Origin of the sequence: Caulobacter segnis, from assembly GCF_031454995.1 — a bacterium.
Lineage (GTDB): Bacteria > Pseudomonadota > Alphaproteobacteria > Caulobacterales > Caulobacteraceae > Caulobacter > Caulobacter segnis_E.
Genome location: NZ_JAVDRV010000005.1, coordinates 1 through 223,491 on the forward strand (window position 1 = coordinate 1; position 223,491 = coordinate 223,491).

210 protein-coding genes, 6 tRNA genes and 8 pseudogenes are annotated in these 223,491 nt (G+C 67.6%); 132 read left to right on the forward strand and 92 right to left on the reverse strand.

Annotation, left to right across the window (positions count from 1 at the left end; genetic code table 11):
- The 6 genes from J2728_RS15885 to J2728_RS15910 all read left to right on the forward strand — a co-directional run.
- The coding region (locus J2728_RS15885) for a PTS sugar transporter subunit IIB (RefSeq protein ID WP_473701039.1) at positions 1-354 on the forward strand (354 nt) is incomplete at its 5' end.
- A gap of 404 nt (positions 355-758) precedes the next feature.
- Positions 759-3,431 (forward strand): TonB-dependent receptor, encoded by a 2,673-nt coding sequence (locus J2728_RS15890; protein WP_310000689.1) that lies wholly within the window; start codon positions 759-761, stop codon positions 3,429-3,431.
- Between the two features lie 139 nt (positions 3,432-3,570).
- Positions 3,571-5,883, forward strand: a complete 2,313-nt coding sequence (locus J2728_RS15895; protein WP_310000690.1) for an alpha-N-acetylglucosaminidase — start codon at positions 3,571-3,573, stop codon at positions 5,881-5,883.
- Entirely contained in the window at positions 5,880-6,998 is a 1,119-nt protein-coding gene (locus tag J2728_RS15900) for an acyltransferase family protein (RefSeq protein ID WP_310000691.1), read from the forward strand. The genes J2728_RS15895 and J2728_RS15900 overlap by 4 nt, the downstream gene beginning before the upstream one ends.
- A gap of 8 nt (positions 6,999-7,006) precedes the next feature.
- A complete protein-coding gene (locus tag J2728_RS15905; RefSeq protein ID WP_310000692.1) occupies positions 7,007-8,263 on the forward strand; it encodes a histidine-type phosphatase in 1,257 nt (418 codons plus the stop codon).
- 95 nt (positions 8,264-8,358) lie between these two features.
- On the forward strand, positions 8,359-10,884 hold the full coding sequence (locus J2728_RS15910) for a glycosyl hydrolase 115 family protein (protein WP_310001206.1): 2,526 nt from the start codon (positions 8,359-8,361) through the stop codon (positions 10,882-10,884).
- Positions 10,885-11,058: 174 nt separating this feature from the next.
- On the opposite strand, the gene J2728_RS15915 is transcribed toward J2728_RS15910, so the two are convergent.
- A tRNA-Thr gene (locus J2728_RS15915) sits at positions 11,059-11,133 on the reverse strand.
- 90 nt (positions 11,134-11,223) lie between these two features.
- Here J2728_RS15915 and J2728_RS15920 point away from each other — a divergent pair.
- The 18 genes and pseudogenes from J2728_RS15920 (at position 11,224) to J2728_RS16005 (ending at position 24,397) form a co-directional block, all read left to right on the forward strand.
- Positions 11,224-11,676 carry a hypothetical protein gene (locus J2728_RS15920; RefSeq protein ID WP_310000694.1) on the forward strand — a complete coding sequence of 151 codons (453 nt, stop codon included), beginning with the start codon at positions 11,224-11,226 and terminating at the stop codon, positions 11,674-11,676.
- A 113-nt stretch (positions 11,677-11,789) separates the two neighbouring features.
- Positions 11,790-13,079: a UDP-N-acetylglucosamine 1-carboxyvinyltransferase gene (gene murA, locus J2728_RS15925; RefSeq protein ID WP_310000695.1), complete on the forward strand. Its 1,290-nt coding sequence runs from the start codon at positions 11,790-11,792 to the stop codon at positions 13,077-13,079.
- A gap of 2 nt (positions 13,080-13,081) precedes the next feature.
- The gene (locus J2728_RS15930) at positions 13,082-13,525 is read left to right on the forward strand and encodes a DUF2948 family protein (protein WP_310000696.1); all 444 of its coding nucleotides are present in this window, start codon (positions 13,082-13,084) and stop codon (positions 13,523-13,525) included.
- 159 nt (positions 13,526-13,684) lie between these two features.
- A complete protein-coding gene (gene hisD / locus J2728_RS15935) occupies positions 13,685-14,983 on the forward strand; it encodes a histidinol dehydrogenase (RefSeq protein WP_310000697.1) in 1,299 nt (432 codons plus the stop codon).
- A gap of 21 nt (positions 14,984-15,004) precedes the next feature.
- Positions 15,005-15,487 (forward strand): UPF0262 family protein, encoded by a 483-nt coding sequence (locus J2728_RS15940; RefSeq protein ID WP_310000699.1) that lies wholly within the window; start codon positions 15,005-15,007, stop codon positions 15,485-15,487.
- Positions 15,488-15,492: 5 nt separating this feature from the next.
- A complete protein-coding gene (locus J2728_RS15945; RefSeq protein WP_310000700.1) occupies positions 15,493-15,951 on the forward strand; it encodes an arsenate reductase/protein-tyrosine-phosphatase family protein in 459 nt (152 codons plus the stop codon).
- 74 nt (positions 15,952-16,025) lie between these two features.
- Positions 16,026-16,244, forward strand: a complete 219-nt coding sequence (infA, locus tag J2728_RS15950) for a translation initiation factor IF-1 (RefSeq protein WP_004617696.1) — start codon at positions 16,026-16,028, stop codon at positions 16,242-16,244.
- Positions 16,245-16,251: 7 nt separating this feature from the next.
- Complete coding sequence (locus tag J2728_RS15955) at positions 16,252-16,845, forward strand: Maf family nucleotide pyrophosphatase (RefSeq protein WP_310000720.1); 594 nt, start codon at positions 16,252-16,254, stop codon at positions 16,843-16,845.
- A gap of 10 nt (positions 16,846-16,855) precedes the next feature.
- Positions 16,856-17,916 (forward strand): annotated as a pseudogene (locus J2728_RS15960) (ribonuclease E/G).
- Entirely contained in the window at positions 17,913-18,086 is a 174-nt protein-coding gene (locus J2728_RS15965; protein ID WP_310000723.1) for a DNA gyrase inhibitor YacG, read from the forward strand. Before J2728_RS15960 ends, J2728_RS15965 begins: the two are co-directional and overlap by 4 nt.
- 99 nt (positions 18,087-18,185) lie before the next feature.
- Positions 18,186-18,261 (forward strand) — tRNA-Phe (locus tag J2728_RS15970).
- Between the two features lie 582 nt (positions 18,262-18,843).
- Positions 18,844-19,740, forward strand: a complete 897-nt coding sequence (locus J2728_RS15975) for a MotA/TolQ/ExbB proton channel family protein (RefSeq protein WP_310000724.1) — start codon at positions 18,844-18,846, stop codon at positions 19,738-19,740.
- Positions 19,741-19,745: 5 nt separating this feature from the next.
- Complete coding sequence (locus J2728_RS15980) at positions 19,746-20,177, forward strand: biopolymer transporter ExbD (RefSeq protein WP_310000726.1); 432 nt, start codon at positions 19,746-19,748, stop codon at positions 20,175-20,177.
- A 13-nt stretch (positions 20,178-20,190) separates the two neighbouring features.
- A complete protein-coding gene (locus J2728_RS15985; RefSeq protein ID WP_310000727.1) occupies positions 20,191-20,922 on the forward strand; it encodes an energy transducer TonB in 732 nt (243 codons plus the stop codon).
- Between the two features lie 161 nt (positions 20,923-21,083).
- Positions 21,084-21,160, forward strand: a tRNA-His gene (locus J2728_RS15990).
- A 243-nt stretch (positions 21,161-21,403) separates the two neighbouring features.
- Positions 21,404-22,030 (forward strand): YfiR family protein, encoded by a 627-nt coding sequence (locus tag J2728_RS15995; protein WP_310000729.1) that lies wholly within the window; start codon positions 21,404-21,406, stop codon positions 22,028-22,030.
- A complete protein-coding gene (locus J2728_RS16000) occupies positions 22,027-23,751 on the forward strand; it encodes an ATP-binding protein (protein ID WP_310000730.1) in 1,725 nt (574 codons plus the stop codon). The genes J2728_RS15995 and J2728_RS16000 overlap by 4 nt, the downstream gene beginning before the upstream one ends.
- Before the next feature lie 100 nt (positions 23,752-23,851).
- Entirely contained in the window at positions 23,852-24,397 is a 546-nt protein-coding gene (locus tag J2728_RS16005; RefSeq protein ID WP_310000732.1) for a hemerythrin domain-containing protein, read from the forward strand.
- A 140-nt stretch (positions 24,398-24,537) separates the two neighbouring features.
- Here the strand turns inward: J2728_RS16005 and J2728_RS16010 are convergent, their stop codons facing one another.
- From J2728_RS16010 to J2728_RS16020, 3 genes are all read right to left on the reverse strand, one after another.
- Positions 24,538-25,962, reverse strand: coding sequence for a UdgX family uracil-DNA binding protein (locus tag J2728_RS16010; RefSeq protein ID WP_310000734.1), 1,425 nt, complete (start codon positions 25,960-25,962; stop codon positions 24,538-24,540).
- A complete protein-coding gene (locus tag J2728_RS16015) occupies positions 25,962-27,182 on the reverse strand; it encodes a putative DNA modification/repair radical SAM protein (protein ID WP_404979778.1) in 1,221 nt (406 codons plus the stop codon). Before J2728_RS16015 ends, J2728_RS16010 begins: the two co-directional genes overlap by 1 nt.
- 131 nt (positions 27,183-27,313) lie before the next feature.
- Positions 27,314-27,595, reverse strand: a complete 282-nt coding sequence (locus J2728_RS16020; RefSeq protein ID WP_066682603.1) for an HU family DNA-binding protein — start codon at positions 27,593-27,595, stop codon at positions 27,314-27,316.
- Between the two features lie 349 nt (positions 27,596-27,944).
- Here J2728_RS16020 and J2728_RS16025 point away from each other — a divergent pair, with 349 nt between their 5' ends.
- From J2728_RS16025 to J2728_RS16035, 3 genes are all read left to right on the forward strand, one after another.
- Positions 27,945-28,214: a hypothetical protein gene (locus J2728_RS16025; RefSeq protein ID WP_310000737.1), complete on the forward strand. Its 270-nt coding sequence runs from the start codon at positions 27,945-27,947 to the stop codon at positions 28,212-28,214.
- Positions 28,215-28,224: 10 nt separating this feature from the next.
- The gene (gene ligD, locus J2728_RS16030; RefSeq protein ID WP_310000738.1) at positions 28,225-30,894 is read left to right on the forward strand and encodes a DNA ligase D; all 2,670 of its coding nucleotides are present in this window, start codon (positions 28,225-28,227) and stop codon (positions 30,892-30,894) included.
- Positions 30,895-30,984: 90 nt separating this feature from the next.
- A complete protein-coding gene (locus tag J2728_RS16035) occupies positions 30,985-31,410 on the forward strand; it encodes a nuclear transport factor 2 family protein (protein ID WP_310000739.1) in 426 nt (141 codons plus the stop codon).
- A gap of 14 nt (positions 31,411-31,424) precedes the next feature.
- Here J2728_RS16035 and ku read toward each other — a convergent pair whose 3' ends face one another.
- The 3 genes from ku to J2728_RS16050 form a co-directional block, all read right to left on the reverse strand.
- Positions 31,425-32,279 (reverse strand): non-homologous end joining protein Ku, encoded by an 855-nt coding sequence (ku, locus tag J2728_RS16040; RefSeq protein WP_310000740.1) that lies wholly within the window; start codon positions 32,277-32,279, stop codon positions 31,425-31,427.
- Positions 32,280-32,331: 52 nt separating this feature from the next.
- Complete coding sequence (locus J2728_RS16045) at positions 32,332-33,363, reverse strand: DNA topoisomerase IB (protein ID WP_310000742.1); 1,032 nt, start codon at positions 33,361-33,363, stop codon at positions 32,332-32,334.
- Positions 33,364-33,442: 79 nt separating this feature from the next.
- On the reverse strand, positions 33,443-33,850 hold the full coding sequence (locus tag J2728_RS16050) for a helix-turn-helix domain-containing protein (protein WP_310000743.1): 408 nt from the start codon (positions 33,848-33,850) through the stop codon (positions 33,443-33,445).
- A 167-nt stretch (positions 33,851-34,017) separates the two neighbouring features.
- Here J2728_RS16050 and J2728_RS16055 point away from each other — a divergent pair, with 167 nt between their 5' ends.
- Together J2728_RS16055 and J2728_RS16060 are read left to right on the forward strand one after the other, a co-directional pair.
- Positions 34,018-35,040 (forward strand): NAD(P)/FAD-dependent oxidoreductase, encoded by a 1,023-nt coding sequence (locus tag J2728_RS16055; protein ID WP_310000744.1) that lies wholly within the window; start codon positions 34,018-34,020, stop codon positions 35,038-35,040.
- Between the two features lie 19 nt (positions 35,041-35,059).
- Complete coding sequence (locus J2728_RS16060) at positions 35,060-36,223, forward strand: acyl-CoA dehydrogenase family protein (RefSeq protein WP_310000747.1); 1,164 nt, start codon at positions 35,060-35,062, stop codon at positions 36,221-36,223.
- 66 nt (positions 36,224-36,289) lie between these two features.
- Here the strand turns inward: J2728_RS16060 and J2728_RS16065 are convergent, their stop codons facing one another.
- The gene (locus J2728_RS16065) at positions 36,290-36,997 is read right to left on the reverse strand and encodes an energy transducer TonB family protein (protein ID WP_310000749.1); all 708 of its coding nucleotides are present in this window, start codon (positions 36,995-36,997) and stop codon (positions 36,290-36,292) included.
- Between the two features lie 194 nt (positions 36,998-37,191).
- Here J2728_RS16065 and J2728_RS16070 point away from each other — a divergent pair, with 194 nt between their 5' ends.
- The gene (locus J2728_RS16070; protein WP_310000750.1) at positions 37,192-38,070 is read left to right on the forward strand and encodes a transglycosylase SLT domain-containing protein; all 879 of its coding nucleotides are present in this window, start codon (positions 37,192-37,194) and stop codon (positions 38,068-38,070) included.
- Here the strand turns inward: J2728_RS16070 and J2728_RS16075 are convergent.
- Together J2728_RS16075 and J2728_RS16080 are read right to left on the reverse strand one after the other, a co-directional pair.
- The gene (locus J2728_RS16075; RefSeq protein ID WP_310000751.1) at positions 38,057-39,247 is read right to left on the reverse strand and encodes a CaiB/BaiF CoA transferase family protein; all 1,191 of its coding nucleotides are present in this window, start codon (positions 39,245-39,247) and stop codon (positions 38,057-38,059) included. The two genes, J2728_RS16070 and J2728_RS16075, sit on opposite strands and share 14 nt — an antisense overlap.
- A gap of 81 nt (positions 39,248-39,328) precedes the next feature.
- A complete protein-coding gene (locus tag J2728_RS16080) occupies positions 39,329-41,119 on the reverse strand; it encodes an ATP-binding protein (protein WP_310000752.1) in 1,791 nt (596 codons plus the stop codon).
- 202 nt (positions 41,120-41,321) lie between these two features.
- Here J2728_RS16080 and spbR point away from each other — a divergent pair, with 202 nt between their 5' ends.
- Together spbR and J2728_RS16090 are read left to right on the forward strand one after the other, a co-directional pair.
- On the forward strand, positions 41,322-42,455 hold the full coding sequence (gene spbR / locus J2728_RS16085; RefSeq protein WP_310000754.1) for a SpbR family protein: 1,134 nt from the start codon (positions 41,322-41,324) through the stop codon (positions 42,453-42,455).
- Between the two features lie 61 nt (positions 42,456-42,516).
- On the forward strand, positions 42,517-43,281 hold the full coding sequence (locus J2728_RS16090) for an NUDIX hydrolase (RefSeq protein WP_310000755.1): 765 nt from the start codon (positions 42,517-42,519) through the stop codon (positions 43,279-43,281).
- On the opposite strand, the gene J2728_RS16095 is transcribed toward J2728_RS16090, so the two are convergent.
- Genes J2728_RS16095 through J2728_RS16110 form a run of 4 tightly spaced genes read right to left on the reverse strand, consistent with a single transcriptional unit; the run spans position 43,278 to position 46,793 of the window.
- Positions 43,278-43,913: an ABC-type transport auxiliary lipoprotein family protein gene (locus J2728_RS16095; RefSeq protein WP_310000757.1), complete on the reverse strand. Its 636-nt coding sequence runs from the start codon at positions 43,911-43,913 to the stop codon at positions 43,278-43,280. The genes J2728_RS16090 and J2728_RS16095 overlap by 4 nt on opposite strands.
- On the reverse strand, positions 43,910-44,848 hold the full coding sequence (locus J2728_RS16100; protein WP_310000760.1) for an MlaD family protein: 939 nt from the start codon (positions 44,846-44,848) through the stop codon (positions 43,910-43,912). Before J2728_RS16100 ends, J2728_RS16095 begins: the two co-directional genes overlap by 4 nt.
- Positions 44,848-45,681, reverse strand: coding sequence for an ABC transporter ATP-binding protein (locus tag J2728_RS16105; protein ID WP_310000762.1), 834 nt, complete (start codon positions 45,679-45,681; stop codon positions 44,848-44,850). Before J2728_RS16105 ends, J2728_RS16100 begins: the two co-directional genes overlap by 1 nt.
- The gene (locus tag J2728_RS16110; protein WP_310000763.1) at positions 45,678-46,793 is read right to left on the reverse strand and encodes an ABC transporter permease; all 1,116 of its coding nucleotides are present in this window, start codon (positions 46,791-46,793) and stop codon (positions 45,678-45,680) included. The genes J2728_RS16105 and J2728_RS16110 overlap by 4 nt, the downstream gene beginning before the upstream one ends.
- Before the next feature lie 221 nt (positions 46,794-47,014).
- Between J2728_RS16110 and J2728_RS16115 the strand changes: the two genes are divergently transcribed.
- Positions 47,015-48,577, forward strand: a complete 1,563-nt coding sequence (locus tag J2728_RS16115; RefSeq protein WP_310000764.1) for a methyl-accepting chemotaxis protein — start codon at positions 47,015-47,017, stop codon at positions 48,575-48,577.
- A 9-nt stretch (positions 48,578-48,586) separates the two neighbouring features.
- Here the strand turns inward: J2728_RS16115 and J2728_RS16120 are convergent, their stop codons facing one another.
- A complete protein-coding gene (locus tag J2728_RS16120; protein WP_310000766.1) occupies positions 48,587-49,639 on the reverse strand; it encodes a LacI family DNA-binding transcriptional regulator in 1,053 nt (350 codons plus the stop codon).
- Positions 49,640-49,886: 247 nt separating this feature from the next.
- Here J2728_RS16120 and J2728_RS16125 point away from each other — a divergent pair, with 247 nt between their 5' ends.
- The 3 genes from J2728_RS16125 (at position 49,887) to J2728_RS16135 (ending at position 53,033) form a co-directional block, all read left to right on the forward strand.
- Positions 49,887-51,143, forward strand: a complete 1,257-nt coding sequence (locus J2728_RS16125; protein WP_310000768.1) for an MFS transporter — start codon at positions 49,887-49,889, stop codon at positions 51,141-51,143.
- A 19-nt stretch (positions 51,144-51,162) separates the two neighbouring features.
- Positions 51,163-51,969, forward strand: a complete 807-nt coding sequence (locus J2728_RS16130) for a TrmH family RNA methyltransferase (RefSeq protein WP_310000770.1) — start codon at positions 51,163-51,165, stop codon at positions 51,967-51,969.
- Between the two features lie 83 nt (positions 51,970-52,052).
- Entirely contained in the window at positions 52,053-53,033 is a 981-nt protein-coding gene (locus J2728_RS16135; protein ID WP_310000772.1) for an alpha/beta hydrolase, read from the forward strand.
- 4 nt (positions 53,034-53,037) lie between these two features.
- On the opposite strand, the gene J2728_RS16140 is transcribed toward J2728_RS16135, so the two are convergent.
- Entirely contained in the window at positions 53,038-53,757 is a 720-nt protein-coding gene (locus tag J2728_RS16140) for a helix-turn-helix transcriptional regulator (RefSeq protein ID WP_310000773.1), read from the reverse strand.
- 93 nt (positions 53,758-53,850) lie between these two features.
- On the opposite strand from J2728_RS16140, the gene J2728_RS16145 reads away from it, so the two are divergent.
- Together J2728_RS16145 and J2728_RS16150 are read left to right on the forward strand one after the other, a co-directional pair.
- Positions 53,851-54,579: a glutathione S-transferase family protein gene (locus J2728_RS16145; RefSeq protein WP_310000776.1), complete on the forward strand. Its 729-nt coding sequence runs from the start codon at positions 53,851-53,853 to the stop codon at positions 54,577-54,579.
- A 192-nt stretch (positions 54,580-54,771) separates the two neighbouring features.
- Entirely contained in the window at positions 54,772-55,104 is a 333-nt protein-coding gene (locus J2728_RS16150; protein ID WP_310000777.1) for a hypothetical protein, read from the forward strand.
- Positions 55,105-55,228: 124 nt separating this feature from the next.
- On the opposite strand, the gene J2728_RS16155 is transcribed toward J2728_RS16150, so the two are convergent.
- The 4 genes from J2728_RS16155 to J2728_RS16170 form a co-directional block, all read right to left on the reverse strand.
- Positions 55,229-56,245: a 2-hydroxyacid dehydrogenase gene (locus J2728_RS16155; protein WP_310000780.1), complete on the reverse strand. Its 1,017-nt coding sequence runs from the start codon at positions 56,243-56,245 to the stop codon at positions 55,229-55,231.
- 102 nt (positions 56,246-56,347) lie between these two features.
- Positions 56,348-57,088 carry an SDR family NAD(P)-dependent oxidoreductase gene (locus tag J2728_RS16160; RefSeq protein ID WP_310000782.1) on the reverse strand — a complete coding sequence of 247 codons (741 nt, stop codon included), beginning with the start codon at positions 57,086-57,088 and terminating at the stop codon, positions 56,348-56,350.
- A 1-nt stretch (position 57,089) separates the two neighbouring features.
- The gene (locus J2728_RS16165) at positions 57,090-57,566 is read right to left on the reverse strand and encodes a DUF3429 domain-containing protein (protein ID WP_310000784.1); all 477 of its coding nucleotides are present in this window, start codon (positions 57,564-57,566) and stop codon (positions 57,090-57,092) included.
- Positions 57,567-57,735: 169 nt separating this feature from the next.
- On the reverse strand, positions 57,736-58,479 hold the full coding sequence (locus J2728_RS16170) for a hypothetical protein (RefSeq protein ID WP_310000787.1): 744 nt from the start codon (positions 58,477-58,479) through the stop codon (positions 57,736-57,738).
- Positions 58,480-58,745: 266 nt separating this feature from the next.
- Between J2728_RS16170 and J2728_RS16175 the strand changes: the two genes are divergently transcribed.
- From J2728_RS16175 to J2728_RS16205, 7 genes are all read left to right on the forward strand, one after another.
- The gene (locus J2728_RS16175; protein WP_310000790.1) at positions 58,746-59,942 is read left to right on the forward strand and encodes a hypothetical protein; all 1,197 of its coding nucleotides are present in this window, start codon (positions 58,746-58,748) and stop codon (positions 59,940-59,942) included.
- Between the two features lie 116 nt (positions 59,943-60,058).
- On the forward strand, positions 60,059-60,661 hold the full coding sequence (locus J2728_RS16180; RefSeq protein ID WP_310000792.1) for an RNA polymerase sigma factor: 603 nt from the start codon (positions 60,059-60,061) through the stop codon (positions 60,659-60,661).
- Positions 60,630-61,640 carry a FecR family protein gene (locus J2728_RS16185; RefSeq protein WP_310000794.1) on the forward strand — a complete coding sequence of 337 codons (1,011 nt, stop codon included), beginning with the start codon at positions 60,630-60,632 and terminating at the stop codon, positions 61,638-61,640. Before J2728_RS16180 ends, J2728_RS16185 begins: the two co-directional genes overlap by 32 nt.
- 92 nt (positions 61,641-61,732) lie before the next feature.
- Positions 61,733-64,960, forward strand: a complete 3,228-nt coding sequence (locus J2728_RS16190) for a TonB-dependent receptor domain-containing protein (protein ID WP_310000797.1) — start codon at positions 61,733-61,735, stop codon at positions 64,958-64,960.
- A 70-nt stretch (positions 64,961-65,030) separates the two neighbouring features.
- Complete coding sequence (locus J2728_RS16195) at positions 65,031-66,650, forward strand: alkaline phosphatase D family protein (RefSeq protein WP_310000799.1); 1,620 nt, start codon at positions 65,031-65,033, stop codon at positions 66,648-66,650.
- Between the two features lie 146 nt (positions 66,651-66,796).
- The gene (locus tag J2728_RS16200) at positions 66,797-68,938 is read left to right on the forward strand and encodes a TonB-dependent siderophore receptor (protein ID WP_310000802.1); all 2,142 of its coding nucleotides are present in this window, start codon (positions 66,797-66,799) and stop codon (positions 68,936-68,938) included.
- Entirely contained in the window at positions 68,932-70,194 is a 1,263-nt protein-coding gene (locus tag J2728_RS16205) for a PepSY-associated TM helix domain-containing protein (RefSeq protein WP_310000804.1), read from the forward strand. Before J2728_RS16200 ends, J2728_RS16205 begins: the two co-directional genes overlap by 7 nt.
- A gap of 450 nt (positions 70,195-70,644) precedes the next feature.
- Here the strand turns inward: J2728_RS16205 and J2728_RS16210 are convergent, their stop codons facing one another.
- Positions 70,645-70,998 (reverse strand): COG4315 family predicted lipoprotein, encoded by a 354-nt coding sequence (locus tag J2728_RS16210; RefSeq protein ID WP_310000806.1) that lies wholly within the window; start codon positions 70,996-70,998, stop codon positions 70,645-70,647.
- A gap of 168 nt (positions 70,999-71,166) precedes the next feature.
- Between J2728_RS16210 and J2728_RS16215 the strand changes: the two genes are divergently transcribed.
- From J2728_RS16215 to J2728_RS16230, 4 genes are read left to right on the forward strand one after another with little or no spacing between them, the layout of a single operon-like run.
- A complete protein-coding gene (locus tag J2728_RS16215; protein ID WP_310000809.1) occupies positions 71,167-71,592 on the forward strand; it encodes a DUF305 domain-containing protein in 426 nt (141 codons plus the stop codon).
- A gap of 1 nt (position 71,593) precedes the next feature.
- Positions 71,594-73,039, forward strand: a complete 1,446-nt coding sequence (locus tag J2728_RS16220) for a YncE family protein (protein ID WP_310000812.1) — start codon at positions 71,594-71,596, stop codon at positions 73,037-73,039.
- Positions 73,040-73,060: 21 nt separating this feature from the next.
- A complete protein-coding gene (locus J2728_RS16225; protein ID WP_310000814.1) occupies positions 73,061-73,588 on the forward strand; it encodes a sigma-70 family RNA polymerase sigma factor in 528 nt (175 codons plus the stop codon).
- Entirely contained in the window at positions 73,585-74,361 is a 777-nt protein-coding gene (locus J2728_RS16230) for an anti-sigma factor family protein (RefSeq protein ID WP_310000818.1), read from the forward strand. The genes J2728_RS16225 and J2728_RS16230 overlap by 4 nt, the downstream gene beginning before the upstream one ends.
- Positions 74,362-74,412: 51 nt before the next feature.
- Here the strand turns inward: J2728_RS16230 and J2728_RS16235 are convergent, their stop codons facing one another.
- From J2728_RS16235 to J2728_RS16245, 3 genes are all read right to left on the reverse strand, one after another.
- Positions 74,413-75,285: an alpha/beta fold hydrolase gene (locus J2728_RS16235; RefSeq protein ID WP_310000820.1), complete on the reverse strand. Its 873-nt coding sequence runs from the start codon at positions 75,283-75,285 to the stop codon at positions 74,413-74,415.
- A complete protein-coding gene (locus J2728_RS16240) occupies positions 75,282-76,541 on the reverse strand; it encodes a cytochrome P450 (RefSeq protein ID WP_310000822.1) in 1,260 nt (419 codons plus the stop codon). The genes J2728_RS16235 and J2728_RS16240 overlap by 4 nt, the downstream gene beginning before the upstream one ends.
- Positions 76,542-76,686: 145 nt before the next feature.
- Positions 76,687-77,796, reverse strand: coding sequence for a GAF domain-containing protein (locus J2728_RS16245; protein ID WP_310000825.1), 1,110 nt, complete (start codon positions 77,794-77,796; stop codon positions 76,687-76,689).
- Between the two features lie 127 nt (positions 77,797-77,923).
- Between J2728_RS16245 and J2728_RS16250 the strand changes: the two genes are divergently transcribed.
- Entirely contained in the window at positions 77,924-79,540 is a 1,617-nt protein-coding gene (locus J2728_RS16250; protein WP_310000827.1) for a GMC family oxidoreductase, read from the forward strand.
- A 76-nt stretch (positions 79,541-79,616) separates the two neighbouring features.
- Complete coding sequence (locus J2728_RS16255) at positions 79,617-80,339, forward strand: response regulator (protein ID WP_310000828.1); 723 nt, start codon at positions 79,617-79,619, stop codon at positions 80,337-80,339.
- 32 nt (positions 80,340-80,371) lie between these two features.
- On the opposite strand, the gene J2728_RS22320 is transcribed toward J2728_RS16255, so the two are convergent.
- Together J2728_RS22320 and J2728_RS16260 are read right to left on the reverse strand one after the other, a co-directional pair.
- Positions 80,372-80,680 (reverse strand): winged helix-turn-helix domain-containing protein, encoded by a 309-nt coding sequence (locus tag J2728_RS22320; protein WP_404979787.1) that lies wholly within the window; start codon positions 80,678-80,680, stop codon positions 80,372-80,374.
- 88 nt (positions 80,681-80,768) lie between these two features.
- On the reverse strand, positions 80,769-80,948 hold the full coding sequence (locus J2728_RS16260) for a hypothetical protein (protein ID WP_310000830.1): 180 nt from the start codon (positions 80,946-80,948) through the stop codon (positions 80,769-80,771).
- A gap of 380 nt (positions 80,949-81,328) precedes the next feature.
- On the opposite strand from J2728_RS16260, the gene J2728_RS16265 reads away from it, so the two are divergent.
- On the forward strand, positions 81,329-82,306 hold the full coding sequence (locus tag J2728_RS16265) for a hypothetical protein (protein WP_310000831.1): 978 nt from the start codon (positions 81,329-81,331) through the stop codon (positions 82,304-82,306).
- 423 nt (positions 82,307-82,729) lie between these two features.
- On the opposite strand, the gene J2728_RS16270 is transcribed toward J2728_RS16265, so the two are convergent.
- Positions 82,730-83,230, reverse strand: a complete 501-nt coding sequence (locus J2728_RS16270) for a cytochrome C (protein WP_310000834.1) — start codon at positions 83,228-83,230, stop codon at positions 82,730-82,732.
- A gap of 1,123 nt (positions 83,231-84,353) precedes the next feature.
- On the opposite strand from J2728_RS16270, the gene J2728_RS16275 reads away from it, so the two are divergent.
- From J2728_RS16275 to J2728_RS16305, 7 genes are all read left to right on the forward strand, one after another.
- The gene (locus tag J2728_RS16275) at positions 84,354-85,508 is read left to right on the forward strand and encodes a glycoside hydrolase family 68 protein (protein ID WP_310000837.1); all 1,155 of its coding nucleotides are present in this window, start codon (positions 84,354-84,356) and stop codon (positions 85,506-85,508) included.
- Positions 85,509-85,599: 91 nt separating this feature from the next.
- Positions 85,600-86,949, forward strand: a complete 1,350-nt coding sequence (locus tag J2728_RS16280; RefSeq protein WP_310000839.1) for a neutral/alkaline non-lysosomal ceramidase N-terminal domain-containing protein — start codon at positions 85,600-85,602, stop codon at positions 86,947-86,949.
- A gap of 92 nt (positions 86,950-87,041) precedes the next feature.
- Positions 87,042-88,091, forward strand: a complete 1,050-nt coding sequence (locus tag J2728_RS16285) for a LacI family DNA-binding transcriptional regulator (RefSeq protein ID WP_310000840.1) — start codon at positions 87,042-87,044, stop codon at positions 88,089-88,091.
- Positions 88,092-88,454: 363 nt separating this feature from the next.
- Complete coding sequence (locus J2728_RS16290; RefSeq protein WP_310000842.1) at positions 88,455-90,584, forward strand: TonB-dependent receptor; 2,130 nt, start codon at positions 88,455-88,457, stop codon at positions 90,582-90,584.
- Between the two features lie 183 nt (positions 90,585-90,767).
- Positions 90,768-91,763 (forward strand): alpha/beta hydrolase, encoded by a 996-nt coding sequence (locus J2728_RS16295; RefSeq protein ID WP_310000843.1) that lies wholly within the window; start codon positions 90,768-90,770, stop codon positions 91,761-91,763.
- Between the two features lie 34 nt (positions 91,764-91,797).
- Entirely contained in the window at positions 91,798-92,799 is a 1,002-nt protein-coding gene (locus J2728_RS16300; RefSeq protein WP_310000846.1) for an alpha/beta hydrolase, read from the forward strand.
- Between the two features lie 79 nt (positions 92,800-92,878).
- Complete coding sequence (locus J2728_RS16305) at positions 92,879-94,219, forward strand: MFS transporter (protein ID WP_310000847.1); 1,341 nt, start codon at positions 92,879-92,881, stop codon at positions 94,217-94,219.
- On the opposite strand, the gene J2728_RS16310 is transcribed toward J2728_RS16305, so the two are convergent.
- Together J2728_RS16310 and J2728_RS16315 are read right to left on the reverse strand one after the other, a co-directional pair.
- A complete protein-coding gene (locus J2728_RS16310; protein WP_310000850.1) occupies positions 94,216-95,139 on the reverse strand; it encodes an alpha/beta hydrolase in 924 nt (307 codons plus the stop codon). The two genes, J2728_RS16305 and J2728_RS16310, sit on opposite strands and share 4 nt — an antisense overlap.
- 27 nt (positions 95,140-95,166) lie before the next feature.
- Positions 95,167-96,276, reverse strand: a complete 1,110-nt coding sequence (locus J2728_RS16315) for an alpha/beta hydrolase fold domain-containing protein (RefSeq protein WP_310000852.1) — start codon at positions 96,274-96,276, stop codon at positions 95,167-95,169.
- Between the two features lie 192 nt (positions 96,277-96,468).
- Here J2728_RS16315 and J2728_RS16320 point away from each other — a divergent pair, with 192 nt between their 5' ends.
- The 5 genes from J2728_RS16320 to J2728_RS22325 all read left to right on the forward strand — a co-directional run bounded on the left by J2728_RS16320 (position 96,469) and on the right by J2728_RS22325 (position 103,020).
- On the forward strand, positions 96,469-97,515 hold the full coding sequence (locus tag J2728_RS16320) for an alpha/beta hydrolase (protein ID WP_310000853.1): 1,047 nt from the start codon (positions 96,469-96,471) through the stop codon (positions 97,513-97,515).
- Between the two features lie 105 nt (positions 97,516-97,620).
- The gene (locus J2728_RS16325) at positions 97,621-99,789 is read left to right on the forward strand and encodes a TonB-dependent receptor (RefSeq protein WP_310000854.1); all 2,169 of its coding nucleotides are present in this window, start codon (positions 97,621-97,623) and stop codon (positions 99,787-99,789) included.
- A gap of 205 nt (positions 99,790-99,994) precedes the next feature.
- Positions 99,995-101,686 (forward strand): carboxylesterase/lipase family protein, encoded by a 1,692-nt coding sequence (locus J2728_RS16330; protein ID WP_310000855.1) that lies wholly within the window; start codon positions 99,995-99,997, stop codon positions 101,684-101,686.
- Between the two features lie 31 nt (positions 101,687-101,717).
- The gene (locus tag J2728_RS16335) at positions 101,718-102,620 is read left to right on the forward strand and encodes an ROK family protein (protein ID WP_310000856.1); all 903 of its coding nucleotides are present in this window, start codon (positions 101,718-101,720) and stop codon (positions 102,618-102,620) included.
- Positions 102,621-102,780: 160 nt separating this feature from the next.
- Positions 102,781-103,020, forward strand: coding sequence for a helix-turn-helix domain-containing protein (locus J2728_RS22325; protein WP_404979788.1), 240 nt, complete (start codon positions 102,781-102,783; stop codon positions 103,018-103,020).
- Between the two features lie 190 nt (positions 103,021-103,210).
- Here the strand turns inward: J2728_RS22325 and J2728_RS16340 are convergent, their stop codons facing one another.
- From J2728_RS16340 to J2728_RS16350, 3 genes are read right to left on the reverse strand one after another with little or no spacing between them, the layout of a single operon-like run.
- A complete protein-coding gene (locus J2728_RS16340; RefSeq protein ID WP_310000857.1) occupies positions 103,211-103,528 on the reverse strand; it encodes a DUF3325 domain-containing protein in 318 nt (105 codons plus the stop codon).
- The gene (locus tag J2728_RS16345) at positions 103,518-105,143 is read right to left on the reverse strand and encodes a PepSY-associated TM helix domain-containing protein (protein ID WP_310000859.1); all 1,626 of its coding nucleotides are present in this window, start codon (positions 105,141-105,143) and stop codon (positions 103,518-103,520) included. The genes J2728_RS16340 and J2728_RS16345 overlap by 11 nt, the downstream gene beginning before the upstream one ends.
- Positions 105,140-105,394 carry a hypothetical protein gene (locus J2728_RS16350; RefSeq protein WP_310000861.1) on the reverse strand — a complete coding sequence of 85 codons (255 nt, stop codon included), beginning with the start codon at positions 105,392-105,394 and terminating at the stop codon, positions 105,140-105,142. The genes J2728_RS16345 and J2728_RS16350 overlap by 4 nt, the downstream gene beginning before the upstream one ends.
- Positions 105,395-105,537: 143 nt before the next feature.
- On the opposite strand from J2728_RS16350, the gene J2728_RS16355 reads away from it, so the two are divergent.
- Positions 105,538-107,868 carry a TonB-dependent siderophore receptor gene (locus J2728_RS16355; RefSeq protein WP_310000864.1) on the forward strand — a complete coding sequence of 777 codons (2,331 nt, stop codon included), beginning with the start codon at positions 105,538-105,540 and terminating at the stop codon, positions 107,866-107,868.
- 370 nt (positions 107,869-108,238) lie between these two features.
- On the opposite strand, the gene J2728_RS16360 is transcribed toward J2728_RS16355, so the two are convergent.
- Entirely contained in the window at positions 108,239-108,520 is a 282-nt protein-coding gene (locus J2728_RS16360) for a hypothetical protein (RefSeq protein ID WP_310000866.1), read from the reverse strand.
- A 100-nt stretch (positions 108,521-108,620) separates the two neighbouring features.
- On the opposite strand from J2728_RS16360, the gene J2728_RS16365 reads away from it, so the two are divergent.
- Entirely contained in the window at positions 108,621-108,827 is a 207-nt protein-coding gene (locus J2728_RS16365; RefSeq protein ID WP_310000867.1) for a hypothetical protein, read from the forward strand.
- A gap of 376 nt (positions 108,828-109,203) precedes the next feature.
- On the opposite strand, the gene J2728_RS22330 is transcribed toward J2728_RS16365, so the two are convergent.
- From J2728_RS22330 to J2728_RS16400, 8 genes are all read right to left on the reverse strand, one after another.
- Positions 109,204-109,692, reverse strand: a complete 489-nt coding sequence (locus J2728_RS22330) for a GNAT family N-acetyltransferase (protein WP_404979789.1) — start codon at positions 109,690-109,692, stop codon at positions 109,204-109,206.
- 691 nt (positions 109,693-110,383) lie between these two features.
- Positions 110,384-110,791, reverse strand: a complete 408-nt coding sequence (locus J2728_RS16370; RefSeq protein WP_310000869.1) for a VOC family protein — start codon at positions 110,789-110,791, stop codon at positions 110,384-110,386.
- Positions 110,792-110,804: 13 nt separating this feature from the next.
- The gene (locus J2728_RS16375; RefSeq protein WP_310000871.1) at positions 110,805-111,275 is read right to left on the reverse strand and encodes a helix-turn-helix transcriptional regulator; all 471 of its coding nucleotides are present in this window, start codon (positions 111,273-111,275) and stop codon (positions 110,805-110,807) included.
- A 300-nt stretch (positions 111,276-111,575) separates the two neighbouring features.
- Positions 111,576-112,694: a PepSY-associated TM helix domain-containing protein gene (locus J2728_RS16380; RefSeq protein WP_310000873.1), complete on the reverse strand. Its 1,119-nt coding sequence runs from the start codon at positions 112,692-112,694 to the stop codon at positions 111,576-111,578.
- 2 nt (positions 112,695-112,696) lie between these two features.
- On the reverse strand, positions 112,697-114,766 hold the full coding sequence (locus tag J2728_RS16385; RefSeq protein ID WP_310000875.1) for a TonB-dependent receptor: 2,070 nt from the start codon (positions 114,764-114,766) through the stop codon (positions 112,697-112,699).
- A gap of 230 nt (positions 114,767-114,996) precedes the next feature.
- Positions 114,997-116,169: an NnrS family protein gene (locus tag J2728_RS16390; RefSeq protein ID WP_310000877.1), complete on the reverse strand. Its 1,173-nt coding sequence runs from the start codon at positions 116,167-116,169 to the stop codon at positions 114,997-114,999.
- Between the two features lie 13 nt (positions 116,170-116,182).
- On the reverse strand, positions 116,183-116,596 hold the full coding sequence (locus J2728_RS16395; protein ID WP_013080134.1) for a response regulator: 414 nt from the start codon (positions 116,594-116,596) through the stop codon (positions 116,183-116,185).
- Positions 116,597-116,622: 26 nt separating this feature from the next.
- Positions 116,623-117,312 carry an alternative oxidase gene (locus tag J2728_RS16400; protein WP_013080133.1) on the reverse strand — a complete coding sequence of 230 codons (690 nt, stop codon included), beginning with the start codon at positions 117,310-117,312 and terminating at the stop codon, positions 116,623-116,625.
- A 146-nt stretch (positions 117,313-117,458) separates the two neighbouring features.
- Here J2728_RS16400 and J2728_RS16405 point away from each other — a divergent pair, with 146 nt between their 5' ends.
- Both J2728_RS16405 and fixJ read left to right on the forward strand, forming a co-directional pair.
- Complete coding sequence (locus tag J2728_RS16405) at positions 117,459-118,949, forward strand: PAS domain-containing sensor histidine kinase (RefSeq protein WP_310000880.1); 1,491 nt, start codon at positions 117,459-117,461, stop codon at positions 118,947-118,949.
- The gene (fixJ, locus tag J2728_RS16410) at positions 118,942-119,544 is read left to right on the forward strand and encodes a response regulator FixJ (protein ID WP_013080132.1); all 603 of its coding nucleotides are present in this window, start codon (positions 118,942-118,944) and stop codon (positions 119,542-119,544) included. The genes J2728_RS16405 and fixJ overlap by 8 nt, the downstream gene beginning before the upstream one ends.
- Here fixJ and ric read toward each other — a convergent pair.
- Positions 119,541-120,200, reverse strand: a complete 660-nt coding sequence (ric, locus tag J2728_RS16415) for an iron-sulfur cluster repair di-iron protein (protein ID WP_013080131.1) — start codon at positions 120,198-120,200, stop codon at positions 119,541-119,543. The genes fixJ and ric overlap by 4 nt on opposite strands.
- Before the next feature lie 320 nt (positions 120,201-120,520).
- On the opposite strand from ric, the gene nirK reads away from it, so the two are divergent.
- Both nirK and J2728_RS16425 read left to right on the forward strand, forming a co-directional pair.
- Complete coding sequence (gene nirK / locus J2728_RS16420; protein ID WP_310000882.1) at positions 120,521-121,549, forward strand: copper-containing nitrite reductase; 1,029 nt, start codon at positions 120,521-120,523, stop codon at positions 121,547-121,549.
- Between the two features lie 70 nt (positions 121,550-121,619).
- Positions 121,620-122,816: an alginate export family protein gene (locus tag J2728_RS16425; protein WP_013080129.1), complete on the forward strand. Its 1,197-nt coding sequence runs from the start codon at positions 121,620-121,622 to the stop codon at positions 122,814-122,816.
- Between the two features lie 57 nt (positions 122,817-122,873).
- Here J2728_RS16425 and J2728_RS16430 read toward each other — a convergent pair whose 3' ends face one another.
- Positions 122,874-125,117, reverse strand: coding sequence for an adenosylcobalamin-dependent ribonucleoside-diphosphate reductase (locus tag J2728_RS16430; RefSeq protein WP_013080128.1), 2,244 nt, complete (start codon positions 125,115-125,117; stop codon positions 122,874-122,876).
- A gap of 199 nt (positions 125,118-125,316) precedes the next feature.
- Here J2728_RS16430 and J2728_RS16435 point away from each other — a divergent pair, with 199 nt between their 5' ends.
- Positions 125,317-125,763: a pseudoazurin gene (locus J2728_RS16435; RefSeq protein WP_013080127.1), complete on the forward strand. Its 447-nt coding sequence runs from the start codon at positions 125,317-125,319 to the stop codon at positions 125,761-125,763.
- A gap of 62 nt (positions 125,764-125,825) precedes the next feature.
- Here the strand turns inward: J2728_RS16435 and J2728_RS16440 are convergent, their stop codons facing one another.
- Positions 125,826-126,479, reverse strand: a complete 654-nt coding sequence (locus J2728_RS16440) for a Crp/Fnr family transcriptional regulator (protein ID WP_227878847.1) — start codon at positions 126,477-126,479, stop codon at positions 125,826-125,828.
- Positions 126,480-126,683: 204 nt separating this feature from the next.
- Here J2728_RS16440 and J2728_RS16445 point away from each other — a divergent pair, with 204 nt between their 5' ends.
- The 4 genes and pseudogenes from J2728_RS16445 to J2728_RS16460 form a co-directional block, all read left to right on the forward strand.
- A complete protein-coding gene (locus J2728_RS16445) occupies positions 126,684-127,322 on the forward strand; it encodes a helix-turn-helix domain-containing protein (protein WP_013080125.1) in 639 nt (212 codons plus the stop codon).
- Positions 127,319-128,680: an oxygen-independent coproporphyrinogen III oxidase gene (hemN, locus tag J2728_RS16450; RefSeq protein WP_013080124.1), complete on the forward strand. Its 1,362-nt coding sequence runs from the start codon at positions 127,319-127,321 to the stop codon at positions 128,678-128,680. Before J2728_RS16445 ends, hemN begins: the two co-directional genes overlap by 4 nt.
- A gap of 101 nt (positions 128,681-128,781) precedes the next feature.
- Positions 128,782-131,052, forward strand: a complete 2,271-nt coding sequence (locus J2728_RS16455; protein WP_013080123.1) for a nitric-oxide reductase large subunit — start codon at positions 128,782-128,784, stop codon at positions 131,050-131,052.
- Between the two features lie 282 nt (positions 131,053-131,334).
- Positions 131,335-131,631 (forward strand): annotated as a pseudogene (locus J2728_RS16460) (site-specific integrase); the annotation flags it as partial.
- 141 nt (positions 131,632-131,772) lie between these two features.
- On the opposite strand, the gene J2728_RS16465 reads toward J2728_RS16460, so the two are convergent.
- The 7 genes from J2728_RS16465 to J2728_RS16495 form a co-directional block, all read right to left on the reverse strand.
- Positions 131,773-132,243, reverse strand: coding sequence for a VOC family protein (locus tag J2728_RS16465; protein WP_310000887.1), 471 nt, complete (start codon positions 132,241-132,243; stop codon positions 131,773-131,775).
- Positions 132,244-132,259: 16 nt separating this feature from the next.
- Complete coding sequence (locus J2728_RS16470) at positions 132,260-132,559, reverse strand: 2Fe-2S iron-sulfur cluster-binding protein (protein ID WP_310000888.1); 300 nt, start codon at positions 132,557-132,559, stop codon at positions 132,260-132,262.
- Positions 132,560-132,669: 110 nt separating this feature from the next.
- A complete protein-coding gene (locus J2728_RS16475; protein ID WP_310000895.1) occupies positions 132,670-133,986 on the reverse strand; it encodes a type II toxin-antitoxin system HipA family toxin in 1,317 nt (438 codons plus the stop codon).
- Complete coding sequence (locus tag J2728_RS16480; RefSeq protein ID WP_310000897.1) at positions 133,983-134,327, reverse strand: helix-turn-helix domain-containing protein; 345 nt, start codon at positions 134,325-134,327, stop codon at positions 133,983-133,985. The genes J2728_RS16475 and J2728_RS16480 overlap by 4 nt, the downstream gene beginning before the upstream one ends.
- Positions 134,328-134,688: 361 nt before the next feature.
- Positions 134,689-135,567, reverse strand: a complete 879-nt coding sequence (locus tag J2728_RS16485) for an endonuclease/exonuclease/phosphatase family protein (protein WP_310000900.1) — start codon at positions 135,565-135,567, stop codon at positions 134,689-134,691.
- Positions 135,568-135,781: 214 nt separating this feature from the next.
- Positions 135,782-135,856, reverse strand: a tRNA-Val gene (locus J2728_RS16490).
- A 47-nt stretch (positions 135,857-135,903) separates the two neighbouring features.
- A complete protein-coding gene (locus J2728_RS16495) occupies positions 135,904-136,617 on the reverse strand; it encodes a phosphoglycolate phosphatase (protein ID WP_310000902.1) in 714 nt (237 codons plus the stop codon).
- 69 nt (positions 136,618-136,686) lie between these two features.
- Here J2728_RS16495 and glmU point away from each other — a divergent pair, with 69 nt between their 5' ends.
- From glmU to J2728_RS16540, 9 genes are all read left to right on the forward strand, one after another.
- A complete protein-coding gene (glmU, locus tag J2728_RS16500) occupies positions 136,687-138,078 on the forward strand; it encodes a bifunctional UDP-N-acetylglucosamine diphosphorylase/glucosamine-1-phosphate N-acetyltransferase GlmU (RefSeq protein WP_310000904.1) in 1,392 nt (463 codons plus the stop codon).
- The gene (rpiA, locus tag J2728_RS16505) at positions 138,075-138,761 is read left to right on the forward strand and encodes a ribose-5-phosphate isomerase RpiA (RefSeq protein WP_310000906.1); all 687 of its coding nucleotides are present in this window, start codon (positions 138,075-138,077) and stop codon (positions 138,759-138,761) included. The genes glmU and rpiA overlap by 4 nt, the downstream gene beginning before the upstream one ends.
- 42 nt (positions 138,762-138,803) lie before the next feature.
- Positions 138,804-140,204, forward strand: a complete 1,401-nt coding sequence (gor, locus tag J2728_RS16510; protein WP_310000909.1) for a glutathione-disulfide reductase — start codon at positions 138,804-138,806, stop codon at positions 140,202-140,204.
- Entirely contained in the window at positions 140,201-141,436 is a 1,236-nt protein-coding gene (locus tag J2728_RS16515; protein WP_310000911.1) for an O-antigen ligase family protein, read from the forward strand. Before gor ends, J2728_RS16515 begins: the two co-directional genes overlap by 4 nt.
- 112 nt (positions 141,437-141,548) lie before the next feature.
- Positions 141,549-142,928, forward strand: coding sequence for a class II 3-deoxy-7-phosphoheptulonate synthase (locus J2728_RS16520; protein ID WP_310000912.1), 1,380 nt, complete (start codon positions 141,549-141,551; stop codon positions 142,926-142,928).
- Positions 142,929-143,004: 76 nt separating this feature from the next.
- Positions 143,005-143,940: an aspartyl protease family protein gene (locus J2728_RS16525; RefSeq protein ID WP_310000914.1), complete on the forward strand. Its 936-nt coding sequence runs from the start codon at positions 143,005-143,007 to the stop codon at positions 143,938-143,940.
- Between the two features lie 73 nt (positions 143,941-144,013).
- Complete coding sequence (locus tag J2728_RS16530) at positions 144,014-145,804, forward strand: long-chain-acyl-CoA synthetase (protein ID WP_310000917.1); 1,791 nt, start codon at positions 144,014-144,016, stop codon at positions 145,802-145,804.
- 144 nt (positions 145,805-145,948) lie between these two features.
- Entirely contained in the window at positions 145,949-146,305 is a 357-nt protein-coding gene (gene panD / locus J2728_RS16535) for an aspartate 1-decarboxylase (protein WP_310000918.1), read from the forward strand.
- Positions 146,306-146,308: 3 nt separating this feature from the next.
- Positions 146,309-146,770: a hypothetical protein gene (locus tag J2728_RS16540; protein WP_310000919.1), complete on the forward strand. Its 462-nt coding sequence runs from the start codon at positions 146,309-146,311 to the stop codon at positions 146,768-146,770.
- A 128-nt stretch (positions 146,771-146,898) separates the two neighbouring features.
- Here J2728_RS16540 and J2728_RS16545 read toward each other — a convergent pair whose 3' ends face one another.
- Positions 146,899-147,672, reverse strand: coding sequence for an SIMPL domain-containing protein (locus J2728_RS16545; protein ID WP_310000922.1), 774 nt, complete (start codon positions 147,670-147,672; stop codon positions 146,899-146,901).
- Positions 147,673-147,821: 149 nt separating this feature from the next.
- Between J2728_RS16545 and J2728_RS16550 the strand changes: the two genes are divergently transcribed.
- From J2728_RS16550 to J2728_RS16575, 6 genes and pseudogenes are all read left to right on the forward strand, one after another.
- Positions 147,822-147,897 (forward strand) — tRNA-Ile (locus J2728_RS16550).
- Between the two features lie 421 nt (positions 147,898-148,318).
- Positions 148,319-149,065: an NYN domain-containing protein gene (locus J2728_RS16555; RefSeq protein ID WP_310000923.1), complete on the forward strand. Its 747-nt coding sequence runs from the start codon at positions 148,319-148,321 to the stop codon at positions 149,063-149,065.
- A 552-nt stretch (positions 149,066-149,617) separates the two neighbouring features.
- Positions 149,618-149,848 (forward strand): annotated as a pseudogene (locus J2728_RS16560) (hypothetical protein); the annotation flags it as partial.
- A gap of 403 nt (positions 149,849-150,251) precedes the next feature.
- A pseudogene (locus J2728_RS16565) lies at positions 150,252-151,571 on the forward strand (methyl-accepting chemotaxis protein); the annotation flags it as partial.
- Positions 151,572-151,625: 54 nt separating this feature from the next.
- Positions 151,626-151,799: a hypothetical protein gene (locus J2728_RS16570; RefSeq protein ID WP_310000924.1), complete on the forward strand. Its 174-nt coding sequence runs from the start codon at positions 151,626-151,628 to the stop codon at positions 151,797-151,799.
- 3 nt (positions 151,800-151,802) lie between these two features.
- Positions 151,803-152,432 (forward strand): hypothetical protein, encoded by a 630-nt coding sequence (locus J2728_RS16575; protein ID WP_310000926.1) that lies wholly within the window; start codon positions 151,803-151,805, stop codon positions 152,430-152,432.
- Between the two features lie 11 nt (positions 152,433-152,443).
- Here J2728_RS16575 and J2728_RS16580 read toward each other — a convergent pair whose 3' ends face one another.
- A complete protein-coding gene (locus J2728_RS16580) occupies positions 152,444-153,595 on the reverse strand; it encodes a serine hydrolase domain-containing protein (protein ID WP_310000928.1) in 1,152 nt (383 codons plus the stop codon).
- Between the two features lie 42 nt (positions 153,596-153,637).
- Here J2728_RS16580 and J2728_RS16585 point away from each other — a divergent pair, with 42 nt between their 5' ends.
- From J2728_RS16585 to J2728_RS16610, 6 genes and pseudogenes are all read left to right on the forward strand, one after another.
- Positions 153,638-154,132, forward strand: coding sequence for a GAF domain-containing protein (locus J2728_RS16585; RefSeq protein WP_310000930.1), 495 nt, complete (start codon positions 153,638-153,640; stop codon positions 154,130-154,132).
- 54 nt (positions 154,133-154,186) lie between these two features.
- Positions 154,187-154,711, forward strand: coding sequence for a flavin reductase family protein (locus tag J2728_RS16590; protein WP_310000933.1), 525 nt, complete (start codon positions 154,187-154,189; stop codon positions 154,709-154,711).
- 76 nt (positions 154,712-154,787) lie between these two features.
- Complete coding sequence (locus tag J2728_RS16595) at positions 154,788-156,284, forward strand: CoA-acylating methylmalonate-semialdehyde dehydrogenase (RefSeq protein WP_310000935.1); 1,497 nt, start codon at positions 154,788-154,790, stop codon at positions 156,282-156,284.
- 10 nt (positions 156,285-156,294) lie between these two features.
- Positions 156,295-156,450, forward strand: a pseudogene (locus J2728_RS16600) (hypothetical protein); the annotation flags it as partial.
- A complete protein-coding gene (locus tag J2728_RS16605) occupies positions 156,438-157,421 on the forward strand; it encodes a M15 family metallopeptidase (RefSeq protein ID WP_310000937.1) in 984 nt (327 codons plus the stop codon). The pseudogene J2728_RS16600 and the gene J2728_RS16605, both read left to right, overlap by 13 nt.
- A complete protein-coding gene (locus tag J2728_RS16610) occupies positions 157,418-158,560 on the forward strand; it encodes a hypothetical protein (RefSeq protein ID WP_310000938.1) in 1,143 nt (380 codons plus the stop codon). The genes J2728_RS16605 and J2728_RS16610 overlap by 4 nt, the downstream gene beginning before the upstream one ends.
- An 89-nt stretch (positions 158,561-158,649) precedes the next feature.
- Here the strand turns inward: J2728_RS16610 and J2728_RS16615 are convergent, their stop codons facing one another.
- From J2728_RS16615 to J2728_RS16630, 4 genes are all read right to left on the reverse strand, one after another.
- Positions 158,650-159,390, reverse strand: coding sequence for an endonuclease III domain-containing protein (locus tag J2728_RS16615; RefSeq protein WP_310000939.1), 741 nt, complete (start codon positions 159,388-159,390; stop codon positions 158,650-158,652).
- A gap of 241 nt (positions 159,391-159,631) precedes the next feature.
- Positions 159,632-160,204 (reverse strand): NUDIX hydrolase, encoded by a 573-nt coding sequence (locus tag J2728_RS16620; RefSeq protein ID WP_310001209.1) that lies wholly within the window; start codon positions 160,202-160,204, stop codon positions 159,632-159,634.
- Complete coding sequence (locus J2728_RS16625) at positions 160,192-161,193, reverse strand: inorganic phosphate transporter (RefSeq protein ID WP_310000941.1); 1,002 nt, start codon at positions 161,191-161,193, stop codon at positions 160,192-160,194. Before J2728_RS16625 ends, J2728_RS16620 begins: the two co-directional genes overlap by 13 nt.
- Positions 161,194-161,198: 5 nt before the next feature.
- On the reverse strand, positions 161,199-161,843 hold the full coding sequence (locus J2728_RS16630) for a DUF47 domain-containing protein (RefSeq protein ID WP_310000942.1): 645 nt from the start codon (positions 161,841-161,843) through the stop codon (positions 161,199-161,201).
- 176 nt (positions 161,844-162,019) lie between these two features.
- Between J2728_RS16630 and J2728_RS16635 the strand changes: the two genes are divergently transcribed.
- Genes J2728_RS16635 through upp form a run of 3 tightly spaced genes read left to right on the forward strand, consistent with a single transcriptional unit; the run spans position 162,020 to position 165,341 of the window.
- Positions 162,020-162,484, forward strand: a complete 465-nt coding sequence (locus tag J2728_RS16635) for a (2Fe-2S)-binding protein (protein WP_310000944.1) — start codon at positions 162,020-162,022, stop codon at positions 162,482-162,484.
- Positions 162,484-164,658 carry a xanthine dehydrogenase family protein molybdopterin-binding subunit gene (locus tag J2728_RS16640; protein ID WP_310000946.1) on the forward strand — a complete coding sequence of 725 codons (2,175 nt, stop codon included), beginning with the start codon at positions 162,484-162,486 and terminating at the stop codon, positions 164,656-164,658. The genes J2728_RS16635 and J2728_RS16640 overlap by 1 nt, the downstream gene beginning before the upstream one ends.
- Before the next feature lie 53 nt (positions 164,659-164,711).
- Positions 164,712-165,341, forward strand: coding sequence for a uracil phosphoribosyltransferase (upp, locus tag J2728_RS16645; RefSeq protein WP_310000948.1), 630 nt, complete (start codon positions 164,712-164,714; stop codon positions 165,339-165,341).
- Between the two features lie 156 nt (positions 165,342-165,497).
- Here upp and J2728_RS16650 read toward each other — a convergent pair whose 3' ends face one another.
- Complete coding sequence (locus tag J2728_RS16650; RefSeq protein ID WP_310000949.1) at positions 165,498-165,896, reverse strand: Dabb family protein; 399 nt, start codon at positions 165,894-165,896, stop codon at positions 165,498-165,500.
- Between the two features lie 153 nt (positions 165,897-166,049).
- Here J2728_RS16650 and J2728_RS16655 point away from each other — a divergent pair, with 153 nt between their 5' ends.
- Positions 166,050-166,382, forward strand: coding sequence for a hypothetical protein (locus J2728_RS16655; protein ID WP_310000950.1), 333 nt, complete (start codon positions 166,050-166,052; stop codon positions 166,380-166,382).
- Between the two features lie 22 nt (positions 166,383-166,404).
- Here J2728_RS16655 and J2728_RS16660 read toward each other — a convergent pair whose 3' ends face one another.
- Complete coding sequence (locus tag J2728_RS16660; RefSeq protein WP_310000952.1) at positions 166,405-167,298, reverse strand: 5'-methylthioadenosine/S-adenosylhomocysteine nucleosidase; 894 nt, start codon at positions 167,296-167,298, stop codon at positions 166,405-166,407.
- 147 nt (positions 167,299-167,445) lie between these two features.
- Between J2728_RS16660 and J2728_RS16665 the strand changes: the two genes are divergently transcribed.
- Positions 167,446-169,473 carry a hybrid sensor histidine kinase/response regulator gene (locus tag J2728_RS16665; protein WP_310000953.1) on the forward strand — a complete coding sequence of 676 codons (2,028 nt, stop codon included), beginning with the start codon at positions 167,446-167,448 and terminating at the stop codon, positions 169,471-169,473.
- Between the two features lie 22 nt (positions 169,474-169,495).
- Here the strand turns inward: J2728_RS16665 and J2728_RS16670 are convergent, their stop codons facing one another.
- The 5 genes from J2728_RS16670 to J2728_RS16690 form a co-directional block, all read right to left on the reverse strand.
- Entirely contained in the window at positions 169,496-170,773 is a 1,278-nt protein-coding gene (locus J2728_RS16670; protein ID WP_310000956.1) for a metal-dependent hydrolase family protein, read from the reverse strand.
- Between the two features lie 45 nt (positions 170,774-170,818).
- On the reverse strand, positions 170,819-171,256 hold the full coding sequence (locus J2728_RS16675; protein ID WP_310000957.1) for an acetyltransferase: 438 nt from the start codon (positions 171,254-171,256) through the stop codon (positions 170,819-170,821).
- Between the two features lie 99 nt (positions 171,257-171,355).
- Positions 171,356-172,852, reverse strand: coding sequence for a phosphomannomutase/phosphoglucomutase (locus J2728_RS16680; protein ID WP_310000958.1), 1,497 nt, complete (start codon positions 172,850-172,852; stop codon positions 171,356-171,358).
- Positions 172,853-172,951: 99 nt separating this feature from the next.
- Positions 172,952-173,908: a KpsF/GutQ family sugar-phosphate isomerase gene (locus J2728_RS16685; RefSeq protein ID WP_310000961.1), complete on the reverse strand. Its 957-nt coding sequence runs from the start codon at positions 173,906-173,908 to the stop codon at positions 172,952-172,954.
- Positions 173,905-174,180, reverse strand: a complete 276-nt coding sequence (locus J2728_RS16690; protein ID WP_310001211.1) for a hypothetical protein — start codon at positions 174,178-174,180, stop codon at positions 173,905-173,907. Before J2728_RS16690 ends, J2728_RS16685 begins: the two co-directional genes overlap by 4 nt.
- A 150-nt stretch (positions 174,181-174,330) precedes the next feature.
- Between J2728_RS16690 and gpmA the strand changes: the two genes are divergently transcribed.
- The 3 genes from gpmA (at position 174,331) to J2728_RS16705 (ending at position 177,769) form a co-directional block, all read left to right on the forward strand.
- Positions 174,331-175,044 carry a 2,3-diphosphoglycerate-dependent phosphoglycerate mutase gene (gpmA, locus tag J2728_RS16695; protein ID WP_310000965.1) on the forward strand — a complete coding sequence of 238 codons (714 nt, stop codon included), beginning with the start codon at positions 174,331-174,333 and terminating at the stop codon, positions 175,042-175,044.
- Positions 175,045-175,126: 82 nt separating this feature from the next.
- Complete coding sequence (locus J2728_RS16700) at positions 175,127-176,386, forward strand: pentapeptide repeat-containing protein (RefSeq protein WP_310000966.1); 1,260 nt, start codon at positions 175,127-175,129, stop codon at positions 176,384-176,386.
- A gap of 105 nt (positions 176,387-176,491) precedes the next feature.
- Positions 176,492-177,769, forward strand: a complete 1,278-nt coding sequence (locus J2728_RS16705; protein ID WP_310000967.1) for a pentapeptide repeat-containing protein — start codon at positions 176,492-176,494, stop codon at positions 177,767-177,769.
- A gap of 65 nt (positions 177,770-177,834) precedes the next feature.
- Here the strand turns inward: J2728_RS16705 and J2728_RS16710 are convergent, their stop codons facing one another.
- Positions 177,835-178,290 carry an Hsp20 family protein gene (locus J2728_RS16710; RefSeq protein ID WP_310000968.1) on the reverse strand — a complete coding sequence of 152 codons (456 nt, stop codon included), beginning with the start codon at positions 178,288-178,290 and terminating at the stop codon, positions 177,835-177,837.
- Between the two features lie 234 nt (positions 178,291-178,524).
- On the opposite strand from J2728_RS16710, the gene J2728_RS16715 reads away from it, so the two are divergent.
- From J2728_RS16715 to J2728_RS16735, 5 genes are all read left to right on the forward strand, one after another.
- Positions 178,525-179,367 carry a class I SAM-dependent methyltransferase gene (locus J2728_RS16715; protein WP_310000969.1) on the forward strand — a complete coding sequence of 281 codons (843 nt, stop codon included), beginning with the start codon at positions 178,525-178,527 and terminating at the stop codon, positions 179,365-179,367.
- 58 nt (positions 179,368-179,425) lie between these two features.
- Positions 179,426-180,313 (forward strand): class I SAM-dependent methyltransferase, encoded by an 888-nt coding sequence (locus tag J2728_RS16720; RefSeq protein WP_310000972.1) that lies wholly within the window; start codon positions 179,426-179,428, stop codon positions 180,311-180,313.
- Positions 180,310-180,972, forward strand: a complete 663-nt coding sequence (locus J2728_RS16725) for a hypothetical protein (protein WP_310000974.1) — start codon at positions 180,310-180,312, stop codon at positions 180,970-180,972. The genes J2728_RS16720 and J2728_RS16725 overlap by 4 nt, the downstream gene beginning before the upstream one ends.
- A gap of 89 nt (positions 180,973-181,061) precedes the next feature.
- Complete coding sequence (locus tag J2728_RS16730; protein WP_013080000.1) at positions 181,062-181,370, forward strand: SCP2 sterol-binding domain-containing protein; 309 nt, start codon at positions 181,062-181,064, stop codon at positions 181,368-181,370.
- 5 nt (positions 181,371-181,375) lie between these two features.
- On the forward strand, positions 181,376-182,350 hold the full coding sequence (locus tag J2728_RS16735) for an alpha/beta hydrolase (RefSeq protein ID WP_310000976.1): 975 nt from the start codon (positions 181,376-181,378) through the stop codon (positions 182,348-182,350).
- Here the strand turns inward: J2728_RS16735 and hisN are convergent.
- Together hisN and J2728_RS16745 are read right to left on the reverse strand one after the other, a co-directional pair.
- Positions 182,331-183,167, reverse strand: a complete 837-nt coding sequence (gene hisN / locus J2728_RS16740; RefSeq protein WP_310000977.1) for a histidinol-phosphatase — start codon at positions 183,165-183,167, stop codon at positions 182,331-182,333. The genes J2728_RS16735 and hisN overlap by 20 nt on opposite strands.
- A gap of 70 nt (positions 183,168-183,237) precedes the next feature.
- Positions 183,238-183,618 carry a helix-turn-helix domain-containing protein gene (locus tag J2728_RS16745; protein ID WP_310000978.1) on the reverse strand — a complete coding sequence of 127 codons (381 nt, stop codon included), beginning with the start codon at positions 183,616-183,618 and terminating at the stop codon, positions 183,238-183,240.
- Between the two features lie 111 nt (positions 183,619-183,729).
- On the opposite strand from J2728_RS16745, the gene J2728_RS16750 reads away from it, so the two are divergent.
- The gene (locus J2728_RS16750; RefSeq protein ID WP_310000982.1) at positions 183,730-184,677 is read left to right on the forward strand and encodes a lysophospholipid acyltransferase family protein; all 948 of its coding nucleotides are present in this window, start codon (positions 183,730-183,732) and stop codon (positions 184,675-184,677) included.
- Here J2728_RS16750 and J2728_RS16755 read toward each other — a convergent pair.
- The 4 genes from J2728_RS16755 to gcrA form a co-directional block, all read right to left on the reverse strand.
- A complete protein-coding gene (locus tag J2728_RS16755) occupies positions 184,674-185,201 on the reverse strand; it encodes a response regulator (RefSeq protein WP_310000984.1) in 528 nt (175 codons plus the stop codon). The genes J2728_RS16750 and J2728_RS16755 overlap by 4 nt on opposite strands.
- Before the next feature lie 159 nt (positions 185,202-185,360).
- Complete coding sequence (locus J2728_RS16760; protein ID WP_310000987.1) at positions 185,361-185,576, reverse strand: DUF2093 domain-containing protein; 216 nt, start codon at positions 185,574-185,576, stop codon at positions 185,361-185,363.
- 28 nt (positions 185,577-185,604) lie between these two features.
- Positions 185,605-187,131, reverse strand: coding sequence for an exodeoxyribonuclease VII large subunit (xseA, locus tag J2728_RS16765; protein ID WP_310000990.1), 1,527 nt, complete (start codon positions 187,129-187,131; stop codon positions 185,605-185,607).
- A gap of 279 nt (positions 187,132-187,410) precedes the next feature.
- Positions 187,411-187,932, reverse strand: a complete 522-nt coding sequence (gene gcrA / locus J2728_RS16770; protein ID WP_310000991.1) for a cell cycle sigma 70 cofactor GcrA — start codon at positions 187,930-187,932, stop codon at positions 187,411-187,413.
- A 238-nt stretch (positions 187,933-188,170) separates the two neighbouring features.
- Between gcrA and J2728_RS16775 the strand changes: the two genes are divergently transcribed.
- The 4 genes from J2728_RS16775 to J2728_RS16790 all read left to right on the forward strand — a co-directional run bounded on the left by J2728_RS16775 (position 188,171) and on the right by J2728_RS16790 (position 192,502).
- Entirely contained in the window at positions 188,171-188,992 is an 822-nt protein-coding gene (locus J2728_RS16775; protein WP_310000995.1) for an ABC transporter permease, read from the forward strand.
- A gap of 165 nt (positions 188,993-189,157) precedes the next feature.
- Positions 189,158-190,375, forward strand: coding sequence for an aspartate aminotransferase family protein (locus J2728_RS16780; protein ID WP_310000997.1), 1,218 nt, complete (start codon positions 189,158-189,160; stop codon positions 190,373-190,375).
- A gap of 62 nt (positions 190,376-190,437) precedes the next feature.
- On the forward strand, positions 190,438-191,373 hold the full coding sequence (argF, locus tag J2728_RS16785) for an ornithine carbamoyltransferase (RefSeq protein ID WP_310001000.1): 936 nt from the start codon (positions 190,438-190,440) through the stop codon (positions 191,371-191,373).
- Positions 191,374-191,590: 217 nt separating this feature from the next.
- A complete protein-coding gene (locus J2728_RS16790) occupies positions 191,591-192,502 on the forward strand; it encodes an Hsp33 family molecular chaperone (protein ID WP_310001002.1) in 912 nt (303 codons plus the stop codon).
- Between the two features lie 29 nt (positions 192,503-192,531).
- Here the strand turns inward: J2728_RS16790 and apaG are convergent, their stop codons facing one another.
- Positions 192,532-192,996, reverse strand: a complete 465-nt coding sequence (gene apaG / locus J2728_RS16795) for a Co2+/Mg2+ efflux protein ApaG (protein ID WP_310001005.1) — start codon at positions 192,994-192,996, stop codon at positions 192,532-192,534.
- Positions 192,977-194,161, reverse strand: coding sequence for an O-succinylhomoserine sulfhydrylase (gene metZ, locus J2728_RS16800; RefSeq protein ID WP_310001007.1), 1,185 nt, complete (start codon positions 194,159-194,161; stop codon positions 192,977-192,979). The genes apaG and metZ overlap by 20 nt, the downstream gene beginning before the upstream one ends.
- Before the next feature lie 177 nt (positions 194,162-194,338).
- Between metZ and J2728_RS16805 the strand changes: the two genes are divergently transcribed.
- The 8 genes and pseudogenes from J2728_RS16805 to J2728_RS16840 all read left to right on the forward strand — a co-directional run bounded on the left by J2728_RS16805 (position 194,339) and on the right by J2728_RS16840 (position 199,405).
- Entirely contained in the window at positions 194,339-195,358 is a 1,020-nt protein-coding gene (locus J2728_RS16805) for a 2'-deoxycytidine 5'-triphosphate deaminase (RefSeq protein ID WP_310001008.1), read from the forward strand.
- 145 nt (positions 195,359-195,503) lie between these two features.
- Positions 195,504-195,809 (forward strand): annotated as a pseudogene (locus J2728_RS16810) (hypothetical protein); the annotation flags it as partial.
- A gap of 116 nt (positions 195,810-195,925) precedes the next feature.
- On the forward strand, positions 195,926-196,180 hold the full coding sequence (locus J2728_RS16815) for a hypothetical protein (RefSeq protein ID WP_310001012.1): 255 nt from the start codon (positions 195,926-195,928) through the stop codon (positions 196,178-196,180).
- 28 nt (positions 196,181-196,208) lie between these two features.
- Complete coding sequence (locus tag J2728_RS16820; protein WP_310001013.1) at positions 196,209-196,646, forward strand: hypothetical protein; 438 nt, start codon at positions 196,209-196,211, stop codon at positions 196,644-196,646.
- Positions 196,647-196,669: 23 nt separating this feature from the next.
- Complete coding sequence (locus J2728_RS16825) at positions 196,670-197,254, forward strand: hypothetical protein (RefSeq protein ID WP_310001014.1); 585 nt, start codon at positions 196,670-196,672, stop codon at positions 197,252-197,254.
- Positions 197,251-197,445: a helix-turn-helix transcriptional regulator gene (locus J2728_RS16830; protein ID WP_304281274.1), complete on the forward strand. Its 195-nt coding sequence runs from the start codon at positions 197,251-197,253 to the stop codon at positions 197,443-197,445. Before J2728_RS16825 ends, J2728_RS16830 begins: the two co-directional genes overlap by 4 nt.
- A gap of 110 nt (positions 197,446-197,555) precedes the next feature.
- Positions 197,556-198,443, forward strand: a complete 888-nt coding sequence (locus J2728_RS16835; RefSeq protein ID WP_310001015.1) for an alpha/beta fold hydrolase — start codon at positions 197,556-197,558, stop codon at positions 198,441-198,443.
- Positions 198,444-198,514: 71 nt separating this feature from the next.
- Positions 198,515-199,405, forward strand: a complete 891-nt coding sequence (locus tag J2728_RS16840) for a TraB/GumN family protein (RefSeq protein WP_310001017.1) — start codon at positions 198,515-198,517, stop codon at positions 199,403-199,405.
- Positions 199,406-199,437: 32 nt separating this feature from the next.
- Here J2728_RS16840 and J2728_RS16845 read toward each other — a convergent pair whose 3' ends face one another.
- From J2728_RS16845 to J2728_RS16865, 5 genes are all read right to left on the reverse strand, one after another.
- On the reverse strand, positions 199,438-200,046 hold the full coding sequence (locus J2728_RS16845; RefSeq protein ID WP_310001019.1) for an HD domain-containing protein: 609 nt from the start codon (positions 200,044-200,046) through the stop codon (positions 199,438-199,440).
- 75 nt (positions 200,047-200,121) lie between these two features.
- Positions 200,122-201,081: a glycosyltransferase family protein gene (locus J2728_RS16850; RefSeq protein WP_310001020.1), complete on the reverse strand. Its 960-nt coding sequence runs from the start codon at positions 201,079-201,081 to the stop codon at positions 200,122-200,124.
- 80 nt (positions 201,082-201,161) lie between these two features.
- A tRNA-Gly gene (locus J2728_RS16855) sits at positions 201,162-201,236 on the reverse strand.
- Between the two features lie 78 nt (positions 201,237-201,314).
- The gene (locus J2728_RS16860; RefSeq protein WP_310001022.1) at positions 201,315-203,204 is read right to left on the reverse strand and encodes an ATP-binding protein; all 1,890 of its coding nucleotides are present in this window, start codon (positions 203,202-203,204) and stop codon (positions 201,315-201,317) included.
- A 364-nt stretch (positions 203,205-203,568) separates the two neighbouring features.
- Entirely contained in the window at positions 203,569-203,910 is a 342-nt protein-coding gene (locus J2728_RS16865; RefSeq protein WP_310001024.1) for an EF-hand domain-containing protein, read from the reverse strand.
- A 220-nt stretch (positions 203,911-204,130) separates the two neighbouring features.
- Here J2728_RS16865 and J2728_RS16870 point away from each other — a divergent pair.
- Positions 204,131-204,279: pseudogene (locus J2728_RS16870) on the forward strand (hypothetical protein); the annotation flags it as partial.
- Positions 204,280-204,399, forward strand: a pseudogene (locus J2728_RS16875) (hypothetical protein); the annotation flags it as partial.
- A 139-nt stretch (positions 204,400-204,538) separates the two neighbouring features.
- On the opposite strand, the gene J2728_RS16880 reads toward J2728_RS16875, so the two are convergent.
- From J2728_RS16880 to J2728_RS16895, 4 genes are all read right to left on the reverse strand, one after another.
- On the reverse strand, positions 204,539-205,477 hold the full coding sequence (locus J2728_RS16880) for a prephenate/arogenate dehydrogenase family protein (RefSeq protein ID WP_310001026.1): 939 nt from the start codon (positions 205,475-205,477) through the stop codon (positions 204,539-204,541).
- Entirely contained in the window at positions 205,478-206,599 is a 1,122-nt protein-coding gene (gene hisC / locus J2728_RS16885) for a histidinol-phosphate transaminase (RefSeq protein WP_310001029.1), read from the reverse strand.
- 46 nt (positions 206,600-206,645) lie between these two features.
- Positions 206,646-207,446: a chorismate mutase gene (locus J2728_RS16890; RefSeq protein ID WP_310001030.1), complete on the reverse strand. Its 801-nt coding sequence runs from the start codon at positions 207,444-207,446 to the stop codon at positions 206,646-206,648.
- 103 nt (positions 207,447-207,549) lie between these two features.
- The gene (locus tag J2728_RS16895; protein ID WP_310001032.1) at positions 207,550-208,560 is read right to left on the reverse strand and encodes a DUF2125 domain-containing protein; all 1,011 of its coding nucleotides are present in this window, start codon (positions 208,558-208,560) and stop codon (positions 207,550-207,552) included.
- 27 nt (positions 208,561-208,587) lie between these two features.
- Here J2728_RS16895 and J2728_RS16900 point away from each other — a divergent pair, with 27 nt between their 5' ends.
- Complete coding sequence (locus J2728_RS16900) at positions 208,588-209,139, forward strand: gamma-glutamylcyclotransferase (protein WP_310001034.1); 552 nt, start codon at positions 208,588-208,590, stop codon at positions 209,137-209,139.
- Here J2728_RS16900 and J2728_RS16905 read toward each other — a convergent pair.
- The 4 genes from J2728_RS16905 to ftsE are packed head-to-tail and all read right to left on the reverse strand — an operon-like array spanning position 209,136 to position 212,054.
- Positions 209,136-209,846, reverse strand: a complete 711-nt coding sequence (locus tag J2728_RS16905) for a lysophospholipid acyltransferase family protein (protein ID WP_310001035.1) — start codon at positions 209,844-209,846, stop codon at positions 209,136-209,138. The genes J2728_RS16900 and J2728_RS16905 overlap by 4 nt on opposite strands.
- Positions 209,843-210,460 carry a YdcF family protein gene (locus J2728_RS16910; RefSeq protein WP_310001037.1) on the reverse strand — a complete coding sequence of 206 codons (618 nt, stop codon included), beginning with the start codon at positions 210,458-210,460 and terminating at the stop codon, positions 209,843-209,845. Before J2728_RS16910 ends, J2728_RS16905 begins: the two co-directional genes overlap by 4 nt.
- Positions 210,457-211,350 (reverse strand): cell division protein FtsX, encoded by an 894-nt coding sequence (locus J2728_RS16915; RefSeq protein ID WP_310001038.1) that lies wholly within the window; start codon positions 211,348-211,350, stop codon positions 210,457-210,459. Before J2728_RS16915 ends, J2728_RS16910 begins: the two co-directional genes overlap by 4 nt.
- On the reverse strand, positions 211,347-212,054 hold the full coding sequence (ftsE, locus tag J2728_RS16920; RefSeq protein WP_310001039.1) for a cell division ATP-binding protein FtsE: 708 nt from the start codon (positions 212,052-212,054) through the stop codon (positions 211,347-211,349). Before ftsE ends, J2728_RS16915 begins: the two co-directional genes overlap by 4 nt.
- Before the next feature lie 59 nt (positions 212,055-212,113).
- Between ftsE and J2728_RS16925 the strand changes: the two genes are divergently transcribed.
- Positions 212,114-213,103 (forward strand): MJ0042-type zinc finger domain-containing protein, encoded by a 990-nt coding sequence (locus J2728_RS16925; protein WP_404979782.1) that lies wholly within the window; start codon positions 212,114-212,116, stop codon positions 213,101-213,103.
- Positions 213,045-213,626, forward strand: coding sequence for a phosphoribosyltransferase (locus J2728_RS16930; protein ID WP_310001042.1), 582 nt, complete (start codon positions 213,045-213,047; stop codon positions 213,624-213,626). Before J2728_RS16925 ends, J2728_RS16930 begins: the two co-directional genes overlap by 59 nt.
- Before the next feature lie 20 nt (positions 213,627-213,646).
- Here the strand turns inward: J2728_RS16930 and J2728_RS16935 are convergent, their stop codons facing one another.
- From J2728_RS16935 to argH, 4 genes are all read right to left on the reverse strand, one after another.
- Positions 213,647-215,260 (reverse strand): methyl-accepting chemotaxis protein, encoded by a 1,614-nt coding sequence (locus J2728_RS16935; protein WP_310001044.1) that lies wholly within the window; start codon positions 215,258-215,260, stop codon positions 213,647-213,649.
- Between the two features lie 93 nt (positions 215,261-215,353).
- Positions 215,354-216,619, reverse strand: coding sequence for a diaminopimelate decarboxylase (gene lysA / locus J2728_RS16940; RefSeq protein WP_310001045.1), 1,266 nt, complete (start codon positions 216,617-216,619; stop codon positions 215,354-215,356).
- Between the two features lie 9 nt (positions 216,620-216,628).
- Positions 216,629-216,937 carry a hypothetical protein gene (locus J2728_RS16945; protein WP_404979784.1) on the reverse strand — a complete coding sequence of 103 codons (309 nt, stop codon included), beginning with the start codon at positions 216,935-216,937 and terminating at the stop codon, positions 216,629-216,631.
- Positions 216,934-218,355, reverse strand: a complete 1,422-nt coding sequence (gene argH / locus J2728_RS16950) for an argininosuccinate lyase (protein WP_310001050.1) — start codon at positions 218,353-218,355, stop codon at positions 216,934-216,936. Before argH ends, J2728_RS16945 begins: the two co-directional genes overlap by 4 nt.
- Here argH and J2728_RS16955 point away from each other — a divergent pair, their 5' ends adjacent.
- From J2728_RS16955 to J2728_RS16975, 5 genes are all read left to right on the forward strand, one after another.
- The gene (locus J2728_RS16955; RefSeq protein WP_310001052.1) at positions 218,356-218,988 is read left to right on the forward strand and encodes a TlpA family protein disulfide reductase; all 633 of its coding nucleotides are present in this window, start codon (positions 218,356-218,358) and stop codon (positions 218,986-218,988) included.
- Entirely contained in the window at positions 218,985-219,713 is a 729-nt protein-coding gene (locus J2728_RS16960; protein WP_310001053.1) for a GNAT family N-acetyltransferase, read from the forward strand. The genes J2728_RS16955 and J2728_RS16960 overlap by 4 nt, the downstream gene beginning before the upstream one ends.
- Positions 219,714-219,824: 111 nt before the next feature.
- On the forward strand, positions 219,825-221,042 hold the full coding sequence (locus tag J2728_RS16965) for an acyltransferase family protein (RefSeq protein WP_310001055.1): 1,218 nt from the start codon (positions 219,825-219,827) through the stop codon (positions 221,040-221,042).
- Positions 221,043-221,071: 29 nt separating this feature from the next.
- Complete coding sequence (locus tag J2728_RS16970) at positions 221,072-221,704, forward strand: hypothetical protein (protein ID WP_310001057.1); 633 nt, start codon at positions 221,072-221,074, stop codon at positions 221,702-221,704.
- Positions 221,705-221,712: 8 nt separating this feature from the next.
- Positions 221,713-222,024 (forward strand): winged helix-turn-helix domain-containing protein, encoded by a 312-nt coding sequence (locus J2728_RS16975; RefSeq protein ID WP_310001059.1) that lies wholly within the window; start codon positions 221,713-221,715, stop codon positions 222,022-222,024.
- Here the strand turns inward: J2728_RS16975 and gluQRS are convergent, their stop codons facing one another.
- Positions 222,025-222,867 (reverse strand): tRNA glutamyl-Q(34) synthetase GluQRS, encoded by an 843-nt coding sequence (gene gluQRS, locus J2728_RS16980; protein WP_310001060.1) that lies wholly within the window; start codon positions 222,865-222,867, stop codon positions 222,025-222,027.
- Positions 222,868-222,869: 2 nt separating this feature from the next.
- Complete coding sequence (locus tag J2728_RS16985) at positions 222,870-223,490, reverse strand: TetR/AcrR family transcriptional regulator (RefSeq protein ID WP_310001061.1); 621 nt, start codon at positions 223,488-223,490, stop codon at positions 222,870-222,872.
- Position 223,491: the final 1 nt, after the last annotated feature.

A 223,491-nucleotide genomic window follows, 5' to 3' on the forward strand; every position in this document is an offset into this window, starting at 1 on the left:
ACCGTCGCCGGCGAGATCCGCGCCGCCCTCGGGGCCCCGCCGCCCAAGGCCCAGGCCCAGACTCAGCATCAGGCTCAGGCCCAGCCGTCCCAGGCACCCTCCGCGCCGAGCGCCCAGGACGAGGCCAAGGCCAAGGCCATCCTCGCCGCCCTCGGCGGACCCGCCAACCTGCGCGAGGTCTCCGCCAGCTCCAGCCGTCTGCGCCTGCTCCTGCAAAAACCCGCCAACCTCGACGAACCCGCCCTCGCCAACGCCGGCGCCAGAGGATGTGTCCACATCACCGACACCCTCGTCCACGTCGTCCTCGGTCCAGACGCCGACGCCGTAGGGAGGGCCATCCAGGAAGAGCTCTAGCGCCACCCCGCACGCGGCGGGGGAGTGACCAACCGGTCTCTCGACCTGGGGCTGCCGAGGATTGAACAGAGCCGCCAAATGGCCTTTTAAGAGGCATTATATTGGTATTGCATGATCCGTGTTCGATCTATTGGATGATGCGGATTAAGTAATTGAATAAAAACAAAAAATGGAGGAAATGCGCGGATGAATGTCCTTTAGCCCAGGCTTTTGTGGCGCCCAATGAACGGTCGCCATGCAAAAGCGAGCAAAATAAATGACTTAGGCTTTGCGACATTTCTGTTGCCGGCTTTAGTCTCTAGCCATGCGGGCCAAAAAAGGTACTTCAATGGTCTGCTTATTCGTCAAGGCGCGCGGTCTTGCAGCCGTATCAGCGTCGGCAGTCAAACGGGGGATATAAAAACATGATCGATCCGAAATCGAAGAACGCGGCCACGCGCCGCAAGGCTTTCACGCTCGCCCTGCTGGGCGGCGTCTGTTTCGCCGACATGGCGCTGGCCCAGACCGCGCCCGCCGCCGAAACCGAAGCGGTTGACGAAGTGATCGTCACCGCCTTCCGTAAGAGCCTGGCCACCGCCCTGGAAGTGAAGCGCAAGGACGTCCGCGTCTCGGACGGCATCTCGTCGGAAGACATCGGCAAGTTCCCGTCGGAAAACATCGCCGAGGCGATCCAGCGCATTCCGGGCGTCCAGATCTCGAACATCAACGGCCGCGGCTCGACGATCAGCATCCGGGGCCTGGGCCCGCAATACGCCCTGACCACCGTCAACGGTCAGGCCTTCAAGAGCTCGAACTTCACCGACGGCTTCCGCTACGACGTCATCCAGACGGAACTGGCCTCGGGCATCCAGGTCTACAAGTCGCCGACGGCAGAGATGGACGCCGGCGGCCTGGCCGGCACGGTCAATATCGACACGGTCCATCCGTTCGACGTGAAGGGCCGCCAGATCATCATCGCCGGCAAGGCTCAGAAGCAGGACCTGATCGGCGGCGGTCCGACCGGCAAGTACGGCCTGACCTATGTCGACCACTTCCTGGACGGCAAGCTGGGCGTCTTCCTGGGCGGCGGCTATCAGGAGCTGAAGGACCGCGGCGACTATCTGTGGATGGATCGCTGGAGCGTCAGCAATGGCACCTACACTCCGGCCCGCCTGCGCTATCGCCGCATCGACCGCGAGACCAAGCGCTCGATGCTGAACGGCGCCCTGCAGTTCAAGCCGACCAGCGATCTGCAGGTCGACGTGATCGCCACCTACGCCAAGGACAAGACCACGCAGGACGTGCACCAGCAGGTCTTCCTGTTCACGACGCCCTCGGCCTCGAACGTCGTGCCGGTTACGGTGACCAACGGCACCGCGACCAAGGTGCAGGTGAACAACTTCCGCCTCGAGAACAACCACCAGTTCGAGAACCGTCCGCAGTCGACCGGCGCCCTGACGACCAACGTCCACTATACGGGCATCGAGAACTGGGACCTGAAGGCGACCGCCCACTACTCGCGCGGCAGCGCCAAGCACAATGAAGAGGCCGCGATCCTCGGCATCAACATCCCGAGCGCGACGGTCGACATCAGCAACCCGAGCAACATCGTTTTCACGACGTCGACGCCGCTGACCGACACGGCCCAGTACAACACGTCCACCCTGATCCGGAACACCTACCCGAACGGCGCCTATCGTTCGATCGACTCGTACGAGGACGCCGCCCAGTTCGACGCCAAGCGCTTCCTCGACTGGGGCGTGCTGGAGTCGATCCAGGCCGGCGCCAAGATCCGCCACGAGGTGCTCAAGCGCAACGTCATCCGCAAGGACGGCCAGAACACCATCCCGGCGTCCTACTCGCCGACGATGGCCGCGACGGGCATCGCGATCACCAACTTCCTGGACGGCGACAATACCCTGCCGGCCGCCTGGGTCTCGCCGAACCTGCAAGCGTATCGCGATGCGCTGAAGGCCCAGGGCGTGACGGTCTACAACGCGTTCGATCCCTCGGGCAGCTTCCGCGTCGAGCGTGACCTGACCTCGTTCTACGCCATGGCCAACCTGAAGGGCGAAGTGCTGTCGAAGACCTTCCGCGGCAACGTGGGCGTCCGCAGCGAGAGCACCGACCAGACGGTGAAGGGCTATGTCGGCGGCGCCGCCAACCCGCTGAACACCGAGGTCAAGCTGATCGCGGGCACCTACACGACCAAGAAGTCGTACGACAACATCCTGCCGTCGGCGAACTTCAGCCTGGACCTGACCGACGACCTGCTGCTGCGCTTCGCCGCCGCCAAGGTGCTGGTGCGTCCGATCATCGACTCCAACAACCAGCTGGCGACCACCCGCACGACCACCACGGACACGACGGGCAAGAAGGTCAACACGATCTCGATCGGCCAAGGCGATCTGGATCCGATGACCGCCAACCAGCTCGACCTGACGCTGGAGTGGTACTACGGCCAAGGCAATGGCCTGTCGGCCGGCTACTTCTCGAAGAAGGTCAAGAACGGCGTCTTCACGTCGGTCATCTGCCCGGCTTCGTATGAAGGCGTCTCGCTGTCCAAGGACGCCACCGGCGTCTGCGTCTCGGGCGTGGGCGACACCTATTCGATCACCCAGAGCTTCAACGACGATAAGACGGTCGACATCCACGGCTACGAGTTGAACTGGCAACAGTCGTTCGACGCCCTGCTGCCGATCGACGGCTTTGGCCTGATCGCCAACTACACCCACGTGAACCCGGCGACCTCGACGACGGGCTTCCGTCTGGCCAATCTGTCGGAGCACACCGCCAACGGCACGCTGTACTGGGAAAACCAGACCTTCAGCGCCCGTGTGTCGGCCAACTACCGCAGCGCCTATGACCAGACCTCGGTCGAGAGCTTCTTCTCGGGTCCGCTGGGCCACACGGTCAAGTCGCGCACCCAGGTCGACCTGAACCTGGGCTACAACTTCAATGAACACCTGAGCTTCGCCTTCGCGGCGATGAACATCAACAACGCTCAGGAGAAGGCCTATCTGGGCAACGCCAGCCGCTGGCAGATGTCGTCCGCGACGGGCCCCAGCTACTACCTGTCGTTCCAGTACAAGATGTAACGCGTTCGGCGCGGCGCTCTCTTCCTCCCCTGAGCGCCGTGTCTTTCCTGGCCTCGTCCGCCCGTCGGACGAGGCCGTCCCCCTGGCGCCCGCCGTTTCCCTTCTCCTAGGCGGCGGGCGTCCTTTTTCGTAGATCCTGATGCCGATGAAAGCCTCTCTGAACCGACGTCAGGCGCTGATCTCCGCGGCGGCCGCCGCCATCGCGGGTCCCGCCTTCGCCGCCCCCTCCGCCAAGGGCGCCGCCGCCGCGCGCGCGAGCCTGCGAAGACTGTTTGGCTCCCGCCTCTCCGGCGTGAACCTGTCCCTGACCCCGAGCGCCGGGCGCTCCTGGTATTCGGTCAGCGGCAAGGCCGGCCAACTCTCCATTTCCGGCGATACGCCCGTGGCCCTCGTGCGCGGCGCCTATGCCTATCTGAACCAGGCGGGCCTCGCGCACATCAGCTGGGAGGGCGATCGGATCGCCCAAGGCGGCGCCTTGCCCCCGGCCTCCGGCGCGCGCGTCGAGACGCCGTTCCGCCACCGCGCCTATCTGAACACCTGCACCTACGGCTACACGACCCCCTGGTGGGGCTGGGACCGCTGGACCCGCGAGATCGACTGGATGGCGGCGCATGGCATCGACATGCCGCTGGCCATGGAAGGCCAGGAGTATGTCTGGCGCGCCCTGTGGCGCGAGTTCGGTCTGAGCGAGGCGGAACTGGCCGACTACTTCTCGGGGCCCGCCTTCACGCCCTGGCAGCGCATGGGCAACATCGAGGGCTATCGCGCGCCCCTGCCGACCCACTGGATCGACAAGAAGAAGGACCTGCAGGTCCAGATTCTGGGCCGCATGCGCTCGCTGGGCATGACCCCGATCCTGCCGGCGTTCGGGGGCTATGTGCCCAAGGCCTTCGCCCAGAAGAACCCCAAGGCCCGCATCTATCGCATGCGGCCGTGGGAGGGCTTCCACGAGACCTATTGGCTGGATCCGGCCGACCCGCTGTTCGCCAAGATCGCCGGCCGGTTCCTGGCGCTCTACACCCAGACCTACGGGACGGGGACCTACTACCTGGCGGACTCGTTCAACGAGATGCTGCCGCCGATCAACGCCGACGGCGCCGACGCGCGCGACGCGGCCTATGGCGATGGAGCCGCCAACACCGCCGCGACCAAGACCAAGGTCGAGGTCGATCCGGCGCTCAAGGCCAAGCGCCTGGCCGCCTACGGCAAGGCCATCTACGACTCGATCCGTCAGGCGCGGCCCGACGCGGTCTGGGTGATGCAGGGCTGGTTGTTCGGCGCAGACAGCCACTTCTGGGATCCGACGGCGATCTCGGCCTATCTGAGCCTGGTTCCCGACGACAAGCTGATGATCCTGGATATCGGCAACGACCGCTATCCGGCGGTCTGGAAGAACGCCAAGGCCTTCGGCGGCAAGCCGTGGATCTATGGCTACGTCCACAACTACGGCGGCAGCAATCCCGTCTACGGCGACCTCGACTACTATCGTCGGGACATCCCGGCGATCGCGGCCAATCCGGAAGCCGGCAAGCTGGCGGGTTTCGGCATGTTCCCCGAAGGCCTGCACAACAACTCGATCGTCTACGACGCGGTCTATGATCTGGCCTGGGGCGCGGGGCAGGAGTCGCTGTCGGCTTGGCTTTCGACCTACGCCCGCGCGCGCTACGGCAAGACCTCGCCGCAGCTGGACGCGGCGCTGGGGCAGCTGGTCGAGGCCGCCTATTCGACCCGCTACTGGTCGCCGCGCTGGTGGAAAAGCAAGGCCGGGGCCTATCTCTTCTTCAAGCGTCCGACCGCGACGATCGGCGAGTTCCCGCCGCATCCGGGCGACCGCGTCAAGCTGGAGGCGGCCGTCCAGGCGCTGACGGCGCTGGCCCCGGCCTATGCGAACGAGCCGCTGTTCACGTTGGACCTGGTCGACGCCACGCGTCACCTGGCGACGATGAAGATCGATGACCATCTGCAGTCGGCCGTCGCCGCCTATCGTCGCGGCGACGTGGCCGCCGGCGACCGGGCGCGCGTCGAGATCGAGGCGCTGGCGCTGTCGATCGACAAGCTGCTGGGCGTCCAGCCCGAGACCCTGGCCACCTGGATCGACGACGCCCGCGCCTATGGCGACACGCCCGCCGACGCGGCGGCCTATGTCGCCAACGCCAAGGCCCAGGTCACCGTCTGGGGCGGGGAGGGCAACCTCAACGACTACGCCTCCAAGGCCTGGCAAGGCCTCTATCGCGGCTTCTATCTGCCGCGCTGGTCGATGTTCCTCGACGCGCTGAAGGCGGCTGGGACCGGGACGTTCGACGAGGCCTCGGCCGTCCGCGCCAGCATCGCCTGGGAGCGCGCCTGGGTGGACGCCGAGGTCGCCTATCGCCGCGACAAGCCCGCCGACCCGATCGGCGAGATAAAGACCCTGGTCACAATGATCGGCCGGGGCGGGGAGAAGACCGCATGAGCAAGCCCGCCGCCCGTTTCCTATCCCTGGACGTGTTCCGGGGGCTGACGGTCTGCCTGATGATCGTCGTCAACACCGCGGGTCCGGGCGCCAAGGCCTACACCCAGCTGGTGCACGCGCCGTGGTTCGGCTTCACGGCGGCGGACGCGGTGTTTCCCTCGTTCCTGTTCGCGGTCGGCTGCTCGATGGCCTTCGCCTTCTCGCGGCCGATCCCGACCAATGAGTTCCTGGCCAAGGTGCTGCGGCGCGCGGCCCTGATCTTCCTGCTCGGCTTCCTGATGTACTGGTTCCCGTTCGTGAAGAAGGTCGACGGGCACTGGGCGCTGATCCCGTTCGCCGACACCCGGGTCATGGGCGTGCTTCAGCGGATCGCGCTCTGCTACATGCTGGCCGCCTTCGCCGTGCGCTGGCTGTCGCCGCGTCTGATCGTGGCGCTGTCGGCCGTGCTGCTGCTGGGCTACTGGGCGATTCTGATGACGCTTGGCGATCCGGCCGCGCCGCTGTCCAAGCTGGGCAACGCCGGCACGCATCTCGATCTCTTCCTGATCGGCCAGAACCACCTCTATCGCAAGGACGGTGGCTTCGATCCCGAGGGGCTGCTGGGCACGCTGCCGTCGACCGTCAACGTGCTGGCCGGTTACCTCGCCGCGCGGTTCCTGAAGGAAAATCCCGGATCGCGAAGCGCCATGGCGCGGATGGCGATCGCGGGCGTCGTGCTGATCCTGGCCGGTTTGGCCTGGAGCCCGCTGTTCCCGATCGCCAAGAAGCTGTGGACCGGCAGCTTCGTGCTGCTGACCGTCGGCATCGACCTCGTCCTGCTCGCCGGACTGACCAAGCTGCTGGAAGGCCGCGATCCGAATCCCGGGACCTATTTCTTCCAGGTGTTCGGCCTCAATCCGCTGGTGATCTACCTTTTCTCCGAGCTGTTCGTGATCGTCCTGGGCATGATCGAGGTGGCGCCGGGCGTGGGGATCTACGAGTGGGTCGGCGTCAACATCTTCCAGGCGATGGCTCCGGGCGCGTTCGGCTCGCTGCTCTGCGCGGTGGCCTACCTGTTGGTCTGCTGGCTGCTGGGTTATGTCATGGCGCGTCGCGGTATCGTCGTGAAGCTGTAGGAGCCGTCATGCGCTTGTCCTCTCGCATCGCGGCGGTCGCCATCGCCCTGGCGTCGGCGACCGCCGCGTCGGCCGACACGCTTGAGAAGGTCGTGATCCTCAGCCGTCATGGCGTCCGCGCGGCGATGTCCTCGCCGGAGCGCCTGGAGGAGGCCTCGGCTCGGCCCTGGCCGCGCTTCGAGGTTCCCGCCGGCCATCTAACGGAGCGCGGCGGGACTCTCGTCGCGCGGATGGGCGACTACTATCGCCAATACTACGTCGCCCAGGGGCTGCTGAAGCCGGGCGACTGCTCGGCCGTCTATGCCTGGGCCAACGTCACCCAGCGCACCATCGCCACGGGGCGGGCCTATGCCGACGCCCTGGCCCCTGGCTGCGCGATCACCGTCAACACGGTGGGCGAGGGCAATAATGATCCGATGTTCGAGCCCGCGAAGGCCGGGTTCGTCAAGGTCGATCACGCCCTGGCCCGAGCGGCCGTGGCGGGCCGCGTCGGTGGCGACCTGACCGCCTGGAGCGCCAGCCATCGCCAGGAGGCCGAGCAGCTCGACGCCCTGCTGATGCAATGCGGCAAGGGCCCGTGCCCGCCGTCGCCTGGCAAGCGCCGCGTGCTCGACGCCAGGCCTGGCTTCGTGGATGGCGAAGACCTCGCCGGCGTCTCTGGCCCCGAGGCCTTCGCGTCCGGCGTCACCGAGAGCCTGCTGATGGCCTGGGCCGACGGTCGCGACTTCGCCGGCCTGGGCTGGAAGGGCCTCGACGAGGAAGCCCTGACCCGCTCGTTCTTCCTGCACCAGGCCGAGTTCGACCTGCGCCTGCGCACGCCCTACGTCGCGCGCGTTCTCGCCGGCCATCTCGCCGACCGCGTGCTGGCCACCGTCGAGAGCGGCGTCAAACCGAACGCGGCCTCGATCGGCCCCGCCGACGCGAAGCTGGTGGTGATCTCGGGCCACGACGGCACGCTCGCCTCGCTCGGCGGCCTGCTGCGGATGGAGTGGGCCTTGCCGGGCTACCAGCCCAACCAGATCCAGCCGGGCGGCGCCCTGGTGTTCGAGCGCTGGAAGCGCGACGACGGCGCGCGCGTGGTTCGCGTCCGTTTCACCGGCCAGAGTCTGTCCCAGCTGCGGAGCATGACCACCCTGGACGCCAAGACCCCGCCGCTGTCGGCGCCGGTGTTCATCCAGGGCTGTGGCACGGCGACCCCGGCCTTCGATTGCCGGCTGGAAGACTTCGAAGCGGTCGTGCGTCGCGCGACTCGCGCGGACGGCTGAAAGCCGCTCAGGCGGCCACGGGAACGTCGCCCAGCGAATGGGCGCGAAGGCGACGCCGCTTAGCGTCGCGAGTAGGGAGTATGGTGATGAAGTGGATGCACGTCGCGGCGGTCTGCGCCTTGGCCTTGGCCTCCTCGGCCGTTCCGAGCCGCGCGGTCTTGGCCGCCAGCGTATCGAGCCGCGCCGTCGCCGAGTCCGCGCCGATCTTCGCCGATGGTCCCGTCCGGGGCGGCTTTCAATTGGTGGGGGCCGGCGTGGTCCCGACCATCGTGGTCGATCCGGCCGACGCCGCCGTCGTGCGCCACGCCGCCAATGATCTTTCCGACGACATCCAGACCGTCACCGGCCAGCGCGCGGCGGTCGCCGCCGCGCCCGCGGGCAAGACCGCGATCCTGGTCGGCACGCTGGGCCAGAGCCAGCTGATCGACCGGTTGGTCGCCGCCAAGCGAGTCGACGTCTCGCGCCTGAAGGGCGCTTGGGAGAGCTTCGTCATCGCGGCCGTCGACCGTCCCCTGCCCGGCGTCGACAAGGCCCTGGTCGTGATCGGCGGCGACCGACGGGGGACCGCGTTCGGCGTCTACGAAGTGGCTCAGGCCATGGGCGTGTCGCCCTGGGCCTGGTGGGCGGACGTGACGCCCAAGCGTCGCGAGACCCTGTTCGTTCGCGCCGGCGTCCATCGCTTCGGCCCGCCGTCGGTCCGCTATCGCGGCGTCTTCGTCAACGACGAGGACTGGGGGCTCTATCCCTGGGCGGTGAAGACCTTCGATCCCGAGCGCGGCGACATCGGTCCCAAGACCTACCGCAAGGTCTTCACCCTGCTGCTGCGCTTGAAGGCCAACACCCTGTGGCCGGCGATGCACCACACCACCGCGCCGTTCAATTCCGATCCGGCCAACGCCAAGCTGGCCGAGGAGTACGGCATCGTCATGGGCTCGTCCCACGCCGAAGCCATGCTGCGCAACAATGTCGGCGAGTGGAAGGACGACCCGGCCAAGTTCAACTACGCGACCAATCCCGAGGGCGTGAAGGCCTACTGGGAAGAGCGCGCCAAGGCCAACGCCGGCTATGAGAGCCTGTGGACCGTCGGCATGCGCGGCATCCACGACACGGGCATGGTCGGCCCCAAGACCACCGAGGAAAAGGTCGCCCTGCTGGACAAGATCATCGCCGACCAGCGCGAGATCCTCGGCCGGAACGTCAACGCGGACGTCGCCAAGGTCCCTCAGATTTTCGTGCCCTATAAGGAAGTGCTGGGCGTCTACCGCGCCGGGCTGAAGGTCCCCGACGACGTGACCATTGTCTGGCCGGACGACAACTTCGGCTACATCCGCCAGTTCGCCAGCGCCGAGGAAGCCGCGCGCAAGGGCGGGGCGGGGGTCTATTATCACCTGTCGTACCTGGGCTATCCGCTAGCCTATATGTGGCTTTCGACCACGCCGCCGGCCCTGGTGCAGGAGGAGATGATCCACGCCTGGGACAAGGGCGCCCGCAACGTCTGGATCGCCAATGTCGGCGACATCAAGCCCGCCGAGATCGGGACCAGCCATTTCTTGGAGATGGCCTGGGACATCGACCGCTGGCGGGGCAAGACCCAGAAGCAGTTCCTGAGCGACTGGACGGCGCGCAACCTGGGCCCTGATCTGGCGGCCAAGACCGCCGACCTGATGGACCGCTACTACCGCCTGAACTTCGAGCGGCGGCCCGAGCACCTGGAATGGCAACCCAAGGCCGAAAGCCGGCACCTGTCGAGCTACACGCCCGAGGAGGTCAACGCCCGCCTGAAGGCCTTCCGCGTCCTGGTGGACGAGACCAAGGCCGCGGGCCAGCGGGTCCCGCCCGATCTGCGCGACGCCTGGTTCGAGCTGGTGGAATTCCCGATCCGTATCTCGGCCGCCGCCAACACGCGGTTCTTCGCGGCCGAGCGGTACAACGAGCTGATCGACAGCCAGCAGGCCATGGCCCGCTCGGCCGGCGGCGCGGCGGTCGAGGCCCAGGCCGAGATCACCGCCCTGACCGATCGCTTCAACAACCAGATCGCCGGCGGCAAGTGGCGCTGGTTGATGCCGGAGGAGCCCGCCGACAGCCAGTGGCGCATCTATCGCGCCCGCTCGATCCCGCTGCCGGGCGCGGGCCTGACCGCCGACTCGGGCAAGTTCCTTAGCGTCGTCGACAACGCCGGCCCCACGGGCTCCCTGACGACCGAGGCCGAGGCCTTCACGGCCAACACCGGCTGGCGTCTGGTCGAGGGCGTCGGGCGGGGGAAGGGCGTCATGATCGCCGACGCCGCCGGCGCGTCGCTGTCCTTCAAGGTCGAGGCGACCTCCCCAGGGCTTGGCCTGCAACTGGGCGTGCTGCCGATCTTCCCGGACGGGCAAGGCGGCGAGATCGCTCTGGATGTCAGCATCGACGGGGGTCCGGTTCAGCGCGTGTCCTGGCCGCGCGCCGTGGGGTCGCCGGCCTGGGCGCAGGGCGTGCTCGACAACTTGCTGAAAGCCTCCGTGGGACCCACGCTGTCGCCCGGCGCGCACACGGTCCAGGTGGTCGCCCGGACGGGGCGTGTCGCGCTGGACCAGCTCCGCCTCGCCGCGCCCGAGGACGTTCCGACGCACGAGAACCACTGACACACGCCCATGCGCCGGCGGCCGCCTCCTGGCGGTCGCCGGAAGCGCTCATGGGGCTGCTCACCCGCCGGACAGCGTCCGCGCGGGGAAACGCGCGTTCGCGCCTAAGGCGCTGCAATATCTAGATTGTCTGGGGAAGTGGTGGGGACCCAAGTGAAGTCACTTGGGTCCCCATGGTGCCGCCGGGCAGGATTGAACTGCCGACCTCAGCCTTACCAAGGATGCGCTCTACCACTGAGCTACGGCGGCGACGAGGAGGGGGCGTATAGCGAGGAGAATCGCGAACGCCAAGCCCAAAATCGTCTTGACCGGACAACTTTGTCGCCGCACCCCGACGATATGCCGACCAGCGACGACAAGACGACCCGCGAGGCCAAGCTCGCCGAGGCGCTCAGGACCAACCTCCGCAAGCGCAAAGCCGCGTCGCGTGGGGTTTCCAGCGATTTCGACCCCGCGATCGAGGCCGCGCGCGCCGCGCCCCTGCCGTATAACGTCGTTCGGAAGTTGCTGGGGATAAGTCACCGCGATGGTTCGCGAACCGAGCTGTGCGTCGAATTCTCCGTCCCGTTCCCGAATCCGGACGGGGAGGGCTGGGCGGTCGCGGTGCGCCTGACCGGCGACGGCGGCCAGTTCGACACCGACTTCGGGAAGGCCGCGTTCGGGCGCGACGGGCTGGCGGCGACCCGTAAGGCGATCGATCTCGCCCAGGTGGCGCTGGACATCGCTGGCGCCACGCATGACCTGCGCTGGCCGGACGACGAGCGGCCCTACGACCTCTCCGCGCCGATCTAGAGGGCCAAATTTCGCGGGGAAGCCCTTGCAACCCCTCTTGCAACGGATAGAACCCGCCCCTCACATGTGAGCCGCGCCGAGCACCCCCCGCTTGGACGCGTTCGAGGGACCTAATGGATCGCATCGCCATCACCGGCGGCGCGCGGTTGAACGGGACGATCCCGGTCAGCGGCGCCAAGAACTCGGCCATCAAGCTGATGGCGGCCAGCCTGCTCACCGACGAGCCGCTGCGCCTGACGAACATGCCGCGCCTGGCGGACACGCGCTTCCTGGGCAAGCTGCTGACGCGCCTGGGCGTCCAAGTCACCGAGAGCGACGGCCCCGATGGCCAGCAGACCCTCCTGCACGCGCCGGAGATCATGAGCGGCTTCGCGCCCTACGACCTGGTCCGTCAGATGCGCGCCTCTTTCAACGTGCTGGGCCCGCTGGTCGCCCGCTCGGGCCAGGCCAAGGTTTCGCTGCCGGGGGGCTGCACGATCGGCGCGCGTCCGGTCGACCTGCACCTGCAGGCGCTTGAGGCCCTGGGCGCCAAGATCGACCTGCACGAAGGCTACGTCTACGCCCAGGCCCCGCGCGGCCTGAAGGGCGCGGAGATCACCTTCCCGATCGTTTCGGTCGGCGCGACCGAGCACGCCATGCTGGCCGCCGTTCTGGCCGATGGCGTCACCGTGATCCACAACGCCGCCTGCGAGCCGGAACTGGCCGACCTGCAGGACTGCCTGAACGCCATGGGCGCCAAGGTCGAGGGCGCCGGCACGCCGACCATCACCATCACCGGCGTCGCCCGCCTGAAGGGCGCGACCCACGCGGTGATCCCCGACCGGATCGAGATGGGCACCTACGCCGTCGCCGCCGCCATGGCTGGCGGCGAGGTGCGCCTGACCAACGCCCGTCCGGGCCTGATCGACGCGCTGCTGGACAAGCTCAAGGAAGCCGGCGCGGGCGTCGAGCCCACCGCCGATGGCGTCATCATCCGCCGCAACGGCCAGCGCCTCGACTCGGTCGATGTCGAGACCGCGCCGTTCCCGGGCTTCGCCACCGACCTGCAGGCGCAGTTCATGGCCCTGATGACGACGGCCAAGGGCGAAAGCCGCATCCGCGAGACGATCTTCGAGAACCGCTTCATGCACGCCCCCGAGCTGATGCGCCTAGGCGCGGACATCTCGGTGTCCGGCGGCGAGGCCCGCGTGCGCGGCGTCGAGCAGCTGGAAGGCGCCGAGGTCATGGCCACCGACCTGCGCGCCTCGGTCAGCCTGGTGATCGCCGGCCTGGTCGCGCGCGGCGAGACGACCGTCTCGCGCATCTATCACCTCGACCGCGGCTTCGAGCGGCTGGAAGAAAAGCTGGGCGCCTGCGGCGCTCAGGTCCGTCGCATCAAGGGCGACGGCGAGGCGGAGCTCTAGCCGTGGCCGACGCCGCCAAGCCCCTTCGCCTGCTGGCCCATGACGCCGAGGATCTGGCCGTGCTGTCGGCCGCCTTGCAGGACGCGGTCGCCAAGATCGGCGACATCCGCTGGGACGCTCAGGGCCGCACCCTCACCGTCGCCTGCAACCGCTTCCGCTGGGAAGCGACGGGCCAGCGCGCCAAGGCGGGCGAGCGCGTGCGCTCGGCGTTGCAGTTCGGCGACGTGACGGGCGTCCAGGCCCGCAACCTCCGCCGCGACGCCAAGGGCGCGGTGGTCGAGCTGCTGTCGATCGGCTTCGAGGCGGGGCAGGAGGCGCCCGCTGGCGTCGTCACCCTGACCTTCGCCGGCGGCGGCGACATGCGGGTGACGGTGGATTGCCTGGACGTGGCCCTCGCCGACGTCTCCGATCCGTGGAGCACGCCGCGCACGCCGGGGCACGACTAAAATCCTCCCCCTAGCCGGGGAGGCGTCGGCTCGAAGAGACGACGGAGGGGGGAAAGCAGGCTCGCAAGAACTTCCCCCTTCGGTCCTTCGGACCACCTCCCCCGCCAGGGGGAGGATTTGGCTCTTGCATACCGGCGTAAAAGCCGCATCTAGCAGCGCATGCGCCGCTTTTCTTTCTCCGCTCCGGATTTCCAGGCCGCCTTCAAGGCCTTCCTCGATGAACGCCGGGGCTCGCCGGCCGATGTCGACGCCGCCGCGCGCGACGTGCTGGAGGCGGTCAAGGCGCATGGGATCGAGGCGGTGCTCGACTTCAGCCGCAAGTTCGACAAGGTCGAGCTGACCGCCGAGACGATCCGGGTCACGCCGGATGAGATCGAGGCCGGGTGGGCGGCCACGCCCGCCGACGTGCGCGAGGCCATCGCCTTCGCCGCCGCTCGCATCCGCGCCTATCACAGCCGCCAGCACCCGGCCGACCAGGCCTGGACCGACGAGGCCGGCGTCGAGCTCGGCTGGCGCTGGACGCCCTTGGAGGCCGTGGGCGTCTATGTTCCGGGCGGCCGCGCGGCCTATCCCTCGACCGTGCTGATGAACGCCGTGCCGGCCCAGGTGGCGGGCGTCGACCGCATCGCCATGGTCACCCCGCCCGGCAAGCTGCAGCCGGCCGTGCTGGCCGCCGCCAAGGAAGCCGGCGTCACCGAGATCTGGCGCATCGGCGGGGCCCAGGCCGTCGCCGCGCTCGCCTATGGCGCGGGGCCGATCCAGCCGGTCGACAAGATCGTCGGGCCGGGAAACGCCTTCGTCACCGCCGCCAAGCGCCGTCTGTACGGCGTGGTCGGCATCGACGCCCTGGCCGGTCCCTCGGAAATCGTGGTCGTGGCCGACAACAAGAACAATCCCGACTGGATCGCCGCCGATCTGCTCAGCCAGGCCGAACACGACCCGGCCGCCCAGTCGATCCTGATCACCGACGACGAAGCCTTCGCCGCCGCCGTCGAGGAAGCGGTCACGGCCCGTCTGAAGACCCTGGCCACCGGCGAGGACGCCGCCGCCTCGTGGCGCGACCACGGCGCGGTGATCATCGCTCCCTTGGACGAGAGCCCGGCCCTGGTCGACGCCATCGCGCCCGAGCACGTCGAGTTCGCGATGGACAACCCCGAGCGGCTGTCCGACCGCGTCCGCCACGCCGGCGCGATCTTCCTGGGGCGCGTGACGCCGGAGGCGATCGGCGACTACGTGGCGGGGTCCAACCACGTGCTGCCGACCAGCCGCGCGGCACGCTTCCAGTCGGGTCTGTCGATCTACGACTTCATCAAGCGCACCTCGATCGTGAAGTGCGACGCCGCCTCGTTCGGGATTCTGGGACCGCACACCGTGGCGCTGGCCAAGGCCGAGGGTCTGCCGGCGCACGCCCTTTCGGCGGAAATCCGCCTTCCTGGCAGGTTGCCTTCCGACGTCTGACGCGCGAACCTCCCGCGCCAGATGAGCCCGCCAGACGACCGCGCCCGCCAACGGATCCAATCGATCGAGATCGACGAGCAGAGTCTCGCGGCCGTTTCACGCGACCAGGAGCAGGAGCGTCAGGTCGCGATCTTCGATCTGCTGGACGGAAACTACTTCGAGCCGGCCGAGGCCCAGGGCGGGCCGTATGACGTCAAGCTGTCGCTGATCGAGAATCGCCTCGCGTTCGACATCGTCGGGCCGGGCTATGCACGGCGCCACCTGCTGTCGCTGTCGCCGTTCCGGGGCGTGATCAAGGACTACTTCCTGATCTGCGACAGCTATTACGCGGCGATCCGCAATTCGACGCCGCAGCAGATCGAGGCCTTGGACATGGGCCGGCGCGGCCTGCACAACGAAGGATCGAACCTGCTGCGCGAGCGGCTGGAGGGCAAGGTGAAGACCGACCTCGACACCGCCCGGCGGCTCTTCACCCTGATCTGCGCCCTGCACTGGCGGGGATAGCGCCAGTGCCCGACTCGCTGCCCGACGCGGTGCTGTTCGCCTGCAACTACAACCGCGTGCGCTCGCCGATGGCCGAGGGGCTGTTCAAGCGCTTCTACGGCAAGCGGGCCTTCGTCGATTCTTGTGGGCTGAAAGGCGATCCGACGGGCGAGGGTGTCGACCCGTTCGTCGTGGCGGTGATGGATGAGCTGGGCCTCGACGTCTCCGACCACAAGCCCAAGACCTTCGCCGAACTCGAGGACGGCAGCTTCGACGTCGTGGTTTCGCTGACACCCGAGGCGCAGCACCGGGCGGTCGAGCTGTCCCGAGACCGAGCCGTCGAGATCGAGTACTGGCCGACCCACGATCCCACCCTTGTCGATGGCTCGCGCGAGGCTCGGATGGAGGCCTATCGCGAGGTCCGAGACGCCCTCGCGGGCGCCATCAAGCAACGTTTCGGCGCGCCATCGACGTTTGGGGGGTAATTGCGTTATAGAGGCGCCTCGCCGCGAGGACCCTCGTCTTCGCGGCAATCCGATTCGTCCCTTTGAGAGGCCTGATGGCTAAGGAAGAACTGCTCGAGTTTCCCGGCACGGTCAGCGAATTGCTGCCCAACGCCACGTTCCGCGTGAAGCTGGAAAACGATCACGAGATCATCGCCCACACCGCCGGCAAGATGCGCAAGAACCGCATCCGCGTCCTGGCCGGCGACAAGGTCCTGGTCGAAATGACCCCCTACGACCTGACCAAGGGCCGTATCACCTACCGCTTCAAGTAAGACGCCGATGGCTCAGACGACGGCCGCCCAGCCGGCGCTGGTGCTGGCCAGCGCGAGCCCCCGGCGCCTCGACCTGCTGGCCCAGGTCGGCGTCACGCCCGACCGGGTCGATCCCGCCGACATCGACGAGACCCCGCTGCTCGACGAGACTCCGCGCCGCCATGCCCTGCGCTTGGCGGTGGAGAAGGCGCGCGCCGTCGCCGTCCGGGCGCCAGGCGACTTTGTCCTGGCCGCCGACACCGTGGTGGCCGTCGGCCGTCGCATCCTGCCCAAGGCCGAGATCGAGGCCGACGTTCTCTACTGTCTCAAGTTGCTGTCTGGGCGGAACCACAAGGTGTTAACCGGCGTGGCCCTGATCGCGCCGGATGGCCGCCAGGGCTCGCGCCTGGTCGAGACCAAGGTCGGCTTCAAGCGCCTCTCGGACGCCGAGCGCGACGGCTATGTCGCCAGCGGCCAGTGGAAGGGCAAGGCGGGCGGTTACGGTGTCCAGGGCCTGGCCGGCGGGTTCATCACCGACCTGCAAGGTTCTTATCCCAGCGTGGTGGGCCTGCCCCTCTACGAGACGCTGAACCTGCTCTCCGGCCTGGGCTATCGCGGATGAGCGCCAAATCATGAGCGCCAAATCATGAGCGAGAGACGGGCCTATCTTTACAAGGGCGTCGGCGAGACCGTCGGGGTCGTCACCCTGGACGGTCGTCCCGAGCGCCTGTTCGTCTCCTGGCCCACGGACGATCCGCTGGACGCCGAGGGCGTGAGCGGCGTCGCGCGGGTGAAGAAGATCGAGAAGACCTTCGCCTCGGCCTTCGTCGCCTTGCCAGGCGGCCAGGACGTGATCCTGCCGCTGCGGCCCGACATGCCCAAGCTCGTCGAGGGCGGCCTCGTCGAGATCGAGATCAAGACCGCCTCGCGCCAGGGCAAGGCCGCCGTCGCCCGCTTCGTGGCGGAAGGCGAGGGCGAGCCGCACGTGCTGGCCGCCGCGCCGACCGTCGAGGAGCGTCTTCGGCAATCCGTGAAGGCGGGCTCGCCGACGACCGGCGACAAGGCCTTGCAAGCGGTGGAGGAGGCCGAGGCCGACGCCCTGGCCACGATCTTCGCCCTTCCGGGCGGCGGCGACATCGCCGTCGAGCCGACGCGGGCCCTGACCGCCGTCGATGTCGATCTCGGCGCGCGCGAGGCTTCCGATTCGAAACGCGCCGCGCGGCAAGCCAACATGGCGGCGCTCAGCGTCGCGGCGCGCGTGCTACGCCTCAAGGGGCTCGGGGGAATCATCGTCTTCGACCTGGTCGGTCGCGGCCACGACGGCCAGGCGCTGACCACGGCGGCTCGCAACGCCTTCGCGGCCGACAATCCCGGAGTCGGCGTGGGCGCGATCAGCAAGTTCGGCACGCTGGAGATGATCGTGCCGCGCCGCGCGCCGCCGATCCTAGATCGCCTCCTGACGCCAACGGGCGCCCCGAATCCTCGTCATCAGGCTCGCCGGTTGGCGCGCGCGCTGGAGCGCGAGGGCAGGGCGCAGGGGGGCGCGCGCTTGACGGCCCGCTGCTCGCCCGCCGTGGCCGAGGCCTTCGTCGCCGAGCTGGACGGGGGCGTCGCCGAGCGTCTCGGGCGCCGTTTCGCCATCGAACCCATGACCAATTGGCCCGATGACCGCATGGAGGTGTTCGCCGCATGAGCACGGGATGCCCTATTTGCGGCAAGCCGGTCGAAAAGGCTTTCCGCCCCTTCTGTTCCAAGCGTTGCGCGGACGTCGACCTGCAGCGGTGGCTGAGCGACCGATACGTCGTTCCGGGCGGCGAGGACTCCGACGAGAATCCGTCCTCGGAAGCCATCAACAGGGAATGATAAAAGGGCGCTGGACTTCGCCGCGCGCCTTCTCTATAGACCCGGCTCCTCGCTTCACGGCGAGGTCGCCGGGGCGGTTTCGGACCGCCAAGCGCAGATGCCTGGGTAGCTCAGTTGGTAGAGCAGCGGATTGAAAATCCGCGTGTCGCTGGTTCGATTCCGGCCCCAGGCACCACCTCCCTCCTAAACTTCACCGCCGCGTTTGACGGATTTTCATGGCGCCGCTTTGCCCGGCCAAGCGTGGTGTCTTCGCTCTGGGGCGAGGTTTTGATCGCCCGCCAACACCGCCATCTGCCAAGTCGGCGGGCGCCTTGCCTCATCGACCATTGTTTTGTTGCCTTGCTGCAGTGCAGCATCGCTAATCTTCTTGTCAGGGGAAAAACGCCCCGTTTTCCCGAAAAGTCCTTTGTGCGTCGCGGTAAATGGCGGGGTCGCCAGGGAAGTACGACGATTTTGTGCCCAAACGAGCCCCTTGACGGTGCGAAAAGGGGTTGCCAAAGGACCACAGCCGCAATTCTAACATTGCGGTAAGACCGGAGCCCCTTCAGAGGGGCGTCGGTCGCACGCGCTTCGAAACGATCCTTCTGGAGGCCTAGTCCTCGTTGAGGGGCGTAACGGGTCGAGCGCAGCGAAGCGGGTCCGTCCCGAGGGGAGAGAAATCAATCCTAGGAACGGGCTATTCAGAGTTAGGGTGGAGACGCTCTCGCGCGACGACCCTCGGTCCAAACGTGCTAGACCAATCAGGAACTGGCGACAGATGCTCGACATTAAACGGAAGACCCCCCTCATCGCTCTCGTCGGCGCCGTTGCGCTGATGGCGAGCGCCCCGGCTTTTGCCCAAGACGCCGCGGCTCCGGCCCCCGCGACTTCGGAAGCCACCGCTCCGGCCGCTCCGGCCGCTGACGCCGCCGCGGCGCCCGCTCCGGAAGCCGCTCCCGCCGAAGAAGGCGGCGAGAAGAAGGCCTCTCACTCGCTGACCCCGGTCGGCATGTTCCTGGCCGCCGGCGCCGTCGTTAAGGTCGTCATGATCGGCCTGATCCTGGCCTCGGTCTTCTCGTGGGTGCTGCTGCTCACCAAGATTTTCGAGTTCGCCGGCCTGAACAAGCAGTCGGACAAGTTCCTGGAAGCCTTCCGCGGCGCTCGCTCGATCGCCGACATCGCGCGCATCAGCTCGTCGGAAGAATTCGAAGGCAACCCGATGGCCGACATGGCCGCCGCCGCCTCGCAGGAAGTTGAACTGTCGCGTCAAGCTGGCCTGCAAGTCGCCGGCGAGCACCGTGACTCGACCCTGGCTCGCGCCACCTACGCCATCAACGCGGTGCAAGCCTCGCTGGCCAAGCGCCTGTCGGGCGGCATGGTGTTCCTGGCCTCGGTCGGTTCGGCCGGTCCGTTCATCGGTCTGTTCGGTACGGTTTACGGCATCATGACGTCGTTCATCGGTATCGCGAACACCAACACGACCAACCTCGCCGTCGTGGCGCCGGGTATCGCTGAAGCCCTGCTCGCCACCGGTATCGGCCTCTTCGCCGCTATCCCGGCCGTTATCTTCTACAACTACTTCCAGACCCGCATCTCGGGTTACGGCACTCGCTCGGAAGGCTTCGTTGCTGAACTGATGAACGCCATCTCGCGTCAGCTCGACAAGGGGGCGTAACACCCATGGCCGCCAAACTCTCAGGCGGTGGGGGCGACAGGTTCAACGTCGAACAGAACAGTGAGATCAACGTCACGCCCTTCGTGGACGTCATGCTGGTTCTCCTGATCATCTTCATGGTGGCGGCTCCGCTCGCCTCCGTGTCGGTCGAAGTGAACCTGCCCGCGGCGGTGGCGAAAGCAACTCCCAACCCGCCGAAGCCGGTTTACATCACGATCAAGCAATCCGGGCAGCTCTACATCGGTGACAACCCGACCTCCATCGACGAGATGGGTCAGGACATCGTGAAGGGCATGGGGCGCCGTGATCCGACCAAGGAGCGCATTTTCATCCGGGCCGACGAAAAGGTTCGCTACGGGGCTTTCATGGAGGTGATGAACACTCTCCAGGATAACGGCTTCTACAGCGTGGCTCTCGTTGGACGGGATGATAGCTAAGTAGGGGTGCTGCATGGCTGAACAACAAACGCCCGAGCATCGCCACTACGATCCGCTCACCTCGGACGGTCCGCGTCGCAAGAAGGGACTGGGGCCGCTCGGCGTCTCCCTGACCGTCGTGGTTGGTCTGCACGCGCTCCTCTTCGCCTACCTCGCGAAGCAGAAGTTCGAAGCGGTGTTCCAGGAGTATTCGGACGAAGCCGTGGATGTGGAGCTGCCTCCGCCTCCGCCGCCGCCTCCGCCGCCTCCTCCGCCGCCGCCGCCGACCAACGAACCGCCGCCGCCTCCGGCCGTGGTCCAGCCGCGTCCCCCGGTGGCTCCGCCGCCGGACGTGACGCCGCCGCCGCCGCTGCCGATCCCGCCCGTTGAAAAGCGGGTCGAGACGACCGCTCCGCCGGTCATCTCGCAGGCTCCGCCGGTGCCGACGAACCCGCCGGCTCGCGCCTCGGTCGTGACCCGTCCTGACTGGGCCCGTAAGCCCAGCGCGGACGACATGGCCCGCTACTTCCCCGACCGCGCTCAGCGGATGGAAGTCAGCGGCAAGGCGACGATCTCGTGCACCGTCACGGCGAAGGGCACGCTGGAAAGCTGCTCGGTGGTCTCCGAGACCCCGGCGGACATGGGCTTCGGCGACGCGGCTCTGCGTCTGGCGCGCCTGTTCCGGATGAAGCCCAAGACCCTCGACGGCGCGCCCGTCGATGGTGGCCAGGTGACCGTCCCGCTGGTGTTCCAAGTCCCGCAATAGGACCTGGATCCAGTCCAAAACGAGGAAGCGCCCCGGAGTTTCGGCTCCGGGGCGTTTTCTTTGGCCTGGCGGTTGGCCTCGGGACGTTTTCCTGACGAAAACCGCTGGATGGACGCTTGATCCCGCGGGGCGATTTCACTAAAGACAACGCCTCGCGATGAGCCGGCTTAGCTCAGTTGGTTAGAGCGCTAGATTGTGGATCTAGAGGTCCTCGGTTCGAGCCCGAGAGCTGGTACCATCGCAAGCCTTTGAAAAGCCCGGGTTCCGACCCGGGCTTTTTGCTTTTTGGGCCTCCGGCGCCGCTTGGCCTCCAAAATGTCATGGGAATGGGATCGAACGGCGAGGCTTGGAGCTTGGCAAGTTCGGGCCGATCATTCGAGGCTGGACCCCCGGGGTGGCCGCGAACAGGATCAACGATGAAGTCGTTGACGTTCTGGGTCGCCCCGGGCTGGCGTCGCGAGCGCGTGGAGGGGACTGGCGTATGGTTTCGGGCATTCCGCCCAGCGGCCCGCGTTTGACGCGAGAAGGGCGTTTTCAGTCGCGCCGATTCGGGGCCGCGGCGGGAATCGCGCTTTGCCTGATCGCCGCCGCCGCCCGGGCCCAGGAGGGCGGGCACGAGACGCATGAGCGGCACCAGCCTCACGGCTCCAACGCGGTGAAGGCCAGCCACCTCGTCAAGTTCCCGGCTTTCGTCGCCTGGCCGGACGGCGCGTTCGAGGCGCCCGACAGTCCCTTTCGCCTGTGCATCGGCGGCCGTGATCCGTTCGGTCCGATCATCGACCGCCTAGCGAGCGCCGGGCGCGTGGGCGATCATCCGATGACGGTCGCGCGGCTGCCGGTCGTGCCCAAGGCCGCCGACTGCCATCTGCTGTTCGTCTCGGTCGCGCGGGGCCAGGCGCCGCGTGAGATGTTGGCCGCCGTCGCGGGCCGCCCCGTGCTGACCGTCGTCGACGAAGGGCTGGACGTCTCCGGCGCGATGATCCAGTTCGTGACCGTCGCGGGGCGCGCCCGGTTCGAGATCAGCGCCGACGCCGCCCAGGCCGAGGGGTTGACGGTGAGCTCCAAGCTGCTGTCGCTCTCCGCGCCCCGCGCGGGCGCCGATCGATGAGCGAGACGGCGATCCCACGCCGTCGCTGGCGACCAGCCCTTACCGTCTCGATGGCGGTGGGACTGGCCGTGGCCATCGTCGTCGCCGCCTTCGCCATGGCCGTCTACAACGAGCGCCTCGGCCAGCAGGAGAAGCTTCGGCAGGCCGAGGTGCAGCTGCGCATCCTGGCCGGCAGCATGGCCGCCCCGCTGGCCTTCGACGACCGCTCCGCCGCCCGCGAATATGTTGGGGCCCAAAGCTCCAATCCCGACGTCGAGGCCGTGGGGGCCTATGACATGCAAGGCGCCCTCGCCGCGGGGTACACCCGCGAGGGCGCGCCGCCGCCCGCTCGCAACTCGCTTGGCCCGCCCCGGATCGCCGGAGCGCGGTTGGTGCTCACGGCCCCGGTGACGGAGGGCGACACCGTATTGGGCTCGGTTTACCTGCGGACGGTGCTGGAGTCCCCGACGCGCCGTGTCATGCGCTACGCGGGTTTCGCTCTGCTGATCGTGATGGCGGCTCTGCTGGTCGCCGTGCTGGGCGCCGCCAGCGCTCGCGAGGCCGAGGCCTATCGAAAGCTGAAGGCCGAAATCCGCGAACGCGAGAAGGCCGAGGACGCGCTGCGCCAATCGCAAAAGATGGAGGCCATGGGCCAGCTCACCGGCGGCGTCGCCCACGACTTCAACAATCTTTTGATGGTCGCCTCCAGTGGCCTCGACCTTTTGGAGCGCACGTCCGATCCGGCCCGGCGAGACCGCCTGAGGGACGGCATCCGGCAGGCCATCGACCGCGGCGCCAGCCTGACCCAGCAGCTGCTGGCCTTCTCGCGCCGCTCCCCCCTCAAGCCCGAGGTGGTCGATATCGGGCAGCGCCTTTCGGGCATGCTCGCCATCCTGGATCGCTCCCTGCGCGAGGACATCACGGTGCGGATGCGGTTGCCGCCGGACCTCTGGCGGGTGGAGGTCGACGCCTCGCAGCTGGAGGTCGCGGTGTTGAACATCGCCATCAACGCCCGCGACGCCATGCCGGACGGCGGGACGATCACCATCGAGGCGCGCAACGAGCTCTCTGGTCGCCCCGATGGCGTCGGCGACATGGTGCGGCTAGCGATCCGCGACACCGGCGTCGGCGTCGCTCCGGACATGATCAGCCGGCTGTTCGAGCCGTTCTTCACCACCAAGGCGGTCGGCAAGGGCACGGGGCTGGGGCTCTCCCAGGTCTACGGCTTCGCGCGCGCCTCCGGCGGCGAGGTGGGCGTCGACAGCGTGCTGGGCGAGGGGACCACCGTCTGGCTGCGCATTCCGCGCTCCACAAAGGCGCTGCTGGCGCCCGCGCCCATCGCGGCGAGACCGCCTCTGTTGGAGGGAGTGCGTCAGCGCGTGCTGCTGGTGGAGGACGACGACAGCGTCGCCCATCTGGTCGAGGAAATGCTGCGCGAGCTCGGCTACGAGGTGAGGCGGGTCGGCGATGGCGCCAGCGCGCTGGAGGCGCTGAGGGCCGATCCTGGCTTCCAGCTCGTGTTCAGCGACATGGTCATGCCAGGCGATATCGGCGGCCTGGACCTCGCGCGCGACATCTCCCGCCTGCGCCCCGACCTGCCGGTGGTGCTGACCACCGGCTATAGCGCCGCCGCCGCGGCGGCGAGCAAGGAGGGGCGGCGGGTGCTGGTCAAGCCCTACCGGATCGAGGCGTTGGCGGCCGAGTTGGACGCGGTGCTGGCGGGACCGTCCCGACCCGGCTAGGCCCTCCTGCATATGCCTCGCATGTGAGACTTCGGCGACGCCGGAACGTCGAGCGTGGCGCGCGTGTTGGTTGGCGGTCGGGATTATCCAGGAGATTCACATGGCCGCCGCCACCAAGAGCTCGTCCACCCAAAAAGCGACTGGCAAGACCAAGGCCCGCAAGGCGACCCGCCGCACCGGTCGCCGCGATCCGCTGGCTATCCGACTGCTCAAGCAGGACCACCGAGAGGTGGAGAAGATGTTCGACGAATATGAGCAGCTGGAGAGCGACGCCGAGAAGCTGGCGCTGTTCAACGAGATCGCCCTGGCCCTCAAGGTTCACACCCAGATCGAGGAAGAGATCCTCTATCCGGAGAGCCGCGGCGAGGTCGAGGACGACCTGATCGACGAGGCCTATGTCGAGCACGACGGCGCCAAGAAGCTGATCGCCGAGATCGAGGCGATGAAGCCCGGCCAGGAATTCTACGACGCCAAGGTCAAGGTGCTGGGCGAGTACATCAAGCACCACGTCAAGGAAGAGGAGCAGCCCGGCGGCTTCTTCGCCCAGGCCAAGAAGGGCGACGAGGACCTCGAGGCGATCGGCGAGCGCATGAAGGCGCGCAAGGAAGAGCTGATGGCCGAAATGGGCGCGGCCAAGGCGCACTAGCGGCGCCCAGGCGAAACTCACTCGTCATCTCGGGCGGCGTGGCCGACACGGGGAGCCAGGGGCGGCCGCGATACGCTTGACCCCTGGCTCCCGGACAGCCTCCGCGAGGCTTCCGGGATGACGAAGAGAGCGCTGGAGACCTATAGCCCCGCCAGTTCCGCGGCCATCCGCAGATCCTCGACGAACTCCGCATGGGCTTTCGCCTTGGCCTCGGCGTCGGGAACGCGGAGCAGGAACGAGGGGTGATAGGTCACCACGCCCTGGGCCTGATCCGGCAATCGCAGCGCCTTCCCGCGATTGGCGGTGATGGGCGTGGGTTTGCCGATGACCGCCAGCGCCGCCGTCGCGCCCAGCATCACGATGACCCGAGGCCGCGCGATCCGGCGCTCTGCGTCCAGCCACCAGCGGCAGGCGGTGACCTCGCCCCGATCGGGGGTCTTGTGAAGTCGCCGCTTGCCCCGAACCTCATGCTTGAAGTGCTTCACCGCGTTGGTGACGAACGTCTGATCGCGGGGCACGCCCGCCTCGGCCAGGGCTCTGTCGAACACCTGACCGGCCGGACCGACGAAGGGGCGTCCGGCGAGGTCCTCCTGATCGCCCGGCTGTTCGCCCACGAACATCACCGGCGCGGGGCGAGTCCCTTCGCCCGGCACGCCCTGGGTGGCGTCGCGCCATAGCTCGCAGCGGCGGCAGAACTGAACCCCGGCCTCGACCTCCTCCAGCGTCGTCGGCGCGCCTTGGCCGAACGAGGCGTCACGCGAATGGCGCAGGGCGGCCTTGAGCACGCGATCCGACGGCTGGCGAGGCGGGGCGGCGACCATGGCGGCGGCGCGGTCCTGGGCGGTGGCGATCAGTTCGGGAATGAGCGCGGCTTCCGGCAGGTTCCGCCAGTAGCGTTTCGGCATCTCCTGCCGCATCTGCTTGGGGTTCAACCGGGCCGGGTTGAAGATCGAGGCGTAGTAGGTGCGCCAGAGCTCCTCCTGGGCGTCCTCGGACGGCGCGTCGGCGGGATCGGCGCCTTCGGACACCAGCAACCGCTCGCCGTCCCAGGCGACGCAAGCGTCGGGCGTCAGGATCGTCCAATCCATGGCGGTGAAGCGGCGGACGAAGAACGGCGCGACGGCCTCGGTGACACGGTGGGCCGGCTCGAACCAGGCCGCGTAGGTTTCGGTCGCCGCGCCCTCGATCAGTCGGAAGCGGACGAAGGCCTTCATCTTGTGCGCGGCGCGGCTGACGGCCTTGGCCATGTCGCGCGCGCGGGCCATGTCGGCGTCGGCCGGGTTCTCCACGAGGCGCGGCTCGCGCTTCAGCCGCCAGAGGATGCGGTAGAGCAGGGCGAAGCGATCTGGCGCGCGGTGGAGGATCACCTGCTCGGCGAGCTCGAGGAAGGCGGCGGGGACGGTGAAGTTGGCGGGCGCGGCGGGAGCGGTCTCGGCCAAATCGAACAGCTCGCGCTCCACCGTCCAGACCACCGCCCGCGGCTCCACGCCTTCCGCTCGCAGCGCGCGCGCGGCCGACCGCCAGCCGGCGAAGTCGATCTCGCAGGCCAGCCGGGCGACGCGCATCAGAACAGGCTCAGCTGCTGGGGCTGAACCAGAGCCGCCTTCAGGCCCTCCTGGTCGGTCAAGGCGCCGGGCGTCCAGTCGGCGGTCACCACGAAGGCCTTGGCGCGCTTCACCACGGCCCCGACGCGCTTGAGGTCATCCAGCGTCAGGCGCGCCACCTTCCGGGCCGTCAGGACGCGCGCCACGGCCTTCGCGCCCAAGCCGGGGACGCGCAGCAGGGTTTCGCGGTCGGCGGTGTGGATGTCGACGGGGAAGCTCGCCCGGTTCCTCAGCGCCCAGGCGGTCTTTGGATCGACGGAGAGATCCAGATCCTCGCCCTCGGCGACGATCTCGGGCCGCTCGAAGCCGTAGAAGCGCATCAGCCAGTCGGCCTGGTACAGGCGATGCTCGCGCAGCAGCGGCGGGCGGGCCAGGGGCAGGCGGTGACTGGCGTCCGGGATCGGGCTGAACGCGGAATAGTAGACCCGGCTCAGCCGATAGGACCCGTACAGGTTGGCGCTCCGAGCCAGGATGTCGCCGTCGCTGGCCTGGTCGGCCCCGACGATCAGCTGGGTGGACTGCCCGCGGGCGAAGGTCCGGCGCCCCGCCTTGCGCGCGGGCTCGGCCTTGTCCTCGATGGCCAGCCGCATGCGGCCCATGGCCCGCTTGATGTCGGTGACGTCCTTCTCGGGCGCCAGGGCCTTGAGGCTGTCGTCGCGCGGTAGCTCGATGTTGATCGACACCCGGTCGGCGTAGAGCCCGGCCTCGGCCGCGAGCTCGGGCGAGGCCTCGGGGATCAGTTTCAGGTGGATGTAGCCTCGGAAATCGTGGTTCAGCCGTAGCGACTTGGCCACCCGGACCATCTCTTCCATCGTGTAGTCGCCAGTGCGGATCACGCCGGACGACAGGAACAGGCCTTCGATGTAGTTGCGCTTGTAGAAGTTCAGGGTGAGGTCGACGACCTCCTTCACCGAGAACCGCGCCCGGGACGTGTTCGAGGACACCCGATTGATGCAGTAGGCGCAGTCGTAGATGCAGAAGTTGGTCAGCAGGATCTTCAGCAGGCTGATGCAGCGGCCATCCGGAGCGTAGGCGTGGCAGATGCCCATGCCTTCGGTCGAGCCCACGCCCGTCCCGCCCAGGGAGTCGCGCTTCCGGGCCCCCGACGACGCGCAAGAGGCGTCGTATTTCGCGGCGTCGGAAAGAATGGCGAGCTTGCGCCTGAGATCGAGAACGGCCATGCGTGGCACGGTATCGTTCTTGATTTGTTCTGGAAAGTCTTCACGCGCGACGCTGGCATGAGGCGAGACGTCGCGCGTGAAGGGAAGCGTCGGGAAGCGGACACTTCGCGGCATCCGCTTCCCAAACCGAGTTAGCCGTTGACGGCGTCCTTCAGTTGCTTGGCCGGCGTGAAGGCGACCTTCTTGCTGGCGGCGATCTCGATGGTCGCGCCGGTGGCGGGGTTACGGCCGGTGCGGGCCGGCTTGGCCTGGACCTTGAACTTGCCGAAGCCCGGGATCGAGACTTCTTCGCCCTTCACGGCGGCGTCGGAGATCGACTTGAAGACGCCGTCGATGATGGCCTTGGCTTGGGTCTTGGTCAGCTTGTCGTCAGCGGCGACAGCGGCGTCGACCAGGTCGGAAACGTTCGTCATCTCTAAGCTCATGTCCTGTGAATCAGGGAAATGCGAGCCTGCCCAGGCGTTTTGCGTTTGTCACCCGTTAGGGAAGGTTAAAAAGCCGATTTGTGGGGGCAAAACGCCCGTGGGGCGGGGTTTTTAACGGAATCGTCGCCTCCGGAACGGGGCCATTCGGGGCAAAAGCGTTAATTTTAGTCTCAAAAGTAGACTTCGGGTCGCTTCGCGTCATGGGCGATTCCACTAACGAATCGCGTCGCGGCTTCCCGAAGAGCGTCCCGCTCCCCATCGGAGGATAGGGACCTTGATCATCGGCGGAACGTCGCCGCATCCCATTCATTCCTCCCGCGAGCACAGGAGAACAGCCATGACCGATGTCGATAGCGGATGGGAAGACCAGGATGGCGCCGAGGCGATGGACGATGACGTGATCGGTCGCGACGGCGAGTTTCGCACCTTCGAGGAGCTGCCGAACGTCCTGGACGTCACCCAGGCCGAGGGCGACGCCGATGACGATGACGCGCTGATCGGCGAGGACCTCGACGACGAGGAAATCGTTGAGCTGGAGCGGGACGAGGATCCCGGCGACGGTCGCGATGTCGATGACGAGCGTCCGCGGGTCTTCGACGGCGAATAGGCGTTCAAGGATGGCGACGCGCAAGCTCGCGGCCTACGAGGCCAAGCGCGACTTCGAAAAGACGGCCGAGCCCTCGGGCAAGATCGCCGTCGTCGCGTCCGAGCGGGCGCGCTTCGTCATCCAGAAACATGACGCCACGCGGCTGCACTACGACCTGCGGCTGGAGCACGACGGCGTTTTTCTGTCGTGGGCGGTGACCAAGGGGCCCTCGCGCGACCCACATGATCGTCGCCTGGCCGTGCGCGTCGAGGACCACCCCCTGGCCTACGGCGACTTCGAAGGGACGATCCCCAAAGGCCAGTATGGCGGCGGCACGGTCATGCTGTGGGACCGCGGCTGGTGGGCGCCGGAGCCGGGCTTCGACCTCCAGAAGGGCCTTGAGAAGGGCGAGATCAAACTGGTCTTCGCCGGCGAGCGGATGAAGGGCGGCTATGTGCTCGTCCGGATCAACAACGACAAGTTCGCCAAGGGGAAGTCAGGCGGGAAGCGCGAGAACTGGCTGCTGATCAAGCATCGCGACGAGTTCGCGATCGAAGGCGATCTCGACTTTCTGGAGGACGCGGCCTTCTCGATCGCCTCCGGGCGGACGATGGAGGACATCGCGGCGGGGAAGGGCAAGGCCCCCACGCCGTTCATGACAAAGAAGACCACCGCCTCGGACGCGGTGTGGAACACCAAGGGCTCGCCCGAGGCTGCCGCCGAGACGGCGGCCGAGGGGGCCGGCGCGGCGAAGGGACGGAAGACGAAAGCCTCCGCGAAGGCGAAGCCGCCAAGCAAGCCGGCCAAGGCGGCCATGACGAGCGCCATGCCGGCCTTCATCCCGCCGCAGCTCTGCAAGCTCGTCGATCGTCCGCCCGGCGGCTCCGACTGGGCGCATGAGATCAAGTTCGATGGCTATCGCATGCAGATGCGCGTCGAGGGTGGCGAGGCCACCCTGCGTACCCGCGCGGGCCTGGACTGGAGCGAGAAGTTTCCTCGCCTGATCAAGGATGGTTCGCATCTGCCGGACGCCCTGATCGACGGCGAGGTGGTGGCGCTGGACGCCGACGGCTCGCCCTCTTTCGCTGGTTTGCAGGCGGCCCTGGCCGAGGAGGAGACCGACGACCTGATCTTCTTCGCCTTCGACCTGCTCCATGTCGACGGCGAGGACCTGACCGGTCTGCCGCTGTCGGAGCGAAAAGCGCGGCTGAAGGCGCTGCTGCCGGCCGACGGCGACCGCATCCGCTACGTCGAGCACTTCAAGAGCGGCGGCGAGGCGGTGCTGCGGTCCGCCTGCAAGATGTCGCTGGAAGGCGTGGTGTCGAAGAAGCTCGACGCGCCGTACCGCTCCGGCAAGCCCGGAACCTGGACCAAGTCCAAGTGCCGGGCCGGGCACGAGGTGGTGATCGGCGGCTGGACCACCACGGGTGACGCCTTCCGTTCGCTGATCGTCGGCGTCTATCGCGACGGCGATCTCGTCCATGTGGGGCGCGTGGGCACGGGCTATGGCCGCGACAAGGTCGCCCGGTTGCTGCCGAGGCTGAAGGCGGCCGAACGCAAGACCTCGCCATTCACGGGAAAGGGCGCGCCGCGCGGCGGGGCCAATATCCACTGGGTGGACCCCGTGCTCGTTGCGGAGATAGAGTTCGCCGGCTTCACGGGAGACGGCTCGGTGCGCCAGGCGTCGTTCAAGGGTCTGCGCGAGGACAAGCCCGCCCAGGCGGTCGAGGCCGAAGCGCCCGCGCCGGCCGAGGACGTCGAACTGGCCGAGCCGGCGATGGCCGCGCCGAAGCGACGGGCCGGCGGCAAGGCGTCGGTGCGGGGCGTGGCGATCTCGAACCCCGACAAGCCCCTGTGGCCCGACGCGGGCGACGGGACGCCGGGGACCAAGCGCGACCTCGCCGACTATTTCGAAGCCGTTGGCGACTGGATGCTGGAGCACATCAAAGGGCGGCCTTGCTCGGTGATCCGCATGCCCGATGGCATCGACGGCGAGACCTTTTTCCAGCGCCATTCCGGAAAGGGCGTCTCGGCCCTGATCGACGAGATTGTCGTCAGCGGCGACCGCAAGCCCTACCTCGTCTTCAATACCGTCGAGAGCCTGGTCGCGGCGGCCCAATGGGGCGCCACGGAACTACATCCGTGGAACTGCCGGCCGAACGAACAAGACATTCCTGGCCGCCTGGTCTTCGATCTTGATCCCGCGCCCGACGTGTCATTCGACGCCGTGGTCGAGGGCGCGCGGGAAATCCGGGACCGGCTTGAGGCGCTGGGCCTCGCGCCATTCTGCAAGACGACCGGCGGCAAGGGCCTGCACGTCGTCACGCCGCTGAAGCCGACGAAAGTGGATTGGGACGCCGCCAAGGCCTTCGCCCGGGAGGTCTGCGCGCAGATGGCCGCCGATAGCCCCGACCTCTATCTGCTGAACATGTCCAAGAAGGAGCGGGGCGGGAAGATCTTTCTCGACTACCTGCGCAACGACCGCATGAGCACGGCGGTGGCGCCGCTGTCGCCGCGCGGCCGCCCCGGCGCGCCGGTGTCCTGGCCCGTGTCCTGGACCCAGGTGCGCAAAGGCCTCGACCCCAAGCGTTTCAACATCCGCACAGCGCCGAGCCTGCTGAAGACTCTCGACGCCTGGGACGCCTACGCGGAAAGCGAGCGGGGCCTGGAGGCGGCGATCAGGAAGCTCGGCAAGGACTAGCGCATCGTAGCCACGACGTTGACCGTGGCTTCGCGGATTTTACAGTGTCTCTAGCGGCGCGTTCGAACGCCGGTTCAGGAGGGGGAAGACATGGCCCGTGAGCAGGCGCTGCGAACGCTGGAGACTTGGCACGACCTGTTGGAGAAGCGCGAGTTCGATCGCCTTCGTCCGTTGGCGTCCGAGAGCGTGGTCTTCCGCTCCCCGGCGTTCTTTTCACCCTATCCAGGCGTGGAGCCGCTGGTGCACATCCTTTCCACCGTCAGCACCATCTTCGAGGACTTCGCCTATCACCGACAGTTCTGGTCGGAGAGCGAAGACGCCGTGGTGCTGGAGTTCAGCGCGCGCGTTGGCGACAAGAAGCTGAAAGGCATCGACATCATCTCCTTCGACGACGCGGGCAAGATCCGCGAGTTCGAGGTGATGATCCGCCCGGCTAACGCCGCCGTGGCGGTGGGCGAGGCCATGGCCGCCAAGGCTGGGCCGCGTCTGAAGGAACTGCTCGGCAAGCCCGGCTGAAGCCGACGCGGAACCTAGCCCGCCTTCTTCCGCGCCGCCGGCTTGTGCGCGGTCTTCGCCGCCGGCTTCTTGGCGGCGGCCTTGGCCGGCGCCTTGCCGAGGCTGGCCCGCAGGGCTTCCATCAGATCCACCACATTGGTGTCCGCCGGCTCTTCCGGCGCGGTGACCTTGCGGCCCTTGCCCTTCTGCTTTTCCTTGATCAGCGCGCGCAGGGCGTCCTCGTAGCGGTCGTTGAACTGCTCGGGATCGAACGGGCCTTCCTTCTGCTCGATGATCTTTTGAGCGATCTGGATCATCGCCGCGTCGGGTTTCTTGTCGGGAATGGCGTCGAAATGGCTGGCGGCGTCGCGTACCTCGCGGTTCGAACGCAGCGACCAGGCGACCATGCCGTTCTCGCGCGGCTCGATGGCCAGCAGGCGCTCGCGCTGGTGCATGACGACGCGGCCCAGCGCGACCTGACCCGCCTTGGTCATGGCCTCGCGGATCACGCCGTAGGCCTCGGCCGCCAGCTTGCCGTCGGGGACCAGGAAGTAGGGATTGTCCCAATAGAGCCGATCGATGTCGTCGGCGGGCACGAAGCGCTCGATGTCGATCGTGCGGGTGCTTTCCAGCCGGACGCTGTCGATCTCGTCCTGGGTGACGACGATGTACTCGCCCTTCTCGTACTCGTAGCCCTTGACGATGTCCGACCGCTCGATGGGCCCGATGTCCGGATCGGTGGGGATCATCCGTATCCGGTTGTGCGTCTTCTTGTGCAGCATGTTGAAGTGCACGTCGCCGCTGGCGTCGGTGGCGGTGTAGAGCGCGATGGGGCAGGTCACCAGCGACAGGCGCAGGTGGCCCTGCCAGGTGGGTCGTCCGGCGGCCATGGGCGGTTCTCCGTTAGCGCCGACTCAACGAAGCGTGGCCGCGGCCCGTTCCCTAGTCAGGTTGATACGAGGCTTTCGCCGCCTCCAGGAAGCGGATCACCGCCAGTTCGAAGGCCCGCTCGGACCGCCCCGGCTTCAGCGGCAGGACGCCCCGCTGGTAGGCCTCCAGCACGAGCGGATGAATGTAGGAGCCCCGGCAGACGGCGGCCGTGTTGCCGAGGAGGCCGGCCACCGCCTTCACGCAGGTGTTGACGTTGCGCTTGGCCTCGGTGGCGCTGCCGGCCTTGGGGACCGTGCAGAGGCCGCGCGCGGCGGCCAGGGTGCCGGCCCAGGTGCGGAAGTCCTTGGCCGAGAAGTCCTCGCCGATCGCCGCGCGGATGTAGGCGTTGACGTCGGCGCTCTCGATCGAGCGTCTTTGGCCGTCCTCGCCAAGGTACTGGAAGAGGCGCTGGCCCGGGACGTCCTGGCAGGCCTTGACGATGCGGGCCAGCCGCCGGTCCTTAAAGCCGGTCTTGTGGACCTTGCCGCTCTTGCCCCGGAACTCGAACACGCCGCCGACGCTGGACAGCTTGGCGTGGCGGTCGCGCAGGGTCGTCAGGCCGAAGCTCTTGTTGGCCTGGGCGTACTCCTCGTTGCCGACGCGGATCAACGTCAGCTCCATCAACCGGATGACCGCGGCGATCACCTTCTCGCGCGGCAGGCCGCGACGGGCCATGTCCGCCTCGACCCGGGCCCGCAGGCGGGGCAGGGCGCGGCCGAAGGCGATCATGCGGCTGAACTTCAGGCCGTCGCGGTCACGCCGCCAGGCGTCGTGATAGCGATATTGCTTGCGGCCCTTTTGGTCGCGGCCGGTGACCTGGATGTGTCCGCGCGGGGAGGGGCATATCCAGATGTCGGTCCAGGCGGGAGGGATCGCCAGGGATCGGATGCGGTCGAGGGTCTCGTGGTCCTTGACCGGCCGGCCGTCGGGATCGCGATAGGCGAAGCCTTCGCCCGCCGCCACGCGTCTTATGCCAGCGTCGTCGTCGTTGACGTAGGAAAGGCCGGTTGTCTCCGGCTGAAGCTCGATCGTGTCGCGTGGCATGGCGCCAGCCCTCGTCGCCGTTTCGTTGGCGGATCAACGGGGCGCGAGAGCCAGCGGTTCCGATCGGTCTCGAGGGCGGTTAGGGGGCTTCGTCGTCCACCATGGCGCGGACCAGGTCCACGACTCGACGGCGCAGGCGGCGGTCCTCCAGGCGGGGAAACAGGCCCGCCAGTTCCAGGCCTTCGGGCGTCGAGACGAATTCGGTCATGCGCTGGGCGAAGCCGTCGTCCAGGCCGCCGTCGGTGTCTTCCAGGCCTTCGTAGAAATACGACACCGGCGCCTGCAGCAGCTTGGCGGCGTCATAGAGTTTGCTGGCGCTGATGCGGTTGGCGCCGCGCTCGTATTTCTGGATCTGCTGGAAGGTGATCCCAAGAGCGTCGGCGACCTGGGTCTGGCTGAGACCCATCAACTTCCGACGAATTCTCAGCCGCGCGCCCACGTAGAGGTCCACGGGGTGGGCTTGTTCGGCCGCGGGTCGATCGTTCATCCGACTCAAATCCCTCAACGCCGCGAGGCGGCATAAACGCGAGTATTAACGATATAGACCGAGCTTTACGGAGTCGTCACGTCCGCGCGTACACGTAACGGGCCTCCTCGGACATTATGGCTTTGCCCGGACTTGACGTAGACGACGCGGGGAGGTGTTTGCCCCCAATGTACTCTGAAAAAAGAGCAAGGATCGCGGTGGCTGGAGCCGGCGCCTTCGGCTTGGCGGTGGCCTTACGTCTGGCGCGGGCCGGGCGATCGGTCACCGTGTTCGATCCCGCGCCGCTGGGCGACAACGCGTCGGGCGTGGCGGCCGGCATGCTGGCGCCGGTCAGCGAGGCGCTGTTCGACCCCGTTTCGCGCGATCACTTGGCGCTGATGCGCCGCGCCCGCGACCTCTGGCCGGACTTCGCCGACGCACTGGGAATCACCTTGTCGCGCGCCGGCGTGCGGATCGAGGGATCCGACGCCTGGCGGGCCGAGATCGCCAAGCGCCTGGAGCAATTGGGCGTCGCTTCCAGCGACACGATCGACGAAGACTGGCGGCTCGAGGCCCGCCCCGCGCTGACGACGCTGCGCGCCGCCGCCGAGCGGTCGGGCGTGGCTTTCGACGCCGGCGCCGTCACGGCCTTCGAGCCGGGCGCCCTGACGCTGGCCGACGGCCGGGTCGAGTCCTTCGACGTGCTGGTGCTGGCGACCGGGCCGGGCGTTCGCGACGGCCGGATCGCGCCCGAGACCTCGGCGCTGGCGCCGATCAAGGGTCAGCTCCTTCGCGCCGAGCCCCTGGACGACGACGCGGCGGTGGTGCGCGGCGAGGGGGTTTATCTGGCGCCCGGGGAAGCCCTGGCGATCGGCGCGACCATGGAGGCGGGCCGAGACGACCTGGCCCCCGAGGCGACGGCGACCCAGGCCTTGCGCCGCGCCGCCCAAGCGTTGCGCCCGGCGCTGGACCTCGACCAGGCGGTCGTGGAGGTGGGCGTGCGGGCGACGACGCCCGACGGCTTGCCCCTGGTCGGCTGGAGCCAAGCGCCCGGCGTCATGCTGGCGGTTGGCGCGCGACGTAATGGATGGCTGTTCGCGCCGCTTGTGGCGGGTATGGTGGCGGCCTATCTGACGGATGATAACCCAGGCCCCGACGCCGCCGCCTTCGATCCGCGGCGCTTCGAGAAGGCTTCAAGGGATGACGCATAGCGCAGGGGAGTAGGGCCGGATGTCCGGATTCTGGTTGACCGAAGAGCAGGAAGCCATCCGCGAGGGCGTCGCCAAGGTCTGCGCGGCCTTCGACGACGAGTACTGGCGCCGCACCGACGAGACCGGAAACTTCCCCGAGGAATTCGTCGCCGCCATCGCCGAGGGCGGCTGGCTAGGCGTGGCCATGCCCGAAAGCGTTGGCGGCGCGGGCCTGGGCCTGACCGAGGCGGCGGTGATGATGCAGACCGTGGCCCAATCGGGCGCGGGCTTCTCGGGCGCCTCGGCGATCCACCTCAACATCTTTGGCCCCATGCCTCTGGTGAAGTTCGGCACGGATGAGCAGCGCGAGCGCCTGCTGCCCCGGATCATTTCGGGCGAGGACAAGATGTGCTTCGCCGTCACCGAGCCGAACTCGGGCCTCGACACCTCCAGCCTGGAGACGCGGGCCGAGAAGGTGGACGGCGGCTATCGCCTGAACGGCCGGAAGATCTGGACCACCGGCGCCCAGCGCGCCAACAAGATCCTGATCATCGCCCGCACCACGCCCAAGGATCAGTGCGCCAAGCCGACCCAGGGCCTCAGCCTGTTCTACACCTACCGCGAGAAGATCGACGCCAAGCCGATTCCGAAGATGGGGCGCAAGGCGGTCGAGTGTAACATGCTCTTCATCGAGGACCTGTTCGTCCCGGCCGAGGACCTGGTCGGCGAGGAGGGCAAGGGTTTCCAGTACCTGCTGCACGGCCTCAATCCCGAGCGCGTGCTGTTCGCCGTGGAGGCGATCGGCCTGGGCCGCGCGGCGCTGGCCAAGGCCGCGACCTACGCCAAGGAGCGCGTCGTGTTCGGTCGGCCGATCGGCCAGAACCAGGGCGTGGCCCATCCGCTGGCCAAGTCGTGGGCCGAGCTCGAGGCCGCCAACCTGCTGGCCTTCAAGGCCGCCGCCCTCTACGACGCGGGCAAGGAGTGCGGAGCCGAGGCCAACGCCGCCAAGTATCTGGGCGCGGAGGCCGGTTTCCACGCCTGCGAGGCCTCGGTGCTGGCGCATGGCGGCATGGGCTACGCCAAGGAATACGACGTCGAGCGCTACTTCCGCGAGGCGATGATCGCTCGCATCGCGCCGATCAGCCGCGAGATGATCCTGAACTACATCGCCGAACGCGTGCTGGGCCTGCCCAAGAGCTACTAGGGCCAAGCGAAAGATGGCCGGGTAGCTGACGACCCGGCCGCCGTTTCAACGCCGGAGGGGGCTGTATCAGCCCGCGTTGAACCGGATGGGAATGCTGACGCTGGCGCCGTCGACCGGTTCGCCATTCTCCATCTGCGGCTTCATCTTGAAGAAGCGCGAGATCTTCAGGGCGGCGGCGCCAAAGCCCTCGCCCGCGGGAGTCTCGGAAGCCACGGAGCAGTCACGAACGGCGCCATTCACCGACACGACGCAGCTTAGGGTCGCCATACCCGAAACGCCGCGCCGCTGGGCGCTATCGGGGTAGTAGCGCGCGACTTCCTCGCCCGAGGGAACCCGCAGCCAGTTCGCGCGGGTGATCACTTTCGGGCGATGCGCGGGCGGCGCGGTGGGGGCGGCCGGGACGGTCGGCAGGACCACGGGTCCTGGCTGGGGCGGTCCCTCGACCTCCACCGGCTTGATCGGCAGCGGCTCGGGTGTGGGCTGGGCCGTCGGTACGGGCGTGTGCGGCCGAATCTGATTCTTCGGCGGCGCGCTCCGCGTCGGCGGCGGGGGAGGCGGCGGCTTGGGCGTGTAGACTTGCTCGATCACGAACGGGTTGTCGGGCTCGGCGGACGGCAGGGGGGCCGTCCACTTCTGATAGGCCAGGTAGCCGATCAGCATCAGGTGCGCGGCGGCCGACACGCCCAGGCCCACGATCAGCACGCGGGACGGTTTGCGCGGGGCGTCGTCCAGACCGGGAATGCCGGAACCATTGGGATTCAGGGCCAGCGCCATGTCGATCTCCCTAACGAAATTACATTCGTAGGATCAGATCAGCACGGGCTCGCGCGGCTGTAAATTGACAATCGTAATCCTGTCCGAGATTTCTCTTACGGGCGTAAGACCGGCTGCGGCATCTCGTCTCCCGGACATGCGTCGCGGATCGTGGTTAATTGCGAATTAACCATGATCGTCGACTCCTGAGGCCCATGCCCGCCGTAGGTTCCATTCGCAGCGTCGTCGAGTCGGCGATCCAGCGCGCTTCCAGCGCGACGGGGGTCGATTTCACGTTCCTGATGGGCACGGCCAAACGCGAGAGCGGCTTCAACCCCGCCGCCAAGGCGCGCACCTCGTCGGCCTCGGGCCTGTTCCAGTTCGTCGACCAGACCTGGCTGGCCACGCTGAAGAAGCACGGCTCCAAGTACGGCTACGCCCGCTACGCCGACCTGATCACGCAGAGCTCCGATGGCCGCTATCGCGTCGACGGCGACGAGGCGCGCAAGGCGGTGCTGGGCCTGAAGATGGATCCGCACGCCGCGTCGCTGATGGCCGGCGAGCTGACTTCGGACCACGCCTCGTACCTGCGCGGCCGGGTGGGGCGCTCGCCCACCGCGGGCGAACTCTACGCCGCCCACTTCCTGGGACCGCAGGGCTCGGCGAAACTGATCCAGGCGGCGACGGCCTCGCCCGGCGCCAGCGCCGCGTCCATGTTCCCCGAAGCCGCCCAGGCCAACCGCTCGATCTTCTACCGCGAAGGCCGGCCCACCACCGTCGGCGAGCTCTACGCCAACCTGACCAAGACGGGCGGGTCCACGCGGATCGCCGATCCGGCCCCGTCACGCGCGGCCGATGACGACCAGGGCTTCATGCAGTACGCCAGCGGTCGCCGCTTGGAGCGCATCCAACAGCAAGAAGCGGTGATGAACCTGATCCTGCGTGGTTCGCAGGACGTCGGCGATCCCTTCGGCGGCGCGGGGTCCTCCGGCGCGTCGGGCATGGGCGCGGGTCAGCGTCTGGCCAGCTCGATGTTCTCCGCCGAGATGCTGCGCGTGCTGGCCGACGCCAACGACAAGGTCAAGCAGCGCTGACCGCTGTCAGCGCCGCCACCTTCTCCTCGCTCCACCCCAGTTCCCGGAACACCGCCGCCGTGTCGGCGCCGAGCGTCGGCGCGGGGCCTCGCGGTCCGTCCGCCGCGCCAGGGAAGCGAGCAGGCGCGGCCGGCGCCCGGAAGGTCCCGCCGCGTCCATCCGGCGTCTGGACAAAGCAGCCCGCCGCCTCGGCTTGAGCGTCATCGGCCAGCTCGCGCGGCGTCTGGTAAGGGGCCCAGGTGATGTCGCCGGCGTCCAGGACCTCGGCCGCCTGGGCGTAGGTCATGGCCCCGAAGGCGGCGTCCAGGATGTCCACCAGCGCCTCGCCATGCTCGCGTCGGGCCTTGGCGGACGCGAAGCGCGGGTCATCGACCAGCTCGGGGCGTCCAGCGGCGGCGGCGATGCGCGGCCAGTCCACCGAGCCTTGTCGAGGCAGCAGGCAGATCCAGCGGCCATCGGCGGTCTTGTAGAAGTTGGCGAGCGGCTGCACGGCCTCGCGCCGTCCCCGCGTCGAGGCCAGCTTTCCGAGGCGCAGCTGGATCGCCATGTCCGAGCCGATCGCGTAGACGCCGGTCCGCAGCAGCGAGGTCTCCACCAGCCTGCCGACGCCGGTCCGCTGGCGCTCGTACACGGCCGCCAGGATGGCCGAGACAGTCGCCAGCGAGGTCACATGGTCGCCCATGCCCGTGCGGATCGGGAAGGGCTCCGAGCCCTTCGGCGCCGTGATCGCCCCCACCCCGGCGCGCGACCAGAAGGCGGCGACATCCATGCCCGGCTTGTCGGCGTCGGGACCCGTGAGGCCATAGCCCGTGAGGCTGGCGTAGATCAGGCGCGGATTGACCGCCTTCAGCGCCTCGTGGTCGAGCCCGGCGCGCGCGAGCGCGGCGGGACGGACATTGGTCAGGAAGATATCGGCCGTGGCGACCAGCGCCTTCAGCGCCTCTCGGCCCAGGTCGCTTCGGATGTCCAGCACCACGGCCCGCTTGCCGCGATTGTCCAGTTCGAAGACGGGGTTGGCGTCCTGGTCCGAGCCGATGGTGTCGAAGAAGCGACGCATCGGATCGCCTTCGGGCGACTCGACCTTGATTACGTCCGCGCCCCAGTCGGCCATGATCCCAGCGGCGCCCGGGGCGGCGATATAGGTCGCCAATTCGACGACCCGCAGACCTTCCAGCATCGCGTCCTCCCATTCCGTTCTTTCGAAGGACCATGCGGGAGGGGGGCGGATCGCGAAAGGCTTACTCTACGGCAGATGGTTTCAGGCCGCGGCGGTTCGGAGGGCGTCGGGGCGCTCCAGAGCGGCCGCGTCGGCCACGGCCCGCGCCACGCCCGCGACGCTGGCCGGCTTGCGCAGCACGATGTCGGCGCCGGCGTCGAGGCTCTCGCGGGCCTCTTCGGAATCACCGTCGATCATGGCGATGATCGGCGCTCGCCGGTTGGGGCCGTCGGCTTCGCGCAGAGCCCTGGCGGTGGCGGGACCGTCCATCACGGGCATGCGGCCGTCCAGCATCAGCAGGTCGAACTCGGCGATGCTGGCCAGGTCGACCGCCCGCCGCCCGTTCTGCGCATGGACGACCTGGTGGCCCAGCTGCTCGAGGATGGCGCGCAGCATGGCCGCGTTCAGGGCGTCGTCCTCGGCGATCAGCACGCGCAGGGCGCGCGGGGCGCCCAGCGGGTCGGCGGACGACGCGGTCTCGTGGGATCCACGCTCCGCCAGCGGGTCGAAAGGCAGGCGCAGCGTGAAGCAGCTGCCCACGCCCATGGCGCTGCTGGCCTCGAGGGCCCCGCCCATCAGCCGCGACAGCTGACGCGAGAGCGACAGGCCAAGGCCCGCGCCGTTGACGCCCGCGCCGGTGCGCTCCACGCGCCGGAACGGCTCGAAGGCCAGCTCCAGTTCCTCGGCGGTCAGGCCCGGACCGGTGTCGGCGACCTCGACCGCGACATGGTCGTCGCGCAGTTCGAGGCGAACCTCGATCCGGCCGCGCACCGTGTACTTGACCGCGTTGCCGAGCAGATTGGACATGATCTGGCGCGTGCGAAGGGGGTCGGCGACCGTGGCCCCGCGATCGCGTCCCAGCAGCATCGGGTCGATGTGGATCGACAGCTCCAGCCCCTTGGCGCCGGCGTGCGGCTTTTCCAGTAGCACGAGGTCCTGGATCAGGCGGACGGGGTCGAAGGCTTGCCGTTCGACGTTGAGACGGCCGGTTTCCGCCGTCTCGGAATCAAGCGTGGCGTTCAGCACCGAAATCAGGTCCTGAGCGGCGTCCAGCGCGGCGTTCAGCTGCTCGCGCGAGGGCGCGGCGCGTCCGCCTCGACCGGCGGCGGCGGCCAGGACGTGGGTGACGCCGGTCAGGCCGTTGCGGATTTCGTGGCTGAGCGTGGCGACGATGTCGGACTTCGAGCGCGCCGTGCGCTCGGCGGTCTCCAGCACGCGCAAGCGTTCGTCCACGAGCCGCTCATGGACGACGGAGAGGTCGTGCTGCCGGCGCAGGGTTTGGTTGTGAATCAAGGCCAGCGCCAAGGCCAGGGCCGTGGCGCCCCAGGTCAGCTCTCCGCCCGAATGCGGCGCGGGGCCCGTGAACTGGGCGATCAGCGGACCGGCGGCGGCCAGGGGCGTGACGATCAACAGGGCGGGCAGGTAGGGCGCGGAGAAGAACGCGCACAGCACCGCGCCGGCCGTCGCCAGCATCAGGAGAGTCTCGCGCGCCGGCCCGGCGCCGACGGCGAAGGCCGAGATCTGCGCGACCGCCATCGCCCAAAGCGAGCCGCAGACCACGTGGATACGCGCCCGACGGCCCAGGTTCCGCGACCGGTCGTCGCGCATCCAGTTCACGGCGAAATAGAAGGCGCCCCAGTTGATCGCGAAAATCGCGAAGCTGGCCGTCATCCAGATGCTGTTGTTCGCGAAGGACGCGACCCAGACGAACAGTGGCAGGCTGACCGCGAAAACCCCCAGGGCGTAAGGCAGCAGCGCGGCCTGGGCGTCGAGAGCCTTGGCCAACCGCGCGCTTCCGATGGGATCTTCGTTCTGGCGGCGCTCGGCGAGCAAAGGGGCGCTCCTCGTGATGGGCTGGGCACCTTAGGAGCGCGTCCTTTGCTCGGCGTTACGGCACATCGTTAATCGCTGGCTTCGCGGCGCAAACAATCGTTAAGCCTAACAATTGATGATCGTGACTCGCGGACGTCCCTGGACGGGGCTTCGCCGAGACGCACGGCCGTTTCGAAACACCTCCGGTCTAGACGGGCGAGCCATGGCCACGACGCGCGCAGCATTGACCGAATCCGACATCCGGATGCTCGTGAAGGGCGTGTCCGCCGACGAGCGGGCGTTGGCCGCGCACAAGCTGTGCCGCAACATCGACCGCGCCGAACTGAGCGAGGAGGATCGCCAGGTCGCTCACGACATCCTGCGGGTGATGGCCGCCGACGCCGCCGAGCTGGTGCGCCGGGCGATGGCGGTGACCCTGAAGAACTCCAAGGTCCTGCCGCACGATGTCGCCATGCGACTGGCCCGCGACGTCGAGGCGGTCAGTCTGCCGATCATCGGCTTCTCGCCGGTGTTCAGCGATGGGGACCTCGCCGAGATCATCCGCGTTGGTGGTCCCGCGCGCCAGTTGGCGGTGGCCAAGCGACCAAAGCTTTCCAGCCGGATCACCGCCCAGCTCGTCGAGGAGGCCGGCGAGGAGGTCGTCGCCACGGCTTGCGCCAACGACAACGCCCGCTTCTCCGAGGTCTCGCTGAAGAAGGCGCTGGCCCGTTTCGCCAAGTCCGAGCGGGTGCTGCAAGCCATCGCCTACCGCGCCACCCTGCCGTTGGCCGTGGCCGAGCGCCTGATCGACATGGTCGGCGAACAGCTGCGCGACCACATCCTGACCCACCACGCGCTGTCGGCCGAGGTGGCGCTGGAACTGATCGTCGACGCCAAGGAGCGGGCGACGATCGACCTCGTGGATCAGGCCGGCCGGACCGCCGATCCGAAGGCGTTCGTCGCGCACCTGAACAGCGTGGGGCGTCTGTCGCCCTCGCTGCTGCTGCGCGCCCTGGCGCACGGGCACATGTCTTTCTTCGAGTGGGGCGTGTCGGAGCTGGCGGGTATTCCGCATCATCGCGCCTGGCTGATGATCCATGACGCCGGTCCGCTGGGACTCAAGGCCATCTGCGAGCGCGCCGGCCTGCCGCCGCGCCTTCATTCGGCGTTCCGGGCGGGGGTGGACGCCTTCCATGGCCTGGAGTTGGACGGCGGCGATCACGACCGCGAGCGGTTCCAGGAGCACATGATCCAGCGCTTCCTGACCTCGTCCCACGCCGCCTCGCGCGACGATACCGACTATCTGCTCGAGCGCATGGACCGCGGCGCCGAGAAGCGGCGATCGGCCTCGGCCTAGTATCGAACAATTGTTCGATGGCGATCTGGCGGCCCCGCCCGCCTGGCGCCAGACTGTCCGGATGTCTGACTCTTCCGAGGGCGAGGTCCGCCCGGCCGCGACCATACTGCTGCTTCGAGACGCGCCGGATTTCGAAGTCCTGATGGTCAAGCGTCACCATCAGATCGACTTCGCGGCGGGCGCTTTGGTCTTTCCCGGCGGCAAGAGCCACCGGGGCGACAGCGACCCGCGCTGGCGCGATCATACGCTGGGCTTCGAGGGGATCGGCCCGGACGACGCGGCCTTGCGGATCGCCGCGCTGCGCGAGGCCTACGAGGAGGCCGGCGTCCTGCTGGCGCGCGATCGAGACGGCGCGTTTTACGCGGGGGAGGCCGCCAAGGATATCCGGGCGGCGGTGGCCGAGGACCAGGTCCCATTCCTCGAGGTGGTGGCGGATCTGGGCCTGAGCCTCGACCTGTCGGCCCTGACCGTCTTCGCGCGGTGGATCACGCCGAAGCTGATGCCCAAGCGCTTCGACACATGGTTCTATGTCGCCCGCGCGCCTCTGGCGCAGCAGGCGATCTGCGATGGGCACGAGGCCGTGGACGCCGAATGGATCGCGCCGCGCCACGCTTTGGAGCTGGCCGCTTCGGGCGCGCGCAAGGTGATCTTCCCCACGCGCATGAACTTGAGTCTGCTGGCCGAAAGCGCCAGTCCAGCGGACGCTGTCCGGCGGGCCGCCGAACGCCCGCTGGTCACGGTCGAGCCCTGGGTGGACGGCGAGGTGCTGCGCATCCCGCCCGAGGCGGGCTACGGCGCCGTGACCGAGCCCCTGGCCGCCCTCTAGTTGGCGATCGCCGGGCCGGCCGCGTTGGTCCAGGCCACGACCTGGCCAAGCACCTGGGCGACGGCCTTGTCGTAGGCCGGCACGATCGCCGAGACGCGGTTGTCGGCGGCCTTGACCCTGGCCTCGAAGACCTGGTCGCCGACGAGAGCCCGGTCGGTGTTGCGGTTCATGACGCCGCGCACGCGGACCACGACTTCCGGCGCGGCCTTGGGGCCGTTGACGTAGTCGGTCTCGAAGGTCCGCACCTCAAGGCGCAGGACCAGATCGGCCTTGGCCACCTCGCCGCGACCGATCAGGCGGGCGCGGCCGGGATCGTTCTCGAACGCCCGCGCCACGGCCTCCTCGAACAGCACGAAGGCTGGCGAGACCCAGCGGGCGTCGGCGATATAGGCGATCTTCCCTTCGCTGACGGTCATGATCCGGTCGCTCGCCGCGGCGCGGGTGAAGGTCGAGGGCGACTTGAGCACGCCGAACATGGCGCCGGGCGGTCCCTTGGGCGCGCTGATTTCGGCGTCGCCGAACCGGTAGAGGCCCACCGGCTTGGTCTTGGGGAAGACGCTGATGCAGGCCGAGAGGCCCATGGCCAGGGCCGCGACCGCCGTGAGGCGGGCGAGGTTGCGGATGCGGCTCATGGTTTGACCTCCACTTCCTTGGCGGGCGCCTTGCTGATGGCTCCGCGCGGGTTCTGTTCGATGTCGCCGACCAGTCGGTCCAGCGACTCGGCGGCCGATTGCAGGGTGACGATGGCCGCCGACAGTTGCGGCAGGCCGGTGCTGGCGAAGTCACTGGTCGGGCCTTCCAGCTTGCCGACCATGCCGCGCGCGTCCTTGGCGGCGGCCTTCAGCTCCGCGGCGGCGTCGCCCAGTTCCTTCAGCGTGCGCTTGGCGTCGCCGTTGACCAGGCCATTGGCGCTATTGGCCAGTTCGCTGATCGACTGCGCGGTCTGGTCGATGCTTTGCAGCGCCTTCTGGGCGTCGGCGATCACTTCCTTGCGCTCGCGCATCTCGGCGGTCACGGCCTGGACGTCGCCCAGCGCGGCGCTGAAGGTCTTGATGTTCTTGTCGGACAGCACGCGGTTGACGCGGTCCAGCGCCTCGATCGTGCGCGTCAGGACCGTGCCGCCGCCTTCCAGCAGGTCGGACAGGGCGCTGCGCTGGCTGCGCAGAACCGGAACGCGGCCGCCCTTGACGGTGTCCTTCAGGAGCTCCTTGTTCGGCGAGCCGGCGGTGATCTGGATGTAGTTCACGCCGGTGATGCCCTGCGGCTCCAGCGTGGCGTAGCTGTCGACCTTGATCGGCACGTCCGAGGTGACGCGGATGCGGGCGATCACCCGGTTGGGATCGCTCTTGTCCAGCTCGATGCGCGTCACCTCGCCGACCTTGATGCCGTTGAAGTGCGCCTCGCCGCCCTGCGACAGGCCGCGAACGGGGCCGACGAACAGGACGTCATAGAGGTCGTAGTCGCGGTTGAAGCTGATCTTGGCCAGCCAGACGGCGAAGACGATCAGCCCCATGAAAAGGGCCAGCGTGATCGCGCCCACCACAGCGTAGTTGGCGTTTCTTTCCATCAGTCGATCCTCGCCTCGGCCAGGGACTCGGCGGACGCGGCGGCGCGTCCTCGCGGGCCCAGGAAGTACTTCTTGATCCAGGGATGATCCGAACGCTCCAGTTCGCGAACCGGCGCCACGGCGACTACCTTCTTGTCGGCCAGCACGGCCACGCGATCGGTGATGGCGTAGAGGCTGTCCAGATCGTGGGTGATCATGAACACGGTCAGGTCCAGGCTTTCGGACAGGTCCTTGATCAGCTCGTCGAACGCCGCGGCGCTGATCGGGTCGAGGCCGGCGGTCGGCTCGTCCAGGAACAGCAGTTCCGGATCCATGGCCAGGGCGCGGGCCAGGCCGGCGCGCTTGCGCATGCCGCCCGACAGCTCGGCCGGCTTCAGCAGCGCGGCGTGGGCGGGCAGGCCCACCATGGCGATCTTCAGGTCGGCGATCTCGTCGATCTCGCGGCGGGGCAGGCGGGTGTGCTCGTGCAGCGGCGCGGCGACGTTTTCGCGCACCGTCAGGTTCGAGAACAGGGCGCCTTGCTGGAACAGCACCCCCCAGCGGCGCTCGATCGACGACCACCGGCGGCGCGAGGCCGTGCGCATGTCGCCGCCAAACAGCCGCACATGGCCGCCTTCCGGCGCCTTGAGGCCGATGATGGTGTTCAGCAGCACCGACTTGCCGGTGCCCGAGCCGCCGACGACGCCCAGAACCTCGCCGCGCTCGACCTTGAGGTCCAGACCGTCGTGGACGACGTGCTCGCCAAAGCGCGACACCAGGCCTCGCACCTCGATCGGGTAGGTCTCGCTGTCGGCGGTTTCGACGGCGGGCGGCGTGATCGCGGGACCGGTCATATGTCCAGCTCCATGTAGAGCAGGGCGAACACCGCATCGATCAGGATGATGGCGAAGATGGCGTGCACGACCGAGGCGGTGACCCGGCGGCCCAGCGCCTCGACGTCCTGGCCGACCTCCATGCCCTGGCGGCAGCCGATGGCGGCGATCACCGCGGCCATGACCGGCGCCTTGGACATGCCGATCCAGAAGTGGGTGGCGCCGACATAGTCGACGATCCGCTGCAGGAAGAAGTTCGGTGAAAGATCAAGCACGATCCAGACGACGAGCATGCCGCCCGCGAGCCCGGCGAGCGTCGCAACGAAGGTCAGGATCGGAATGGTCAGCAGCAGGGCGGCGAACCTTGGCAGCACCAGCGCCTCGTAGGGATCGACGCCCATGACCTGCATGGCGTCGATCTCCTGGTTCATCTTCATCGAGCCGATCTCGGCCGCGAAGCTGGAGGCCGAGCGGCCCGCCAGCAGGATGGCGGTGATCAGGATGTTGAACTCGCGCATCACCGAGATGCCGATCAACTCGACCGAATAGACCTGGGCGCCGAAGTCGGTGAGCATGTTGGCGCCCAGCAGAGCCACCACCGCGCCGATGAAGAAGGTCGTGGTCGCCACGATAGGCATGGCGTCCAGGCCGGCGCGCTCGCACAGGGCGACGATCGGCGCCCAGCGGATTCGCTTGGGATTGACGATGCTGCGGCCGAAGGCGGTGAGCAGATGGCCCAGGAAGACCATGGTGCTGTAGGCGTCGGAGAACAGGCCGACGACGCCGCGACCGATCCGCTCCAGCAGGGCCTTGAAGCCCCCCGGGCGCACCGTCGGCTCGGTCTGCACCTTGATGGCGGCCGAGACCAGCTCCAGCAGGCGCAGCACGCCATGACGCGCCTGGACGTCTTCCGGCTTCAACCGGTCGTCGGCGGCGCGAAGGATCGCGTAGGCCCCGGCGGTGTCGCAGCGGTTGACGCCCGTCAGGTCGAAGGCCGGACGGTCCACCCCGTCCAAGGCCTCGGCCAGGCGCAAGCCGGCGTCGAACAGCCCGCGGGCGGTCCAGTCCCCCGACAGCACCGCCGTCGGGCGGCCATCCTGTTCGGCCAAGGTGAAGTCCGCAGGAAGCGCCATGAGGTCCTTGAGGGTGTGCTCTCGGTTATATCCAAGCCCCGCCATGGACCTGACAAGTGCAAAACGCGTCAAAGCGCAGCTTGTTTCGATAGGATGTGACGCCGAGGCGGCGGCGGCGTGAAAAGTGGGTGAAGTTCACGCTTTGGATTTAACTTCGGTTAAGACATTGGGCGCAGCAACGAACTCAATCCAAAATACGAATAAGAGTTCGGAGTAGAAGCATGAGCGCGGACGCGAAGCTGGATCAGCGGATGGCCTTCATGCGATTCGACGCGCGCGCCCGTTCGGCCCTGCGCGCCATCCAGCCCGTCATCGACACCGAGATCGAGCCCGCGCTCGGGCAGTTCTACGATCAGGTCCGAGCCTTTCCCGAGACGCGCGGCAAGTTCCGCGACGAGGCTCATATCGCCGCGGCCGAGCGCGCCCAGGCGGGGCATTGGCGGCGCATCGCTCAGGCCGAGTACGGCGACAGCTATGTGACCGACGTGGAGCGGATCGGCCGCGCCCACGTCAGGGCGGAGCTCGAGCCGCGCTGGTATGTCGGCGGCTACGCCGTGGTCGCCGAGGAGCTGATCCGCGCGGTCATCACCAAGCGCGCCAAGGGGCTGTTCAACGCTGGAAAGTCCGACCAGGAACTGGCCGACGGGCTCTCGGCCATGGTCAAGGCCATCTTCCTGGACATGGACCTGGCCATCTCCAGCTACATCGCCTTCATGGACGAGCAGCGCCGCGCGCTGGAGGCTGAACGTCAGGACGGCCAGCGTCGCCAGGCCGAGGCGGTCAGGGCCCTTGGCGTGGCGCTGGCGCGCCTGGCGGACGGCGATCTCTCGACGCGGGTGGAAGGGGGCCTCTCGCCGGAGTTCCAGAGCCTGAAGATCGACTTCGAGAAGGCGGTGGGCGCGTTGGACGCGGCCTTGCACGCGGTTGATCGCTCGGCGGGCGGCATTCTTTCGGGCGCCGAACAGATCGCGCGCGACGCCGAGGACCTCTCGCGGCGCACGGAGCAGCAGGCTTCGACCCTGGAGCAGACCGCCGCCGCGGTCGAGGAGCTGACGACCGCCGTCGGCAAGACGGCGCAGAGCGCCCGCGAGGTCTCGTTCCAGGTCGAAGAGGCGAGCGCCGACGCTCAACGCTCGGGCGAAGTCGTCAACCGCGCCGCTCAGGCGATGACCAAGATCGAGGCCCAGTCGCAACAGGTGAACCAAATCCTGGGCGTGATCGACGAGATCGCCTTCCAGACCAACCTGCTGGCCCTGAACGCGGGGGTCGAGGCGGCCAGGGCCGGCGACGCGGGCAAGGGCTTCGCCGTGGTGGCGCAGGAAGTGCGGGCCCTGGCCCAGCGTTCGGCCGAGGCGGCCAAGGAGATCAAGTCGCTGATCACCGAATCCAGCCGCCAGGTGGGCGAGGGTGTCGAGCTCGTCGGCCAGACGGGCGCGGCGCTGCGCGGCATCGTCGAAAAGGTCGGCGGCATCGGGGCGATGGTCACCGCGATCGCGGCCTCGGCCAGCGATCAGGCCGAGGCGCTCGGCCAGGTCAATTCGGCCGTCAATCAGCTTGACCAGGTGACCCAGCGCAACGCGGCGATGGTGGCCCAGTCAACCCAGGCGACCCACGCCCTGAGGGCCGAGGCGTCCGACCTCTCCGAGCACGTTGGCGCTTTCCGCCTGGGCGGAGAGCCCGCGCGAGCGTCGGGCGGGTCTTTCGGCTCGGAGGACGCCTCGGACGACAACGCGGTCCATTCCGCTCATGCCCGCATCGCCGCTTTCGCCCGGCCTGGGCGCTGATACCGGGCTCTAGCGCGGCGGCGGCGCCGTCGAGGCGCGATGGATCAGCTCGAACGGTAGCAGGATGTCCCGCGGCCGTTCGGCGGACTCGCTGGGCTTGGCCTGGGCGATCAAGAGCTTTGCGGCCACCGACGACATCTCGGCCACCGGCTGGCGCACGGTGGTCAGCTGCGGGCGGCTGAAGCGCGCGCTGGGGCTGTCGTCGAAGCCGGCCACGGAGATGTCGCCCGGCGTCATGAACCCCGCCTCCGCGATCGCGGCGACGCAGCCCAGGGCCATGTCGTCGTTACTGGCGAAGATGGCGGTCGGCCGGTCCGGCAGCGCCAGCAGCGCCTTGGCCTCGGCCATGCCCGACTGGAAGGTGAAGTCGCCCTGGCGCACCAAGCCTTCTGACACGGGCAGGCCGTGGGTCTTCATCGCCGCCAGATAGCCTTCGCGCCGCGCCTGGCTGGCGCCGTAGCGCGGCTCCCCGACGATGAAACCGATCCGCTTGTGCCCCAGGCCGATCAGGTGCTCGGTCATTTCTCGGGCGGCGGCGACGTCGTCCATGTGGACGCGGGGGCCCAGGCCTTCGGCCCGCTCGGGCCCAAGGCGCACATAGGGCGTACGGGCCTTGTCGAGCAGTTCCAGCACCACGGGGTTGTCCGAGGACGGCGGCGTCAGGATCACGCCGTCCGGCTTGAGGGCCGCGAGCAGGGCGGCGACTTCCTGCCGGACCTGCGGGCCCTCGTGGTCGATCAGCTCGATCAGCAGGTGATAGCCCGCCGCGCGGCATTCCAACGTCGCGCCCAGCTGGATACGGCTCAGATAGTCCGCGCCCCGCTCGCTGCGCCAGTGATCGATCGTCAGAGCGGCGTCGACGAACACGGCGATCACGAACGAGCGAGAGCCCGCCAGGCTGCGGGCCGATAGATTGGGGCTGTAGCCCAGCTCGCCGGCGGCCAGCAGCACGCGGTCGCGCATGGCGGGCCGGACGTTCGGCTCCTTGTTCATCACCCGCGAGACAGTCTTGATCGAGACGCCCGCCCGGGCGGCGACGTCGTAGATCGTCACCGAAGCCATAGTCCGTCACGCCCCCTCGAGTGACTCACCCCAACCCGCGCAGCCTAGAGCTTGTCCGCCTCCGATGGAAACACCGGAGCCGGATCGGGATGGGTGGAAACCTCTGGACGACAGCATGGTGGCCCTTGTGCGGCAAGGGTTGGACGGCCACTGTGCGGACAGACGCGGCGCAGACCGCGCGGACCCGTCCGGGCCGGTTCAAGAATCTGGGCGGGCGAAGCCGATCGTCCGCTCGGGGGGAGATGATATGCGGCCAGAGGATCGGGCCCGGCCCAAGGAGCCGGTGCGCGCGGGTTTCATCACGGCCTACACCCTGGCGCAGATCGGGGCGTTCGTGTCGTTCCAGCCCCTGCTTCAGGTGCTGCTGCCGCTGAAGGCTCAGGCGATCGATCCGGCCGGCAAGGCCGTGGTTCTCAGCCAGGTCGCTTTCTACGGCGCGATCGTCGCCAGCGTCGCCAACCTGCTGGCGGGAGCGATCAGCGACCGGACCACCTCGCGCTTTGGCCGGCGGCGGCCGTGGATCGTGGTCGGCGCGATCGGCGCGTCCCTGGCCTATCTGGCGATCATGCGCGCCACCACGCCGATGGCCTTGGTCGGCGGCATGATCCTGTTCCAACTGACCTTCAACCTGTGCTTCTCGGCGCTGGTGGCCGTGATGCCCGATCGTGTGCCCGACGGGCAAAAGGGGCTGGTGGCGGCGTTCCAGAGTCTTGGCAACCCGCTCGGCACCGCAGCCGGCGCGGTGCTGATCGGCGGAGTTCTCGTCGCCGAGGGGGAACGGTACGCGGCGATCTCGGCGGCGCTGCTGATCGGGCTTCTGCCGCTGGTGATCAGCCTGCGCGATCCGCCGCTGCCCAAGAGCAGCGTGCCGCCATTCCGGCTGGGCGCCTTCCTGTCGGGCCTTTGGGTGAACCCTCGCGAGCACCCGGACTTCGCCTTCGCCTGGGCGGGCCGGTTCATGGTGCTGGTCGCCCTGTGCCTGACCCAGAACTACATGCTCTATTTCCTGCAGGACGTGCTGGACTATCCGCGCCTGTTCCCGGGGCGACGGGCGGAGGAGGGGCTGGCGATCCTGACGACGGTCTCGACGATCTCGAACGTCGCCTTCGCCATGCTGGGCGGCGTGCTGTCGGACCGGCTGCGGCGACGCAAGCTGTTCGCCTTTGGGGCGGCGCTGGCGATCGCCGCGACAATGGCCGTCTTTTCGCTGTCGCCCAGCTGGCCTCTGTTGGTGGCGACCTATGTCATCCTGGGCTGCGGCGCGGGCTGCTTCTACGCCGTCGACATCGCCCTGGTGACCCAGGTGCTGCCCTCGCAGCGCGACGCGGGCAAGGACCTGGGCGTCATCAACCTGGCCAACACCTTGCCCCAGGCCCTGGCGCCCGGCCTGGCCGTGTGGGCCCTGGGGCCCAGCCAGATGGACTATCACGTCTTCTTCCTGACGGCGGCGGCGCTGGCCCTGGCTGGCGGTCTGGCGATCCTGCCGATACGAGGGGTGCGCTGACCCTTTTCCAGAGGCCCCCTTGCCCCAGTTCCGCGTCGTCACCGATCCCGACGATCCCGCCGTCGCCCCGTTCCGCGCGATCAAGGAGCGCGACCTCGTCGGGCGCGAGAGGCTGTTCATCGCCGAGGGCGAGACGGTCCTGCGGGCCTTCGTCCGCGACGCGCCGGAGCGCGTGGTCTCGCTACTGATCGATCCCAAGCGCCGGGACAAGCTGGACGACGTCTTCGCGAGCCTGCCCGAGGATGCGCCAGTCCATTTCGCCGACCAGGCCGTGCTGGACTCCATCGCCGGCTTCCACCTGCATCGCGGCGTCCTGGCGGTGGGGCGCAAGCCCGAGCCCGTCGCGGCCGCCGAGCTTCTGGCCAGCCTGCCCGCGCGGGCGGTGGCGCTGGTGCTGTGCGGCATCGCCAATCACGACAATATCGGCGGCATCTATCGCAACGCCGCGGCTTTCGGGGCGGACGCGGTGATCCTGGACGCCGACTGCTGCGACCCGCTGTACCGCAAGGCGATCCGCGTCTCGGTGGGCGCGGCGCTGTCGGTCCCGACCGCGCGGCTGGCGCGAGACGAAGACATCGCCGACCTGCTGGCCCGGACCGGCTTCGAGGCCCTGGCGCTCAGTCCGTCGGCGTCCGAGATCCTGGCCCAGCTCAAGCCGGCGCCGCGCACCGCCGTCCTGCTGGGCGCCGAGGGACCGGGCTTGTCCGCCGAGGTGATGGCGCGGGCCCGGACCGTGGGCATTCCCATGGCCAACGGCTTCGACTCGCTGAACGTCGCCACCACCAGCGGGATCGTGCTGCACCATCTGCGTTTCGCGAAGATCTAGGCGAGGCTGGAAACCGGTTTCCAAATCGACCGAAGCCGCTTTAGGCTCGCGCCCACAACAACCCGTCAGAAGGCTTCGATCCCATGCTGAACCGTCGCGGCGCCCTTGCGGCCTTTGTCACCGGCGTCCTGGGATCCCTGGCGGCGCGGAAGGCGGAGGCGGCGGAGCCCTCCAAGTCGGCGCCCGCCGATCCCACCGAGATCATCACCCTCTGGCCCAATGGCGCGCCGGGCGGGGAGGGCGTGACGGTCGAGGAGCGGATCATCGACCGCACCACGCCCGCCGGTCCGCGCGACCGCGCTCAGGTTCATACGCGCAAGCCGACCCTGGCGGTCTTCCGCCCGAAGAAGCCGAACGGCGCGGCGGTCATGCTGATCCCGGGCGGCGGCTATGAGCGGGTGGTGCTGGACAAGGAGGGCTACGAGACCGCCCGGCGGCTGAACGCCAGCGGCTACACCTGCTTTGTCCTGTTCTACCGGATGCCGGGCGACGGCTGGGCGGCGGGCGGCGACGCGCCGCTGCAGGACGCCCAGCGCGCGATCCGCTTGATCCGCTCGAAGGCCGCCGCCATGGGCTTCTCGCCAGACCGCGTGGCGATCATGGGCTTCTCGGCCGGCGGGCATCTAGCCGCCAATCTGACGGTTCGGTTCGATGCGCCGACCTACGATCCGATCGACGCCGCCGACCAGCTGCCGGCCAAGCCCAACCTTTCGGCCCTGATCTATCCGGTCATCAGCCTGGACCTGTCGATCGCTCACGGCGGCTCGCGCAAGCAGTTGCTGACCCGCGACGGCTCGCCCGATCGCGAGGCGGTCCTGTCGCCGGACAAGCAGGTGCGCGAAGGCCTGTCGCCGGTGTTCCTGCTGCACGCGGCCGACGACAAGACCGTGCCAGTGGCCAACGCGCTGACGATGTTCACCGTGCTCAAGGCCAAGTCGGTCCCGGCCGAGCTGCATGTCTTCGAGGAAGGCGGCCACGGCTTTGGCCTGCGCTTCACGCCCGACCAGCCGGTCTCGGCCTGGCCCAACCTGTTCGAGGCCTTTGCCAAGCGGCACGGCATCTAGAGGGTCAGCAGGTTTCCCGCTCCCGGGCGTTCCAGGCGGCGATCTCGGCGTCGCGGAACTTGATCCACTCGGCGCGCAGCACCGCGGGGCGCTTGCCGTGGCGCTCGTCCAGGAACGCGGCGCCGACCACGCGATCGGTGCGGAAGGTCCGGAACGCCTGGCGCAGCTCGCACCAGGCGATGATCATCCGGATCGTCTCGCGATAGCCCACGGTGACCGGCCAGATGACGCGGTTGCTGACCGCGCCCGCCTCGTCGCTGTAGTCGAGCTGGATCTTCCGGCCCGCGTGAATCCAAGCGCGCACCTGGGCGACGTCGATGCGGTCGGTCTGGGGCTTCCAGGCGGGGGAGGCCGCCGCCGCCGGCTCCAGCACATAGGGACGCAGGCGGTCGGGCACGGCCGAGGCGATCTTGCTGATCAGGTCCTTGGCCGCCTTGGCCAACACCGGGTCGCCGCGTCCGGCCACCCATTGCGCGCCTAGCACCGCGGCCTCGATCTCGTCGGGCGTCAGCATCAGGGGCGGCATGTCGAAGCCGGCTTCCAGCACATAGCCGACGCCGGCCTCGCCCCGGATCGGCGCGCGCTGGCCCACGAGGGCGGCGATGTCGCGATAGACGCTGCGCTTGGAGGTCTCCAGCTCGGCGGCGATGGCGTCGGCCGTCACCGGCGCGCGGCTGCGGCGCAGGATCTGGATGATTTGGAAAAGGCGTTCGGCGCGTCTCATGGCTCACATATCGGCGATCGCTACTGACAGCATGCTGGCAGTAGGGTGGCGGTAGCAAGTGTTCATCACGACATTCGAGATCGGAGAGGGACGATGATCACGCTGTTCGCCGCGGGGGCCGGGTTCGGGCTGCCGGAAATCAGCCCCTATGTGACCAAGACCGAGGTCCAGTTGATGATGGCCGGCCTCGCCTATCGCAAGACCGTCGGCAGTCGCGAGACCGCGCCGAAAGGCCAGCTGCCCTGGATCGAGGACGCCGCCCAGGCGATCGGCGATTCCACCTTCATCCGCGCCCACATCGAGCGGAAGTACGGCGTCGATCTGGACGTCGGCCTCACCGCCAAGGAGCGCGCCCAGGCCTGGGCGATCGAGCGGATGATCGAGAACCAACTCGGCTGGGTCTCCGGCTACTTCCGCTTCCTGGAGCCGGCCAATTTCGCCAAGGGCCCGGCGCGCTGGTTCGACCAGGCGCCGGAACACCTGCGCGAGGGCCTTCGCCACGGTCTGTTGGAGGCCGTGACCGCCAATGTGCGGGCCGTCGGCGTCGGACGGCACCTGCGCGAGGAGATCGCCTGGCTGGGCAGCCTGTCCTTGCGCTCGCTGGACGAGCTGCTCGAGGACAAGGCCTATCTGATGCGGGACAGCCATCCCGTCGGCGTGGACGCCATCGCGTTCGCCATGCTGGCGGCGATCCTGACGCCCTTCTTCGACTCGCCGTTGCGGCGCGAGGCCGAGAGCTATCCGCGCCTCGTCACCTATGCCGGGCGCATGATGGGCCAGTTCTACCCGGCCCATCCTTGGGGACTTCGGCAAGCGGCCTGATGTGCTCGGCTGTCCAAGGCCAGTGTAAGTGAACCCTCTTCAGGTCGCGATCACGGTTGCATCTCGCCTCGATCTGACGTTGTTGACGGCCAATGACCTCGCTTTGGCGCGATCATTGGCCGCACACACCTAGGTCTTGCCCCTATCGGGGAGCGTGTGCTGTTTTGCGGCCTTCGAAATAGGGGGTTTGGGATGTCTGAGACTTTGGCGCCGGTAGGCGTTGAGACGGTGCTGGAAGCGATCTCGGCGGAGATGTCGATCGCTGCCGTGGCGTGCGGGCATCTGGACGTGGCGCTGGGCAAGATCCTCGAGGTCGTGCCTGCCGAGCATCGCCTGGCCGTGATGCACGAGCTGCACATGGTGGACATGCTGGCTCAGCACATCACCGCCATCACCGACTTCACTGGTCGCGTGCTGCACGAGAGCCACCACACCGGCCGCCTCGAGGTCAACGACGCCTTGAACGCGATCACGCTGGGCGACGTCGCCGCCCGCCTCCGCGCCTCGCTGAAGAAGGCGGAGTAGAGCGCCGAGGCTGGAGCCCGTAGGGTTTGGGCAGACTCGTCCAAACCCGATAAACACGCCCTAATTCATCGACTTAGAGCGCGTTCGAGCGGGTTGGCCGCTCACGCTTAAACCTGGCGCGCTTCTAGTGCGCTGGCCGGACGGCGTCCGCGGAAACCGCGTTCGCCGACGGCCGTCCGGCCGCCACATCGGCCAGATTGCCCAGCGTCGTCTCCGCGATCGCGGTCAGCGCCTCTTCCGTCAGGAAGGCTTGGTGGCCCGTCACGAGCACGTTCGGGAAGGTCAGCAGGCGCTGGAAAAGGTCGTCCTGGATGATTTCGTTCGACAGGTCCTCGAAGAACAGGTCCGCCTCCTGCTCGTAGACGTCCAGCGCCACGCCGCCCACTTGCCGTGACTTCAGGCCCGCGATCAAGGCGGTGGTGTCGATCAGCGCGCCGCGGCTGGTGTTGACGATCAGCACGCCAGGCTTGGCCGCCGCGATGGCGTCGTCGTCGATCAGGTGACGCGTCTCCGGCGTCAGCGGGCAATGCAGCGAAATGACCTCGGCCTCGCGCAGCAAGGTCTTCACCGGGACATAGCGAACGCCGGCGGCGACCAGAGCCGGGTCCTGAACGACATCGCTGGCCAGCACCTCGCACCCGAAGCCCAGGCGCAGCATCCGCGCCACCAGCGCGCCGATGCGGCCCGTGCCGACCACCCCGGCCGTGCGGCCGGCCAGATTGCGGCCGATCAGCCCATCGAGGGCGAAGTTGTTCTCGCGCACCCGGGCGTAGGCGCGCGGGATGTTGCGATCCAACGCCAGCAGCAGGCCCAGGGTGAACTCCGCCACCGCCTCGGGGGAATAGGCCGGCACGCGCACGACCGTGACGCCCAGCCGCTGGGCCGCCGCCAGGTCGACGTTGTTGAAGCCGGCGCAGCGCAGGGCCACGGTCCGCGTGCCGCCGGTCGCCAGGGCCTCGAGCGTCGCGGCGTCCAGCCGATCGTTGACGAACACGCAGACCGCCGGATAGCCGGCCGCCAGCGGGGCCGAGGAGGCGTCGAGCCGGGCCTCGAAATAGTCGATCCGATGCTCGAACCCGCTGTTGGCGGCGTCGAAGAACTTCCGGTCGTAGGCCTTGGCCGAGAACATCGCGACCCGCATGGTCCGCTCCTTGGTGATCGGCGCAGCGGTAGCAGATCGCGCGCGACGCGCGCAGCGCGGGCGGCTACGGAGGCGTCATCTTCTTTGGGTTGGCGCCCTGGATCACCAGGGAACTGTCGCGCCGCCGTAGTCAAAGAAGCCGCCGCTGTCGGCGGGCTCCAGTTGGTGAAGCAACTTCAACAGCCGAGCAACGGCGACGCCTGGCGTCTCCACCGACCGGCTGGCGCGCGCGAACGGGGCGCTGAGCGGCGTGTCCACCGTGCCGGGATGCAACGCGGCGCAGATGGCCAGCGGCCGCTCGCGCGCCAGCTCGATGGCCTGACAGCGGATCAGCATGTTCAAGGCCGCCTTGCTGGAGCGATAGGCGTGCCAGCCGCCGAGGCGATTGTCGCCGATACTGCCCACGCGGGCCGAGAGGGCGGCGATCACGCTTCGCTCGGCGCGAGGCAGCAGCGGCGCCAGGTGCTTGCAGACCAGCGCCGGCAGCATCGCGTTGACCTCGAACAGGCGCGAGAGGCTAGCCGCCGTCACCGCCTTCATCGATTTTTCGGGCGTGACGCCGGGCTCGTGCAGCATGCCGGTGGCGATCAGGATCAGGCCAGGGACGCCGAGCTTCGACAACGCGCTCGCCAGATTCGCCAGGGCGTCCTCATCCAGGAGATCGGCGGCCAGGAAGGGCAGGCGAGGATCGTCCGGCCAGTCGTCGGGTCGCCGGCGTCCGACGCCGACCACCTTGGCCCAGCCAGGCTCGCCGCGCAGTTCCTCCACGAAGGCGCGCCCCAGACCGCCGCCCGCGCCGACCACGACCGCCAGGCGGTCGCCGGCCTCATCGTCAAAAGTCATCTCAGCCGCCCGCCGCCGCGGCGCCGATCACCAAGCCCACGCAGGCCATGGCCGTCAGCGGCAGACGAAGCTGCCGGTACCAGTCTGGAAGGGCCTTGGCGGTCAGGTCCCAGACCCCTTGCGCGGCCAGGGCGGCGGTCATGCCCAGCAGGGCGTTGGCCGCGAGTCGCGGCTCGCCTTGACCCATGACGCCGATCGCCGCCAGCGCCCAGCCGACCAGGGGCGGCGCCATGGCGAGGACCAGGGTGTCCGAGCGGCAGTCGTCGCTGAACACCGCCTGCGCCGCGCGGACGCCGCCGAGAAACGACAGGATGGCGGCGGCGTAGACGATCTGCAGGCTGCTCCAGGCGAGGGTCGGTTCGAACCAGTCGATGCGAAGCACCGGCGGGGCCAGAAACGGGATAAGCCCGAAGGCGCCCAGCCAGGTCATCAGCTTGGCTTGTGCGTGCTGGTGACCATCCGCTTCCGCGCGAGACATATTTTCCGCTCCTCAGGCCGAGCGCTTGGCGCGCGCTCGAGGGCGATACGGGTCATCGGCGCGGTCGGACGCTCCACCGCCTACGTCAAACGCGTCCGCGCCCGACTCTTCTCGGAACGTCAGGAAATCCGCTCGTCGGTTGTCACGATATGGTCCGTTCGACGCCAGTTCAGATGCGCTTCGAGGCGATCGATCCGACTTCGTAGCCCTGGGCGCCGGCGGGGGCGGCGGGTTTCAGGTCGCCGACGGCGCGCTTGGCGTCTTCGGACAGGTCGACCTTGTCCTTGATCGGGTCGCGCTGGCCGAGGAGATCGGCGATCCGCTGAATCCAACTGGCGTCTTGCGTCTTGGCTTCCGACAGCTTCAGGGCTGCCGCGAGCTTGGAGCCTTTCGCCGCTCCGCCAGCGCGTTCGGGGTCATTGGACGCGCTTTCGATGAACTGATCGAGCTTGATTCCGGCCAGCATCGCATTGCGCCAGCTGTCCACGTCCGCGAAGGGCGTCGCGCCGCTCATGTCGGCGACGTTGATGTGCCCGCGAAACAGCGTGTCCTGCTCGACGCCGCCCAGAGTGTCGAAGAAGTCGAGGGCCGCTTGACGCGCGCCCGAAGCGCCGCCGCTTTGGGCGCCCGCGCTCAGCGCCATCGTGTAGGCTTGGCCCAACTGCTTGACCTTCTGGGCCGCGGCTGAAGTCGAGACAACCTGACTGTAGAGCTTCTGATTAGCGTCACCCATGCCCAGCATGCCGCCGGAACTGGCCATGTTCGAAAGTGACACATAGGCGTCGAGTTGCTCGGCCTCGGTGCTTGAGGCGCTATTCACCTTCTCGATCAGTTCGTTGAAACGATCCTGGTTCTTGAAGGCGGCCTGCGGCGCCGGCTGCGCGGCGGCGGTCTGCGTGGCGGTGAAGTCCATGACCAAGCCCCTACTCGACTGCGTGGGGCGCAGAATGGACGCCCACGCCTTAATGTTGCATTGCCACCTGGAGTTTAATTGGGACCCCGACATGGTCCAACTGGCGCGGAAGGCGCCGGTGGAGGTGTTGCGATAGCTCGGGGTGTGGCGGCGGGGCGACCTTGGCCAGGGCGATGATCGGCGTCCACGCCGTCGCGCCGTCGCGCTGTCACGTATCTGTCGTCAACGCCCTCTAGTCGGGCCCCGCATCAAGCGGGGTTCTGGTCATGTTCAGTCGTGTTTGTCTCGCCGCCGCCGTTTCGATGGCGGTCCTGGGCCTGGCCTCCTCGGCGGTCGCGGGAGCCGGTGGGCTGGCTCGTCCGCCGCTGACCCAGAACGGCGGGACCTGGGCGTCAGGGCACGTGCAGGGCGTCGCGATCGATGCGAGGGGCGGCTATGTCTATTACTCGTTCACGAACCTGCTCGCGAAGTACGACTTCGACGGAAGGCTGATCGGCACCCTCGTCGGCTGGACCGGGCACCTCGGCGACCTGGATTTCAACCCGGCCGATGGCAAGGTTTACGGCTCTCTGGAGTACAAGAAGGACAAGGCCTTCTACATCGCCGTCATCGACGTGGCGCGGCTGGACAAGGTGGGGGTCGAGGCCAGCCAGAGCGAGATCTTCCGCACCGTCTATCTGCCCGAGGTCGTGAAGGACTATTCCGCCGACCTGAACGGCGACGGGCGGTTCGACGGCGACGACGGCAAGGGCGACGTCATCGCCTCGCCCGATCATCGCTATGGCTGCTCGGGCATCGACGGGGTGTCGTTCGGGCCGGCCTTCGGCCAGGTGGACGGGCCGCGCTACCTGACCGTCGCCTACGGGATTTATGGCAATACCTCGCGGTCCGACAACGACCATCAGCTGCTGCTGCAGTACGATGTCGATGATTGGGGGCGCTACGCCAGCGCCCTGACGGAGGCCGCGCCGCACCGCAACGGTCCGGCGGCTCCGAACGGCAAGTATTTCGTCCGCACCGGCAACACCCGCTACGGCGTCCAGAACCTGGCCTATGACGAAAGCCAACGGCGCTGGTTCATGGGCGTCTATCCGGGCGGCAAGCCGACCTTTCCAAACTATCTTCTGTTCGCGGTCGAGGCGCGCGCCAAGCCGGCGATGACCGACTTGGTGGGCGTGCCTGGTCCGGGCGGCGAGGGATGGGAGCGGGGCATGCTGATCGCGCTCGCCGACGACGGCCTGAAGGACCCCGCCACCGGCGTGCGCGGCTGGAACCAGAAGGCCGATGTCGGCTTCCAGCCCGTCGGCCAAGGCCTGTTCTATGTCGCCGCCAACGCCAAGATCGATGGCAAGCAGACCGCCGATCTCTCGCTGATGCGCTGGACCGGCGACGCCCAGAAGCCGTTCGCGCCGGCCACGGAGGACGACGCGCGAGCCCTGGCCGCCGCTCCGCCCCCGCGGTGATTTCGAGACGATCGGCGTCAGGCTAGGCCTGACTGTCACAATAGCCGGCTAGGCAGGGGCTCGAATCGAGGTGGCGCGCGCGCCGGTTAGCGGAATATCCACTCAGCGGATTACGGATGAGCAGCGCCGACAGGGATAGGACACTGTGGTTCCTGCGGAACATCCTCCCGCACGAACCGGCTCTGCGGGGGTGGTTGTCGCGTGGCGCGCCGCCGGGCATCGACGCCGACGACATTATTCAGGAAGCCTATTCGATCCTCGCCGAGCTGGAGTCGGTCGACGGCATCCGCCATCCTCGCGCCTATCTGTTTCAGGTCGCGAGATCGATCATCACGCGCCATGTCCGCCGCGCCCGGATCGTGCCCATCCACGCGGTCGAGGACCTGGAGCGGCTGGACCCGCTCGACGACGAGGCGTCGCCCGAGCAACGAACGATCGACCGCGACGAGCTTCGGCAACTGGCGCGCGCCATCGCCGCCATGCCGACGAAGACGCGCGAGGCCTTCGTGCTGCGCCGGGTCAAGGGGCTGCCCCAGCGCGAGGTGGCGGCGCGGATGCGGATTTCCGAAAACACCGTCGAGACGCACATCTCGCGCGGCGTGCTTTTCTTGATTGATTGGTTCGGTCGTGGCGGAAACAAGCGGTCCCAAACCTCTAAGATGACGAACCGGGAGAGCGCCTCGAGACATGGCCGTGCGAGAAACCCATCGCGACATTGACCGCGCGGCGTCCGATTGGTCGGCGCGGCAGGATCGCGGACCGCTCTCGCCGGACGCCGCCGCGTCGCTGGAGGCCTGGCTGCGCGGCGATCCGCGCCGACGTGGAGCGCTGCTGCGCGCGCGGGCGATGTCGCTGATGAGCGAGTCGGCCCAGGCGCTGGGCCCCGACTTCGATCCCGACACCTTCGCCGAGCCCCGGCGCGCGCGCCTGTCCCGCCGTGGCGTCCTGACCTGGTCTGGCGCCGCGGTGGCCGCCGCCTCCCTGGGGGCCTTGTCCTTGGCGACCTCGGCCGCCGGCGCGGTGATCAGCACGGAGCGGGGCGAGATCCGCCTCGTGCCGCTGAAGGACGGTTCGACCGTACTGCTGAACACCGAGAGCCGAATCCGCGTGCGCTACGACGAGGGCCAGCGCCACGTCACCCTGCTCAGGGGCGAGGCGTTTTTCTCGGTGGCCCGCGACGAGCGACGTCCGTTCGTCGTCGAGGTGGATGGTCGCGGGCTGCGGACGACCCAGGCCAGCTTCCGCGTCCGCAAGCTCGCCAACGACCCGGTCGATCTGCTGGTCAGCCAGGGCTTGGTCAATGTCTCGGCCGCACCCCTGTTCGGCGCCGGCAAGGTGCTGACGCTCAGCGCCAATACGCGGCTCGCCCTGGCCGACCCCGTGCATCGGTCGGCCGAACAGCCCCGCCCCATCGCGCCCGAGACGGTCACCCGCGAGCTGGCTTGGCGCGACGGCAAGCTGGCGTTCGAGGGCGAGACCCTGAGCCAGGCCGCCTTGGCCTTCGCCCGCTACAGCGACACCCGGATCGAGATCCGCGACCCTGACCTGGCGCGCGAGCCGGTCACCGGCCTGTTCGCCGCCAGCGATCCGGTGGGCTTCGGCCGGGCCGTCGCTCAGGTGTTCGACGCGCGCCTCCAGCGGGACGGCGACACGGTTGTGCTGAGCCGCGCCGCGCAACCTCCCGCCGCGGCGCAATAAGAAGTTTTTGCAACGGATAGCGGAAGCCTTCGTCCGACGGCTCTCAACCCGCGACGTCGCGAGCAACGCGATGCTTGGGGGCCGTATAGCCAATGATTTCTCGCTCTTCCCTTCTGGCCCGCGGCGCGTCGGTCGTCGCCATGGCGATCGCCGCGCCGGCCTTCGCGCAGGACCGCGTGTTCGACATTCCCGCGCAGGCGGCGGTCCGCGCCATTCCCGAACTGGCCCGGCAAGGCCAGGTGCAGATCATCGCGCCAGCCCGCCAGTTGGACGGTATCCAGACGCCGGCCGTGAAAGGGACGATGGACGTCCGCGCGGCGCTGCGCCGCCTGATCGCCGACACGCCGCTGCGGGTCGACTCCGACGATGGCCAGATCATCACCCTGCGCTCGACCGCGAGCGCCTCGCGCCCCCAGTCCGGAGTCGGTAGCGGCAGCGTTCGAGGCCGCGTCCTCAACACCGCCACCGGCGAATACGTCCGCAACGCCGAGATCCGGGTCGAGGGCGCGCCGATCGTCGCCTATTCCGAGGAGGACGGCGACTTCCGCCTCACGGGCGTTCCCTCCGGCGACGTGACGATCAGGGTCAAGTACGCCGGCCTGCAGGAGGCGATCCTGGTCGCCTCGATCGCGCCGAACCAGACGTCCGTGCTGGACGTGTCGCTGAGCCCGCTGTCCAGTTTGGACCAGGTCGAGGCCGTGACCATCACCGCCAAGCGGGAGGGGCAGGCGGCCGCCATCATGGAGCGCCGCGCCTCGACCAACGCCAAGACCGTCGTGGCGGCCGACAACTTCGGCGCCCTGACCATGGGCGACGTCGGCGAGTTCATGAAGAACATGCCGGGCGTTTCGCTGGACTATACCGAGGTCGACGCCACCGCCGTCCGCATCGGGGGCCTGGATCCCAAGTACTCGACCTTCACCACCGACGGCGCCCGCATGGCGACGGCGACCTCGAACAACAACAGCGGCCGCCAGAACTCGTTCGAGCAGATGTCGATCACCGGCGTGGACTCGATCGAGCTGAACAACACGCTGCAGGCCAGCATGGACGCCGACAGCCCCGGCGGCGCCATCAACCTGCGCAGCAAGTACGCCTTCCAGCGCACCAGCCGCCTGCTGCGCTTCCAGGTCGGCGCCGTGGGCACCTCGGACAGCGAGCTGTCGCGCCAGTATCTGCCGGACGACAAGAAGCACTCGACGATCTTCCCCTCGGCCCAGGTCGGCTACGCCGACGTGTTCCTGGACGGCCGCCTGGGGATCGCCTTCAACGCCAGCTACAACGCCAACTATGTCCAGCAGGACCGCATCCAGACCGACTGGTCGTACCTCGCCAGCGGCCGGGTCATTCCCTATCAGGTGATGTGGCGTCCAGGCCCGAAGCTGACCCACCGCAAGGCCGCCAACCTCAGCGTCGACTACAAGCTGACCGACCAGTGGGCCCTGTCGCTGCGCTCGACCTACTCGTTCTATGACGTCGAGTACTTCAACCAGTACACCTACCTGATCTTCGGCACGACCAGCGCGTCGCAGACGACGGCGGACTCGACCCCGACCCACATCGTGGTCAATCCGAATGGGACCAACACCCGCCTGCACACCCAGTACTCGCACCGCTACGCCGGCACGCCGTCATGGCTGGTCGCGCCGAAGCTGGAGTACCGCGGCGACACCTGGGAGGCCCTGCTGCGCGGGAGCTATTCCAGCTCGGAGTTCAATTTCCGGGACAACTCGAAGGGCTTCTTCCAGCGCACCGACAACTATCTGACGCGGATCGGCTTCACGCTGGACCGCGCCTCGGAAGACTCCAACGCCTGGACCCTGCGCCAGACCGCCGGCCGTCCCTGGGGCGACCCGACCAGCTTCAATCGCGACGACGATATCGGCAACAACATCCGCACGTCGGAGTCCGACGCGCAAAACCAGATGTACGCCCTGAACTTCGACGTGAAGAAGAAGCTGAACATCGGCGACGTGCAGCTGAAAGTGCTGGCCGGCGCGGCTTACCGCACCAATGTCTGGAAGACCAACGAGGGCTCCTACCGGCAGTTCCAGTATGTCGGCCCCACCGGCGACCTGACCCAGAAAGCGCCCGAGGCCGTCATCCCCTGGACCCAGAACTACCAGTTCAAGATGCTGGGCTTCGACGCCGGCAATATGAACGACCAGAACTGGCGCGCCGACAGCAACTACGCCGTCTACGACATCTACAAGGCCCACCCGGAGTACTTCGTCCCCGACACCGTGGGCAATCTCAAGCGCCGCCTGGACAACAACAAGAAGGTCGGCGAGGCGATCAACGCCGCCTATTTCGAAGTCCAGCCGCGCATCGGCAAGGCCTCGTTCGACCTTGGCCTGCGCTACGAAAAGACCAAGACCGACGCGCGCGTCGCCGACATCCGGCCCGCCAAGGAGGTGACCGCCGCCGGCCTCTCCACCAGCACCGTGCCGGGCCTGCTCTACCAGTACCGCAACGGCGCCTATTCGACCCGTCACGGCGAGTACGACGACTGGTTCTGGAGCGGCGGCGCCAAGTACGACTTCTCCAAGAAACTGGTCGGCCAGCTGGCGTTCAGCCAGTCGATCCTGCGTCCCGACTACGGCAACCTGGGCGGCGTGGTCTCGGTCAACGACGACACCCTGATCGTCTCGGTGCCCAACCCGCTGCTCAAGCCCGAGCATTCAACCAAGACCTTCGCCAGCCTGCAGTACTATCTGGAGCCCTCGGGCGTGATCGGCGTCTCGGCCTACAAGCTGGACGTCAAGGACATGCAGGTCACCGGCGTCACCGTGAACCCCGAGGATGTCGGCTACAATCCGGCCGACTATGCCGGCTATGCGTTCCGCAGCGCCCAGAACCTGCCCGGCACGAACACCAACAAGGGTCTGACGCTGGAATACGACCAGCAGCTGACCTTCCTGCCCGGCGCCCTTCGGGGCCTTGGCCTGCGGGCCTCGATCACCAAGATCGATCCGGATGGCGAGCGTGTCAGCCTGCCCAAGACCTCGGGAAACTGGGGCCTGCGCTACAGCTACGGCAAGTTTGATGTCCAACTGACCGGCAACGCCCAGTCCAAGTACCGGACCAGCGCGCTTAGCAACACGCCGACCACGGCCAATAACGGCGTCCTCTATCACGCCGCCCGCGAGCTCTGGAACGTCAGCGCCAGCTACAAGATCAACAGGCAGTTCGAGGTGATGCTGGCTGGCCGCAACATCTTCAACGCGCCGGACGTCATCTACTCGAACGTCCGTAGCCGCGTTCAGCAGTACAGCATCTACGGGTCGATGTGGAACATCGGCCTCAAGGGCTCCTTCTAGACTTCCCCGACCAACTTCATCTCCCGCGGCTTGCTGGCCGCGGGAGTTTTCTTTTGGCGAAGGACCTAACATGGCTCCAAGGATCGATCGTCGCGGCCTGATCGCCGGAGGCCTCGGCCTCGCCGGCCTGGCCCTTCCCGCCGGCCAGGCGCTGGCCCGGCAGGTGTTGGGCGCGACCGGCTTCACTCACAGCGTCGCCAGCGGCGAGCCCGCGGCCGACTCCATGTTGCTGTGGACGCGTTACGTCCCCGCCGCCGACACCAATGTCGTTCGGCTCGAGGTCGAGGTCGCCCTGGACCCTGGCTTTACCAAGGTGGCCTCGGGCGGCGTCGCGCGCACCGGCTCCTACCGCGACTGGACCGTCAAGGTGACCGTCGACGGGCTGAAGCCAGGGACCGTCTACTGGTATCGCTTCGTCGCGCCCGATGGGACCAAGTCGCCAGTCGGCCGGACCAAGACCCTGCCGCTGGGCCCGGTGAACCGCTTCGGCCTGGCGGTCTTCTCGTGCTCCAACCTGCCCTACGGCTGGTTCAACGCCTACGCCCACGCGGCCGCCCGCGCCGATCTCGATCTGTGGCTGCACACCGGCGACTACCTCTATGAGTACGGCTCGGCCTCGATCAAGGAGGCCGACCTCGTCGCCGGCCGTCTGCCCGAACCCTCGACCGAGATCCTGGCGATCGCCGACTACCGGCTGCGCTACGCCAGCTACCGCGCCGATCCCGACCTGCGGCGCCTGCACCAGATGGCGCCCATGGTCGCGCTGTGGGACGACCACGAGTCGTCCAACGACAGCTGGGAGGGCGGGGCCCAGAACCACCAACCCGACAAGGAAGGCGACTGGAACATTCGCTGGGCCGCGGCCATGCAGGTCTATCGCGAGTGGATGCCGGTCTCGGACGAGCCTTGGAAGGCCTATCCGATCGGGACGCTGGCCACGCTCTACCGAACCGAGTCCCGGTTGCTGGCCCGCACCAAGCCGGCCGATATCGGCGCGGCCTTCAAGGCCGCCGATCCCGACGCCGCCCTCAAGGCGTTCCGCGACGGCGTCTGGAAGGATCCCTCGGCCACGATGATGGGCTCGACCCAGGAAAGCTGGCTGGCGCACCAGATGAAGGCCAATCCCGGCTGGCAGCTGGTCGGCATGGGCACGATCCTGGGCCGGACCGTCATGCCCAAGGACGCCATCGACTGGTTGCGTCCGACCGTCTCCGAGAAGAAGATCGCCGGCTACCGCAACAACATCCGCGCGGCGGCCCAGGGCCTGCCCATGTGGATGGACCGTTGGGACGGCTATCCCGCGGCCCGATCGCGGTTGCTCAACTCCGCTCAGGCCGCCGACGCCGATCTCGTCATGCTGTCGGGCGACAGCCACAACGCCTGGGCCTATGCGCTAAGCGAAGGCGGGCGTCCGGCTGGCGTCGAGTTCGCCGGACACGCCGTCACCTCGTCCGGGGCGGAGGGCGACTTCGGCGCCGATCCCAAGCTCGTGGCCCAAGGCTTCATGGCCGCCAACCCCGAGCTGAAATGGGCCGACACCAGCCAGCGTGGCTACATGGCGATCGAGATCACCCACAAGCGCGTAACTTGCGAGTGGCTGTTCCTGAAGACGATCAAGGACCGCGACACCACGCTGGCTGGAACGCATCGGATGTCGGTCGAGCGCGGCCGGAAGGCGCTTAGCGCGTAGGAAATGACGCGCGGTCCGGGGGCGCGGCGCGCCGGCGGCGGCCAGGGCGCTTCCCCAAGTGGTATTATTGCAAATAATTATCACTTGCTATAATCGACGCGCCTTTCCTGGGGCGCGGAGTAGGCGTGGTGAACTTTCGTGGACATTTGAAGACTTCGGCGGCGGCGCTGGTGCTGGCCCTCGGCCTGGCCGGCGCGGACAACGCCGCGGCGATCGAGACGAGCGGCGCCGAGCTGGCGGCGGCCGAAGACGAGCCCGACCTGACGATCATCATCACCGCCCGCGCCCGTCAGCTCTATCGCGTCCAGGAGACCACGAGCGGCAAGCTGGCGACCGCGCCGCTGGAGTCCAGCCTCAACATCCAGGTTCTGAACGAACAGCTGATCCGGGACCAGGGCGCGCGCGACGCCCAGGACCTGTATCGCAACATCGCCGGCGTCAGCCTGTTCTCCTACGCCGGCGTCACGGCCCGCGGCTTCCGTCAGGAGGAAATCTTCTTCGACGGCCTGCGTGGCGATCCCTATGTCGCGTTCTCGGTGCCGCAGCTTTTCAATGTCGAGCGACTGGAATTCCTGAAGGGGCCGGCGGGCATGTTGTATGGCCCCGGCGCGCCCGGTGGCCTGTTCAACTACATCACCAAGACGCCCAAGAACGAGTTCTCGGCGCGGGCGACGGCGGTGGTCGGGACCGAGGCGCGCAAGGGCGGTTCGGTCGAGGTCGAGGGCTTCCTGCCAGGCGACAAGGCTCCGGCCACCCGGCTGGGCGTGTTCTACGAGGACCGCAACACGCCGCGCCGCAATTCCGGCAGCGAAGTCCTGATCCTCGACGGCGGCGTTCGGGCCGACCTCGGCCCGGCCGCCCTGACCCTGCAGGCCACCCGCTACCAACAGAACCTGCAAGGCAACCGCCTGCGCGGCGTGCCGACCGACAATCTTGGCCACTTCCTCGCCGACCGGCGCTGGAACCACAACGAGAAGAGCGACTTCCTCGATCTGACCGCCAATGTGCTGCAGGCCAGGGTCGAATGGCCTGTCTCCGAGGACCTGAAGGTCGACGCCGGCCTGCGCTATTCGAAAAGCCTGGAGCGTCAGCAGTATCACGAGCCCCGCGGCCTGACCGACAGCGACAAGGATGGCGTTCTGGACCTGTCGCGTCGGGAATTCCGCGACCAGGAGCGGGACCTCGAGCAACTGAGCTTCGGCGCCAACGCCGTGTGGTCACGCGACCTGGGTTCGGTGCGCAATCGCGTCCTGCTGGGTGTCGACGCCTATCGCAGCGAGCTGGTCAACAACAACCGTCCCTCGCTGCTGGGCGGATTCACGGCCGTGGCCGGCTTGCCCGCGCCGCTCAGCCTGACCAAGCCTGTCTACGGCGCCATGGATCCCAAGACCTATAAGCTCAAACCCCGCGTGCGTACTTCGGCGATCCAGGAGCGGTCCGGCGCCTATCTGCTGGAGGAGGCGACGGTCGGGCCGTTCATCGCCACCGCCGGCGTGCGCTTCGACCGCTACGAGGACACCTCCGACGCCAGCGGCTTCAAGGACGAGAAGGCGACGTGGCGGGCCGGCCTGGTCTGGCGCGCCCGTCCCGATGTCTCGGTCTACGGCCAATGGGCCCAGAGCTACGAGCCACAGAGCGTCTCCAGCCAGGATCCGCTAGCGGGCGGCCCCTTCGCGCCCACGGAAGGCGAGATCCTGGAAGGCGGCGTCAAGACCGAGCTGATGGGCGGTCGGCTGCAGACCACGCTCGCCGTCTACGAGATCGTCCGCAGCAACATTCTGCAAAGCGATCCGCGCGGCGACGTCGGCGGCGACGGCGTCAACGACATGGTCGCGTTTGGCGAGGTGACCAGCAAGGGGGCCGAGTTCGACCTGGCCGCCGACCTGACCCGGAACTGGGTGCTGACCGCGTCCTACGCCTACAACGACACGCGCATCACCAAGACCAACAGCAATACGGTGATCACCAACAGCGTCGGGGATCGCTTCGCCAACGCGCCCAGGCACAAGGCCGGCTTCTGGACGCGCTATCAGTTCCCCCAGCGGGGCTTGGCTCTGGCGTTCGGCGGAGACTATGTCGACGTCCGCACCTCGATCAGCGGCCAGAAGGTGCGTCCCTATACGGTGTTCGACGCCTCGGTGATCCAAAAGGTCGGCCCCTGGTCGATGCTCCTGCGGGTGGACAACCTGTTCGACAAAACCTACGCCGCCTCGGGCTTCATCGATCGCACCGGCCACTTCCCCGGCGAGCCGCGTTCTGTGTTCCTCGAGGTTTCGCGCGAATGGTGAGCCTGGAGCGCGCGTCCGTCCCGGAGGGGAAGGGGGCGGAATCATCCCCGCCCAAGCGCGTCGCCAAGGCCAAGGGCTCGCGCCTGTGGTGGCGGGTTCACCAGTGGGTCGGGCTGAAGCTGTCGATCCTGCTGGGCTTCGTCTTTCTGACGGGAACGATCGCGGTGTTCAGTCACGAGATCGACTGGCTGCTGCGGCCCGCCTTGCGGGTCGATCCGGCGACGGTTCAAGGACCGCTGGCCTGGTCGGCCGCCGCCCGCAACGTCGCGGCCCTGCGCCCCGAGGCCAAGATCCTGCTGCTGGACGCGCCGGTCGATCGCGGCTTCGCCATGATCGCCACTCTCCAGACGCCGGATGGGCGACGCGGATTTGTCTATCTGCATCCGTCGACGGGCGCGGTGCGGGGCGAGGGCTCTTGGGTCGGGGCTCAACGCGTCCTGCGCAACATGCACCGGCACCTGAACTTGCCCACGGCGGTCGGCGTACCGATCGTCTCGGCCCTGTCGGTCCTGCTGCTGATCAGCCTGGCGACCTCGTTCGTCGTCTACAAGAAATGGTGGCGAGGCTTCCTGCGGCCGGTGCGATGGCGCGACGCCCGCACGGCCATGGGGGATCTGCACCGTCTGGCCGGAGTATGGAGCCTGTGGTTCGTGGCCCTGATCGGCGCGACCGGTCTCTGGTATCTGGCCGAGAGCACGGTGGCCAAGGCGCCGCCGGCCCCGCGCGCCAAGGTCGCGGCCGTCAAGCTCGACGCGCGGGGCGTCGCGACCCGGCTCGAAGGCAACCTAGTCGCCGCCCAGGCGGCCTATCCGGGCCTGCGCATCCAACGCATCGTCTTTCCGTCCGGCAAGGTCGGGGCGTTCCAGTTCCAGGGCCAGCACCGGGCGCTGCTTGTCCGGGAGCGCGCCAACGTCGCCTGGACCGACCCGGCCACGGGCAAGGTGGTGTTGACGACCGACGGACGCGACCTCTCGGCGCATCAGCGCATCTCCGAAATGGCCGATCCCCTGCATTTCGGCACGTTCGGCGGGGTCTGGACCAAGCTGATCTGGTTCGTGTTCGGCCTGGCCCTGACCTCGCTGTCGGTGTCCGGCGTGGCGGTCTACGCCTTGCGGCTGTCGCGCGAGGGCGGCGCCTGGGCGGCTTGGACCAGGGCTTGGCGCGGCATGGGGCTCTGGCGCTGGCCCGCCCTGGCCGGGATCGGGATCGCCCTGGCGCTGCTGCCGACGCTGCTCCGGGCGGCCGGTGGCGACTAGGCGCCGCGCGCCTGGAGGATGAATGTCCAGTCTGGCGGCGGGTGCGACCCGCTGTCCGTCGTTGAACAAGTTTCGCCCCGGACAAGTGGTGCGATCGAGCGGCGACGGTCCGTCGATCCGCGGGGCGAAACCACGTTCCTGGCAAATAACTGGCGAGCATCTTGCCGACCAGCGATCCGTCGCCGTTGAGTTACAGGCCTGGGCTTGACGCATCCGGGCTGCATTGACGGTCATGCTAGCGGCTCATGACTCATCGCTGAGCTTCGAAAGCTCCGCTCTTGGGCAATGGCTATGACGCCTTCCCACCGGACCGCACGGCGGGGAATCCTGGCTCATCCGCGACGTTCGGAAGGTCCGCTTTTCAGTGGGGAGACACCGGCCCCACCACCGTTCTCTTGGCGCTGCCTCGACTAGGCGCAATGCCGTCAGGAGAGCCGTAAACCTGAGACGCTATGGCGCCCGATAGTCGAGCCGCTCGGACGCGCCGGTGACGAGGTCACGCACCGTCGTTGCGCCTTTGGGGTCGATGATGATCACCGGCGTGATCAGGGTGTAGTCGCCAACAGCGACCGCGGTGATCTTGGCCTCCAGCGGCCAGTTGCGCGTGCATGGATCGTTGCAAGCCGACTTGCCGAGGGTGTCTTTGGCGAAGACGTAAAGGGTCATGTCGGCTTCATCGACCAAGGACAGCCCCTTAGTGGTCTGGCCGACCTTTAGAGGCGGCGCCGAGCTCTGAGCGCGGGCGCTTTCGGCGGCGATGAGGCACAGGCCCACCAAGGTTCCGACGATAAGGGGTCTTGGCATGAGGCAACTCCAGCGGTCGGGATCGACCTGAACGGTTAGACGCCCGCCATCGACGATTATTCCCGGCCCACGTTTTTCTCGTCATCGTGGATGTCCCGGGAATAACCTGGGTGTCGAGGGCGTCTAACGACCGAGGCGGTTGATCGCCTCGCGGTCCGGAGACCTTCCATGTCCTCGCGTCAAACGCCTTCTAAACGTTCGGGAGGATGGTCCCTGGCCTTCACCGCGATGCTGGCCGCCACGCCGCTGGCGGCCAGCACGCCGCACAAGGAGTTCATGAGCGCCAACGAGGCGGCCATGATCAAGATGATGGTGGATATGGACATCAAGCCGTCCGGCGACGTGGACCGTGACTTCGTGAACATGATGATCCCCCACCATCAGGGCGGCATCGACATGGCCGTCGCCCAGCTGCGCTATGGAAAGAACGAGCAACTGCGCCGGCTGGCCCAGGAGATCATCGTCGCCCAGCGGCAGGAGATCGCGGCCATGCGCCTGGCCGTCGGCCACCCGCTGCCGGCCTCCAATCCCTCCCCGACAACGCCGGTCCCGCACGGCTCGCCGAGCGCCGCTCACCATGGCCAGGAGCATTGAGATGAAGAGCTTCCTGTTGCTGGGCTCGGCCCTGGCGCTCTTCGCCTTCACGTCCGCAACCGCCGGACAGGCGCCCAGAAAGGTCAACGCCCCGGACATCGCCATCTCGCATCGCGATCGCGTCTATGCCGCCGAGCAGTTCTCCAACACCGTCTCGGTGACCGATCCCGTCGACAACCGCGTCCTGGGCTTCATCAAGTTGGGCGATCCAGCGCCCGGCAATCTCAGTCCGCTCTACAAGGGGCAGTTGCTCGTCCACGGCCTCGGCGCATCGCCCGACCATAAGACCCTCGCCGTTGTCTCCATCGGCTCGAACGCCGTCTCCTTCATCGATACGGCTACGAACACTGTCAAACACACCACCTATGTCGGACGCTCGCCCCACGAGGCGTTCTTCACGCCCGACGGCAAGGAGGTCTGGGTCACCGTGCGGGGCGAAAACTACATTTCGGTGATCGATGCGGGGACCTATGCCGAGATCGCCCGGATCATCACACCCGCCGGCCCCGGCATGACGATCTTCTCGCCCGACGGCCGCTACGGCTATGTGTGCTCATCATTCAATCCGGAGACCGTGGTTATCGACGTCGCCACCCGCGAGATCGTCGGACGCGTCGCCCAACCAAGTCCCTTCTGTCCAAACATCGCCGCGACACCGGACGGCGCGCAGGTTTGGTTCACGCTGAAGGACGTCGGCAAGGCCGTCGCCTTCAACGCACGTCCGCCGTTCAACGTGCTAAAGACCTTGGACATCGGACCGATCACCAACCATGTGAACTTCGTCCGCACCGCCAGGGGCCAGTTCGCCTACGTCACCGTCGGGGGCAAGAGCGAGGTGCAGGTGTTCCGAACCGACGATTTCACCAAGATCGCGACCATTCCCGTCGGCAAACTGCCGCACGGCGTGTGGCCTTCGGGAGATGGCGCGCGGATTTATGTCGGGCTGGAGAACGCCGACGCGCTCGCCGTGATCGATACTGCGACCAATAGAGTCGTCGCCAACGTATCGATCGGGCAAGCTCCCCAAGCGCTAAGCTACGTGCCCGACGCGGTTCCCGCAGGCCCTGGAACACAGAATCTGGAGCCGCTCGGTAAGGGCGGCGCCAGCACGTATCTAGTTCTGGGGTCGATCGGAGGCGGCAGTGATGAACCGACCGGCGTGAGCCTTTTCGACCAGGGGCTAATCCAGATGATGCAGGCGTCGGTCACGGGCCTAGCGCCCAAGCGGGCCTACGTATTGGCCTTGGCGCGACAGGCCGATGGCTCTGGCCGACTGGAACCGCTCGCCAGCTTTACGACCAATCCCGCCGGCGCGGCGATCGTCAATGCGATCGGACCTATCCGCCAAGTGGTGCAGGCCGCGAGCATCACGGATCGACGCTATCTGGTGATCGCGCCGGGCACAGCCGATAAGCTCGGCGAGCCGGTGCAGGTTCAGACTCGCTAGGATGCGCCTGGGAGGCCCACCGTGGACGATATAATTCGTCTGATCGAGCCATCGATCCCGAGTCTGCGGCGCTACGCGCGGTCGCTCGTGTATGACGCCGCGGACGCTGACGATCTCGTGCAGGACTGTCTGGAGCGGGCGGTCGGGCGCTGGAGTCAGCGCCGGGAGGCTAGCGACGCACGCAGCTGGCTCTTTTCGATCCTTCACAGTCTCGCGGTCAGCCGTTGGCGTCGTCTAAGCCGTCGTGGGCGAGAGGTGTCGTTGGACGTGCTAGACGAGGCGGATCTGGCTGAGCGGGCCACCCAACAGGACGGCATGAACCAGAGCGACATCCTAAGGGCCCTCGCGGCTTTGCCGCAGGACTACCGCTCCGTGCTCTTGTTGGTCGGCGTGGAGGATCTCTCCTACGCTCAGGCAGCCATGGTTCTGGACGTGCCGATCGGCACGGTGATGTCGCGGCTGTCGAGAGGCCGCGAGCGCCTCGCCCAGATCATGGCCAATGGTTCGGCCGCCCAAGTCCGAAAGCCGCGTTTGCGGAGGATCAAATGAGCGCCCCGCGCCCCATCAGCGAAGACGATCTGCAAGCCTATGTCGACCAGGCTCTCTCATCACCACGTCGCGAGGAGGTAGAAGCCTATCTTTCCGCACATCCGGAAGAAGCCAAGCGGATCCAGGGCTATATCGCTGATCGCGTCGCCTTGCGCGTCGCCTTGAGCGCGATCGCGGAGGAACCGATCCCGCCGGAGCTAGGCTTGCGCGCCTTGGTCGAGGCCCGTCGCGCCCGCCAATCCTACTGGCGCCCCGCCATCGCCGCGGCGGCCGTGCTGGCGACCGGCGGGCTAGCCGGATGGACAGCCAGGGGCGTCGTCGCACCGCCGATCAACGGGGTCGGCGCTCTGTCGCGTGAGGCAGCCGACAACTACCGGGTCTATGCTTCGGATGTTCATCGGCCCGTCGAGATCGATTCAACCCAGAAGGCGGACCTGGTGCGCTGGGTGTCCAATCGTCTCCGCAGCCCCGTCGCGGTGCCCGATCTGCAGGCCGCGGGCTACCGCTTCATCGGCGGACGGCTGGTGACCACGCCGCATGGGCCGGCGGCGATGTTCATCTACGACGGCGCCGACGGTCTGCGTCTGGCGGTAATGGTGCGGCCGATGCAGTTGGAAAGGAACGTTGCGATGACAGAGCGCGAGGATGCTGACCTCGGCGGCGTATCGTGGGCTACCGACGGCCTGGGCTATAGCCTTGTCGCACCGCGCTCGCCCCAGGCGCTCCACCCTATAGCCGATGAGGTGCGGCGGCAGATCAAGGGGAGTCTCTAGCTTATGACGATATCCTGGTCACGCTGGTGCGGTCGGGATGTCTAGGGGGCGTCAGCGGCGACCGCGTGCCTCCAGGAACGCTAGGATAGAGCGGTTGAAGGTCGCCGGCGCCTCCCAGGGCGCGAAGTGACCGCACCCGGACAGAACTTCGAGTTCAGCACCTGGGATTGTCCGCGCGATCCAGACCGCATGCGTTGGAAGGATGAACTCGTCGCTGTCACCTGTCGCAATCTTGACAGCGGTCGATCGGACGCGGGCGACCTGATGTGCGGGCAGGTTGAGGCTTGAACTTTGCATCGTCCTGACCGCCTGAGACAGCGCGGCGAAATCTGGCGCTGGTGAGAGCTCGGCGTAGTCAGCCGCGAGCCGCGGCCCGACCTGCTTCAAGATCGGAGCGTTCCCAGCGTTCGCACGCACGCCTTCCTGATTCATATTCGCGCCGAAGGCGTAGATCGGCCCAAGTTCGGCCGCAGGATCCATGGCCAGCACGAGGGCGACGATGGCGCCGTCGCTCCAGCCGACGATGGCGGGTTGCTCGAGGCGGAGGCGCGCGATCAGGGCGCCGACGTCGGCGGCCATTCGCTCGTAGGTCAATGGCGCCGTGCCCAGGGTGCTGCGGCCATGTCCGCGGCTGTCGAACAGGATGACCTGGTAGCCCGCCTGGACCAGCGCGGGGACCTGGCCGCTCCAAGCCTTGTGGCTCGAGAGGCCCCCGTGGAGAAGGATCACCGGTGGGCCTTCTCCGACCGCGCCGTACCAGAGGCGGGCCCCGTCGCGCTCAAAATAGCCTTGGGCCAGCGTCGGCGGCGGGGCGGCGGATCGGTCACGTATGTCGTTCCGCTCCGCCCCGCATCCCGCCAGGCCACCGAGCGCGAGCACGGCCAGGCCGCTGGCCGCGCTGGCGAGAATCCGCCGCCGGATCACAGGGTCACTCGCGGACCGTCGACGCGGCGGATCCCGGCGTAGCCTTCGATCTTCGGCGCGGGACCCGCTAGCCGCAGGCCGGGCAGTCGACGACTGAGCGCCATCAGGCCCTCCTCGAGCTCCATGCGCGCGAGCGCCTCGCCGATGCAACGATGCGCGCCACCGCCGAACACCAAGGGCCAGCGGGTGTGGTCGGTCCTGTCGATGAGGAAGGCGTCGGGATCGGAGAAGCGAGCGGGATCGCGCATCGCCGACAGGGTCGAGAGCGACACCAGCCGGCCCGCGGGGATCGTCGCTCCGTCCAGCGCGATCTCCTCCATCGAGAACCGCGGCGCCGAGCCGACGGGCGGCTCCAGACGCAGCGCCTCGGCGACGACGGCGCGGGCCAGGTTCGGATCGTCGCCGAGCCGGCTCCAGGCTTGGCCGGTCGCGAGAACCAGGCCGACCTGGATCGCCATCGCCGCTCGCGTGGTGTCGCTGGCGCCGATGATCAGGGTCACGAGCTGAGCGACGGCCTCGCCCGGCGTGAGTGTATCGACGGCGACCGCCGCCGCCATGTTTTCCAGCAGGTCCGACCGCAGCGCTTCGCCAGCCATGGCCTTGGCCAGGCATTGTTCGACATAGGCCGTGAGCCGCGTGGCGCCCTCGACCATCGCCGCCATGTCCTCGCTGGGCAGGGCGGGCGCGAAGGCCGGGGAGACTTGATAGACCCATCGCGCGAACGCCCGGGCCTCTTCCGACGGCGCGCCCAGAAGCCGGCTCATCACAAGCGGCGGGAAGGGGGCGCAGAAGGTGCTCATCAGATCGATCTCGTCTTCGATCCTACCCTTGGCCTCGACATCGTCGATCAGGCTTTCGGCCGCCGAGCGGACGGTGTCGCGCAAGGCTTCCACCGCGCGGACCGCCAGAACGCGAGACATGGGCGCGCGTCGGCGGCGGTGTGCATCGCCCTCCGACATCAACAGCGACGCGACCAGCAGGTCCTGCAACGGCCCCGGGGGAACGCCGCGAACGCGGCTGTAAAGCGCGCCGTCGATCTGTCGTGTTCGAAGATCGATGAGAAGGGCCTCGACATCGGCGGCGCGCAGCACGAGACACGCGCCGTCCTCGCGCTGGATCACCGGCGTGCGCTCCCGCCAGTGTCGAAAGACGGCGTGCGGATCTCTCTCCAGCTCCGATGATGAGACGAAGGGTGGGCGGCCCACCGAGCGGTCGTCCTGTTGGGAGTGAGCGGAAACTGGGTGGGATGCGGTCATCGTAAGTCCTCGGCGAGACGGCCGCCGGGCCAGACGATGGCGACGACCGATCGCTCGATCCTGTCGATCGGATGTCACGTCCGCGTTGCAGCGGAGCGCTTGTTGATGACCATTGTAACCGTCGTCGCCGCGAGGCCGGGAGGCCCTAGCGCGGCCTGCGCTCCAGCACATCCATGGCGCGTCGCAGTCGCCCGTCGGTGACGCGCAGCTTGATCTCGTCGGATACCAGGGACGCCAGGTTGGTGAGGATCGCTTGCTGGGTCTCGTCCAGCGTACGCGGCTGGGTGTCGATAACACAGAGCGAACCGAGCGTGAAGCCGTCGGGATCGACGACCGGGCAGCCGGCGTAGAACCGGAAATGCGGCGCATCGGCGACGGCTGGATTGTCCGCGAAGCGCGGATCGAGCGACAGGTCCTCCGACACCATGCAGCGCCTCTGCAGAATGGTGTGGTTGCAGAAGGCCCAGCTGCGAGGCGTGTCGGCCATGTCCAGGCCATGGCGCGACTTGAACCACTGGCGGGTCGGGGTCAGCAGGGTGATCAGCGAGATCGGCATGCCTAGCGTCCGCGCGGCCAGCCAGGTCAGTTTGTCGAAGGCGTCCTCGGGCGGGGTGTCGACCAGGCCCGAGTGCTCAAGCGCCAGGAGTCGTTGGGCCTCGTTGGCGGGTAGCGGGATGCCGGAGCCGTCTTCGGGAGCCGTCGGAACCGGCGCTGGCCCTCTCACCGCCATCTCGGCGGCCTCGGCCAGGGTGTCCAGATCCTCCACGAAGCCGACCCGACTGCTGGCCGTCCCGGCGAAGGCCTCGGTCTGGGCCTTGGGACCGACGAGCAAGATCGCGGTCTGCGACAGCGCCGGGTCCGACGCCAGGGCCCTCAGCAGGTCGGCGGCCATGGGCAACGAAGCCGCGTCGATCACCACCGCGGCTGGCGAGCGGCCGCCAATGTTCAACAGGGCGGAAAACGGCTCGGGATAGGCGTCGACGAAGCAGGAGGGGGCGTCCGCCAGTCGCGCGGTCAAAGCCGGTAGGGCGTTGGGGCCAGCGATCACGATCACGCGCGCCGACACTGGCAGGGCCACCGCCTCGCCCGGAACCAGCGCCAGGACGTCGGATCGATAGACGCGGCGATGACCGCCCGGCGTCTTCCACGAGGGGATCGATCCGCCCTCGATCAGCAACTGCGCCGTGCGCACGGACACGCCCAGGATCTTCGCCACGTCCGTGGTGGTCAGGATGTCCTTCTCGGCCGTGTCCATCGTGTCTCCGGGCCTAGCGCCGCTTGCGAACAGATGCCTACCCCGCCTTGCCTTGACAAGGTCTAAATTCGATGCATTTGATTAAATTGATAGATTTGATACCCCATTCCGAGTTTGGAGCATGACCATGATCGACCACCTCCCCAGTGACCATCCCGATTTCGCCGCCCGAGTCGCGGCCAACCAAGCCGAGCGGGCGGCCTCCTTGAAGGCGACCTACGACTTCATCGTCTGCGGTGCCGGGAGCGCCGGCTCGGTGTTGGCCCGGCGGCTGGCGGAGAACCCCGCCGTGCAGGTGCTGCTGATCGAAGCGGGCGGCGGCGACGAGCGCGTCAGCGTGATGGAGCCCGCGGCCTGGCCGACCAACCTGGGTAGCGATACCGACTGGGGTTTCGTGGCCGAGTCCAATCCCGCGCTGAACGGCCGCGCCATGCCGATGTCGATGGGCAAGGTCTGCGGCGGCGGTTCCAGCATCAACGTCATGGTGTGGTCGCGCGGCCACCGCGCGGACTGGGACCACTTCGCCGAGGAAAGCGGTGATAGCTCCTGGGGATACGACGCGGTGCTGGGTGTGTACCGGGATATCGAGAACTGGCAGGGCGCGCCCGACCCCCTGCGACGGGGCGTGGGCGGCCCGGTCTACGTGCAATCAGCGCCGAATCCCGGTCCGGCCGCCTACGCGATGATCGACGCCGCCCAGGAGCTTGGCATTCCGACCTACGCCTCGCCGAACGGCGAGATGATGGAGACCGTGGGCGGCTGCGCGATCAGCGATGTGCTGATCCGCGGCGGCAAGCGTCATTCCATCTTCCGGGCCTTCACCTATCCCTATCTCGACAGGCCCAACCTCACCTTGCTGACCGATACGCAGGTCAACCGGGTGATGATCCAGGGCGGGCGGGCCATCGGCGTCGAGGCCGTTCGCGATGGCGTGCTCCATCGCTTTGGCGCGGCCCACGAGGTGATCCTGTGCCTGGGCGCGATCCAGACGCCGACCGTTCTGATGCGGTCGGGCGTTGGCGACGAGGCGGAACTGCGCGCCCACGGCATCAAGGTGGCGCGGAGCCTGCCTGGCGTCGGCGCGAACCTTCAGGACCACGTCTCGTTCGGCTGCATCTGGGAATACAAGGAACCCATCGCGCCGCGAAACAGCGGTAGCGAAGCCACGCTCTACTGGAAGTCGGAGGCGGCTCTGACCGAGCCGGACCTGCTGTTCTGTCAGGTCGAGTTCCCGGTTCCGAGCCCCGAGACGGCGGCCCGCGGCGTTCCCGAGCACGGCTGGACCATGTTCGCGGGCCTAGCCCATCCCAAGAGCCGGGGCAGGGTGCGCCTGGCGTCGGCCGATCCGACGATCGCTCCGAGGATCGAGCTGAACACCTTCAGCCACCCGGACGATCTGAAGGCGGCGCTCGCCTGCGTGGAGCTCTGCCGCGACCTGGGCAACACCCAGGCCTTCGCCCCCCTGGTCACCCGTGAAGCCATGCCGGGGCCGCTGAACAAGGCGGACATGGAGCAATATGTCCGGGACGCGGCGGTGACCTACTGGCACCAGACCTGCTCGGCCAAGATGGGGCGGGACGAGATGTCGGTGGTCGACGCCAGCCTGCGCGTCTACGGCGTCGAAGGGCTGCGCGTCGCCGACGGCTCGATCATGCCCAAGGTCGTGACGGGCAACACCATGGCCCCCTGCGTGATCATCGGTGAAAAGGCGTCCCGCTTCATCCGCGCCGCTCACGGACTCTGACCCACGACGCGGCCGCGCCTCCGAGGTGGCGGCCGCGTCCGTTCCGTGGATTTGAATTTCCAAGAAGGCCGGATGCATGCAGCACGCCCAACGACACGTCCTCGTGGTGGACGACGACCCCCGGACCCGAGACGAATTTCAGGACTATCTGAGCGCTTACGCCTTTCAGGTCAGCACGGCGCCGGACGGCGCGGCCATGAAGCGGATCCTGGCCGCCCGGCCTGTGGATCTTGTCGTCCTGGATCTTGAGCTGGGCGCCGAGAACGGGCTGGACCTGATGCGAGGGGTCATCGACCGCGACGTGGCGCCGGTCATCAGCCTGACCGGCGCGCGGGGCGAAGGTCCGGACAAGGTGGTGGCGCTGGAACTGGGCGCCGATGACTGCATGAGCAAGCCGGTTAGTCCTCGGGAGCTGCTCGCCAGGATCCGCACCGTGCTGCGGCGCGCTGGACCGGCGCGTTCGGCCCGCTTGCGCCAACGCGCCCGCTGGCGCTTCGTCGGCTGGGAAGCCGACATGCGCCGGCGAAGTCTGACCGCGCCGACCGGCGAGGTGGTCAAGTTGACGACCGCCGAGTTCAACCTGCTCGCGGCGCTGCTCAAGGCGCCCGGTCAGGTGCTCAGTCGTCAGCAATTGGTGGCGGCCTCTCGCGTGCATCCCGACGAAGTCACCGATCGCAGCATCGACGTGATGATCCTTCGGTTGCGTCGAAAATTGGCCGGCTGGCCCGATGGTCAGCGCATCATTCGCACCGAGCGCGGCGAGGGGTACGCCCTCGCCGTGCCTGTCGAAACGGTCTGACGCCGCGCCGTCTTGACGGGCAATTCGTTGGTTCAGGCCGGCTCCTCCTCGGCCTGGAACGCATAGCCCACGCCGCGCACCGTCTCGATCACCGCGCGGCCTTGGCGGCCGCTCCTCAACTTGCCCCGTAGCCGCCGGATCTGGGTGTCGATGGCCCGATCAAAAAGATCCGCGGGGGCGCCGGTCGCGCGGAGCAGATCCTCGCGCGACAGGACTTTTCGCGGGGCGCGCAGGAACGCCGAGAGCAGGTCGAACTCTCTCCGCGTGAGCCGAACCGGCGCTTGCCCGTCCTGGCGCAGAAGGCGCGTGGCGCCGTCCAGGTCCCAGGTCCCAGGTCCCAGGCGCCGAAGCGCAGGCGCGTGAAGGCCGCGCCCTCGATGAGGCGTCGCGCGAGGCTTCGCCGCCGGAGAATGGTTCGAATGCGCGCCGTCAACTCACGCAGGCGATCGGGCTGACGAGATAGTCGTCAGCCCCCATTTCCAACCCGAGGACGCAGTCGGCGAGGTCTCGACGCTGCGCCGTCACGAGGATCAGGGCGCCGTCGTAACCTGCCCGCAGGCGGCGCATGACATCGAGGCCATCCTCGCCCAGCTTGTCGAGATCCAGCACGACAAGGCTGGGGCGGGGGGTCTAGGGCCGCGAACATCGCCGTTTGATCCTGAGCGATGGCGACGCGCATGCCAGCCTCCCGCAAATGGAGGACGAAAGGCTCGGGCAAGGCCTCGAGCGTTCCGGCCGCCAAGATAGCGGGGCCAACGAACAGACGGTCGTGATCCTCCGCGGCATGACGGCGCGTCGGGTCGCCTTCGATCGTCAAGGGGGCTATCGACATGCGGCGATCCTGATCGGCGCGCGTATCGGCTCCATTGCGGAAAAGCGCAAAGCCGTTACCGCCGTAACAAGGCGGCGGCCCATGGGGGCTTGGCCAGGCTCGCTTGGCCCGACATCCTCGTCCGTTGATGACCCCAGATGGAGAAGAAAGACCGCGCATGCCGAAAGTTTCGTCGCGTCCAGCTCCGATATTTCGCGCGTTTCTCGCGAGCGGCCTGCTGTTGTTGGCCTGGCCCGGCGATGGTCTCGCCCAGACCGCAGCCGTGGCGCGGACGACGACGCGAAGCGACCAGACCGCCTCGGTCCTCCGTGGACGGATCGTTCCGCCACACGACGAAACCATCAAGGCCTATGTCGACGCGGGCGCGAAAGAGACCAAGGCCCATGTCCTCACCGAGCGTGAATGGGCCTTGGTCGAGGGCGCCATCGCCGATCTTCCCGAGCTGTACCGACGAGTCCTAGAGCGACGCCTGGCGCGGCTCAGTTTCGTCGACGCGCCGTCCAGCCTGGGCACGGCCTTGACGCGCGCTTCCGAGGGGCCCAACGGCGAGCCGATGTTCGACATCACAATACGCGCCGAGGTGCTCGAGCAATCGCTGTCGGAGTTCCTCACGCGGAAGGAGGCGGCGCTTTTTTCTCCGGATGGGTCGGGCTACAGCGTACGGGTCACGGCGGGCGACGCCTCGGCCCTGACCTATATTCTGCTGCACGAGGCCACGCATGTGGTCGATCGCACGCTGGATGTCACCACGGGCGGAGGTCCCTTCAAGGCGGTGTGGGTCGATTATCGGAGCTTGGCGCGGCCCTACGCGGCGAGTGTGGTTTCTCGCTCCGTCTATCGACGCGCACCCAAACTTCCTTTCTCACAAAGCCCGTCGCTCTACCGATCGCTGGCTCAGACGCCGTTCGTGTCACTCTATTCCACGTCGTCGGCGGGTGAGGACTTCGCCGAGCTCATGGCCTGGCGGGCGCTTTCCCACCGTTCCGAGACTCCGCTGAGGATCCAGGTTCTGGACGGACACGGCGCCGAAATCGTCTCGATCGAACCGCTCAAGTCACTCTCCGTTCGACTGCGCCTTGAGGCGGCCGAAGCGGTTCTGGCCCGGGCCAGCGCCGCAACGTCGGAGAAGATCTGAAACATCGGCGGCGGGCTTGGAGGCCCGCCGCCACTCGGCCGGTTTAAGCCAGATCTCACGGCGAGGGTCGGGGGCGCCGATCTTCCGTCTGGGCCGGAAGGACGCGCGCTGGAGGTGTCGCGTCGAAGTTGTCGTCCCAAGGGTCGGGGGCGGGGACGAACGGTTGAGCGCCTTAAGCCTCACCGTCCCGATGCTCTAAGGGGGCGAAGAAATGTGGCGCTTTCTTGAGTTCGACTGTCGTTGTTGCGGGTCCGCTTCGCAATCAAAGGAGGGTTTCAGCTGCAATAGTCGCGAAGGTTTGTTGCCGCGCTCGGTTATCTGGGGCGCACGGCTGCCTAGGCGTGGGTGGGCAACACCGGCGCGATCGACGCGGCTGCCAACGCGAAGCTAAGGGCGAGCCGGCTTAGGAGGCGAGACATGCGCTCAATTCGCGTTGGGTTCGACTGGAACCATATCGACGACGGGCGTCGACGGCTCTACGCTTGGCGCCAGACGGGAGGGCGCGGCCCGGCCAGTCGGGTGAAGCGAGCGGATGTAGCGGTAGAGTGAGCGGTGGTTTGCGGGGCTCATCGCCCGGGTGATCGGCCAGGGCATGGGCGGGGCGTCGCCGCGCCGCGCAAGCATGGCCACCCAATCGTCTTCTGAAACAATCTGCGTCGCAAGGCGCAGATTGCTAGCGTAGGTGACGCCCCAGGGGCCGCGAAAACCGACCGGATTGCCGGTAAGCCACTGGGACTCCGGGATTTGGCCGTCCGCTTGCAGGTAGCCAGGCGTATGGCAGTCGTTACAGCCTCCGATGCGGACGAGATAGCGCCCGATCTCGATGTCGCTGGGACCCGCGACCTCGGCGCTCGTTGGCGCAGAGGCGGGCGGGGAACAGGCGCAGAGCAAGCCGGCGAGAAAAAGCGGCGGCACGACTTTCATGGTCGACTCCATACGAGCGATGTCGGTCGCTTGATGGCGCGCGCCGGCTACCGAAAAAGGTCGGGTGGGGAAACTTTGGGTTTCAGCCGTAACCGAGGGCCAGTCGGCTTAGGTCTGGGACGCCTTGCCGGTCGACGATTGTCGACGCGGGAGCGCTCGGGCTCCGAGGGCGAAGAAGCCCGCCGTCAGGCCCCAAAACGCCGAGCCCACGCCAAAACAACGCCAGCCCGGATGCCGGGGCCAGAAAGGTGACGATCGCTGGATCGCGGTCGGCGCCAGCATCGCTTCGAGCGCGCCTGGCAGGGCCGGGATCAGGCCAGCCCCGCCAGGGCTGCCATGACGGTGTGCGACAAGCTCAGGAAGACGCTGCGGTTAGGCCGGAAAATCCCGCACGCGCAGCATGGGAAACAATCGTTTCTGGCAAACAACTGGCAAGCAAAACCAAATGCCGCTCGGCATCGGGCTGTCGGCTCGCAATGTATTGTTTTATTCAAAAAAATGGTGGATGCGACAGGGATTGAACCTGTGACCCCCTCGGTGTGAACGATCGTAAATCTAGCTGAAATCCAAGTAGAATAAGGCGTTACGGTTGGATCGGTGCCGTCCCGTTCGGTCCATTTCGGTTCGTTTCTGGCAAATAACTGGCAAGCAGATTGACGGGCCGGCGGTCCGTCGCCGTTGAACTACAGGCCTGAGGCTGACCCATCCGGGCTGCATTGACGGTCAGACTAGCGGCTCAAGACTCATCGCTGAGCTTTGAAAACTCAGCTTTTGGGCATGGCTATGACGCCTTCCCACCGGACCGCACGGCCGGGAAATCCTGACTCTTCGCTGACCCTAGGGGGGCAGCTCATCCGGATGGCCGTGCCCGTAAGCCGTTATCTGCAACACGTGATACATCGCCGACATTTGGAGTGGGCGGTCCCGAGCATGACACTGTGCCGGCTGGATTTCGGCGCCTCGGACGCATTCTACCGCTAGTGGAAGACTGCGGCGCAAACAACGGCATCTGGCCCGACTAATTGTGGGGTGAAGGTCTTCGGCAATCGTTTGCCAACGCGATCTCTTTCTTCTACACCGACCGGGCTGGAGCGCGCCGTCCTCCAGCCGGCCAGGAGAGCGCATGTCCAGTGTCATTCCTTCAGCGGTCAGTTCGGAGTGGGCTGCGCCAGATCGCTGGGCGACGGCCGACGTGGCGCGAATTGATCTTCAACGCGTCAGCGCGGCGCCGCTGATCGTCGAGAAGGACATCGTCCGCGTCGCGGCCGACCTCGACATCTGGGACGCCTGGCCTGTTCAGATGCAATCCGGCGCGCCCATGGCGTTTGAAGGCGGAATGACGCTTTGGATGGCCCTGGCGTCGCCGCGCTTCGAGGATCCCGACGCTCGCCATGGCCACGCGCGGATCCATCTGCTTCGCCGCGACGCTGCGGGCTGGTCGGACCTTGGCCCGGCGATGCCGGACGGCTTCTCCCCCGGCAGCCGGGAATGGTCCGGCTCGGCCGTGCTGGACGCCGACGAGCGCTCTCTCACCTTGTATTTCACGGCGACGGGCCGGCGCGGTGAGGCGACCCTGACGTTCGAGCAGAGGCTGTTCGGCGCGCGCGCCACCCTCGAGATCGCCGCTGATCGTCCGCGGTTCTCCGGCTGGCGGGACTTGCGCGAGATCGTCCAGCGCGACCCCGCTCACTATATGGCCAGCGACGGCGGCGTGGGCGTTGTCGGGACCATCAAGGCTTTTCGCGATCCGGCCTATTTCCACGATCCCCGGGAGGGCGGGCATTACCTGTTCTTCGCCGGCTCTGCGGCCAATGGCGCGGAGTTCAATGGGGTGATCGGCGCGGCGGTGTCTTCTTCGGGCGCTGCGGACGACTGGCGTATTACTCCGCCGCTGATCGACGCGACCGAGGTCAACAACGAGTTGGAGCGGCCCCATGTCGTCATGGCGGACGGCCTCTACTACATGTTCTGGTCGACCCAGACCCATGTCTTCGCACCCGGCCTTCGCCACGCGCCGACGGGGCTCTACGGGATGGTCTCCGATCGTCTGAGCCACGGTTGGCGGCCCCTGAACGGCACGGGCCTGGTCTTCGCCAACCCTCAGGCCGCGCCGCGCCAGGCCTATAGCTGGCTGGTGCTGCCGGACCGGTCGGTGATCAGTTTCATCGACGACTGGGGGCGCGCCGCCGAGGCGACCGGCTCGCGGCGGTTTGGCGCCACCTTCGCGCCGACGTTGCGTCTAAGCCTGTCGGGCGATCAGGCCAAGCTCCAGGGCTAGCGCGCGACCGCCTCCGGTCTGGCGAGGCCAAGTCGCCACCGCAATCGATTGTACAAAGACGCGCTCAAGCGCGCTGCACCGGGAGGAAAACGTGAAGTACGCCATTCTGGCCCTGGCTGTGGGGATGACCACGCTGCAGGCGACCGCCGCGCTCTGCGCCCCAGCGTCCGCGTCCTTGCGAGCGGGCGCGGCCCGTATCGACATAACGCCGTCCAAGAGCCAGCTTCCGAAGGGCTATGACGGGATCAATGATCCGATCTACGCGCGCGCCGCGGTGCTCGAGCATAACGGTCGGAAGGCGGCCCTGGTCACGGTGGACATCGGCGCCATGTCCGACGCCACCTGGATGGCGGTGGCGCGGGGCGCGCAGAGCCTGGGCATCCCATCGGCCAACCTGATGTTGACCGCCACCCATTCCCACAGCGTTCCGCGCGCCATCCCGCAACTCGATGAGAAGATCATCGAGGCCCTGCGCCAAGCCGAGGCCAAGCTGCGGCCGGCGACGATCGCCTACGGCCAGGGTGTCTCTCACATCAATATCAACCGGAACATCATCGATCCGAAGACCCGTCGGTGGTGGGAGGGCCCTAACTACGAAGGGCCATCGGACAAGACGGTGGGGGTGATCAGTATCACCTCGGCTTCTGGCGAGCCGATCGCGGTGTACTACAACTACGCGGTCCACGCGGTGGTGAACGGCCAGTTGGACCAGGTCAGCGGGGATATCCCAGGCGCGGCCTCCCGCTACATCGAAGACTCGCTCGGCGACGGCGCGGTGGCGATCTGGAGCGAAGGCGCGGCGGGCGACCAGAATCCGATTTTCTTCCAGCAGACCTACGACCTGCGGAACATACGCATCGCCGAATACGCCAAGCGGGGCGAGGACATCAGCAACGCCATGCCGCCGGGGGGCGTGGGGCTCGACAGGAACGATCCGCGGGTCGCTCGGCTGATGGCGCAGCAGCGGCAGATGGTCCAGTCGATGGGGCAACTCCTGGGGGAGGAGGTCTTGCGCGTCGGACGCGAGGGGCTCGACCGGCCGGAGATCAATCCGCGGATCTTTGGCGCGACCAAGATGGTGGTCTGTCCGGGGCGCGTGAGGACCGACACGGGCCGGGCTGGCTATCCGGGAACCTATGTCGATGGGCCGGAGGCGCCGATCCGTCTGAGCTTGCTCAGGATCGGCGGGATCGAGATCGCCGGGGTGAACGCCGAGGTGTTCAACCCGATCGCCCAGCGTTTCAAGGCCCGGAGCGGCTCAAGCCGGACGATGATGGCGACCTTGACCAACGGCCTGGCGCCGACGGGCTATATTCCTCATGACGAGGCCTTCGCGCAGAACACCTTCGAGGTCGTGTCGTCGCGGCTCAAGCCGGGGTGCGCGGAGACCGCGATCATCGAGGGGCTGCTTGACCTCGAACAGGCGTCGGAATCGAATTAACTCAACCGGTAAGGGCTTTGGCGCGGCGGCCTTGACGAACAGGCGGCCTTGCCGTCCGCTGAGCTGCTTACGCGTCTTTCATCGAGGTTGCATTGCCCCCGAAGACTAGGCCCGGCTCCAAGACAGCCGGCGCCAGACCTCAGAATATCCAGGAACTGGCCAAGATCGCCGGCGTGTCGACGGCGACGGTGTCGCGCGCCCTGACGGGCGCTGGCCACCTGTCGACGGCGACGCGCGAGCGCATTCAAAAGCTGGCCGCCGAACTGCAGTTCAAGCCCAGCATGACCGCCCGTAATCTGAGGATCGGGCGGACCGGCGCTATTGGCGTGGTTGTGCCGCTCGGTCACGAGCGCACCCAGCACCTATCCGACCCCTTCTTCATGACCTTGATCAGTCACGTAGCCGACCGGCTCGCTGACCATGGCTATGACGTGCTCCTCAGCCGCGTCGTCCCCACGGACGGTAACTGGCTGGACCGCATCGCCCAATCGGGCCGCGTCGACGGCATCATCGTCATCGGGCAGTCCGATCAAGCGCTGGTTCTCGACGAGGCGGCCAAGTCTTACAAGCCGATGGTCGTCTGGGGCTCGCGGATCGAGGGGCACGCCTATCACACCGTCGGCAGCGACAACCGTCTTGGCGGGCGGTTGGCGACGGAACACCTTCTGGCCCAAGGCTGTCGAAAGCTGGCTTTCTTTGGCGACCCCAACGTGCCCGAGGTCGAGGAGCGCCTGACCGGCTTTCGGGAAGCGATTAAGGGGGCGGGCGAGGGGGTGGCGGGCGCCTTGCTGCCGGTGCATTTCGTGCCGGACATGGCTCTTGCGACCATCTCCGAGTATCTGGGCGTCGCCGATGGGGTCGACGGGATTTTCGCCGCGTCCGACACCATCGCCATGATGACCATCCAGGCCTTGGCGGAGCGTGGCCGTGTGGTGCCCTCGGACGTCAAGGTTGTCGGCTTCGACGATCTGGAGATCGCGCGTCACACTCTGCCGCCACTGACATCGATCCGCCAGGATCTGGGCAAGGGCGCCGAGGCGCTGGTCGACACGCTCCTGGCGCTCATGCGCGATGAGGACGCGCCGTCGGTGCTTCTGACGCCGACCCTGACGCCGCGCGCCTCCACGACTTCGGGCGCCTAGCCTCTTCAAACGGAAAAGCGAGGCCGTCGGTCTCGCCCACAAGCTTACGCGACGCGGGCTCGCCGGAGGAACTCTCGGACATCGGGGCTGGCAATCGATTGTCACTCTGTAACGACTCTGTGCCACGCGGGTAGGACGCGCGCGGCGCCAACACGGCAGAATTCGAGACTTATAGGCACATAACCGGGGTTCTGCCTCGACCTTTCCAAGCAGGTCACGAGCTCAGTTGACCGGCAATCGTTTGCGGTTCACTGTGCTTTTAGTCGTCAAGCAGCGCCTTCGAAGGGGCTCGGGCGTAACTCCCGCCAACGACGAGCGGGGGAACAGCGAAGCAACGCGCTAGGCGTTGGGGAGGTTGAGGGAATGCAAAATCTGAAGTGGCTCGCGGTCAGCGCGGCGGCCTTAATGACGTGCACGCCTCTGGGCGTCGCGCAGGCGCAACAATCCTCAAGCGCGGAGGAGGGGGCTCAAAAGGCCTCCCCGGAGGCGACCGACGCCGTCCAGGAAGTGGTCGTGACCGCGTCCAAGACCGGCGGGCAGGCGCTCCAGACGGTGCCCATGGCGATCCAAGCCTTTTCGGGCGAGGAGCTGAAGGCGCGCAACATCGCCACCGTCGGCGACCTGGTGTCGACGATCCCAGGCGCCTTCGAAGGGTTCCGGCAGTCGGTGGGCTCGCGCTTCTACAATCTTCGGGGCAGCGTCACGCAGAACGGCGACTCGCCGCTGGGCTACTATCTCGACGACGTTCCCTTCATCGTCACGAACTTCGGCATCGCGCCGCCCGTGCGGTTCATTGACATGGATCGCGTAGAGGTGCTGCGCGGGCCGCAAGGCACCCTTTACGGCCAGGGGTCCTCGGGCGGGGTGTTCATCTTCCACACCCGTGACCCAAACCTCAGCGACATTGAATACGCCGCCGAAAGCGAGGGCTCGCGCACGGTGGGAGCCGAAGGGTTCAACTACGGCGTTTCGGGCGCGGTCTCGGTTCCCATCGTCAAGGACCGCCTGGCGATCCGCATTAGCGGCGGCACGTCGCGCGATGCGGGTTGGGCTGATGCGTACTACGGCCCCTATGACGGCACGCCTGACCAGAAGGGCGTCAACAAGGCGAAGAACGACGACCTGCGCCTAGTGGCCTTGTTGCGGCCCAGCGACAACGTCGAGATCCGCGCCCAGTACTGGCATTTCCAGCCCCGTCAGGACTTCACCGGCTTCACGGCCTCGGTAAAGCCGCCCTATTTCGAGAACACCGCAGGTCAGCAAGGCTTCTCGAATGGCGATTTCAAGCTCTGGAGCCTGGCCGCCAAGGTCGACTTCGACGGGTTCTCGCTGACCAGCGCGACCAGCAACCTGGAGGGTGATTTCGGGATCAAGATTCCGCTGTCCCCATCCGGGTCATTCTCGAGCCGCTTCCTGCCCAAGATGTTCGCCCAGGAACTGCGCGTGAATTCCACGACGTCCGGGCCCTTGCACTGGGTCGCGGGAGCTTCCTACCAGGACGGGGAAGGGCCGCAGATCAACGCGCTGGTTCTACCTGCCGCCAACATCAACGCCAGCAACAATACGCTGACCAAGAACTACGCGTTCTTCGGGGAGGTGAGCTACGACCTGATGGGCGGCAAGCTGGTGCCCCTGGTCGGGCTCCGAACCTATCATGACGATCGCTCGTTCGCGGACGGGACCGCCAAGGTGCCCACCAAGGCCAGCGTCAACACCTGGCGCCTGAACCTGGCCTATCTGCCCAACGACAATCTGACGATGTTCGTCTCGGCTGCCACGGGGTTCCGCCCGGGCATCGTGCAGTCCCGCGTCCAGGTCGAATCCCTAACCCTGGCCGGGGTGCCGGTCTCGGTGGCCCTCGATCCAGAAGAGTCCAAGAACTACGAGTTTGGCCTCAAGTGGCGCAGCGACGATCGGGCGTGGACCGTCGGGGTCAATCTCTATCAGCTACAGTACACCAATCTTCAGACCTCGGTGACCGGGGGCATAAACGGCGTGAACGGCTTCGCCAACTTCGGCGACGCGACCACGAAGGGCGTCGATCTGGAGCTGCACTGGCGCACGCCGATCAGGGGGCTGGCTCTGGGTTTCGTGGGCAACTTCAACGACAGCAAGTACGACAGCGTCAATCCCGTCGTCGCCGCCGCCCAGCCCTTGCTTCGCCCGGGCGCGCGCTTGATCAACACGCTGGATCAAAACTATCGCATCGACATCAACTACAGCCGCGACCTGGCGAACGATCTGGAAGGGTTCGGCAATCTGGCGCTGAGCCACAGCGGCGACCGCCTGCAGACCAACGGGTTTCCGACCCGCCCCTACGACCAGCTCAGCGCGACAATCGGGGTGCGGCGCGGGGCGTGGGAGTTCGCGTTCGTCGGCAACAATCTGGCTGATGAGCGGGGCCCGACCTTCGTTGGCACCAATGGGCCGTTGTCGGGCTCCGGCCCAACGCCGCGAACCCTCGGCTTCCGCCTCCGTGTGGCGTCACGCTAGCGCGACAGGCGGTGAAGGGGATGGGCGCGAAGTCAAAGCGCTCATCCCCTTCAGCCGGGTTCAGCCTACGTCAGGCCGCGTTGCGTGGCCTGGGACAATCCCTTATCAAAAAGACGGGCAAACGATTGCCGCGAGCCGACCGCCCGAAGACGGTGGCGGCGCGCCCTGGGAGGAGTTCTGGATATGCCGCGATCCATCCTGGGGGCGGAGTTGATCGCCGAGCCAAGCGGGCCCGCCGACCTTTCGCACGTCGATCCCGAATTGCGCGCCGCGGCGCTTCAGGTGCTGAGCGAGCCCTCCGCGCCCATGACCCGCGCCAACCTGGCTGCGATCCGCGCACTGTGGGTTCCGCCCCCGCTGCTCCAGGCGCCCGAGGTTCGGCTCCTGACGGTCCCAGGACGGCGTGGCGATCCGGGCGTGCCCGTCGAGCTGATCGGCGCCGCGCCGAAGGGCCAGCTCCGCCCGGCGATCCTGCATATCCACGGTGGCGGCTTCGTCTCGGGGAGGGCGCGGAACCTGACCGCCTTCTGCCAGCAGTTGGCTTCCGAGTTCGACTGCGTCGTGGTCAATGTCGACTATCGTCTGGCGCCCGAGACGCCCTATCCGGGGCCGGTCGAGGACAACTACGCCGCGCTGGCCTGGCTTCACCGCGAGGCTCCGCGCCTGGGCGTAGATCCCGCTCGGATCGTCGTGATGGGCGAGAGCGCCGGCGGAGGGCACGCGGCGATCCTGACCCTTCTGGCGCGCGATCGCGGCGAGATTCCGGTGCGCGGCCAGATCCTGCTCTATCCGATGCTGGATGATCGCACCGGCGCGACACGCATGCCGCCGCCGCACGTGGGAACCATCGGCTGGAACGCCGCCGCCAATCGCTTCGGCTGGGAGAGCTTCCTGGGTGGCGAGGCGGGCGGCGCTCGCGCGCCGGCCGGCGCCTCGCCCGCGCGCGTGGCCGATCTCTCGAGACTGCCGCCGACCTTCATCGGCGTGGGCGACATCGATCTGTTCGTCGAGGAGAACTTCGATTTCGCCCGGCGACTGGTGCTGGCCGGCGTGCCGACAGAGCTGGTGGTCGTTCCCGGCGCCTTCCACGCCTTCGATTTCGTCGCGCCCGAAGCCCGCGTCTCGCGCGACTTCACGCGGGCCTGGAAGGCCGCCCTCAAGACCGCCTTCGCGGCCTGACGGGGACTTGGACTTGGACACCTCGGGAACCTTCATGAGCATGATGACGCAAGGCCGTCTGGCGATGTCGCGGCGCTTCGTTCTGGGCGCGGGCCTGGCGATTGTCGGCGCGGGCCCGGCGCTCGCTGATCGCAAGCCCCTCGTCCCGCCGCCCGCGCTGGGCCCTTTGCCCGCCAGCTGGCTGAGCGCCGAGGTCATCCCGCTCTGGCCGGGGGCGCCGCCGAACGGCCCGTTCAAGGCCCAGCCGGTTCCCGCCGGCTTTCCCCCCGGCTTCTTCCGCAATGTCGCCAAGCCGTTGCTGCATGTATTCCGGCCGGCCCAGAGCAACGGCAAGGCGATCCTGGTCGCTCCCGGCGGCGCCTATGGCTTCGTCGTCGGCACCCATGAGGGCGCGGCGGTCGCCGAGGCGCTCGCCGCGCGGGGTTACACCGTCTTTGTCCTGATCTACCGACTTCCGGCCGAGGGCTGGAGCGGCTTCTCGGACGTTCCTCTTCAGGACGCTCAGCGCGCCATGCGGCTCATCCGCGCCCAGGCGGCCCGGTTCGGCTTCGAGCCTGAGCAGGTCGCGGCTCTAGGTTTCTCGGCGGGGGGGCACCTGATCGCCTCGCTGGCGACCGATCACGCCGAGACCCTCTATCCCGCGAGCGATGCGGCGGACGCGCTCAGCGCCCGGCCTGCGGCGGTCGGGCTGATCTATCCGGTGATCACGTTGGAGCTCCCCGACACCAACCCTCAGACGCGGCTGTCGCTGCTGGGGGCTTCGCCCAGCGCCGATCAGGTCGCGCGCCGCTCACCCCAGCGACATGTCTCGGCCCGGACGCCGCCGTGTTTCCTGACCCATGCCTTGGACGACACCGCCGTTCCTCCAGAAAACAGCCTGATGATGCTGGACGCCCTTCGTAAGGCCGGGGTCCGCGCCGAGGCGCATTTGCTGGAGGAGGGCGGACACGGCTTTGGCCTGGGATCGCCCAACGCGCCCGATGGCCTGTGGTTGGACCTGTTCGACCGGTGGCTCCGGCGCACCCTCGCCGGGTGAGGTCAGCCTCCCGCCGCGAGCCCTCGCCCGCAAAACAAGATGATCGAGACGCGGTGGTCGCGTCCACGGAGAGACCAGGATGCAAGACGCGCTGAAGCCTAGGCTGCCTTGGCTTCGTATCGTGGAGATGAACCTCGGCTTCCTGGGGCTGCAGTTCAGCTTTGGCCTGCAGCAGTCCAACATGGCGCCGATCTACTCCTACCTGGGAGCCCGCGAGGCCGATATTCCGCTTCTGCAGCTGGCCGGTCCCGTGACGGGTCTGTTGGTCCAGCCGATCATCGGCGCGATGAGCGACCGCACCGCCTCGCGCTGGGGACGGCGGACGCCCTACTTCGTGTTCGGGGCGGTGCTGTGCGCCATCGGCCTGTTCTTCATGCCGCTTTCGCCGACCATTCTGGCGGCGGTCAGCCTGCTGTGGATCCTCGACGCCGGCAACAACATCACCATGGAGCCCTATCGGGCCTATGTCAGCGACCGACTCTCGACCGAGCAGCGGCGCTTCGGCTTTCTATCGCAGAGCGCCTTCACCGGGCTTGGCCAGATGCTGGCCTATCTGGCGCCGACCTTCATGGTCAACATCATCGGCTTCGACATCAACGCCGTCGACGCCCACAATATTCCGGTGATCACGCGACTGGCGTTCACCGTCGGAGCGGTGCTCTCGCTGACGACGATCCTCTGGTCGATCTTCCGTGTGCCGGAGCTGCCCTTGAGCGAGGACCAGAGGGAGAGGCTCAAGGCCCTGCCGCTGACGGTGACCGCGACCCTGCGCGAGATCTGGGACGCCATCGTCACCATGCCGACGACGATGCGCAGGCTGGCCTGGATGAGCCTTTTCCAGTGGTACGCGATGTTCGGCTACTGGAATTACGTGATCTATTCGATCAGCCGGTCGGTGTACGACGAGGCCAATCCGCTGTCGGAGAACTTCCGTCGGGCCGTTCTGGACAACGGCCAGGTGGGCGGCTTCTACAACGGCGTGGCCTTCGTCGCCGCCTTCGCCATGGTGCCGTTCACGCGGCGGTACGGCGCGCCCGTGATGCACGCCTTCTGCCTGCTGGCGGCCGGCCTTGGCATGTTCGCCATTCCACATGTCGCCGACAAGGCCTGGCTGTTCCTCCCGGCGATCGGGGTCGGATTGGGCTGGGCCAGCATCATGGGCAACCCCTACATCATCCTGTCCGAGAGCATCCCGCCCGAGCGAACCGGGGTCTATATGGGCATCTTCAACATGATGATCGTCACGCCGATGCTGCTGAACGCCGTGACCATGCCCCTGTACTTCGACAGCCTGCTGGGCGGCGACCCACGCCGGGTCCTGATGCTGTGCGGCGTGCTGATGGGAGCCGCGGCGCTCTGCGTGCTGTGGGCGGGGCGCTCGACGGGGCCGGCCGCGAGCGCGAAGGAGGCCGCGGTCTAACCTCGCGGGCGGAGCAGGAAGGCGAGCGCTTCGTCCAGGCGCTCGCGCCAGGCGCCCTCGTCATGGCTGGCGCCGCCATAGGCGCGGACGCTCAGGTCCACGCCCTCCACATAGCCCAGCGCGAGGAGCGCGCTGACCAGGGCCGCGTGCGCCTGCGGATAGAACCGATCGATGCTCAGCGTGCCGCGATCCAGCCAGAGGCGGTGCGAGCCCGCGCGCGGCATATGGCGCTGGGCGAAGAGGCCGACAGCCTCCGCGACATCCTTGGCGAAGCCTTCCGGCAGGCGCTCGGTCTCGGTCACGGGCAACAGGCTGAAGTGGGCCGACAACAGGGCCGCGCCGGCGAAGATGTCCGGATGTCGCGCGAGCAGTTCGCTGGCCACGACAGCGCCCATCGACGAGCCGGCGATGAAGGTGGTTTCGCGCTGAGGTCGGGTCGGGAAGGTCGCGTCGATGAGCGGCTTGATTTCCTCGACCAGCATCCGGGCGTAGGCCGCCGATTTCGGCGCCCCGGGCCACGCGTCGAGGACGGCTTGACGAGCCGGAGAGGAAAGTTGGTCGAGGAGCAGCGCCGGGGCGTATTCGGCGAACCGGTCCTTGGTGCAGGCCACGCCCACGACGAGGGTCGGCGCGACCTGACCGGCGTCGATCAGCCGTGACAGGCTGGCGTCGGCCTCCCAGGCCACGCCGAACGGCACCAGCCGGGCGTCGAACAGGTTCTGGCCGTCCTGCATGTAGAGCACGGGCAGGGGGCCGTCCTCGTCCGCCCCATCAGGCCTCCACACATAGAGATCGCGCGCCGCAAGGTGGCGGGAGGCGAAGTCGCGAAGGACGTAAAGCTGACCGCGCCCCGACGGCGCGGTCAGTTGGATCCAACCCTTCGGCGCGCCTTTCAGCGCGCCTGGCTTGGCCTTAGACATCGGTGGGCTCCTGTCCTGGAAACCCGCTCAACGGCCCAGGTGCTTGTCGAAGAACTTCAGCATCACGTCGTAGGCCTGCCGCGATTCTGGAACGTCCGCGTTGTAGAAGAAGCCGTGGAACAGGCCCTCCCAGACATGCAGGTCGGCCTCGACGCCCAGGCGGACGAGCTGGGTGTGAGTGTAGACCGTCGAGCTCAGCTCGAAGCCACGCGTGGCGGTGATCAGGAGCGTCGGCGGGAACTGGGTCAGCACGGCGTCCGACGCGGTCGGCGACACCAACGGGTCCTTGATGCTCGCGCCGGCCAGATAGGGCATGCCCGAACTATCGGAGGCCGGGCGCACGGGCGGCCAGGGCGCGGGCGGACGCGCGTCGCCCAAGGGGCCGGTGAAGAAGTCCGCGTCGCCGCCGAAGCCCGAGGACGACAAGGTCGCGCCCGCGCAGAAGATGCCGATCGCGCCGGGCTTTGGCAGGCCGTGCGCCTGGAACCAGGCGACCGACATGCCCGTCAGCATGCCGCCGGCGGAACAGCCATAGATGCCGATGTTCTGGGCCGGGTAGGTCTTCAGAAGCTCGCGATAGACCGCGGCCACGTCTTCGCTGGCGGCGGGGAAGCGGTGCTCCGGGCCTTGGCGGTAGTCGACCGCGACAACGCGAACGCGTCCCAGGCTGGTCAGGGGCAGCGACTCAAGCTCGCCGCAGCCCTGGAAGCATCCCATGAACCCGCCGCCGTGCAGATTGATCAGGACGCGGTTGCGGTTCTCGGGCGCTACGCCTGCCTTGGGGGTGTAGTCATAGACGTGCACGCCCCCGATCTTGGTGTCGACCCTCTCGTGGGGAAACAGCACACGCTGCCGGGCCAGGTACGGCTCCATGAAGACTGGAACCCCGTCCTTCTGCACCAGCAGTTCCGGCTGCTGCATCTGGCGCAGGTGCTCGGCCATGTAGGCCTTTCCCTCGGGCGAAAGCAGGCTTGAGACCGGAACGCTCATGGCCGGGGCGTGGACCGTGCCGTCGGGATCGACCTTCACCGGCGACGGCTTGCGATCCTGGGCCGAGGCGGCGCTGGCCGCCAGAGCGCAGAGCGCGATCATCATCGCCTTGGCCACACCGCGTCCGCGCGCGTTTCGCGTTTCCATCTCGTTTTCTCCCTATGGCTGGCTGTTGGCCGCCTAGCCCTGTTTTGCTGCGCGCCGCAGCCTTGGCTGGGGCGAACTAGAGCGTCTTGGGTAATCGATTGCAAGTTCCTTCTCTAGAGGGGTTGCAATCGATTGCTTTTTCAGGGATCACTTGGTGCAAGAACCGAAGTGTTCGGAGTCGGGGAGGCCGGTTTGACTGTATCGAGACGCGATCTGCACGTCATGATGCTGGGCGCGGCGTTCGCCGCGGGCGCCGGCCAGTCCTTGGCGGCCGCCGTGGGCGAGGGCGGCGAGGATATCCTGGCCCGCGTCGACCCGGAATTGCGCGAGGGCGCTCGCGCCCTGCTGGCTAGGCCCTCTCCGGAGTGGACCCTGCCCGAGCTCAAGGCCTTGAGGGCGCGGATTCCGCCGCCCCCCGCGCCCTTGGCGAGTCCTCCAGTGGAGCGCCGCGTCATTCCGGGCGCTCCCGGCGGGCCGGACGTGTCGGTCCAGGTGATCGGCGCCGCCCCGCGCGGCAAGGCGCGGCCGGCGCTGCTGCACATCCATGGCGGTGGCTTCATCCTGGGACGCGCCGAGGACTCCACGCCTCTGTGCCAGACAATCGCCGCCGAACTGGATTGTCTCGTGGTCAATGTGGAATACCGGCTTTGCCCGGAGACGCCTTTCCCGGGACCGGTCGAGGACTGCTACGCGGCCCTGGCGTGGCTGAATCGAAACGCCGAGTCCCTGGGCGTCGATCGCGATCGCATCGCGGTGATGGGCGAGAGCGCCGGCGGCGGCCTGGCGGCGATGGTCGCCATCGCCGCGCGCGACCGCCGCGAAGTCCAGCTGCGCTATCAAGTCCTGATTTATCCCATGCTCGACGATCGGACCGGTAGCACGCGCCGCGTCCCGCCGTTCATCGGCAGTATCGGCTGGGACGAGGCTGGCAACCGGTTTGGATGGACGAGCTTCCTGGGGGCGCCCGCCGGCCAGGGGCAGCCGCCCCACGGCGCCGTGCCGGCCCGGCTCTCCGACCTTCGCGGCCTGGCGCCGGCCTTCATCGGCGTCGGCGCCATCGACCTCTTCGTCGAAGAGGATCTGGAGTACGCCCGGCGCCTGGTCCTCGCGGGCGTGCCGACCCAGTTTCACCTCACGCCGGGCGCGTATCACGGCTTTGATTTCATCGCGCCACAGTCGCGCCCGTCCAAGGCGTTCACCGCCGCCTGGATGAGCGGATTGCGCGCCGCCTTCGCCTGACGCGGACGCGGCGGGCGAAGCAGTTCACGCGGAAATCTATACGCCACTGAAAGTGGCAATCGATTGCGGTTTTGACGCTAAACAATAAAAAGGGGAGGTATCGTCGTGAGAAAAACTTCGTTCCACGCGGGTTCGCGTTCGGCGCTTTGGCGCGGCGTGAGCCTGGCGGCGTTGGCGGGTCTGTCTTTCGCCGCCAGCGGGCCGGCCCTGGCCCAGCAGGCGCAGGGCGAGGCGACCGAGTCAGAAAAGCTCGACGAGGTGGTCGTCACCGCGCTCAAGGGCGGGTCCCAGGTCATCGCGCGCGCGCCCGTCGCCATTCAGGCCTTCTCGGACAAGGTCCTGACCGAGCGCGGCGTTCGAGACGGCGCGGACCTGATCCAGATGATCCCCGGGGCGTCCCAGGCCCAGGAGATCGGCGCGGGCTATCGCATCTTCTCGTTCCGGGGCTCCGGCGCCGGCGGTCCGGTCGGCGACGGCATGATCGGCTACTATCTGGACGACACCCCCTTTGGTGTCCCCAACAACCAGGCCGCCCCGCCCCTCCAGTATTTCGACATCGAGCGGGTGGAAGTTCTGCGCGGGCCGCAGGGCACGCTGTACGGCTCGGGCTCGATGGGCGGCGCCATCATCTATCGCACCAAGAGCCCCAGTCTCAGCCGCATGGGCTTCACCGCCGAAAGCGAACTGTCGGGCACGCGCGACGCGGGCGATCCCAACTATCGCGTGGCGGGAGCGGTCTCGATCCCGATCATCGAAGACAAGTTGGGCCTGCGCGTCAGCGGCGGCTACGACAAGCGGGCGGGCTATAACGACATCTACCAGGGCGCCCCCACGGGCACGCCCTACAAGACCGACGCCAACGGCGTGGTCGCCAAGAACCTTCAGGCGGTGCTGCTGTGGAAGCCCACCGACCGCTCGACCGTGCGGCTGCGGGCCTGGCGGTTCAGCACCGATCAGGACTATCTGAACGTCATGAACTCGGTGGATCCGCCCTATGCGGCCTACCAGGGCACGGTCAGCGGCTATGATCGCCGGCGCGCGAACTACTATTCCGGGACGATCACCCACGAGTTCGACGGTCTGACCCTGACGAACGCCACCTCCTATCAGAAGTCGCTGCCGGGCGGCTTTGGCGTGGCCCTGAATCTCGGCGCGCCGCTGGGTATTGGCACGCTGATCAACGGCGGTGACGCCCACAGTTTCGTCAACGAGTTCCGGCTCGCGACCTCGGGCGACGGCCCGCTGCACTGGGTGGGCGGCGCCTTCTACCAGAAGGCCCGGGGCCTCTATACCTTCTCCCTGGACTTCCCCAGCCTGAAGCTCGGCGGCAGCACCATCACCCGCACCGAGAACGCCTCGGTGTTCTCAGAAATCAGCTACGACCTGATGGACGGCAAGCTGGTGCCGCTGTTTGGCCTTCGCTACTTCAAGGACGATCGTTCGTCGGAATCGGTGACGAACGGCGAGCTGATCACCAGCCAAGCCAAACCGGACGCCCTGACCTGGCGGGCGAACTTGGCCTATTACCCGACCGACAAGTGGATGCTGTTCTTCAACGCGGGCACCGGGTTCCGGAGCGGGATCCTGCAGTCGCAGGCCCAAGCCAACGCGGTGATCGCCGACGGCGTGCCGACCAGCATCTCGTTGACGCCCGACAAGCTGCGGAACATCGAAATTGGAGCCAAGGGCAAGCTGTTCGACGACAGGCTGCATCTGTCGATCAGCGCCTACGACATCAAGTACACGAACCTTCAGAGCGCCTTCAACACGTCTATCGGGCTCTCGGCCTTCGCCAATCTCGGCGACGCCAAGACTAAAGGCATCGATATCGAGGCGTCGTGGGACACCCCCGTCAAGGGGCTCAACTTGACCCTGATCGGCAACGTCAACACCTCGGAGTTCACCAACGTCATCCCCGCCTTCGCCGCCGCCAATCCGCGTAACGGCGACGGTGAGGACCTGTTCAACACGCCGCCCTACAACTGGCGTCTGGACGTGAACTATCAGAAGAGCGTCGGGCTCTACGACGTGTTCGCCAACGCCTCCGCCACCGCCGTCGGCCGGGCGCGCAACAGCGACGCCACCGTCAATACGCTCGATCCCTATCAGCTCTATCGCGCCAGCGTCGGGGTTCGAAAGGGCGCCTACGAGGTCAAGCTGTTCGGCGAGAACCTCTCGGACGAGCGTGGCCCCACCGCCGCGAACGGCCCAACCTTGCTGGCGGGGCCGCGCCCGCGAACCATCGGCGTGAACCTCAGCCTCGACTTCAACTAGGCCCGACCGGGCGGGCGGCGGGGCGAAGGTCCCGCCGCCTGACGATTCCCCGAACTGAGGGGGCCGCGCGCCGCTCGTGGGATCGAGAGGCCGATGCGGTTCATTCCCCGCGCGGGGGGAGCCCCTGCTGCTTGCCCCGCGACTTCTTTTCTCCAAACCGAACGCGGCGCCCTGCGGCGTCGCGATGGCCTGGGAGGGTTTGACCGTGAGCGGCTTGTTCGATGATCGTCGCGCCTTCGGCGTGGGCCGCCGGTCCGTTCTCGCGGGCGCGGGCTTGATCGCGGGCGTCCAAGGCGCGGCGGCGGGCTCGGCCGCGGCCGCCACGAAGTCCGCGCCATTCAGCCTGGCCGCCGGCGGCGCCCTGGCCCAGGCTTCGACCGCCGCCGGCCGCGTGGCGGGCTATGTTCGCGGCGGGATTTTCACCTTCAAGGGCGTGCCCTACGCCGGTCCGACCGGCGGGGAAAACCGTTTTCTGCCGCCGCGCGCGCCGGAGCCCTGGAAGGGCGTCCGCAGCGCTCGCCACTATGGCCCAATCTGCCCCCAGGATCAGGGAACAGGCCGCCTCAACGATGAGGAAGCCTTCGTCTTTCAATGGAACGACGCCGTCCAGAGCGAAGACTGCCTGAGGCTCAATGTCTGGACGCCGGGCCTTGAGGGCTCCGGACGACGGCCGGTCATGGTGTGGCTCCACGGGGGCGGCTTCGCGGCCGGCTCCGGCCATGATCTGCCGGCGTTCGATGGCGAGAACCTCGCGCGCCGGGGGGACGTGGTGGTCGTGACGCTCAATCACCGCCTGAACGTCCTGGGGTATCTGGACCTGTCCCACTGCGATGAGCGGTTCGCCCAGTCTGGCAACGTCGGCATGCTCGACATCGTCGCCGCCTTGGCGTGGGTTCGCGACAACATCGCCCAGTTCGGTGGGGATCCCGACCGGGTTCTGATCTTCGGTCAGTCCGGGGGGGGGGCCAAGGTCTCGACCCTGATGGGCATGCCCGCCGCCCGCGGTCTCTTTCACCGCGCCATCGTCATGAGCGGCTCCTTCAGCCGCGCCGTCTCCCAGGAGAAGGCGCGCCGCCTGACCGATCTGACCCTGGCTGAACTGGGCCTCTCGACTTCGGACGTCGCTCGTCTCCAGACCCTGCCGCACGCGCGCCTTCTGGAGGCGGGGCAACGGGTCCGGGCGCGGGTCAACAAGCCGTTCGACGGCTTCGTCGACGCCCGCCTTATCCCCGATCACCTCGACTTCGCGCCCGTGGTCGACGGGGCCATCCTGCCGACCTGTCCCTTCCACCCGGACGCGCCGGCGATTTCCGCCGACGTGCCGCTGATGGTCGGCACGACGCTCAACGAGTTTGTCCACGGGATCAATTCCCCCGAGGTCGAGGCGATGAGCTTGGCGGAGCTGACGGCGCGGGCTGAGCGCTTCCTGCCCGGAAAGGGCGCGAGCCTCGTGGCGGCTTTCCGCCAGCGGACGCCTGACGCCAGCCCCTTCGATCTGTGGTCTCGCATCGCCACCGCCCCGATCCGTAAGGCCGCGGTCGATCAGGCGGCGACCAAGGCCCGTCAGGGCGGAGCGCCGGCCTATCTCTACCGGTTCAACTGGCGCTCACCGGTGCTGGATGGCCGGCCACGGGCGTTCCACTGCCTGGATATTCCGTTCGCCTTCGCCAACACCGACCGCTGTGACTCCATGACCGGCGGGGGGCAGGACGCCCGCGCGTTGAGCGCCCAGGTGGCCGACGCCTTCGTGGCCTTCGCCCGGAGCGGCGATCCCAACCACCCCGGCCTGCCGCGTTGGCGTCCGGTGACGCGGGAAGGGGCCGCCACGCTCATCTTCGACGCTAAGTCCCGGTTCGATCCGGATCCCGACGCCATCGAGCGCGCGGCGATCGCGTGAGGGGCTGCGACGCTTTCTTGAGGGAGAGGCAATGACCTACGCGGGCGTGGAAATCGGCGGAACGAAGGTCGTGGTCGCCTTCGGCTCGGGGCCGGAAGACCTCGGCGAGCGCGTACGCATCCCGACCACGACGCCGGAAGAGACGATCGACGCCATCGTCGGCGTGCTGGAGGCCCGGCGCGGGAGTCTCGGCCTCGACGCCGTCGGCGTGGCGACGTTCGGGCCGGTGCGGCTGGATCCGAAGGCCCCCGACTATGGCCACATTCTCCCGACGCCGAAGCCGGGCTGGTCGGGCGCCGACATCCTGGGCCCCTTGAGGCGGCTGGGGGTCCCGATCGGCCTGGACACCGACGTCAATGGCGCGGCTCTTGGCGAGGGGCGCTGGGGCGCCTGCGCGGGCCTCGACGACTACGCCTATGTGACGGTGGGGACGGGGGTTGGCGTCGGTGTGGTCGTCAATGGCGCGCCGGTGCACGGAGCGTTGCACCCCGAGCTCGGCCATCTGCCCGTGCGTCGCGATCCGGCCCTGGATCCGTTCGTGGGGTCTTGTCCCTTTCACGGCGATTGTCTGGAAGGTTTGGTCAGCGGGCCTGCGCTCGCCGCCCGCGCCGGGCGTCCCGGGGAGGCGCTGGCGGCCGACGATCCCGTCTGGGGCCTGGTCGGAGACTATCTGGCGCAGATGGCCGCCACGCTCACCTACACGGTCGCTCCCCGTCGGATCGTGCTGGGAGGCGGTGTTGGCCAGACCCCTCGCGTCCTGTCCCGCGCCCGCGAACGCCTGACTTCGTGGCTTGGCGGCTACCTGCCGGCGCTTCAGAGCGCGCAAGCCATTGAGGCCTATCTCGTCGCCCCGGCGCTCCGCGAGAATTCCGGTGTTCTGGGCGCGATCGTCCTGGCGCGCAAAGCTCTGCGGGCGCACGCAGAGTCCCGCTGACGCGCCTCCCGAGAGCGGGGAAACATGACTCATCGCTTCCGTTCGGAAGGTCTACTTCTGGGCGCTGCGCGCTGGAACCTAAACCCTGTGCGCACGGTGCGCGAGTTTCTGCCGCTGCACGGCCGCCGACAGAGACCTTCGGATCGGCCGGGGAAGGTACCTGCAGGATCAGCGCCTTTGGCGAGCCCGCGCCCTGATGACAGAGCAAGAGGTAAGCGTCATCGAAGCGGCGCTACAAGTCGGCTACGCCAATCCCAGCCACTTCGCGCGCCTCTATCGGCGGGCCTTTGGAGTCTCCCCGAGCAGGGCGATACGCCAGGGGGGGCGAGCCTGGAAACGCGGCTTGAGGCGCGCGGTGAGCCGCACGCCTCAAGGGCTCAGTCGCGGGCGCGAACGTTGAACAGCACGCGGAGCGGTTCGTCCCAGTAGCCACCGTTGAAGTAGCCGATATTGCGGTCATCACGGGGTGCGCCGATCGATGAATATCGTTTCTGGAGGAATACCGAAGTCAGCTTCTGGCGCTGTGCGGCGCGTAAGGCGAATGGGCTTGATGACAAGGTTATCACGGCGATGTCGATGAGAGCCCACGATCAGCGGATCGCGGTGAAGAGGGCGCAGACTAGGCTGACGCCGGCCACGATCGCTGACAGCCTTGGCCGCCACGACAACATGAGCACCAGCAGGGGCGCGGCCACGCACATCTGGCCGATCCAGGCGGTGACGCCCAAGGCCGGGCCTAGGCGCGCGATGGCGGCGATGGCTGATAGGGCCAGCAGCGCCCATCCCAGCACCCGGAGAACGCGCTGAGGGGGCAGGGCGCTCCAACCCAGGCTGCTCCCGTGCTTCTTCGTCGCCAGGGCCAGACTGGCGAAGGCGGCGTAGCTGATCAGGCCGCTGTCAAACGGCATCGGCGTTTTCCTGGATAGATGTGGGCTTGGGCGTCGCGACTCGAGCCTGGCGAGCGGGCGCGAAGGAACGCGGCTCCGGTTTGCGGGCAGCCTTCAGCGCGCCGAAGCCGCAGAGCGCGGCGATGGCCAGCATGGCCAGGTCGAAGCTGACGAACAGCCAGTCGGCGGCGGCCAGACTGTCGACCAGTCCACGATCGGTGGTCAGGGCGTTGACGACCGGAATCGCGGCGAAGGCGACGGCCGCTAGTCCTAGGGTCTCAATCCAGGCGCGACGGGCGGGGCGTAGCAGCGAAAGCGCCGCCAGGCCGAACCAGACCCAGAACATCGCCGAGACCTCGAGATTTGCACGACCGGGTAGGTCGGCGGGAATCAGGCGGTTGGCCATTAGGAAGGCGGCCATGCCTGCGGGCAGACAGGCGATGGCGCCGATGTTCAGGCGTTCGACCAGGCGCAGCCCGAAGAAGGGCGGAGCGTTCGCCTTGCGGCGCTTGACCACCCAAAGGACCTGACCGGTCCCGACCATCGCCGCGCCGGTAAGGCCCAGAAGGAAGCAGATCCATCTCAGGGCGGGGTCGGCGAAGTGGCCAAGATGCAGACCCAGCATGACGCCGGCGGTGGATATGGCCGGGCCGGGCGGTGGCGATTTGGAGAGCTGTTGGCCGGTCACGCCGGAGAAGGTGATCGAGTCCGGCCGCGCGTTAAGACGGCTGGCCGTGGTGCGTAGAACCGTGACGGTGGCGGCCGCGTCGTTCGGATTGCGTATCACGACGGTGCGAGGCCGATCGCCGCCCCAAGCGCGCTCTGCGGCTTGGATCATCGGGCCCACCGGTCGTAGCGGCGCGGCCTGTCCGGACGCCTTGCCTTCCGCCGGCGCGCCATAGGCTGCGGCCGTAAAGTCCTCGAACCGCTTGAAGTTCGCCTGCGCGGGCCAGGGCATGTACATCGCCACCAACGTGATCAGGCCCGTGTAGGTGATCATGGCGTGGAACGGCAGGGCCAGCACCGCCGAGGCGTTGTGGGCGTCAAGCCAGCTGCGTTGACCCTTGCGCCAGCGCAGGGTGAAGAAGTCCGTGAAGATGCGCTTGTGGGTGATCACGCCGGAGATGATCGCCGCGAGCATGAAGGTCGCGCAGACCCCCGCCAGCCACCGCCCCCACGGATGGGGCAACTGGAGTTGGAAGTGGAACCGGTAGAAGTGCTCGCCGCCCTTGGTGTCACGGGCCGTCAGCGGCTGACCCGTGACCGGGTCTAGCTTCAGTTCGGGACGACGCGGCGCGGGCTTTGCGGGGTTGGGCTTGGCGCGGGCGAAGACCCGGGTCACCCCGGTGCGGTCGTCGGGCAGATAGATGAACCACTGCTGGTCGCCCGGCGAGGTCGCCTGCAGGTGGTTGATGGCCGCCTGGGCTGCCTGCTCGGCGGAGGCGTGGGTCGAGCGCAGCTCGGGCTGCATCCAACGGGTGATCTCAGGCCGGAAGTAGCTGGCCGTGCCGGTCAGGAACATGGCGAACAGGATCCAGCCCGCCAGCAAGCCGAGCCAAGCGTGAATCCAGGCCATCGACTGGCGAAGGCCCCGGACGGCCAGCGAGCTCTCATTCGGGTTCGACCGGGTGTTCAAGGCCTGACTCCGAGCAGCAAGACCGCGCCGCCGGCCAGCAGCGCCGCACCCCAAAGCACGGCCGCCACATGGGTCAGCCGACGCGCGTGGAAAGCCCACAGCCCGAGCCCGGCGAATAGCGGGAACGACACGATCATGCCCCAGGCCGAGGCCTCGGCCGGCGGTCCCGGCAACAGCCTGGCCAGCAGCGAGGACAAGGCGGCGGCGGCCGCGTATCCGCCCGCCAAGGCGGTGAGTCCACGCGCGGTCATCCGCGCCGCGCTGTGCCAGGCAATCGTCTTTCTCGGCTGTCGATCGTGACTCACGCGCCCTCCAGAAGCTGGCTTGCGTCTAACGGCTCGCCTCTGTATTTGCAACTAATTCGCAATCTTAATACAATCTGTGAGGGGCGTTCATGATCATCCGTTCAAAGTCCGTGCGCGGCGCGACCACTGGCCGGGAGGCCTGGAAAGGGCTGGCCATGACGTTGGCCGCCGCCGCCGCGTTGCAGGGGCTGTGCGTCGGCGCGGCAAGCGCGGATGACGCCGACGGCGATCCGAACGCCGTCGAGCGCGTCGAGATCACCGGCCTGAAGGCCCGTCGCGCAGCCGCCGGGACCAAGACCGAAACGCCGCTGATCGAGACACCCCAGAGCATCACCGTGATCGACGGCGCCGAGTTGTCGCGACGCAACGTGCAGTCGATCAACCAGGCGCTGGGTTTCGTCGCCGGCGTCGCCCCTAACCAGCGGGGCGGCATGGTCACACGCTATGATCAACTGGTGGTTCGCGGCTTTACGCCAGGGGTTTTCCTTGACGGCATGCGCCTGATCGCCGGGCCGTACTCGATGCCGCAGATCGACTTCAATCGCATCGACCACATCGATATCGTCAAGGGACCAGCCTCGGTGCTGTACGGCAACGCCACGCCCGGTGGCCTGGTCAACCTGGCCAGTAAGATGCCCGAGGAGGGCCGGTTTGGCCGCGTGGAAGGTCAGCTGGGCAACTACGATTCACGGAGGTTGGCGGCGGACATCAACACGCCGCTGGATAGCGAGGGCAAGTGGTTGGGCCGCCTGGCCGCCGGCTGGCAAAAGGGCGACGGCCTCACCCAAGGCACCTTCAGCGAGCGCTTTCACGTCAGTCCAATGGTCACTTTCGAGCCCACGGCTGACACCAGCCTGACCCTGGTGGCGGCCTATCAGGAATCCCCCAGCGGCGGCGGTTATTCCGGCGTCCCGGCCTATGGCTCGGTGCTGACCAACCCGTTCGGCAAGCTGCCGCGCGACATCAACACCGGTGATCCGGGCTATGAGCGCTACGACCATAAGGCCAAGTCGCTGGCGGCCTTCTTCCGCCATGACATCAACGAAAACCTGACCTTCCGCTCCAACGCGCGCTTTCAAAACAACACGCTCTCGTATCGCCAGTTGTATGTCGCCGGTTTCGCCACAACCGGGACAGGCGCGAACCGCAACACCGACTACTCGACCATCATTCGCGGCGGCGGCGGTGCGGACGAGGACTTCAACACCTTGACGCTGGACAACCAGCTGAGCGGCCAGTTCGCCACCGGCGCGATCAAGCACCAGGTGTTGGCCGGTCTCGACTATCAGCGGATCACCGGCGAGAACTTCCAGCAGTTCAACACGGGTCAGACCAGCAACCCGCTGACCAGCATCCCGAACCTGAGCTTGTTCGCCCCGACCTACGGCGGAACGCTGCCCAGCTTCGATCTGAAGACGCTGTCGTCGGCCTACGTGAACACCTACACACGGCGCGAGCAGAAGGGGCTTTACGCTCAGGATCAAATGTCGATCGGCCGGTTGCAGCTGATCGCAAGCGGCCGCTACGACTGGTACGAGCAAATCACCGACAACAAGAAGACCGCCACCAGCAGCACTTTGAAGCAGAACGCCTTCACCATGCGGGTCGGCGGCCTCTACGAGCTGACCGACGGCCTGGCGCCCTATGTCAGCTATTCGGAATCGTTCGAGCCCCAGGCCGGCGCGACCTGGCAGGGTGAGGCTTTCGTGCCTGTCACGGGGCGCCAGATCGAGGGCGGCGTGAAGTATCAGCCCAAGGGGACCTCGGCCCTCTTTACCCTGGCCGCCTATGAACTGGAGCGCCAGAAGGTGCCGGTCGCCGATCCGCTGGCCGGCACGAATGGGATTCCCAGCACCTCGCAGGTGCAGATCGGCGAGGTCCGGGTGCGCGGCGTCGAACTGGAAGGTCGCGGCGAGGTTGCGCGCGGCCTCAGCGTGGTCGCCGCCGTTAGCTATACGGACGCGATCATTACCCAGGGCGCGCCCGCGGTGGCGGCGACAGCCACCAACAGCGGCACGCCCACGACGACCGGCACGCGTCAACTGGGCGTTCCCGAGTGGGGCGCCTCGAGCTTCGTCTCGTATGATTTCGGTCGCGGCGGATGGGCGACGGGGGCGCTGGCCGGGCTGCGACTGGGCGCCGGCGTTCGCTATGTCGGTGGCTCGGACGGCACGACGACCTACGCCGTGATCAACAACGTCACGACGTTCCGGCGCTTCCGCACGGACGGCTTTGTGCTCGTCGACGCGCTGATCGGCTACGATCTGGGCCAGATCTCACCGGACCTGAAGGGCTGGGAGGGGGCGCTGAACGCTGCCAATCTGTTCGACAAGACCTATGTCTCCGCCTGCCCCTTCAACAACAGCTGCTACTTCGGCGCGGCGCGGACGGTCACGGCGACATTGCGATATAGCTGGTAGGCCATGGCGGCTGGCGGCTTCATGTCGCCAGCCGCACAGTCCATCGCTCTTGTGCGTCCGCCACCATTTGCGAATGGCGATTGAGTGTCTGAGTTCTGGTACGGCGCCAACGGCGGCTCCTGGCGCAGGCCCGCCGCTCTATACGGTGAGCCGCCGTCGGGCGCGCTCTGTCCCGCCCCGCGCCTCTGAAGGCGCCGCTCTCGCTCGGGCTCCTAAGGGCGCGCCCCTTGCGGGCCGGCTTGCCCGGCCGCCGGCGGCTCAACGCCGCTTCCCGAGCGCGCGTCGCGCGCTCTCCTGTACAGGCTTCATTGTCATGAGCGCTCGTCGCCCTCGATGAGGCCGGCGATGCGTTAGCACCCTTGTCTAGGCTCTAGGCTCTAGGCTCGAGGTCGAAATACGGGGCGCCGGCGCCGCCGTCTTCGCGACGGTTCAGGACCTTGTTCTCGTGTTGGCTGCTGATCAGAACCGAGACGCCGCGATAGCGGATGCCGACGATGGTGTTGACACAGGTGGTCGGCAGGTCGGCCAGCGACATCTTCACCCAGGTCCCGGAATTGAAGGTGATCGCGCCAGGCTTCAGGGCTTCGTCACCCGCCTGCGCCGCCTCGGCGGCGATGGCGTCCAACATGTCGTCGATCTCGGCTCGGTTCATGCGCGGCCAGTACGCGATTCGGCATGGGGGCCGGCGGCGTGGCCTTGAAAGCGTCACAGGAAACGTCCGATCATCCCCAGGTCGTCGCGAGGAGGACACCATGCGCAAGGCTCTCGTTCTGGCCGCCACCCTGGCCATCGCCCTCTCATCCGCCGGTGCGAGCCTAGCCGCCGCGCCCTGCCGCGACGCCAAGGGCAAGTTCATCAAGTGTCCGGCCGCGGCCGCGCCCGCCAAGCCCACCAAGTGCAAGGACGCCAAAGGCAAGTTCGCCAAGTGCGGGACGCCTGGGGCCAAGCCGGTCGCCTGATCCATTTGCGGCGCCCCGCGCCCGCCATCAGACCAGCGCCTCGATGTCGGCGCAGGGTGTGCGTTGTCGCGTCGACGTGAACCGCGCAAATCCGCGTGGGCCGACGGCTTATCTGGCCGGCGTGGCGCTCGAACGATGAGCGCGGAACTTATACGCTTCGACGTATGACGAGCGCGTATACGGCCGGGCGTATAGCGGGCCCCTTTCGAACCGCCGGTCTGGGAGCCCGGTACGCCGTCGGGCGATCATGGCGTGTCATCCGCTTTCTAGCAGAGCCTCGTCTGCGTCGGCGCTGTGTTAGGGCGAGGCCATTAAATGGTACATTGAGCCAAAAGAGCGGAACTTTGCCCTAAATGAGCAATGGGCTGGGTTCGTCTCATGTGTCGAGGCGCCAACAGTACACCAACCCGTCTTCCTCATCGATCCGCTCGCCAACCCGTTGGAAGCCATTGACCGAAAGCACTGCCTGAGAGGGCGCGTTCGTTGGCGACGTCTCCGCCGCAAGGGCTGTGACATCGGGCCGGGACCGGGCCCAAACCGCAATGGCGGCGACGGCTTTGGTCGCATAGCCATGGCGACGCTCGCTGGGCGCGATCCCATAGCCCAATTCCACAACACCGTCGGATGGCGGTTTCACGATCGAGCAGAGACCAACAAGGCGATCTCCATCCACTATCAACCAGGACGTTGGGCTGAACCCGGGCCGCACGTCATCGGCCACTCCAGCGAGCATCACAAGTATTTGGTGCGGAGCGATTTCCGTAGCCGCTAACCGCAAGCCAGCCGGCGCTTCATCGGAGAGGAGTGCGTCGTAGTCCGCCTTTGTAGCTTCTCTGATTATCTCGGGGACAGCGCACGAACTCATCGACGTACACACGCATTGCTGCTGTTCATCAACGCCACTGACATCACTGAAATCTCCATAGGGTCCTGTTTTATGGGTGCGATTTATAGATAAATTCTCTATGCGCACGGTGCGGGGGTGCGAGATGTCGCTTTGACTAGTCTAAGTGCCCCCGGGGCCGTCGCCGCGAACTGAGAACTCGAGCGCCCAACCCTCCTGAATGGAACTAGCAAGAACTGCTGCTGTTTCGCTTCGATGCTGTTGGTGCATTCCCAGTTCGCGCCGCTCGATGGCCGTCCGCCCCATATTAGGTCACTGATCCTGAGGGCGGTGCCTCTGGGTGAGCCGAGATCTGATCGCTGCTCCTGACCGCGCTAACGAAGACCACTTGGCGCACAAGGGCGTCGTTCCAATCGGTATGACCGGGGAGGCCTTCGACACCTGGGCGCAACCTCACGCTTAGGCCCGTTCAGGCCGGGCGGGGCGAGAGGTGAAGAACATGTAGAGGCCGCTCAGCACCAAGAGCGCCAGGGGGGGAAAGCGGAGCGTAGACGATCACCAGCGGCGGCGGAGCAAGCGCTCTCACGACGAAATTGGCGAGGATGGTAAGGGTCAAGATGATCCCCAGCCATCGATGGGTTTGTCGAATCCAGGTTCGCAAGATCATGTCGGCCTCCGGTAAAAATCATCCACGACGGGATCGAGCACACGGCTAGACCTTACGGGCCTGGACGAGTTTCCAGCCGTTGCCCGATGGGTCCCGGAAGCTTGCGTCGACCGCGCCGTAGCGTTCGGTTGGCTCCTGTGTGAACTCGACGCCACAGTTCCGCATCCGTTCGTAGACGGCGCGGCAGTCGTCAACCACCATCACAAGAGGCGGCATCGCCCCCTTCGCCACGGCTTCAAGCAACGCTTTGGCGGTCACCTCATCCACAGTCGGCGCTTGAGGGCGAAACAGGCCCAACTGAAGCCCAGGCTGATCAGGGTGGTGCACCGTCAGCCAGCGATAGTCTCCGTTGCGCGCGTCGGTGTGAACCGCAAAGCCGAGCTTCTCGTAGAACTGAAGCGCCTCGTCCTGATCGTGGACGTATAGGCCTGCGACTTGAATGCTTTGGGTCATGGGACCTCCTTTTCTATGGCGACGTTGCTATCGCCGCTCTGTCCGCGGCGCTTCTCCGAAACTGCCATTCTAAGGTCGGGACGTTGCGCCGCGCGGACGAAGCAGTGCGGCACTTGATCAAGCGCGTCCGGTGTCGCTTGGATCCGCTGGCGTAGATCGCGGGGGGCTCGCCGGTGATGTCGCGGAACGTCCGGCAGAATGTTCCAAGACTGTTCCAGCCCGCTTGAAACGCGATCTCGGTGATCGCTAGATCGGTATCGCGCAATAGCGCCACCGCGCGTTCGACGCGACGGGTCAGCAGGTAGCGGTGAGGTGGGATACCGAACGCTGCGCGGAATGATCTTGCGAAATACGCTTCGGAGGTCCCGCTGACCTCCGCCAGACGTGTGATCGGCCAGTCCTCATGCGGCGCGGCGTCCATGCGGTCCTTTGCCCGCAGCAGACGGCGGATTCGCTTTACGTCCCGATCGACAAGTATGGTCATGAGTTTTGCTTCTCGCGCCCAAGCGCAGTCTGTTGCGGCAATTGACAGGTCTGGAGCATCAGCGGCTAGGTCAGATCTGCGATCCGCCTGTCATGGGCGATGGCGGATTTGGCGTCGTTCATAGCCGCGCCATCGTCAATGGCTCAACTTCGGTCGGCTCGTTCTCGTCATGGGTCTTTCCCGAACCGCGCTGGTCACATTGGGCGGCGGTCTCCAAACGCTCCGGCGTCTTGGCGGGAGCATCAACGGCATCCCGCGACCGGTCTCAAGACGGAGCATAACCGCGCTAGCGCCGATCAATCACCGTTGACTACGCAGCCGCCAACGCAAGACACCGACCAGTAAGAGCTGGACTGGCGCGAGGCCCATGAGCAGCGCCAGCATGCGCGCCGGAAGGCCGCCAGCCGACCCGTCATGCAGTGGATGGATCCAGTGGAGCACCTGGTCATGCGAGTTGCCCTGGCGCGCATCGCTTATCGCTAACACCCGGCCGCTCGCGGGGGACACCCAGACGAAGCTGTGCGGGAAGCGTGGACTGGGATCGCCGGTCACGCGCATGCGTAGGCGGTAGACCCCGTGATCGACGGCCGGTGCCTCGATCCAGACGAGCTCGGCGCATGGAAGGGCCGTGTGAGCGGCGGCGATGGCGCGGTCGACGCTGATCCTCGTTTCAGGCCTGAACGGCGCGGACGTATCGATCGCCGACGGCGGCGACGCCGGGCCGAGGACGGGCTTGAGGACCGCCATGCATTCCTTGGGCATGGCCAGCATGATCCCCGTCACCGTCAGAAGGACCAGCAGCCCCATCGAGCCCAGGCCCACCAGCTTGTGCGCGTCATAGAGCCTGCGGATCGGCGAAGTGTTGCGCTTGATCCTGAGCGCCTTGACCAGGGTTCCGGGGCGCGGCCACCATGCGACCAGACCGCTGATCAGCAGCGCTAGCATCGCGGTCCCGGACCAGCCCAGGATCCTGGCGCCGACTTCTCCCATCAGCAGCCTGTGGTGCAGGTCGTAGATCCAGGTGACGGCGTAGTCGCCCCAATAGTCCTTGCGCAGCACCCGCGCGCCGTCGGCCGAGAACCACACCATCATCGGGGCGAAGGCGCGGCCCGCGCGCTCGGGCGGCGCGTAGTAGCGGGCGGGGATGTCGCCGCCGCTGCCGGTGACCTCGAAACGCCAGGGTCCCTTCTTGTCAGGATAGGTGGTCCGCGCCGTCTGAAGGACATGCTCCCAGCAGGGCGGCGGGGCGGCGCCCGACAGGCTGATCTCCGGGTGCAGGGCGTCATCCAGCGTGGTGTAGAACACCAGGATCGATCCGGTCAGCCCAAGGATCGCGAACAGCACGCCGATCGACAGGCCCAGCCACAGGTGGACCTGCCGCGCGAGCGCGCGCGCCGAGACTGTCGGACGCGGCGCCATCGTCAGTATCGGACGCGCGCCGAGACATAGGCCGCGCGGCCCTCGCCCGGGCTATGCAGGGTCTGGGCGCCGTCCCACCAGACGTACTCGCGGCTGGCGTCGGTCAAATTCTTGACCTGCAGGCGCAGCTCCAGCCGGGCATTGACGCGATAGGCTGCGTCCAGGTCGACCGACACGTAGTCGCCGAAGCGCCCATGGTCGTTGTTGGTCGTCAGCTCATAGGCCCTCTGGTCCGAGGCGGAGGCCGACAGGGTCAGGCGCTGGGACGCCTTGAAGTTCACGCCGCCAGAGAACATCCGCTCCGGAAGGTGGTCGATCTTCTTGCCGGCCAGGTTGGGCGTGGCGGGATCGGGGGTGCGAATGCGCGCGCGCTGCCAGGCGGCCGCGCCCCAGATCGCAAGGCGCGGCGTCAGCTTGGCGTCGACCTGCAGGTCCACACCCTCGCGCTTGGTGGAGCCGAGGTTGTCGAAGTCGCCGCTGGGATCATTCAGCTTGCGCTTGAGCTCGCCGGTCGCCGTCTGGCCCCAGACCGCCAGGCGGGTGGTGAAAGCGTCGGTCGGCGCGTAGCGAACGCCAGCCTCCCAGCCCTCGTTGATCGAGGGATCCAGGTCGGTGGTGCGCGGCGGGATCAGATAGGCGCCGGAGCCGACACCGATCTGGAAGCTCTTGCCCCAGTTGCCGTAGACGGTGACGCCTTCGGCCGGGCGCAGGGCCAGGCTGAACTTCGGCTGCTGGATGGCGCCGTAGTCGTTCACCGGCGAAGCCTTGCCGGTCAGGCGGTTGAGGAAGTGGCCGTCGACCCAGTCGATCCGCCAAGCCGGCGTCAAGGTCAGCCAGGGCGTCGGCTCGATTACGCTCTGAACATAGACGCCGCCGACCGTCAGGTTGAATTTCTGGTCGCGGGTCTGGGACGTCACGACGCGCTCGACGGTGTTGTAGCGAAGCGAGATGTTGTCCTGCCGCTGCACGTCGCCGCCGACCTCGAAAACCAGGCGCGACAGAGCCGCGACCTGAGGCTCGTAGCGTAGCGCGGTCATCGCGCCCCAATGCTCCTCGTCGGCGTAGCGGCGCTGCTGGCTGGCGCCCGCGGAGTACTTCACATAGCGGTCGTCGCGCAGCGTGTTGAGGTAGAGCGAGTTCGACCATGACAGGGCGCCTGTCGGTGTCCAGTCGAGGTGCAGGCTGTACTGGCCCATCTTCCGCGTATCGCCGTCGGTGCGGTTGTAGGCGTTGGTCGAGCGCGGCGCGGCGGACACCTGGGTCTCGGTCAGGTAGCCCGGCTCGTCGGCATTGCCCTTGTAGTAGCGGGCGATCACGCCCGCGCGCAGGGCGTCATTGGGCTGATAGAACCACTTGCCCGCTAGGCTCACCCGGTCCAGAGCGGCATGGTCGCGATAGCCGTCCGACTGGCGATAGGCCACCAGGTAGTTCTGGCTGATGTCGCCGTGCTCGTAGCCAGCTGAAACTTGGCCGTCGTAGGTGGCGTAGGCGCCGGCCAGGACCTTGGCGTCCAGGTAGGTTCCGCCGGCACGGGTCAGGATATTGGTCGAGCCGGCGATGGCGTGCAGGCCGTAACGCGGATCGCTGGTGCCGCGCACCACCTCGACTCCGGCGATCTCCAGCGGGAAGACCATGTCGAGATAGGGCATGTTGCCGTCGTTGCCGTTCGACGGAACGCCGTCAATCACCAGCTTGACCGCGTTGATCTCGCCCTCGCCATTGAAGCCCCGGAAGGAGAACTTGCCGCTGGTTGTCCCCTGGTTGAAGTCGGTGACGAGGACGCCAGGCATCTTGCCGATCAGCTCCCAGGCGTAGTCGACATTGGCCGCCTGAGCGACATCGCCGCCAAGGCGGTCGACCGAGGTCAGCAGCGACTTGGCCGAGCCCGCGGCGCCGGCGGCGGTGATCAGCACCTCGCCGACCGTGAACGACACGCCATCGCGCGCGCCGGAGGCGTCCTCGACGGCGGCCGAGGGCGCGGCGGGCGGTGGCGCGGAGGCCGTGGTTTCGGCAAGCGCGGGGGCGGCCAACAACAGGGTGGCGGTGCTCAGAAGCGTAAGGCGGAAGGACATGGAAGCGAGCCTTGTCGTATTGATCCGCGTCTAGTCTGGACCGGCGCGCCCGCCCGTCTTTGCCCGTGAGCAAGTCCATCTCGGGCGCGCGTCATCACCTTGCGGAAGCCGTCGTATCCAGAACCAGAGCCAGGGGCGGCGCATCAGCTCTGGCGGCGTGCGAAAGGCCCCTACGACGTCATCGTGGGGGCCTCGGCAGGCAGACGCTTAAGGGCTCGCGCCTTCGACTCTCAGGCGCGATGGGGACGCGGTCCGACGAGCATGGGGCCATAGAAGGCCGCGAAGCCGCCATAGGCCAGCGTCCAGCACAGCGCCGCCAGCACGAGCAAACCCGCCTGGTAGTCGGCGCTGAAAGCGGCGGCCAGGCGCAGCAGCGCGGCCAGATTGATCGCCGCGAAGATCGCGACCGTCGCCCGGTCGGCGCTCAACGGACGGCCGGTGTGGCCTCGACTGGCCCGGCACATGACCGCCAGGCAGGTGACGCCGATCGCGCCGGCCGACAGCGCGTGGATGCCAGCCGGGCGCGGGACCAGAGGCGTCAGAACACTCGCGCCCAACAGCAGCAGGCCAAGACCCAGCCACACATAGCCGAGATGAAGGATCGACAGCAGGGGCTCGGCGGTCGTCCTGTTTCCGCGCCAGCGGGTGAGGCGCGCCAGGTTCACGCCTCCGGCCGCGACCAGCAGCAGGCCCGACGCCGCGTGTCCGGGCGCGATCGCCCAGCTCAGAGCCGCGACGGCGGCGCTGATCACGGCGACCTTGTCGAAGGTTCCGAACGGCGGGGGCAGTTTTGTCTCGCCGCGCTGACGAAGCCAGTTCTGGGTGAAGCTGGGCGTGATGCGGCCGCCGATGAGGGCCAGCATGACGGCCGCCACGGCCAGGGCGACACGCGTTCCCAAGCCTTGCAGTCCTAGGGCGGCGTCCAGGTGGAAGGCGATGTTGGCGGCGGCCATCAGGGCGGTGAGCAAGCAGATCGGCAGGTTGCGCCAGTTCTTGCCCGACAGCACCTCGCGCCAGACGACCGCCGCGAAGACGAACAGGAACGCCGCGTCGATCCAGGCCGCGGCCGGCCCGATGAACACCTGGAAGAGCATGGCCAGTCGACCGGCTAACCAGAGCGACCAGAGCGCCGCCAGTTTCGCGCCGATCACCGGCATGCGGCCTGTCCAGTTGGGAATGGCGGTTGTCAGGAAGCCCGCCAGGATCGCGCCGAGCATGCCAAACAGCATCTCGTGGACGTGCCAGTCGAGGTGTCCGGCGACCGTCTGGCCGCCAAACAGGGACCAGATCCAAAGCGGGATCGATAGGGCCGACCAGATCGCGCCGGACAGGAAGAACGGCCGAAAGCCATAGCTGAACAGGGCGGGGCCGGCATAGGCGCGGCGTTGTTGGGCGGTGCTCATGGCGAGACTCTGGTTAGCGGTCGAGGCCGGGTCGTTGTGCGTCGACAACTCCCCGCAGAGCCGCCTCGAGCGCCTGCGGCAGGGCGTCGCCCATCAGCGGCTTTTCGATCAGCGACACGCCGTCTCGGCGGGCCGCGCGGCGCAGATCGGCGGCGGGATGGGTCGCGGTCATCAGGATCGCAATGTCGTCGCCGGCGTATCGGGCGGCCTTGGCCATGGGCGGTCCGGCGATCGCCGGCGGGGCATGGCCGATGATCACGGCGTCCACCCCGCCGGCCTGCAGCCGGTTGACGAAGCTCTCGGCGTCGCCGAACGGCTCGACGCCGTAACCCTCCAGGCCCAGCGAGAAGCAAAGCGCCTGGCGAACCGCCGCGTCCTGGTCGAGCACCAGGACGCGGGGCGCGCGGACGGGAGGGGCTTGGGACACAGTCGTCGTCCTTGTGGGCCGCGGGTCTAGGCGGCGGCCTTCCAGTTCGGCTCGAGCACGACATGCGGCGGGCAAGGGGCCACCTCGCCGACGGGCAGGCCGCACAGTTCGTTGGCGAAGCCGTGGTTCACGTCGCGATGGTGGGCCTCGTCGGCGCGGACCACCTCGACCACGTCGCGCAGCGTGGCGCCGGTCGGCAGCTTCCAGTAGTCGAGGGCGATCTGGGGCGCGGCGACGTTGGCGCTGCGGCCTTCGTCGATCTCGGCGAGATAGTGGGTGTAGCTGATCACCGCCTCTTCCTCGAAGTAGCCGACCACCCGGTGAGCGGTCTTCGAGGAGATCAGGTAGAGGGCGAAGAAGAACAGGTAGAAGACCCACTGCGCGGCGACGACCACGAAGCGCTCGAACAGGGTCGGCTTGGCCACCTCGATGAAGGTCATCAGGTGCATGCGCTCGTTCTCGGCCTCGTCCATCAGGGTCTTGATCCAGCCCTTGTCGCCTTCCATCCGGCGCAGGCACTTCAGGTGGTTCAGCGTGGCGCCGACCATTCCCGGCACGGCGGCGACGGTCTCCAGGACTACCGCGCGGTGGCCGTAGCGCTTGGCGAAAAAGGTGTCGGCGCAGAAGCGCAGGGCCTTCACGAAGCCGAAGGCGATGACGTCCGAAACGCCTTTCGGCTGGTGGTGGACGTCGAGATCGATATGCGGAGCGGTCATGGCTTTTCGCCTTTTCATCCTCTGGCGACCCCCTGGCCGCCGATGAAGCGCTTGATACCGCCGCCTGCCTGACCCAGACATTCTGGTCTGATCCTAAGGAGAATCCCTGAGTGGCCGGAGGCGCCCGAGGGGACTAGCGCGGAGCGATGACCATCGACGAGTTCCTAAAGGCCCGTCCGGACCCCGTGCGGGAATGGAGCATGGCCGTGGGCATCGCGGCCGGGCTGGTGGTCATCGGCACGGCCACCCGCCTTTTATTTGAGCCGTTGCTTGGCGATCGCGGTCTCTATCTCTTCTTTTTCCCCGCCGTCGTCGCTGCCGCCGCGTTTCGCGGCCTGCACGGGGGGCTCGTCGCCTGCGCGCTGGGTCTTGTCAGCCTGCTGGCGCTGAGCGCGCGCGGCGATGGCCTGGACCTCGGCGACTGGGCCGGCGCGGCGCTCTACGTCGCCGTTTGCAGCGCGATTAGCTTCGGCGGCGAGCGCTTCCGGATCGCGCGTCAACGCACCGAGGCGGTGACCGAGGACCTCCTGGTCCGCGAGGCGCATCTGGCGTCGATCCTCGACACGGTGCCGGACGCGATGGTGCTGATCGACGACGCCGGAAGCGTGGTTTCGTTTAGCTCGACCGCCGAACGGCTGTTCGGCTGGACGGCGGCCGAGATTACCGGCCAGAACGTCAGCCGCCTGATGCCCGAGCCCTACCGTTCGGCGCACGACGGCTATCTGAGCCGCTACTATGAGACCGGGGAACGCCGCATCATCGGCCTGGGCCGCGTGGTGATTGGCGAGCGCAAGGACGGCTCGACCTTTCCGATGGAGCTTTCGGTCGGCGAAATCCGCGCGCGTCATGGTCGGTTCTTCACCGGCTTCGTTCGCGACCTGACGGAAGCTCAGCGCAGCCAGGCGCGGCTGCAGGAATTGCAGAACGAGCTGGTGCACATCGCGCGCCTGACCTCGATGGGCGAGATGGCCTCGGCCCTCGCCCACGAGATCAACCAGCCCCTCTCGGCCCTGACCAACTACCTGAAGGGCGGGCGGCGGCTGCTGGAAGCCGCTGAGATCGACCGCGATCTGCTGGGCGCGGCCCTGGAGCGGGCGGGCGAACAGGCGTTGCGCGCGGGCGCGATCATCCGCCGGCTCCGTGACTTCGTCGCGCGCGGTGAGACCGAAAAGCAGGTCGAAGACCTCAACCGCATGGTCGAGGAAGCGGTGGCCCTGGCCCTGATCGGCGTGCGCGAGGTGGGCGTCGATGTGCGTCTCGACCATGGCGCGGGCGGTGAACGGGTGTTGGCCGACCGCGTTCAGGTCCAACAGGTCATCGTCAACCTCGTCCGCAACGCCGTCGACGCCATGGAAGCCAGTCCGCGCCGCGACTTGACCATCAGCGTCGGGCGCCTGGACGATCAGGCGCTGATGACCGTCGCCGACACCGGTCCCGGCATCGCGCCCGAGATCGCCGATAATCTCTTCGCGCCGTTCATGACGACCAAGCGGGACGGCATGGGCGTGGGTCTGTCAATCTCGCGCACCATCATCGAGGCCCATGGCGGCCGGCTATGGGTCGAGCCCACGCCGGGCGGCGGGGCGACGTTCAAGTTCACCCTGAAGCTCGTCGAAGGAGACATCGACCTTGAGTGAGGCTGTCGTTCACATCATCGACGACGATGCGGCCATGCGCGATTCCCTGGCCTTCCTGCTGCAGGTGAACCGGATCCCGTATCGCATCTTCGAGTCCGCGGTCGCTTTCCTGGACGACCTGCCCGAGGATGGCGGCTGCGTCCTCTCCGACGTGCGCATGCCGCAGATGAACGGCATCGAGATGGTCCGCAAGCTCAAGGAGCTGGACTACCGCGCGCCGATCATCGTCATGACCGGCCATGCCGACGTGCCGCTGGCCATCGAGGCGATGAAGGCTGGGGTGTTCGACTTCATCGAAAAGCCGTTTGACGAGGACCTGCTGCTCCACGCCCTGCGCGCCGCGCTTGAGAAGGGCAAGGCGCGAAGCCAGCAGGACGAGGCTCTGGCCACGACGCGCCGGCACATCGCCGCCCTGTCCCCTCGCGAGCGCGACGTTCTTGAGGGGCTGGTCGACGGCAAGGCCAATAAGGTCATCGCCTTCGACCTGGGCATTAGCCCACGCACAGTCGAGATCTACCGCGCCAACCTGATGTCCAAGATGCAGGCTCGCAGTCTGTCCGAATTGGTGCGCATGGCCCTCTCGGTCAGAGGCTAGCCAAAACGCCGGAACAGGACGTTGTTCTCCAGGTGCATGTGGTCGCGCAGATCGGCGTCGATCTCATGGCAGAGGGCGTAGAGCGCGCGCCATGTTCCACAGGCGTTTTCAGGAGGCGTGAAGTCGTTGGTCAGTCGCGCCAGCCCCTTCAGTTGCTCGACAACGTCATCATGCTCGGCCTCCATGCGGGAGATCGGAGCGCCTAGACGGAGCTCGCCACGCCGCATCATCGGAAACAGGATCATCTCCTCCTTCTGGTGATGCGCTTCCAGGTCGTCGAACATGAAGGCCAGGTGCTGGGCGATCCCCGTCGGACAGTCTGGGCGATCGCCGTGTACGCTCTCAACCCGCGCCGCTAGGAAGATAGCCTCGGGGAACTGCCGCCGGTGCACCTCGTGATAGCGATCCAGTAGATGATCGATCAGGGCTTCGGTGTCGGCGGGCGCCGCCGCCTCGGCCCGGTCCAGGGCGTCCAACTGCGCTATGAGCCCCGCTAGATCGATCCCGCGTTCCTCGGCGGCCTTCGCGAGGGGCGTTCCACCTCCGCGGCAATAGTCGATCTTGTGACGGCGGAAGATCGCGGTGGATCCGGGGCGGCCGATGGCGATGTCGCGAACGGGTTGATCAAGAAGGGGCGGCGCGGTGGTGATGTCCATGACGGGTCTCCTCTGCGACCTGATTAGGCGGCCGGAGGGTGCGGAACGTTGCGCGCCGCCAAGTTCGCGCGCGGCCCAACGGCGGCCACGCGCCGCTACTTAAGGAAGCGCGGCCTTGGCGGCGGCGGAGCGGCGTTTTGCGCTGTCTCGAACGCAAGAAGGCCGCAACGCCCAAGGCTTTGGAGCGAGAGAACCTCCAGAGGACCCCCCAGCGCGACCAGCAATCCGTAAGGCGCAGTTTGTCCATGCACAAAGATCGGGATGCTCGGAGGTCTACCCGTCCGTTCATCGGCGCCGTTCGGGCGTCGGAGGATAGGAACATGAAAGCCCTCGCTCTCTTCGCCACCGCCGCGGCGTTCGCCCTAATCGGGACCGCCGCCATTGGCGCCACGCCGGACGCCCCGGCCCCCGCCGTCGCCGACACCGTCCGCTTGGCGACCGACTTGCCGCCGCCGATCGCGCGCCGCGCGCCCGCGACTGTAAAGGTCGACCTTGTCACCCAGGAAGTGGTCGGCAAGCTGGCCGATGGCGCGAACTTCAAATTCTGGACCTTCAACGGCAAGGTGCCAGGACCCATGGTCCGCGTCCGGGTCGGCGACACCGTGGAGGTCTCGCTGAAGAACGCCGCCGACAGCGAACACATGCACAATGTCGATTTCCACGCCGTGACCGGCCCCGGCGGCGGAGGCGTCGCCACCATGGCCGCGCCAGGCGAAACGCAGGCCTTCACCTTCAAGGCGATGGCGCCGGGTCTCTACGTCTATCATTGCGCCACCCCGATGGTGGCCGAGCACATCGCCAACGGCATGTACGGCGCCATCTTGGTTGAGCCCGAGGAGGGCCTGCCCAAGGTCGATCACGAGTTCTACGTCATGCAGGGTGAGGTCTATACCGACGAGGCCATGGGCTCGAAAGGCCTGCTGAACGAGAGCATCGAGAAGCTCCTGAACGAGCAACCTGAGTTCTACATCTTCAACGGCGGCTCCAAGGCGCTGACCGGCGACAAGGCGCTACGCGCCAAGGTCGGGGAGACGGTCCGGATCTTCTTCGGCGTCGGCGGTCCCAACAAGACGTCCAGCTTCCACGTGATCGGCGAGATCTTCGACCACGTCTATCCGTACGGTTCGCTGACCAGCACGCCGATCAAGGACGTCCAGACGGTCACGGTCGCTCCAGGCGGCGCGACGGTCGTCGATTTCAAGCTGGAAGTACCCGGCAACTACATCCTGGTCGATCACGCCCTGAGCCGCCTGGAGCGTGGCGGCGCCGGCATCCTGACCGTCGAGGGCCCCGCCAATCCCGAGGTCTTCAACGCTCCGCCGAACCCGCACAAGGGCGGCGGCCACTAAGACGATGTCCCCTGGGGCGGCGCGCGTTCGCCGCCCCTTTTTTCTTCTCCGACAGACAGTAGATTGATCCATGAGACAGCATGTCCTGCTGGCGCTGGCGGGCGTGAGCGCGCTCGCCTTCGCCGCGTCCGCGCGGGCCGCCGAAGCGCCCGCGCAAACCGGCCAGCTCCTGCTCGAGGCGCGCACGCGCTATGAGCTCTATGATCCCGACGGTCCGAACGCCGAGGCCGTCACGACGCGGCTGCGCCTCGGCTGGCGTCAGCCCCTGGCCAAGACCCTGACCGCCCTGATCGAGATGGAGGCCGTCCGCGCCCTGGTCGACGACTATGCCGATGGCGTCCACGCCAAGTCCGGCAAGGCGACCCTTCCCGATCCCGAGACGGTCGAGCTCAATCGCGCGGCGCTGGAATGGAAGCCGACCGCCGCCGTGGGCGTCGATGTCGGCCGGCAGCGCATCGTCTTCGGCAACGCCCGCTTCGTCGGCAACAGCGGCTGGCGGCAGAACGAGCAGACCTTCGACGCGGTCAAGCTGACCGCCAAGCCGGCCCAGAGCGTGACCCTGACCTACGCCTATGCCGATCGCGTGCGCCGGCCGCTGGGTCGAAAGTCGTCGCAAGGCGTCTGGCGCGGCGACGCGCATATGCTGCATGCCGAGGCCGATCTGGGCGCGATCGGCAGGGCGACAGCCTACGCCGTGCTGCTGGATTTCGACAACGCCGCGAGCCAGTCGTCCAAGACCTTCGGGGCGAGGCTGGCCGGCGCCCGTGTGCTGGGGCCCGGCCTCAGCGGAACCTGGGAGCTGGAGCACGCCCACCAGACCGACTGGGGCGGCAACCCGCAAGGCTTCTCCCTGGACTATGACGTCGCCGCCCTGGGCTTGAAGACGACCCGATCAGCGCTCTCGCTCAACCTCGAACGGCTCGAGGGCGACGGCGTCCACGCCTTCCAGACGCCGCTGGCTTCCCTGCATGGCTTCCAGGGCCTGTCGGACGTGATCGGCGCCACGCCGGCCAAGGGCGTGCGCGACGTCTTCCTGCGCGGAACGACGACCGTCGGCGTCAAGCAGCCGCTGAAGTTGACGGGCGAAGCCCACGACTTCGACACCACCGTGGGATCCCAGAACCTGGGGCGCGAAGTCGACGCGATGGTCTCGACGCCGATCGCCAAGGGCTGGACGTTCGAGCTGGGCGTCGCCCGGTTCGAGACGCAAAGCCGGACCTATCCCGACGCCACCCGGGCCTGGGTCAGCCTCGACTTCAAGCTCTGATCGCATTGTCCCTGGAAAGAGGAAGGGCCCGCGAAAGCGGGCCCTTTTTCGTGGGGTCTAGCCGCACTTGGAGTAGCCGCAATCGGTGCAGGTGTCGCAACCTTCCTTGCGGATCAGGGCGGGGCTGGCGCAGCGCGGACAGACTGCGGGGCGGGGCGCGTCGGCCTGGGGCGCGAGGGCCTCGGCGACCCTGGGCGCGGGCGTCGCGAGGTCCTGGCGCAGGTGCCGCTCGACCACGCCGCCGATCGCCGCCGGCAGCGAGGGCACGTAGCGGCCCGACAGCCAGGCGCCGCCCTGCGGATCGAACACCGCCTTCAACTCCTCGGCCACGAAGCCGACGTCTCCCCCGCGCCGGAACACGGCCGAGATCATTCGCGTCAGGGCCAGCGTCCAGGCGTAGTGCTCCATGTTCTTGGAGTTGACGAAGATCTCGAAAGGTCGCCGCTGGCCGTCCACGACCGCATCGTTGACCGTCACGTAGACCGCGTGGGCGCTGTGCGGCCACTTGATCTTGTAGGTCATGCCCGAGAGCGCCTCGTCGCGGGCGATCAGCGGCGTTTCGCCAAGCGTGGCCTCGGGCGTCGACGCGGGGGGCTCGGCGGGCGGCGTATCCACCGACAGGACCGAACCGGTGACGGCGTTGGGGCGATAGGTCGTCAGACCCTTGCAGCCCATCCGCCAGCCCTCGAGATAGACGTCGCAGAAGGCGTCGAAGGCGATGTCTGCCGGGCAGTTGACGGTCTTGGAGATCGAGCTGTCGATCATCGACTGGGCGGCCGCCTGCATGACCAGATGCTCGCGCGGCGTCAGGGTCTGGGCCGAGACGAAGACATCGGCCGGGGGCTCGGTCTCGCCATGCAGCCGCTTCCAGACGGTCAGGGCGTAGTCCTCGACAGCCTCCTGGCGGGTCGAGCCGTCGGGTTGCCGGACCTTGCGGCTATAGGCGTAGGCGAAGACCGGTTCGACGCCCGAAGAGACGTTGCCCGCCACCAGCGAGGTGGTGCCCGTGGGCGCGATCGAGGTCAGGCAGCCGTTGCGCAATCCATGCTTGGCGATCAGCGCGCGGGTGTCGTCGTCGAGCTCCAGCAGGTTTGGCCGATCCAGCACGCGCGGGTCCCAGAGCGGGTAGGGGCCCTTTTCGGCGGCCAGGGCGGCCGAGGCGCGGTAGGCCTCGCGCTTGATGATCCCCAGCCACCGCTTGATCGTCTGGGCGGCCTCTTGCGAGCCATAGCGCTGTCCGCAGAAGATGAGGGCGTCGGCCAGCCCCGTAACGCCCAGACCCAGGCGCCGCTTGGCGCGCGCCTCCTCCGCCTGGGCCTCCAGCGGGAAACGCGAGACGTCGATCACGTCGTCCAGGAACCGGATCGCGACATGGGTCAGTTCCGCCAGCTTCTCCTCGTCCAGGACCGCGCCCTCCGTGAAGGGGGCGGCGACTAGGCGCGCCAGGTTGATCGAGCCGAGTAGGCAGGCCCCATAGGGCGGCAGCATCTGCTCGCCGCAGGGGTTGGAGGCGCAGATCGTCTCGCAATCGGCGAGATTGTTTCGGGCGTTGACCCGGTCGACGAAGATCACGCCCGGTTCGGCGTAGGCATAGGTCGCCGTCATCAACCGCCGCCAGAGATCGCTGGCCCGAACCGTCTTGAACACTTCGCCGCCAAACACCAGCGGCCAGTCCGCGTCGGCGGCCAGCGCCTCAAGAAAGGCGTCGGTGACCAGGACCGAGAGGTTGAAGTTGCGCAGGCGGGTCGGCTCGCGCTTGGCGTCGATGAAGGCCTCAATGTCGGGGTGGTCGATGCGCAGACAGCCCATCATCGCCCCGCGCCGCTGGCCGGCCGATAGAATCGTGCGGCACATCGAGTCCCAGACGTCCATGAAGCTCAAAGGGCCCGAGGCGTCGGCCCCGACGCCGCGCACCGGCGCGCCGGAAGGGCGGATGGTTGAGAAGTCCATGCCTACGCCGCCGCCCTGTTGCAGGGTCACGGCCGCCTCGCGCAGGTGCTCGAAGATGCCCGGCAGGTCGTCGGGCAGGGTTCCCATGACGAAGCAGTTGAAGAGGGTCACCGCCCGCCCGGTGCCGGCTCCCGCGAAGATGCGGCCGGCGGGCATGAACTGGAAGTCGCCCAGCGCGTCGAGGAACTTCTCGCGCCAGGCCTCCCGGGCTTCGGCGGGCTCGGCTTGCGCGATCGCTTCGGCCACCCGTCGCCAGCTGTCCTCGACGGTGACGTCGCCGTCGCCGGCGTCCGGCGCGAACCGATATTTCGCGGCCCATATCTCCGCGGCCAGGGGAATGTCGAAGGCCATGATCCGGCTCCTGTTCCAAAGACCAGGAGGCTGGCGGATTCGAGCCGGCGGGGGATTGTCGATCGACAAGGAGGCCGCGCTCGGACGACCGAGGCGAATTCGCGCCAGCTTGCTTTGGAGCAAGGTTCCCGTCTCGCGCCCGGTCTATCGGTGGCGGCGAGCGGGCTGATCGCCCGCGCCCAGACAAAGGTGAGTGAAGATGTTGAAATCCGTTCTCGCCGCCGGCGCCATGATCGGCGCGGTGGCGATCGCCGGAACCGCTGGCGCGGCCGAGCTGCAGGTCAAGATGCTGAACCAGGGCTCGCAAGGCATGATGGTGTTCGAGCCGGCGACCGCGAAGCTGAAGGTGGGCGACACCGTCCGCTTCATCCCGACCGACGTCGGCCACAATGCCGAGACGATCCCGGGCATGTGGCCGGCCGGCGCGGCGCCGGTCAAAGGCTTGTTGGGCAAGGAAGTCGTAGTGAAGGTCGCCAAGCCCGGCGTCTATGGCTTCAAGTGCGCGCCGCACTGGGCGATGGGCATGGCCTTCGTGGCCAAGGTCGGCGACGGCAAGCCGAACGCCGCCGAGGCGGAAGCCGCCATCGCCACCGCTCCCAGCATGGCCAAGAAGCGCCTGACGGCCGATTTCGCCGCGATCAAGTGATGTCGCCAAAGCGCCATCGCTCCCGGAGCGGCGGCGTTGTCACCTTGCTCGGATTGGAGAGCTTAGCCCGCCTCGGCCAGGTTCGTCAGAACATCCAGCCGGCGGACGACGATGCGGCGGCGCGCGCTGGCGGTGACGCCGCGCTCATCCCAAGCCGCCAGCGTCCGACTGACCGTATGCAGGGTCGAGCCGGCCATCTCGGCCAGCTCCTGTCGGGTGATCGGGAAGTCGATTTCGATGCCGCCCTCGGTCTTGCGACCGGCCTGCTGCACCAGACGCAGGAGGGTGCGAGCGATGCGCTGTTCGACCTTCTCTCCAGCCATCTCGCCCACCCGGTCCTGCAACTCGAACAGCCGGTGTCCAGCGGAGGCGGCCGAACCCATGGCAATCTCGGGGTAGCGCGCCATCAGCTGACGCATGGCCGCGACGGTCCAGTAGATCTCGAGGCTGTCTACGACGGCCACGGCGTCGGCGGGGAACGGCTTACCCATCAACGCGGCGACGGTGCCGTACATCTCGCCGGGGCCAATAAAGCGGATCACCGACTGGCTGCCTTCGGGGCGCGCCTGCACGATCTTGATCCGCCCTTCGAGCAGCGTGTGACAGGTCGATCCGGGATCGCCCTGGCTGAAGACGACGCGCCCGGCGGCCAGTGGCCGCACGGTTCCGGCGCCGAGTACGTCGGCGGCGGCGACGTCGTCCAGATGGCCGAACATGTCCGCGCCACGGAGACTATGGGGAGCGATGCTGGCGAACATGGGGGGCGGCTGACCTTAAGTGAAATCCTGGCGCCTGCCCTAAGCCCGACCGTGCTCGAGCTTAATCCCGGAATTCTACCTAGGGCGATTTCCCGAATAACGGCGCGACCGGCGCGGTTGCTAAGGCTCAGGTCGACACAAGCCTCAGCCGCCGGGCCGCTCATGACCCTCGCCTTCGCCAAGTTTGATCCGCCGCCCTCCCCGACGCTGGTCCCCGCCGGGGTCAGTATTCGCAGGGCGACGGGCGAGGAAATCTTCGCTCAGGGCGAAGCGGTCGACACCGTCTATCAGCTCCTGGCGGGCGCGGTGCGGACTTACCGGCTGCTGGGCGACGGACGTCGGCACGTCTGCGACTTCCACGTCCCGGGCGATGTCCTAGGACTCGAGCCAGGCGGCGAATATGCCTGTTCGGCCGAGGGTATGACCGACGTGATCATGCTGGCCATTCCGGTCGCCACACTGCGCCGCCTGTCGGCCCATGATCCTTTGCTGGGCCAGCGCCTGCTGTCGATCGCGTCACATGGGCTGCAACGTAGCCAGAACCACGCGACCATGCTGGCGCGGCTAGGCGCGGTCGAGCGCGTCGCCGCCTTCCTGATCGACTTCGCCCAGCGCTTCGACGCGGACGACGAATTCGACCTGCCGATGACCCGCCAGGACATCGCCGACTATCTGGGCCTGACCATCCACACCGTTTCCCGCACTTTGTCGCATCTCCAGGACCAGGGGCTGATCGACGCGCGCGCCTCCCGCCGCGTGCGTCTGCGCCGGCAGGACGAGCTTCTAGGACTTTGCGCATGACCCCTTCGGTCCTGACCCCGGCCCAGCGCCAGCACGCCGAACGGAACCTTCCTCGCTACACTAGCTATCCGACCGCCCTGGCCTTCGACGCCGAGCAGGCAAGCGCGGCCAAGTCCTGGCTCGGTCGGACCCGCGTCGAGGATCGGCTGTCGGTCTACGTGCACGTGCCGTTCTGTCGGCGCCTTTGCTGGTACTGCGGCTGCCACACGTCGATCGCCCATAGCTACAAGCGGGTCGGGACCTTCTTCGAGACCTTGATGCGCGAGGTAGACCTGGTGGCCGCGCGCCTCGGCAAGCATGACGGCCTGGCGCACCTGCACTTCGGCGGGGGAAGCCCCAACGCGCTCAGCCCCGAGGATTTCGCCGCCCTGGTCACCCGGCTCAAGACGGTCTTCCGTCCACGCCCGGGCGCGGAGATCGCCGCCGAGCTGGACCCGGGCATGCTGTCCGAGGCCTTTGTCGACGCGGCCGGCGCCGTGGGCGTCAATCGAGTCAGCCTGGGCGTCCAGACCTTCGACCCGACCGTGCAGGCTCTGGTCAATCGCATCCAGCCCTACGACCACGTCGCTCGCGCGACCGAGCGCCTGCGCGCCGTCGGCGTCAAAGGCCTGAACTTCGACCTGATGTACGGCCTACCGGGGCAGACGCCCGAAAACGTCCATGAGTCCGCGCGCCTGGCGGTCCAGCTGCGGCCCGATCGGGTGGCCGTGTTCGGCTACGCTCACGTGCCCTGGATGAAGAAGCACCAGACCATGATCCGCGAGGCGGACCTGGCCGATCTGGACGGTCGCTGGGCCCAGGCCGAGGCCGCCGACGCGGCGCTGAAAGAGGCGGGCTATGTCCGCATCGGCCTCGACCATTACGCCTTGCCGGGCGACGCCCTGGCCCACGCGGCGACGGAAGGGCGGCTGCGTCGGAACTTCCAGGGGTACACGGACGATCCAGCGCCCGTGCTCGTTCCGATCGGCCCGTCGTCGATCGGCCAGTTCCGGGAAGGCTTCGTCGGCAATCTTGTGCCGACCGACCAGTGGTCGGCCGCCGTCGCGCGCGGCGAGCTTCCCCTTAGCCGGGCGCTGGTTCTCGACGCCGAGGACCGCCTCCGCGCGGCCGTGATCGAGCGGCTGATGTGCGACATGCGCGTGGACGTGGCCGCGATTTGCCGCGAGCAAGGCTTCGCCGAGAATCATCTGGACGCCGAGCTCTCCGCCGTCGACGCTTTGCGACTGGCGAGCCTCTGCGCCCGCGACGGCGCCGTGGTCTCGATTCCGGAGGCGGCCCGCCGCCTGATGCGCGTGGTCGCCGCGGCCTTCGACGCGCGTCTGCCGGCGGCCGCCGCGCGCCACGCAAAGGCGGTTTGATCGGAGCGAGGTTGCTCCCGAGCAACGTCGGCTCCGCCGCCAGTCGTCATCCTGATCCCGAACGCCGAATGGGACGGTCCCGACCGGCGAGGGGAAGCGAGATGAACACCCGAAGACTATGGTTCGTCCTCGCCCTGGTGATGGCGGTGTCCTTCACCGTCTTGGGGCTGATGGGACGCGAAATTCACCGACAGGCCCCGCCGATCCCGACCCGCGTGGTCGACGCTTCGGGGCAGGTGCTGCTCACCAAGGCGGACATCGAGACCGGCCAACTGGCCTGGCAGTCGATGGGCGGTCAGCAGGTCGGCTCCATTTGGGGGCACGGCGGCTATGTGGCGCCCGACTGGTCGGCCGATCAGGTCCACCGCGAGGCCACGGCCCTGCTCGATATCTGGGCCCGGCGCGACTTCAAGGCGGCTTATGACGCCTTGTCGCCCGAGCGTCAGGCGGCCCTGCGCGAACGCCTGAAGCGCGAGATTCGGACCAACACCTATGACGCCAAGACCGGCGTCGTCACGGTCAGTGGCGATCGCGCCCAGGCCATGCGCCAGGTGCGTGGCCACTACGAGACGCTGCTAGGATCGGACCCGGCGCTGGAGGCGCTGCGCGAGCAGTACGCCATCGCCAATGGCGCGGTGAAGGATCCGACCCGCCGGACCGCCATCGCCGCGTTCTACTGGTGGACCGGCTGGGCGGCCAGCACGAACCGTCCCGGCGAGGTGATCAGCTATACGGCCAACTGGCCGCATGAGGCCTTGATCGGCAATACGCCGACCGCCCCCACCATCGTCTGGTCGGTGGCCAGCGTCATCCTGCTGATCTTCGCCGTCGGCGCCCTGGCCTTCTGGCACGCCCGCACCAAGTCCGAGGACCACCTGGTCGCGCCGGACAAGGACCCGCTGGCGGCCATGAAGCCGACGCCTTCGATGAAGGCGACGGGCAAGTATTTCCTGACCGTGATCGGCCTCTTCCTGCTGCAAGTCGGCCTGGGCGCCGTCACCGCCCACTATTCGGTGGAGGGCCACGCCTTCTTCGGCGTGCCGATCTCCGACATCATTCCCTACGCGGTGACCCGCACCTGGCACACCCAGCTCGCCATCTTCTGGATCGCCACCGCCTGGTTGGCCACCGGTCTCTATGTCGCGCCGATGATCTCGGGTCACGAGCCAAAGGGCCAGAAGCTGGGCGTCGACCTACTCTGGGTCGCGCTGGTGGTTGTCGTGCTGGGGTCGATGGCCGGCGAGTGGCTGGGCGTGCAGCAGGTCTTCGACCTGAACGCCAACTGGTGGTTCGGCCATCAGGGCTGGGAATATGTTGACCTGGGCCGCTTCTGGCAGATTCTGCTCTTCGTGGGCCTGATGAAGTGGCTGGTGCTGGTGGGCCGGGCTCTGTGGCCCGCCCTCAAGGCGCCCTCGGAAAGCAAGCCCGTCCTCTGGATCCTCTTCCTGTCGACGATCGCCATCGGCCTGTTCTACGGCGCTGGCTTCATGTGGGGCAAGCACACCCACATCAGCATGGTCGAGTACTGGCGCTGGTGGGTGGTCCACCTGTGGGTCGAAGGCTTCTTCGAGGTGTTCGCCACGGCGGTCATCAGTCTGCTGATGGTGAAGCTCGGCTTGGTGCGGGCCAAGTCGGCCAATGGCGCGGTTCTGTTCGGGACCATCGTGTTCCTGTTCGGCGGCGTTCTGGGCACGGCCCACCACTGGTACTTCGCCGGCACGCCCGTCTCGGTGATCGCGATCGGTTCGGTGTTCTCGGCGCTCGAGGTCGTGCCGCTGGCCCTGATCGGCGCCGAGGCCTTCGAGACCTTCAGGCATACCAGGGCCGCGCCCTGGGTCGCGACCTATCGCTGGCCGATCCTGTTCTTCGTGGCGGTCTCGTTCTGGAACCTGCTCGGCGCGGGGGTCTTCGGCTTCATGATCAATCCGCCGATCAGCCTCTATTACATCCAAGGGCTGAACACGACGGCCACCCACGGTCACGCGGCGCTCTTCGGGGTGTACGGGATGCTGGGCATTGGTCTGCTGCTGTTCTGCTTCCGAGGTCTGGCGCGGCGTGAAGCCTGGGACGATCGGCTGCTGGCCGCGACCTTCTGGATGCTAAACGGCGGCTTGGCGATGATGCTGTTCCTGTCGTTGCTGCCGGTGGGTGTGATTCAGGCGATTGCCAGCATCGAGCACGGCCTCTGGTTCGCCCGCTCTCCCGCGGTCATCCACTCGCCGCTGGTCCAGGTCCTCGTCTGGATGCGGGTGCCAGGCGATGTTGTCTTCGCCGGCGGCGCCTTCACCCTGGCTATCTTCGCCGCCAAGCTGCTGGTGGGCGCGCGCCGCCGCGCCATCGGCAAGGCGGCTAGCCCGGTCGCCGCGGAATAGGCCTGCCCGCAGGAAACCCGGCGCGCACGAATGTGCGCGCCGGTGACGCTCGGATATGGTGCGTCCACTCTATGCGCGAAGATCGGTTGGATGGCGCCCACCAGCAAGGCTCTATGTCCAGCCACCCGACGGTATGACCTTGCCAGATCTGGAACGCGCTGGAGCGGAATTATCTCGCGGGCCGAAGACGCGACCCAATGTCGGCTAAGCGCCGCCCGCGCGTGAAGCGCTCAAACGTGGTAGAATGAAGCGAGGGGAGTAGCCAATTCGCAGGAGGCGAACATGGCTCAATTTGATCTCTTCCTCCCGCCCAAGCGCCCCTGGAACACGGGCCGGGTGATCGGCCCCAAACCGCCGTTCAAGCCCAGGCACATTTGGGGGATCCGACAGCAGCTCAAAGCGAACGGGCGACTCCGCGACCTCGACATGTTCAATTGCGCAATAGACGCCAATCTCAGGGGCTATGACCTAGTGAAGCTCCGTGTCGGTGACGTGGCGCCGGACGGCGCGCTACGCGCAAGCGCCACGATCATCCAGCGGAAAACCGGACAGCCCGTCTCGTTCGAGATCACCGAGCCCATGAGTCCACCAGCAATAACGCGGCCTCAATGGAAGACGCGCGCCCGCTGAACGTCGTGTGTCGGGAGGAGTGCCAACGGCGGCTTCTGGCGCACTCCGTCCCCATCGGGGCTTCACAAGTTAGAACGTGCGACTGCAGGCCTATCCCGATGACGTCACGTCGAAGTAGGCGCGTAGGTCGGCCAACGCCCTCGCCCCGAGCGGGAATTCTATGAGTTCGAACGGATACCCATCGGGATCGTAGACATAGAAGAATTTGACGCCTTGGATTTCCTTGACCGCGCTCTCGACCGACACACCCTCCGCCTTGAGACGACCGTGAGCGCCGACGGCGTCTTCGATCGTGAAGGCCATGCAGGGCGCGCCCGCTTGCGGCCGCACCTGGGAGGGGTTGCCTGAGCCCGGCGGGGGGGGGATTTGGCCCAGTTCGATGGCGAAGCCGGCGACGATGCCCTTGATGCTCGGCGGCGTTCCGGTCTGGCGCTCGTCATAGAAGATCTCAAGCCCCAGGACGCGCTGATAAAACGCCAACGAGCGCTCGAGGTCGCTGACTTCCAACGCGATGTGCGACGGGCCGACAACGGACGCCAAGGGCGAAGAGGATGCGGACATTTTGGCTCTCCGAGGGTTAGTGTTGGTGGGCTGGCACGCGCACCATCAGACCCTCGTGTCGCTCTTCGAGGATGATCTGGCAGGCCAGCCGGCTAGAGGGTTGCGGGTCGCTCGTGAATGACAACATCTCGGCTTCCATGGCGCTGGGCAGCGTCAGGGCCTCTTGCCAGGGCGCTTGCACATGGACCTGGCAGGTGCCGCACGCGCAGGCGCCGCCGCAGTCGGCGTCGATGCCGGGCACATTGTTCTGGACGGCGGCTTCCATCAGCGACTGCCCTGGACGGCCCTCCACGACCAAGGTCGCGCGTGGCTTCACGCGCGGCAGAAGCGGGCGCAGCCGATCGCGTTGAGTCCGTATCGCATCGCGTGCGGCTAGCCGCACGGTGATGCGGCGCGTCGGCCGGCTACAATCGTCAGCAGGGCCGATTAGGCGTTGGCGGGCGGCGCAAGGTCGAGGCGCAGTTGCTCGCCAATACGACGACCATCAGGCTCGTGCACACCCACAGCCCGCGCATAGGCCGGCCAGTCGCGTACTCGGTCTGCAATTTCACTGATGATGGACAGGCTCTTGCGACGCTTGAAGCCGCAATAGGCTCCAAACGTGATCAGGTCTTCGATCGTGAAGTCGTCGCGCTTGCCGCTAAGCGCCATCTGGTGCGTGCTCGTCCACTCGCCGGTCGGGTTATATGAGTAGGCGACGTCAAACGCTGGAGACAGGCGCCAGCGCCCGCTGCGATCCATGAGGAATGCGATGTTCTTCACATGATCATCCTGGTTGCGGATGAAGATGTTGAACACCGCGCGCCGGAATTGCTGTTCGATCGCATCAGCCTCGGCGTCGAGTTTGTGGATCGTTTCCACCGCCTGTTCGTAGCTATAGGCGCCCGGCAGGTTGAAATCGAAATGGCGCAGCGCCGCCAGTGACTGCATGTGCAGCTTGCCGCCGGCGGCGGTGCGGTCAAACCGTCTGGTCATGAAGTGGCTGCGGCCGCCCTCATAATGCAGGCGGCATTCTGACATTTCGATCCCGGCGTCGCTGGCCATTTTCGAGAAGGCGTACTCGATCAGGCCAAAACCCTGCGGGTCGACCAGTTCCTTGTCGCGATTGTTGCTGACGCCGTCGAACTTTATCAGCCAGTAGCTGAAGCCGGTTTCGGCGGGAGCCTGACCAGATCGAAACTCGCCGGTTTCCGGGTTCCAGGCCAGGACGGCCTTGGCCCGAGCTCCGCCGGCTGAGGTCCCGACGCGCAGTATCTCTTCGATCGCTTCGTGGTCGTCGGTCCCGGCGAGCTTGCCCCGCATGCCCAGACGCTGATCAAGCACCTGATTGGCCAGATCGACGAGTGCGTCGATCCGGAGCTGGCGGGACCTGTGGGGCGCTTTGAGTAGGGTGGGGTGAAATTCAAGGGCGCCCATGCCTCGGGTCCCAATGTAGCAGAGTCGCTCGACCGGGTTGAAAGATGCTGGGTCGCGGCCTTCGCGCACAAGCCAGGCGTCGATCAGTGCGTTGCCGTACTTATCCGGCAGGGAATCGGCCAACAGCCCCGGCAGGCCCTTGAAGGCGTCGCGCGGCAGAGCCGGAAACTCGTATGGCGCTGTGCGCGGCGGCATGACAATCGGCGAGACGCCAATACCGCTTTGGGCAAATTCGGGCGTGTACTGGAACACCGCATAGTCGCGATCTTCCAGCCAGCTAACGGCGGCGATATCGCGACCCCAAAGACGAACCGTCGCGTCGGTCACTCCTCGTCGCCCCAAGTCCACGTCGTCGTTACCTTATGGTCGGTAGGACGCGCGCGCTTACGCTCGGAGCCTGTGGCGAGGCGTACCCGATCAACAGGACGCACCTCGGCTGCCGGAGTTAGAATCTCGAGCCGATCACCCAGGTTCAAAGCCTCAAGAACTCTAATCAACGTATCGAGCGATGTGTTTTGCCCACCCTCAAGCCGGCGCAACGCATTGAGCGAGACCGAAGCGTCGTCAGCCAACTGCCGTTGAGTGAGGTTGTGATTGAGCCTGTAGGCGGCGACACCTTCGCCAATTTGGCTAAGGCGAGCTTCGAGTTTGATATCGGGTACTGGCATGTAAGAACCCTTTTATGGGCCTTTGTCAGGATCAGCGTGCGTAACAACCCATATAATGGCTTTTATGGCGATATCCATAACGCCAATGATAAGTCTTATTTTAAAGGCCCATATAAGGGTTTTTATTGGCTAAAATCCGGCTTAAATACCCGTATAAGGGTGCTTACGATGAGGTGGCTCGCTAAGGCCAACCCCAACACTAGTGCGTCGTTAGTGGCAAGCTAGCCGAAGGGGGGGGGCGCCTAAGCTGCCCAGGTCCTGCACGTACCGGAGGTTCGGAGGTCCCATAGCCTTTCGGGGCGTCCACGCTCGCCTGGCTGAGGCTCTGCCTCAGGCGTGCTGGCCCAATGCCGTTCGCAGCCTACTTCAGGGAGACCAAGACCGGGCAGTGATCGGAAGGGTGGCCGTCGGTCGGCGCGTAGGTCAGCTCCTCGAACCCGGCCAGGTCGCGAGTGGCGCGAGCATCGAGCACGATGTGGTCGATAAATTCCTTGAAGCGCGGGTCGCACTTGGGCGTGGCCAGCCCCTCGGCGAGCGACAAGTCGGCATTGGCGGGCTGGCTGTCGTCGAGGTCAGTCCACAGGACATCGTCTTTGCGAGCGAGCCGGCGGTTGAAGTCGCCCAGCACGGCGAACCGGACGGGTTCGGCGGCGCGCGCGTCGATCCACTTCTCCAAAACCGAAACTTGTTGCTGCAGGGTCTCGCAGGCGTCGCCTTTGAGGCCGTTGAAGCAGCCTGACTTCAGGTGGACAGCCAGCAGGCGCAGCGGAGAGTGGCCCCGCGCGCGGATAGTGATGTCGACGCCTGAGCGCAGATTGGGATTGCCGATCGCCAGTTCGGCGAGATCCGGAGCGCGGTCGAAGGCGACGCCTTTGCGGATGGCAAAGCCGACAGCCTGCCGGGTTAGCTTGCGACCCTCCTGGCCGCTGCATGCAAAGTGATCGCCAGCGGGCCTGTGCTCGATAATCAGCTGGTACTTGGCCGGATCGAAAACACGGGCGGCGGCCTTGATGGACTGAACTTCCTCGAAGGCGATGACGTCGGCGTTTAGGCGTTCGGCATAGCTGCGCATCAGCGCGTAGTCTGCATCGGTGCGCGCCTTGCAGCCCTGCGCGCCATCCTCCGATAGGTGCTCCATATTCCAGGTGGCGATGCGCAGAGGCGCGGGAGGCGACGACGGCGTCGTGGCGCAGGCGGTCAGCAAAAGGCTTATAGCCACGATGGCGTGCGGCTTGAACATCGGGGCGTCTCCCATAGCGAGCATCGCCTTAGAGCCCACGTGTTATGACATAACAATGGCCTTTGCGGCGGCGGGGAGACCGCCGCGGCTAGTCGGTAAATCCCTCACGCGCGGCGTGCGAACCATCGTTTCTGGCAAATAACTGGCAAGCAAAGCCAAATGCCGGCCGGTATCGGGTTACCGGGCCATAATGCATTGTTTTTATTTGGAAAAATGGTGGATGCGACAGGGATTGAACCTGTGACCCCCTCGGTGTGAACGAGGTGCTCTCCCGCTGAGCTACGCATCCGCCGTGTGGAGAGGTTCGAAACGAACCCGTCCGCGAGAGGAGGGGGCCTATAGCCCGGTGTTCGGCGCGGGGCAAGAGGCCAAAAGCGTCATGCAGGCGTTGGGCACGTCCAAAAAGCTGTGGATGACCAAATCGCCGCCCAGGGTCTCGACCGGATCCTCGGTGTAGCCGAACGACACCAGCACGCTGGGCACGCCGGCGTTCCTGGCGCCCAGGGCGTCGTTGATGCTGTCGCCGACCATCACCGCGCGTGTCACTTCGCCTCCGACAGCCGCCACGGCGGCGGCGACGTGCCGACCGTCGGGCTTGGCGGCCGGGGCGCTGTCGGCGCCGACCACCGCGTCGAAGAAGGGTGTCAGGCCCGTGGCGTCCAGCAGGGCGACCGACAGATGGGTCAGCTTGTTGGTGCAGACGACCAGGCGCGCGCCGGCGGCCTTCAGCTCGGTCAGCACATCGACCACGCCGGGGAAGGGCGCGCTCTCGTCGGCGATGCGGGTCAGGTAGAGGGCGATGAAGCGCTGGACCAGGGCCGGCGCGTGTTCGGCGTCAAGCGGCGCGCCGGCGGCGGCGAAGCCCCGCTCCAGCAGGGCCCGCGCCCCGCGTCCGACCATAAGCCGGACCTCGTCGAAGGGCAGGGCGGGCAGGGATTCCTCGGCCAGGATGGAGTTCAGCGAGCCCACCAGATCGGGCGCGGTGTCCACCAGCGTGCCGTCCAGGTCGAAGGCGATGGTCGCCCCGTTCAGGTCATGAAGCGCGTGCATGGGTCTGGCCTTTCGGCCAATTGCACGGCTAATGCAACTTTGGTTCGCCTCTAGGGAGTCGCGAGAGCCATGACCGTCCCCGTCTCAAAGCCCATCCGGCCGCGCGCCGCCGTGATTCTGGCGGCCGGGCAGGGCACGCGGATGAAGTCGCCGACGCCCAAGGTGCTGCACGGGCTGGCCGGCCGGACCCTGCTGGACCACGCGATCGACGCGGCCGAGGGCCTGGGCTGCGAGCGGATCATCGTCGTGGTCGGCGCGCACAGCCCTCAGGTCGGCGAGGCCGCGCGCAAGCGCCTGGGGCCGAACGCGACCGTGGTCCAGGACCCGCCGCTGGGCACTGGCCACGCGGTGCTGGCGGCCAAGGACGCGCTGGCCGACTTCGACGGCGACGTGGTCGTCACCTATGCCGACTGCCCTCTGACCACCGCCGGGGTGATCGCGCCGCTGTTCGACCAGATCACCGGCGGCGCCCATGTCGCGGTGCTGGGCTTCGAGGCGCACAACCCGACCGGCTATGGCCGCCTGATCCTGGCGCCCGGCCACGTGCTGCTGCGCATCGTCGAGGAAAAAGAGGCGGACCTCGCCACCCGGCAGGTCAAGCACTGCAATTCCGGCGTCCTGGCCGCCGATCGGGCGATCCTGTTCGACCTTCTGGCCAACGTCCGCAATGACAACGCCAAGGGCGAGTACTACCTGACCGACGTCGTCGGCCTGGCTCATGACCGCAAGCTGGTCACCCGCGCGGCCTTCGCGCCCGAGGCCTCGGTGCAGGGGGTCAATTCGCAAGGAGAGCTGGCCGCCGCCGAGGCCGTCTGGCAGGCGGCCCGCCGCCACGCCCTGATGGTCGAGGGCGTGACCATGCCCGCGCCCGACACCGTCCATCTGTCATGGGACACGAAGATCGCTGGCGGGGCGGTGGTCGAGCCGTTCGTCGTCTTCGGTCCCGGCGTCAGCGTCGAGAGCGGCGCGGTGATCAAGGCCTTCAGCCATCTGGAAGGCGCTCATGTCGGCGAGGGCGCCCTGATCGGCCCTTACGCCCGCTTGCGGCCCGGCGCCGAGATTGGGCCGGAGGCCCACATCGGCAACTTCGTCGAGGTCAAGAAGGTCAAGGTCGGCAAGGGCGCCAAGGCCAACCATCTCAGCTATCTGGGCGACGGCTCGATCGGCGAGAAGGCCAACATCGGGGCCGGAACCATCTTCTGCAATTACGACGGCTTCGAGAAGTTCGAGACCCATGTCGGCAAGGGCGCCTTCATCGGCTCCAACAGCGCCCTGGTCGCGCCCGTGCGGGTCGGCGACGGGGCCATGACCGGTTCGGGCTCGGTGATCACCAAGGACGTCGAGGACGGGGCGCTGGCCCTGGCGCGTCCGGAACAGACGATCAAGGCGGGGTGGGCGACCAAGTTTCGCGCCCTCAAACAAGCCCAAAAAGATAAGAAGAAGGACGCGAAGACGAAATGAGCAGCGCCGACGATCAGAAGCGCGCCTCGGGCGAGGCCGCCGCGGAACTCGTTGAGAACGGCATGGTGGTGGGTCTGGGCACCGGCTCGACGGCCGCCTGGTTCGTCAAGGCGCTGGCCGCGCGCAAGCTGACCGACATCAAGGGCGTGCCGACCTCGGACGCCACCGCCGCGTTGGCGCGGGAGCTGGGCATTCCGCTGGTGGCGCTGGACGACGTCAAGACGATCGACCTGACCGTGGACGGCGCCGACGAGATCGGGCCCGGCCTTTCCCTAATCAAGGGCGGCGGCGCGGCCCTGCTGCGCGAGAAGCTGGTCTGGGAAGCCTCGACCCGCTGCGTGGCGATCGCCGACGCCGCCAAGCGCGTCCCGGCCCTGGGCAAGTTCCCGCTGCCGATCGAGGTCGTGCGTTTCGGCCACGTCCACACCGGCCATCGCCTGGCCGACATCGCCGCCGAGTTCGACCTGCCGCCGCCGCGTCTGCGCACGGCCGAGCGGGGTGTCGTCGTCACCGACGGCGGCAACCTGATCTACGACATGGCCTCGGGCCGCATCGACGAGCCGGCCGCCCTGGCCACGGCGCTGAAGAGCGTCACGGGCGTGGTGGATCACGGCCTGTTCCTCGACCTCGCCGACGAGGCGCTGGTCGGCACGGACGAGGGCGTGGTGCGTCTGGTTCCCTGACGTCCTACATAGAGCCCCACGCTTTAGGTTCGGAGACCGGTGATGGCTGACTACGACTATGATCTCTTCGTCATCGGCGCGGGGTCCGGCGGCGTGCGGGCGGCGCGGCTGGCCGCCATGAGCGGCGCAAAGGTCGGCGTGGCCGAGGAATACCGTGTCGGCGGCACGTGCGTCGTCCGCGGCTGCGTGCCCAAGAAGTTCATGGTCTACGCCAGCGAGGTCACCAGCCACCTGAAGACGGCCGAGGGCTATGGCTGGACGTTCGAGGGCGCCAAGTTCGACTGGAAGAAATTCCTGCACGACAAGGACGTCGAGATCGCGCGCCTGTCGGGGATCTATGTCACCAACCTTCGGAAGGCCGGCGCGGATCTGCTGCACGGCCGGGCCCAGATCGTGGACGCCCACACCGTCGAGGTGCTGCCCAAGGATGGGTCCGACGACGCGGGGACCTACACCGCCCGCAAGATCCTGATCGCCACCGGCGGCCGTCCGGTGAAGCCCGAGTTCCCCGGCGCCGAGTTCGGGATCACCTCGGACGAGGCCTTCCATCTCCCGACCCTGCCCAAGAGCATCATGATCGTCGGCGGCGGCTATATCGCCGTCGAGTTCGCCGGCATCTTCGCGGGCCTCGGCGTCGAGACGACGGTGCTCTATCGCGGCGCCAACATCCTGCGCGGCTTCGACGACGACGTGCGCGCGCATCTGGCCGACGAGCTGGGCAAGCGCGGGATCAAGGTCGTGCTGGGTTGCTCGCACACCCGTATCGAGAAGCAGGACGACGGGACGCTGCTCAGCGTGCTCAACAACGACCTGACCTTCGAGACCGAGGCGGTGATGTTCGCCACGGGGCGCGAGCCCTATGTGAATGGGCTGGGCCTCGAGAAGGCCGGGGTGAAGCTGAACGAGCGCGGCGCGATCGCCGTCGACGCCCATTCCAAGACCAATGTCGACAGCATCTGGGCCGTCGGCGACGTCACCGATCGGATCAACCTGACGCCGGTGGCGATCCGCGAGGGCGCGGCCTTCGCCCAGACCGAGTTCTACGACAATCCGACGACCTTCGATCACGACATGGTCGCCTCGGCGGTGTTCTCGCAGCCGCCGGTGGGCGCGGTCGGCATGAGCGAGGCCGAGGCGCGGCACGCGTTCGGCGCGGTCGACATCTACCGCTCGGTGTTCCGTCCCATGAAGATCACCTTCTACGGCGGCCAGGAACGCTGCCTGATCAAGCTGGTGGTCAAGGCCGACGACCAGAAGGTGGTCGGCGTTCACGTTGTGGGGCCCGACTCGCCCGAGATCATTCAGATGGCCGCGATCGCCGTGAAGATGGGCGTGACCAAGCCGCAGTGGGACTCCACCTGCGCCGTCCATCCGACCCTGGCCGAGGAACTCGTCACGATGCGCGAGAAGTACGTGCCGGTCGAAGTCGGCGGGGTGGGATGACGGGCGCTGGCGTCCTGACGGACGCTCCGGAGCGCCGCACACGCTGGCTGGGCGGCCTGGCCGTCTTCATGATGGTGATGACGCCGCTGCTGGGCTACCTCGCCCCCAAGCAGTTCGCGGCGCTTCTCAGCCTCGTCGGTCTGCTGGCGGCGCCGGGTCTGTTCCGGTCGCGACCGCCGCTTTTGCCGATGTTCGCCCTGGCGCTGCTGGCGCTGTGGTCGCTGATCAGCCTGAGCTGGACGCCCGCCCTACCGGATCCTGCCAAGCTCAAGAAGTTCGGCGCCGTGGAGAATTTCACGGCGATCAAACTCTTTCTGCAGCTGGGTCTGTATGGCGCCGCGGTGGCCATGCTGGGCCAGATGTCCACGCGCTCGGCGCGGCTGGCGTCGCGGGTGATGCTGATCGGCGCTGGCCTGCTGGCGCTGATCACCTGCCTGGATGGCCTGCTGGGCGCGCCGATCTACCAGGCGATCCGCGAGGCCAGCGGCGATCCGCTGACGCCCGATCTGGCGATGGTCAAGGTGTCGATGGGGGCCTATCCGCTGGTTCTGCTGCTGTGGCCGTGCGCGCGCGTGCTGGGCGCCTCGACGTTCAAGGGGCGCAATGTCCTGGTGGCGCTTCTCTTTGGGCTGATCCTGATCGTCGCGCACGTCACGGGAGCCGACGCGCCGGTCGCCGCCCTGCTGTTGGGAGGGCTGGTCTGGCTCGGCGTGCGCCTCATCGGCAAGCCGGTCGCGCGAGTGTTGATCCCGCTGGTCTCGGCGGCCTTCATCTTCGCGCCCATGGCCATGCTCTGGGGCGAGAAGTCAGGCCTCGTCGCCTGGCTGCACACACTGGCGCCGCCGTCCTGGGATCATCGCCTGAACATCTGGGCCTTCGCCACCGACCGCATCCTGCAGCATCCGATGCGCGGGTGGGGGATCGACGCCAGCCGCACGTTCGGCTCGGCCATTCCGCTGCACACCCACAACGCTCCCCTGCAGCTCTGGCTGGAACTCGGCGCTTTTGGAGCCGCCATGGCGGCGGCCTTCTACGCCTGGATCCTGTATGGCGTGGTGAGGTGGACCGGCGTGGACCGTCGCGACGGCGCCATGGCGGCTGGCGCGCTGGTCTCCTATCTGGTGGTCAGCGGCTTCAGCTTCGGGGTCTGGCAGGAGTGGTGGCTGGCCCTCGGCGCCTTGGCCGTCATCGCCTGCGGCATCGCGCAAAAAACGAGCGCTTCGGCGCGGTAGAGCGACAACGAACTTTCCCGCCTTGGCGGATCGACGCGGCTTCGCCGCACGATTTTGCCTTTCGCTTCCATTCGCGGTATCTACGCCGCCCCTTGTTGTTATCGAGCCTGTCATGACCGCCCGCTGGACCCCCGCCGCCTGGAGAGCCAAACCCGCCAAGCACATCCCCGCCGACTATCCGGACGCGGGCGCTGTCGAGCGGGTCGAGCAGACGCTTCGCCAGATGCCGCCGCTGGTCTTCGCCGGCGAGGCGCGTCGGCTGAAGAGCCTGCTTGGCGACGTGGCCGAGGGCCGCGCCTTCCTGCTGCAAGGCGGCGACTGCGCCGAGAGCTTCAAGGAATTCCACGCGGACAACATCCGTGACACCTTCCGCCTGATCCTGCAGATGGCGGTGGTCTTGACCTTCGCGGGCGGCAAGCCGGTGGTGAAGGTGGGCCGCATCGCCGGCCAGTTCGCCAAGCCGCGCTCGGAGCCGACCGAGGTCCAGGGCGACGTGACCCTGCCGTCCTATCGCGGCGACATCATCAACGGCATGGACTTCAACGAGGCCGAGCGGGTTCCCGATCCGGACCGCCTGCTGAAGGCCTATGGCCAGTCGGCCGCGACGCTGAACCTGCTGCGCGCCTTCGCCAGCGGCGGCTACGCCGACCTCTACAACATCCACCGCTGGACCCTGGGCTTCGTCGGCGACAGCCCGCAGGGCGCGCGCTACCGCGAGCTGTCGGAGAAGATCAGCGAAGCCCTGACCTTCATGTCTGCCGTCGGCGTCACGCCCGACACCCAGCCCGACCTGCGTCGCGTCGAGTTCTTCACCAGCCACGAGGCCCTGTTGCTGGGCTTCGAGGAAGCCATGACCCGCGTCGATAGCACCTCGGGCGACTGGTACGACACCAGCGCGCACCTGCTGTGGATCGGCGAGCGCACCCGTCAGCTGGACGGCGCCCACATCGAGTTCATGCGCGGCGTGAAGAACCCGATCGGCCTGAAGTGCGGCCCGACCATGGAAGGCGACGACCTTCTGCGCCTGATCGACGTGCTGAACCCGAACAACGAGCCGGGCCGCCTGACGCTCTACGGCCGCTTCGGCTCGGACAAGATCGCCGACCGCCTGCCGCGCCTGATGCGGGCGACCAAGAGCGCCGGCCGCTCGGTGGTCTGGGCCACCGACCCGATGCACGGCAACACGCTGAAGGCCTCGACCGGCTACAAGACCCGTCCGTTCGACCGCATCTTGAGCGAAGTGAAGAGCTTCGTGGAGATCGCCCAGGCCGAGGGCGTGCACCCGGGCGGCGTCCACCTGGAAATGACCGGCCAGAACGTCACCGAGTGCCTGGGCGGCGCCCGCGCCGTGTCGGAAACCGACCTCGGCGACCGCTATCACACCCATTGCGACCCGCGCCTGAACGGCGAGCAGGCGCTGGAACTGGCCTTCCTGGTGGCCGAGAAGCTGAAGGCCGCCCGCGACGACCAGCGTCGCCTGGCGGCCGGCTAAAGCGCGGTTGATCAGCGAACGGCGCTATCTGGCGCCGCTTGCCGGTCGGCTGTAGCCTTCCTCGAGGGAGGAAGCCATGGCCTCGAAGCCGCTGTCGCGTCGCGTCCTGGTGGGGGCGCTGGCGAGCGCCGGGCTTGCCCCAGGCGCGGACGCCGCGCGGTCGCAAGCGGCGGACGAGCAAGATCGCCTCCGCTATCTCGACGCGGCCGGCCGGCTGTCGGTCAAGGCCTTGGTGAACGGCGAGGGGCCGTTCGACTTCCTCATCGACACCGGCGCCACCGCATCGGTGATCGCTTCCGAAATTACTGATCGGCTTGGCCTTCGGCGCACCAGCACCGGCAGGCTGCATAGCATCGCCGGCGCCGAATCCGTGGCGATGACCCACGTGGCCAGCCTGGCGGTCGGCAAGCGTCTGAGGCGGGACATGACCGTCGCGGTGCTGCCGCGCGCCCTGCTATTGATTGATGGCGTATTGGGGCTGGATTGGCTGGGCAAGGCCAGCCTGCTCCTCGACTTTGGTCGTCAGCGGATGGTTGTCGGCCAGCCCCTCCCCATTCCCGACGCCCAGACCGCGATCGTCGAGTCTCGGTTGATCCGCAGCGGCCTGACCTTGATCGACGCCCGTATTCCGCGGGAGCGGATCATCGCCTTCATCGATACCGGCTCCACGACCACCGCCGGCAACCTGGCGCTGATGGAGGCGGCCATCCGCGGCGGGTCGTTATTGGGCGCGGCCGGCGACGCCGAGCTGCGCGGCGTTACTGGGCAGGTCATGCACGGCCGGGCCGCCACCCTGACCCGACTGACCCTGGGCGAGATGACACTCCGGAACGCGCCCCTGATCGTGGGGCCTATCCACACCTTCGACTACTGGGGCTTGAACGACAGGCCGGCGATCGTGATCGGCGTCGATATCCTGCGGGCCTTTGACACCGTGGCCATCGACTTCAAGCGCAATGAAGTGCGTTTTCGCGTGCCGGACGGGAGCTCGTCGCTCCGAGAACGGCGTTAGGTTCGCGGTGCGGCGTCCGGCCGCTTGACCGCTCGCGCGGCGCTCTCCAATGGTTGTTTGAAGGGAGAGCCGAATGCGTTTGCGCCAAAAGATCCGTCGCGAGGTCAAGTTCCTCAAGGGTTTGACCCGGACGCTCAAGCGCGTGAAATCCATCGCTCCCGACAGCGCCAACCTGATCTGCGACGATCTGGAGGCGGCCGTCGACAAGTGGCGTGATCGCCCGGCCATGACCTTCGAGGGCAAGACGGTGACCTATGCCGAGCTCGACGGCATGGCCAACCGCTACGCCCATTGGGCCAAGGGGCAGGGGCTGACGCGCGGCCAGACCGTGGCCCTGTTCATGCCCAACCGCCTGGAATATTTCGCGGTCTGGTACGGCCTGACCAAGGTCGGCGTCGCCACCGCCCTGATCAACAACCAGCTGACCGGCGCGGCCCTGGCCCACTGCCTGAACATCTCCCAGGCCCTGCACTGCATCGTCGATCCCGAGACCTCGCCCTGCTTCGAGGACGTGAAGGGCCAGCTCGACCGCCACATGCAGCAGTGGGTGCTGGGGCCGGTCCATGGCGAGCAGCGCGACCTGGTCAAGGCGCTGAAGAGCTGCAGCCAGCTGCGGCCGGACCGCGTCACCGCGCGCGACGGCCTCACCGCCAAGGACACCGCGCTCTACATCTTCACCAGCGGCACCACGGGCATGCCCAAGGCCGCGCGCATCACCCACATGCGCGCACAGCTCTACATGCGCGGTTTCGCCGGCTCGACGGGGGCCAAGGAAACCGACCGCATCTATGTGACCCTGCCGCTCTATCACGCCACCGGCGGCCTCTGCGCCCTGGGCGCGGGCTTGCTGAACGGCGGCTCGATCGTGCTGCGCAAGAAGTTCTCGGCCACGCACTTCTGGCCCGAGATCGTCGCCGAGAACTGCACCATGTTCGTCTATATCGGCGAGCTGTGCCGCTATCTGGCCAACCAGCCCGAGCACGAGCTGGAGCGGGCGCACAAGATCCGGCTGATCTTCGGCAACGGCCTGCGTCCCGACGTCTGGAACGACATGCTGGACCGCTTCAAGGTCGGCGAGGTGCTGGAGTTCTACGGCGCCACCGAGGGCAACGTCTCGCTGTTCAACTTCGACGGACGACGCGGCGCGATCGGGCGCGTGCCCGGCTATCTGCGTGGCAAGTTCAACATCCGCGTCGTCAAGTTCGACGTCGAGACCGAGACGCCGGTGCGCGGCCCCGACGGCTGCTGCATCGAATGCGCCCCGGGCGAGGTCGGCGAGTGCATTGGCCATATCGGGGGCGACGCCCGCTCGAACTACGTCGGCTACGCCGACAAGGCCGCCACCGAGAAGAAGGTCCTTCACGACGTCTTCCAGAAGGGCGACGCCTGGTTCCGCACCGGCGACCTGATGCGAGTGGACGGCGACGGCTACATCTATTTCGTCGACCGCATCGGCGACACCTTCCGCTGGAAGGGCGAGAACGTCGCCACCAGCGAAGTGGCCGAGCGCCTGGCCGCCGTCGAGCACGTGCTGGAGGTCAATGTCTACGGCGTGCCGGTCGGCGACCTGGACGGCAAGGCCGGCATGGCGGCCCTGGTCGCCGATCCGGAGTTCGATCTGGCCGCCTTCGCCAAATATGTCGACGAGCACCTGCCCAGCTATGCGCGGCCGATCTTCCTGCGGTTGCAGCAGGCGATCGAGACGACCGGCACCTTCAAGTACCGCAAGGTTGACTTGGTCGGCGACGGCTTCGACCCGACCCGGACGAAGGATCCGCTGTATTTCCGCGATCCGGCCAAGGGCTATGTGAAGATCACCAAGGCCGTCTTCGCCAAGATCCACGCCGGCGGCTACAAGCTGTAGACCGCCCGGGCCTGCCCCGACGTCACCTTGCGCCGTGATTGAATGGCGCGGGCTTCGTGGCTATATGGCGGGAGCTGATCGCTGGGCCTTGTGTGTGGCGGCCCTAATTATCTCATTCTAGTCAAAGGGATAGTCTTCCCCGCCATGCTCCTGACCATGCTGAAGGCCAAGCTGCACCGCGCCACGGTGACCCAGGCGGACCTCGACTACGAGGGTTCGATCGCCATCGACCGCGACCTGCTGGACGCCTCGGGCATCCTGCCCAACGAGCAGGTCGACGTGCTGAACATCACCAACGGCGCGCGTTTCACCACCTACGCCATCGAGGCCCCGCGCGGCTCGAAGGTCATCGGCGTCAACGGCGCGGCCGCGCGCCTGGTGCAGAAGAACGACCTCGTCATCGTGGTGACCTATTGCCAGATGCCGGCCGAGGAGGCGCGCAACTACGCCCCCACCGTCGTGTTGCTGGACGAAGGCAACCTGATCAAGATGGCGGCCTGACGCATGGTCCGTCGCCTGGCCCTGGTCGCGATCGCCGCCGCGGGCCTTTCGGCCTGCTCGGCCAAGCTGCCCGCCGACATCAACGAAGCCGCCCTGACCCAGGCGATCGGCAAGTCGATCGGCTCGCCGTCGACCTGCGTGATCGTGGCCGACGCGCAAGGGCGGACCGTCTGGCGCGGCGGCGGCTACATCACCTGCTCGCGCAACCTGCCGACCTGCCAGGGTGGCGAGACGACCACGGCGGCCGAGGTGCTCAAGGCGGGCCTGGGCAAGCCGGCCCGCTTCACCAGCTGCCCGACGACCGGCGTCAACACCGTCGGCTGGGCCGTCGGACCCGTGCCGACCGGCGAGGGCAAGCCCCAGCGCGACCTGACCTACGTGGCGGTCATGGAGGGCGAACGCGCCCTGCCGGGCCTGGAAATCAAGGAACGCGCCGAGCGCGCCTTCGAAAAGGCCGGGTTCTAAGAGCCGAAAAAGCTCGTGTCATCCCGGGCGGCGAAGCCGACCCGGGACCCAGGGGCGAGTGGCGGTGCGGCGACTCCTGGGTCCCGGATAGCGCTACGCGCTTCCGGGATGACACAGGATGAGAACGCCTACCGCGCCGCCTCGTACACGGCGCTGACGTCCACCCGCACCTTCAGCTCGCCGGCCGAGATGCTGGTCGAGTCGGCCATCTCGCGCTTGGCCATGGCGAACACCGGCATCGGCGCCGAGGGGGGCGTGTAGCCGCCGCCTTCGCTCAGATTGACCAGGCGCACGGCCTTGTAGCCGGTGGCGCGGCCATAGAGCTCGGCCTTGGCCTGCAGGGCCTTCACCGCCTCCAGCCGCGCGGCGTCCTCGGCCGCTTGCGGGTTGACCAGGCCAAAGCTGATGCCGTTAACGGTGTTGGCGCCCGCGCCGACGGCGGCGTCCACCGTCGCGCCCAGCTTGGCCAGGTCGCGCACGGTGATCGTCACCTGGTTCGAGGCCTGGTAGCCGGTCAGCTTCGGCGGCTGGTTCTGCTCGTAGGCGTACTGGGCGTTCAGGTTGAGGTTCGAGGTCTGGATGTCGCGCTCGGCGATCCCGGCCTTCTTCAGCGCGGCCATGGCCTGGTTCATCCGCGCGCCGTTGGCCTTCAGGGCCTCGCCGGCGGTCGGCGCTTCGGTCTGCACGCCAAGCGTGATGGTCGCCATGTCCGGCGCCACGCGGGTCTCGCCAAAGGCCGACAGGTTGAAGGTGGTGGCCTTGAACGCCGCGTCGGCGCTGGTCTGGGCCAGGGCCGGGGCGGCCGCGCCCATCAGCAGCGCGCCCCCCAGCAGGGCGGGGGCGGCGAAGGCGGCCATCAACTTGGCGGGGCCTTGGGCGGGGCGGCGAGCGGTGTTGGTCATCGTTTTTCTCCAGATCTGTCCGGCTCGGTCGAAGCGTGGCCAGGCAGCTATGGTTCCCTGATGACAGCTCCAACCTGAACCGGACCTTTAAGCCGCGTTCGGCCCGTGCTAATCCGCCGGCTCGCGTGCGCCGTGAAGCGACTCCGCGCGGGCCTGTAGCTCAATGGTTAGAGCCGACCGCTCATAACGGTCTGGTTGGGGGTTCGAGTCCCTCCGGGCCTACCAAAACCTCCGAAAATGATAACAATTACAATCGCTTAAAAAAGGTTAGTCAATTGCGGCCTATCACCCCTGTGAAAAAGGGGGCTGATCGCGCGGCCAAGCGTGCCGAATTTACGAACCGGTTCGCCACTGTCGAGGTTAAGCTGCGATGGCCCGATCAGCGCTAGCGAATGGACGCGTCAGGGCACCGCTGTTGGAGTATGAGCCGTTTTCCGCTCGGGCGGTTGCCGTGTTTACCGATGAGCGGCGCAGTTCTGGCATCTAGCAATACTCACCCGCGACTCAATTGAAGAGTATGTTATAGAGGGCCATGGTAAGCGACATGGCCTCCGTGGGTATCATTTCCTCGATGCTTCGGCGCGGGCAGACTGAGCCTCATTATCTATTCGTTGATGGTGGCTGTCTGCGAGCGACAATAAAAAACGTGTCCGACCGCTACAGCCCAGGCCGTCCTCTAGACTTGAAGCTAGCTGGGATAAAGGCGGGGTTCACCAAGGTATTCTATTACGATGCTTTGGAGGTTCGCGGGCGCGACGAACCGGAATCCGCTTACTTAGAGCGCACTAAGCCGCACCGCGACTTTCTAGACGAGCTAGCTGAAGTCGACGGCATTCATGTATACGAAGGAGATGCTCACAGAAGGCGAAAGCGTGGCCTAGAACAAAAGAAGGTCGACGTAATGATAGCGGTCGACATGCTCTCGCACACCTTTCGGCAAAACATGCAACGAGCCACGCTTCTTACCAGCGATGTGGACTTTAAGCCGTTGCTCGACGCTCTCGTACAGAACGGCATGTTTGTGACCCTTTGGTACCCGCCGGGCGATACGAACCGAGAGCTGATCAATGCGGCGGATGCGCGTCGCCCCCTCGGATTTCGCGAGCTCTATAATTTTACGACTGCGGAAACTCAGCAGAGACTTCCGCTTCCAATCCTGTCTTCCAAGGCAGATGTCGGATCAGGCATGTTGGATTACGCGCGCTGGAGCGAAGGGGCATCTGAATGCCGACTTTGCGTTCGGTCAGGCGAGTATCACCTATTGGTTGAGCGGTCTGACGCGCAGTTCCAGCGGGTCTCACACCCTGATGTCTTAGTGCTTCGTGCCTACGCGAGCGATTACCTGGGCCTTTCAATACCGCTCCAATTACCTGAGGTTCCGCTGGGAACTTGAAGGGGTGCGCGACTGAGCGCGTTGATTTCCGCGCAGCTCCTTCAGGATAGTTGAAAGGCACCATCCGGCTTGATGCTAATGCCCACTCTGCACCTATAGCCGTCATTGAGTCTGTCCGCCCACAGGCGACCAACAGTTGAATACTCGCTGTCCAAGGGCGGTGCCCGGCGTGCGGTTAGTCAGTTGGATGCTAAGATATTGATATCGTAGCATCCACGCGATGCGAGGTTAGGCACCATAAGTCCCTGAATTTATAGGGTTCCGCTTCGCCCTCCGGGCCTACCACCGCCTTCCGGATTTAAAGGGATGGCCGCGCCGTCCAGCACGACGCGCGAATTGTTCTTATTTTGTTCCGTTTTTCGATGCGTCGAGCTTCAGCCGCTTCGACGTCAAAACCGGACGCAGGCACCTCCGTCCCACCTCGACTCCGGCCGCGCCAATCGGCAGAGTCGTTAATGGCGAGGACGTTCCGAGCGCGGTCGCGGCCGCGGCGCGAAGACCGGAACAGTCCTTGAGCCATCACCCCAAGATCCCGGGCTGGAGGAGGCCTCGATGGACATCGATCCCGATCGCCTGCGCGCGGTCGTGGGCGCGTTGGGCGGCGTGGTCGTCTACGGCCTGGTGCAGATTGGCGCGTTGAGCGTCGCCGAGCGCGCGACGTCGCGCGACCTGATGATCCGCCTGGCCTGCGCCACCGGCGCGGCGATCATCGTCGCGGCCTTCCTGGTCAAGGCGGCGCTGCCGGTCATCCCCTGGCCGGCGGCGCGCGAGCCCTATCTGTTCGGCTTCGCGGTCGGCGCCTTCAGCTGGGAGCTGCTGCCCCTGGTGTTCAGCGTCGTGCGGCGCCGCGCCGCCGAGCGGGCGAAGAAGCTGTAATTTGGCCTCGGATCACCCCATCCACGCCTATCGCCAACGTGGTTAACGGGCGATTCAGGAATCGATCGTCAAAGAGGGTTAACAGCCATGGTTCTGGCCGGAGCCCGCGTTCATGTCCCGTCGATCGACCCTCTCTCGGAAGCTGATCCTGGCCACCGGCCTGACGATGGGCGCGCTGCTGATCGCGGCGGCGGGCGGCGTGGCGATGCAGGCCGGCGGCAGCTACGCCGTGGCGCTGACCTTGCTGGCGGCCGGCGGGGTGTTCGCCGTGGTGGTGCTGATCGCCCTGGCCATGACCGCCAAGGCGGTGGTCAAGAAGCCGCTGGGCGGGCTGTCGCGCTCGGTCGAGGCGCTGAGCGCGGGTCGGTATGACCAGGCCGTCCATGGCGTGGAGAGCAACGACGAGATCGGCGCCGTGGCGCGCGCCCTCGACGGTTTCCGCGACACCCTGGCCGAGGGCGAGCGCCGGAAGGCCGAGCGCGAGGCCCAGTGGGCCGCCGCCGAGGCCGAGCATCGTCGTCAGGCGCAAGAGGCCGCGGCCTTGGCGAACGCCCAGGCGCGCGCGGCCGACGCCGTGGGCGAGGGGCTGGAGCGCCTGGCCGAGGGCGACCTGATCTGGCGCATGCGCGAGGACGCCTTCCAGGGCGACGACGTCCAGACGCCCCGCGACTTCAACGCCGCGGTCGAAGATCTTCAGGCCACCTTGGCGGGCGTTCTCAACGCGGCCCGCAACATTCGCGGCGGCTGCGTCGAGATGGGCGACGCCGCCGAGGACCTGGCCCAGCGCACCGAGCGGCAGGCCTCGGGCCTGGCCCAGACCGCCGCGGCGCTCGACCAGATCACCGCCACCGTCAAGCGCAGCGCCGAGGGCGCCGAGCGGGCGCGGCAGGTGACCATTACCGCCAAGGCCGCCGCCGAGCGCAGCGGCACGGTGGTGACCGAGGCGGTCGAGGCCATGGGCGGCATCGAGAAGTCCTCGCAGTCGATCACCCAGATCATCGGCGTCATCGACGAGATCGCCTTCCAGACCAACTTGCTGGCCCTCAACGCGGGGGTCGAGGCCGCCCGCGCGGGTGACGCTGGTCGCGGCTTCGCCGTGGTGGCGCAGGAAGTGCGGGCTCTGGCTCAGCGCTCGGCCGACGCGGCCAAGGAGATCAAGGGCCTGATCACCGCCTCGAGCGACCAGGTCGGCAAGGGCGTCAAGCTGGTCGGCGAGACCGGCGACACCCTGCGCGAGATCCTGGTGCAGGTGGCCGAGATCAACGAACTGGTCGGCGACATCGCCGCCTCGTCCAAGGAGCAGGCCACGGGTCTCGCCGAGGTGAACCACGCGGTGAACCAGATGGACCAGGTGATCCAGCAGAACGCGGCCATGGTCCAGCAGTCCAGCGCCGCCAGCCGCGCCCTGGCCGATGAGGCCGCCGAGCTGGAGCGTCTGGTCGGCCGCTACCGGGTCGGCGCCGAGATCCACGAGATGCCCGCCCGCGTCGAGCGCCGTCCGGCCGCGCCGGCGCCCCGTTCGACGATCGCCGCGCCCACCCGCGAGACGTTCCGCCAGCGCTACGTCCAGGGCTCGAACGCCCTGAAAGTGGCCCCCAGCTCGCGTCCGGGTGAGTGGCAGGAGTTCTAGGGCGTTCGCGATTTGTCCCTTGCGCTTCGAGGGGCGACCGCGCACAGTCTTCGCATGGCGACCTCGACCAATTCAGCCTCGTCCAAGGCCGGTAAGCACGGCAGCCTCGTGGCTGGCCGCAGCGCGGCCACGGGCCGTTTCGTGCTGAGCCCGGCGTCGAAGGGAAGCTCGATCACGATCCGCGAAGTCAGCCGGGTCGCCAGGGACGTCCAGAGCAAGAAGAAATAGCCCTTGGCGGCCAAGACGGGGACATCGGCGGATGACGTGTTCATCAACTGCCCGTTCGACAGCGCCTACGGCCCGACCTTCAGGGCGCTGATCTTCGTTATCTACGCCTGCGGTTTCCGTCCTCGATCGGCGATGGAGCTCGACGACGGCGGCCAGACCCGCATCGACAAGCTTTATGGCCTGATCGGCGAGTGCCGCTACGGAATCCACGACCTTTCGCGGACGGAGCTCGACGCGGCCAACCAGCTTCCGCGCTTCAACATGCCGTTGGAGCTGGGGATTTTCCTGGGGGCCAAGCGTTTTGGCGGCAAGGCCCAGAGCGCCAAGCGCCTGCTGATCCTGGACGTCGAGCGCTACCGCTATCAGCGCTTCATTTCCGATCTCGCCGGCATGGACATTCACGGCCACGACGGCGACGCCACGGTGGCCTTGCGCAAGACGCGCGACTGGCTGGCCAACGTCTCGCGGCGCCAGTTGCCGAGCGCCGATCGCGTCGCGCGGCTCTTCCAGTCCTTCATGGCCGACCTGCCGGCGCTCGCCGAGGATCTCGAGTTCGACCCCGCGAACATCCCCTATGTCGACTTCGAACGCATGATCGTCGGCTGGCTGCTGACGGCGGGGCCGCCGACGTAGCGGCGGTTTAGTCACCGCGCCGTGAAGCGGTCCGAGACGAACTTGCCGAGCTTGCCCGCCAGGAACGGTGGCGCGACGTTGGTCAGCGTGACGATCACGCCCTCGCCGCCGTCGATGATCCGCAGGTCGCCGTTCATCCCGTCCGCGACTCCGTTGTGCCCAGGGATGGGGGAGGGGCCCGGATAGAGCGCGAAGCCGTATCCGTAATGCATGCCGTCGCCCAGATCCTGCCAGGGCGTCAGCAACAGCTTCCGGTGCGTCTCGTCCAGAAGTCCGCCGTCATGGAGAGCGATCGCGAACTTCAAGAAGTCCGGAGCGGTCGAATAGCCGCCGCCGGCCGACGTGCCTCGCCAAGGGAGACCATCGACTGGCCGGACACCCGTCTCGGTCTTCTCGTAGGCGACGGCTCGTCCAGTCACCGGCAGGCTTTCTGGCTCGAAACCCGTGTCGGTCATTCCGGCGGCCGCGAACACATGCTCCTGAAGGTAGTCGGGATAGGTCTGGCCCGACACGACTTCGATCACTCTGCCCAGAAGAATGAAGCCGTAGTTGGAGTAGTCGTTCTCCGCGCCGGGCTCAAAGGTCGCGGCGCGGCCGCCGTAAAGCGCCACATAGTCTTGCAAGGACCGCAGCTGGTCGCGCCTGGCGTCGAACGCAGGGCCGAAGATGTCGCCCGCGCCGCCGGTGTGGGTCAGCAGCTGATGCAGCGTGACCTTCCGGGCCCAGGCGGCGTTCGGATAGTCCTTCAGATAGGTGATCAGCGGCGCATTCAGGTCGACCTTGCCGGCTTGCGCGAGCTGAAGCACCGCGACGGCGGTGTGCATCTTGTTCATCGAGCCGACGCGAAACTTGGTCTTCAGCGTGTTGGGAATCCCGCGCTCGCGATCGGCCCAGCCCTGGGCGATGGCGACGATGGGCCTGCCCCGGCGCGCGACCAGCACGACCCCTGAATAGTCTTCGCCCATCTCGGCCAGTCGCCCCGCGACGGCCTTGGACAGCTCGGCGTCGGTTAGTCGAGCGGGCGCGGTCGAGGCGGGCTGTCCGAACGCGAGGGCGGGCGCGATCAACGCGGCGAGAGCGTACAGAAGGGCGAGGCGCATCATGTCGTCCGCTAGAGGTTGCTCGACGATGGCTTGGGCCGCGCCGCCTGTCCATCGCGGCAACTTCCCCCTCGCATCCCGCGCCCGCCGCGCTATATCCCCGCCATGGCCGAAGCGTTCAACGACATCACCCTCTCCGCCGACAAGGCGACCCGCTACGCCGAGGTCGCCGACGAGATCGCGTCCGTGCTGGAGGGCGAGAGCAACCTGACCGCCCGCATGGCGACGGTGGCCTCGATGCTGGCCAACAGCTTCGACCATTACTTCTGGACCGGCTTCTACGTCGTCGATCCGGCCAAGCCGCGCGAGCTGGTGGTGGGGCCGTATCAAGGCACGCTGGGCTGCCTGCGCATCGCCTTCGGGCGCGGCGTCTGCGGCGCGGCGGCCGAGACCGGCCAGACCCAGCTGGTGCCCGACGTCCACGCCTTTCCCGGCCACATCGCCTGCGACAGCCGCTCGGAGAGCGAGGTCGTCGTCCCGGTGTTCGACCCCCAGGGCCAGCTGATCGCCGTGTTCGACGTTGACTCCGACAAGCCCGCCGCCTTCGACGAGACCGACCAGGCTTGGCTGGAAAAGATCCTCAAGGCGACATTCGCTTGACCCACCGCGCGCCTCGGCTTGCCCCCGCCGCCGCTTTGCCCCACTGCTAGCGCGATGAGTAGGGCGGTTACGATCGAGCTGGGAGAAGGCGGCGTCCATGACGCCCGCGCCCTGCGCAACGCATTTGGATGCTTCACGACCGGCGTCACGGTCGTCACCACGATCGGTCAGGATGGCCAGCGCGTGGGGCTGACGGCGAATTCCTTCACGTCGGTGTCGCTGGACCCGCCCCTGGCGCTGATCTGCGTCGATCTGAAGTCCGCCAGCCTGCCGGCCCTGGACGCGGCGGGGCGCTTCGCCGTCAACGTGCTGCACGCCGAGCACCAGGAACTGGCCCGCCAGTTCGTGCGGAAGGACGTCGACCGCTTCACCGGGGTCGAGACCGAGACCTGGCGAACCGGCGTTCCGATCCTGCCCGGCTGCATGGCCAATTTCGAGTGCGAGACGCATCACACCTTCGACGCCGGGGATCACCGGGTCTATGTCGGGCGCGTGGTGAAGCTGCGCTACGACCCCGACCACGAGCCGCTCGTTTATCTGCAGGGCCGCTTCCGGCGGGTGCATGTCGATGCGGAGTAGGGCGGCATAATTTCGCGCGGTACGGCTTGGCCCGGGGATGCTATTGACGCGCAAAACAAGCGTTAGGGAGCGCATCATGCGAGACATCGCCCATTTCGTGAACGGCCAAGCCCTGGTCGGTTCGTCCGGCCGCTTCGGCGACGTCTTCAATCCCAATACCGGCGAGGTCCAGGCCCGCGTCCAGTTCGCGACCGACGCCGAGCTCGACGCCGCCGTCCAGGTCGCCGCCAAGGCCCAGGTCGGCTGGGCCCAGACCAATCCCCAGCGTCGCGCCCGGGTGATGTTCGAGTTCAAGCGCCTGATCGAGCGCGACATGAACACCCTGGCCGAGATCCTGTCGTCCGAGCACGGCAAGGTCATCGCCGACAGCAAGGGCGACATCCAGCGGGGCCTGGAGGTCATCGAGTTCGCCTGCGGCATCCCCCACATTCTCAAGGGCGAATACACCGAAGGCGCGGGCCCGGGCATCGACGTCTATTCGATGCGCCAGCCGCTGGGCGTCTGCGCGGGCATCACCCCGTTCAACTTCCCGGCCATGATCCCGATGTGGATGTTCGGCATCAGCATCGCCGTGGGCAACAGCTTCATCCTCAAGCCGTCGGAGAAGGATCCGACCGTGCCGGTCAAGCTGGCCGAGCTGATGATGGAGGCCGGCGCGCCCGCTGGCGTGCTGAACGTGGTCCATGGCGACAAGAGCGCCGTCGACGCCATCCTGACCCACCCGCTGATCCGCGCGGTCAGCTTCGTCGGCAGCAGCGACATCGCCCACTACGTCTATCAAACGGGCACGGCGCACGGGAAACGCGTCCAGGCCATGGGCGGCGCCAAGAACCACGGGATCGTCCTGCCTGACGCCGACCTCGACCAGGTGGTCAAGGACCTGTCGGGCGCGGCCTTCGGTTCGGCCGGCGAGCGCTGCATGGCCCTGCCGGTGGTGGTCCCTGTCGGCAAGAAGACCGGCGACGAATTGCGCGAGCGGATGGTCGCCGAGATCGGGACGCTGAAGGTCGGCGTCTCCACCGACCCCGACGCGCACTATGGCCCCGTGGTCAGCGGCCAACACCGGGCCAAGATCGCCGACTACATCCGCATCGGCCAGGAAGAGGGCGCCGAGCTGGTGGTCGACGGCCGCGAATTCCAGCTGCAGGGTTTCGAAAAGGGCTTCTTCATCGGCCCGTCGCTGTTCGACGGGGTCAAGAAGGGCATGAAGACCTATCACGAGGAGATCTTCGGCCCGGTGCTGCAGATGGTCCGCGCCGAGAGCATGGAAGAGGCCATGGCCCTGCCGTCCGAGCACCAGTACGGCAACGGCGTCGCCATCTTCACCCGCAACGGCCGCGCCGCGCGCGAGTTCGCCGCGAACGTGAACGTGGGGATGGTCGGGATCAACGTGCCGATCCCGGTGCCGGTGGCCTATCACACCTTCGGCGGCTGGAAGCGCTCGGCCTTCGGCGACACCAACCAGCACGGCGTCGAGGGCGTGAAATTCTACACCAAGGTCAAGACGGTGACCGCCCGCTGGCCCGAGGGCGACGTGGCGGATAGCAGCTTCGTCATCCCGACGATGAAGTAGCGATCACCCGTGTCATCCCGGCCGGAGCGCAGCGGAGAGCCGGGACCCAGGGGCGGCTTGCGCGGCGTTCCGTCACCCCCTGGGTCCCGGATCACGCCTTCGGCGCGTCCGGGATGACACGGTGGATTTGCCAAGCTTAGTGGAGTGTCCAACATGGCAGGTCTAGCACGCCGATCCTTCCTGGCGCTCGCCGCCGCCGCCTCCGTCGCGCCCACGGCCTTCGCCCAGACCCGCGCCGAGCGGGCGGCGATCGGCCAGTACGGCGACAAGGCCGCGCCGCTGACGGTGTTCGAAAAGGATGGCGCCCTGCATGTCGACGGCGCGGGCCAGGCCTCGGCCCGGCTGACGGCGACGGGGCGCGGCCGCTACGCGGTCGCCGGCGGCGGGGAGCTTGTTCTGGAGCCCGGCGCCGTCCAGCTGAACGGGACGCGGCTGGCCTTCCACGACTTCGGGGCCGAGACGGAGGCGGCGATCCACGCGGGTGTCCGGGCCGATCCCGCCGCGCTGCGCCGGCAGGCCTTGGCCGCGACGCCGCCCGTCGAGACGGGCGACTTCCTGCCCGCCGACCTCGTCGACCTGACCACGGTCGATCCCCGGATCAAGCTCGACATCCGCTACGCGGGCTCCAACAACTTCATGGGCATACCGCTCTACGAGCGCGCGGCGGCCTATCTGCAGCGGCCGGCGGCGGAGGCGCTGAAGCGGGCGCAGGCGGCGCTGGCGACCCAGGGTTATGGCCTGCTGATCCACGACGCCTATCGACCCTGGTTCGTCACCTGGATGTTCTGGGAGGCCACGCCGCCGGACGCCCGGATGTTCGTCGCCAACCCGGCCAAGGGCTCGCGCCACAACCGCGGCTGCGCCGTGGATCTGACGCTGTACGACCTGAAGACGAGGAAGGTCGTGGAGATGCCCAGCCGCTACGACGAGTTCTCCGGCCGCGCCCATGCCGACTTCGTGGGCGGGACGACGAAGCAGCGGGCGCTACGGGCAGTCCTGCGCGAGGCGATGACCGCCCAGGGCTTCGAGGTCTATGCCGAGGAATGGTGGCACTTCGACTTCAAGGATTGGCGACGGTACGCCATCGGGACGAAGACGTTCACGGAGCTGGGGGAGGGAGAGGAGATCGACGCATGACTAGGAGCGCTTTGGACGATGTGGTCAAAGTCCCTATTCATCTCGGATCAGTAAAAATATCGGGTATCGCCGCCTCAAGCGGTCGTCCGGGCGAGATGATGACTGTAATAACCCGATACGCAGGCACGTCTGATAACTACACGTTTCACCGTATCGCTAGCGGCATTGTCGATGTTCTCGCCCAAAACTCGAGTGATAGGGCCCTTGGATCTAGGGTCGAAGGAGCGTCTTTTGCTTTGGCTGTTATTAAAGCGGACGAAAGCGCTCAGCTGTATCTAGATAACACTGACGTGGTGATGAGCGCGCGCATCAAGCGTGATGTCAAAGCTGGCGAGGCTCTCTACCTTCAAGACATCAGCGATATTATCTCGATAGACTTTCCTAACGTTGAAATCGCATCCGAAGACCAGGTGATCGTTCTCTTTCGTGAGCGTTTCCGCCATGCATTGTACGTGAATTTGGGTCGCAACTTCGACCGCGGAGATATGACCAGTTCTCTAGGTCGGCTCCTACGCTATATGCGCTATACGGAAGCCTATGCCGTTCAATCAAATCCCGAGCTGTTCGACATCCTTATTGCGCGCGGCTGGTTCCCGTTCATCGAAATCAACCATCAGGAATTCGCCCATATCTTCGGCGCGCTGGACGATGAGACGGAATTGGATAAGGTCGAGCTTTCGACAGTGGAAGCCTTCACCGCGTCTCGCGTAGAAGCCATGTTGGAGCGATGGCTTCGGCAACCCGCCTTTAGGCGGCGTGAAGCAGTGTTGCGGGTCGGAGTCGAAGCATTTCTGGCCGGTTCTGCAATCGCCGCCATCAAGACTTTGATCACTGAAATAGAGGGCGTGCTTCAGGACGCCCACATTGAAGCCAAAGGTCTTAGCGCCAAGACTCGCGATCTAGTTGAGTTTGCCACTAGCAACGCTATCGCCCGAGCCGGTGCAAGCGATACCTTATCGTTGCCGCCGGAGTTTCAACGGTACCTGATGCTAAACATCTTCGAGAGTTTTGACCCTTTGGGTACCGATAGAGCCGCGCGTCATAGCGTTAGTCACGGGTCTGCACCGCCTGAAGCGTATACTATGAGGCGCGCCCTCCAGGTTTTGTTGACGTTGGATCAAATCAGCTTTTTGATCTGATGGCTTCTTGCGCGAGATACCGTGAGCCTGTCGAAACAAACTATAACATGAAATGAACTTCAGCGCCGTGAAGTTCACTTTGAATCGAATTAGTTATTGGACTCAACCTCGCGCGGCCGCCAACTCAGCACGTCGGCGCTGTGCCCAACCCCGACCTTGGCGCACATCGCCTTGACCGGGCACGCTCCGCACTTGGGCCCCTCATGCGGGCACAGCATTTGCCCCAGGCCCCGCTTCATCAGCCAGTGCAGCTCGAAGAGGTCGTCGGCGGTCCAGGCGTCGGGCGCCTGGCCCATCAGCGTGTGGTAGGTATGGGTCGTGTCGCCGGCGCCGACCAGGCCGATGCGCTTGGCGACGCGGTCGACGTGGCTGTCGACCACCAAGGCTCGCATGGCCAGATCGCTGAAGTTCAGCACGCAAGCGGCGACCTTGACCCCGACGCCGGGCAGGGCCTGCAGCTCCCAGCGGGCCTGGTCGACCGTCAGGCTCTTCAGGTGGCTCAGCGACAGCCAGCCGACCTTGTCGCGGATCATCCGCAGGGCGGTGGTCAGGTAACGGGCCTTGTCGGCGGGGAAGGTGACGTCCTCGATGATCCGCGCCACCGCGGCGACGGGCGCGTCGGCCAAGTCGTCCCAGTTCTTGAATTCGGCCCGCAGGCGCAGGAAGGCGCCCCACGAGACGGCGTCCAGCGTTCGGCCGCTGATCGACGATTTCACCAGCTGCGAGACCGGATCCATCCGCGTGACCGGCCGCTGTGGCCCGAACTCGCACAGCAGGGCGTCGCGCACACTCTCCAACGGCGAGCGGGCGAGGCTTAAGGATAGCTGCATGGGACACCGCCGCGCGAGAACATAATGGGAACATTATGTGCGTGGCGCGGAGTTGTCCACAGGGTTAAACGCATCCCGCCTCCCTAGGCCTTGTGCCTAGGGCCCAGCGTTCAGCAGGCCTTGAGCTGGAAGGGGCGCGCCTTCGCTCCCGGTGCGCATACATCTCCGCCGAGTCCAGCGGCGCCATGGGTCCTCGCCACAGGGGCGAGGAAGGCGGAGGTATTTTGGCGTTTGGGAGGAGCTACCGCCCGTAACGCCCCCACAGCGCGGTGATCCGGCGGCGAAGGCGCTGGAACGTCACGCGGCCCGGCGTCGGAGCGGGGGTCGGGTCGGGGTGGTCCTCTTCCGAGAGCTCCACGTCGGCGAAGCGGGCGATCAGGTCGCGCAGTTCGGGCTCCTGGACGGCGAGGGCGGCCTCGACCGGCGTCATCCATCGCAGGGTGCGCTGGCCCTTTTCCGGCCAGGTCGCGTGCTCGCCCGTCACCCGCAGGGGATAGACGTCGACCTTGACCAGCTTGGCCGCGCCGCTCTTCAGGCGCTTGAGGTACTCGTATTCGCCGGCGGGCTTGTCGGCGATGACGCCGTCGAGGCCGGCCTCCTCATAGGCTTCCTGGGCGGCGGCGGCGAAGTCGGTCTTACCCTTCATCGGCCAGCCCTTGGGGATCACCCAGCGGCGGGTCTCGCGCGAGGAAACCAGCAGGATGCGCAAGGCCTCGCCCTCACCCCGCCAAGGCAGGGCGGCGACTTGGCGGCGCTTGCCGCCACCGGACTTGCGTCCCTCCTGCTTGCCTCGCGAGGCCGTCACGTCATCCAGAACCCGAGATAGTAGAACCCCGCCGCCGTGAGGGCCGCCGCCGGCAAGGTGACGATCCAGGCGATGACGATGTCCTTGGCCACGCCCCAGCGTACGGCCGAGACTCGGCGCGAAGCGCCGACGCCTACAATAGCGCCTGTGATCGTGTGAGTCGTCGAGACCGGAACCCCAACATGGGTCGCCATGAACAACATGATCGCGCCGCCCGTCTCGGCGCAGAAGCCCTGCATGGGGGTCAGGCGGGTGATCTTGCTGCCCATGGTGTGGACGATGCGCCAGCCGCCGAACAGCGTGCCCAGCCCCATGGCGGTCTGGCAGGCGATGACGACCCAGAACGGAATCTCGCCCGGCTTGCCCGTGGCCCCGTGCGCGAACAGCAGGGCGGCGATGATGCCCATGGTCTTCTGGGCGTCGTTGCCGCCATGGCCCAGGCTGTAGAGGGCGGCGGAGACGAACTGGGCCTTGCGGAACACCTTGTCGGCGAAGAACGGCGAGCTCTTCACGAACAGCCACGACACGATCAGCACCAGCAGCAGGGCCAGCACGAAGCCCATGGTCGGCGAGACCACGATGCCGGCGGCCGTCTTGCCCAGGCCCGCCCACTGGATGGCCGACAGCCCGCCGACCTTGGCGATGGCCGCGCCGACCAGGCCGCCGATCAGGGCGTGCGAGCTGGACGAGGGGATGCCCGCCCACCAGGTCAGCAGGTTCCAGCTGATCGCGCCCATCAGGGCCGCGAAGATCAGCCGGTCGCTGATCACGTGCGGATCGACGATACCCGAGCCCACCATCTTGGCCACGTGCAGGCCGAAGAACAGGAAGGCGATGAAGTTGAAGAAGGCCGCCCACAGCACCGCCCACTTCGCCGACAGCACGCGCGTCGAGACGATGGTGGCGATCGAGTTGGCGGCGTCGTGCAGGCCGTTGAGAAAGTCGAACGCCAGGGCGACGACGACCAGGAAGACCAGGATCAGGAGCGTGGCGTCCACGGGGCTCAGACCTGCTCGACGACGATGCCGCTGATGCGGTTGGCGACGTCCTCGAAACGATCCATGACCTTCTCGAGGTGGCTGTAGATGTCGATGCCGACGATGAAGGTCATCGGATCACCCTGGCGGCTGGCCAGGAACAGGTCCTTGCGGCCCTGGTCGTACATGTGGTCGGACTGCTCCTCGATCTCGCGGATCCGGACCGAGATCTCGCTGAGCTTCTGAGCGTTCTGGCGCATCTTGGGCAGCAGGGCGACGGCTTCCTCGGTCAGCTTCGCGGCCTCGACGATGATGCCGGCCATCTCCTTCATCTGCGGCTCGAAGCTCTTGACCTCGAACAGGCTGACGACCTTGGCGGTCTTGCGCATCTGGTCGATGGCGTCGTCCAGCGAGGTGGTCAGGTCCTGGATGTCGCTGCGGTCGAAGGGCGTGATGAAGCTGCGGCGAACGGCCAGCATCACCTGGCGGGTGATGTCGTCGGCTTCTTCCTCGTGGCGATAGACGCGGGCGCTGGCGGCCTCGACGGCGTCGCCGCCCTCGGTCATGTCGCGCAGGGCGTGGGCGCCGTCCACCAGCGTCTTGGCGTGGGCGGAGAAGAGGTCGAAGAACGCGTCTTCCTTCGGCATGACGGCCTTGAACAAGCCCAGCATGGTGTCGGTCTTTCCTTGCGAGATCGCGTTCGTCCGTGGTCGGATCGCCGCGCGGCGCACCGGAACCACGGAAGGATTTGGCCGTCAAATCCTATCTGTGAAACTTATGTGACAGTTCTCGCGCGAGCGGCCAGCTTGAGGCAGATTGGGGTGTCTCAGAGAACGGGAGTCTCCGCATGGCCTTCACGCTGACCGTCAATGGTGAACCCAGGACAGCCGACGTGGACGGCGATACGCCGCTGCTTTGGGTGCTACGCGACACCCTGGGCCTCGTGGGCGCCAAGTTCGGCTGCGGCGCGGCCCTGTGCGGGGCCTGCACGGTGCACCTGGACGGCGCCCCCATCCGCTCGTGCGCGACTCCGGTCAGCGAGATCGGCGGCAAGAAGATCACCACCATCGAGGGGATCGGCAAGACGCCGGTCGGCGCCAAGGTCCAGGAAGCCTGGAAGACGATCGACGTGCCCCAGTGCGGCTATTGCCAGGCCGGCCAGATCATGTCGGCGACCGCGCTGCTGGCCGCCAAGCCCAAGCCCACCGACGCGGACATCGACGAAGCCATGAACGGCAACCTTTGCCGCTGCGCGACCTACATCCGCATCAAGAAGGCGATCAAGGTCGCCGCTGGCCAGGAGAAGGCGTGATGGACGGCGAGATCCTCCGCGACCCGACCCGTCGCTTCGTGCTGCAAAGCGGCGCGGCCGCTGGCGGCGGCCTGCTGCTGAGCTTCACCATGACCGCCGAGGGCCAGGCGGCCGGCGACACCAAGGTGAACGCCTATGTCCGCATCGCGCCGGACGACAAGGTCACGATCGCCTCCAAGGTCCCGGAGGTGGGGCAGGGGATCAAGACCGCGCTGCCGATGCTGATCGCCGAGGAACTGGACGTCGACTGGTCGGCGGTGACGGTCGAGCAGGCCATCGCCGACAGCAAGATCTACGGCCGCCAAGTGGCCGGCGGCAGCATGGCGACGACGTTGGAGTACGATGGCCTGCGACGCGTCGGCGCTAGCGTCCGGGCCCTGCTGATACAGGCCGCCGCCGCCCGTTGGAGCGTCCCGGCCGACAGCCTCTCGACCGAGCTGGGCGTCGTGGTCCATGCCGCCAGCAAGCGCCGGGCGTCTTACGGCGAGCTGGCCGGCGACGCCGCCAAGCTGACCCCGCCCGATCCCAAGTCCCTGACCCTGAAGGACCCCAAGGCCTTCCGGATCATCGGCAAGAGCCACAAGAGCCAGAACCTCGACGCCATCACGACGGGCGCGCCGACCTTCGGCATCGACACGCGCCTGCCGGGCATGCTGTACGCCACCTTCGCGAAGGCCCCGGTCTATGGCGCCAAGGTCGCCAGCGTCGATCTGGCGCCGGCCAAGGCGGTCAAGGGCGTCAAGGACGCCTTCGTCGTCGAGGGCGGCGATAACCTGCTGAGCATCCTCCCCGGCGTCGCCGTGGTCGCCGACAGCTGGTGGGCCGCCCGCAAGGGCCGCGAGGCGCTGGACATCAAGTGGGCCGACCATCCGACCGCCGCCCAGAGCAGCAAGGGCTTCGAGGCCAAGGCCGCCGAGCTCTCCAAGGCGCCGCCGCACCGCACCCTCCAAAACGACGGCGATGTCGACGCGGCGCTGAAGAGCGCGGCCAAGACGGTCAGCGCCGCCTACAGCTATCCGTTCATCGCCCACGCGCCGATGGAGCCGCAGAACTGCACCGCTAGGGTCGAGAATGGGAAGGTCGAGATCTGGGCCCCGACCCAGAACCCCGAGGCCGGCCGCGCCCTGGTCGCCAAGGCCCTGAACGTCGACCCCTCGGCCATCACCATCCACCTGATCCGCGGCGGCGGTGGTTTCGGCCGTCGTCTGATGAACGACTACATGGTCGAGGCCGCGGTGATCGCCTCAAAGGTCGCCGCCCCGGTCAAGCTGGTCTGGACCCGCGAGGAGGACATCCAGCACGACTTCTACCGTCCCGCCGGCTGGCACAACTTCACCGCCGGCCTGGACGCGAGCGGCGCGGTGGTCGCCTGGAAGGACCACTTCGTCACCTTCGGCGAGGGCGAGACCTTCAACCTGTCCGCCGGCATGAACTCGACGCAGTTTCCGAGCCGGGCGGTGGCCAACTACCGCCACGACGTCTCGGTGATGCCGCTGGGCTTCCCGACGGGCTATCTGCGCGCGCCGGGCAACAACGCCTTCGGCTTCGTGATCCAGGGCTTCACCGACGAGCTGGCCCACGCCGCGGGCAAGGACCCGGTCGCCTTCCGCCGCGAGATGCTGGGCGCGCCGCGCCTGCTGGGCGAGCCGGGCAAGGGCGACAGCTTCGACACCGGCCGCATGCGCGGCGTTCTCGACCTCGCCGCCGAGATGTCCGGCTGGGGCCGCAAGGTGCCCCAGGGCACGGGCCTGGGCGTGGCCTGCCACTACAGCCATCTCGGCTATGTGGCGGTGGTCATTCAGGCCAGCGTCAAGGACGGGGCGATCAAGCTCGACAAGGCCTGGGCCGCGGTCGACTGCGGCCGCCAGATCGTCAACCCGGCGGGCGCCGAGCAGCAGGTGCAGGGCTCGGTGCTCGACGCCATCGGCGCCGCCCTCTACCAGGGCATGACCTTCGAGAACGGCGCGGCCGTGAACAGCAACTTCGGCGACTTCCCGTTGCTGCGCATGGCCGACGCGCCGCCGGTCGAGGTGCGCTTCAAGCTGTCGGACAACAATCCGACGGGCCTGGGCGAGCCGGCCTATCCGCCGACCCCGGCCGCGCTGGTCAACGCGCTCTTCGCCGCCACCGGCAAGCGCATCCGGTCCCTGCCGATCGGCGATCAACTGGCCTGAGTTCGAGCCTGCGTGCTAGGAGCGTTCAGACACGCTCCTAGCCAGGTCCCGCCATGTCCCAGGTCACCGTCGTCAATCATCCGCTGGTCCAGCACAAGCTGACGCGGATGCGGGACAAGACAACCTCGACCAAGACCTTCCGCGCGCTGATGCGCGAGACGGCGACGCTGCTGTGCTACGAGGTCACCCGCGACCTGCCGATGGACCAGGTCGAGATCGAGACGCCGGTCGCCAAGGCCAGCGCCTACGAGATCGGCGGCAAGAAGCTGGTTTTCGCCCCGATCCTGCGGGCGGGTCTTGGCATGTGCGAGGGGATGCTGGACCTCGTCCCGTCGGCGCGCGTCGCCCACATCGGCCTCTACCGCGACCACGAGACGCTTGAGGCCATCGAGTACTATTTCAAGGCGCCCGAGGACATCTCCGGGCGCCTGACGATCGTGGTCGATCCGATGCTGGCCACCGGCCATTCCGCCATCGCCGCGATCGCGCGCCTGAAGCACTACGGCGTCACCAACCTGCGCTTTGTCTGCCTGTTGGCGGCCCAGGCCGGCGTCGACGCCCTGCGCGAGGCCCACCCCGACGTGCCGATCTGGACGGCGGCGATCGACGAAAAGCTCAACGAGCACGGCTACATCGTTCCGGGCCTGGGCGACGCCGGCGACCGCACGTTCGGGACGCGGTAGGGGCTTACCATTTCCGCGTCATCCCGGCCGGAGCGTAGCGTAGAGCCGGGACCCAGGGGCGGCGCGTACGGCGCTCTTGCAACCCCTGGGTCCCGGATAGCCTCCGCGAGGCTTCCGGGATGACACGCGTTTTTAGAGGCTAGGGCGTCCGTCCTTTCACACCGCCAACGAGTCGTAGACCACGACCTTGCTCCAGAGGTGGCCGCAGTCGGCGACGAACTTCTGGTGCAGCGGGTGGGTCTGATAGCGGTCCTGGTCCTCGACGCTCTTGAAGACCATCAGCTCGGAGACGTCGTAACTGTTGTCGATCACGTCGCGCTTCTCGGTCGAGGCCGGGACGCCGACGTGCAGCTGCTGGATGAAGTCGATCGCCTTCAGCGCCTTCAGGCCCGCGATCAGCTTGTCGCGATCGGCCTTGGCGCCGGGGGTCTTGAGCCAGAAGAACACCTGGTGGAGCACGATGGGGGCGCCGGTCGCGGCGCTCGCCGGCGTGGCGAGGGCGGCGCCGGCCGCGAGGCCGCCGGAGATGAGGACGCGGCGATCGAAAGACGACATGGGCGGTTCCTGCTTCGGGCGCGGCTAGGTCGCGCGATGCGGCAAGGATGACCAGCGGTTGACGCGATTGCCAAGGGGACAGGTGGAAACTAGGCCTTTACCGAAAATGTCCAACCTATCCTCTGACAACTCCAGGTGGATTGGTCGGTCGCGATGATGAAGTTGCTTTGCTCGGGCGCGCTGATGTTCGCGGTTCTCGCCGGCTCCGCGAAGGCGGATCTGCGCCTGACGACCTATGAAACGGTCAAGGCTCCCGACAAGGTTCGCGGCTGCATCGCGCGCGTTCTTCGCGACTCCAAGCCGGCCGTGACGCCGTTCACGGCCTCGCCGCGCAATGAAGGATGGACAATCGAGTTCTCGTATCGAGGACGCCGGGCCTCGGTTTTTGTTTCCGCGGCGGCCAGGGGCGGATCCTGGGTCGTGTATCCAACCCAGATCGCGATCGATAACGAGGCGCTTGCCCAGTCGATCGAGGACTGCGGCTGACAATCGCGAGGGAGCCGCGCGCCTAGTTCGGCAGCGCCTTGACGAACGCCTTCACCACCGTCGCCGAATTGTCCGAGGCCAGGGCCATGAAGGTGTGCATCTCATTTGCGCCCGCGCCGCCGCCGGCCAGGTCCGACAGGCTGCGGAAGGCGATGAACGGGGTCTTGTTGACCAGGGCGACGTGAGCCACTGCGGCGCTCTCCATGTCGACCAGCCGGGCCTCGAAGGCCGAGCGCAGGTATTTGCGATAGGCGGCGTTGTCCAGGAACACCGGGGCCGAGACGCCCGCGCCGCCGATCACCACCTTGGGCGGATGGACCAGGCACTTGTCGGCGGCGCAGCGCTGCAGGGCCACCGAGGCGGCGACCGTCTTGGCGGTCTCCAGCAGGGTCGGATCGGACGGGAACCACACGCGGCCGTCCGGCGCCGAGGGCAGGACGATCGCGCGCGGGAAGATCATGCCGTAGTTGGGCAGGGTGCTGTTGCGGATGCTGGCCGAGACCTCGAAGCCCTTGTCGGTCTCGCGGGCGAAGGCGCTCTCCAGGTTTTGCGCCCAGCGGTCGGCCACCACGACGTCGCCGATGTCGAGGCCCTCGTCGACGCCGCCGGCGATGCCCGAGAAGACGATGCGGGTGATGTTGAAGCGGTCCAGCGCCATCTGGGTGGTCATGGCCGCGTTGACCATGGAGACGCCGCTGAGGAACACCACCACCGGCTTGCCCTCCATCTGGCCGGTCATGAACTTCACGCCCTGGACGTCGAAGGTCTTCTGGTCCTGGGTCGCGGCGTTCAGCGCGCCGATCTCGGGCGGGAAGGCCGAGATGACCGCCACGCGCGGCGTCTCGTCCAGGCGCTGGGCGAGGGCGGGCGAGGCGAAAAGCGCGACGAAGGCGAGGACGAGGGCGGGCAGGCGCATGGCGAATCCTTGTGGCGCGCGGAACTTAGCGGCTCGCCCGGGGCAACCCAAAGCCCTAAGCGGCGGAAACACAGAACGGGGATCGCGCCGCTCGCATAGCGAGAACCGGAGTTGCGAAGGCGAGTGTGTGTTGGCAATGTGGATGACATGCCCGTGCGATCAGGCTTGCCGCTGAACCTGGGACGACCGAAGGGAGCTCTGCTGGTGCTCGCCTTCGGGGTGGCGGTGTTCGCGCTCGCGACCCTGTCCATAGAATTGCCCAGGCGGCCCGGACACAGCTCGCCGGTCTGGATGCCCAACGCGCTGATCGCCACCGCGTTGTTGAGAACGTCGCGTGATCAATGGCCAATGTTGCTCGCCACCGCCGGCGTGGCGTGTTGGGGCGCCGCCGTGGCGCTCGGCGCGGCGATGGGCTTGGCCCTCGGCTTGACCGCCGCCAACCTTATCGAATGCCTGCTGTGCGCCGTCGTGCTGCTCAAGCTGGTGGGCCCGGACCTATCGGTCGGCCGTCCGCGGCATCTGGCCTTCGTCGTCGCGGCGAGCCTGGGCGCCACCGTGGTTTCCGGAGGGCTAGCGGCCCTGGTCTTCTGGGTGCTGCGCGGCGGCGATCATCTAGGCTTGCGAGCGGTCAGCTGGATCGCGGGGAACGCCTTGGGGCTTCTGACCCTGGTCCCATGCCTCTTGGCGCTGAGCCGGGCCCGCGAGCTCCTGAAGGAGCGCCCGGTGACCCGCGGCGGCTGGCTGGCCCTGGCGGCTCTGACGATCACGTCGATCGCCGTGTTCGCGCAGAGCCGCTATCCGCTGTTGTTCGTCATTCCGCCGGCCCTGGCGCTGTTGGCTCTGGAGCTGGAGGTGCTGGGGGCGGCTCTAGGCGTGATCATCGTGGGCGCCGTGGCGGTGTGTTTCACCGGCGCTGGCTCTGGGCCGATCACCCTGGTGCAAGGCGATCTGACGGAGCGCGCGCTTTTCCTGCAGCTGTTTCTGGGCGTGTCCATCCTGTCGTCGCTGCCCTTGGCTTCGAGCAGTGCTCAGCGCCGCCGTCTTCAAGCAAAGGCCGAGGAGGCCGCCCACGTCAAAGCCGATTTTCTGGCCAATATGAGCCACGAGCTTCGGACGCCGCTGACGGCGGTGCTGGGTTTCGCGCAATTGGTCGAGCGGCAGCCCGAACTCAGCCCGGAAACCCGCGCCTATGTCCAGCGCGTGACCAGCGCCGGCAAGGCGTTGCGGGCGACGATCAACGACATTCTCGACTTCTCCAAGCTGGAGGCCGGTCAGGCCGACATCAAGCCGCAGCCGATGTCGGTGGCCGAGCTGACCCGCGAGGCGGTCGAAATGTTCGCGGCCCAGGCGCGGGAGAAGGGCGTTGTGCTCCGCCTGGCCGACCTATCCAAGCTGCCGCCCCTGATCGAGGCCGATCCCGATCGTTTGAGGCAGGTCCTGCTGAACCTGATCGGCAACGCCGTGAAGTTCACGGAGATCGGCGAGATCGCGGTTCAGGCCGATGTGGACCCCCGCGCGGGTCACATCGTGTTCGAGGTTTCCGACACGGGGCCTGGCATGAGCGCCGACCAGAGCAAGCGCCTCTTCCAGCGCTTTTCGCAGGTCGACGCCGGGGCGGCGCGCAAGCATGGCGGCACGGGGCTGGGACTGGCGATCTGCAAGGGGCTGGTGGAGGCGATGGGCGGGACGATCGGCGTGGACAGCCGGCCCGGCGAGGGATCTCGCTTCTGGTTCACGATCCCGGCGATCCCGGCCGAGCCGGCGAGCGAGCCCGCGACGCCGACGGAGGTCATCAGCCTGCCCGAGGATTGCCGGGTCCTCGTCGTCGACGACAACACCGCCAACCGCCAGCTGGTTCGCGCGATCCTGACGCCGTTCGGCGCTGTTCTGACCGAGGCCGCCGACGGCGACGAGGCGATCGAAGCGGCGGAAGCCAAGCCGTTCGACATCATCCTGATGGACCTGCGAATGCCGAGGATGGACGGCCGGACGGCGACCGCGCGCATTCGGGCGGGGCCGGGCGTCAATCGCCGAAAGCCGATCCTGGCCTTCTCGGCGGACGCGTCGGCGCCGATCGCCGACCCGCTGTTCAGCGGCCACGTGAACAAGCCGATGACCGCGTCGGGCCTCGTTCAGGCCATGTCTCAGGCGATCGCCAACGGCAGGGCGGCCTGAAGCGCGATTAGACGCGGTCTCATCAGGGACGGCGGACGATCTGGCCGCCCTTGACGACCAGCACCACGGACCGCGTCGCCTCGATCGCTTGCGTCGGGTCCCCCGTCACGGCGACGATGTCGGCCAGGTATCCGGGCTTCAACTGGCCCAATGTCTCGCCGCGCCCCAGGGCCTTGGCGTCGACAGCGGTCGCGGCCAGCAGGGCCTGCACCGGGGTCATGCCGGCCTTGACCATCAGGGCGAGCTCGCGGGCGTTGTCGCCGTGGCGGAAGACGCCGACGTCGCTGCCCATGCCGATGGTGACGCCGCTCTTCAGGGCCAGCTTGAAGGCGCGGTCGGCGTTGCGCATGGCGGCCGTTGGAGGCGTCCGGCCGGCGACATAGCCGCCGAAATAGGTCGAGGTGCTCTCGACCGCGGCCAGGGTCGGGAAGAAGACGACGCCCTTCTCGGCCATCAGCTTGAAGGTCGCTTCCGAGCCGCCGTAGCCGTGCTCGATCGTGTCGACGCCGGCCAGCACCGCGCGGCGCATGCCCTCGTCGCTGGAGGCGTGCGCCGAGACCGGGCGGCCGCTGGAATGGGCCGTGTCGACCAGAGCCTTCAGCTCCTCAAGGCTGAAGGTCGGCTGCGTCGCGCCGTCGGGACCGACGCGATAGTCGGCGTATACCTTGATCCAGTCCGCCCCGGCGCCGGCCTGCTCGCGGACGGCCTTGACCACTTCGGCAACGCCGCTGGCCTCCTGGGCGCCCTGCGGGATCTCGGCCTCGGGATTGAAGTTGCGTCGGGCCGGGCCATAGGCGCCGGTGGCCACGATCGCCTTGGTGGCGACGAACAGGCGCGGGCCGGGGATCAGCCCCTCGTTGATCGCCTTCTTCAGCGGCGCGTCGGCGGCGCCGACGCCCTCGGTGCCAAGATCGCGCAGCGTCGTGAAGCCCGCCTCCAGCGTCGCCCTGGCCTGCACGCCAGCGCGCAGGGTCCGAGTGGTCGGGCTCTCCTTCAGCACCTGATCGTCCCAGGACGTCTCGTTGTACGGGTGCAGGAAGAGGTGGCTGTGCAGGTCCATCAGCCCCGGGATCACCGTGGCGCCCGGCAGGTCGATGACCTCGGCGCCCGTCGCGTCGATCGACGCCAGGGGACCCACGGCGGCGATCTTGTCGTCCTTGACCAGCACCGCCCAGCCCGCGTGGGGCGGCCCGGCGTCCTCGGCGGTCCAGACTCGAGCGGGCTTGAGCAGGATCGACGGGGCCGCGATGGCGAGGCCCGGCGTCAGGATCAGGGCGAGGGCGGTGAGCAGGCGGCGCATGGGCGACTCGTTTCGCGGGTGAGCGAGCAGCTAAACCCGAACCGCTCAGGCGCCAAAGCGCAGATGGATCAGAGGATAGGCGCGGCCTTGGCCGTCGGTCGCCGACCAGCCTGTTCGCTCGAAGCCCATGTGTTCGTAGAAGCCGACCGCCTGGGCGTTCTGTTCGTTGACGTCGGTGGTCAGGATCGGATGCACCGCCAGGGCGTACTCGATCAAGATGGCGCCGATGCCGGCCCCGCGATGCTCGGGATCGATGAACAGCGCCTCCATGTGGCTGTCGTTGACCAGCATGAAGCCCAGCGGCCGATCACGATCGTCGACGGCCAGCATCAGCGGCGCGCTCGGTAGAAAGTCCTCGACCTCGCGCCCGATCGCCGCGCAGTCCTCGGACGAGAGGAAGTCGTGCGTCGCGTCCACGGCGGCGGCCCAGATCTCGACGACGCGTGGGCCGTCATCGGGGCGGGAAGGGCGGAGCTTGATCATGGCTTGGGTTAGACGATGGACGCTCGAAGAAGAAGACCAGACCTCAAAGTTCCCCGCCTTCCTGGGCGCAAGGCCCGGGAAGGCGGGGAAGAAACCCGGTCAGATTTCCTGATTGTACTTGCCGACCCGGTCGCCCAGGCGCGGCTTGACCTCCTGGCGGAAGAGGGCGCGCATGTCGTCCTCGGACTGGGTGCTCTCGACCACCACCACGACCTCGGGCTTGTTCGACGAGGCGCGGACCAGGACCCAGGAGCCGTCCTCCAGGTGGACGCGCACGCCGTTGACCGTGATCACCTCGGTGATCTTGCGGCCCAGGATCGAACCGCCGGCGGCGAACAGGTCCTCGTATTCCTTCACCACGTCGGCGACGACGCCGTACTTCACCTCGTCGCCGCAGTGCGGGCTCATGGTCAGCGAGGTGAAGGCCACCGGCAGGGCCTTCTTCAGGTCGCTGAGCTTCTTGCCCGGATTGCGGTCCAGCATGGCCAGGACGGCGGCGGCGGCGGTCAGGCCGCAGTCGTAGCCGTAGCCCAGCTCGCCGTTCATGAAGAAGTGGCCGCTCTTCTCGAAGCCAGCCAGGGCGCCAAGCTCGGCGCTCTTGCGCTTGATGTAGCTGTGGCCGGTCTTCCAGTAGATCACCTGGCAGCCATGCGCCTTCAGGATCTCGTCGGTGGCGTAGAGGCCGGTCGACTTGACGTCGACCACGAAGGTCGCGCCGGGATGCAGCGGGGCGAGATCCCGGGCCAGCATCAGGCCGATCTTGTCGGCGAAGATCTCCTCGCCCTCGTCATCCACGACGCCGCAGCGGTCGCCGTCGCCGTCGAAGCCGAACGCCAGGTCCGCCTTGTGCTCGTGGACGGCGTGAGCCATCGCGTGCAGCATCTCGGCGTCTTCGGGGTTGGGATTGTACTTGGGGAAGTTGAAGTCGAGGTCGGTGTCCATCGGCACGACCTCGGCCACGCCCATCTTCTCCAGGGCCTCGACCACGAAGGCGCCGGCCGTGCCGTTGCCGCAGGCGGCGATGACCTTCAGCGGGCGGCTGATGCTGGCGCGCTTGGCGACGTCGTCGATATAGCGCTGGGCCTCGCCCTGGACGCGGATCAGCTTGCCGCCGTCGCGCTCGACGAACTTGGCGTTCAGCACGATGTCCTTCAGGCGGCTCATCTCGTCCGGACCGAAGGTCAGGGGCTTCTGGGCGCCCATCTTCACGCCGGTCCAGCCGTTCTCGTTGTGGCTGGCCGTGACCATGGCCACGCACGGGATATCCAGATCGAACTGAGCGAAATAGGCCGTGGGCGACAGCGCCAGGCCGATGTCGTGCACCTCGCAGCCGGCGCTGATCAGACCGAGGATCAGGGCGTTCTTGATCGAGGTCGAGTAGGAGCGGAAGTCGTGGCCGACCACGATCTTCGACTGGCCCAGCTCGTGGATGTAGGTCCCCAGACCCAGACCCAGGGCCTGGACGCCCAGCAGGTTGATCTCTGGCCCGAACAGCCAGCGCGCGTCGTACTCGCGAAAGCCCGTCGCCTTGACCAGCGGCTCGTTTTCATAGGCGGCGGTATTGGGAACGAGATCGGCGCGCGGCGCGGAGAACATCAAGAAGCTCGCTTCAGTTATGACAAGATCGCTTTAGCCGCCCAGGTCCTGGGCGACTAGCGCGAGCACATGACAAGGTTCGGAAAATACGGATGTGACCTAGATCACGCCGGCGCGGAGCAGGTCGTGGACATGCAGCACGCCAACCGGGCGCTCGGCCTCGACCACGAACAGCACCGTGATCCGGCGGTCGTTCATCAGCTTCAGCGCCTCCGCCGCCAGGGCGCCGGGGGCGATGACCAGCGGGGCGCGGGTCATGACCTCACCGGCGGTATGCCGCAGTAGCCCGTCCATGTGGCGGCGCAGATCGCCGTCGGTGATCAGGCCGGCCAGGCGGCCGTCGCTTTCCACCACGCCCACGGCGCCGAAGCGTTTCTCGCTCATGACCAGCAGGGCGTCGGGCATGGGGGCGTCGGCGCCGATCAGCGGCAGCTCTTCACCGCCGTGCATCAGGTCGGCCACCGTGCGCAGCATGGCGCCCAGCTTGCCGCCCGGGTGGAAGACCCGGAAGTCGCTGGCCGTGAAGCCGCGACGTTCCAGCAGCGCCACGGCGATGGCGTCGCCCAGGGCGATCTGCAGGGTGGTCGAGGTGGTCGGGGCGTTGACCTCGGCCGTCGCCTCGGGCGCGTCGGGCAGGCGCAGCACCACGTCGCCGCCGCGACCCAGCTGGCTGCCCTCCACCGCCGTCATGGCGATCAGCGGAATGGAGAAGCGCTTGGCGTAGGCGATGACGTCGGACAGCTCGCGCGCCTCGCCCGATTTCGAAAGCGCCAGGATCACGTCGTCCGGACCGATCATGCCAAGGTCGCCGTGGCTGGCCTCGGCCGGATGCACGAACATCGCCTGCGCCCCGGTCGAGGCCAGGGTCGCGGCGATCTTGCGCGCCACGTGGCCCGACTTGCCCATGCCGGTGCAGACGATGCGGCCCTTGGCGTTGAACAGGGTCTCGACCGCTTGGACGAAGGCGTTGTCCAGCGATTGAGACAGCGTTCTCAGGGCGTCGGCCTCGACGTTCAGCACGCGCCGGCCGACGGCGATGGCGTCAAACGCGCTCATTGGGGAACCTGATCAGGCGGAACCTGGCTCTGCGAAGCGGGCGCGGGTTCTTCCAGGACGGGCGGAGCTTGGCCGGCGGCTTCGATGGCCTTGCGCGCGGCGGCGTCGCGGCGCGCGGCGGCCTCCTGCTCGCGCTTGATCTTGGCCTTCATCTCCGGCGTCTGCTGGACGGGCGTATGCCCGAAGGGGCCCCAGGAGCGGTCGCCCTGGCCCTGCGGCCAGACGAGGGAGAAGGCGATCAGCACGAGGGCGATCAAACCCATCAACGGCATGAAGATGCGATCAGGCATGACCCGCCTATAGCACGGGCGGCGGCGTGGGGGAGGGGGCGCGGACGCCATACGCGCTTGACGCTGGGCGGCGCTGGCCTTAGCCCGCCCCAGACACACGCCCGAACTCGCCTCCACCTTGAAGGAAGCCCGATGCCGACCCTCGTCCTGCTCCGCCACGGCCAGAGCCAGTGGAACCTGGAAAACCGCTTCACCGGCTGGGTCGACGTCGACCTGACGGCGGAGGGCGAGGCCCAGGCGCGCAAGGGCGGCGAGCTGATCGCCAAGGCCGGCCTCGATATCGACCAGGCCTTCACCTCGGTGCAGACCCGCGCCATCCGCACCTGCAACCTGGCGCTGGACGCGGCCAAGCAGAGCTTCGTGCCGGTGACCAAGGACTGGCGCCTGAACGAGCGCCACTACGGCGGCCTGACCGGGCTGAACAAGGCCGAGACGGCCGAGAAGCACGGCGTCGAGCAGGTCACCATCTGGCGCCGCTCGTACGACATTCCGCCGCCGGAGCTGGCCCCGGGCGGCGAGTACGATTTCGCCAAGGACCGCCGCTACAAGGGCGCGACCCTGCCGTCGACCGAGAGCCTGGCCACGACCCTGGTCCGCGTGCTGCCGTACTGGGAGAGCGACATCGCCCCGCACCTGAAGGCGGGCGAGACGGTTTTGGTCGCCGCCCACGGCAACTCGCTGCGCGCCATCGTCAAGCATCTGTTCCAGGTGCCGGACGACAAGATCGTCGGGGTCGAGATCCCGACGGGCAACCCGCTGGTCATCGAGTTGGACGGCCAGCTGAAGCCCACCGGCGCCCGCTATCTGGACGAGAGCCGAGCCGAGGCGCTTCCGCAGGTTGGCTGAGGCGAGGCGGAAGCTCTTGGAAAGACGACGTTAATCCTGTTCTGCGCAGGGTTGACGCGTCATTCAGGATCCCATGCCGCCCATGAGCGCCGACGCGCCCACAGCCCAAGAATACAAGCGCCTGACGCAGCATGATCTCGACATCATCTGCGCCAAGCACGACCGCCTGTGGTCGGCGAAGCTGGGCGGGGCGCGGGCGGTCTTCACGTTCTGTGATCTGTCCGGCCTGTCCTTGACGGGCCGGAACCTGTGCGACGCCGACTTCACCGGTGCGATGATGGTCGGCTGCGACCTGCGCAAGACCAAGCTCGACAACGCCAACCTCTATGGCGCCGACCTGCAGGGCGCCGACCTGACGGACGCCTCGCTGCGCCGGGCGGACCTGCGCGGCTCCAGCCTGCGCGGCGCCAATCTGACTGGCGCGGACATGTTCGAGGCCGACCTGCGCGAAGGGGCGATCGCCGCCGCCGACCGCAAGGAAGGCTACAAGGTCATCGAGCTGACCCAGCGCGAGGCCTACGCGATCGGGGCGAACCTCAGCGGCGCCAATCTGGAGCGCTCGCGCCTGTCGGGCATCGTCGCGACCAAGGCCGACTTCAGCGACGCGATCCTGAAGGACGCCAAGCTGATCCGGGCCAACCTCAAGCAGGCCAACTTCAACGGCGCCAACCTGGCGGGCGCGGATCTCTCGGGCGCGAACCTCGCCGGGGCGGACCTGCGCAACACCGTCCTGGTCGGCGCCAAGACCATGTCCTGGAACGTCAGCCAGACGAACATGGAAGGCGCCCTGACGGACAAGCCGGCGGGCACCAACGTCGCCGACATGCCTTACGAGCAGATGATCGCCGACCATGCCCGCTGGATCGAAACCGGAGGGGCCGAGGGCAAGCCTTCGGTCTTCGACAAGGCCGATCTGCGCAATCTGCGCTCGGTTCGGGGCTTCAACCTGACGGCTCTCTCGGCCAAGGGCGCGGTGTTCTACGGCCTCGACATGGAGGGCGTGCAGATGCAGGGCGCCCAGCTCGAGGGCGCGGACCTGCGGGCCTGCAACCTGCGTCGCGCCGACCTGCGGGGCGCGCGGCTGAAGGGCGCCAAGCTGACCGGCTCGGACCTGCGCGACGCCCAGATGGGGCCGCTACTGATCACCGCTGATCGGGTGCTGCCCTGCGACATGACCGGCGCGATCCTGGCCAACGCCGATTTCGCGCGGGCCGATCTGCGTCAGGCGCGAATGGCCGGCGCCGACCTCTCCCGCGCCAATTTCACGGGCGCCCAGATGCGCGATGTCGATGTGACCGGCGCGATCCGGCTGGGCGCGCGCGGCCTCGACGACGTCATCTAGCGATTGTCAAAAAAACGCGACAATTCGCCGCGAGCTTAACTGTTCGCTGTCTTCGTCCCGATAGGGTCCCGCCAATCCAACGAGACCACCATAGGGACCATCGTTATGAACGCCGCGCAAAGCGTGGCCGGGCGGCGTCGCCTGAGCCAAGCCGAGCTCGACATGATCGTAACGGCGCACGAGAAATTCGTTACCGGTAAGCCGGGCGGCCGCCGCGCCTCCCTCCGCTTCGTGCGGTTGTCGGGCCTTGATCTGTCGTTCCGGAACCTGACCGAGGCGGACCTTTCCGCGTCGATCCTGGACGGCTGCCGGATGGTGCGGACGAGGCTGGATCGCGCCAGCCTGTTCGGGTGCGATCTGCGCAAGTCCGACATGCGCCAGGCGTCCCTGGTCCACGCCGATCTGCGCGGCGCTTGCCTGCGCGGCGCCAATCTGGCTCAGGCCGATCTGACCCAGGCCGACTTCCGCGAGGGCCAGATCACCATCCCCCATCCGCGCAACGGTCTCGAGACCCTGCGCCAGGAGACGCGGCGGGGCGAGATCGACGAGGCAAACTTCTCGGGCGCGACTCTGGACGGTTCCGAATTCGCCGGCGTGTCGGCGTTCCGGGCCGACTTCAGCGACTGCTCCCTGCGCGGGGCCAATTTGTCGGGCGCGAACCTCAAGGAGGCCAATCTCGCCGGCGCCATCCTGGACGGCGCCGACGTCAGCGGCGCCAATTTCGAAGGCGTGAATTTCGCCGGCGCGGTGATGGCCGGCGTCGACACCTCGACCGCGAAGGTCGAACGGTCGGCCCTGGTCGGCGTGCTACGCGCTCCGACCCCGGAGGCCATCTCCAAGGCCGAGGCGTTGCACCAGGCCTGCCTGGCCAACCAGCTCTGGTGCAAGACCGACGGCAAGCAGGGCGCGGCCGCCCGGCTGGACGGCGAGGACCTGCGACCGCTCGGCGACCGGCTGCGCGGGCTGCGGCTGACGGCGATGAGCGCCCGGGGCGCCTGTATGGTCGGGCTGGACCTGTCGGGCGCTCACCTGCAAGGCGCGAACCTGCGGAACGCCGATCTGCGCGGCGCCAATCTGCAAGGCGCGGACCTGCGCGGCGCTAAGCTGACGGGCGCGAACCTGACCAAGGCCGATCTCCGCCAAGCTTGTCTGTCGCCGCTGCCCCTGGGACCTCAACGTCAGGCCCTGGTGAACTTGGAGGGGGCTCGCCTGCGCTACGCCTCGGTCCAGGCCGCGGACCTGGCGGGGGCGGTGCTGGACGGCGCGGACCTGCGCGGGGCCGACCTCACCGGCGCGCGAATGACCAAGGCGCGCTTGCGCGACGTGGACCTTAGCCAGGTGGAGGGGCTGGACCTTTCCACGCCCGATGGAACGCTGACGTGAAAAAGGCGGCGCGTCGCCGCGCCGCCGAAGTTTCAGAGGGAATGAGGGCCTAGGGGAAGGGCCGCTTAGGCGGCCTTCTCGCCTTCGATCAGCGGCGAGGCGCTGGACTTGATCTCCACGGTCCGGGGCTTGAGGGCCTCGGGCAGTTCACGCTTCAGCGAGACGGACAGCAGGCCGTTCGACAGCGCGGCGTCGACCACCACCAGGTAGTCGGTCAGCTGGAACTTGCGCTCGAAATTCCGTTCGGCGAGCCCGCGGTGCAGGTACTGCTTGGCGTCGTCGTTCGCCGCCTTGCGGCCGGTGACGGTGAGCAGGTTTTCCTTCACCTCGACGTTCAGCTCTTCCGGCTTGAAGCCCGCCACCGCGATCTCGATGCGGTAGTCGTTCTCGCCGGTGCGTTCGATATTGTAGGGGGGGTAGCCCGAGCTGGCTTCCGTGCGGGCCGCGGCGTCGAGCTGGGCGGCGAGGCGGTCGAAACCGACGAGCGAGCGGTACAGGGGCGAAAGGTCGATCGTACGCATGAGTCAGATCCTTCTCATCAAGCAAGGTCTTTGAATGTGCGTCCCTTCGGCGACCCGAAATCGGCGTCGCCAGCGGTCCGGAAGGCCCGGGTTCCCAGCGCCTTCGTGAAAATAGTTGGTGCGTCGAATTCCCGGTTCAAGAGGGCGCTCGTTTCATCGAACGCGAATCCTTTGACGCGCCGCCCGCCCCGGCTAAGGTCGCCGCGCAACCCCGGACCGAAGGACAATTCCCCCATGCCGCTTCGTCGTCACGTCCTGCTGCTGGCCGCCGCCGTCAGCCTCGCCGCCCCCGCCGCCTTCGCAGCCACCGACCCGGCGCTGAAGGCCGCCATCGCTTCGCCGACCCGCCCGGCCGCCGATGTCGCTCGCGACGGCGCGCGCCACCCCTATGAGAGCCTGACCTTCTGGGGACTGAAGCCCAAGCAGACGGTGATCGAGATCTCGCCGGGCGGCGGCTATTGGACCGAGATCCTGGCCCCCTACGCCAAGGCCACCGGCGGGACCTATGTCGCGGGCGTCGCCGACCTTTCCAATCCCAAGCTGTCGGAAGGCGCGCGCAAGGGTCGCGCCGACTTCGAGGCCCGCTTCTCCGACGCCGCCAAGTACGGCAAGCCGCTGTTCGTCAATTTCGGCGCGAGCTCGGGCCCCCTGGGCGCGCCGGGCTCGGCCGACCTCGTCCTGACCGCCCGCAACGTCCACAACTGGACCGGCGCGCCCGGCATGGCCGACAAGGCGTTCGCCGACTTCTTCGCGGTGCTGAAGCCGGGCGGGCTGCTGGCGGTCGAGGATCACCGCGCCGATCCGCGCTCGGAGAAGGACGCGGGCGCCGACGGCTATCTGAACACGGCGACCGTGATCGCCATCGCCGAGAAGGCCGGCTTCAAGCTGGACGCCCAGTCGGAGATCAACGCCAACCCCAAGGACACCAAGGACCACCCGTTCGGGGTCTGGACGCTGCCGCCCGTAAAGCGCACGGCGCCCGGTGGTCAGCCGGCGAACCCGAACTTCGACCGGTCGAAGTACGACGCCATCGGCGAAAGCGACCGCATGACCCTGCGCTTCCGCAAGCCGGCCTGACTTTGGCCAAGGTCGGCGGCCACGCTCTGGGCATCGTAGCGTACGCGTACATGGGGGCATGATGGGGTCTATCCAGCAGTGGTCGCGCAGGAGCGTCCTGGTCGGCGCGGGCGCGCTTGGCCTCGCGGCCTGTGGCAAGTCCGACGGCGACAAGGCCCCGCCCGCTGAAAAGGCGCGTCCGGAAAGCCTCCAGGCGGTGGTCGCCGGCGACTGGCGATTGCCGGCCGACCGCGACCGAGACCGCTGGCGACACCCCGTCGAGACCCTGAAGTTCTGGGGCCTCGCGCCCGGCCAGACCGTCGTCGAGTTCTGGCCGGGGGCGGGGTGGTACACCGACATCCTCGCCCCCTACCTGGCCGAGACCAAGGGCCACCTCTACGAGGCGTTGCTGGAGACCAACAATCCGGCCGACTCCGCCGCCGCCGAGATCGTCGAGGCCTATCGGCGGAAGGTCATCGGCGCGAAGAAGGTCTATGGCGAGGTGACCTTCACGGCCTTCGGCCCGACCAGCGGACCGGTGGCGCCGGCGGGAAGCGCCGACCTCGTGCTTTTCCTGCGCAACCTGCACAACTGGATGGCCGGCGGCATCGCCGAGAAGGCTTTCCGGGACGCGCTGGCGGCGCTGAAGCCGGGCGGCGTGTTGGGGATCGAGGAGCATCGGGGCGAGTCCGGTCGCGTGCAGGACGTCCTGGCCGCCGACGGCTACGTCCAGCAGGACTACGTGATCCAAATGGCCAAGGAGGCGGGCTTCGTCCTGGCCGCGACCAGCGAGATCAACGCCAATCCCAAGGACACCAAGGACCATCCGTTCGGCGTCTGGACCCTGCCGCCCACGCGGCTGTCGGCGCCGCGGGGCGAGCCGGCCGAACCGGGCTTCGACCATGCCAAGTATGACGCGATCGGGGAGAGCGACCGCATGACCCTCAAGTTCGTGAAGCCCAAATGAGGCGCATGGCGGGAGCGCTGGTGGTCGGCCTCGCGTCGGCGGTGATGGCGGTGGCTGGCCCGGCGGCGGCGGAGAAGGTCGTCCCGGCGACGAAGGTCATGCCCTACCTGGACAAATTCTTGAGGGTGCCGCCGGCGGAGCGGTCCCGCATGAAGCTCTCCTATGCCGTGCTGCGCGACGGAAAGCGCATGCCCAACCTCAAGGCCGTGCTGGTCGAGCCGGGCGGGGCCCGCACGCCGCTGCCTCTGAACGACGAGGGCGTCTTCGAGCGCCTGCCGACCCTGGCCCAACTGGAGAAGGGCGCGAGCATCGCGTTCGACGTGCCGGCCGACCAGAAACTTGGCTCGGCCATGGACATCGCGCCCCAGCTCAAGCCTTCCGGCGAATACGACGTTCAAGACCTCGCCGCGACGGTCGACGAAGCCAACGCGGTGATCGGAAAGAGCGCCGGGGTCATGGCCTTCATGGCGCCCAAGCTGAGCGGAATCGCCTTTCCCAAGGCCGAAGGCGGGATGGTGATGTTCGCCGACGGTCGCGCTCAGCCCCTGCCTCTGATCCGAAGCGGTCCCTATTTTCGTCCGGCCGACTTCAAGGGCGCCGTGCGGGTAAAGTTGACAAAAACGCCGACTAAGGTCGCCTTCTACAGCGGGAAGAAATAAGGGGCCGCGCCGTCTGAACGCTGTTTACTTGTTCGGGTCGGCCGGTCTAGCTATCCGCGACATCATTTCGCGCAAGGGAGATCGCGCTTATGGCCACCATCCAGGAAATCACCGATCGCATCAAAACCGCCGTCGGCGACGACAGCGGCCTGGGCAAGAGCCTGAAGTTCGACCTGAAGGACGCGGGCGTCATCCACATCGATGGCGGCTCGGTGACGAACGAGGACAAGCCGGCCGACCTGACCATGACGCTGGCGCTCGACGACCTGCTGGCGATCGGCGAAGGCAAGCTGGACCCGACCATGGCGGTCATGACCGGCAAGCTGAAGCTGTCGGACATGGGCGTGGCCATGGCCCTGCAGCCCAAGATGGGCGCCCTGTTCTCGAAGATGCGCTAAGCCCGGTGACGGAACCGGCCTATCTGGTCTCGGTCCCCGAGGCCCCGGTTCCCGATCATGGCCCAGGTAGTTTTGGGGCTGAATGGTTCCGCGGCGCGGAGGGGATCACCCTCCGCGCCGCGACGTTTTTTCCGGCCGGCGCGCCGCGTGGAACCGTGGTGCTCAGCCCCGGTCGCACCGAGCCGATCGAGAAGTATTTCGAGGTCGTCGAAGACCTGCTGAAGCGCGGCTTCGCGGTGCTGGCGCACGACTGGCGAGGGCAGGGGCTTTCGGCGCGCGACCTGCCCGATCGGCTGAAGGGCCACGCGCGGGGCTACCAGCCCTTTCTGACCGACTACAAGGCGTTGCTCGACGCCTTCGAAGCGCGAATGCCCAAGCCCTGGATCGCCATGGGGCACTCGATGGGCGGGTGCCTGACCCTGCTGGCCTTGGCGAAGGGCGAGCGGCGGTTCGCCGCCTGCGTGCTCTCGGCGCCGATGCTGGGGATCAACACGGGCGGTGTCCCGCCTTGGGCGACGACCGCGTTGTCGTGGACACTGTCCCGGATCGGTCTCGCGGGCCAGTACGTCAACAGCGCCTACGATCCGCTGACCCAGACCTTCGAGGCCGACAAGCTCACCCACGATCGCGCGCGCCACGATCGCTATCGGGCGCAGCTTCGGGCGGATCCGAGGATCGCCCTGGGTGGCGTGACCTGGGGGTGGCTGGACTTCGCGGTCTCGGCCTGCGCCTGGCTGGCGCGACCGGGCGCGGTGGAGAGGCTCGATATTCCGGTCACGATCGTGGCGGCCGAGCTGGACGACCGCGTGCGCAATCCGGCGCTGAAGGCGATCGCCGAGCGCCTGCCGCGCGGCCGCTATGTCGAGGTCGCGGGCGCGTTCCACGAAATCCTGATCGAGACCGATCCGCGCCGGGCGATCTTCTGGAAGGCGTTCGACGAGACCGTCGAAGCCGTCGCGCCTACTTCGCCGAACGCTTGAGGCTGACCAGGGCTTCGTCCAGCGGACGACGGTCGCCAGAGATGACCATCTGACCGCCGTTCGGGCCGATCGTGTCGCCGCGCCAGTTGGTGACCACGCCGCCGGCGGCTTCGACCAGCGGGATGGCGGCCTCGATGTCCCAGGACTTCAGGCCGGCCTCGATGACCATGTCCATCTTGCCCATGGCGACCATGGCGTAGGCGTAGGCGTCGCAGCCGAGGCGCGCCAACTTGGACGCCGCGCGCACCTGCAGCCAGGCGCCGCGCTCGGCCCCGTCGAAGCAGGCGTCTGGGTCGGTGGTGGCGATCACCGCGTCATTCAGATTCGCGCATTCACGCACGCGGATCGGCGCGCTCTGGCCCTTGGCGATCAGGCGCGCGCCGCCGGCGTGGCCGATGAACAGTTCGTCGGTGAACGGCTGGCCGATCGAGCCCAGCACCGGTCGGCCCTGGTGGCGCAGGCCGATCAGGGTGGTCCATAGCGGCAGGCCCGAGATGAAGGCGCGCGTGCCGTCGATCGGGTCCAACACCCAGACGAACTCGGCGTCCGGACGATCCTCGCCATATTCCTCGCCGATCACCCCGTGCTCGGGAAAGCGCTTGGCGATCAGGGCGCGGATCGCGGCCTCGGCGCCGCGGTCGGCCTCGGTCACCGGATCGAACGCGGCGTGCGACTCGCGCGGCAGGTTCTTGCCCGCGCCCTTGTCCTCGAGACCGTGATCCGCCCGAAACAGCGGGAGAATGGCGGCCGCGGAGGCCTTGTTCAGGTCGATGACGAAGGCGTCGAGCGCCGCGAGCCGATCAGCGGAAAGAGTCATGCGCGCGGGTTTAGCTTTCCAACCGCCGCCGCGCCACGCCTTTCCGCGCGTGTCGGTTGCGCGCGGGACCCTAGGCGTCCACGAGTTCGCCACCGTGCAGCGACTTGGCCAGATCGAGAAGGCGCCGACGCGGACGCTCGCCGAGCAGGTAGTAGGCGCGGACCAGGTCCAGCGTCTCCTTGCGGGCGAACATCTCGCCGCTCTCGGCGGCTTCGCCGATCTCGCGTCGCGCCGTCGAGAGGCCATCGTAGAAGTAGCCGACCGGCACCTCCAGAGCCTCGGCCAACTGCCACAGACGCGCGGCGGATATGCGATTGGCGCCGCACTCGTACTTCTGGATCTGCTGGAACCGCACGCCGACCGTCTCGGCCAGCTGCTGTTGCGTCAGACCCAGCAGACGGCGACGCCGACGTAGGCGCTTGCCCAGGTGGACGTCGATGTCGTTACCCATGGAACTTCTTGCCCCCTTAACCTTCTCCCGTCCCGAAACAGAACGAGATGGCCCGGCAGCCGCAAGTCGCGTGCCGTTGCGCGAAGCGGTCGGCCAAGCCTACTAAGGGGCATGTCCGATAAGCGTCCGCCTTGGGTTCAGGATCTGCTGTGGCGGTTGGAGGCCCTGGGCTTCGACCTGTTCATAGGAGCCGTGCGTCTGATGGGGGTGGATCGCGCCTCCGATTTCGGCGGTTGGCTGGGCAAGACGTTCGGGCCGATGAGCGGCGCGCACAAGGTCGCCGCGCGCAATCTGAAGCTGGCCTTCCCCGAAGAGGACGCGGCCTGGCACGCTCGGATCCTGGATGAGCAGTGGGAGGGCCTGGGCCGCTCGTTCGCCGAGTTTCCGCTGATGGACAAGATCCTGCCCTCGACCGGCCGGGTCGAGGTGGTGGGCAAGGAGCGGCTCGAACAGATCGCCCAGGACAAGATCCCGGTCGTCTTCGTCTCGGGCCACCTGTCGAACTGGGAGGTCATGCCCGCGGCCATCGTCGACAGCGGCGTGATCTGCGAGATGACCTATCGCGCCGCCAACAATCCCTATGTCGACAAGCGCATCAAGGACAGCCGCTTCCGCTATGGCGTGCGCCTGTTCGCCCCCAAGGGAGGGGACGGCGCGCGCGAGCTGCTGGAAGGCATGAAGGAGGGGCGGTCGGTCGCCCTGATGAACGACCAGAAGTTCAACAGCGGCGTGGCCGCGCCGTTCTTCGGCCACGACGCCCGCACCGCGCCGGGCCCGACGCGGCTGGCGATCCGGTTTGGCACGGTGCTGCAGCCGATGTCGGTGCAGCGCCTGAAGGGCGCGCGCTTCCGGGCGGTGGTGCACGAGCCGATCGTCCCGCCCAAGACCGGCGACCGCGCGGCCGACATCGAGGCCGGCGTGCGGATGATCAACGCCTTCATGGAAGACCGCATCCGCGAACGGCCGGCCGAGTGGTTTTGGGTTCACCGTCGCTGGCCGAACGAGGTCTACGCCGCCCTGGCCGAACGCGAGCGGGCCGCCGCGCCGCCGGCCGCCTAGATCTCGATCGTGTCGCTGGGGGGAGCGGGAACGTCCGCCTCGCCGGCCCGGCGGAAGGGGCCCTTGTGCGACGGATCGTTCCGGCGTCGGCGGCAAGGGCCGAAATAGTCCGGCGAGCGGATGAACGGCCGCGGATGGAAGATCACGGTGTTGATCCGGTCGAGCAGCGATCGCGCCGTCACGGGCTTGACCACGATCTCGGTGACGCCGGAGTCGCGCGCCTCGAACACGCGGTGACGCTCGGCGAAGCCCGTCAGCATGATGATCGGCAGGAATGGATCGACGCTGTCGGGGGAGTTTCGGACCAGATGGGTGAACTGCACGCCATCCAGAGGGCTCATCTTGAAATCGACGATCGCGATATCGGGGCGCCAGTCGCGTAGGATCTGCAGGGCCTCGGCCCCGTCCATCGCTTCGCGGATTTGCCGCACGCCCACGCCCTTCAGGATCGTCGAAACGATCGCCCGGATGTGCTGGTTGTCATCCACCAGCAGGAAACGCAGCTTTTCAAACGCCGCAGACATGCGGGAGCCGTCTCCTCAACGATCTCGCGGAAGAATCGACACCTCGGCCGCTCCCCGCGACCTATCGTACCGACAGGGGCGGCATTGCTAACGAATGATTTAAACTCAAGCTAGACACGAATAACGCGAGCACCGCCGCGGCATAGACGGCGAGCCGCTTTAGCGCTCTTGCCAGCGTTTCAGGGCCTCGCCCGCGCCGGCATAGGCCTCCTGGTGCTCGGGGCTCCAATAGCGCAGCGCCTCCAGCGGGATCTTCGCGTTGGTGACGGCGCACAGCACGAAGCGGCCGGGCGAGAGCACGGCGTACTCGCCGTCGCCATAGTGGAGGACGGCCAGGCCGTCGGACTTGCCGAGATCACGATCGAAAGCGTTCATGGTCCATACTCTACGCCAGAGCGGCGCTTCAGAACAGATCGCCCTGCTTGGTTGAGGGCGTGGCGGGTTTGGGGCGTGGCTTGGGCGCTGGGCCGGGGACAGGCGTGGGCGTCGGGACAAGCCCGCCTTCGCCCTCGATCACCGCGTCGCGATCGCCGCTCTTGAACTTCAGGTTCACGCGTTCGCCGGCGGCTAGATCGCCCGCCGACCGCGCCAGGGTTCCGTCGCCCTTGCGAACCAGGGCGAAACCCAGTTCCAGCGGCCGCTCCGGGTTCAGCGACTGGCGCAGCTTTTCCAGTCCCGCCAGGCGATCGGCGTCGCGTTGCAGGCGGCGTCCTCCCGCCGCGTTCAGACGATCCCAAAGGGCCGGGAGGCGGGCGTGCTGGGCCGCGCGATCCGGCGCGCGGCGGGCGGCCAGGTTCAGGCGGCCGCCCAGGTCGGCGACGCGGTCAGCCTTGGCGGCGTGCTGGCGGCGCAGGGCGTCCGGCGTCAGGCGCGCGGTGACCTTCAGGAGGTCCTGGGCGTGGACGGTGGTGTTCCGGTGCAGGGCGGCGTCCAGCCGGCCCGAGGCGATGTCGAAGCGCTGCTGAGCCAAGGCCAGCAGATCGTTGGGACGCGGCAGACCGCGCGCGGCGCTGGTCAGGCGGGTGCGGCGCTCCTCGATCGTCCGCGCGCCGCAGCGGCTCAGGCGACGGTCGAAATCCGAGATCAGCGCCCGCAGCTCGGCCAGCACCGGCGTCGCCATTTCGGCGGCCGCTGTCGGCGTTGGCGCGCGGCGGTCGGAGACGAAGTCGATCAGGGTGGTGTCGGTCTCGTGGCCGACCGCCGAGATCAGCGGGATCGCGCTTTCGGCCACCGTGCGGGCCAGGGCCTCGTCGTTGAAGGCCCACAGGTCCTCGACCGAGCCGCCGCCGCGCGCCACGATCAGGATGTCCGGACGCGGCACGGGACCGCCCGGCGCGATGGCGTTGAAGCCTCGGATGGCCGCGCCGACCTGGGCGGCGGCCGCGTCGCCTTGCACCACGACCGGCCAGACCAGAACCTGGCAGGGCCAGCGGTCGCGGATGCGGTGCAGGATGTCGCGGATCACCGCGCCGGTCGGGCTGGTGATAACGCCGACCACGGCGGGCATCGAGGGCAGGGGGCGTTTGCGCTCGGGGGCGAACAGGCCCTCGGCGGCCAGCTTGGCCTTCAGGCGTTCCAGCTGGGCCAGCAGGGCGCCGACGCCGGCGGCCTCCATGCTGTCGATGACGATCTGGTAGCGAGACCCGGCTGGATAGGTGGTGATCTTGCCGGTGACGATCACCTCGAGCCCGTGCTCGGGGCGCACGCCCAGGCTCCGGACATTGCCTTTCCAGACGACGCCGTCGATGGCGGCCTTGTCGTCCTTGATGGTCAGATAGACGTGGCCGTTGCCGTGGTGGGTGACCTTGCTGAGCTCGCCGCGCAGCCGCACGAAGCCGTAGCGATCCTCCAGCGTGCGCTTCAGGGCGAAGGCCAGTTCGGAGACCGAATAGGGCGGGGCGTTGGAATCGTTCGGCGCGAGGTCCGTCATGGGGCTGTTTTAGGGCGGAAGTCGGGAGAGGTCATCCATCCCGATCACCCTTTCATCGCCTTCCTCGCCCTTGTGGCGAGGACCCATGGTTCGGCTTGGCGCGGGGGCGTGAAGGTGAAGCATGGCGCTGACGGCGCGCTTCGACGCAGGCCTCGCGGCGGAACGCTGGATCCCAGGCACAAGGCCTGGGAAGGCGGATTTAGGAAGTCCGAAAATGCAAAATCCCGGACGGTCTTCCAACCGTCCGGGATCCGCCGCCCTGAGAGACTTTTGTTCTTCTTAGATGTAGCGGCGAAGCGAACGGGCGAGCTCGGTGGCGCCGCCCTTCTTCTTGGTCTGCTGCGGCTGGTACGCCACGCGGGCGTGCTCGACGCAGTAGGGAAGGCTGTCCGAGGCGCGGCGGCCGCAGAAGGTGAAGCCTTCCGACGACGGATCGCCGATCGGCCACTTGCACATGTGCGCGCCCAGGGTCAGCACGGTGGCCGAGCCCGGCTCCTCGTGGCGGAAGGCCGGCAGCGGCGCGGGCGCGGCGGCCACGGGCATCGACGGCGCCTCGATCGGGGTCACGCGACGCGGCGCCGAAGGCATGGCCTGGGCGGCTGGACGCGCGGGGCGCGGCGCCTTAAAGGCCGGACGCGCCGGTTGCGAGGGGGCCGCGCGGCCCGACAGGCCGAGGCGGTGAACCTTGCCGATGACGGCGTTGCGCGTGACGCCGCCCAGTTGCTTGGCGATCTGACTGGCCGACAGTCCGTCCAGCCACAGCTTCTTCAAGGTCGAGACCCGTTCGTCGGTCCAGCTCATAGCCCGTCTCCGCCATATAGAACGGGGAGAGGGCGTCCCCACGCCCGTCACCCCATATCTGGTGATCGAACCGCCCCGCCGGCGGTCGTCCTACTACTAATCGTAAAGAATGCATTAAAACACACAATGGGCGCCAACGACTCTGTCCACAGAAACAAGATGTTGATTCACGCAAGCCCGAGCTTGCGAAAAGGGGGGCGAGGGCGCACATGGCCAAGCAGAACAACGGGTTGAGCGCATGAGAGATATCGCCGAGAGCGTCATTCCGCCGCAGCCGCGCGACTATCACGGCTGGAACTGGAGCGGCTTCTTCACCCTCTATCAGCGCGAAATCCGCCGCTTCTGGAAGGTCGGCACACAGACGGTGGCCGCGCCGGTGGTCACGACTCTGCTCTACATGCTGGTTTTCGTGGTCGCGGTCGGCGGTAGTCGTCCCGCGGTCGACGGGGTGACGTTCGGCCATTTCGTGGCCCCGGGCCTGATCATGATGGCGATCCTGAACAACGCCTTCGCCAATTCCTCGTCGTCGCTGATCCAGGCCAAGATGATGGGCCTGACGCCCGACTTCCTGACCCCGCCGCTGTCGGCGCTGGAGCAGGTCTCGGCCTTCGCCTTGGGCGCGGCGACGCGCGGCGTGGTGGTCGGCGCGGTGACGGCTCTGGTGGTCGGCGTTCTGCCCGGCGCGGGGCTTTCGATCGCGCACCTCTGGGCGGTGGTCTATTTCGGCGCCGTCGCTTCGCTGATCCTGGGTCTGGCGGGCGTGGCGGCGGGCCTGTGGGCGGAGAAGTTCGACCAGCTCGCGGCCGTGACCAACTTCCTGATCATGCCGATGACCTTCCTGTCGGGCACCTTCTACCTTGTCGACAAGCTGCCCGAGCCCTTCCGGTCGGCCAGCCATTTCAACCCGTTCTTCTATCTGATCGACGGCTTCCGCTACGGCTTCATCGGCCACGCCGACGGCTCGATCGCGATCGGCGTGGTCTCCACGGGCCTGCTGGCGGTGGCGTTGTTCCTGTGGTGCTGGCGCCTGTTCGTGACGGGCTATCGGCTGAAGAGCTGAGCCGCGTGGCCCTCGCGAAAAAAAGCTGGCGATTTTCGCCGGGTTTTCAGGCGGTTTCACGGTCCATTGATTGACACGACGCCGCTCCACGGCGACAACCTGCGGCCTTCCGGTCCCCGTGCTTAAGGCGCGGGGGCTTCTTTCCTTTTTAGGGAGGTCGGTCTCTTGAGCACCGCGACGTCGTCCAATTCCTCGCAGCAGCACATCATGGGCGTCTACAACCGCGCCCCGCTGGCGTTCGAGCGAGGCCGAGGCGCGCGCCTGTTCTCGACCGACGGCGGCGAATATCTGGACTGCGTGGCGGGCATCGCCACCAACGGCCTGGGTCACGCCCACCCCGTGCTGGTCGAGGTCCTGAAGACCCAGGCCGAGAAGCTCTGGCACGTCTCGAACATCTATCGGATTCCCGAGCAGGAAGCCCTGGCCGACGCGATCTGCGCGGCCACCTTCGCCGACGTGGTCTTCTTCACGAACTCCGGCACCGAAGCCGTGGAATGCGCGCTGAAGACGGCCCGCAAGTACCACTCGGCCAACGGCCAGCCCGAGCGGATCGACATCTACGGCTTCGACGGCTCGTTCCACGGCCGCACCTACGCCGCGGTCAACGCCTCGGGCAATCCCAGCTATGTCGACGGCTTCGGTCCGCGCCTGCCGGGCTACCATCAGCTGACCTTCGGCGACCACGAGGCCATCAAGGCCGCGATCGCCAACCCGACCACGGCGGCGATCATCGTCGAGCCGGTGCAAGGCGAGGGCGGCGCGCGCTCGATCCCGACCCAGTGCCTGAAGGGCCTGCGCCAGATGTGCGACGAGCACGGCGTGCTGCTGATCTATGACGAAGTGCAAAGCGGCATGGGCCGCACCGGCAAGCTCTTCGCCCACGAGTGGGCCGAGGGCGGCGAACCGCACATCATGGCGGTGGCCAAGGCCCTGGGCGGCGGCTTCCCGATCGGCGCTTGCCTGGCCACGACCGAGGCGGCCAAGGGCATGACCGTGGCCGCCCACGGCTCGACCTTCGGCGGCAACCCGCTGGCCATGGCCGTCGGCAAGGCGGCCTTCGACCTGATCAACTCGCCCGAGATCCTGGACAACGTCAACGCCGTCGCCGGCTTCCTGACCCAGCAGCTGAACGGCCTGAAGGATCGCTTCCCGGACGTCATCGTCGACATCCGCGGCAAGGGCCTGCTGATCGGGATCAAGCTGATCCCGAACAACCGCGAGTTCATGGTCCTGGCCCGCGACGAGCACCTGCTGGTCGCCGGCGGCGGCGACAACTGCGTGCGCCTGCTGCCGCCGCTGAACTTGACCATCGAGGAAGCCCGCGAAGCGATCGTCAAGCTCGAAAAGGCTTGCGAGGCGGCTCGCGCCAAGGCCTCCGCCTGACACCCTGAACCTTTGAGATCGCCCGCTTCGGCCCGCCGGAGCGGGCGTGAGGGATTTGGCCCATGACCGCCCCCCGCCACTTCATCGACCTGTGGAAGCTGGACGGCCCGACGCTGCGCCTGCTGCTGGACGACGCCAAGGCCCGCAAGACCGCCCGTAAAGGTTGGCCGCAAGGCAAGGTCGACGCCGACGCGCCGGCCAAGGACCGCGTGCTGTCGATGATCTTCCAGAAGAACTCGACCCGCACCCGCTTCTCGTTCGACGCGGCCATGCGCCAACTGGGCGGCTCGGCGATCATCTCGACCTCGTCGGACATGCAGCTGGGGCGCGGCGAGACGATCGAGGACACCGCCAAGGTGCTGTCGCGCATGGTCGACGCGGTGATGATCCGCGCCAACAGCCACGCCGACGTCGAGCGCTTCGCCCAGGTCTCCACCGTGCCGGTGATCAACGGCCTGACCGACAAGAGCCACCCGTGCCAGATCATGGCCGACATCCTCACGATCGAGGAGCATCGCGGCGACATCGGCGGCAAGACGATCGCCTGGGTCGGCGACGGCAACAATGTCTGCTCCAGCTTCATCCACGCCGCGTCGCTGCTGGGCTTCGAGCTGAAGATCGCCTGCCCGACGGTCTATCACCCCGACCTGCACGACCTGGCCCGGGCCGAAGGCCTGCGGGCCAAGGTCAGCATGATGACCGACCCGAAAGAGGCCGTCCGGGGCGCCGACGTGGTCGTGGCCGACACCTGGGTCTCGATGGGCGATACCGACCACGACGAGCGCCTGGCGGCGCTTGAGCCCTATCAGGTCGACGACAAGCTGATGGATCTCGCCAAGCGCGATGGCGTCTTCCTGCACTGCCTGCCGGCGCACCGGGGCGAGGAGGTCACGGACGAAGTCCTGGACGGTCCGCGCTCGCTGGTCTGGGACGAGGCCGAGAACCGCATCCATGCCCAGAAGTCGGTGCTGGCCTGGGCGTTCGGCGCGATCGGCTAGGCGGCGGGATAGGGCGCCGGCCAGCGCCCGGTTGGACGGCGCTGGCCGACTGCGCCGGCGCATATGGGCAAAAGCGACGGCCACTCATTGGTGAGCCGACTCCGCGAGCGTCGCAATGCGTCAGGACGTCGCTTTGCACAGATCGGGTAGGCGTCGTTCGCGCCGTCGCATCGGGACAGGCTCGCAATTTCCAAAAGACCCCTTATTTAACCGCCCCATGACCGACATCGCTTCCACTCCGGGCGTCCTCGACGACGTCGTCTCCGCGTTCCAGATCGAAGGACTGCCCGTGCGCGGCCGCGTCGTGCGGCTGGGCCAGGCCGTGGACGAGGTGCTGACGCGCCACGCCTATCCCGAGCCGGTCGCCAACCTGCTGGGCGAAGCCTGCGCGCTGGCGGCCCTGGTCGGCTCCAGCCTGAAGTTCGAAGGCCGCCTGATCATCCAGGCCCAGGGCGATGGCCCCGTGCGCTACGTGGTGGTCGACTACGACACCTCGGGCGGCCTGCGCGGCTACTGCCGGTTCGACCCCGAAGAGGTCGCGGCCGTGTCGGAAGGCTTCGCACGCCCCGGGGCCAAGACCCTGCTGGGCGGCGGCGTCTTCATCATGACCCTGGACCAGGGGCCCGACATGGACCGCTACCAGGGCGTCACGCCCATCGAGGGCGAGACGCTGGCCCTGTGCGCCGAGCAGTACTTCGCCCAGTCGGAGCAGACCCCGACCCGTATTCGCCTGGCCGTCGGTCAGGTCGATACGGGCGAGGGGCCCCGATGGCGCGCGGGCGGCATCCTGATCCAGGTCATCGCGGGCGATCAGGCGCGCGGCGACACCCAGGAGGCTTGGCAACACGTCACGGCGCTGTTCGAGACCACGGGCGAGGACGAGCTGATCGATCCCACCGTCACGACGCCGACCCTGCTGTGGCGCCTCTTCAACGAGGACGGCGTGCGCCTGCTCGACGAGAAGCCCCTGCGCGCCTTCTGCCGCTGCTCCGAGGATCGGATCGGCGTGGTGATGGACTCGTTCTCGGCCGAGGAGGTCGAGGAGATGATCGAGCCGGACGGCAAGATCCACGTGACCTGCGAGTACTGCTCGCGGGTCTATAAGCTGGACCCGCCGACGGCTGGGTGAAGACGAGGCTGAAGCCTAGCGCTTCGGCCTCAGTTCACCTTCATCGCCGCGCCCGGCAGGTGCAGCGAGAACTCGGGGATCTCGGCCTCGAACAGCTCGCCCTCTTCGGTCACCATCTGGTAGCTGCCGCGCATCGCGCCCGAGGGCGTGGAGAGCGGGCAGTTGGAGATATAGCGGAACGCCTCGCGGGGCCTCAGTTCCGGCTGTTCGCCGACGACGCCCGAACCCTCGACCTCGTTCACCCGGTTCAAGCCATCCGTGATCGTCCAGCGGCGGGAGACCAGGGTGACGGTCTCGGCGCCGTGGTTCTCGATCTCCACCGTGTAGGACCACAGGTAGACGCCGTCCTCCGGCGAGGATTCCTCGGCCGCGTAGGTCGGGAACACGCGCACGACGATGTCGCGCGTGCGGGCCTCGTAACTGGTCGCGGCTTGGCCGCGCCGCCGGCGCATACGCTGCATCGGCGGGGAGGTCTCACGCCTGATCGAGCGCACGGGTCACATCTCGCGTCAGATCGGCCAGGCTTTCCAGGCCCACGGACAGGCGCACGCCGCCTTCGGTCACGCCCAGCAGCGGACGTTCCGCCTCCGGCACCGAGCGGTGCGTTGTGGTCGGCGGGTGGGTCGCCATCGACTTGGCGTCGCCCAGATTGTTGGAGATGTCGACGATCTCCAGGGCGTTCAGGAACTTGAAGGCCGCCTCGCGGGAGCCCAGGTCCATCGCGATCACCGTGCCGCCGCCGCTCATCTGCTTCTTGGCGACCTCGTAGCCGGGGTGGTCCGCCCGGAACGGGTAGAGGACCTGGCGAACCTTCTTGTGCTCGGCCATGACGTCGGCCAGGGCCGCGGCGGTGTCGCTCTGGCGGCGGACGCGAAGGTCCAGGGTCTCGAGGCCCTTCAGCATCACCCAGGCGTTGAACGGCGACAGCGCCGGGCCGGTGTGGCGCAGGCTGTCGCGGTAGAACTCCTCGTTGATCGCCTCGCTGGTCAGGATCGCGCCGCCCAGGACGCGGCCCTGGCCATCGATGTGCTTGGTCGCCGAATAGACCACGACGTCGGCGCCCAGCTTCAGCGGCTGCTGGAAGATCGGGGTGGCGAAGACATTGTCGACGATGACCTTGGCACCGACGGCGTGGGCCATTTCGGCGACGGCGGCGATGTCGGTGATCTCCAGAACGGGGTTCGAGGGCGTCTCGATCAACACGGCCTTGGTGCCCGGGCGGATCGCCGCCTCCCAGGCCTTGAGGTCGGTGGCGTCGACGAGCGTCGTCTCGACGCCAAAGCGCGGCAGCCACTCGGCGATGATCCAGCGGCACGAGCCGAACAGGGCGCGGCCGGCCACGACGTGGTCGCCGGCCTTGACCAGGCCCATCAGCGAGGCGTGGATCGAGGCCATGCCGGTCGCCTGGGCGCGGCAGACCTCGGCGCCTTCCAGAAGCGCCAGGCGATCCTCGAACATCTTCACGGTCGGATTGTTGAACCGCGAATAGACGAAGCCGGGCTCGTCGCCGGCGAAGCGGCGGTCGGCGCCCTCGGCGCTGTCGTAGGTGAAGCCCTGGGTCAGGTAGAGGGCCTCGGCCGTCTCCATGAACTGCGAGCGCGCGATCCCACCGCGGATCAATTTCGTCGCGACATCCCAGTCTTTCGGATCTTCGGCCACCGCCTTGCCTCCCACGCCTAAAAACGCCGGCATAAGGAGCGGGAGGGGCGCCTGGGTCAAGCCACAACACCGCCGCGGCGGGGGAAGAATTGTCACGCTCCGCCCGCCGATTGTCCCGCTTGCGCCAATTCGCGGCGAGCCTTGCGTTTGCGGCCGCGTTTGGCGAGTGTCGCGCCGATGACCGATGCACACGCCGCAGGGATTCTGCCCTGCCAAACGATCGAGGATCTCATCGCTCAAGAAGCGATCACCTCGGCCACGCCCTTCGACGCCGATCAGGTGCAGCCCGCCAGTCTGGACCTGCGCCTGGGCGCTCGCGCCTGGCGGGTCCGCGCCTCGTTCCTGCCCGGCCTGCATCGCCGCGTGCCCGAGCGCCTCAAGGACGTCGCGATGCACGAGCTGGACCTGACCCAGGGCGCGGTGCTGGAGAAGGGCTGCGTCTATATCGCCGAGGTCCAGGAGCGCCTGGCCCTGCCGGGCAATATCTCCGCGCGCGGCAACCCCAAGAGCTCGACGGGGCGGGTGGACGTCTTCGTGCGCCTGCTGACCGACCACAGCCGCGCCTTCGACGACGTCGACGCCGGCTATGAGGGCCCGCTGTATCTCGAGATCGCGCCGCAGACCTTCTCGGTGCTGGTGCGCGCCGGCACGCGCCTGAACCAACTGCGCCTGAAGCGTGGCGAGCCGGCCAAGCTGTCGATCCGCAGCGTGGGCGTTGATCTGACCGCCGGCATCGTGGGCTTCCGGGGGCGTCGTCACGCCGGCGTGGTGGATCTCGACCACGAGGACGGCCACGACCCGCGCGACTTCTGGGAGCCGTTGGAGGCGCGCCACGGCGAACTGCTGCTGGATCCGGGCGAATTCTACATCCTGGCCAGCAAGGACGACATCGAGATCCCGGTGATGGAGGCGGCCGAGATGACGCCGATCGATCCGTCGGTTGGCGAGTTCCGTGTCCACTACGCCGGTTTCTTCGATCCTGGTTTCGGCACCGAGGAGGCGCTGGCCCGCGGTTCGAAGGGCGTGCTGGAGGTGCGCAGCCACGAGACGCCGTTCCTGCTGGAAGACGGTCAGACGGTCGCGCGCCTGGTCTACGAGCCCCTGACGGCGCGTCCGGCCCGGCTATACGGCGAGGGCGGTTCGCACTATCAGCGCCAGGGCCTGAAACTCTCCAAGCACTTCAAGGTCTGGTCCTAGCGGCTGTCGCGGGTCGGTCGCGCGGCAACGCGCCGCACTACATCTAGTGGACAGTGCGTGTCGTTGCACAAATCCTGGTCTCGTCCTCGCGGGCGGTGATCTTCTGAGTCGCCGGGCGCGGAGGCGGCGGAAGATCTCGGAGACCCCTTTGGCCCGTCATGCTCAAGATCCATTCCTGATCCTTCAGGGTCGCGTGGACGCCTGGGAGCGCTGCGCGCGCATTCCGGGCTGCGACAAGGCGATCTGGCGACAGGACGCCCAGGGGCGCGTGATCCGCTGGTCCGACTTCGGCGACCGTTTTTCGCGCTATGGCTGGGAGATGATCAGCCGTCCGCGCCCGGGCGTTCTTGGACGCGCCTTGGCGGTCAGGCGGCTCGAGGCCGTGCATTGGCGCGGCGTGATGGGGGATTCCATCATCAGCGACCCATTCCTGGGCCGCCGCGCGGCCTGAAACATCAAGCATCTCTGTCATTTAGTCTCGTCTACACGACAAAATGACAAGATTGCTTGACATGTCTGTGGCGATCTATGACAAACGTCCTTGTCATTTCGACGGGGAAGCTTGTCATGAAGAGAACCCAACGCCGCGCACGCCTTGCTCAGGGCGAAAAGCTGATCATGGGCATGGCCGCGAGCTCCAACGCGCTGGTGGTGGTGGTTTGCGCCGCTCGCCAGATGGGCGGCCCGGCGCTGGCGGCGGGCGTTGGCGCGGCGCTCGTGGCGCTGGCGGCGGCGCTGGTTCTCGTCCTTTGGAAGCGCTCGCCGGAGTCTCCAACCCAGATCGATCAGAACGGCGCCGTCGAGGCGCTATCGGCGCTGTAGTCGCCGTATCTGCAAAAGGAATTTCTCAATGAGTGAGAATGTTGGCCGCCAGGCCCGTCGCCAAGCCATTGCGCAGCGAGTGCTGTTCGGGGCCTTTATCCTCGGCTTTGTCTCTGGGGCGGGATACTACGTCGCCAAGGACTTGCGGATCGCGATGTCTCCGCTTCTTCTTAGCGCGGGCTGCGCCGTTTTACTTCTGCTGGCGGTTGGCTCCAGCATCGTCTACTGGCGCAATATCGACGAAGCCGCCCGAGAAGCCCACAAGTTCGCCTGGTTCTGGGGTGGATCGAGCGCGATGCTATTGACCCTCCTCGTCGCGTTGCTGGTGGGTGATACGCGTCTGGTCGCCGTGATGGGACAGCAGTCGCCCGCCGAGTGGTTCTCCTTCGGGGTGACGACGGTGATCGCCGCCCAACTCATTGGCTACGGCCTCGCCTGGGCGGGCTGGTGGCTGCGCCAGCGCTGATCGTGAGCCAAGAGGAGGTCTCCATGACACAGACTATGCCGACTTGGACCAAGTGGGCCCTGTTCGCCGCCGGCGCCGTCGCCCTGGCCGCCATCCCGTTCTGGCTGCGACTGGCCAGGCCGTTCTCGGGACCGGCGATGGTGATCGCCATCCTCGCCTGGGTCGCTGTCTACACCGCCTATATGTTCGTCGGAACCGCGCGGCTGAAAGGCGGCAAGATCGGTCCGGTGATGAAGCGCTACCGCCGTCGCCTGGTCGTGTCGATGCTCGCCTATACGGTGGCCCTGCTCGGATCTCTGTCTCTGCTGCGCGGCGCCCATCTTGAGGGACCGCTCCTGTGGATCGTGGCCGCCGCCCCAGCCATCCCGATCCTGGGCGTGTTGCTAGCGATGGGGCTGTACCTGAAGGAAGAGCCCGACGAGTTCGAACGCACCGTGCATGTCGAGGCGATGATCTGGGGGCTGGGCGTCGTGCTGGCGGTGACCACCGTCTGGGGCTTCCTCAGCAACGCCAATGTGGTTCCCGCGCCGCCGCTGTTCCTGATCTTCCCGTTGTTCTGTCTGGCCTGGGGCTTCAGCCAGCCCCTGATCCGGAGGCGGTACCAATGAAGAACCGCCTGAAGGTCCTCCGCGCCGAGCGGGACTGGAGCCAGGCCGATCTGGCCGACCGGCTCGAGGTGTCTCGCCAGACCATCAACGCCCTGGAGACGGGCAAGTACGATCCCAGCCTGCCGCTGGCCTTCAAGATCGCCCGCCTGTTCGGGCAGCCGATCGAGGCGATCTTTCAGGACGAAGCCTAGGCGCTTCGTCCTCTCCCCGGGGGCGGAACGCCCCAACCGCTGACGTCTCCGCTTCGCTCGGCGCCCCGTCGCCGAACCCCTCCGCGCGCCCTGTTCCCAAGGAGAACACGATGCAAAATCTAATGCCTCGCGCCCATCTGTTCGCCGTCATCATGGCGATCCTGGCCGCCCTCGGCGTCTTCGGCGGTCGCGCCCAGGCCGCCGACCGTATGACCGTCACCGTCACGGGCAAGGGGCCCGACGTCCTGCTGATCCCCGGCCTGGCCTCGTCCGCCGATGTCTGGGACGCGACGGTCAAGCAGCTGTCGGCCTCGCACCGCGTCCATGTCGTGCAGGTCGCGGGCTTCGCCGGCGTGCCGGCGGCCGGGAACGCCGAGGGCCCGGTGGTCGAACCCCTGGTCGAGGCGGTCGACGCCTACATCAAGGCCAACCATCTAAAGTCGCCCGCGATCATCGGCCACTCGATGGGCGGCTTCACCGGCCTGTTGCTGGCCCAGCGCCATCCCGAGGATGTCGGCCGGCTGATGATCGTCGACAGCCTGCCGTTCTTCTCGCTGCTGTTCTCGCCGACCGCCACGCCCGAGAGCGTCAGGCCCCGCGCCGCCGCCATGCGCGACGCCACGATCGCCATGAGCGCCGAGACCTTCGCCAGCCAGCAGGCCATGGCCGCGCCGCGCTACGTCAAGTCGCCGGAGGGGCAGGCGCTGATGCTGGCCTGGTCGAAGGCCTCGTCCCAATCGGTTGTCGGTCGGGCGATGTACGACCTGCTGACCACCGATGCGCGCCCAGGCCTGGGGGCGGTCAAGGCGCCGACGATCTTGCTCTATCCCTACGATCCGGCGATGGGCGCGCCTGCGGCGATGATCGAGAAGACCTACGGCGACGCCTATGCCGGCCTGCCGGGCGTCACGCTCAAGCGCGTCGACGACAGCCGGCACTTCATCATGCTGGACCAGCCCAAGGCCTTCGCCGAGGCGGTCGAGACCTTCCTCAACTAGCCCCCGCGGCGATCGATGCTTGCCATCGCCGCGCCTCGCGCCAACCCTCATTTCATCCAACGGGAGTTTCCATGCTTCGCGACCTGAACCGCCACGCCCGCCGCCTGTGCGCGGGCCTGATCTCCGCCATGGCCCTGGCGGTCGCCGGGCCGGCCCTGGCCGAACCCGCGCTGTGGGCGATCAAGGACAAGGACTCGACGATCTATCTGTTCGGCACGATCCATGTGCTGCGGCCAGACACCCAATGGCGCTCGGCCAAGATCGACCAGGCCTTCAAGAGCAGCGCCGACCTGACCCTGGAGATCGTGGGCGCCGACGACCCGGCGGTGATGCAGCCTCTGGTGCTGAAGTACGGGCTCGATCCGGCCAAGCCTCTGTCCAGCAAGATCGGCCCGGAAGCCTTCAAGCACGCCGCCGAGCTGGCCCAGGGTGGCGGCGTGCCGCCCCAGGCGCTGGAGACGATGCGCCCCTGGCTCGCGGCGATCTCGCTGTCGATGGCGCCGGTGATCAAGGCCGGCTACGACCCCAAGAGCGGCGTCGAGCAGGTGTTGGTCAAGGCCGCCGCCGAGACCGGCAAGGCCAAGAACGCCCTTGAGACGCCCGAACAGCAGATCCGCTTCTTCGCCGATCTGCCGCCCAAGACCGAGGCCGACTTCCTGCGCGCGACGCTGGACGACGTGGACGAGGGCGTCGCCAAGATCGACAAGATGGTCGCCGCCTGGGCCGCCGGCGACGTCGCCGAGCTGGAGAAGGAATTCGTCTCCGAGATGAAGGGCGACTATCCCGAGCTGTATGAGCTGCTGCTCGTCAAGCGCAACCAGGATTGGGCCAGCCAGCTGAAGACCAAGCTCGCCGGTTCGGGCGTCAGCTTCGTCGCGGTCGGCTCGGGCCATCTGGTGGGGCCCGACAGTGTCCAGGCCCAGTTGGCCAAGCTGGGGATCAAGGCCCAGCGCATCGAGTAGCTTCCGGCGGCCCTCTCGAAGGGGAGGGCCGTCTACTCCGCCGCCCGCGAGGGCATGTAGATCGAGCGTTTGGGCGTGCTCATCACCCGACCCAGCATCGGCTCGAACGCCTCTAGCGGCATCGACTGGAAGCTCGGATCGAACGCTTCCTGGTCGTACACGTGGCAGAACTTGGCCGTGTATTCGAAGTCCGGATGGCCACGGAACTGGTCGCGCAGGTTCCGGTCCAGCCCAAGGTGGTGGAAGAAGTAGTAGCCCTGGAAGATGGCGTGATGCGCCACCATCCAGTGGTTCCGCTCCGACACGAACGGCTGGAGGATCGCCGCGGCGATGTCGGCGTGATTGCGCGGGCCCAGGATGTCGCCGATGTCGTGCAGCAGGGCGCAGACGACATATTCCTCGTCCTCGCCAGCCTGATGGGCGCGGGTGGCGGTCTGCAGGCTGTGCTCCAGGCGATCGATGGCGAAGCCGCCGCAGTCGCCTTTCAGGAGGTTCAAGTGCGCGATCAGCCGCTTTGGCAGGTCGCGCCCGAATTCCATGGACGCGTTGGCGATGATCGCCCAGTCCTCGGCCGTGCCGTCGACCATGGCGTGAAACTTGGCCCGATCGTGGGCGTGCGGATCGACCGCGCCGTCGGCCATGGCGTCTCTCCCAAACGTCTGTTTGAGGCGATCGTGCGCCCGAAGGCGGCGAGCGTCAACGACCGCTTGGCTGGCCTAGGCCCGGGTCGGCAGACGCCGAGCCTCCGGGGCCAGACGCTCCCAGACCTCTTCCAGCTTGGCCAGGAAGCGCGCGTATGACCACTCGTCGGCCGTCGCGCGGCCGGCGTCTCGCAGGGCGGTCAACCGCGCGCCGCCGGTCGCCACGACATCCGCCGCCTCGGCCAGGGCGTCGGCGGCGGCTTCGCAATCATCGTCCGGGACCCAGAAGCCATTGTCGGCCGTCATGTATTGGCGGCCGCCGATGCCCATGAAGCCCGCGGATACGCAGCCGCACGCCATGGCCTCCAGGGTCGTCATACCGACCGACTCCAACCGCGGAAGGCTGAGATGGAGCGCCGAGCGTCCCAGGATCTCGGCGACGGCGGCTTCGGGCAGGTTGGACATCTCGACCCAGGGCAGATCGACATGCCGCGGATGGGCCTTGCCCAGGAACTGCCGGATGATCCTCGCTTCCCCCATCCGCTTGCGGGGCGCGTAGGCCACTCGCGGCAGGTCGTTGGTCCCAGGCTTGAAGACCCGCTCGTCGGCGAAGCACGGGACGATTTCCACCTGGGCGCCCGGAACCACCCTGCGGATCGTGTTGGCGTTGATCGAGCCGACGGCGAAGAAGATCGGCGCATGACCCGGCGCGAACGCGTCGATCTGCTCAAGTCCCAGGTTCAGGAAGCTGAACTGGTTCTGCTCGAAGATGACCGTGCGCCGCCTGCTCTGGGCCAGGGTGCGGATCGCGTTGGGGGCGTCGGACGGAACCACCAAGATGTCATCCGGGCGAAACAGTGTCCCCACCTCGGTCGGCGCGTCGAAATCCAGCCAGGGCAGTTCGGCCTTGTCGGTGTTGCGCCACCAGATCGCCTCGAAGCCCATTCTGTTGAGCGCTTCGACATGGCGCAGAATGACCTTTTGCCCGCCCGCCACGGCGCCGGTCGGAAAAGACAGATAAACGATCCGCGTCACGCAACTTCCCTGCCCAGAGCACAGTCCTCCCGCGCGCTGTAGCACGCGGCGCCGCGACGGTCGTCATGGGTTGGGAACCTTGGAGCGGGCGGGGGGAATCGAACCCCCGACATTCAGCTTGGGAAGCTGACGTTCTACCTCTGAACTACGCCCGCCAAAGGGACGACCCGTTTAGCCCGGCTCGTCACCGCACTCAAGCGGGCGCGATCTGATTTCGCGGAGGTTCGTCGCCGCTAGGCGTCGGGCGCCGCCTCGGGGGCTTCGCCAGCGCCCACGCAGCGCGCCAGCATTTCGGCCAGAGCGGTCACCTCGATCGGCTTGGGAAGCACATCGTCCATGCCGGCGGCCTGATAGCTGGCGGTCTCCTGTTCCAGAAGGCTGGCCGTGACGGCGACGATCGGGACGCGTCGGCGGCCCAGGCGACCTTCCTCCCGGCGTATGGCGCGCGTGGCCTCCACGCCGTCCATCACGGGCATGTGGACGTCCATGAAGATCGCGTCCCAGGGCTGGCGCCGCCAGGCCTCCACCGCCTCGCGGCCATCGGCGGCGAAGCCGCAGGCGATGCCGAAGGGCTCGACGAGGGCGGCGATGATCTCGCGGTTCATGGCGTTGTCGTCGACCACCAGCAGGGTCGGGTGATCCTCACCCTCGCCGCCGGCGCGCGGCGAGGGTGCGCGTTTCGGGGCCTCCCGCGCCACCGCCGGGCAGGGGACGCGGATGGTGAAGGTCGAGCCTTGGCCGGGCTGGGACGAGGCCGACATGTCGCCGCCCATCTTGCCGACCAGGCCCTGGCACAACGCCAGACCCAGCCCGATGCCGCCCGCCGCGCGCTTTGTGGAGTCGTCGATCTGGCTGAAGCGCTCGAAGATCACGGCCATCTTTTCCGCCGCGACGCCATCGCCGGTGTCGACCACCTCGATCCACAGATCATCGCCCGCGCAGCGGATCCGGCAGTCAACGCCGCCCTCCTGGGTGAATTTCAGAGCGTTGTCGATCAGCAGGCTGATCACCTGCCGCAGGCGATCGACATCGCCGAAGCGGATTTCACCCTGGGCCGCGTCCAACCGCATGGTCAGGCGCAGATTCCGCGCCTCGGCCGCGGGGCGATGCAGATTGTCCAGCGATTGGGCCAGGGCGGTCAGGCGAAACGGGCGGGGTTTCAGCCGCAGCGCGCCATCGTCCAGCTGACAGAGGTCCAGCACGTCGTCGATCATCATGCGCAGGCGTCGCGCCGCGCCCTTCACCTCCAGGACCTGTTCGCGCTGCTTCTTGCTCAGGGACGAGCGCGTCAGAATCTGGCCGACGCCGAGGATGGCGTTCAATGGCGTGCGCATTTCGTGACTGACCGTGGCCAGAAAGCGTGACTTGGCCTCGTTCGCGGTCTGGGCGCGTTCGGTGGCGTCCCGCAGCTGACGGGTGCGCAATTCAACCCGCGCCTCGAGGCCTTGGTTGAGGGCGTTCAGGTCGTGGCTACGGCGCGCCAGGGCCTCGACCAGGTCGCGGTTCTGGTCGCGCAGCTGGATGGAGTCGACCAGCAGGGCGTGGTTGTTGCGATGGCCGGTCAGCATCACCAGCCAGAACGCCGCGCCCAGCAGGCCCAGGGCCCGGTCCGGACCCAGCAGCAAGGCCAACGAGGCGGGCAGCAGGATCAGCGAGATGTAGATCCGCCCGGTCAGCTTCATCGGCGACAGCACGCCGGTGGCGCCGCCCGCCAGGGCCGAGAGCACCACGATGATCACGAAGCGGGTGCGCTGGCTGTCGATGGGAAACCGCAGCCAGGCCAGAAGGGCCCACAAGGCGGCGCTGACGAGAAGGCCGGCGGAAAAGGCGATGACGACCTGGTCCAATCGCTTGGCGAACGGACCCCCCTTCAGCGCGGAGGCGAGCATGCGGTCCACGACGACGCGCGCGGCCAGCACGGCAAGGGTCGCCGCCAGCCACATCCAGTAGACTGGTCGCTCCGAGGGCAGGGTCGTCAGGGTGACGCCGATGGCGGCGGCCGCCTGGACACCCATCGTCGCGACGCTGTTGCGCGACGCCTGCCGAACAAGGGCCAAGGTCAAAGGGTTGTCGCGGATGCTCGAACGTCCTCGCGCCGGAGTCATGTCTATCTTGGGGGTCACGACTGAGGTCGCCGAAGCTTATGCATCGCGCGGTGGGGCAAGTCATCGCGGCGGTCTCGCGACAAAGCGACGCGCGAAATGACAAACACATTGGAAACCATGTACTTGCACCCTTCGAGCTTGCTCTCGGAGATTGAGCGAAGGCTAGACTATCCGTCAGGGTTCGGCTTCGGCATGGCGCAAAGAACGACGATCCGTAGCCTCATTTCGGGTACGGTGCACAGCCGGTTCGGGTGGTGGTGGCTCCCCGCCGACAAACAGAAACGCCGCCTGGCCGAGGGCCAGGCGGCGTTCTGGATCTGGAGCGCTTTCCGATCTGACCGCGTCAATCAGGTCGGATAAAGGGTGCTGTAGCGGGCGCCGATCAGTTGCCCTGAGGCGGCGCGCCTTCCGGGGGCGGTCCGGGGGGCGGGCCGTCACCCTGCTGCATCCGACGCTGGCGCATCTTTTCGAAGGCGGCCTTCAGTTCGTCGAGGGCGACCTTGCCATCCTTGTTGGCGTCGATCATCGCGAAGCGGTCCTCTGGCCGGCCCGCGGCGGTCCACTCGGCCTTGTCGACGGCGCCGTCGCCGTTGGTGTCCCAGCGCTTGAAGATGTCTTCGGGCGCCGGCATCCGCATTCCGGGCGGCGGCCCTTCTTGGGCGAGAGCGGCGCCCGCGGCGACCGTGGCGCAGGTCGCGAGCGCGGCGAGAAGCATGCGGCGCATGGTGGTCGTTTCCTTCCGGGTGATTGTCCCTGGACGCTTTGCATGGGCCTGGATTGTTACGTCTGTGTTTCGCGATTACGGCGAGAAACGGCGTGGCGTGATCGAGGCGGCACGAGCGTTCGCGGGGCTCTGTTATCCGCGTATCCGGAATCGAACCTAGCGATTTCAATTACTTCCCACTTTTACACGCCGTTCTGTCCCCGGCGTTGAAACCGCCCTTATCCTTGAACCACCTCGTCGCGAGGAAAGGGCGCGTGGCCAGCGACCATCGTGGCGGCGGGGGGCGATCGAGCGGGGACAGGTTCGAGGGGGATACTCGGACGGTCCGGGGATCTGGTTGCTGGCCAGACCCGCCCGCCGTCGGCGTGGTTGGAGGCAAAGGGATGTGTCTTAGCCTGTAGTGGCTCGTCCTCTCCGACCTCTGGGCCTCTCGGAAACGAGGGAGCCCAGGTCCCGGTAAGGCCCAAACAGGGCCACCTGACGGGACGCTGGTGGATAACGGTCGCGCGGAGCGTCGGGCTTCGTCGAAACGGTATTACTCAAACTACTCCGGGCGTGGCCCGGCGCTCCGCGTCCCTTTCCATCCCTTCAGCGTCCAGCCGCGTGAAGTGGAGACCCTGTGACGATGTCAGTGCTTGCCCCGGTCTCGTCCGAAGTTCGGCTCGGCGCTCTCCTGGCCCGCCGCCACGATGCCGCGGCGGATGGCGCGGGTGCGGGTGAAGTGGGTGTGCAGGGTGTCGGCGTCGCCCCAGCGGATCGCGCGGCTCATGGCCTGCAGGTCCTCGGTGAAGCGGCCCAGCATCTCCAGCACCGCGTCCTTGTTGGCCACGAAGATGTCGCGCCACATGGTCGGGTCGCTGGCGGCGATGCGGGTGAAGTCGCGGAAGCCCGAGGCCGAGTACTTGATGACCTCGTTCTCGGTCACGTTCTCCAGGTCCGCCGCGCTGCCGACGATCGTGTAGGCGATCAGGTGGGGCAGGTGCGAGACGACGGCCAAGACGAGATCGTGGTGCTTCTCGTCCATCAGCTCAACCTGGGCGCCGAAGGCGCGCCAGAAGGTCGACAGGCGCGCGACGGCGGCGGCGTAGGCCTCGTCCTCGCTGTCGAGCGGCGTCAGGATCGTCCAGCGGTTCTCGAACAGCTCGGAAAAGCCGGAGTCGGGGCCCGACTGCTCGGTGCCCGCGATAGGGTGGCCGGGGATGGCGTGGATCTTCGAGCAGTCCTGGGCGCGGAACGCCTCGGCGACATTGCCCTTGGTCGAGCCGACGTCGGTCAGGGTCGCGCCCGCCTTCATGGCCGGGATCACCTGGGCGGCCAAGTCGGGGATCGACAGCACCGGCGTGGCGATGACCACGAGATCGGCGTCCTTGACCGCCTCGGCGATGTCGCCGGTGACGTGTTCGGCGATGCCCAGTTCGGCGACGCGCGCGCGGTGCGCCTCGCTGGCGTCGGCCACGGTGATCTCGCCGACGACGCCGTGCTCGCGCGCGGCGCGGATGATCGACCCGCCGATCAGGCCCGCGCCGATCACGGTCATCTTGGGATAGAGGATACCCGGCTGCGACATCTAGCGGCCCATGAACTGGGCGAGCAGGTCCACCACGGCGCGGTTCTGCTCTTCCAGGCCCACGGTGATCCGGATCGCGTTCGGCAGGCCGTAGTTGGCGACGGCGCGGACCAGATAACCCTTCGAAGCCAGGAAGGCCTCGGCCTCCAGAGCGGTCTTGCCCGGCGTGGTCGGGAAGGTCGCCAGCACGAAGTTGGCGGCCGACGGCGTCACCTCCAGGCCCAAGCCGCCCAACTGCTGGGTCAGCCACGGGCGCCATTGCTCGACCAGGGCCAGGGAGCGGGCCTGGAAGTCGTCGTCGAACAGCGCCGCGACCGCCGCTTCCTGGGCGGGGATCGAGGTGTTGAACGGCGGACGGATGCGCTCGATCGGCTCGATGATGTGGGGGGGCGCGTAGCCCCAGCCGACACGCAGGGCGGCCAGGCCGTGCAGCTTCGAGAAGGTGCGCGTGACGATCACGTTCTCGGCGGTACGGGCCAGGTCGAGGCCGTTCTCGAAGCGCGGATCGCCGCAGAATTCCGAATAGGCGCCGTCCAGGACGAGGAGCACCGACGGCGGCAGGGCCGCGTGCAGGGCGCGGATCTCCTCGCCCGTCAGCCAGGTGCCGGTCGGGTTGGCCGGATTGGCGATGAAGACGAGACGCGTGCGCTCGTCGACGCACTTGGCCACCTCGTCGACGTCGATGCGGTGGTTGATCTCCTTGGCCATCCGGACCTCGGCCTGGCAGGCGCGGGCGCCGATGGCGTAGGCGGCGAAGCCGTGCTCGCCTTGGACGATGTTGTCGCCCGGCTCCAGATAGACCTGGCACAGCAGGGCGAAGATTTCGTCGCTGCCGTCGCCGAAGGTCAGGCGCTCGGGTTCGAGCTTAAAGCGCTCGGCCACCGCCGCGCGCAGGATATTGGCCTTGCCGTCCGGATAGATGTGCAGGCGGTCGACGGCCTCGCGATAGGCCGCCTTGGCCTTGTCGCTGCTGCCCAGGATGTTCTCGTTGCTCGACAGCTTCACCGGATGGGCGATGCCGTCGACCTTCGACTTACCGCCGACATAGGCGTGGATGTCCAGGATCCCGGCCTTGGGAACGGGGCGGGGCGCGGCGAAGCGGTCGGCGGCGGAGACGGTCATCGGACTACTCAGGCTTCGTACGGTTCAGATGTACGGCGGCCGCTTCTTACACGTCGAACTGCTCGGGCGCAGCCCCGATGACGCCGGTTAGTTGGCCCGGCGCGCGGGCCAGCCTCTCGTCATCTGCCTGGAAGAAGCCGGACAGCGAAAACAGCTTGAGGCCGCCGGCCTCGGCGACCAGTTCGGCGGCGACGCCGTCCAGGCCCAAGGCCTCGACGATGGCGGCCGCGCTCTTGGGCGAGTCGCTGACCCAGAAGGTCTGGTCGCCGCCGGTCGGCTCGACCTCCACCTCGGCGACGGCGAGCGCGGCTTGCGGCCCCCAGGCGGCCAGGCAGGGCAGGGCTGCGAACACCTTCAGCTTGGGCTCGGCCAGCAGGCGGCCCCACCAGGGCGTGTCGCTGGCCAGCGGCAGAACCGCGACGCCCCACGGGGCCCGGGCGACGGCGAGAGCGTCCTGGGCCGTGGGGACCAGCGACAAACGCGGCGCCGTCCCGAAGCGCAGGCGGGTCAGCTCGACCGCGCGGACAGGCTCGCGGCCGCCGAAGACGCCCAGTTGGTACGGGCCCTGGCGCGCCAGGTTGTCGGCCATGATCTCGCGCCAGATGCGGATGACCAGGGCGTTGGAGGCGCCCGTGCGGGGCGCGTCGAGCAGTTTGCGAACGATCTGGGCCTCGCGGCCGGGGCGCAGGCCAAAGCCGGTGTCGCCCGAGGCGCGCTTGGCGGCGGCGACCGCGCCGGCCAGGCTGGCGCGCTCGTCGAGCAGCGCCAGCAGTTCACCGTCGATGGCGTCGAGCCGCCATCGGACCTCTTCGAGAGACGGCGTGGCGTCCGTCGCGTCGCTGCCCATGTTCTTCCCCGAAATTGGAGGGCGGACCATAGTCTTTGCCGCCGAACACGCAATAGCCAGCTCCCGCGGCAAGAAAATTGCGCCTTGGGCGATCGTTGCTCGATCAGTAGACCGTCGGCGCGGGGCCGGTGTCGAGGATGCCGAGGAAGCTGCGGCCGTCGCGGAAATGCAGGCTGGCCTCGATAACGGGCTCGCGCCCCATCGCCTGGGCGGCGGCGGCCAGGGCCTGTTCGGGGGTGCGGATCGGCTTGGAAAGATCGACGCGTTCGGTGATGGCGACCTCGAGATCGCCGATGAGACGTCCCTGGGAGTCGACCGAAAGGACGCCGGACTTGGCCTTGCCCTCGGCGTCGCCGGCCAGGATCTGGCTCTGCTGGAAGGTGATCTCGCCGCCGGCGGCGCTCCAGCCCTTCACGGCGGCTTCCCAGTTGCGGCCACGCAGGGCCGAGACGTGGGAGAGGCGAGTCTCCAGCACCATCGAGGCGGTCTTGTCTTGGGCGATGCGGCCCAGCAGGCCGGTGAAGGCGGTCTTCGCGCCATCGGCCTTGAACAGGATCGCGCCCTGGTCGTCGGGACCCGCGCGCAGGTGCAGCTGCATGCCATCGGCCGAGACCAGCTGGAACGGCTTGGCGCTGGGCGCCGGCGTGAAGGTCAGGCCCGCGCCCTCCACCGAGATGCGCGGCGGGGTTTCCTTGACGTGCGAGATACTGGCGCGCAGCGCCTGGCCCGTGATCGCGACATCGCCGGCTTCGGGCCGGGTCAGCACCACGCCCTGGGGCGCGACCAGCACCCAATGAGTGACGTCGAAGATGGCGGCCTCGCCCTTCAGCACCGGCGCGCGAACCGCCCAGCCGGTCGGCTCGGCGACGCGGGCGTCGGTCAGGTCGACGTTCATTCGGAATGGAAAGCCGTGAAAGGTTCGCGCGCTCCAGGACAGGTCATAGCCGCGCGACTTCAGGTCGGCCGCCTGGGCGTCCATCTTCTGCTCGGCCTGGCCGCGCAGCCAAAACCAACCGTAGCTCCAACCGCCCGCGACGAGGGCGGCGAGGATGAAAGGCGCGAACAGTCTGCCGCGGCGGGCTTTGCGGGACGGGGCGGCGTCGCTATGGGTCATGAAAGGCGCGTCCAGTCGGGAATGGTGATGGGTTTGGCAGGCGGCGAAGATCGCTGGGTGTTCGGATACGGATCGCTGATGTGGCGGCCCGGGTTCCCGTTCATAGACCGAACAACCGCCGTGCTCCACGGGCGGCGACGCGCGTTCTGCATCTATTCTGTCCATCATCGCGGCACCTACGAACGACCGGGCCTGGTGCTGGGTCTGGCGCCGGGCGGCGCGGTGCGGGGCATGGCCTACCGGGTCGCCGCCTCCGAATGGGAAGACGTCTACGCCTATCTGCGCGAGCGCGAGCAGCCGACCGAGACCTATTTCGAGACCTGGCGCGACGTGAAGCTGGACGGCGCTTCGAAGGTTCCAGCGCTGGTCTTCCTTTCGGACATGAAGCACGCCCAATGGGCGGGCGCGCTGACGCTGGAAGAACAGGCGAAGCTGATCGCCGGGGCGACGGGCCTTTCGGGCCGCAATATCGACTATCTCAGCGATCTCGTCGCGCATCTGCGCGAGGATGGGGTGCGCGACCACGCCATGGAGAAGCTGCTGAAGATGGTCGAGGCGGCCGAGAGGGGCGGGGCCTAGAGACCCTCGTCCTCCAGCGCCTTCGTCGCGCCATCGATACGGGTCTGCAGTTCGCGCATGAACTCGGCGCGCTTCAGGCCCGCGGGGATCGGCTCCAGGTAGTGGAAGACGATGGTCCCGGGCTTGCGCAGGAAGCCCTTGTCCCAGTGGCTGCCGCAGTTCAAGGCCAGCGGCGTCACCGGCATGTCGAGCTCGCGATAGAGCGCGGCGATTCCGGGCTTGTAGTCGCCCGGCTGACCGACATCGCCCCGCGTGCCCTCCGGAAAGATCACGATCTGGCGGGCGCCCTTCATGCGGTCCTTGGCGTCGCGCACCAGCTTCTTTAGCGCCGCCGAGTGGCCGTCGCGGTCGACGACGATCATGCCCGCCTTCAGTCCATGCCAGCCAAACAGCGGCACCATCAGGAGCTCCTTCTTCATCACGAAGCAGGCGTCCGGCAGGATGGAGAACTGGCTGAAGACGTCGAACATCGACTGGTGCTTGGCCGCGACCAGGGCCCCGCCGGTCGGGAGGTTCTCGCGCCCCCGGATCTCGACGCGCACGCCCGCTAGCCACCGCAGGCTCAGCGTGACGCCCTTCGACCACAGGCTCAGACAGGCGCGGTTGGCCGCGCGCGGCAGCGGGAAGGTGGCGACCATCAGGATCGCCATCGTCGCGGACCACAGCCAGAAAACGAGCTGGAACAGGAACGAGCGCAGGTAGATCAAGGAGCGTCCTTCGCCTCGGGGGCGGCCTTCGTCTTGGGGCCAAGGCCCAGGAACGCCTCGCGTCCCAGGATGGCCAGGTACTTACAATATTCCACGATCATCCGCCGCGCGCTGATGCTGGTTTTCCACCAGCGATGGGCGTTCAGATCGGTCTTCACAGGATAGGGGTAGAGCTTCACCCCCGGCATGGCGGCGCCGAGCTCCAGCATCGAGCGCGGCATGTGATAGTCGGCCGTGACGACAATGAGGCTGTCATAACCCTTCGATCGCGCCCATTCGGCGGTCTCCAAGGCGTTGCCCACGGTATTGGCGGCGGTAAAGCCCAGGTCCACGCAGCAGTCATAGATCGGCTTGACCGCCTTGGTGACGCTCTGGACGTCGGCGCGGGTGGCCTCGCGGTTGACGCCCGAGATCAGCAGCCGCTTGCCCTTGCCTTCCTCGAGCAGTCGCGTGGCGGCCTCCAGTCGCAGGCTGGAGGCGCCGGTCAGGGCCACGACGCCATCGGCCTGCGGCGGCTCGGGCGCGGGCGTGGAGAGATCCACCCGGCCCGTGAAGGCCACCAGGCCCAGGCCCCAGATCATCAGGGCGATCAGAAGGGCGGCCAGCGACTTCACGCCATCTCCCTCACGATCCGCGACGCGGCCAGGCGCGCCGAGACACCCGCGATCAGGGCGGCCACGATCGGGGCGGGCGCGGCGGCCAGAAGGTCCGTCCAGGCGAGGGGCAAGACCGGGGCGAGACCCGCGCCGCCGCCAAAGTAACGCAGCATCGCGCCGACCGCGGCCGCCGCGCCGCCGCCCAGCAAGCCCGCGAGCGCGCCCATGCCGGCGAACCGTCCTTGGAAGAGGCCCGCGATGAAGCCGCGCTCGGCCCCGGACAGGTGCAGCACCTCGATCACCTCGTGGCGCGCGGCGAGGCCCGCTCGGGTCGCGAAAGCGATCACGGCGGCGGCGGCGGCGGCGATCAAGGCGAAGACGCCCAGGGCCGCCAAGCGCGCCATGTCGGCGGCGCGCTCGATATCGGCGATCCAGCGGCCATGGTCGTCCACCGTGGCGTCGACGCCGGCCGAGCGCAGGGCCTTGTCCAGGGTCTGGGCGGTCGGCGGCGCCTTGGGATCGAGGTCCAGGGTGACGAGGCGCGGCGTGGGCAGGTCCTCGACCAGGGCGTCCTTGCCGATCCAGGGCTCCAGCAGGGCCTCGGCCTTCTCGCGGGTCAGGGCTTGAGCCTCGATCACGCCGCGGACGCCGGCCAGGGTTTCGGCGGCGCGGGCGGCGGCGCTGTCGGGCGTCTCGCCGGCGCGCGCGCGGACGACGACCGTGGCCGAGCCGGTCAGCTGAGTAGTCCATCCATGAGCGGCGCGGTTGGCGGCCAAGGCCGCGAACGCCGTCAGGCAAGCCAGGAAGCACAGCACGGCCACGACGAACACCAGCGCGCCATCGCGGGCGTCGCGGGGCGGCAGCAAGGGGCCGGGGCGCCAGCGCGAGACGTCGAACAACGCGGTCACGGCGTCGCCTCCGCGCCCATCAGACGGCCGTCCAGCAGACGCAGGGCGGGTCTTCCGGCGCGCGCCACCATGTCCTCGTCGTGGGTGGCGATCAGCACGGTGGTGCCCAGGCGGTTCAGCTCGACGAACAGGCGCAGCAGGCGCAGCGACATAGCCGGATCGACGTTGCCGGTCGGCTCGTCGGCCAGCAGGATGTCGGGACGGTCCACGACCGCGCGGGCGATGGCCAGGCGCTGCTTCTCGCCGCCCGACAAGGTCGCGGGCAGGGCGTGCATGCGCTCGCCGAGGCCCACCCAGTTCAGAAGCTCGGCGACGTCATCGCGATAGGTGGCGGGCTTGCGCTTAAGGATGCGCAGCGGCAGGGCGGCGTTGTCGAACACCGACAGGTGCTCGAGCAGCCGGAATTCCTGGAAAACCACGCCGATCCGGCGGCGCACGAACGGCAGGTCCTGAGCGTGCAGAAGACTGATATCGCGGCCGAAAAGCTCAACGCGGCCTCGTGACGCACGGTGCGCCAAGTAGATCAGTTTCAGCAGCGAACTCTTGCCCGCGCCGGACGCTCCGGTCAGGAAATGGAAAGAGCCCTGACGGAGGGAGAAGCTGATATCCTTGAGGGTTTCCGGCGCCCGACCGTAGCGCATGGAGACGCCTTCGAAGCGGACCACCGGTAGGGCGTCATCGCCCTGTTCTGTGTCGATCCGCAAGGCGCGTCACTGGGCTTTCTGGACATCAGGGTTAAAATGGGCGACCCCGTAGGAAGCGTGTGGGGATCGTTCGATTCGCGGCCATGATACTGACCTGTCCGGAGTGCGCCAGCCGCTATTTCGTGGACGACTCCAAGGTCGGTCCGGAAGGCCGGGTCGTGCGTTGCGCCGCCTGCGGCCACCGCTGGACGGCGCGCAACGAAGAGGCGTCCGACCTCTTCGAGGATCCCGAAAACCCTAGCCTCGCCAGCCGGGCCGGCTCGGAGGCCGCCGCGACGACAGAGGCTGGCGACCCGCCTCAGAACGAAGCGGTCGAGGAGCCGCCCGTCAGCGCCTTGCCGGGCGAGGAGCTCCCCAAGGTCTTTCGCGCGCGCGCCGACGCCGCGCGTCGACTGCGCGAGGCGACCGTCACGGGAATCGTTTGGGCCGGCATGGCGGCGGTGATGGCCGCTCTGGTCATCGGGGCCCTCATCTTCCGCATCGACATCGTCCGGATCATGCCTGGAACCGCCGGCGCCTACGCGGCCGTGGGGCTGCCGGTGAACACGGTGGGCCTTGTCATCGACCGGGGTAGCATCAAGGCCCAACCCCTGATGAAGGATGGTCATGCGGCCGTGACGGTCACCGGCGCCATCCGCAACATTACCGAACACGCGGTGCTCGCGCCGGCGTTGCGGATCGAGCTGTTGAATGGCGAGGGCAAGCGTGTCTCCGGACAGCTCGCCGCCGCCCACGACGCGAAGATCCCGCCCGGCGAGGTGCGGCACTTCTCGGCGACCTTCCTGGATCCGCCTCGCACGGCCAAGGACCTGCGGATCGGCTTCGCGAGCGAGGAGGGCGGCGTGAAGGCGTCGATCCACCCGCCGGCGGGTCACGAGGCGGGTCACGAAAAGGCCGCCGAAGGGCACGGCGACAAGCCCGACGTGGCCTTGCGCGGCGCCCAGGAGACGTCGGCGGCGTCAGAAGCGGCTGGACATGCCCCCCCGGGACATGAGAGCGGGGACAAAACCGTCCCTACAGCCTCTCACGAACCCGCTCACCATGAATGACTCCAAGAAACCCGAAGTCCTGATCTCGGAAGCCGAGATCGCCGAACGGGTGAAGGCCCTGGCCGAACAGATCGCGCCACGCATCGATGACGACACCGTGGTCGTCTGCCTGCTCACCGGCGGCCTCTGGTTCGCCGCCGACCTGACCCGGGCGCTTTACAAGGCCGGCCGCGACGTGCGTTTCGACGCGCTGTGGCTGGCCTCGTATCACGACGAGCGCAAGAGCTCGGGCCGTTGCGAGGTCCGCGCGGACCTGCAGCGTCCGCTGGTCGGCCGTCGCGCCCTGGTCGTCGACGACGTCTTCGATACGGGCCTGTCGTTGTCCGAGGCCGCCCGCCTGGTGAAGGACGCCGGCGCCAGCGAAGTGCTGACCGCCGTCTTCGCCCGCAAGCCCTGGGCCACCTCGCGCGGCATGGAGCCCGACTTCGTGGCGTGGGAAGCGCCGGCCCGCTATCTGGTGGGTTACGGTCTGGACGACGAGGGCAAGAGCCGCGGCCTGCCCTATATCGGCGCGATGGACTGAGAGCTTAGGGCGCGGCTGCCTTAAGCCGCGCGCTGCTCGGCCGAGACGGCCGCCTCGCGGCCGATCTCGAACATGTCGACCCGCTGAGCCAGCTCCTCCGCCTCGTTGCGCAGGGCATGGGCGGCGGCGGTGGTCTCCTCGACCATGGCCGCGTTCTGCTGCACCACGCGGTCCATCTCGCCCATGGTGCTGTTGACCTCGCCCAAGCCCTCGGCCTGGTTGCGCGCCGAGGCGGCGATGGCGTTGACCTGGGTGTTGATCTCGGCGACGCGGGCGATGATCCGCTGAAGGGCTTCGCGCGTGCGGCCCACGCGCTCGACGCCGGCGCTGACCTGGTCGCCCGAGACGTTGATCAGGTCCTTGATCTCCTTGGCCGCGTCGGCCGAGCGCTGGGCCAGGGCCCGCACTTCCTGAGCGACGACGGCGAAGCCGCGACCGGCTTCGCCAGCGCGAGCGGCCTCGACCCCGGCGTTCAGGGCCAGCAGGTTGGTCTGGAAGGCGATCTCGTCGATCACCCCGATGATCTTGCCGATCTGGCCCGACGAGGTCTCGATCTGGGTCATGGCCTCGACGGCTTCGCTGACCACGGGATCCGAGCGCTCGGCCTCCTGGCGGGCGGCGGCGGCGGCGGCGTTGGCCTGGTTGGCGCTTTCGGCGGTGTTCTGCACGGCGACGGTGATCTCGCCGAGGGCGGCGGTCGTCTGCACCAGGCTGGCGGCTTGGTGCTCGGTGCGGCGGGCGAGCTCGTCCGAGGCGCGCGACATGTCGGCGACGCCGGCGGTCATGCTGGCGGCGTTGCCGGCGATCTCGCGCATGGCGGCTTGAAGGCGGCTCAGCGCTTCGTTGAAGTCGGCGCGCAGGGGCTCGTAGCGCGCGGCGAAGGTCTTGGTCAGGCGCCAGGTCAGATCGCCGCGCGACAGGTGAGCCAGGGCTTCGGCCAGTTCCTCGACGACCTGGGTCTGTTCGGCTTCGAGAGCGGCTTTCTGGCGGGCTTGTTCGGCGTTGGCGGCGTCGCGGGCCGCGCGCTGGGCCTCGGCGTCGGCGTTGGCGGCGTCGGCGCGGGCGGCGGCGTCCAGGGCCTTGTCGGTGCGGGCGGTGACGGTGACGAACAGGCGCGAGACGCTGGCGGTCAGCCAGATCAGCGACCAGGCGGTGGCCAGGGTCACGCCCGCGCTCAGGGCGACGCGGAGGAACGTGACCTCGCCCGCCATCAGCAGGTTCGGGGCGAACAGGGCGGCGACGATCTCGACGGTGATGATCGTGCCGGCGGCCACCGCCACCGCGCGCCAGTCGCCATAGGCCACCATCAGAGCCAGGGCGGCGAGATAGGCCATGCGGGCCTCGGGCTGCAGGGCGTGGCCAGCGAAGGCGGCGACGAACAGGCTGACCTGGCCCATCAGGGTGACGGCGGTCGAGATGCGCTGGGCGGCGTTGTCACGCCAGATCGCCCAGCCTCCCCAGCCGATCGCGGCGAGCAGCACCGAACCGCCGGCGAGCGCCAGGGTCGACTTGCCGCCCGTGAACATGCTGGCGGCCGGCGTGATCAGCACCAGGGCCGCGATGCAGACGAGCACCAGATGCCCGCCCACCTTTCGTTGAGCCTCGATACTGTCGAACTCTATGAAGCTACTCACCGAAGACACTCCACGCCCCAAATCGGCTTGAAGGTCGGTGATCGCGGTTAATCTACCGTGACGATCCGACGGACATTTTTTCCGTAGGATTACTTAAACCCAGTCCGGGACCAGATCGCGGGCCAGGATTTCCTCGTAGGTCGGACGTTCGCGGATCACGGCGTAGCGGTCGCCGTCCACCAGCACCTCGGGAACGAGGGGGCGGGTGTTGTACTCGCTGGCCATGGCCGCGCCGTAGGCGCCCGCCGACATGAAGGCCACCAGATCGCCGGTCGTGAAGGGGGGCAGGGCGCGATCACGGGTGAAGGTGTCGCCCGTCTCGCAGACGGGGCCCACCACATCGTAGACGGTCTCGCCGCCGCGCTGGATCACGGGGCGGATGTCGTGGAAGGCGTCGTACATCGCTGGCCGGATCAGGTCGTTCATGGCCGCGTCGATGACCAGGAACTTGCGGCCTTCGGGACGCTCGTGGACGTGGACGACCTCGCTGACCAGCACGCCGGCGTTGGCGGCGATCACGCGGCCAGGCTCGAACGCCAAGGTCACGGGCAGACCCTGGGTGACTTCGCCGACCATGGCGGCGAAGTCGGCGGGAGAGGGCGGTTCGGGGCTGTTGAAGTAGGGCACGCCCAGGCCGCCGCCCAAATCGAGGCGCTCGACAGACAGGCCTTCGCCCAGCAATTGCTCGACCAGGCCGCGCATCTTCGTGAAGGCCGCTCGCATGGGCTCCAGATCGGTGATCTGGCTGCCGATATGGCAGGCCACGCCGACAGGCTCGAGGCTCGAGCTGTTGCTGGCGTTGGCGTAGAGGCGCGCGGCCTCGGCGAACGACACCCCGAACTTGTTCTCGGACTTGCCGGTCGCGATCTTGGCGTGGCCGCCGGCGGCGACGTCAGGATTGACGCGGAAGGCGACCTTGGCCTTCACGCCCAACTCGGCGGCGACCTGGGCGATCAGGTCCAGCTCGGGCTCGGACTCGACATTGATCTCGGCGACGCCGGTTTTCAGGGCGAAGGCGATCTCGCGGCGGGTCTTGCCGACGCCCGAGAAGACGATCCGCTCGCCGGGGATGCCGGCCGCCAGGGCGCGGCGGATTTCGCCCTCGGAGACCGTATCGGCCCCCGCGCCGAGGTCGCCCAGCACCTTCAGCACCGCGACGTTGGAATTGGCCTTCACCGCGTAGGCGATCAGCGGATCGACGACGCCAGCCAGGGTCAGAGCGTCGCGGAAGACCGTGAAGTGCCGCTCCAGTGTGGCGCGGGAATAGACGTAGACCGGCGTGCCGACCTCGGCCGCGATCTTGGCCAGGGAAACGCCCTCGCAGGCCAGGCCCTCGGGGCCGTATTCGAAGTGGTTCAACGCGAGGTCCTAGTTGGGCGTGGCGCCGGGGAAGCCGGCGGCGGACGGACCGCCGAACGGATCCTTGGTGCCGGGCAGAGGCGCGGCGCGGATCGTGCGGTTGCTCGAGGCCGGGTCCTGGATTTCCTGCGTGCCGCCGGCGCGGGCCGGCTGGTTGGCCTGGGCCGAGGCCGCCCGGCGCTCGGCTTCCCACGCCGCCTTCTTGACGGGATCCCACAGGGGCGCGGGACGCTCCAGAGCGCCTTGCTTGCCGCAGGCGGCGGTCGTGACGGCCAGGGCCGCCAGCGTCAGAACGGTGAGGGAGCGACCAAACGTCATGCCAGAACTTCCTTCCAACGCGCGATCTGGGCGCGGACCTGGGCGGGGGCGGTCCCACCATAGCTCATGCGGCTGGCCGCCGAGGCGGCCGGGGTCAGAACGGCGTAAACGTCCTGGGTGATCCGAGGCTCGATCGCCTGGAACTGCTCCAAGGTAAGATCGGCCAGATCGACGCCAAGACCCTCGGCCGTTTTCACGGCCGAACCTGTCACGTGGTGCGCGTCGCGGAAAGGCATGTTCAACGTCCGCACCAGCCAATCGGCCAGATCGGTCGCCGTCGAGAAGCCCGCGCCGGCCGCCTTGGCCATGGTCTCGGTGTTCGGGGTCAGGTCGGCGACCATGCCGGCCATGGCCAACAGGGCCAGCTCCAGGGCGTCGAAGGCCTCGAAGGTCGGGACCTTGTCCTCCTGCATGTCCTTCGAATAGGCCAGCGGAAGGCCCTTCATCACCACCGTCAGGGTGGTCAGGCTGCCCAGGATCCGCCCGACCTTGGCGCGGATCAGCTCCGCCGCGTCGGGGTTCTTCTTCTGCGGCATGATCGAGCTGCCGGTCGTGAAGGCGTCGGTCAGCTTGATGAAGCCGAACATCGGCGTCGTCCACAGCACGATCTCCTCGGCCAGGCGCGACAGGTGCGTGGCGGTGATCGAGGCGGCCGACAGGGCCTCCAGCGCGAAGTCGCGCGACGAGACGCTGTCGAGCGAATTGGCGGTCGGGCGATCGAAGCCCAGGCTCGCCGCGGTCTGATGGCGGTCGATCGGGAAGGGCGAACCGGCCAGGGCGGCCGCGCCCAGGGGGCACTCGTTCATGCGGGCGCGGGCGTCGCGGAAGCGGCTGGCGTCCCGACCGAACATCTCGACATAGGCCATCAGGTGATGGCCGAAGGTCACGGGCTGCGCCGGCTGCAGGTGGGTGAAGCCAGGCATCAGGGCGTCGGCGTGGGCTTCGGCCTGAGCCAGCAGCGCCTTCTGAAGGGCTTCGAGCTGACCGACCGTGCGATCGCAGGCGTCGCGGACCCACAGGCGGAAGTCCACGGCCACCTGGTCGTTGCGCGAGCGGGCGGTGTGAAGCCGGCCGGCCGTCGGGCCGATCAGCTCGCGCAGCCGCGCCTCGATGTTCATGTGGATGTCTTCGTATTCGTCGCGGAACGGGAAGGCGCCCGCGGCGATCTCGCCCTCGATGGCGTCGAGGCCTTTCAGGATTTCCTCGCCATCGGCGCTTGCAATCACACCTTGGCTGATCAACATCCGGGCGTGGGCGCGCGAGCCTGCCAGGTCCTGCGCCCATAGGCGCTTGTCGAAGCCGATGGAGACGTTGATCGCCTGCATCAGCTCGGCGGGCTTGGCCGAGAAGCGACCGCCCCACATGGCTTGGCCCTGGCCCTTGGCGGCCTGGGGCGTATCGGAGGCGTTGTCGGTCATATGAGCGAAGTCCAGTCGGGTCAGAATGAGCCGGGCGCCGCGAAGCGCAATCCCTTGAGGCTGGCGCTCGCGGGCGTCCTCCTCTTGGGCGTGGCGGCGGTTCTATACGTCATCGTCGCCGCTTCGTTCAAATCCCAAGGGCCCGCCGACCTCAGAGAATTCAAGAAGGGGACGCTGGCAAAGCTGGATGTGCCCGAAACCCCACGCGCCGCGCCGGCCACCGTGTTCACCAGCCTCGACGGCAAGCCGGCCACCCTGGCCGACTTCAAGGGGCGCGTGGTCGTCATGAACCTGTGGGCCACCTGGTGCGCGCCGTGCAAGGCCGAGATGCCCACCCTGGCCAAGCTGCAGGCGGCTTACGCGACTCAGCCAGTGACCGTGCTGCCGATCAGCGTCGATCGCGACAGCGACCTCAACCTCGTTCAGGCCGAGATGGCCGCCAACCCGCCGCTCGTCACCTATCGTGACCCTTCCTACAAGCTGTCCTTCGACCTGCAGCCGCGCGCCGCCGGCTATCCGACCACGGTGATCTACGACCGCCAGGGCCGCGAACGCGCCCGACTGGCCGGACCCGCCGACTGGTCCGCGCCCGAGGTCCGCGGCCTGGTCGAGAAACTGCTGGCCGAGAAGTGATCGATCCGGCGGTCCTGGAACCGCTGGCCGACGACGCCTGGCCCGCGCGCGAGCGGGAGAGGCTGGGCGGCTGGCGTCTGAACGCGTCGTCCGGCCACTCGATGCGGATCAACGCCTGCTGGCCGCTGGCGGCGCCGGATCGCGATCCGGACGAAGCCATCGCGGCGGTCGAGGCTTGGTACGCCGCCCGCGGTCTTCCACCGCGCTTCAAGCTGACCGACCGTGTGGTCGCGCCGACCGACCTGGCCGAGCGCCTCGCCGCGCGCGGTTTCCAGGCCGGCAAGGACACGCTGGTCATGACCGGGGCGACAGGCGGGGAGGGCGATCCGGCGGTGGAGCTCTTCCCCACGCCCGATGCGACCTTCGAAACGGTCTTCACCGCCTCGGCCGGCGATCCGGAGGATGGTCGGGAGCGGATCGAAGCCTTGGGTCGAATTCCGCCGCCCGCCTTGTTCGCCAGGCTGGACATCGAAGGCGCGCCGGCCGCGATCGGCGTCGCGGCCCTTGGCGGCGGGTTTGCCGGAGTCTTTGGCATGCGCACCGTTCCGGCGCGCCGGCGCAAGGGGTTGGCGCGTCGGGTGCTGCGGACCCTGCTGGCCGAGGCGCGCCGAGCGGGCGTCGAACGCGCCTGGCTTCAGGTCGAGGCCGACAACGCCCCCGCCGTGGCCCTCTACGCCGACGAGGGCTTCGAGCCCGCCTATCGCTACCGCTACTGGAGCCGCTGACCGCCGTCGCGGAACCGCGCGGATCCGTCCCGATGGCTCGTCACGGCAGACAAGTTTACAAAACAAACAAGTTGATGCACTGTGCCGCCAATTCGAGAAGGAGGTCCAGTGATGCACGCGCCACTCAAGGACATGGAGACCGCGCCGCGAAGCCGCGATGACGGCCGCAACGCGCCGATCGGCGCGCTTCGCGCCTTCGTCACCTTGTTGGTCGTCGCCCACCACACGGTGCTGACCTACAATCCGTACGCGCCGCCGCCGAAGGCGTTCGACGCCCAGCCGATCCTGTGGACGGTCTTTCCGGTCGTGGATCCGCAGAAGTTCGCGCCGTTCGGGCTGCTGACCCTGGTCAACGACCTCTTCTTCATGTCGCTGATGTTCTTCATCTCCGGCGTTTTCGTCGCGGGCGGGCTGCGGGCCAAGGGGGCGGGCGGCTTCCTGAAGGCGCGGGCGCTGAAGTTGGGCGTTCCCTTCGTGCTGAGCGCGGCCTTCCTGGCGCCCTTGGCCTATTTTCCAGCTTGGCTGCAGTCAGGCGGCGCGCCGTCCTTGCAGGCTTTCGCCCGGGCCTGGGTTCAGCTGCCATTCTGGCCGAGTGGTCCGGCCTGGTTCCTTTGGGGGCGGCTGGTCTTCGGCGGGATCGTCGCTAGCGTCCACGCGCTGTTCCCGGGCGTCGCGGATGAACTCGGCGTCCTGGCCAGTGGCGCGGATCGCAAGCCCGCGCGGTTCTTCTGGGGGCTCGCCGCCGTGAGCGCCCTGGCTTACCTGCCTTTGGTGATGACGACGCCGTTCGGCCACTGGACCGTGATCGGTCCGTTCGCCGTCCAGACCGCGCGGATCGGCCACTACTTCGTCTACTTCCTGGCGGGGATCGCCGTCGGCGCGGCCGGCGTGGGGCAGGGGCTGACAGACCCGGACGGCAAGCTCGCCCGGCGCTGGTGGCTCTGGTGCCTGGCGCCGATCCCGCCGATCGTCGCGACCATGGTCATCCTGGGCGTCGCGTTCTCGCCCAATCCGCCGCCCAGAGCGTTGCTGGATCTGGCTGGCGGGGTGAGCTTCGCCCTGGCCTGCGCGACACTGTCCTTCGCGGCGCTGGCGGTCGCCCTGCGTTTCGTCCGCCGCTCGGGACCGGTCGGGGGCAGCCTGCGGGCCAACGCCTATGGCCTCTATCTGACCCACTACGTCTTCACCTCGTGGCTGGCCTGGCTTCTGCTGCCTCAGGCTTGGGGCGGTCTGGTCAAGGGTGTGATCGTCTTCGCCGGCGCCGTGACGCTGGGCTGGCTGACGACAATGGCCCTGCGCCGCATGCCGCTGTTGGGGCGAATCCTGTGACCCGTCATGATGTCCAAGAAGGAAGCGGCATGAACGACGAACTGAAGACGGTGCGCGACGACCTGGCGTTCCTGCGCGCCATCGCCGAGGGTGGCGGCGAGCGCGGCGGCCTCGGCGCGCCAGGCGCGGGCCTCTATGGCTCGGCGGGCCTGCTCTACGGCGCGCAGACCTTGGGCCACTTCGCCCAGGTGAAGGGCGTGCTGGCGATGCCGCCGCTCGGCAACCTGCTGCTGGGCTGGCTGCCGACCGTGATCTTCTTGATCCTGATGACCGTGGTGATCGTCATCGACCGCAAGAGACCGCAGGTCGGCGCCTCCAATCGCGCGGTCAGCGCGGCCTTTTCCGCGACCGGCCTGGCGAACCTCGCCCTGATCGTGATCTTCGCCGCGGCCGCGGTGCGCAACCAAGACTTCAAGTACTGGCTGTTCCATCCGGCGGTGGTCTTCGTCGTGCAGGGCGCGGTGTGGTTCGTGGTCTTCACCCTGCGCAAGCGGGCCTGGATGGCGCTGGTCTCGGCCGGCTGGCTCGTGGCGGGTATCGCGATGGGTTTGCTGATCGATCGTCCGGACCTCTACCTGCTGATCGCCGCCTTGGGTCTTTTCGCGTTCATGATGGTTCCGGGCTTCCACATGATGCGGCAAGCCTCGCGGCCGGCGCGCTGAGACGATACGTGGCCGCCAAGTTCGACATCAGCGGGCTGGACGACGTCATCCACGGCCGGGTGCGGCTGGGGATCGTCGCCTATCTGGCCAGCGCCGAGGTCGCCGACTTCACCGAGTTGAAGGACCTTCTGGAGGTCACCCAGGGCAATCTGTCGGTCCACCTGCGCAAGCTGGAGGACGCCGGCTATGTCGTGATCGACAAGAGCTTCGTCGGCCGCAAACCCCTGACCCGCGTGCGCCTGACCGAGGCGGGGAGAGGGGCCTTCGCCACCTATCTGAAGGCCATGGGGCAGTTGGTGGAGCAGGCCGGCAAGGCCTGATCAGGCCGCGCCGAGTTCCTTCCGAAGCGCTTCGGGGCCGACGCCGGCGGCGCGGAGCTCCCGCAGCGTCTGGGCCTTGTCGCGCTTGGCGTAGCGCTTGCCGTCGGGGCCGACCAGCAGGCCGTGGTGGCGATAGGTCGGTGTCGGAAGGTCCAGCAGCGCCTGGAGCAGCCGCTGGATGTGGGCCGCCTCGAAGAGGTCTTGGCCGCGGATCACATGGGTGACCCCTTGCAGGGCGTCGTCGTGAACGACCGCCAGGTGATAGGCGACGCCCACGTCCTTGCGGGCCAGGACGATGTCGCCGGCGGTCTCGGGGCGCGCCTGGATCAGGCCCGTCTCGCCGTTCGGGCCGGCGCCTTCCTCCTTGAAGGTCAGGGCTTCGAAACCGCCGAGGGCCTCGCGCGCCGCCGCCAGCGACAGGCGCCAGGCGAAGGCCTCGCCGCGCGCCAGGCGTTCGGCTTCCTCGCCATGCGGCAACGGCGCGCCGACATAGGGGACGGCTGGCTCGTGCGGGGCGCGGCCAATGTCGATCTCCTTGCGGGTCTTGAAGCAGCGATAGACCAGTCCCCGCGCGCGGAGGCGCTCGATCGCCGCGTGGTAATCCTCCAGGTGTTCGGATTGTCGGCGAACGGGGCTTTCCCAGGACAGGCCAAGCCAAGCCAGGTCCTCCAGGATCGCCTTCTCATATTCGGGGCGGCTGCGGGTGGCGTCGATGTCCTCGATCCGCAGTAGGAAACGACCGCCGGCCTCTCGCGCGGCCGCATGGGCCGCGAGCGCGGAATAGGCGTGGCCGCGATGCAGATAGCCGGTGGGAGAGGGCGCGAACCGGGTGACGAAGGACACGCTCAGTCTTCGGCGAACTTCGCGAACATGCCCAGGTGCTGGAACACCGCGCGCAGGAAAGCTTCCTCGCCGCCCAGCACTTCCTTCAGGTGCGCGAACTGCTTGAAGCCGATCATCTCGGCCAGGCCGTGGCCCGCGCACCAGCCGGCGATCGTCGCCAGCTCAAGGTCCATCTCGGCCAAGGGGGTCTTGGACTGCTCGGCCAGGGTGTCGCGCACCTGGCAATAGGCGCCGCCTTCCTTCAGCTGGTCGGGCAGGGCGTCCTTGTCGCGCGAGCAGTCGTACATCACGCGATAGAGGGCGGGATTGTCGCGGGCGAAGCAGACATAGGCCACGCCCAGGTTGCTCATGCGCTCGCCAGGGGTCTCCGTCGCGGCGCGCGCCTTGGAAAGCGCCAGGTCCAGCTCGACCCAGCCTTCGTGGGCCACGGCTTCGAGAAGCTCGGCCTTGTCCTTGAAGTGATGGTAGGGCGCGGCGGGACTGACGCCGGCCTCGCGCGCCACCGCCCGTAGCGACAGGGCCGCGGGGCCGTCGGTCTCGAGGATCTTCCGCGCGGCGTCGACCAGCGCGCGGCTGAGATCGCCGTGGTGATAGGGGCGGGATTCGGCGGTCGCGGTGGTCATC

What these genes read in the sequence shown, in the direction of transcription:
- J2728_RS16095 (WP_310000757.1), bottom strand. Translation starts at nt 43,913, where the DNA reads ATGAGCCGCATCCGCAACCTCGCCCGCCTCACGGCGGTCGCGGCCCTG.
- J2728_RS16400 (WP_013080133.1), bottom strand. Translation starts at nt 117,312, where the DNA reads ATGACCGCTCCGCATATCGATCTCGACGTCCACCACCAGCCGAAAGGC.
- J2728_RS16615 (WP_310000939.1), bottom strand. Translation starts at nt 159,390, where the DNA reads ATGCAGCTATCCTTAAGCCTCGCCCGCTCGCCGTTGGAGAGTGTGCGC.
- J2728_RS16405 (WP_310000880.1), top strand. Translation starts at nt 117,459, where the DNA reads ATGACCATCGACGAGTTCCTAAAGGCCCGTCCGGACCCCGTGCGGGAA.
- J2728_RS16715 (WP_310000969.1), top strand. Translation starts at nt 178,525, where the DNA reads ATGCCGCTTCGTCGTCACGTCCTGCTGCTGGCCGCCGCCGTCAGCCTC.
- J2728_RS16305 (WP_310000847.1), top strand. Translation starts at nt 92,879, where the DNA reads ATGCAAGACGCGCTGAAGCCTAGGCTGCCTTGGCTTCGTATCGTGGAG.
- J2728_RS16350 (WP_310000861.1), bottom strand. Translation starts at nt 105,394, where the DNA reads ATGACCGCGCGTGGACTCACCGCCTTGGCGGGCGGATACGCGGCCGCC.
- J2728_RS16270 (WP_310000834.1), bottom strand. Translation starts at nt 83,230, where the DNA reads ATGAAAGTCGTGCCGCCGCTTTTTCTCGCCGGCTTGCTCTGCGCCTGT.
- J2728_RS16985 (WP_310001061.1), bottom strand. Translation starts at nt 223,490, where the DNA reads ATGACCACCGCGACCGCCGAATCCCGCCCCTATCACCACGGCGATCTC.
- J2728_RS16900 (WP_310001034.1), top strand. Translation starts at nt 208,588, where the DNA reads ATGGGTTTGGCAGGCGGCGAAGATCGCTGGGTGTTCGGATACGGATCG.
- J2728_RS16895 (WP_310001032.1), bottom strand. Translation starts at nt 208,560, where the DNA reads ATGACCCATAGCGACGCCGCCCCGTCCCGCAAAGCCCGCCGCGGCAGA.
- J2728_RS16210 (WP_310000806.1), bottom strand. Translation starts at nt 70,998, where the DNA reads ATGCCAAGACCCCTTATCGTCGGAACCTTGGTGGGCCTGTGCCTCATC.
- J2728_RS16290 (WP_310000842.1), top strand. Translation starts at nt 88,455, where the DNA reads ATGCAAAATCTGAAGTGGCTCGCGGTCAGCGCGGCGGCCTTAATGACG.
- J2728_RS16665 (WP_310000953.1), top strand. Translation starts at nt 167,446, where the DNA reads ATGCCCGTGCGATCAGGCTTGCCGCTGAACCTGGGACGACCGAAGGGA.
- J2728_RS16230 (WP_310000818.1), top strand. Translation starts at nt 73,585, where the DNA reads ATGAGCGCCCCGCGCCCCATCAGCGAAGACGATCTGCAAGCCTATGTC.
- J2728_RS16025 (WP_310000737.1), top strand. Translation starts at nt 27,945, where the DNA reads ATGACCGATGTCGATAGCGGATGGGAAGACCAGGATGGCGCCGAGGCG.
- J2728_RS16380 (WP_310000873.1), bottom strand. Translation starts at nt 112,694, where the DNA reads ATGGCGCCGCGTCCGACAGTCTCGGCGCGCGCGCTCGCGCGGCAGGTC.
- ku (WP_310000740.1), bottom strand. Translation starts at nt 32,279, where the DNA reads ATGGCCGCCGGACGACCCACCTGGCAGGGCCACCTGCGCCTGTCGCTG.
- J2728_RS15965 (WP_310000723.1), top strand. Translation starts at nt 17,913, where the DNA reads ATGAGCACGGGATGCCCTATTTGCGGCAAGCCGGTCGAAAAGGCTTTC.
- J2728_RS16745 (WP_310000978.1), bottom strand. Translation starts at nt 183,618, where the DNA reads ATGGGTAACGACATCGACGTCCACCTGGGCAAGCGCCTACGTCGGCGT.
- panD (WP_310000918.1), top strand. Translation starts at nt 145,949, where the DNA reads ATGCTCCTGACCATGCTGAAGGCCAAGCTGCACCGCGCCACGGTGACC.
- J2728_RS16010 (WP_310000734.1), bottom strand. Translation starts at nt 25,962, where the DNA reads ATGCGCGTCGCCCGGCTGGCCTGCGAGATCGACTTCGCCGGCTGGCGG.
- J2728_RS16360 (WP_310000866.1), bottom strand. Translation starts at nt 108,520, where the DNA reads ATGAACCGAGCCGAGATCGACGACATGTTGGACGCCATCGCCGCCGAG.
- J2728_RS16185 (WP_310000794.1), top strand. Translation starts at nt 60,630, where the DNA reads ATGGCCGTGCGAGAAACCCATCGCGACATTGACCGCGCGGCGTCCGAT.
- J2728_RS16430 (WP_013080128.1), bottom strand. Translation starts at nt 125,117, where the DNA reads ATGGCCTTCGACATTCCCCTGGCCGCGGAGATATGGGCCGCGAAATAT.
- J2728_RS16610 (WP_310000938.1), top strand. Translation starts at nt 157,418, where the DNA reads ATGACTAGGAGCGCTTTGGACGATGTGGTCAAAGTCCCTATTCATCTC.
- J2728_RS16370 (WP_310000869.1), bottom strand. Translation starts at nt 110,791, where the DNA reads ATGACCCAAAGCATTCAAGTCGCAGGCCTATACGTCCACGATCAGGAC.
- J2728_RS16435 (WP_013080127.1), top strand. Translation starts at nt 125,317, where the DNA reads ATGTTGAAATCCGTTCTCGCCGCCGGCGCCATGATCGGCGCGGTGGCG.
- J2728_RS16830 (WP_304281274.1), top strand. Translation starts at nt 197,251, where the DNA reads ATGAAGAACCGCCTGAAGGTCCTCCGCGCCGAGCGGGACTGGAGCCAG.
- J2728_RS16250 (WP_310000827.1), top strand. Translation starts at nt 77,924, where the DNA reads ATGATCGACCACCTCCCCAGTGACCATCCCGATTTCGCCGCCCGAGTC.
- J2728_RS16050 (WP_310000743.1), bottom strand. Translation starts at nt 33,850, where the DNA reads ATGAACGATCGACCCGCGGCCGAACAAGCCCACCCCGTGGACCTCTAC.
- J2728_RS16245 (WP_310000825.1), bottom strand. Translation starts at nt 77,796, where the DNA reads ATGGACACGGCCGAGAAGGACATCCTGACCACCACGGACGTGGCGAAG.
- J2728_RS16075 (WP_310000751.1), bottom strand. Translation starts at nt 39,247, where the DNA reads ATGCTGGAAGGTCTGCGGGTCGTCGAATTGGCGACCTATATCGCCGCC.
- J2728_RS15940 (WP_310000699.1), top strand. Translation starts at nt 15,005, where the DNA reads ATGAGCCCGCCAGACGACCGCGCCCGCCAACGGATCCAATCGATCGAG.
- J2728_RS16055 (WP_310000744.1), top strand. Translation starts at nt 34,018, where the DNA reads ATGTACTCTGAAAAAAGAGCAAGGATCGCGGTGGCTGGAGCCGGCGCC.
- J2728_RS16705 (WP_310000967.1), top strand. Translation starts at nt 176,492, where the DNA reads ATGAACGCCGCGCAAAGCGTGGCCGGGCGGCGTCGCCTGAGCCAAGCC.
- J2728_RS16835 (WP_310001015.1), top strand. Translation starts at nt 197,556, where the DNA reads ATGCAAAATCTAATGCCTCGCGCCCATCTGTTCGCCGTCATCATGGCG.
- J2728_RS16720 (WP_310000972.1), top strand. Translation starts at nt 179,426, where the DNA reads ATGATGGGGTCTATCCAGCAGTGGTCGCGCAGGAGCGTCCTGGTCGGC.
- gcrA (WP_310000991.1), bottom strand. Translation starts at nt 187,932, where the DNA reads ATGAGCTGGACCGACGAACGGGTCTCGACCTTGAAGAAGCTGTGGCTG.
- J2728_RS16480 (WP_310000897.1), bottom strand. Translation starts at nt 134,327, where the DNA reads ATGCCAGTACCCGATATCAAACTCGAAGCTCGCCTTAGCCAAATTGGC.
- J2728_RS16545 (WP_310000922.1), bottom strand. Translation starts at nt 147,672, where the DNA reads ATGACCAACACCGCTCGCCGCCCCGCCCAAGGCCCCGCCAAGTTGATG.
- gpmA (WP_310000965.1), top strand. Translation starts at nt 174,331, where the DNA reads ATGCCGACCCTCGTCCTGCTCCGCCACGGCCAGAGCCAGTGGAACCTG.
- J2728_RS16585 (WP_310000930.1), top strand. Translation starts at nt 153,638, where the DNA reads ATGGCCGAAGCGTTCAACGACATCACCCTCTCCGCCGACAAGGCGACC.
- J2728_RS16315 (WP_310000852.1), bottom strand. Translation starts at nt 96,276, where the DNA reads ATGGAAACGCGAAACGCGCGCGGACGCGGTGTGGCCAAGGCGATGATG.
- J2728_RS16390 (WP_310000877.1), bottom strand. Translation starts at nt 116,169, where the DNA reads ATGAGCACCGCCCAACAACGCCGCGCCTATGCCGGCCCCGCCCTGTTC.
- J2728_RS16190 (WP_310000797.1), top strand. Translation starts at nt 61,733, where the DNA reads ATGATTTCTCGCTCTTCCCTTCTGGCCCGCGGCGCGTCGGTCGTCGCC.
- J2728_RS16825 (WP_310001014.1), top strand. Translation starts at nt 196,670, where the DNA reads ATGACACAGACTATGCCGACTTGGACCAAGTGGGCCCTGTTCGCCGCC.
- J2728_RS16340 (WP_310000857.1), bottom strand. Translation starts at nt 103,528, where the DNA reads ATGCCGTTTGACAGCGGCCTGATCAGCTACGCCGCCTTCGCCAGTCTG.
- J2728_RS16105 (WP_310000762.1), bottom strand. Translation starts at nt 45,681, where the DNA reads ATGACCGGTCCCGCGATCACGCCGCCCGCCGTCGAAACCGCCGACAGC.
- J2728_RS16170 (WP_310000787.1), bottom strand. Translation starts at nt 58,479, where the DNA reads ATGGACTTCACCGCCACGCAGACCGCCGCCGCGCAGCCGGCGCCGCAG.
- J2728_RS16160 (WP_310000782.1), bottom strand. Translation starts at nt 57,088, where the DNA reads ATGACTTTTGACGATGAGGCCGGCGACCGCCTGGCGGTCGTGGTCGGC.
- J2728_RS16710 (WP_310000968.1), bottom strand. Translation starts at nt 178,290, where the DNA reads ATGCGTACGATCGACCTTTCGCCCCTGTACCGCTCGCTCGTCGGTTTC.
- J2728_RS16180 (WP_310000792.1), top strand. Translation starts at nt 60,059, where the DNA reads ATGAGCAGCGCCGACAGGGATAGGACACTGTGGTTCCTGCGGAACATC.
- J2728_RS15890 (WP_310000689.1), top strand. Translation starts at nt 759, where the DNA reads ATGATCGATCCGAAATCGAAGAACGCGGCCACGCGCCGCAAGGCTTTC.
- infA (WP_004617696.1), top strand. Translation starts at nt 16,026, where the DNA reads ATGGCTAAGGAAGAACTGCTCGAGTTTCCCGGCACGGTCAGCGAATTG.
- J2728_RS16845 (WP_310001019.1), bottom strand. Translation starts at nt 200,046, where the DNA reads ATGGCCGACGGCGCGGTCGATCCGCACGCCCACGATCGGGCCAAGTTT.
- J2728_RS16120 (WP_310000766.1), bottom strand. Translation starts at nt 49,639, where the DNA reads ATGGCTTCGGTGACGATCTACGACGTCGCCGCCCGGGCGGGCGTCTCG.
- J2728_RS16670 (WP_310000956.1), bottom strand. Translation starts at nt 170,773, where the DNA reads ATGCGCCGCCTGCTCACCGCCCTCGCCCTGATCCTGACGCCGGGCCTC.
- J2728_RS16640 (WP_310000946.1), top strand. Translation starts at nt 162,484, where the DNA reads ATGGACGGCGAGATCCTCCGCGACCCGACCCGTCGCTTCGTGCTGCAA.
- J2728_RS16150 (WP_310000777.1), top strand. Translation starts at nt 54,772, where the DNA reads ATGTCTGAGACTTTGGCGCCGGTAGGCGTTGAGACGGTGCTGGAAGCG.
- murA (WP_310000695.1), top strand. Translation starts at nt 11,790, where the DNA reads ATGGATCGCATCGCCATCACCGGCGGCGCGCGGTTGAACGGGACGATC.
- J2728_RS16690 (WP_310001211.1), bottom strand. Translation starts at nt 174,180, where the DNA reads ATGCCGTTGATGGGTTTGATCGCCCTCGTGCTGATCGCCTTCTCCCTC.
- J2728_RS16630 (WP_310000942.1), bottom strand. Translation starts at nt 161,843, where the DNA reads ATGCTGGGCTTGTTCAAGGCCGTCATGCCGAAGGAAGACGCGTTCTTC.
- J2728_RS16070 (WP_310000750.1), top strand. Translation starts at nt 37,192, where the DNA reads ATGCCCGCCGTAGGTTCCATTCGCAGCGTCGTCGAGTCGGCGATCCAG.
- J2728_RS16755 (WP_310000984.1), bottom strand. Translation starts at nt 185,201, where the DNA reads ATGTCTGCGGCGTTTGAAAAGCTGCGTTTCCTGCTGGTGGATGACAAC.
- J2728_RS16265 (WP_310000831.1), top strand. Translation starts at nt 81,329, where the DNA reads ATGCCGAAAGTTTCGTCGCGTCCAGCTCCGATATTTCGCGCGTTTCTC.
- J2728_RS16730 (WP_013080000.1), top strand. Translation starts at nt 181,062, where the DNA reads ATGGCCACCATCCAGGAAATCACCGATCGCATCAAAACCGCCGTCGGC.
- J2728_RS16015 (WP_404979778.1), bottom strand. Translation starts at nt 27,182, where the DNA reads ATGGCCGTTCTCGATCTCAGGCGCAAGCTCGCCATTCTTTCCGACGCC.
- J2728_RS16760 (WP_310000987.1), bottom strand. Translation starts at nt 185,576, where the DNA reads ATGAACGCTTTCGATCGTGATCTCGGCAAGTCCGACGGCCTGGCCGTC.
- nirK (WP_310000882.1), top strand. Translation starts at nt 120,521, where the DNA reads ATGAAAGCCCTCGCTCTCTTCGCCACCGCCGCGGCGTTCGCCCTAATC.
- J2728_RS16945 (WP_404979784.1), bottom strand. Translation starts at nt 216,937, where the DNA reads ATGACGTTTGGTCGCTCCCTCACCGTTCTGACGCTGGCGGCCCTGGCC.
- J2728_RS16060 (WP_310000747.1), top strand. Translation starts at nt 35,060, where the DNA reads ATGTCCGGATTCTGGTTGACCGAAGAGCAGGAAGCCATCCGCGAGGGC.
- J2728_RS16520 (WP_310000912.1), top strand. Translation starts at nt 141,549, where the DNA reads ATGACCGCCCGCTGGACCCCCGCCGCCTGGAGAGCCAAACCCGCCAAG.
- J2728_RS16820 (WP_310001013.1), top strand. Translation starts at nt 196,209, where the DNA reads ATGAGTGAGAATGTTGGCCGCCAGGCCCGTCGCCAAGCCATTGCGCAG.
- J2728_RS16445 (WP_013080125.1), top strand. Translation starts at nt 126,684, where the DNA reads ATGACCCTCGCCTTCGCCAAGTTTGATCCGCCGCCCTCCCCGACGCTG.
- J2728_RS16440 (WP_227878847.1), bottom strand. Translation starts at nt 126,479, where the DNA reads ATGTTCGGCCATCTGGACGACGTCGCCGCCGCCGACGTACTCGGCGCC.
- J2728_RS16220 (WP_310000812.1), top strand. Translation starts at nt 71,594, where the DNA reads ATGAAGAGCTTCCTGTTGCTGGGCTCGGCCCTGGCGCTCTTCGCCTTC.
- argH (WP_310001050.1), bottom strand. Translation starts at nt 218,355, where the DNA reads ATGACCGACAACGCCTCCGATACGCCCCAGGCCGCCAAGGGCCAGGGC.
- J2728_RS16685 (WP_310000961.1), bottom strand. Translation starts at nt 173,908, where the DNA reads ATGAGCGCGTTTGACGCCATCGCCGTCGGCCGGCGCGTGCTGAACGTC.
- ligD (WP_310000738.1), top strand. Translation starts at nt 28,225, where the DNA reads ATGGCGACGCGCAAGCTCGCGGCCTACGAGGCCAAGCGCGACTTCGAA.
- hemN (WP_013080124.1), top strand. Translation starts at nt 127,319, where the DNA reads ATGACCCCTTCGGTCCTGACCCCGGCCCAGCGCCAGCACGCCGAACGG.
- J2728_RS16515 (WP_310000911.1), top strand. Translation starts at nt 140,201, where the DNA reads ATGACGGGCGCTGGCGTCCTGACGGACGCTCCGGAGCGCCGCACACGC.
- J2728_RS15905 (WP_310000692.1), top strand. Translation starts at nt 7,007, where the DNA reads ATGCGCTTGTCCTCTCGCATCGCGGCGGTCGCCATCGCCCTGGCGTCG.
- J2728_RS16655 (WP_310000950.1), top strand. Translation starts at nt 166,050, where the DNA reads ATGATGAAGTTGCTTTGCTCGGGCGCGCTGATGTTCGCGGTTCTCGCC.
- J2728_RS16295 (WP_310000843.1), top strand. Translation starts at nt 90,768, where the DNA reads ATGCCGCGATCCATCCTGGGGGCGGAGTTGATCGCCGAGCCAAGCGGG.
- J2728_RS16125 (WP_310000768.1), top strand. Translation starts at nt 49,887, where the DNA reads ATGCGGCCAGAGGATCGGGCCCGGCCCAAGGAGCCGGTGCGCGCGGGT.
- J2728_RS16140 (WP_310000773.1), bottom strand. Translation starts at nt 53,757, where the DNA reads ATGAGACGCGCCGAACGCCTTTTCCAAATCATCCAGATCCTGCGCCGC.
- J2728_RS16335 (WP_310000856.1), top strand. Translation starts at nt 101,718, where the DNA reads ATGACCTACGCGGGCGTGGAAATCGGCGGAACGAAGGTCGTGGTCGCC.
- xseA (WP_310000990.1), bottom strand. Translation starts at nt 187,131, where the DNA reads ATGACGGACCTCGCGCCGAACGATTCCAACGCCCCGCCCTATTCGGTC.
- J2728_RS16110 (WP_310000763.1), bottom strand. Translation starts at nt 46,793, where the DNA reads ATGGCGCTTCCTGCGGACTTCACCTTGGCCGAACAGGATGGCCGCCCG.
- J2728_RS16700 (WP_310000966.1), top strand. Translation starts at nt 175,127, where the DNA reads ATGAGCGCCGACGCGCCCACAGCCCAAGAATACAAGCGCCTGACGCAG.
- J2728_RS16970 (WP_310001057.1), top strand. Translation starts at nt 221,072, where the DNA reads ATGAACGACGAACTGAAGACGGTGCGCGACGACCTGGCGTTCCTGCGC.
- J2728_RS16675 (WP_310000957.1), bottom strand. Translation starts at nt 171,256, where the DNA reads ATGATCAAGCTCCGCCCTTCCCGCCCCGATGACGGCCCACGCGTCGTC.
- J2728_RS16425 (WP_013080129.1), top strand. Translation starts at nt 121,620, where the DNA reads ATGAGACAGCATGTCCTGCTGGCGCTGGCGGGCGTGAGCGCGCTCGCC.
- J2728_RS16065 (WP_310000749.1), bottom strand. Translation starts at nt 36,997, where the DNA reads ATGGCGCTGGCCCTGAATCCCAATGGTTCCGGCATTCCCGGTCTGGAC.
- J2728_RS15900 (WP_310000691.1), top strand. Translation starts at nt 5,880, where the DNA reads ATGAGCAAGCCCGCCGCCCGTTTCCTATCCCTGGACGTGTTCCGGGGG.
- glmU (WP_310000904.1), top strand. Translation starts at nt 136,687, where the DNA reads ATGACCGTCCCCGTCTCAAAGCCCATCCGGCCGCGCGCCGCCGTGATT.
- rpiA (WP_310000906.1), top strand. Translation starts at nt 138,075, where the DNA reads ATGAGCAGCGCCGACGATCAGAAGCGCGCCTCGGGCGAGGCCGCCGCG.
- J2728_RS15995 (WP_310000729.1), top strand. Translation starts at nt 21,404, where the DNA reads ATGGTTTCGGGCATTCCGCCCAGCGGCCCGCGTTTGACGCGAGAAGGG.
- J2728_RS16650 (WP_310000949.1), bottom strand. Translation starts at nt 165,896, where the DNA reads ATGTCGTCTTTCGATCGCCGCGTCCTCATCTCCGGCGGCCTCGCGGCC.
- J2728_RS16115 (WP_310000764.1), top strand. Translation starts at nt 47,015, where the DNA reads ATGAGCGCGGACGCGAAGCTGGATCAGCGGATGGCCTTCATGCGATTC.
- J2728_RS16660 (WP_310000952.1), bottom strand. Translation starts at nt 167,298, where the DNA reads ATGCGCCTGCCCGCCCTCGTCCTCGCCTTCGTCGCGCTTTTCGCCTCG.
- spbR (WP_310000754.1), top strand. Translation starts at nt 41,322, where the DNA reads ATGGCCACGACGCGCGCAGCATTGACCGAATCCGACATCCGGATGCTC.
- J2728_RS16965 (WP_310001055.1), top strand. Translation starts at nt 219,825, where the DNA reads ATGCACGCGCCACTCAAGGACATGGAGACCGCGCCGCGAAGCCGCGAT.
- ric (WP_013080131.1), bottom strand. Translation starts at nt 120,200, where the DNA reads ATGGACATCACCACCGCGCCGCCCCTTCTTGATCAACCCGTTCGCGAC.
- argF (WP_310001000.1), top strand. Translation starts at nt 190,438, where the DNA reads ATGACCGCCCCCCGCCACTTCATCGACCTGTGGAAGCTGGACGGCCCG.
- J2728_RS16195 (WP_310000799.1), top strand. Translation starts at nt 65,031, where the DNA reads ATGGCTCCAAGGATCGATCGTCGCGGCCTGATCGCCGGAGGCCTCGGC.
- J2728_RS16455 (WP_013080123.1), top strand. Translation starts at nt 128,782, where the DNA reads ATGAACACCCGAAGACTATGGTTCGTCCTCGCCCTGGTGATGGCGGTG.
- J2728_RS15920 (WP_310000694.1), top strand. Translation starts at nt 11,224, where the DNA reads ATGCCGACCAGCGACGACAAGACGACCCGCGAGGCCAAGCTCGCCGAG.
- J2728_RS16035 (WP_310000739.1), top strand. Translation starts at nt 30,985, where the DNA reads ATGGCCCGTGAGCAGGCGCTGCGAACGCTGGAGACTTGGCACGACCTG.
- J2728_RS16485 (WP_310000900.1), bottom strand. Translation starts at nt 135,567, where the DNA reads ATGTTCAAGCCGCACGCCATCGTGGCTATAAGCCTTTTGCTGACCGCC.
- J2728_RS16375 (WP_310000871.1), bottom strand. Translation starts at nt 111,275, where the DNA reads ATGACCATACTTGTCGATCGGGACGTAAAGCGAATCCGCCGTCTGCTG.
- J2728_RS15955 (WP_310000720.1), top strand. Translation starts at nt 16,252, where the DNA reads ATGGCTCAGACGACGGCCGCCCAGCCGGCGCTGGTGCTGGCCAGCGCG.
- J2728_RS16000 (WP_310000730.1), top strand. Translation starts at nt 22,027, where the DNA reads ATGAGCGAGACGGCGATCCCACGCCGTCGCTGGCGACCAGCCCTTACC.
- J2728_RS16275 (WP_310000837.1), top strand. Translation starts at nt 84,354, where the DNA reads ATGTCCAGTGTCATTCCTTCAGCGGTCAGTTCGGAGTGGGCTGCGCCA.
- hisD (WP_310000697.1), top strand. Translation starts at nt 13,685, where the DNA reads ATGCGCCGCTTTTCTTTCTCCGCTCCGGATTTCCAGGCCGCCTTCAAG.
- J2728_RS16355 (WP_310000864.1), top strand. Translation starts at nt 105,538, where the DNA reads ATGATCATCCGTTCAAAGTCCGTGCGCGGCGCGACCACTGGCCGGGAG.
- J2728_RS16045 (WP_310000742.1), bottom strand. Translation starts at nt 33,363, where the DNA reads ATGCCACGCGACACGATCGAGCTTCAGCCGGAGACAACCGGCCTTTCC.
- J2728_RS16540 (WP_310000919.1), top strand. Translation starts at nt 146,309, where the DNA reads ATGGTCCGTCGCCTGGCCCTGGTCGCGATCGCCGCCGCGGGCCTTTCG.
- J2728_RS16880 (WP_310001026.1), bottom strand. Translation starts at nt 205,477, where the DNA reads ATGTCGCAGCCGGGTATCCTCTATCCCAAGATGACCGTGATCGGCGCG.
- J2728_RS16605 (WP_310000937.1), top strand. Translation starts at nt 156,438, where the DNA reads ATGGCAGGTCTAGCACGCCGATCCTTCCTGGCGCTCGCCGCCGCCGCC.
- upp (WP_310000948.1), top strand. Translation starts at nt 164,712, where the DNA reads ATGTCCCAGGTCACCGTCGTCAATCATCCGCTGGTCCAGCACAAGCTG.
- J2728_RS16090 (WP_310000755.1), top strand. Translation starts at nt 42,517, where the DNA reads ATGTCTGACTCTTCCGAGGGCGAGGTCCGCCCGGCCGCGACCATACTG.
- J2728_RS16300 (WP_310000846.1), top strand. Translation starts at nt 91,798, where the DNA reads ATGAGCATGATGACGCAAGGCCGTCTGGCGATGTCGCGGCGCTTCGTT.
- J2728_RS16145 (WP_310000776.1), top strand. Translation starts at nt 53,851, where the DNA reads ATGATCACGCTGTTCGCCGCGGGGGCCGGGTTCGGGCTGCCGGAAATC.
- J2728_RS16930 (WP_310001042.1), top strand. Translation starts at nt 213,045, where the DNA reads ATGAGAGCGGGGACAAAACCGTCCCTACAGCCTCTCACGAACCCGCTC.
- J2728_RS16240 (WP_310000822.1), bottom strand. Translation starts at nt 76,541, where the DNA reads ATGACCGCATCCCACCCAGTTTCCGCTCACTCCCAACAGGACGACCGC.
- J2728_RS16020 (WP_066682603.1), bottom strand. Translation starts at nt 27,595, where the DNA reads ATGACGAACGTTTCCGACCTGGTCGACGCCGCTGTCGCCGCTGACGAC.
- J2728_RS16205 (WP_310000804.1), top strand. Translation starts at nt 68,932, where the DNA reads ATGGTGAGCCTGGAGCGCGCGTCCGTCCCGGAGGGGAAGGGGGCGGAA.
- J2728_RS16165 (WP_310000784.1), bottom strand. Translation starts at nt 57,566, where the DNA reads ATGTCTCGCGCGGAAGCGGATGGTCACCAGCACGCACAAGCCAAGCTG.
- J2728_RS15985 (WP_310000727.1), top strand. Translation starts at nt 20,191, where the DNA reads ATGGCTGAACAACAAACGCCCGAGCATCGCCACTACGATCCGCTCACC.
- J2728_RS16890 (WP_310001030.1), bottom strand. Translation starts at nt 207,446, where the DNA reads ATGGGCAGCGACGCGACGGACGCCACGCCGTCTCTCGAAGAGGTCCGA.
- hisC (WP_310001029.1), bottom strand. Translation starts at nt 206,599, where the DNA reads ATGACCGTCTCCGCCGCCGACCGCTTCGCCGCGCCCCGCCCCGTTCCC.
- J2728_RS16530 (WP_310000917.1), top strand. Translation starts at nt 144,014, where the DNA reads ATGCGTTTGCGCCAAAAGATCCGTCGCGAGGTCAAGTTCCTCAAGGGT.
- J2728_RS16155 (WP_310000780.1), bottom strand. Translation starts at nt 56,245, where the DNA reads ATGCGGGTCGCGATGTTCTCGGCCAAGGCCTACGACCGGAAGTTCTTC.
- J2728_RS16595 (WP_310000935.1), top strand. Translation starts at nt 154,788, where the DNA reads ATGCGAGACATCGCCCATTTCGTGAACGGCCAAGCCCTGGTCGGTTCG.
- J2728_RS15895 (WP_310000690.1), top strand. Translation starts at nt 3,571, where the DNA reads ATGCCGATGAAAGCCTCTCTGAACCGACGTCAGGCGCTGATCTCCGCG.
- J2728_RS16805 (WP_310001008.1), top strand. Translation starts at nt 194,339, where the DNA reads ATGACCGATGCACACGCCGCAGGGATTCTGCCCTGCCAAACGATCGAG.
- J2728_RS16635 (WP_310000944.1), top strand. Translation starts at nt 162,020, where the DNA reads ATGGCCTTCACGCTGACCGTCAATGGTGAACCCAGGACAGCCGACGTG.
- J2728_RS15975 (WP_310000724.1), top strand. Translation starts at nt 18,844, where the DNA reads ATGCTCGACATTAAACGGAAGACCCCCCTCATCGCTCTCGTCGGCGCC.
- J2728_RS16570 (WP_310000924.1), top strand. Translation starts at nt 151,626, where the DNA reads ATGGCGACCTCGACCAATTCAGCCTCGTCCAAGGCCGGTAAGCACGGC.
- gor (WP_310000909.1), top strand. Translation starts at nt 138,804, where the DNA reads ATGGCTGACTACGACTATGATCTCTTCGTCATCGGCGCGGGGTCCGGC.
- J2728_RS22330 (WP_404979789.1), bottom strand. Translation starts at nt 109,692, where the DNA reads ATGAGTTCGTGCGCTGTCCCCGAGATAATCAGAGAAGCTACAAAGGCG.
- J2728_RS16750 (WP_310000982.1), top strand. Translation starts at nt 183,730, where the DNA reads ATGTCCGATAAGCGTCCGCCTTGGGTTCAGGATCTGCTGTGGCGGTTG.
- J2728_RS16005 (WP_310000732.1), top strand. Translation starts at nt 23,852, where the DNA reads ATGGCCGCCGCCACCAAGAGCTCGTCCACCCAAAAAGCGACTGGCAAG.
- J2728_RS16865 (WP_310001024.1), bottom strand. Translation starts at nt 203,910, where the DNA reads ATGCGCCGCATGCTTCTCGCCGCGCTCGCGACCTGCGCCACGGTCGCC.
- J2728_RS15980 (WP_310000726.1), top strand. Translation starts at nt 19,746, where the DNA reads ATGGCCGCCAAACTCTCAGGCGGTGGGGGCGACAGGTTCAACGTCGAA.
- J2728_RS16215 (WP_310000809.1), top strand. Translation starts at nt 71,167, where the DNA reads ATGTCCTCGCGTCAAACGCCTTCTAAACGTTCGGGAGGATGGTCCCTG.
- J2728_RS16100 (WP_310000760.1), bottom strand. Translation starts at nt 44,848, where the DNA reads ATGGAAAGAAACGCCAACTACGCTGTGGTGGGCGCGATCACGCTGGCC.
- J2728_RS16955 (WP_310001052.1), top strand. Translation starts at nt 218,356, where the DNA reads ATGAGCGAAGTCCAGTCGGGTCAGAATGAGCCGGGCGCCGCGAAGCGC.
- J2728_RS16790 (WP_310001002.1), top strand. Translation starts at nt 191,591, where the DNA reads ATGACCGACATCGCTTCCACTCCGGGCGTCCTCGACGACGTCGTCTCC.
- J2728_RS16525 (WP_310000914.1), top strand. Translation starts at nt 143,005, where the DNA reads ATGGCCTCGAAGCCGCTGTCGCGTCGCGTCCTGGTGGGGGCGCTGGCG.
- J2728_RS16385 (WP_310000875.1), bottom strand. Translation starts at nt 114,766, where the DNA reads ATGTCCTTCCGCCTTACGCTTCTGAGCACCGCCACCCTGTTGTTGGCC.
- J2728_RS16815 (WP_310001012.1), top strand. Translation starts at nt 195,926, where the DNA reads ATGAAGAGAACCCAACGCCGCGCACGCCTTGCTCAGGGCGAAAAGCTG.
- J2728_RS16775 (WP_310000995.1), top strand. Translation starts at nt 188,171, where the DNA reads ATGAGAGATATCGCCGAGAGCGTCATTCCGCCGCAGCCGCGCGACTAT.
- J2728_RS16590 (WP_310000933.1), top strand. Translation starts at nt 154,187, where the DNA reads ATGAGTAGGGCGGTTACGATCGAGCTGGGAGAAGGCGGCGTCCATGAC.
- J2728_RS16255 (WP_310000828.1), top strand. Translation starts at nt 79,617, where the DNA reads ATGCAGCACGCCCAACGACACGTCCTCGTGGTGGACGACGACCCCCGG.
- J2728_RS16310 (WP_310000850.1), bottom strand. Translation starts at nt 95,139, where the DNA reads ATGTCTAAGGCCAAGCCAGGCGCGCTGAAAGGCGCGCCGAAGGGTTGG.
- hisN (WP_310000977.1), bottom strand. Translation starts at nt 183,167, where the DNA reads ATGACTCTTTCCGCTGATCGGCTCGCGGCGCTCGACGCCTTCGTCATC.
- J2728_RS16365 (WP_310000867.1), top strand. Translation starts at nt 108,621, where the DNA reads ATGCGCAAGGCTCTCGTTCTGGCCGCCACCCTGGCCATCGCCCTCTCA.
- J2728_RS16465 (WP_310000887.1), bottom strand. Translation starts at nt 132,243, where the DNA reads ATGTCCGCATCCTCTTCGCCCTTGGCGTCCGTTGTCGGCCCGTCGCAC.
- J2728_RS16840 (WP_310001017.1), top strand. Translation starts at nt 198,515, where the DNA reads ATGCTTCGCGACCTGAACCGCCACGCCCGCCGCCTGTGCGCGGGCCTG.
- J2728_RS16175 (WP_310000790.1), top strand. Translation starts at nt 58,746, where the DNA reads ATGTTCAGTCGTGTTTGTCTCGCCGCCGCCGTTTCGATGGCGGTCCTG.
- J2728_RS16680 (WP_310000958.1), bottom strand. Translation starts at nt 172,852, where the DNA reads ATGTTCTCCGCGCCGCGCGCCGATCTCGTTCCCAATACCGCCGCCTAT.
- J2728_RS16495 (WP_310000902.1), bottom strand. Translation starts at nt 136,617, where the DNA reads ATGCACGCGCTTCATGACCTGAACGGGGCGACCATCGCCTTCGACCTG.
- J2728_RS16725 (WP_310000974.1), top strand. Translation starts at nt 180,310, where the DNA reads ATGAGGCGCATGGCGGGAGCGCTGGTGGTCGGCCTCGCGTCGGCGGTG.
- J2728_RS16135 (WP_310000772.1), top strand. Translation starts at nt 52,053, where the DNA reads ATGCTGAACCGTCGCGGCGCCCTTGCGGCCTTTGTCACCGGCGTCCTG.
- J2728_RS15910 (WP_310001206.1), top strand. Translation starts at nt 8,359, where the DNA reads ATGCACGTCGCGGCGGTCTGCGCCTTGGCCTTGGCCTCCTCGGCCGTT.